Annotated in this window: 202 protein-coding genes and 3 tRNA genes (1 of these 205 cut by a window edge); 99 read left to right on the top strand and 106 right to left on the bottom strand. The window is 60.5% G+C overall.

From position 1 onward, the window contains the following. The 3 genes in view from BMZ24_RS05060 to lepA are tightly spaced (at most 56 nt apart) and all read right to left on the bottom strand, a layout consistent with a single transcriptional unit that may run on beyond the window. Window positions 1-653, bottom strand: partial view of a YifB family Mg chelatase-like AAA ATPase gene (locus BMZ24_RS05060; RefSeq protein ID WP_092189936.1) — the beginning only. 883 nt of this gene lie to the left of the window's left edge; only the first 653 of its 1,536 coding nucleotides appear in the window; it begins with the start codon at window positions 651-653; its stop codon lies beyond the left edge, outside the window. A 2-nt stretch (window positions 654-655) separates the two neighbouring features. Beyond that, a complete protein-coding gene (lepB, locus tag BMZ24_RS05055) occupies window positions 656-1,258 on the bottom strand; it encodes a signal peptidase I (RefSeq protein ID WP_092189934.1) in 603 nt (200 codons plus the stop codon). A 56-nt stretch (window positions 1,259-1,314) separates the two neighbouring features. Further along, a complete protein-coding gene (gene lepA, locus BMZ24_RS05050; RefSeq protein ID WP_092189932.1) occupies window positions 1,315-3,117 on the bottom strand; it encodes a translation elongation factor 4 in 1,803 nt (600 codons plus the stop codon). A gap of 270 nt (window positions 3,118-3,387) precedes the next feature. Between lepA and BMZ24_RS05045 the strand changes: the two genes are divergently transcribed. The 3 genes from BMZ24_RS05045 (at window position 3,388) to BMZ24_RS05035 (ending at window position 6,984) form a co-directional block, all read left to right on the top strand. Further along, window positions 3,388-4,245, top strand: coding sequence for a LytR/AlgR family response regulator transcription factor (locus BMZ24_RS05045; protein ID WP_092189930.1), 858 nt, complete (start codon window positions 3,388-3,390; stop codon window positions 4,243-4,245). Window positions 4,246-4,335: 90 nt separating this feature from the next. After that, window positions 4,336-6,282, top strand: a complete 1,947-nt coding sequence (acs, locus tag BMZ24_RS05040; RefSeq protein ID WP_092190228.1) for an acetate--CoA ligase — start codon at window positions 4,336-4,338, stop codon at window positions 6,280-6,282. 120 nt (window positions 6,283-6,402) lie between these two features. Further along, window positions 6,403-6,984: a four helix bundle suffix domain-containing protein gene (locus BMZ24_RS05035; protein ID WP_244150284.1), complete on the top strand. Its 582-nt coding sequence runs from the start codon at window positions 6,403-6,405 to the stop codon at window positions 6,982-6,984. Between the two features lie 5 nt (window positions 6,985-6,989). Here BMZ24_RS05035 and BMZ24_RS05030 read toward each other — a convergent pair whose 3' ends face one another. From BMZ24_RS05030 to BMZ24_RS05015, 4 genes are all read right to left on the bottom strand, one after another. Then, window positions 6,990-9,392, bottom strand: a complete 2,403-nt coding sequence (locus BMZ24_RS05030) for an acetate--CoA ligase family protein (protein ID WP_092189928.1) — start codon at window positions 9,390-9,392, stop codon at window positions 6,990-6,992. 178 nt (window positions 9,393-9,570) lie between these two features. Beyond that, complete coding sequence (locus BMZ24_RS20345) at window positions 9,571-9,948, bottom strand: prepilin-type N-terminal cleavage/methylation domain-containing protein (RefSeq protein ID WP_279625510.1); 378 nt, start codon at window positions 9,946-9,948, stop codon at window positions 9,571-9,573. 486 nt (window positions 9,949-10,434) lie between these two features. After that, a complete protein-coding gene (locus BMZ24_RS05020; RefSeq protein WP_092189926.1) occupies window positions 10,435-10,857 on the bottom strand; it encodes a putative toxin-antitoxin system toxin component, PIN family in 423 nt (140 codons plus the stop codon). Next, window positions 10,854-11,081 carry an AbrB/MazE/SpoVT family DNA-binding domain-containing protein gene (locus BMZ24_RS05015; protein ID WP_092189924.1) on the bottom strand — a complete coding sequence of 76 codons (228 nt, stop codon included), beginning with the start codon at window positions 11,079-11,081 and terminating at the stop codon, window positions 10,854-10,856. Before BMZ24_RS05015 ends, BMZ24_RS05020 begins: the two co-directional genes overlap by 4 nt. A gap of 271 nt (window positions 11,082-11,352) precedes the next feature. Between BMZ24_RS05015 and BMZ24_RS05010 the strand changes: the two genes are divergently transcribed. Genes BMZ24_RS05010 through rnr form a run of 3 tightly spaced genes read left to right on the top strand, consistent with a single transcriptional unit; the run spans window position 11,353 to window position 15,277 of the window. Beyond that, window positions 11,353-12,057: a Bax inhibitor-1/YccA family protein gene (locus BMZ24_RS05010; RefSeq protein ID WP_092189922.1), complete on the top strand. Its 705-nt coding sequence runs from the start codon at window positions 11,353-11,355 to the stop codon at window positions 12,055-12,057. Between the two features lie 48 nt (window positions 12,058-12,105). After that, window positions 12,106-13,194 carry a tetraacyldisaccharide 4'-kinase gene (lpxK, locus tag BMZ24_RS05005; RefSeq protein ID WP_092189920.1) on the top strand — a complete coding sequence of 363 codons (1,089 nt, stop codon included), beginning with the start codon at window positions 12,106-12,108 and terminating at the stop codon, window positions 13,192-13,194. Beyond that, the gene (rnr, locus tag BMZ24_RS05000) at window positions 13,172-15,277 is read left to right on the top strand and encodes a ribonuclease R (RefSeq protein WP_092189918.1); all 2,106 of its coding nucleotides are present in this window, start codon (window positions 13,172-13,174) and stop codon (window positions 15,275-15,277) included. Before lpxK ends, rnr begins: the two co-directional genes overlap by 23 nt. Window positions 15,278-15,279: 2 nt before the next feature. Here the strand turns inward: rnr and mnmE are convergent, their stop codons facing one another. From mnmE to rpmH, 6 genes are all read right to left on the bottom strand, one after another. Continuing rightward, window positions 15,280-16,653, bottom strand: coding sequence for a tRNA uridine-5-carboxymethylaminomethyl(34) synthesis GTPase MnmE (gene mnmE, locus BMZ24_RS04995; RefSeq protein ID WP_092190226.1), 1,374 nt, complete (start codon window positions 16,651-16,653; stop codon window positions 15,280-15,282). 33 nt (window positions 16,654-16,686) lie between these two features. Beyond that, window positions 16,687-17,565, bottom strand: a complete 879-nt coding sequence (locus BMZ24_RS04990) for a Jag family protein (RefSeq protein WP_092189916.1) — start codon at window positions 17,563-17,565, stop codon at window positions 16,687-16,689. Between the two features lie 95 nt (window positions 17,566-17,660). Then, a complete protein-coding gene (yidC, locus tag BMZ24_RS04985) occupies window positions 17,661-19,265 on the bottom strand; it encodes a membrane protein insertase YidC (RefSeq protein ID WP_092189914.1) in 1,605 nt (534 codons plus the stop codon). Between the two features lie 5 nt (window positions 19,266-19,270). Beyond that, entirely contained in the window at window positions 19,271-19,504 is a 234-nt protein-coding gene (gene yidD / locus BMZ24_RS04980) for a membrane protein insertion efficiency factor YidD (protein WP_092189912.1), read from the bottom strand. Between the two features lie 17 nt (window positions 19,505-19,521). After that, a complete protein-coding gene (gene rnpA / locus BMZ24_RS04975) occupies window positions 19,522-19,893 on the bottom strand; it encodes a ribonuclease P protein component (protein ID WP_092189910.1) in 372 nt (123 codons plus the stop codon). Then, window positions 19,881-20,018: a 50S ribosomal protein L34 gene (gene rpmH, locus BMZ24_RS04970; protein WP_015775318.1), complete on the bottom strand. Its 138-nt coding sequence runs from the start codon at window positions 20,016-20,018 to the stop codon at window positions 19,881-19,883. Before rpmH ends, rnpA begins: the two co-directional genes overlap by 13 nt. A gap of 132 nt (window positions 20,019-20,150) precedes the next feature. Between rpmH and BMZ24_RS04965 the strand changes: the two genes are divergently transcribed. Then, a complete protein-coding gene (locus tag BMZ24_RS04965) occupies window positions 20,151-20,738 on the top strand; it encodes a phosphatase PAP2 family protein (protein WP_092189908.1) in 588 nt (195 codons plus the stop codon). On the opposite strand, the gene BMZ24_RS04960 is transcribed toward BMZ24_RS04965, so the two are convergent. Then, entirely contained in the window at window positions 20,693-20,980 is a 288-nt protein-coding gene (locus BMZ24_RS04960) for a lipid-A-disaccharide synthase N-terminal domain-containing protein (protein WP_092190224.1), read from the bottom strand. The genes BMZ24_RS04965 and BMZ24_RS04960 overlap by 46 nt on opposite strands. A 122-nt stretch (window positions 20,981-21,102) precedes the next feature. Then, the gene (locus BMZ24_RS04955; protein ID WP_092189906.1) at window positions 21,103-21,834 is read right to left on the bottom strand and encodes a glycosyltransferase family 2 protein; all 732 of its coding nucleotides are present in this window, start codon (window positions 21,832-21,834) and stop codon (window positions 21,103-21,105) included. A gap of 66 nt (window positions 21,835-21,900) precedes the next feature. On the opposite strand from BMZ24_RS04955, the gene BMZ24_RS04950 reads away from it, so the two are divergent. Further along, a tRNA-Met gene (locus BMZ24_RS04950) sits at window positions 21,901-21,977 on the top strand. Between the two features lie 302 nt (window positions 21,978-22,279). On the opposite strand, the gene BMZ24_RS04945 is transcribed toward BMZ24_RS04950, so the two are convergent. Together BMZ24_RS04945 and BMZ24_RS04940 are read right to left on the bottom strand one after the other, a co-directional pair. Then, a complete protein-coding gene (locus BMZ24_RS04945; protein WP_092189904.1) occupies window positions 22,280-23,125 on the bottom strand; it encodes a DMT family transporter in 846 nt (281 codons plus the stop codon). A gap of 7 nt (window positions 23,126-23,132) precedes the next feature. After that, entirely contained in the window at window positions 23,133-23,492 is a 360-nt protein-coding gene (locus BMZ24_RS04940; RefSeq protein ID WP_092189902.1) for a tRNA-binding protein, read from the bottom strand. A 220-nt stretch (window positions 23,493-23,712) separates the two neighbouring features. Between BMZ24_RS04940 and BMZ24_RS04935 the strand changes: the two genes are divergently transcribed. From BMZ24_RS04935 to BMZ24_RS04905, 7 genes are all read left to right on the top strand, one after another. After that, entirely contained in the window at window positions 23,713-25,350 is a 1,638-nt protein-coding gene (locus BMZ24_RS04935; RefSeq protein ID WP_092189900.1) for a sensor domain-containing diguanylate cyclase, read from the top strand. Between the two features lie 75 nt (window positions 25,351-25,425). Next, on the top strand, window positions 25,426-26,817 hold the full coding sequence (locus tag BMZ24_RS04930; RefSeq protein ID WP_161949039.1) for a DEAD/DEAH box helicase: 1,392 nt from the start codon (window positions 25,426-25,428) through the stop codon (window positions 26,815-26,817). Between the two features lie 293 nt (window positions 26,818-27,110). Next, on the top strand, window positions 27,111-27,881 hold the full coding sequence (locus BMZ24_RS04925) for a DUF4198 domain-containing protein (protein ID WP_092189896.1): 771 nt from the start codon (window positions 27,111-27,113) through the stop codon (window positions 27,879-27,881). Between the two features lie 108 nt (window positions 27,882-27,989). Beyond that, window positions 27,990-28,616 (top strand): cobalt transporter CbiM, encoded by a 627-nt coding sequence (cbiM, locus tag BMZ24_RS04920; RefSeq protein WP_092189894.1) that lies wholly within the window; start codon window positions 27,990-27,992, stop codon window positions 28,614-28,616. Beyond that, complete coding sequence (locus tag BMZ24_RS04915) at window positions 28,609-29,223, top strand: cobalamin biosynthesis protein CbiL (protein ID WP_092189892.1); 615 nt, start codon at window positions 28,609-28,611, stop codon at window positions 29,221-29,223. The genes cbiM and BMZ24_RS04915 overlap by 8 nt, the downstream gene beginning before the upstream one ends. Then, the gene (gene cbiQ / locus BMZ24_RS04910; protein WP_092189890.1) at window positions 29,216-29,983 is read left to right on the top strand and encodes a cobalt ECF transporter T component CbiQ; all 768 of its coding nucleotides are present in this window, start codon (window positions 29,216-29,218) and stop codon (window positions 29,981-29,983) included. The genes BMZ24_RS04915 and cbiQ overlap by 8 nt, the downstream gene beginning before the upstream one ends. Further along, a complete protein-coding gene (locus tag BMZ24_RS04905) occupies window positions 29,976-30,704 on the top strand; it encodes an energy-coupling factor ABC transporter ATP-binding protein (RefSeq protein WP_092189888.1) in 729 nt (242 codons plus the stop codon). Before cbiQ ends, BMZ24_RS04905 begins: the two co-directional genes overlap by 8 nt. A gap of 82 nt (window positions 30,705-30,786) precedes the next feature. Here the strand turns inward: BMZ24_RS04905 and BMZ24_RS04900 are convergent, their stop codons facing one another. Beyond that, window positions 30,787-31,098 carry an Hpt domain-containing protein gene (locus BMZ24_RS04900; protein WP_092189886.1) on the bottom strand — a complete coding sequence of 104 codons (312 nt, stop codon included), beginning with the start codon at window positions 31,096-31,098 and terminating at the stop codon, window positions 30,787-30,789. A gap of 303 nt (window positions 31,099-31,401) precedes the next feature. Between BMZ24_RS04900 and BMZ24_RS04895 the strand changes: the two genes are divergently transcribed. Continuing rightward, the gene (locus tag BMZ24_RS04895) at window positions 31,402-31,860 is read left to right on the top strand and encodes a chemotaxis protein CheX (protein WP_092189884.1); all 459 of its coding nucleotides are present in this window, start codon (window positions 31,402-31,404) and stop codon (window positions 31,858-31,860) included. Window positions 31,861-31,864: 4 nt separating this feature from the next. Continuing rightward, the gene (locus BMZ24_RS04890; RefSeq protein WP_092189882.1) at window positions 31,865-32,680 is read left to right on the top strand and encodes a MotA/TolQ/ExbB proton channel family protein; all 816 of its coding nucleotides are present in this window, start codon (window positions 31,865-31,867) and stop codon (window positions 32,678-32,680) included. 105 nt (window positions 32,681-32,785) lie between these two features. Here BMZ24_RS04890 and BMZ24_RS04885 read toward each other — a convergent pair whose 3' ends face one another. From BMZ24_RS04885 to BMZ24_RS04825, 13 genes are all read right to left on the bottom strand, one after another. Further along, entirely contained in the window at window positions 32,786-33,568 is a 783-nt protein-coding gene (locus tag BMZ24_RS04885; protein WP_092189880.1) for a prepilin peptidase, read from the bottom strand. A gap of 68 nt (window positions 33,569-33,636) precedes the next feature. After that, window positions 33,637-34,878 (bottom strand): EAL and HDOD domain-containing protein, encoded by a 1,242-nt coding sequence (locus BMZ24_RS04880; RefSeq protein ID WP_092189878.1) that lies wholly within the window; start codon window positions 34,876-34,878, stop codon window positions 33,637-33,639. Between the two features lie 105 nt (window positions 34,879-34,983). Next, a complete protein-coding gene (locus BMZ24_RS04875) occupies window positions 34,984-36,231 on the bottom strand; it encodes an EAL and HDOD domain-containing protein (RefSeq protein ID WP_092189876.1) in 1,248 nt (415 codons plus the stop codon). A gap of 9 nt (window positions 36,232-36,240) precedes the next feature. Beyond that, window positions 36,241-37,290, bottom strand: coding sequence for an N-acetyl-gamma-glutamyl-phosphate reductase (gene argC, locus BMZ24_RS04870; RefSeq protein ID WP_092189874.1), 1,050 nt, complete (start codon window positions 37,288-37,290; stop codon window positions 36,241-36,243). Window positions 37,291-37,301: 11 nt separating this feature from the next. Further along, complete coding sequence (locus tag BMZ24_RS04865) at window positions 37,302-37,607, bottom strand: DUF1844 domain-containing protein (RefSeq protein ID WP_092189872.1); 306 nt, start codon at window positions 37,605-37,607, stop codon at window positions 37,302-37,304. A 9-nt stretch (window positions 37,608-37,616) separates the two neighbouring features. Continuing rightward, window positions 37,617-38,789 carry a pyridoxal-phosphate-dependent aminotransferase family protein gene (locus BMZ24_RS04860; RefSeq protein WP_092189870.1) on the bottom strand — a complete coding sequence of 391 codons (1,173 nt, stop codon included), beginning with the start codon at window positions 38,787-38,789 and terminating at the stop codon, window positions 37,617-37,619. Between the two features lie 30 nt (window positions 38,790-38,819). Beyond that, complete coding sequence (gene polA, locus BMZ24_RS04855) at window positions 38,820-41,408, bottom strand: DNA polymerase I (protein WP_092189868.1); 2,589 nt, start codon at window positions 41,406-41,408, stop codon at window positions 38,820-38,822. A gap of 31 nt (window positions 41,409-41,439) precedes the next feature. Beyond that, a complete protein-coding gene (locus BMZ24_RS04850) occupies window positions 41,440-42,465 on the bottom strand; it encodes a DHH family phosphoesterase (protein ID WP_092189866.1) in 1,026 nt (341 codons plus the stop codon). Between the two features lie 7 nt (window positions 42,466-42,472). Next, window positions 42,473-42,982, bottom strand: a complete 510-nt coding sequence (locus BMZ24_RS04845; protein ID WP_092189864.1) for a bifunctional adenosylcobinamide kinase/adenosylcobinamide-phosphate guanylyltransferase — start codon at window positions 42,980-42,982, stop codon at window positions 42,473-42,475. Further along, complete coding sequence (gene cbiR / locus BMZ24_RS04840; protein WP_279625512.1) at window positions 42,975-43,685, bottom strand: cobamide remodeling phosphodiesterase CbiR; 711 nt, start codon at window positions 43,683-43,685, stop codon at window positions 42,975-42,977. Before cbiR ends, BMZ24_RS04845 begins: the two co-directional genes overlap by 8 nt. A gap of 5 nt (window positions 43,686-43,690) precedes the next feature. Continuing rightward, complete coding sequence (locus tag BMZ24_RS04835) at window positions 43,691-46,777, bottom strand: UvrD-helicase domain-containing protein (RefSeq protein ID WP_092189860.1); 3,087 nt, start codon at window positions 46,775-46,777, stop codon at window positions 43,691-43,693. Continuing rightward, a complete protein-coding gene (locus BMZ24_RS04830; RefSeq protein WP_161949038.1) occupies window positions 46,774-47,913 on the bottom strand; it encodes a two-component system sensor histidine kinase NtrB in 1,140 nt (379 codons plus the stop codon). Before BMZ24_RS04830 ends, BMZ24_RS04835 begins: the two co-directional genes overlap by 4 nt. A 499-nt stretch (window positions 47,914-48,412) precedes the next feature. After that, on the bottom strand, window positions 48,413-49,168 hold the full coding sequence (locus tag BMZ24_RS04825) for a MogA/MoaB family molybdenum cofactor biosynthesis protein (RefSeq protein WP_092189856.1): 756 nt from the start codon (window positions 49,166-49,168) through the stop codon (window positions 48,413-48,415). Window positions 49,169-49,324: 156 nt separating this feature from the next. Here BMZ24_RS04825 and rfbA point away from each other — a divergent pair, with 156 nt between their 5' ends. The 8 genes from rfbA (at window position 49,325) to BMZ24_RS04785 (ending at window position 59,255) form a co-directional block, all read left to right on the top strand. Then, complete coding sequence (gene rfbA, locus BMZ24_RS04820; RefSeq protein WP_092189854.1) at window positions 49,325-50,197, top strand: glucose-1-phosphate thymidylyltransferase RfbA; 873 nt, start codon at window positions 49,325-49,327, stop codon at window positions 50,195-50,197. 371 nt (window positions 50,198-50,568) lie between these two features. Further along, a complete protein-coding gene (locus BMZ24_RS04815; RefSeq protein ID WP_092189852.1) occupies window positions 50,569-52,803 on the top strand; it encodes a vitamin B12-dependent ribonucleotide reductase in 2,235 nt (744 codons plus the stop codon). A gap of 12 nt (window positions 52,804-52,815) precedes the next feature. Next, window positions 52,816-54,105 carry a GAF domain-containing sensor histidine kinase gene (locus tag BMZ24_RS04810; RefSeq protein WP_092189850.1) on the top strand — a complete coding sequence of 430 codons (1,290 nt, stop codon included), beginning with the start codon at window positions 52,816-52,818 and terminating at the stop codon, window positions 54,103-54,105. Between the two features lies 1 nt (window position 54,106). Further along, window positions 54,107-55,294, top strand: coding sequence for a response regulator (locus BMZ24_RS04805; RefSeq protein WP_161949037.1), 1,188 nt, complete (start codon window positions 54,107-54,109; stop codon window positions 55,292-55,294). After that, window positions 55,291-55,971, top strand: a complete 681-nt coding sequence (locus BMZ24_RS04800) for a cell division ATP-binding protein FtsE (RefSeq protein WP_092189846.1) — start codon at window positions 55,291-55,293, stop codon at window positions 55,969-55,971. The genes BMZ24_RS04805 and BMZ24_RS04800 overlap by 4 nt, the downstream gene beginning before the upstream one ends. Further along, window positions 55,968-56,840 (top strand): cell division protein FtsX, encoded by an 873-nt coding sequence (locus BMZ24_RS04795; RefSeq protein ID WP_092189844.1) that lies wholly within the window; start codon window positions 55,968-55,970, stop codon window positions 56,838-56,840. The genes BMZ24_RS04800 and BMZ24_RS04795 overlap by 4 nt, the downstream gene beginning before the upstream one ends. A 19-nt stretch (window positions 56,841-56,859) precedes the next feature. Then, entirely contained in the window at window positions 56,860-58,530 is a 1,671-nt protein-coding gene (ilvD, locus tag BMZ24_RS04790) for a dihydroxy-acid dehydratase (protein WP_092189842.1), read from the top strand. Further along, a complete protein-coding gene (locus BMZ24_RS04785) occupies window positions 58,530-59,255 on the top strand; it encodes a class I SAM-dependent methyltransferase (RefSeq protein WP_092189841.1) in 726 nt (241 codons plus the stop codon). Before ilvD ends, BMZ24_RS04785 begins: the two co-directional genes overlap by 1 nt. A 4-nt stretch (window positions 59,256-59,259) precedes the next feature. Here the strand turns inward: BMZ24_RS04785 and BMZ24_RS04780 are convergent, their stop codons facing one another. Together BMZ24_RS04780 and BMZ24_RS04775 are read right to left on the bottom strand one after the other, a co-directional pair. Continuing rightward, window positions 59,260-60,021, bottom strand: coding sequence for a class I fructose-bisphosphate aldolase (locus BMZ24_RS04780; RefSeq protein WP_092189839.1), 762 nt, complete (start codon window positions 60,019-60,021; stop codon window positions 59,260-59,262). Window positions 60,022-60,039: 18 nt separating this feature from the next. Further along, the gene (locus tag BMZ24_RS04775; RefSeq protein ID WP_092189837.1) at window positions 60,040-61,284 is read right to left on the bottom strand and encodes an NOL1/NOP2/SUN domain family protein; all 1,245 of its coding nucleotides are present in this window, start codon (window positions 61,282-61,284) and stop codon (window positions 60,040-60,042) included. Window positions 61,285-61,359: 75 nt separating this feature from the next. Here BMZ24_RS04775 and BMZ24_RS04770 point away from each other — a divergent pair, with 75 nt between their 5' ends. Next, window positions 61,360-62,280 carry an RluA family pseudouridine synthase gene (locus BMZ24_RS04770; protein ID WP_092189835.1) on the top strand — a complete coding sequence of 307 codons (921 nt, stop codon included), beginning with the start codon at window positions 61,360-61,362 and terminating at the stop codon, window positions 62,278-62,280. Beyond that, entirely contained in the window at window positions 62,277-63,833 is a 1,557-nt protein-coding gene (locus BMZ24_RS04765; protein ID WP_092189833.1) for an ArnT family glycosyltransferase, read from the top strand. Before BMZ24_RS04770 ends, BMZ24_RS04765 begins: the two co-directional genes overlap by 4 nt. Window positions 63,834-63,954: 121 nt before the next feature. Here BMZ24_RS04765 and BMZ24_RS04760 read toward each other — a convergent pair whose 3' ends face one another. From BMZ24_RS04760 to BMZ24_RS04725, 8 genes are all read right to left on the bottom strand, one after another. Beyond that, window positions 63,955-65,343 (bottom strand): Fic family protein, encoded by a 1,389-nt coding sequence (locus BMZ24_RS04760; protein WP_092189831.1) that lies wholly within the window; start codon window positions 65,341-65,343, stop codon window positions 63,955-63,957. 106 nt (window positions 65,344-65,449) lie between these two features. Beyond that, a complete protein-coding gene (locus BMZ24_RS04755; protein WP_092189829.1) occupies window positions 65,450-66,223 on the bottom strand; it encodes a sugar phosphate isomerase/epimerase family protein in 774 nt (257 codons plus the stop codon). After that, a complete protein-coding gene (locus tag BMZ24_RS04750; RefSeq protein ID WP_092189827.1) occupies window positions 66,220-67,449 on the bottom strand; it encodes a L,D-transpeptidase family protein in 1,230 nt (409 codons plus the stop codon). Before BMZ24_RS04750 ends, BMZ24_RS04755 begins: the two co-directional genes overlap by 4 nt. Before the next feature lie 27 nt (window positions 67,450-67,476). Further along, window positions 67,477-68,040, bottom strand: a complete 564-nt coding sequence (pyrE, locus tag BMZ24_RS04745; RefSeq protein WP_092189825.1) for an orotate phosphoribosyltransferase — start codon at window positions 68,038-68,040, stop codon at window positions 67,477-67,479. 11 nt (window positions 68,041-68,051) lie between these two features. After that, complete coding sequence (gene purB / locus BMZ24_RS04740; RefSeq protein WP_092189823.1) at window positions 68,052-69,344, bottom strand: adenylosuccinate lyase; 1,293 nt, start codon at window positions 69,342-69,344, stop codon at window positions 68,052-68,054. Window positions 69,345-69,428: 84 nt separating this feature from the next. After that, window positions 69,429-69,680 (bottom strand): FmdB family zinc ribbon protein, encoded by a 252-nt coding sequence (locus BMZ24_RS04735; RefSeq protein ID WP_092189821.1) that lies wholly within the window; start codon window positions 69,678-69,680, stop codon window positions 69,429-69,431. A gap of 240 nt (window positions 69,681-69,920) precedes the next feature. After that, on the bottom strand, window positions 69,921-71,030 hold the full coding sequence (locus BMZ24_RS04730; protein ID WP_092189819.1) for a DUF362 domain-containing protein: 1,110 nt from the start codon (window positions 71,028-71,030) through the stop codon (window positions 69,921-69,923). Between the two features lie 3 nt (window positions 71,031-71,033). Then, complete coding sequence (locus BMZ24_RS04725) at window positions 71,034-72,206, bottom strand: homocysteine biosynthesis protein (RefSeq protein ID WP_092189817.1); 1,173 nt, start codon at window positions 72,204-72,206, stop codon at window positions 71,034-71,036. Window positions 72,207-72,318: 112 nt separating this feature from the next. Between BMZ24_RS04725 and BMZ24_RS04720 the strand changes: the two genes are divergently transcribed. The 13 genes from BMZ24_RS04720 to BMZ24_RS04660 all read left to right on the top strand — a co-directional run bounded on the left by BMZ24_RS04720 (window position 72,319) and on the right by BMZ24_RS04660 (window position 88,562). After that, window positions 72,319-73,599, top strand: a complete 1,281-nt coding sequence (locus BMZ24_RS04720; protein ID WP_092189815.1) for a helix-turn-helix domain-containing protein — start codon at window positions 72,319-72,321, stop codon at window positions 73,597-73,599. Between the two features lie 19 nt (window positions 73,600-73,618). Beyond that, the gene (gene dnaN / locus BMZ24_RS04715) at window positions 73,619-74,773 is read left to right on the top strand and encodes a DNA polymerase III subunit beta (protein ID WP_092189813.1); all 1,155 of its coding nucleotides are present in this window, start codon (window positions 73,619-73,621) and stop codon (window positions 74,771-74,773) included. Window positions 74,774-74,835: 62 nt separating this feature from the next. Continuing rightward, a complete protein-coding gene (locus BMZ24_RS04710) occupies window positions 74,836-75,024 on the top strand; it encodes a hypothetical protein (RefSeq protein WP_092189811.1) in 189 nt (62 codons plus the stop codon). After that, window positions 75,021-77,429, top strand: a complete 2,409-nt coding sequence (gene gyrB / locus BMZ24_RS04705; protein WP_092189809.1) for a DNA topoisomerase (ATP-hydrolyzing) subunit B — start codon at window positions 75,021-75,023, stop codon at window positions 77,427-77,429. Before BMZ24_RS04710 ends, gyrB begins: the two co-directional genes overlap by 4 nt. 38 nt (window positions 77,430-77,467) lie before the next feature. After that, a complete protein-coding gene (gene gyrA / locus BMZ24_RS04700; protein WP_092190222.1) occupies window positions 77,468-80,017 on the top strand; it encodes a DNA gyrase subunit A in 2,550 nt (849 codons plus the stop codon). A gap of 241 nt (window positions 80,018-80,258) precedes the next feature. Beyond that, window positions 80,259-81,191, top strand: a complete 933-nt coding sequence (locus tag BMZ24_RS04695) for an aspartate carbamoyltransferase catalytic subunit (protein WP_092189807.1) — start codon at window positions 80,259-80,261, stop codon at window positions 81,189-81,191. 22 nt (window positions 81,192-81,213) lie between these two features. Further along, window positions 81,214-82,527, top strand: a complete 1,314-nt coding sequence (locus BMZ24_RS04690; RefSeq protein ID WP_092189805.1) for a dihydroorotase — start codon at window positions 81,214-81,216, stop codon at window positions 82,525-82,527. 50 nt (window positions 82,528-82,577) lie between these two features. Further along, a complete protein-coding gene (locus BMZ24_RS04685) occupies window positions 82,578-83,951 on the top strand; it encodes a sigma-54-dependent transcriptional regulator (protein WP_092189803.1) in 1,374 nt (457 codons plus the stop codon). 60 nt (window positions 83,952-84,011) lie between these two features. Further along, window positions 84,012-85,334: a tRNA nucleotidyltransferase/poly(A) polymerase family protein gene (locus BMZ24_RS04680; protein WP_092189801.1), complete on the top strand. Its 1,323-nt coding sequence runs from the start codon at window positions 84,012-84,014 to the stop codon at window positions 85,332-85,334. A gap of 95 nt (window positions 85,335-85,429) precedes the next feature. Beyond that, on the top strand, window positions 85,430-86,512 hold the full coding sequence (gene rlmN, locus BMZ24_RS04675) for a dual-specificity RNA methyltransferase RlmN (RefSeq protein ID WP_092189799.1): 1,083 nt from the start codon (window positions 85,430-85,432) through the stop codon (window positions 86,510-86,512). Next, window positions 86,499-86,876: a phosphoribosyl-AMP cyclohydrolase gene (hisI, locus tag BMZ24_RS04670; protein ID WP_092189797.1), complete on the top strand. Its 378-nt coding sequence runs from the start codon at window positions 86,499-86,501 to the stop codon at window positions 86,874-86,876. The genes rlmN and hisI overlap by 14 nt, the downstream gene beginning before the upstream one ends. After that, window positions 86,876-87,757, top strand: coding sequence for an ATP phosphoribosyltransferase (gene hisG, locus BMZ24_RS04665; RefSeq protein WP_092189794.1), 882 nt, complete (start codon window positions 86,876-86,878; stop codon window positions 87,755-87,757). Before hisI ends, hisG begins: the two co-directional genes overlap by 1 nt. Before the next feature lie 40 nt (window positions 87,758-87,797). Next, entirely contained in the window at window positions 87,798-88,562 is a 765-nt protein-coding gene (locus BMZ24_RS04660; RefSeq protein ID WP_092189792.1) for a tetratricopeptide repeat protein, read from the top strand. Between the two features lie 158 nt (window positions 88,563-88,720). Here BMZ24_RS04660 and BMZ24_RS04655 read toward each other — a convergent pair whose 3' ends face one another. Further along, window positions 88,721-89,611, bottom strand: a complete 891-nt coding sequence (locus BMZ24_RS04655) for a LysR family transcriptional regulator (RefSeq protein ID WP_092189790.1) — start codon at window positions 89,609-89,611, stop codon at window positions 88,721-88,723. A 210-nt stretch (window positions 89,612-89,821) separates the two neighbouring features. On the opposite strand from BMZ24_RS04655, the gene purE reads away from it, so the two are divergent. Both purE and BMZ24_RS04645 read left to right on the top strand, forming a co-directional pair. After that, window positions 89,822-90,316 (top strand): 5-(carboxyamino)imidazole ribonucleotide mutase, encoded by a 495-nt coding sequence (gene purE / locus BMZ24_RS04650; protein ID WP_092189788.1) that lies wholly within the window; start codon window positions 89,822-89,824, stop codon window positions 90,314-90,316. After that, a complete protein-coding gene (locus BMZ24_RS04645) occupies window positions 90,313-91,389 on the top strand; it encodes a 5-(carboxyamino)imidazole ribonucleotide synthase (RefSeq protein ID WP_092189786.1) in 1,077 nt (358 codons plus the stop codon). The genes purE and BMZ24_RS04645 overlap by 4 nt, the downstream gene beginning before the upstream one ends. Before the next feature lie 81 nt (window positions 91,390-91,470). Here BMZ24_RS04645 and BMZ24_RS04640 read toward each other — a convergent pair whose 3' ends face one another. After that, on the bottom strand, window positions 91,471-92,052 hold the full coding sequence (locus BMZ24_RS04640; protein WP_092189784.1) for a hypothetical protein: 582 nt from the start codon (window positions 92,050-92,052) through the stop codon (window positions 91,471-91,473). 305 nt (window positions 92,053-92,357) lie between these two features. Between BMZ24_RS04640 and BMZ24_RS04635 the strand changes: the two genes are divergently transcribed. Then, entirely contained in the window at window positions 92,358-94,856 is a 2,499-nt protein-coding gene (locus BMZ24_RS04635; RefSeq protein ID WP_092189783.1) for a 2-oxoacid:acceptor oxidoreductase family protein, read from the top strand. Between the two features lie 87 nt (window positions 94,857-94,943). Here the strand turns inward: BMZ24_RS04635 and ptrA are convergent, their stop codons facing one another. From ptrA to BMZ24_RS04620, 3 genes are all read right to left on the bottom strand, one after another. Continuing rightward, window positions 94,944-97,784, bottom strand: a complete 2,841-nt coding sequence (gene ptrA / locus BMZ24_RS04630; RefSeq protein WP_092189781.1) for a pitrilysin — start codon at window positions 97,782-97,784, stop codon at window positions 94,944-94,946. Window positions 97,785-97,823: 39 nt separating this feature from the next. Beyond that, the gene (locus BMZ24_RS04625; RefSeq protein ID WP_092189779.1) at window positions 97,824-98,741 is read right to left on the bottom strand and encodes a patatin-like phospholipase family protein; all 918 of its coding nucleotides are present in this window, start codon (window positions 98,739-98,741) and stop codon (window positions 97,824-97,826) included. Window positions 98,742-98,814: 73 nt separating this feature from the next. Continuing rightward, window positions 98,815-99,435, bottom strand: coding sequence for a LysE family translocator (locus tag BMZ24_RS04620; protein WP_092189777.1), 621 nt, complete (start codon window positions 99,433-99,435; stop codon window positions 98,815-98,817). 70 nt (window positions 99,436-99,505) lie between these two features. Here BMZ24_RS04620 and BMZ24_RS04615 point away from each other — a divergent pair, with 70 nt between their 5' ends. Together BMZ24_RS04615 and BMZ24_RS04610 are read left to right on the top strand one after the other, a co-directional pair. Beyond that, window positions 99,506-100,168: a uracil-DNA glycosylase gene (locus BMZ24_RS04615; protein ID WP_225940196.1), complete on the top strand. Its 663-nt coding sequence runs from the start codon at window positions 99,506-99,508 to the stop codon at window positions 100,166-100,168. A gap of 128 nt (window positions 100,169-100,296) precedes the next feature. Then, window positions 100,297-100,893 carry a nitroreductase family protein gene (locus BMZ24_RS04610; RefSeq protein WP_092189774.1) on the top strand — a complete coding sequence of 199 codons (597 nt, stop codon included), beginning with the start codon at window positions 100,297-100,299 and terminating at the stop codon, window positions 100,891-100,893. Window positions 100,894-100,969: 76 nt separating this feature from the next. On the opposite strand, the gene BMZ24_RS04605 is transcribed toward BMZ24_RS04610, so the two are convergent. The 3 genes from BMZ24_RS04605 to BMZ24_RS04595 form a co-directional block, all read right to left on the bottom strand. Beyond that, on the bottom strand, window positions 100,970-101,326 hold the full coding sequence (locus tag BMZ24_RS04605; protein ID WP_092190220.1) for a DMT family protein: 357 nt from the start codon (window positions 101,324-101,326) through the stop codon (window positions 100,970-100,972). A gap of 152 nt (window positions 101,327-101,478) precedes the next feature. Next, entirely contained in the window at window positions 101,479-102,273 is a 795-nt protein-coding gene (locus BMZ24_RS04600) for an ABC transporter permease (protein WP_092189772.1), read from the bottom strand. Beyond that, entirely contained in the window at window positions 102,270-102,911 is a 642-nt protein-coding gene (locus tag BMZ24_RS04595) for an ABC transporter ATP-binding protein (RefSeq protein ID WP_161949036.1), read from the bottom strand. Before BMZ24_RS04595 ends, BMZ24_RS04600 begins: the two co-directional genes overlap by 4 nt. A gap of 514 nt (window positions 102,912-103,425) precedes the next feature. Between BMZ24_RS04595 and ald the strand changes: the two genes are divergently transcribed. Then, window positions 103,426-104,538: an alanine dehydrogenase gene (gene ald / locus BMZ24_RS04590; protein ID WP_092189768.1), complete on the top strand. Its 1,113-nt coding sequence runs from the start codon at window positions 103,426-103,428 to the stop codon at window positions 104,536-104,538. A 175-nt stretch (window positions 104,539-104,713) separates the two neighbouring features. On the opposite strand, the gene BMZ24_RS04585 is transcribed toward ald, so the two are convergent. The 3 genes from BMZ24_RS04585 to BMZ24_RS04575 are packed head-to-tail and all read right to left on the bottom strand — an operon-like array spanning window position 104,714 to window position 108,922. Further along, window positions 104,714-105,172, bottom strand: a complete 459-nt coding sequence (locus BMZ24_RS04585) for a GyrI-like domain-containing protein (protein WP_092189766.1) — start codon at window positions 105,170-105,172, stop codon at window positions 104,714-104,716. Window positions 105,173-105,200: 28 nt separating this feature from the next. Next, window positions 105,201-106,394 carry an HDOD domain-containing protein gene (locus BMZ24_RS04580; RefSeq protein WP_092189764.1) on the bottom strand — a complete coding sequence of 398 codons (1,194 nt, stop codon included), beginning with the start codon at window positions 106,392-106,394 and terminating at the stop codon, window positions 105,201-105,203. Between the two features lie 53 nt (window positions 106,395-106,447). Beyond that, window positions 106,448-108,922: a heavy metal translocating P-type ATPase gene (locus BMZ24_RS04575; RefSeq protein WP_092189762.1), complete on the bottom strand. Its 2,475-nt coding sequence runs from the start codon at window positions 108,920-108,922 to the stop codon at window positions 106,448-106,450. 233 nt (window positions 108,923-109,155) lie between these two features. On the opposite strand from BMZ24_RS04575, the gene BMZ24_RS04570 reads away from it, so the two are divergent. The 6 genes from BMZ24_RS04570 to BMZ24_RS04545 all read left to right on the top strand — a co-directional run bounded on the left by BMZ24_RS04570 (window position 109,156) and on the right by BMZ24_RS04545 (window position 115,722). Then, window positions 109,156-109,800 (top strand): succinate dehydrogenase/fumarate reductase transmembrane subunit, encoded by a 645-nt coding sequence (locus BMZ24_RS04570; RefSeq protein ID WP_092189760.1) that lies wholly within the window; start codon window positions 109,156-109,158, stop codon window positions 109,798-109,800. 11 nt (window positions 109,801-109,811) lie between these two features. After that, window positions 109,812-111,671: a fumarate reductase flavoprotein subunit gene (locus tag BMZ24_RS04565; RefSeq protein ID WP_092189758.1), complete on the top strand. Its 1,860-nt coding sequence runs from the start codon at window positions 109,812-109,814 to the stop codon at window positions 111,669-111,671. Between the two features lie 12 nt (window positions 111,672-111,683). Continuing rightward, complete coding sequence (locus BMZ24_RS04560) at window positions 111,684-112,421, top strand: fumarate reductase iron-sulfur subunit (protein WP_092189756.1); 738 nt, start codon at window positions 111,684-111,686, stop codon at window positions 112,419-112,421. A 2-nt stretch (window positions 112,422-112,423) separates the two neighbouring features. Next, entirely contained in the window at window positions 112,424-113,263 is an 840-nt protein-coding gene (locus BMZ24_RS04555) for a fumarate hydratase (RefSeq protein ID WP_092189754.1), read from the top strand. Beyond that, window positions 113,263-113,820, top strand: a complete 558-nt coding sequence (locus BMZ24_RS04550) for a Fe-S-containing hydro-lyase (protein WP_092189752.1) — start codon at window positions 113,263-113,265, stop codon at window positions 113,818-113,820. The genes BMZ24_RS04555 and BMZ24_RS04550 overlap by 1 nt, the downstream gene beginning before the upstream one ends. Before the next feature lie 579 nt (window positions 113,821-114,399). Continuing rightward, window positions 114,400-115,722 (top strand): malic enzyme-like NAD(P)-binding protein, encoded by a 1,323-nt coding sequence (locus BMZ24_RS04545; RefSeq protein ID WP_092190218.1) that lies wholly within the window; start codon window positions 114,400-114,402, stop codon window positions 115,720-115,722. A gap of 78 nt (window positions 115,723-115,800) precedes the next feature. On the opposite strand, the gene BMZ24_RS04540 is transcribed toward BMZ24_RS04545, so the two are convergent. Both BMZ24_RS04540 and BMZ24_RS04535 read right to left on the bottom strand, forming a co-directional pair. After that, entirely contained in the window at window positions 115,801-116,349 is a 549-nt protein-coding gene (locus BMZ24_RS04540) for a hypothetical protein (RefSeq protein WP_143077834.1), read from the bottom strand. Between the two features lie 134 nt (window positions 116,350-116,483). Continuing rightward, window positions 116,484-117,455: an energy transducer TonB gene (locus tag BMZ24_RS04535; RefSeq protein ID WP_161949035.1), complete on the bottom strand. Its 972-nt coding sequence runs from the start codon at window positions 117,453-117,455 to the stop codon at window positions 116,484-116,486. Between BMZ24_RS04535 and BMZ24_RS04530 the strand changes: the two genes are divergently transcribed. After that, window positions 117,432-118,799 (top strand): class I SAM-dependent rRNA methyltransferase, encoded by a 1,368-nt coding sequence (locus BMZ24_RS04530; protein ID WP_244150283.1) that lies wholly within the window; start codon window positions 117,432-117,434, stop codon window positions 118,797-118,799. The genes BMZ24_RS04535 and BMZ24_RS04530 overlap by 24 nt on opposite strands. 111 nt (window positions 118,800-118,910) lie before the next feature. On the opposite strand, the gene BMZ24_RS04525 is transcribed toward BMZ24_RS04530, so the two are convergent. The 5 genes from BMZ24_RS04525 to BMZ24_RS04505 all read right to left on the bottom strand — a co-directional run bounded on the left by BMZ24_RS04525 (window position 118,911) and on the right by BMZ24_RS04505 (window position 125,751). Beyond that, window positions 118,911-122,168 (bottom strand): efflux RND transporter permease subunit, encoded by a 3,258-nt coding sequence (locus BMZ24_RS04525; protein WP_092189744.1) that lies wholly within the window; start codon window positions 122,166-122,168, stop codon window positions 118,911-118,913. A gap of 3 nt (window positions 122,169-122,171) precedes the next feature. Next, a complete protein-coding gene (locus BMZ24_RS04520; RefSeq protein ID WP_161949034.1) occupies window positions 122,172-123,350 on the bottom strand; it encodes an efflux RND transporter periplasmic adaptor subunit in 1,179 nt (392 codons plus the stop codon). 170 nt (window positions 123,351-123,520) lie between these two features. After that, on the bottom strand, window positions 123,521-124,705 hold the full coding sequence (locus BMZ24_RS04515; protein WP_092189740.1) for an aminotransferase-like domain-containing protein: 1,185 nt from the start codon (window positions 124,703-124,705) through the stop codon (window positions 123,521-123,523). Between the two features lie 21 nt (window positions 124,706-124,726). Then, complete coding sequence (locus BMZ24_RS04510; RefSeq protein WP_092189738.1) at window positions 124,727-125,053, bottom strand: AzlD domain-containing protein; 327 nt, start codon at window positions 125,051-125,053, stop codon at window positions 124,727-124,729. Continuing rightward, on the bottom strand, window positions 125,029-125,751 hold the full coding sequence (locus BMZ24_RS04505; protein ID WP_092189736.1) for an AzlC family ABC transporter permease: 723 nt from the start codon (window positions 125,749-125,751) through the stop codon (window positions 125,029-125,031). The genes BMZ24_RS04510 and BMZ24_RS04505 overlap by 25 nt, the downstream gene beginning before the upstream one ends. A 544-nt stretch (window positions 125,752-126,295) precedes the next feature. On the opposite strand from BMZ24_RS04505, the gene BMZ24_RS04495 reads away from it, so the two are divergent. Continuing rightward, entirely contained in the window at window positions 126,296-127,720 is a 1,425-nt protein-coding gene (locus tag BMZ24_RS04495; RefSeq protein ID WP_092189733.1) for an aminotransferase-like domain-containing protein, read from the top strand. 39 nt (window positions 127,721-127,759) lie between these two features. Beyond that, window positions 127,760-129,082: a radical SAM/SPASM family putative metalloenzyme maturase gene (locus BMZ24_RS04490; RefSeq protein WP_092189731.1), complete on the top strand. Its 1,323-nt coding sequence runs from the start codon at window positions 127,760-127,762 to the stop codon at window positions 129,080-129,082. Window positions 129,083-129,289: 207 nt separating this feature from the next. Here the strand turns inward: BMZ24_RS04490 and BMZ24_RS04480 are convergent, their stop codons facing one another. After that, window positions 129,290-129,631 (bottom strand): P-II family nitrogen regulator, encoded by a 342-nt coding sequence (locus BMZ24_RS04480; RefSeq protein WP_015775214.1) that lies wholly within the window; start codon window positions 129,629-129,631, stop codon window positions 129,290-129,292. Between the two features lie 13 nt (window positions 129,632-129,644). Further along, a complete protein-coding gene (locus tag BMZ24_RS04475) occupies window positions 129,645-131,027 on the bottom strand; it encodes an ammonium transporter (RefSeq protein WP_208599802.1) in 1,383 nt (460 codons plus the stop codon). Window positions 131,028-131,681: 654 nt separating this feature from the next. On the opposite strand from BMZ24_RS04475, the gene BMZ24_RS04470 reads away from it, so the two are divergent. The 3 genes from BMZ24_RS04470 to BMZ24_RS04460 are packed head-to-tail and all read left to right on the top strand — an operon-like array spanning window position 131,682 to window position 135,796. Beyond that, complete coding sequence (locus BMZ24_RS04470) at window positions 131,682-132,899, top strand: ammonium transporter (RefSeq protein ID WP_092189729.1); 1,218 nt, start codon at window positions 131,682-131,684, stop codon at window positions 132,897-132,899. A gap of 25 nt (window positions 132,900-132,924) precedes the next feature. Further along, entirely contained in the window at window positions 132,925-133,263 is a 339-nt protein-coding gene (locus tag BMZ24_RS04465; RefSeq protein ID WP_092189727.1) for a P-II family nitrogen regulator, read from the top strand. Between the two features lie 31 nt (window positions 133,264-133,294). After that, complete coding sequence (locus tag BMZ24_RS04460; protein WP_092189725.1) at window positions 133,295-135,796, top strand: [protein-PII] uridylyltransferase family protein; 2,502 nt, start codon at window positions 133,295-133,297, stop codon at window positions 135,794-135,796. A 4-nt stretch (window positions 135,797-135,800) separates the two neighbouring features. Here BMZ24_RS04460 and BMZ24_RS04455 read toward each other — a convergent pair whose 3' ends face one another. Then, window positions 135,801-137,234, bottom strand: a complete 1,434-nt coding sequence (locus BMZ24_RS04455) for a DNA integrity scanning protein DisA nucleotide-binding domain protein (RefSeq protein ID WP_092189723.1) — start codon at window positions 137,232-137,234, stop codon at window positions 135,801-135,803. A gap of 130 nt (window positions 137,235-137,364) precedes the next feature. Between BMZ24_RS04455 and BMZ24_RS04450 the strand changes: the two genes are divergently transcribed. After that, window positions 137,365-137,913, top strand: a complete 549-nt coding sequence (locus tag BMZ24_RS04450) for a type I restriction enzyme HsdR N-terminal domain-containing protein (protein WP_092189721.1) — start codon at window positions 137,365-137,367, stop codon at window positions 137,911-137,913. Here BMZ24_RS04450 and BMZ24_RS04445 read toward each other — a convergent pair. Both BMZ24_RS04445 and BMZ24_RS04440 read right to left on the bottom strand, forming a co-directional pair. Then, a complete protein-coding gene (locus tag BMZ24_RS04445) occupies window positions 137,910-138,932 on the bottom strand; it encodes a bifunctional heptose 7-phosphate kinase/heptose 1-phosphate adenyltransferase (RefSeq protein ID WP_244150282.1) in 1,023 nt (340 codons plus the stop codon). The genes BMZ24_RS04450 and BMZ24_RS04445 overlap by 4 nt on opposite strands. Further along, window positions 138,929-139,810, bottom strand: coding sequence for a ParB/RepB/Spo0J family partition protein (locus tag BMZ24_RS04440; protein WP_092189719.1), 882 nt, complete (start codon window positions 139,808-139,810; stop codon window positions 138,929-138,931). The genes BMZ24_RS04445 and BMZ24_RS04440 overlap by 4 nt, the downstream gene beginning before the upstream one ends. 97 nt (window positions 139,811-139,907) lie before the next feature. Here BMZ24_RS04440 and BMZ24_RS04435 point away from each other — a divergent pair, with 97 nt between their 5' ends. Beyond that, entirely contained in the window at window positions 139,908-140,318 is a 411-nt protein-coding gene (locus tag BMZ24_RS04435; RefSeq protein ID WP_092189717.1) for a hypothetical protein, read from the top strand. Here BMZ24_RS04435 and BMZ24_RS04430 read toward each other — a convergent pair. From BMZ24_RS04430 to BMZ24_RS04405, 6 genes are all read right to left on the bottom strand, one after another. Next, on the bottom strand, window positions 140,294-141,082 hold the full coding sequence (locus BMZ24_RS04430) for a ParA family protein (protein WP_092189715.1): 789 nt from the start codon (window positions 141,080-141,082) through the stop codon (window positions 140,294-140,296). The genes BMZ24_RS04435 and BMZ24_RS04430 overlap by 25 nt on opposite strands. Window positions 141,083-141,118: 36 nt before the next feature. After that, window positions 141,119-142,126, bottom strand: coding sequence for an NAD-dependent epimerase (locus BMZ24_RS04425; RefSeq protein WP_092189713.1), 1,008 nt, complete (start codon window positions 142,124-142,126; stop codon window positions 141,119-141,121). A gap of 130 nt (window positions 142,127-142,256) precedes the next feature. Continuing rightward, a complete protein-coding gene (locus tag BMZ24_RS19375) occupies window positions 142,257-142,877 on the bottom strand; it encodes a hypothetical protein (protein ID WP_143077832.1) in 621 nt (206 codons plus the stop codon). Further along, the gene (coaBC, locus tag BMZ24_RS04415; protein ID WP_092189709.1) at window positions 142,847-144,058 is read right to left on the bottom strand and encodes a bifunctional phosphopantothenoylcysteine decarboxylase/phosphopantothenate--cysteine ligase CoaBC; all 1,212 of its coding nucleotides are present in this window, start codon (window positions 144,056-144,058) and stop codon (window positions 142,847-142,849) included. Before coaBC ends, BMZ24_RS19375 begins: the two co-directional genes overlap by 31 nt. Further along, window positions 144,055-144,585 carry a hypothetical protein gene (locus BMZ24_RS04410; RefSeq protein WP_092189707.1) on the bottom strand — a complete coding sequence of 177 codons (531 nt, stop codon included), beginning with the start codon at window positions 144,583-144,585 and terminating at the stop codon, window positions 144,055-144,057. Before BMZ24_RS04410 ends, coaBC begins: the two co-directional genes overlap by 4 nt. 90 nt (window positions 144,586-144,675) lie before the next feature. Beyond that, window positions 144,676-145,392, bottom strand: coding sequence for a hypothetical protein (locus BMZ24_RS04405; protein WP_092189705.1), 717 nt, complete (start codon window positions 145,390-145,392; stop codon window positions 144,676-144,678). A 70-nt stretch (window positions 145,393-145,462) separates the two neighbouring features. Here BMZ24_RS04405 and rfaE2 point away from each other — a divergent pair, with 70 nt between their 5' ends. Together rfaE2 and BMZ24_RS04395 are read left to right on the top strand one after the other, a co-directional pair. Further along, window positions 145,463-145,942, top strand: a complete 480-nt coding sequence (rfaE2, locus tag BMZ24_RS04400; RefSeq protein WP_092189703.1) for a D-glycero-beta-D-manno-heptose 1-phosphate adenylyltransferase — start codon at window positions 145,463-145,465, stop codon at window positions 145,940-145,942. Continuing rightward, complete coding sequence (locus BMZ24_RS04395) at window positions 145,935-147,719, top strand: GspE/PulE family protein (RefSeq protein ID WP_092189701.1); 1,785 nt, start codon at window positions 145,935-145,937, stop codon at window positions 147,717-147,719. Before rfaE2 ends, BMZ24_RS04395 begins: the two co-directional genes overlap by 8 nt. On the opposite strand, the gene BMZ24_RS04390 is transcribed toward BMZ24_RS04395, so the two are convergent. Genes BMZ24_RS04390 through flgB form a run of 7 tightly spaced genes read right to left on the bottom strand, consistent with a single transcriptional unit; the run spans window position 147,716 to window position 153,619 of the window. Further along, window positions 147,716-149,062 (bottom strand): FliI/YscN family ATPase, encoded by a 1,347-nt coding sequence (locus BMZ24_RS04390; RefSeq protein ID WP_092189699.1) that lies wholly within the window; start codon window positions 149,060-149,062, stop codon window positions 147,716-147,718. The genes BMZ24_RS04395 and BMZ24_RS04390 overlap by 4 nt on opposite strands. Further along, window positions 149,059-149,757 (bottom strand): FliH/SctL family protein, encoded by a 699-nt coding sequence (locus BMZ24_RS04385; protein WP_092189697.1) that lies wholly within the window; start codon window positions 149,755-149,757, stop codon window positions 149,059-149,061. The genes BMZ24_RS04390 and BMZ24_RS04385 overlap by 4 nt, the downstream gene beginning before the upstream one ends. Further along, window positions 149,750-150,760 carry a flagellar motor switch protein FliG gene (fliG, locus tag BMZ24_RS04380; protein WP_092189695.1) on the bottom strand — a complete coding sequence of 337 codons (1,011 nt, stop codon included), beginning with the start codon at window positions 150,758-150,760 and terminating at the stop codon, window positions 149,750-149,752. Before fliG ends, BMZ24_RS04385 begins: the two co-directional genes overlap by 8 nt. Beyond that, the gene (fliF, locus tag BMZ24_RS04375; RefSeq protein WP_092189693.1) at window positions 150,761-152,368 is read right to left on the bottom strand and encodes a flagellar basal-body MS-ring/collar protein FliF; all 1,608 of its coding nucleotides are present in this window, start codon (window positions 152,366-152,368) and stop codon (window positions 150,761-150,763) included. It lies immediately after the preceding gene. A gap of 24 nt (window positions 152,369-152,392) precedes the next feature. Then, on the bottom strand, window positions 152,393-152,716 hold the full coding sequence (gene fliE / locus BMZ24_RS04370) for a flagellar hook-basal body complex protein FliE (protein WP_092189691.1): 324 nt from the start codon (window positions 152,714-152,716) through the stop codon (window positions 152,393-152,395). Window positions 152,717-152,771: 55 nt separating this feature from the next. Next, window positions 152,772-153,209, bottom strand: a complete 438-nt coding sequence (gene flgC / locus BMZ24_RS04365) for a flagellar basal body rod protein FlgC (protein WP_092189689.1) — start codon at window positions 153,207-153,209, stop codon at window positions 152,772-152,774. Beyond that, window positions 153,209-153,619: a flagellar basal body rod protein FlgB gene (flgB, locus tag BMZ24_RS04360; protein WP_092189687.1), complete on the bottom strand. Its 411-nt coding sequence runs from the start codon at window positions 153,617-153,619 to the stop codon at window positions 153,209-153,211. The genes flgC and flgB overlap by 1 nt, the downstream gene beginning before the upstream one ends. 252 nt (window positions 153,620-153,871) lie before the next feature. On the opposite strand from flgB, the gene BMZ24_RS04355 reads away from it, so the two are divergent. The 3 genes from BMZ24_RS04355 (at window position 153,872) to hflX (ending at window position 156,818) form a co-directional block, all read left to right on the top strand. Further along, the gene (locus tag BMZ24_RS04355; RefSeq protein WP_092189685.1) at window positions 153,872-154,429 is read left to right on the top strand and encodes a tetratricopeptide repeat protein; all 558 of its coding nucleotides are present in this window, start codon (window positions 153,872-153,874) and stop codon (window positions 154,427-154,429) included. A gap of 129 nt (window positions 154,430-154,558) precedes the next feature. Further along, window positions 154,559-155,152 carry an IMP cyclohydrolase gene (locus BMZ24_RS04350; protein ID WP_092189683.1) on the top strand — a complete coding sequence of 198 codons (594 nt, stop codon included), beginning with the start codon at window positions 154,559-154,561 and terminating at the stop codon, window positions 155,150-155,152. Window positions 155,153-155,195: 43 nt separating this feature from the next. After that, window positions 155,196-156,818, top strand: coding sequence for a GTPase HflX (gene hflX / locus BMZ24_RS04345; RefSeq protein WP_092189680.1), 1,623 nt, complete (start codon window positions 155,196-155,198; stop codon window positions 156,816-156,818). A 1,217-nt stretch (window positions 156,819-158,035) separates the two neighbouring features. On the opposite strand, the gene plsY is transcribed toward hflX, so the two are convergent. From plsY to BMZ24_RS04330, 3 genes are all read right to left on the bottom strand, one after another. Continuing rightward, window positions 158,036-158,620: a glycerol-3-phosphate 1-O-acyltransferase PlsY gene (gene plsY, locus BMZ24_RS04340; RefSeq protein WP_092189678.1), complete on the bottom strand. Its 585-nt coding sequence runs from the start codon at window positions 158,618-158,620 to the stop codon at window positions 158,036-158,038. 79 nt (window positions 158,621-158,699) lie between these two features. After that, entirely contained in the window at window positions 158,700-160,706 is a 2,007-nt protein-coding gene (locus BMZ24_RS04335) for a ribonuclease catalytic domain-containing protein (RefSeq protein ID WP_143077831.1), read from the bottom strand. 105 nt (window positions 160,707-160,811) lie between these two features. Then, complete coding sequence (locus BMZ24_RS04330; RefSeq protein WP_092189674.1) at window positions 160,812-162,086, bottom strand: IMP cyclohydrolase; 1,275 nt, start codon at window positions 162,084-162,086, stop codon at window positions 160,812-160,814. 271 nt (window positions 162,087-162,357) lie between these two features. Between BMZ24_RS04330 and BMZ24_RS04325 the strand changes: the two genes are divergently transcribed. The 6 genes from BMZ24_RS04325 (at window position 162,358) to pyk (ending at window position 169,557) form a co-directional block, all read left to right on the top strand. Then, complete coding sequence (locus tag BMZ24_RS04325; protein WP_092189672.1) at window positions 162,358-163,632, top strand: adenylosuccinate synthase; 1,275 nt, start codon at window positions 162,358-162,360, stop codon at window positions 163,630-163,632. Window positions 163,633-163,663: 31 nt separating this feature from the next. Next, window positions 163,664-164,509, top strand: a complete 846-nt coding sequence (locus BMZ24_RS04320) for a hypothetical protein (RefSeq protein WP_092189670.1) — start codon at window positions 163,664-163,666, stop codon at window positions 164,507-164,509. Window positions 164,510-164,513: 4 nt separating this feature from the next. After that, window positions 164,514-165,749: a phosphoserine phosphatase SerB gene (gene serB / locus BMZ24_RS04315; RefSeq protein WP_092189668.1), complete on the top strand. Its 1,236-nt coding sequence runs from the start codon at window positions 164,514-164,516 to the stop codon at window positions 165,747-165,749. Continuing rightward, window positions 165,749-166,144 carry an FxsA family protein gene (locus BMZ24_RS04310; protein ID WP_092189666.1) on the top strand — a complete coding sequence of 132 codons (396 nt, stop codon included), beginning with the start codon at window positions 165,749-165,751 and terminating at the stop codon, window positions 166,142-166,144. The genes serB and BMZ24_RS04310 overlap by 1 nt, the downstream gene beginning before the upstream one ends. A gap of 127 nt (window positions 166,145-166,271) precedes the next feature. After that, window positions 166,272-168,104 carry a UbiD family decarboxylase gene (locus BMZ24_RS04305; protein WP_092189664.1) on the top strand — a complete coding sequence of 611 codons (1,833 nt, stop codon included), beginning with the start codon at window positions 166,272-166,274 and terminating at the stop codon, window positions 168,102-168,104. Between the two features lie 31 nt (window positions 168,105-168,135). Continuing rightward, entirely contained in the window at window positions 168,136-169,557 is a 1,422-nt protein-coding gene (gene pyk, locus BMZ24_RS04300; RefSeq protein WP_092190212.1) for a pyruvate kinase, read from the top strand. A 179-nt stretch (window positions 169,558-169,736) separates the two neighbouring features. Here pyk and BMZ24_RS04295 read toward each other — a convergent pair whose 3' ends face one another. The 8 genes from BMZ24_RS04295 to BMZ24_RS04260 form a co-directional block, all read right to left on the bottom strand. Continuing rightward, on the bottom strand, window positions 169,737-172,718 hold the full coding sequence (locus tag BMZ24_RS04295) for an AIR synthase-related protein (RefSeq protein ID WP_092189662.1): 2,982 nt from the start codon (window positions 172,716-172,718) through the stop codon (window positions 169,737-169,739). Between the two features lie 21 nt (window positions 172,719-172,739). Beyond that, window positions 172,740-175,247 (bottom strand): sensor domain-containing diguanylate cyclase, encoded by a 2,508-nt coding sequence (locus BMZ24_RS04290; RefSeq protein WP_092189660.1) that lies wholly within the window; start codon window positions 175,245-175,247, stop codon window positions 172,740-172,742. Window positions 175,248-175,249: 2 nt separating this feature from the next. Further along, entirely contained in the window at window positions 175,250-176,230 is a 981-nt protein-coding gene (locus BMZ24_RS04285) for a polyprenyl synthetase family protein (RefSeq protein ID WP_092189658.1), read from the bottom strand. After that, window positions 176,227-177,018 carry a 1,4-dihydroxy-6-naphtoate synthase gene (locus tag BMZ24_RS04280; RefSeq protein WP_092189656.1) on the bottom strand — a complete coding sequence of 264 codons (792 nt, stop codon included), beginning with the start codon at window positions 177,016-177,018 and terminating at the stop codon, window positions 176,227-176,229. The genes BMZ24_RS04285 and BMZ24_RS04280 overlap by 4 nt, the downstream gene beginning before the upstream one ends. Then, window positions 177,015-177,710 carry a futalosine hydrolase gene (gene mqnB / locus BMZ24_RS04275; RefSeq protein ID WP_092189654.1) on the bottom strand — a complete coding sequence of 232 codons (696 nt, stop codon included), beginning with the start codon at window positions 177,708-177,710 and terminating at the stop codon, window positions 177,015-177,017. Before mqnB ends, BMZ24_RS04280 begins: the two co-directional genes overlap by 4 nt. A gap of 14 nt (window positions 177,711-177,724) precedes the next feature. Continuing rightward, window positions 177,725-179,035 (bottom strand): nucleotide sugar dehydrogenase, encoded by a 1,311-nt coding sequence (locus BMZ24_RS04270; protein ID WP_092189652.1) that lies wholly within the window; start codon window positions 179,033-179,035, stop codon window positions 177,725-177,727. A gap of 67 nt (window positions 179,036-179,102) precedes the next feature. Continuing rightward, complete coding sequence (locus tag BMZ24_RS04265) at window positions 179,103-179,804, bottom strand: ubiquinone/menaquinone biosynthesis methyltransferase (protein ID WP_092189650.1); 702 nt, start codon at window positions 179,802-179,804, stop codon at window positions 179,103-179,105. Continuing rightward, window positions 179,791-179,982 (bottom strand): hypothetical protein, encoded by a 192-nt coding sequence (locus tag BMZ24_RS04260; RefSeq protein ID WP_092189648.1) that lies wholly within the window; start codon window positions 179,980-179,982, stop codon window positions 179,791-179,793. Before BMZ24_RS04260 ends, BMZ24_RS04265 begins: the two co-directional genes overlap by 14 nt. On the opposite strand from BMZ24_RS04260, the gene BMZ24_RS20340 reads away from it, so the two are divergent. Beyond that, complete coding sequence (locus BMZ24_RS20340; RefSeq protein WP_279625508.1) at window positions 179,981-180,115, top strand: hypothetical protein; 135 nt, start codon at window positions 179,981-179,983, stop codon at window positions 180,113-180,115. The two genes, BMZ24_RS04260 and BMZ24_RS20340, sit on opposite strands and share 2 nt — an antisense overlap. Window positions 180,116-180,174: 59 nt before the next feature. On the opposite strand, the gene BMZ24_RS04255 is transcribed toward BMZ24_RS20340, so the two are convergent. The 4 genes from BMZ24_RS04255 to ahbB form a co-directional block, all read right to left on the bottom strand. Then, entirely contained in the window at window positions 180,175-181,896 is a 1,722-nt protein-coding gene (locus BMZ24_RS04255; protein ID WP_143077830.1) for a coiled-coil domain-containing protein, read from the bottom strand. 154 nt (window positions 181,897-182,050) lie between these two features. Continuing rightward, window positions 182,051-182,479 (bottom strand): cytochrome c3 family protein, encoded by a 429-nt coding sequence (locus BMZ24_RS04250; protein WP_092189644.1) that lies wholly within the window; start codon window positions 182,477-182,479, stop codon window positions 182,051-182,053. 110 nt (window positions 182,480-182,589) lie between these two features. Then, window positions 182,590-183,858 (bottom strand): glutamate-1-semialdehyde 2,1-aminomutase, encoded by a 1,269-nt coding sequence (hemL, locus tag BMZ24_RS04245; RefSeq protein WP_092189642.1) that lies wholly within the window; start codon window positions 183,856-183,858, stop codon window positions 182,590-182,592. 20 nt (window positions 183,859-183,878) lie between these two features. Further along, window positions 183,879-184,349: a siroheme decarboxylase subunit beta gene (ahbB, locus tag BMZ24_RS04240; protein WP_092189640.1), complete on the bottom strand. Its 471-nt coding sequence runs from the start codon at window positions 184,347-184,349 to the stop codon at window positions 183,879-183,881. 150 nt (window positions 184,350-184,499) lie between these two features. On the opposite strand from ahbB, the gene BMZ24_RS04235 reads away from it, so the two are divergent. Continuing rightward, complete coding sequence (locus tag BMZ24_RS04235; RefSeq protein WP_092189638.1) at window positions 184,500-185,492, top strand: NAD(P)H-dependent glycerol-3-phosphate dehydrogenase; 993 nt, start codon at window positions 184,500-184,502, stop codon at window positions 185,490-185,492. A gap of 1 nt (window position 185,493) precedes the next feature. On the opposite strand, the gene BMZ24_RS04230 is transcribed toward BMZ24_RS04235, so the two are convergent. The 3 genes from BMZ24_RS04230 to BMZ24_RS04220 are packed head-to-tail and all read right to left on the bottom strand — an operon-like array spanning window position 185,494 to window position 187,422. Beyond that, window positions 185,494-185,886, bottom strand: coding sequence for a secondary thiamine-phosphate synthase enzyme YjbQ (locus tag BMZ24_RS04230; protein ID WP_092189636.1), 393 nt, complete (start codon window positions 185,884-185,886; stop codon window positions 185,494-185,496). 2 nt (window positions 185,887-185,888) lie between these two features. After that, a complete protein-coding gene (locus tag BMZ24_RS04225) occupies window positions 185,889-186,299 on the bottom strand; it encodes an ATP-binding protein (protein WP_161949033.1) in 411 nt (136 codons plus the stop codon). 1 nt (window position 186,300) lies between these two features. Further along, window positions 186,301-187,422 (bottom strand): PP2C family protein-serine/threonine phosphatase, encoded by a 1,122-nt coding sequence (locus BMZ24_RS04220; protein WP_244150281.1) that lies wholly within the window; start codon window positions 187,420-187,422, stop codon window positions 186,301-186,303. Between the two features lie 287 nt (window positions 187,423-187,709). On the opposite strand from BMZ24_RS04220, the gene BMZ24_RS04215 reads away from it, so the two are divergent. From BMZ24_RS04215 to BMZ24_RS04130, 18 genes are all read left to right on the top strand, one after another. Then, window positions 187,710-187,784: transfer RNA gene (locus tag BMZ24_RS04215), tRNA-Val, on the top strand. 53 nt (window positions 187,785-187,837) lie between these two features. Beyond that, on the top strand, window positions 187,838-189,775 hold the full coding sequence (gene thrS, locus BMZ24_RS04210; RefSeq protein ID WP_161949052.1) for a threonine--tRNA ligase: 1,938 nt from the start codon (window positions 187,838-187,840) through the stop codon (window positions 189,773-189,775). Continuing rightward, entirely contained in the window at window positions 189,759-190,280 is a 522-nt protein-coding gene (infC, locus tag BMZ24_RS04205; protein ID WP_092189630.1) for a translation initiation factor IF-3, read from the top strand. Before thrS ends, infC begins: the two co-directional genes overlap by 17 nt. Window positions 190,281-190,389: 109 nt before the next feature. After that, window positions 190,390-190,590, top strand: a complete 201-nt coding sequence (gene rpmI, locus BMZ24_RS04200; protein WP_015775159.1) for a 50S ribosomal protein L35 — start codon at window positions 190,390-190,392, stop codon at window positions 190,588-190,590. A gap of 77 nt (window positions 190,591-190,667) precedes the next feature. Next, window positions 190,668-191,021, top strand: a complete 354-nt coding sequence (gene rplT, locus BMZ24_RS04195) for a 50S ribosomal protein L20 (protein ID WP_015775158.1) — start codon at window positions 190,668-190,670, stop codon at window positions 191,019-191,021. Then, complete coding sequence (gene pheS, locus BMZ24_RS04190; RefSeq protein ID WP_092189628.1) at window positions 191,021-192,064, top strand: phenylalanine--tRNA ligase subunit alpha; 1,044 nt, start codon at window positions 191,021-191,023, stop codon at window positions 192,062-192,064. The genes rplT and pheS overlap by 1 nt, the downstream gene beginning before the upstream one ends. A 19-nt stretch (window positions 192,065-192,083) precedes the next feature. Beyond that, the gene (pheT, locus tag BMZ24_RS04185; RefSeq protein ID WP_092189626.1) at window positions 192,084-194,465 is read left to right on the top strand and encodes a phenylalanine--tRNA ligase subunit beta; all 2,382 of its coding nucleotides are present in this window, start codon (window positions 192,084-192,086) and stop codon (window positions 194,463-194,465) included. A 25-nt stretch (window positions 194,466-194,490) separates the two neighbouring features. Continuing rightward, entirely contained in the window at window positions 194,491-194,817 is a 327-nt protein-coding gene (locus tag BMZ24_RS04180; RefSeq protein WP_092189624.1) for a MerR family transcriptional regulator, read from the top strand. A gap of 131 nt (window positions 194,818-194,948) precedes the next feature. Then, window positions 194,949-195,419, top strand: a complete 471-nt coding sequence (locus tag BMZ24_RS04175; protein WP_161949032.1) for a PilZ domain-containing protein — start codon at window positions 194,949-194,951, stop codon at window positions 195,417-195,419. Between the two features lie 18 nt (window positions 195,420-195,437). Then, window positions 195,438-197,336 carry a GspE/PulE family protein gene (locus BMZ24_RS04170; protein WP_092189620.1) on the top strand — a complete coding sequence of 633 codons (1,899 nt, stop codon included), beginning with the start codon at window positions 195,438-195,440 and terminating at the stop codon, window positions 197,334-197,336. 2 nt (window positions 197,337-197,338) lie between these two features. Continuing rightward, window positions 197,339-198,184 (top strand): HDOD domain-containing protein, encoded by an 846-nt coding sequence (locus tag BMZ24_RS04165; protein ID WP_092189618.1) that lies wholly within the window; start codon window positions 197,339-197,341, stop codon window positions 198,182-198,184. Window positions 198,185-198,225: 41 nt separating this feature from the next. Beyond that, window positions 198,226-199,407 (top strand): pyridoxal phosphate-dependent aminotransferase, encoded by a 1,182-nt coding sequence (locus tag BMZ24_RS04160; protein ID WP_092189616.1) that lies wholly within the window; start codon window positions 198,226-198,228, stop codon window positions 199,405-199,407. 15 nt (window positions 199,408-199,422) lie between these two features. Further along, on the top strand, window positions 199,423-201,048 hold the full coding sequence (gene pgi / locus BMZ24_RS04155; RefSeq protein ID WP_092189614.1) for a glucose-6-phosphate isomerase: 1,626 nt from the start codon (window positions 199,423-199,425) through the stop codon (window positions 201,046-201,048). Window positions 201,049-201,121: 73 nt separating this feature from the next. Then, a complete protein-coding gene (locus BMZ24_RS04150) occupies window positions 201,122-202,558 on the top strand; it encodes a histidine kinase dimerization/phospho-acceptor domain-containing protein (RefSeq protein WP_167364131.1) in 1,437 nt (478 codons plus the stop codon). A gap of 12 nt (window positions 202,559-202,570) precedes the next feature. Beyond that, window positions 202,571-203,947: a sigma-54-dependent transcriptional regulator gene (locus BMZ24_RS04145; protein WP_092189610.1), complete on the top strand. Its 1,377-nt coding sequence runs from the start codon at window positions 202,571-202,573 to the stop codon at window positions 203,945-203,947. A gap of 12 nt (window positions 203,948-203,959) precedes the next feature. Then, the gene (locus tag BMZ24_RS04140) at window positions 203,960-206,863 is read left to right on the top strand and encodes a DEAD/DEAH box helicase (RefSeq protein WP_092189608.1); all 2,904 of its coding nucleotides are present in this window, start codon (window positions 203,960-203,962) and stop codon (window positions 206,861-206,863) included. Window positions 206,864-206,942: 79 nt separating this feature from the next. Then, window positions 206,943-208,145 (top strand): HlyD family secretion protein, encoded by a 1,203-nt coding sequence (locus BMZ24_RS04135; protein WP_092189606.1) that lies wholly within the window; start codon window positions 206,943-206,945, stop codon window positions 208,143-208,145. A gap of 4 nt (window positions 208,146-208,149) precedes the next feature. Next, window positions 208,150-209,688, top strand: a complete 1,539-nt coding sequence (locus BMZ24_RS04130; RefSeq protein ID WP_092189604.1) for a DHA2 family efflux MFS transporter permease subunit — start codon at window positions 208,150-208,152, stop codon at window positions 209,686-209,688. On the opposite strand, the gene BMZ24_RS04125 is transcribed toward BMZ24_RS04130, so the two are convergent. From BMZ24_RS04125 to BMZ24_RS04110, 4 genes are all read right to left on the bottom strand, one after another. Next, the gene (locus tag BMZ24_RS04125) at window positions 209,685-211,259 is read right to left on the bottom strand and encodes a CotH family protein (RefSeq protein WP_092189602.1); all 1,575 of its coding nucleotides are present in this window, start codon (window positions 211,257-211,259) and stop codon (window positions 209,685-209,687) included. The genes BMZ24_RS04130 and BMZ24_RS04125 overlap by 4 nt on opposite strands. Continuing rightward, window positions 211,259-211,990 (bottom strand): DUF4956 domain-containing protein, encoded by a 732-nt coding sequence (locus BMZ24_RS04120; RefSeq protein ID WP_244150280.1) that lies wholly within the window; start codon window positions 211,988-211,990, stop codon window positions 211,259-211,261. Before BMZ24_RS04120 ends, BMZ24_RS04125 begins: the two co-directional genes overlap by 1 nt. Window positions 211,991-212,001: 11 nt before the next feature. After that, a complete protein-coding gene (locus BMZ24_RS04115; protein ID WP_092189600.1) occupies window positions 212,002-212,685 on the bottom strand; it encodes a polyphosphate polymerase domain-containing protein in 684 nt (227 codons plus the stop codon). A 141-nt stretch (window positions 212,686-212,826) separates the two neighbouring features. After that, complete coding sequence (locus BMZ24_RS04110; protein WP_092189598.1) at window positions 212,827-213,009, bottom strand: ferredoxin; 183 nt, start codon at window positions 213,007-213,009, stop codon at window positions 212,827-212,829. A 139-nt stretch (window positions 213,010-213,148) separates the two neighbouring features. On the opposite strand from BMZ24_RS04110, the gene BMZ24_RS04105 reads away from it, so the two are divergent. Then, window positions 213,149-214,036 carry an OmpA/MotB family protein gene (locus tag BMZ24_RS04105; RefSeq protein ID WP_161949031.1) on the top strand — a complete coding sequence of 296 codons (888 nt, stop codon included), beginning with the start codon at window positions 213,149-213,151 and terminating at the stop codon, window positions 214,034-214,036. Beyond that, entirely contained in the window at window positions 214,036-214,893 is an 858-nt protein-coding gene (locus BMZ24_RS04100) for a motility protein A (RefSeq protein WP_092189594.1), read from the top strand. Before BMZ24_RS04105 ends, BMZ24_RS04100 begins: the two co-directional genes overlap by 1 nt. 64 nt (window positions 214,894-214,957) lie before the next feature. Here BMZ24_RS04100 and BMZ24_RS04095 read toward each other — a convergent pair whose 3' ends face one another. The 5 genes from BMZ24_RS04095 to BMZ24_RS04075 form a co-directional block, all read right to left on the bottom strand. Then, complete coding sequence (locus BMZ24_RS04095) at window positions 214,958-215,737, bottom strand: N-acyl homoserine lactonase family protein (protein ID WP_092189592.1); 780 nt, start codon at window positions 215,735-215,737, stop codon at window positions 214,958-214,960. Then, window positions 215,734-217,548 carry an aldehyde ferredoxin oxidoreductase family protein gene (locus BMZ24_RS04090; RefSeq protein WP_092189590.1) on the bottom strand — a complete coding sequence of 605 codons (1,815 nt, stop codon included), beginning with the start codon at window positions 217,546-217,548 and terminating at the stop codon, window positions 215,734-215,736. The genes BMZ24_RS04095 and BMZ24_RS04090 overlap by 4 nt, the downstream gene beginning before the upstream one ends. Window positions 217,549-217,561: 13 nt before the next feature. Beyond that, window positions 217,562-218,719 carry an iron-containing alcohol dehydrogenase gene (locus BMZ24_RS04085; protein WP_092189588.1) on the bottom strand — a complete coding sequence of 386 codons (1,158 nt, stop codon included), beginning with the start codon at window positions 218,717-218,719 and terminating at the stop codon, window positions 217,562-217,564. A gap of 434 nt (window positions 218,720-219,153) precedes the next feature. Further along, the gene (locus tag BMZ24_RS04080; RefSeq protein ID WP_092189586.1) at window positions 219,154-221,271 is read right to left on the bottom strand and encodes a sigma 54-interacting transcriptional regulator; all 2,118 of its coding nucleotides are present in this window, start codon (window positions 221,269-221,271) and stop codon (window positions 219,154-219,156) included. Next, window positions 221,268-222,560 (bottom strand): DUF190 domain-containing protein, encoded by a 1,293-nt coding sequence (locus BMZ24_RS04075; RefSeq protein WP_161949030.1) that lies wholly within the window; start codon window positions 222,558-222,560, stop codon window positions 221,268-221,270. Before BMZ24_RS04075 ends, BMZ24_RS04080 begins: the two co-directional genes overlap by 4 nt. A gap of 795 nt (window positions 222,561-223,355) precedes the next feature. Here BMZ24_RS04075 and yedE point away from each other — a divergent pair. From yedE to BMZ24_RS04055, 4 genes are all read left to right on the top strand, one after another. Continuing rightward, entirely contained in the window at window positions 223,356-224,444 is a 1,089-nt protein-coding gene (gene yedE / locus BMZ24_RS04070; RefSeq protein WP_092189582.1) for a YedE family putative selenium transporter, read from the top strand. Window positions 224,445-224,456: 12 nt separating this feature from the next. Beyond that, window positions 224,457-224,675 carry a sulfurtransferase TusA family protein gene (locus BMZ24_RS04065; RefSeq protein WP_092189580.1) on the top strand — a complete coding sequence of 73 codons (219 nt, stop codon included), beginning with the start codon at window positions 224,457-224,459 and terminating at the stop codon, window positions 224,673-224,675. 62 nt (window positions 224,676-224,737) lie between these two features. Then, on the top strand, window positions 224,738-225,220 hold the full coding sequence (locus BMZ24_RS04060; protein ID WP_244150279.1) for a putative Se/S carrier protein: 483 nt from the start codon (window positions 224,738-224,740) through the stop codon (window positions 225,218-225,220). Next, window positions 225,208-226,077, top strand: a complete 870-nt coding sequence (locus BMZ24_RS04055) for an NAD(P)H-hydrate dehydratase (protein ID WP_092189576.1) — start codon at window positions 225,208-225,210, stop codon at window positions 226,075-226,077. Before BMZ24_RS04060 ends, BMZ24_RS04055 begins: the two co-directional genes overlap by 13 nt. Window positions 226,078-226,259: 182 nt before the next feature. On the opposite strand, the gene BMZ24_RS04050 is transcribed toward BMZ24_RS04055, so the two are convergent. After that, window positions 226,260-227,015: a substrate-binding periplasmic protein gene (locus tag BMZ24_RS04050; protein ID WP_092189574.1), complete on the bottom strand. Its 756-nt coding sequence runs from the start codon at window positions 227,013-227,015 to the stop codon at window positions 226,260-226,262. 346 nt (window positions 227,016-227,361) lie between these two features. Continuing rightward, a tRNA-Leu gene (locus BMZ24_RS04045) sits at window positions 227,362-227,448 on the bottom strand. Window positions 227,449-227,650: 202 nt separating this feature from the next. On the opposite strand from BMZ24_RS04045, the gene BMZ24_RS04040 reads away from it, so the two are divergent. Together BMZ24_RS04040 and BMZ24_RS04035 are read left to right on the top strand one after the other, a co-directional pair. Continuing rightward, the gene (locus BMZ24_RS04040; protein ID WP_092189572.1) at window positions 227,651-228,595 is read left to right on the top strand and encodes a bifunctional riboflavin kinase/FAD synthetase; all 945 of its coding nucleotides are present in this window, start codon (window positions 227,651-227,653) and stop codon (window positions 228,593-228,595) included. 9 nt (window positions 228,596-228,604) lie between these two features. Continuing rightward, window positions 228,605-230,422: a chloride channel protein gene (locus BMZ24_RS04035; RefSeq protein WP_092189570.1), complete on the top strand. Its 1,818-nt coding sequence runs from the start codon at window positions 228,605-228,607 to the stop codon at window positions 230,420-230,422. Window positions 230,423-230,686 lie beyond the last annotated feature (264 nt).

Raw genomic sequence — 230,686 nt, 5'->3', positions numbered from 1 at the left:
ATGTTGTGCGAGCCTGCACAGGCGATCTCTATGGCCCGCTTGGCCCGCTCCTGGCCCTTGACCTCCGAGAAGTCCCGCCGGAACTGTTCCTGCTCGCCCCACAGCCCCGCAACGTCGCAGACCAAAGGATCGATATCCTCTTCGCCGAGCACGAAACGCACAACCTGGGCCAGACTTCTGCACCCGTACACCGGCAAACCCTGCACCACGGCGGCCTCCCTGCCGTTGGCCTCGGGCACGATCATGCCCCGGGCGCCGGCTTCGCGGGCCCGGAGTGCCAGGGGCAAGGCGCCCGGCACGGGTTTGAGTTCCCCGGAAAGTGAAAGCTCCCCGGCCAGATAGAGGCCGGAGAGCTTTTCCCCGGGGATGACTTCGGCCCCGGCCAAAAGGCCAAGGGCCAGGGGGAGGTCGTAGCCCGAGCCCTCCTTGCGGATGTCGGCAGGGGCGATGTTCACCGTGATGCGGCTGGGCGGCAGCTTGAAGCCCGAATTCTTGAGCGCCGAAAAAACGCGCTCCTTGGCCTCGCGCACCGCGCCTTCGGCCAGCCCGACCATGATGAAGGCAGGCATGCCCGAACGCGCCAGGTCCACCTCTAGCTCGATGGAGAATCCGTCGATTCCCAGCAAGGCGGCGGTAGAGACCTTGGCGATCATGCCTATTCCACCAGCTGCCCGATGCGTTCCCAGCGGATGTCGGTCAGGCTGGCCCAGGACCAGTAAAGGATGAGCGCCTTGCCTTCGATGGTGTTGCGCTCGACAAAACCCCAGAAACGCGAATCGTAGGATTCGTCGCGGTTGTCGCCCATGACGAAGTATTTGTTCTCGGGCACCATGACCGGTCCGAAATTGTCCCGCCGGGGCACGGACGTCGAGGTGTCGACATGCTGGATGTAGGGCTCCTGAAGTTCCACGCCGTTGCGAAAGACCTTCTTTTCCCGGACCTCGATGACGTCGCCCGGCAGGCCTATGACCCGCTTGATGAAGTCCTTGGAAGGATCCTCGGGAAACTCAAACACGATGATGTCCCCGTGCTCGGGGCCTTCGCGCTCGATGATCATGGTGTTGGTGAAGGGAATTTTCACGCCGTATGCGAACTTGGTGACCAGCAGATGGTCGCCGATCTGCAAGGTCTGGAGCATGGATCCGGACGGAATCTTGAACGCCTGGACTACGAAAGAACGAATGAAGAACGCCAGGATGAGCGCCACGATGAGGGCTTCGGCGTATTCCTTGAGCATTGTCTGCCAACGAGGGTTCATGTGTTTACCTGCCTGATACGTAATCTGCCAATGCAGTTGTTATCGAAAGTAAGAATCTATTCGTCCGACTGGAGGGCAGCCAGGAATGCTTCCTGCGGAATCTCCACGCTGCCCATGCGCTTCATGCGCTTTTTGCCTTCTTTCTGTTTTTCCAGGAGCTTGCGCTTTCTGGTAATGTCACCGCCGTAACATTTGGCCGTGACGTTCTTGCGCATGGGCGAAACTCGCTCACGCGCGATGATCTTGCTGCCCACGGCCGCCTGGATGATGATCTCGAATAGCTGGCGGTGGATGACCCGCTTGAGCTTCAGCGCCAGGGCGCGGCCCCGGTACGCCGCGTTGGAGCGGTGCACGATGACGGCCATGGCGTCCACGGGTTCGCTGTTGATGAGCACATCCAGCTTGACCAGATCGGCCACCCGGTAGTCAATGACCTCGTAGTCCAGGGAGGCGAAGCCCTTGGTCACCGACTTGAGGCGGTCGAAGAAGTCATAGACGATCTCCGAGAAGGGCAGCTCGTAGCTGATGACCACGCGGGTGGACGTCATGTAGCGCATGTCCTTCTGGATGCCGCGCTTCTCCTCGCAAAGGCCCAGCACGTTGCCGACATAATCGTTCGGGACGTGAATCTCCATGCGGACAAAGGGTTCGGCAATGGACTGGATCTTCTCCTGCGGCGGCAGGTTGCTCGGATTGTCGATGTCAAAGGTCACGCCGTCAATACGGGTCACTCGGTAGATGACCGAAGGAGCCGTGGCGATGAGCTTGGCCTGAAACTCGCGCTCAAGCCGTTCCTGGATGACCTCCATGTGCAGGAGCCCCAGAAACCCGCAACGGAACCCGAATCCGAGCGCCTGCGAGGTCTCGGGCTCGTAGTACAGGGCGGCGTCGTTGAGTTGCAGCTTCTCCAGCGCGGACTTCAGGGTGTCGTATTCCGCCGGCTCCACAGGATAGAGACCACAGAAAACCATGGGCTTGATGGTCTTGAATCCGGGGAAAGGGGAGGCCGTGGGATTGTCGGGGTCGGTGATGGTATCGCCGACCTGGGCATCTTTAAGCTCCTTGATGGCTCCGCACATGAAGCCGACCTCGCCCGCCGCGAGCTGTTTTATGTCCGTGGGCTCCGGCGAAAAAACGCCGAGCTTGGTGACCTCGAACTTCTTGCCCGTGGCGCACATCTGCACGCGCTGCCCGGTCTTGATCCGCCCTTCCAGAATCCTGAAAAGCACGACCACGCCCTGATACGAATCGTACCAGGAGTCGAAGATCAGGGCCTTGAGCGGCGCGTCAGTGTCGCCTTTCGGCGGTGGTACCCGTTCGACAAGACGTTCGAGCAGGTCTTCCACGCCAAGCCCGGACTTGGCCGAAACCTTGATGATGTCGGTGCAATCGATGCCGATGACTTCCTCGATCTCCTCAGCCACCCGTTCGGGTTCGGCGCTGGGCAGATCGATCTTGTTCAGGACCGGCAGCACTTCGAGGTCATTGTCCAGGGCCATGTAGACGTTGGCCAGGGTCTGGGCTTCCACGCCCTGGGTGGCGTCGACAACCAGCAGCGCCCCGTCGCACGCGGCCAGACTGCGCGAAACCTCATAGGAAAAGTCGACATGACCGGGCGTGTCGATGAGATTGAGGATATAGTTGCGGCCATCTTTCGCCTTGTACGGAATGCGTACGCTCTGGGCCTTGATGGTGATGCCGCGCTCCTGTTCCAGCTCCATGCGATCCAGATACTGATCCTTTTTCTGGCGATCGGAGATAAGCCCCGTCTTTTCCATGATCCGGTCGGCCAGGGTGGACTTTCCGTGATCTATGTGGGCTATAATACTGAAATTTCTGATATTTTCTTGTGTAGCCATATGTCCTGTGTTGGGAGAGAGACTTGCGTTCGTTACGGGTAAAACGTTTATTGATATTTGATTTTCTTTGGGATGTCCATTGAACGCAAGGTGGGGAAAAATTCGGAGAGAAGCAACAAAAGGCAATAGATTCAGTCGCTTGAAATATGGAGGCACAAGCAAAAACAAGCCCGCTCCAAGGCCGGCATCGAAAGCGGGGACAGCGCTTGAGAACTTTTGAAATCAAGGATATATGATCGTTTTCCCACTACCTGCGACCAGGCTGGCGCCATGTCCAAACTCAAAGCGTTGCTTCTTCACCCGGATCCCGAAGTCAGGTCTCAATTGCGAGACATGCTCTCTCCTGTCAAGGAGATTGCCGTGCTCGGGGAGGCCGTGTCCTCGTTCGAGGCCCTGGAGATGCTGGCTTTCATTCCCTACGATGTCTTTTTCATGGGCACCGATCTCCCGCATGGAGTCAGCGGCATGGAACTGGCCGCGCATCTGGCCCAGGGCGACGACCCGCCCGCGCTCATTTTTCTGGCCACGGAAGAGGATCAGGCCTTCACCGCCTTCGAACTCGGCGCCGCCGACTACCTGCTCTGGCCCGCCAACGCGAACCGCTTCGCGCGCTCCATCGAGCGCCTGCGCCCGCTGCTTCCGCGCAAGAAGGCATCGCCGCCGACCCAGCCCCTGCAGGCCCGTCAGCACATAAGTGAAGAGACCGTGCAATTGTCCATGGGCGACGACGAGGAAGAGGTCTTCGTCAACGCCCTGCGCCAGGCGTGGGACATGAGCCGGGAGCGCTCTCCGGAGATCGAGAAGCTGCCGGTCAATCAGGAGGGTCGCCACATCCTCATTCCCTACACGCAGATCGTGTATGTGGAAGCCTACGAGGACTACAGCTTCGTGCACACGGCCCAGGACCGCTTCCTGACATCCTACCGTCTCAAGAACCTGGAAGCGCGCCTGCGGCCACATCGATTCTGCCGGGTACACCGCAAGTATCTGGTCAACCTGGACATGGTCACGGAGATCGCATCCATGCCCGGCGGCAATTTCATGCTGCGCACGGCCGGGCGCAAGAAGATCGAGCTTCCGGTCAGCAGGCGGCGCATCGGTGAACTGAAGAAAATTTTGCAGCTCTAGCGGCGCTTACCTGCCCCAAAAGGCCACTAGCCGAGAATGGGCTTTCCCCGAATACTAAAACGAGTACACAATATGGAACGACGCACCGGCATGAAACGCGGCCTGCCGCGCAAGGAGAACGCCATGAAAGAAACCGACATGGCCTATGGCGAAGAACTCGTCTTCCGCCCCCTGCCCCAACTGGTCATCGAGGCCAATGTCAATCCGCAGGAATTTGCCACGGCCCAGGCATCGGCCAAGGCCGACAACCTGGGGTATTGGGAAGACGCGGCCCAGGAGCTGGACTGGTTCAACAAGTGGGATGTGGTTCTGGATGACTCCGAGGCCCCTCGCTACCAGTGGTTCAAGGGCGCCCAGTGCAACATCGTGTACAACGCCCTCGACCGGCACATCGCCACGGCCAACAAGAACAAGCTGGCCTTGATCTGGGAAGGCGAGGCCGGAGACACCAAAAAATACACCTATTATGAACTCTACCGCGAGGTGAACAAGCTGGCCAACGCCATGCGTTCACTGGGCCTTGGCAAGGGCGATCGGGTGGTGCTCTACATGCCGCTCATCCCCCAGACCATGATGGCCATGCTCGCCTGCGCCAAGATCGGGGCCGTGCATTGCGCGGTCTTCGCCGGCTTTTCGGCCAAGGCCCTGCGCCAGCGCATCACCGAGGTCGAGGCCAAGCTGGTCGTCACGGCCGACGGGTTCTACCGCAACGGGCGCATCGTCAACCTCAAAGCCACCGTGGACGAGGCGCTGGTGGGCGGGTGCGACTGCGTGGAGACCGTGGTCGTGGTCAACCGCGCCAAGCTGGACGTGGACATGGGCGAGGCCCGCGACATCTGGTACGACGCCCTGGTCCGCCAGGAGCGCTCCGACGCGGCCACGGAGATCATGAACTCCGATGATCCGCTCTTCATCCTGCACACCTCCGGGACCACGGGTGAGCCCAAGGGCATCGTGCACGGCCACGCCGGATACATGGTCGGACTGCACCGCTCGCTGGACTGGGTCTTCGACATCAAGCCCACGGACATCTTCTGGTGCACCGGCGACATGGGCTGGATCACCGGCCACAGCTACGTGGTCTATGGCCCGCTCATCGCCGGGACGACCACGGTCATGTACGAAGGGCATCCCCTCTATCCCCAGGCCGACCGCATGTGGGACATCGTGGCCCGTTACGGCGTGACCATCCTGTACACCGCGCCCACGGTCATCCGCATGCTCATGCGCTACGGCAACCAGTATCCGCGCATGCACGACCTCTCGACCCTGCGCCTCCTGGCCAGCGTGGGCGAACCCATTTCACCCGACACGTGGCTCTGGTTCTACAAATTCATCGGCCACTCCCAATGCCCCATCCTCGACACCTGGTGGCAGACCGAAACCGGCGGATGCATGATCAGCCCCTTTCCGGTCTCGGTCCTGAAACCGGGCTCCGTGCACCGCCCCATGCCCGGCATAGAGGTGGACATCGTCGATGAGGACGGCAATCCCGTGGAAGCCGGAGTCGCGGGCAATCTCATCGTGACCAAACCCTGGCCGTCCATGCTGCTTGATATTTTCGGCAAGCCCGAACTCCGCGACGCGACCTACTGGCCCCTGGGTCCCGGCAAATACTGGGCGGGCGATATCGCCACCCGCGACGAAGACGGCCTGATCTGGATCCACGGCCGCTCCGACGACGTCATGAACATAGCCGGGCACCGCATCGGCAACGTCGAACTCGAAAACGCCTTCCTGACCCACAAGGCCGTAGCCGATGCGGCCGTGATCGGCATCCCGGACAAGATAAAGGGGGAGGTGGCCAAGGCCTACATCGTGCTGCAGGCGGAATTCGCGGCCCTGGACGACCGCAACGAGATCATCCGCATGCTCAAGACCCATATCCGCAAGGAAGTGGGTCCCGTGGCCGTGATCCGGTCCATGGAATTCGTGGAGACCCTGCCCCGGACCAGCAGCGGCAAGATCGTGCGCCGGGTCTTGAAGGCCAGGGAGGCCGGGGTTCAGGTAGATCTGACGGCAGTCGTGGAAGACTAGGCCGCACAGAAGGTCATGGTCGAAGCGCTCATTCCAAAGCACGGCGGGTAGCGAAGCCTCAAAAATTTTCAGGTAGCGCTACTGGCCTACGACGTGACAGTGCTATTCTGTGAAAAATTCGTGGCCAAACGCAGCCGCACCCACGACCAGATGGTCCAGGCCGCACGCTCCGGCGTCCAGAACATCGCCGAAGGCAGCCAGGCATCGGGCACGTCGAAAAAGATGGAGCTCAAGCTCACCAACGTGGCCCGTGCCAGCCTGGAAGAGTTGCGCCTGGACTATGAAGATTTCCTGCGCCAGCGCGGTTTGCCACTGCTGGAACCTGAGCATCCGTCGCTGAAGCGATTCAAAGAGAAGCGCTGCGCGAAGCTGGATGATGTTCGGCGGTGGGTGAAAGAAGAAACAGAAAGGCAGAAAGCGGTGGGCGAACACGGACTTTCAAGGACCGCCACGGACAAAGCACAAAACATCCAGTCAGGTCCGGGGTCCGTGCCCGTCCGTGTCAGTCAGTGCCAGTCCACCACACCCTTCAGCCCTCTTTCCCCCGAAACCCTGGCCGCCAACGCCGCCCTTTCCCTCCTGAACCTGGCCTGCCATCTCCTGGATCGACAGCTTGCTGCCCAGGCTAAGGCCTTTATTCAAGAGGGCGGCTTCACCGAGCGGTTGCACCGCGTCCGATCACGGCAGCGCAGTTCCAAATAACAAACCTACCCCAACCCGCCCCTTAGCAGATCGGCATAAAGCCGAGCCTGAATATATTGGGCCAGGGCGGACACCGCGCGGTCGCAGACCGGGAAAACAGGCACGCCCTCGGCCATGAGCACGTCGCGCAATGCGTCATAGAGGCGACCGCCGTCGATGACGCCGATGATGGGCTTGTCGCTCTGCCGGACCACTTCCGGCAGCAAGCGTGCAATGCTGCCTTCGGCGTGCAGGTCAAAAACCGCGACATCGGTATCGGCCAGCGTGTGCATGGCCGGGGAAAGCGGGTCCAGACCCAGAACCACGGCGTCCACACCAGTATCGGCGGCCAGGATGGCGGCAATGCGGGCGTGGGCGTCATCGTCGGCGGCGGGGTTGATGTCCAGCGGGTTGACGATGCTGACCAGTGCGTCCAGCCGCTTCTCCCGCAACACCCCGGCGATCTCCTCCACGCTTTCCGGGGCGAATGGCGCAAGCTGCATGGAATAATCGTCGCTCTGGATGGAATCTGCCATGCCCACCGCCTCGAATCCCGCGCCGCTCACGGCCGCCAGCCGATTGCCCCGGATCTTCTTGCCGTTCAGGGTTTCAGCCAGCAGAAAAAGATCCTGAAACTGGTTGAAATTCTGGGCCACGATGGCTCCGGCCTGGCGCACGCAGCTCTCGCAGACCATGAAGTCCCCGGCCAGTGAAGCGGTGTGCCCGCTGGTGGCGGACTTGCCTTCGGGTGTACGGCCCGCCTTGTAGAAGACCACCTCCTTGCCTGCCATGACCGCCTCACGCACGGCCCGGCAAAAAGCCAGCCCGTCAAGATCGCTGAAGCCTTCGGCATAGACCGCGATGACATCCACCTGATCCGAATCCTTGAAATAGCTGACCATGTCGCCAAGGGTCAGATCGGTCTGGTTCCCCATGGAAATCATGTAGGCTGGCACCAGTTCCGGGCACTGACTGCTGCGATGCAGCATGAAAGCTCCGCTCTGACTGACCAGGGCCGCGCGGCGATAAGGCTTGCCCCGGTCGCGGGGCAATTTCTCCTCGGGGATGAACCAGGTGTCGTAGCGCCCGGGGCGGGAGACCACGCCCATGCAGTTGGCTCCGAGGAAAATCGGCCCGCCGTCGCCTTCCCCGTGGGCCTGATTGATCCGCGCCACCACCTGCGCGGCCCGCTCACGACTGTCCTCGGTCTCGCCCATGCCGCCGGGAATGAGCATGACCGCGTGGGCCACGTCCCTGCTGATGATTTCCTCCACCAGATCAGGCACCTGAGCCGCGCCGACGGCCACGACCAAAAGATCGAGCTTGTGCGGCAGCGCGGCCAGATCAGGCACGCACCGCACCCCGCTCTGATCCGGGGCACCTTCGCGCAGGATGGTCACGTTTTCCGGGGCAAAGCCCTGGGCCAGGATGTTTTCCACAATGATGCGCCCGAAATTTCTCCGCGAAGCCGAAACCCCGACAATGCCGATGCGCTCCGGGTGCAGCAGCTTGTGGATCTTGCCCACCGGCCGACATGCGGGTTGCGGCTCGGGCAGGGAAAAACGGCACATGCCGTCCAGAGGTACCATCAGATAATCGGTGAAGGCGAAGGGATTGACCTCCAGTTCCTCGATGATGAAGGGCGCATCCGGATTGTCCGGCGAATAAAAATTGGCCATGCCCACGAAACTTTCAAAGCACTCGATGAGCTGCTCGTCAGTGACGATGCGGCGCTGCCCCCGGGTCAGGCCGGCCAATTTCTTGTAGGAGATGGTCTGGCGGAAAAGTTCGAAAAATGTCTGTCCATCGATCATGGCCGTGGACGCCGCCACAATGGCCTGCCCCTTGCGAAAGCGCTGGGCGTAAAGCTCGGTGTCGGTCCCGCCGAGCCCGGCGCTTAAAACCATGCCGAACTCACGCGTCCGCCGCAGGCCCACGATGAGCTCATGGCCAAAGGTGTCGGAGTCCGGAGGCATGAACTGCACCTGCAACACACCCTTCAAATCCCGGCTGATGGCGGCGACCAGAGCCTGCCCGCCAAGTCCCCGGTAGGAGGGCGGCGCGGCGTCAGGATTGCGCCCGATCCAGGCTGCATAGTTCTCGGGCACCTCATAGAGCATGCGCCGCTGAGCCGACCGAACCCCCTGCGCCGTCTTACCCACAATCCGCACCCCGCCGACCTCGGTCTTGTGCACGATGGTCGGGGAAACGATCTTGAGCACCGCCTTGTCCCCGGGAATGGCTATCAACTCCTCATCCGAAACCCGCGCCCCGCGAACAAGCAAATGGGCCCGAGGAGGAGTCTCGGCGCCGGATTTGGAGAGAAGTGTGTAGACTTCGTATTCGTAGAGAAAGTTTCGGAATTCGGCGTGGGCTTGTTGGAGGAGGGTGGTGATGGCTTCAAAGTCAATAAAAGCATAAGTTTGCATTGACAATCTCTATCTCAAACAGTGTCATGAAAACACTTACAGAGCTACTACAAGGTATCATGTAAACACAAAGATTATTGCATTTTTAAAAAAATAACCCCCTCCTGCAGATAGGAGAGGGTTATCAAACCACTCTTAGCCCGAAACAAACATCAATCTACAATAAAAATCAAAAAAACTACTTGGCTTCACACTCAATCGTGGCCGTTGCATTTTTATAAGTACCATTAAGTTCGTATCCACTATCTGTATTAGCTTTCACAATAAGAAAATTAAAATCTTGTATTTCGCCATCGTCATCAATCGTAACTAAATTTTGCTGATTAAAACCATCAATAGTACAGTTCGCAACACGCTGAGCGCTATCCTCAGTATATTCAGCAGCAAGTTCCGTCATGCAAACCTTGACAGAACCAACACATGCCTTTTCTGCCGCATTTTTCTTATACTTCGTAAACTGCGGAATCGCAATCGCGGCCAAGATACCGATAATCGCCACAACGATCAAAAGTTCGACCAAGGTGAAGCCTTTTTCATTTTTTCTGAACCGGTTCATACAATCCTCCAATAAAGTTGGGTTGAGATATCCATGCTTGTAGTGGGCTACTATCATTATCCGTGCCAAGGTGTCATTTCTTTTGTTTTGGGTTGGGCGGCGGTCTGGCGCAGAGTTATCCCTGCGGGGGCGGGCCAAGTTGGGTTTTGGCAGGAAACTCCTTTTTTTCATGATGTTGGGAAAGGCATGGATCCCCGCCTTCGCGGGGATGACCGGGGTGTGGCGGGGGGATCTTTTTTGTTGCGGATGGATAATTATCTGTGTTCGTGGTGACCGGAGCAAGAAAAATTATGTTGATTCATGGCACGGGTGACAAAATTTGTCAGTTCGGACCCATTTTTGGGCCAAGTTCGTCAATTACGGTTCAATGCGCGAAGATGGGGGGGGCATCCTGCGGGCCGGGTCATCGGCAGAGAGGTATAACCTAGGCAGCGTGCTTGACGGCGCGACGGGTCCGAAAAAACCGCAGACCACAAACCGATACAGTCATCGCAATTCGTTTTGGAGCTCACTGGGAGAAAGGATGATCACTTCGGGTACGAGGCCCTTGAGTTTCAGTAGATGCCTATCCCCGGAAACAAGAAACTCGGCTCCCGCCTGTCTGGCCAGGTGAATGAAGACAGCGTCGTCTCTGTCACGCAAGAATTCCAGCTCATCAACGGGCACGAAGAGCTTTACCATTCTCGCCCAGGGCAGAAATTCCCCGAGCAGACTTTCGATCTCTTTCTTCTCCAGCCGGAACTTGGGGTAGGCGAGCACACGCATCAACTCCCGGATCGTTTCTCCGCACACAACGGGAACAATAACTCCCCTCTGCCAGCTCAACCGCAACCAGCTCAGCCTTCCGGAAGAAAAGATAAGCGCGGATACGAGACAATTGGTGTCCAAAACGACACCAAGCCCCTTCATGCGCGTTCCTGACGCGCCCAAGCAACGGCATCCTCTACATCAGTCTCGGAAATTCCCAGGGCGGCGAGCTTGTTGCGCACCAGATCCGCCGGCTGCACCCTCATAGGCGTGAGCATTATGCGCCCATTTTCAATCTGCACTTCAAAATATTGTGTCGGCTCAACCTGTTGCACAATTGCCTTGGGCAAAGTGATCTGATTTTTGCTGGTCAGTTTAGCAAGCATGATCGCCTCCTTTTTATACGAAAGTAATGATTCCTTACTTTGTAATTAAGTCCATACGCAAAACCGGTCAAGCGTACGAACAAACTTCCTTGCAAGGCCATTCCGCATGCCCGCCTGAGGCCAATCCTTGACTTGCGCCCCAGATGACCTAAATCAGAAGGGCTTATTTAAATTCGTAAGGCATACAGGCTGCAGATTTGCATTGATGCACCAAAATCACCTGCCTTGCCAACACACTCAAAGCCAAAAAAAACAATAATGAGGAGGAACAATGAACTTCCAGACTGTTTCCCAGACCCGCACCGATGTGCAGGCAACGAACCTTTTCCTGCGCGGGGTCTACAATTGGATGAGCCTGGGCCTGGGGCTGACCGCTGTGGTCGCATACGTCGTGGCCACCACGCCCGCCATCGCGCAAGTCATCTTTGCCAATCCCATAATTTTCTGGGGCCTGATCATCGCCCAGTTCGGCCTGGTCCTGGCCATATCCGGGGGCGTTCATCGCATGTCCGCCGGAACCGCAACGGGACTTTTCCTGCTGTACAGCGCCCTGACCGGCGCCACACTGTCGTCCATCCTGCTGGTCTACACGGCGGCCTCCATCTTCAAGGCCTTCATCGTCTGCACCGGCATGTTCGCAGCCATGAGCGTCTACGGCGCCACCACCAAAAAGGACCTGACCGGCTGGGGCAGCTTCTTGTTCATGGGGCTCATCGGCATCATCATCGCCTCCATCGTGAACATCTTCATGGCCAGCTCCGCCCTTGATTTCGTCATCAGCGGCATTGGCGTGCTCATCTTCACCGGTCTCACCGCCTACGACACCCAGAAGCTTAAGGTCATGGGCGAGTCCGCGCCCATGGACGATACCGTGGCCGTCCGTCGCGGCACCATCCTCGGAGCGCTGACCCTTTACCTGGACTTTATCAACCTGTTTCTCTTTTTGCTGCGATTCTTCGGATCTTCCCGAAACTAATCCAGGGGCGGCTGCTAGCCGCCCTTTTCCTTTTTCGGCGCCCATACCATGACTCCTGACCGCATCTCTCGTCTGCAAAGCCAGTTCCCACACATACTGGGCCCCTTAAGCAAGGCCTACGCCCGGCTCATGCGCTTGCGCGCCAGGCTCTACGCCTCGGGCAAGCGCGTGTCCTGGCGGCCCCCAGCTCCCTGCATCAGCGTGGGCAACATTTCCTGGGGCGGCACGGGCAAGACCCCGGTCGTATCCTGGCTGCTGGACTGGGCCCGCGACGAGGGACTCCGCCCCACGGTGCTGACTCGCGGCTATGGCGGCAAACCGCCGCACCTGCCCTATGCGGTCCAACTTTTGAGTCCGCCTCACGAGGCGGGTGACGAGCCGCTGCTGCTCAAACGCACGCACCCCCAGGCCCAAATCCTGGTCGATCCCAACCGCGTCCGGGCGGGCAAGATCGCGGCCAGAAAAATGGCCGATCTCTTTGTCCTCGACGACGGGTACCAGCACCTGCGCATCCAGCGCGACCTGAACCTGTGCCTCCTGTGCCCGCGCGATCTGGACATGGAATGGAACCGGGTCATCCCCGCCGGATCATGGCGCGAGGACACCTCCGCCCTGGCCAGGGCCGATGCGTTTCTGATCAACACCATGTTCGACGATGACGGGTGCCTTGAGACCATCGCCCACATCAAGCTGGCGATCCTGGGCAAGCCCATCTTCTTTTTTCGTGTCACGGCCCGGGGCGTGGCCAACGCCTTGACCGGCGAGACACAGGACACGCTGGACGGCCAGCGCTTTCTGCTGGTCACGGCTATCGCCAATCCGGACAAAGTGTGCCAGACTTGCAAGACTGATCTTGGAGAAAAGCCGGTCCGTCACCTGATCTATCCCGATCATCACCCCTTTGGCATCTCCGACTGGCAGGCCATTGTCGCGGCCGCCGAACGCAACAACTGCGCGCACATCGTCTGCACGCCCAAAGACGCCGTCAAACTTGCGCCCTTTGCCGATGAACGGCTGTGGACTCCGCAGCTGACGACATCCTTTTCAACCGCCGGCCCCCTGTCGTTTCGCGACTGGCTCGGCGATCGTTTTCACAACCTACCATGGACTTTACATGCCCCCGAAAAAGCAAGCTAAACAAACCAAATTTTCCAAGAAAAACCTCCTTACCGCCCTGCACCAGGCCGGTGCGCCCATGCGCAGCAAGAACATCTACGATCTGTTCGACGCCGACGCCTCCCTCAAGAAGGTCATCAAATCAACGCTGGCCCAGATGGTCGAGAGCGGCGAAATCGTGCAGATGGGCAAGAGCTACGGGCTCCTGGACAACCTGCCGCGCATGACCGGCACCCTCGACGTGCGCCGCTCGGGAGTGGGCTACCTCATTTCCGAAGACAAAAAGCAGAAGGATCTCTTCATCCACCCCAGCAACTTCGGCGGAGCCTGGCCCGGCGACAGGGTCGTCGCCGTCATCGACAGCTCGCGCAAGAAGGACTCCCCGGAAGGACGCGTCGTCGAGGTTCTGGACCGGGCCACGCGGGAGCTTCTGGTCAGGGTCAGCCGACGCATCCATCAAGACAGCTATTTCTGCCATCCCACGGACTCGCGCATGCCCTTCTACACTGTGGTCGATACCAGCGGCATTCCAAGCCCCGAAAAAGGCGACATCCTGAGCGTCGCGCCGGTGGAGGAGCAGGAAAAGGGACTTTGGCGCTGCACGGCCCTGCGCCGTCTGGGAGAAGAGCGGGATCTGGCCACCCAGGAACTGCTCGTCAAGACCGGCTATTCCATTCCCGAAGTCTTTCCGGTCCCGGCGCTGCGGCAGGCCGAAGCCCTGCCGGACGCCCCCGCTCCCAAGGACTGGGCGGGCCGCAACGACCTGCGCCGCCTCGCACTGGTGACCATCGACGGCGAAACGGCCAAGGATTTCGACGACGCGGTCTACGTCGAACGGCAGGAGAACGGATACCGCTTGGTCGTAGCCATTGCCGACGTGGCCCACTACGTGCCCGAAGGCTCCCCGCTGGACGTCGAGGCGCTGGCCCGGGGCAATTCCTATTATTTCCCGCTCTCCGTCGAGCCCATGTTCCCCGAGGCCCTGTCCAACGGACTGTGCAGCCTGCGGCCGATGGTTCCGCGCCTGGCCATGGTCGTGGACACGCCCTATTCGCTTGACGGAGAACCCGGCGCGCCAAGCCTCTACAACGCCGTGATCATGAGTCAGGCCCGCCTGACCTATAATCAGGTGCAGGCCGCCCTGGACGGCTCGCCGGACCAGGACACGGCCCCGCTTCTGCCCATGCTACGCGACGCCGAGGAACTGGCCAGAATTTTCATGAAGCGCCGCATGGATCGCGGCTGCCTGGATTTCGACATCCCCGAGGCCCAGGTCCGCGTGGTCGAGGACATCATCAGCGTCCACGCCGGAACCCGACTCTTCAGCCACCGCCTGATCGAGGAGTTCATGATCGCGGCCAATGAACGCGTGGCCGAATACATGGGCGCGCGCCAGCGCGTCTTCCCGTACCGCATCCATCCCCAGCCCGACGAAAAAAAGCTGGAGACCCTGCTGCGCATGCTCTCGCACACCAGCCTGGTGGACCGCCTGCCCAAGGAAATGAACCAGATGGGCCTGCAGCAGATCTCGCATGCGGCCAAGGGCACGGACATCGAATATCTGGTCAACCGCCTCATCCTGCGCACCATGATGCAGGCGCAATATTCGCCGGACAACGACGGCCATTACGGACTGGCCTCGGTCGCCTACTGTCATTTCACCTCGCCCATCCGCCGCTACGCGGATCTTCTGGTGCACAGGTCACTCAAAAGGTTGTTGGCGGGCGAAGCGGAAACAATGAGCGTGGGAGACGTGCAAGGCATCTGCGAAGGACTGAACGCCCTTGAACGCAAGGCCATGGAGGCGGAGCGGGAGATTCAGAAGAGATCGGCCATTCTGGCCCTTGAGGATCGGATTGGAGAGGAGATGCGCGGGGTTGTTTCCGGAGTGGCCGATTTCGGCTTCTGGGTGGAGCTTCTGGACATGCCCGTGGATGGGCTGGTGCGACTCGCCACCCTGGACGACTTCTTCGTCTTCGACCCGGAACGCCAGGACCTGCTCGGACAGCGCACCGGAAAAACCTTCGCCATGGGCCAGACCTTGAACGTGATCCTTGAGGCCGTAAGTCTGGAAAGGGTGGAGATCAACTTCACGTTGCCCTGAAGTCACTTCCCAATGCAAAATCCGTCGAACACGGCGCTCAGCACCTCCTGGGAGGAAATCTCACCCGTGATTTCCGCCAGAAGAACACAGGCCGTGTCCAGACGGACGGAGAGGATGTCATAGGGCTGTCCGTCCGCGAGTTCGTCCAGCATTTGCGCAAGCTCTTCGCCAGCACGGACCAGGGCCGTGTGCTGGCGCAGGTTGGGCACCAGCGCACCGGCTTCTGGAGCGCCCGTGGCGGCCACGATCCGGCGGATTGCCGCCAGCAGGTCAGACACGCCCTGGCCATGCTTGGCGGATAGCGGACACAACTCCCGTTCATTCCATGGGCTCTCCCCAAGCCAGGCAGGCTCGCCGCCCACAAGATCCATCTTGTTGGCCACAACGAGCAGATTGTCCGTATTCAGGGCCAGGTCCAGATCCTCGGCTCCGGGCCCGAGCTCGGAATCGATGACCAGCAAAACCAGATCGGCCCTTCCGAGAAGTTCGCGGCTGCGCTCGATGCCCAGGAGTTCAACGCTGTCGAGAGACGCGCGCAGGCCCGCCGTGTCCACCAGCCGCACAGGCAGGCCGTCAATCTGCACGGATTCCTCCAGATAGTCCCGCGTCGTACCCGGAATGTCGGTCACTATGGCCCGGTTGATCCCGAGAATCGCGTTCATCAGGCTCGACTTGCCCGCGTTGACCTGCCCCGCCAGAACCACCAGGGCCCCGTCGCGCCAGCAGCGGCCGCGATCGTAATTGTCGGCCAGCTCGGCCATGGCCTCGCGGACCTCGGCAACACCTGCAGCCAGATCCTCGGGGGCCAGGCACTCGACCTCGTCCTCGGGAAAATCCACGGCCACGCAGAGTTGCACGCGCAAGGCCTCAAGACCGGCCCGAAGCTCGCCGATGCGACGCGCCAGCAAACCCTCAAGCTTGCTCCCGGCCAGACCAACGGCAACGGCCGTGGGCGCGCCAACCAGCTCCATGATGGCCTCGGCCTGGGTCAGATCCATGCGTGAATTGAGAAAGGCCCGCTTGGAAAATTCGCCCGGCGCCGCCAGCCGCGCGCCATGCTCCAGACATTCCTCCACCACCCGGCGCAGAACGGCGCCGCCGCCATGACACTGCAGCTCAACGACGTCCTCTCCTGTGAAAGAACCCGGACCTGGCATGAAAGCCGCCAGCACCTCATCCAGAAAATTCCCTCCAGCGTCTCGCAGTTGCCCGTGATGCAGATGGTAGGGTCTAAAAGCCGTGAAGCCCGGACGAGAGGAATGAAAAAGACCGCGCGCGATTTCCCCGGCGGCCGGGCCGCTCAGGCGGACAATGCCGATGGCGCCCTGGCCGGGAGGAGTGGCGATGGCCACGATGGTGTCGGAATTTGTGTTCATGATAAAAAAAAGCGGGCCGAAGGCCCGCAAAGTTTAGGATTGACGAGCCTGGGCGGCTTCCTGACGTCTGGGTGGCCGACCGCCGGGTTTGCCGCGCTTGACCGGCAGGATGAGAACCCGCTTCATGTGCCCTTCGCCCTTGCTGCGCGTCTGCACGCCACGATCGTCCTGCAAGGCCATGTGCACGACCCGGCGATGAAAGGAAGACAGCGGCCTGGTGCTCTGCACCCGTCCGGATTTCTTTGCTTTTTCCGACAGGAACTGGGCAATGCCGAGGAGCTGCTCCTCCTGCTTCTGGCGATAATCGCCCGCATCCAGCTGGATGCGCGGACTCTGGGGCCAGGATTTGGAGACGATGCGGTTGGCCAGATACTGGAGCGCGGTGATGGTCTGCCCGTCGCGGCCAATGATCAGGCCCGAGTTGTCCTCGTCCTCGATGAGCACGGTGATGGGGCTTGACGCCACGTCGATGGCCAGGGTCACGTTGACCGCGATGGGCTTTATGAGGGCGGTCATGATCGTTCGGATATCCGCTTCCAACCGGACCATCTCCTCGGGGGAAAGCGTCGTGACGGGGCGAGGTTCATCTTCCTCGTCGAAATCAATGACTGCATCCGTCTCAAGGGCGGCATCGTCGGCCAGGACCACTTCCTCATGCAAAGCCGGAGCGACTGCCTGCACGGCACGCACCGGTTCGGCCACAGCGGGCACTATAGGCTCGTCCACAGCCGGATACAGGCGACGCCTTTTGGCCCGGATGGTCGCCTTTTTGGCGCCAAGGCCGAATATTCCGGATGATCCGCCACTGACGATTTCAATTTCCAGTGCCTCGCGCTGAGTGGCGAAAAACCGGCATGCGTCATCAATGGCCTGGTCCACGGTCTTGGCCTGAAAATCCTTGTATGTATTCATCCAGCTCTCCTTCACGTTCCTGAAAAAATCAAAAAACGCATCACGGCATGCCCGGCGGCGTCCACGAACGGACGCCGCCGGGCATGATCTCAATGCTACTTCGACTTTTTGATCATGTACGACTGCTGAGCGATGGACAGCAGGTTGTTGATCAACCAGTACACGACCAGACCGGAAGGAAAGTTCAGGAAAAGGAAGGTGAATATGACAGGCATGAACATCATGATCTTGGCCTGCATCGGGTCGCCCATGGGCGGAGACAGACGCTGCTGCAGGAACATGGTCGCGCCCATGATCAGCGGCGTGATGTAGTAGGGGTCCTTGGCTGAGAGGTCGGCCAGCCAGACCAGGTCCGTAAAGGGCAGGGTCGGGATGAAGGCCGCATGCCTGAGCTCGATGGCGCCAAGCAGGGCCTGGTACAGGGCGAAAAACACGGGAATCTGCAGCAGCATGGGCACACAACCGCCAGCCGGGTTGACCTTGTAGGTCTTGTAGAGCTGCATGATCTCGGAGTTCATCTTTTCGCGGTCGTCGGCGTACTTTTCACGAATCTTGGCCATCATGGGCTGCAACTTCTTCATCTGCTCCATGGACTTGTAGCTCTTGTGCGACAAGGGCCAGAAGAGGAGCTTGATGATGATGGTCAGGATGATGATCGCGATACCGTAGTTGCCTACATAACCGTACAGAAATTTCAGAAACTGATTGAGCGGCTTGGCGATGATGTCGAAAAAGCCGTAGTGCATGCTGCCTTTGAGGTCCTTAGGCATGATGGCCAGGTCCTTGTCCGTCTTGGGCCCGAAATAGTAGGACACGGTGCGCAGCTGTGTGATGCCTGGATCAAGCAGGACCTGATCGGCGACGGTCATGCGGTAGACATTGTCCTCAAGCTTGGCGCGGGCAAACATGTCCGAAGAGGTCGGCACCATGGCCAGCAGGAAGTAGTTACTCTCGATGCCGCCCCACTGGGCCGGAGTGGGGGATTCAACACCGATCTGCAGATCCTTCTGGCTGTCTTCCTCGGTCAGGCTTCCGGCGGCCATGTAGGCGATCTTTGTCATGTTGTACTTGTCGCTCTCGGCCGTGAGCGGAACGCTGGACACGGAAAAGGCCAGATGTCCCTGAACCTGTGCCGCGGTGACGTTGGTGATCTTGACCTCTTCCTTGACCTCGTACGTGCCGCCGGTGAAGGTCAGCACCCGGTCCATCTGCACGCCGCCGACGACGCCGCTCAGCTGGATGGTACCGCTCTGACCGTCGGAAAGATCCAGATCTCCGCCCTGTACGGTCCATTCGCCCTGGGCCCAGGTCGGCATGGAATTCCAGATCAGACCCATGGGTGCCTTGGTCACGGACTGCGCCGTGACCAGATCGATGTTTTTGGCGCCCGGATCAATGGTTTCCTTGTAATCCTTGAGCTCGAAACTCTCCAGCACGCCACCGGAAGCGTTGATCACGGCGTGATACAGGGGCGTTTCAATGGAAATCTTTTCCCCTGTGGAAGGAGCGAACTGCACGGTTGGCGAGGAAGGCATCACCGGCGTCCCATCCTGGGGAGCGGGAGCCTCGGTCTGATTGGGTGACGTAATATTCTGGGGTGCCGTTTCCAGGGGCGTGACCGGCGGAAACATGTAATTCCAGCCCAGAAGCACCAGCAGCGACAGGGAAACAGCGAGGATGACGCGTTTATTGCTATCCATTGATTTCAATCTCTCTTTGACAAGTTAGGGGAGGGAACCGGATCGTAACCACCGGCACACAGGGGATGACAACGCAACAACCGCCAGATGGCAAGGCCCATCCCCCGAAAAATTCCATGAGACAAGACGGCTTGCCGGGCATATTCGGAACACGAAGGAGTGAAACGGCAACAGGGAGAATAGAGCGGGGATATCAGATACTGATACAGGGAAAGGATGTATACGAAGGCTTGGCGCATGAAAACTCCGGAAAGGCCTAGGCCGCTCCAACCCGGGACACGATTTTTGTCATCAGTGGACCAAGTTCCGAGGACACCTGCGCAAGGTCCATGGAATCCACGCAAACGCCCCGCTTGGGCACCACGACAATGTCCGCGCGCAGGTGAAAATCATGCCTGTGAAGCCGGAAGTACTCCCGGACCAAACGCTTGACCCGATTGCGCCGCACGGACTTGCCAATTTTTCTGCTCACCGTAAGCCCAAGACGCCAGGACTCCCCGGCATCTTCCCGCTCGAGCACAAAGAGGGTGAAACTCTTTGAAAAAAAACGACGGCCCCGGTCATAACAGCTACAAAACTGGGGCCGTCTCTTCAGTCGATACGAGGGAGGGTAGGCTAGACGGCTAATCTTTTTCTTCCCTTTGCTCTTCTGCGGCGCAGCACGGCCTGGCCGTTCTTGGTCCGTGAACGAACCAGAAACCCGTGACTTCTCTTACGCTTGGTGGTGCTCGGTTGATATGTTCTCTTGCTCATTTCATTTCTCCTTCAAAAAAAGTAAACTGGGAATGTAGCCGCAAATACTTAACGCGTCAAGATGCATTGCGCTCTTGCCCGCTGGACAATTCCGCCCGCATCCACCAAACTGGCCAGACCAAGGAGGAGTACATGTTTTTTCATACCCCTGACTGGGAAATGACCCTGTTTCGGTGGATCAATCAGAGCTGGCAAAACCCGCCCTTCGATTATCTCATGCCCCTGTTCTCAAGCTCGGCCTTCCTGTGGGTCCTGGCCATCACCATGGTCGCCTTCGGCCTCAGACAGGGGCGCGTGTCCATGGTCGTCGTGCTTGCCCTGGCCGCAAGCATCGGCGTCTCCGACCTGACCTGTTCCCTGATCAAGGACAGCGTGGGCCGCGTGCGCCCCTACAAGAGCATCGGCGAAACCCGCTACCAGGATTCGGGATCATGGGCGACCCTGCCGCAGGACTTCACGACCACCAAACAACGGGGCTCGTCCTTTCCTTCCGCCCACGCGGCCAACTCCGCAGCGGCTGCTCTCGTCCTTTTCGCCACATTCCGCAAGAAGGCAATATGGGCCCTTCCGCTGGTCATCGGATACTCGCGGATCTATCTTGGAAAACACTTCCCCATGGACGTTCTGGCGGGCTGGGCCACGGGACTGGCCGTGGCCGGAGTCCTGCTCCCGCTCTATCCGTTGCTCTGGAGCCGCTTGCGCTCTCGATGGATCAGATAGAGGTTCCGGGTATAAATGATGGAACCCGTCGACTGGCCGACAATGAAAACGATGTCCTTGCGCAGAATGGCATAGGTCAGCAGAAAAAAACTGCCCAGCAAGCTGAAGTACCAGAAACTTATGGGGATGACGCTTTTCTTCTCCCTCTCGGAGACGATCCACTGCCAGAAAAAACGCATGAAGAAAAATCCCTGGCCCGTAAAACCGATGGCCAGCAACCACCACTGTGTCGTTAATTCCATGTTCCGCCCAAGGCGCACCTGCGCCGTATAAAAAAATCTTCCCGTCTCCACCGTTCGCCCCTATCCATATAATGCAGGGCGCGCCGGCAAAGGCGCGAGAAAAAAGGGTCAAGCCCGAAATGTTATTTCACGTTCGTATCGGAGACCACGTATCCGATATGCCGCTTCTGCATCCAGCGCACCGCGAGCAGATCATAGGCAGATGACCAGGCCCGGTCCCATATGCCGTACTTGGAGACGCCCTTGCTGCGTGGACGATGGTTGACGCGCACCTCCGCCACCCGTGCCCCCTCAAGCTTCATGAGAGTGGGCAAAAAGCGGTGCATGCCCGTGAACATGGGAATCCGCTTGACCATCTGCGCACGCATTACTTTAAGAGAGCAGCCCGTGTCACGGACAGTTTCACGGCTGATCCTGTTGCGCACCCAGTTGGCAAAACGCGAGGCGTAGCGCTTGACCACGCTGTCCTGACGCTTGGCCCTCCAGCCAATGACCATGTCGACGCCCTGGGCATAGACCTGAAGCATGGCCGGAATGTCGGCGGGATCGTTCTGCAGGTCCGCATCCAGGGTCACGACCACGTCGCCGGAGGCATAGCGAAAGCCGGCGGCAAAGGCGGCGGACTGCCCGCAGTTCCGGGCAAAGGACAAGAAGCGGACACGCTCATCCGCCCCGGCCAGGTCCCGAATGACGGCTAGACTGGAGTCCGTGCTGCCGTCATCCACCAGGACAAGCTCCCAGGGGTAGGTCAATCCTGACAGGCTGCGGGTTATCTCGGAGTACAGATCGCGAAGATTTTCTTCTTCGTTATACACTGGAATAATTAAAGAAATTTTATTAATTGTGTTTTTCATAAGAAAAAAGTGAATATAGCATTTGACAAGGCTTGTAAACCTACATAGAAAGCTCTTCTCACATGGCGCGGGGTGGAGCAGCATGGTAGCTCGTCGGGCTCATAACCCGAAGGCCGTAGGTTCAAATCCTGCCCCCGCTACCAAAGAAATCTAAGGCTTAAGAGCAAAACTCTTAAGCCTTTTTCTTTTGTGCCCCTCTTGCCATCCAGAGATTTTCCGCTTTTTTGTTCACCGCCCGAAATAATATCTTCTCCTTTGCACGATGCTTGACGAAGCCGTTCACGGTGAATTTGCCATGACGAATTCGGCCCGAGCCTGGGGGCGGGCAGGCAAATTCAGCCAGGAGAACCAATCATGGCCCGCCATGAGCAAAAAGGCATGCCCCATCTTCGGCCGGTATTTGCCCGTTCTGTAAATGCGCGAGGCAAAAAATCCGGGCCGCCGGTCAGCTCAGTCTCCTCCCGGCAAAGGCCGCCGCAAGAATGACCGCCATGCCGATCACGGCGTGCGGGGTCACGGTGGCGCCCCGGATCAGGGCGGCCAGCAGCACGGCCAGAGGCGGGGTCAGGTATGAAAGATAGCCGATGAGGGTCATGTTGCCTGTGGTCACGGCACGGTTCCAGAGCGTGAAGGATAGCCCCAGCGGCACCAGGCCCAGATAAAGGGCCGAGAACAGGGCCCCCGCCGGAGGCAGGGCCTGCGGAGCGCTTGCGGCGTAGACCAGGGTGGAAAAGAGGGCGGCCAGGACCGTGAAGGCCGGCATGTAGTCACGGGTGAGTCGAAGACGGGACAGCGCAACCGAGAAGCTGCTCCAGACCAGTCCGCAACCGAGGGCCATGAGGTAGCCGGGCAGATAGCGCGTTTCAAAATGCAGGCCTTTGCCTCCGGACACGACCAGGCCCGCACCCACGAGTCCGACCAGCGCCACGCCCAGAACAGGAAGGGACAGGCGCTTGTTGGCCAGAATGGAGGACATGACGACTATCCAGAAAGACCAGGTCGTGGTCAGAATGGCTCCCTCCACCAGGGGCGCGTGGTCGAGGGCCAGGTAGTACAGCGCGTGGTAGCCGAAGATGCCGGCCACGCCCAGCGCCGTGAGCTTCAGGTCCGGCCAGGGGATGGCCCGCCGCCGGGAGATGATCATCTCCTGCGCCACGAGATAAAGCGCCGCCGGGACAAAGCTGAAAAAAAGCAGCTCCGTGACATCGAGCCCGTCCAGACCGCTGCCCGTGGCCGCCGGCAGACTCGCCCAGCACAGCACCGCGCCGAATGCGTAGAGATAGGGTTTCATGGTCGTCCTAGAAAAGCTTGCTGCCGATCTTGGCGTTGACCGCCGGGGAGACAAAGGTCGCTTCGCCGCTGTCCCTTCCCGGGTACTGCACGCCAAGGACCAGCACTTCGGAGACAACCTCCCCCATCCGGCGCGGCGGGAAGTTGAGCACCGCGAGCACCAGCCGGCCTGCCACCTCTTCCGGCGGATGCGCGGTGAAGCGACCGTAACTGACGCGTCGGCCGTATTTTCCGAAATCGACGACCATCCTGTAGGTGGGCTTTGGCGTCGCGTCGCAGGGTTCAGCCGAAACGACACGCCCGACGCGAATGTCCAAAAGTCCCAGGGATTCTTCAAAATTCACTGACGGTTTGAGTTCCGAAGCCACAAAAATCCTCCTTGGCTGATGAACACAGAGTCAAGGGGCCACCCCACGCGAACGTGGCCAGGGCCAGATCAACCCTGATGGAACATGCCCGCCTGAAGGGCAAGTTCTTACGCCCTGGCCCGTGCCTAGCGCAAGCCCAGGGTTCTTGCGGCTTGTACCTGTCAAGGAACTCGGGTAATCTTTATCGTTATTGATTGCATCGTCGGTTCAAGGAGTCTTCATGTCCGTCCGCGCCAAAGTGTTCACCATCATCCTTGTCCTGTTCGCCTCTCTGGGCGTGGCGGATTTTTTCGTCCAGCGTTTCGTCGTCTACCCCAGCTTTCTGGAGCTCGAGCATCAGCAGGCGGGGCAGAACCTGCAACGCATATTTCACGCCATCGACAGGGAAAACTACCATCTGGAGCGCATCTGCCGCGACTGGGCGACCTGGGACGACACCTACGACTTCATGAACACACGTTCCGAGACCTACAAAACAAGCAATCTCTACGACGAAGCGCTGGACAGCATCTCGGTGAATGTAATGATCTATTGCGCGCAGGATGGAACGATCGTCTGGAGCAATGCCCGCGACACGATTCAAAAAAGTGCCATCTCTCTTGACCTGCTGACGCAGGGACGCATCGCCCCGGACCACCCGCTGCTGAAAATTCCGGGCGCGAAAGAAGGACAAAAAGGCATAACCGGAGTCGTCAATACCGAGCGTGGCCCCCTGCTTTTTGCCACACGACAGATCCTGCGTTCGGATGGAAGCGGTCCCGGTAACGGCTTCCTGGTCATTGGACGAATCTTGAACCAGGACATGGTCAAAACCCTGGGTGAACAGACCCGCATCGCCTTTGAAATCGTCTATCCCTACGCAAAAGAACAGACGCTGTGCGGCAAAAAAGAAGTCACTTACGCCAGCATCGACAACCTCGATTACTTCACCCTGGACGAAGGCGAATTCGTCAAGGTTTGCGGGGCATATCTCGATCCGACAGGGTTGCCCATCTTCGGCATCCACTACCTGTTCCCCCGGGATATTACCCAAAAGGGCATCTCGAGCATCCGCTACGCCATGGTCCTGGTGGTCTCGTCCGGACTTTTGGTGCTCGTATTGCTGAATGTTTTGCTGCAGGCCGTTGTGCTCAGGCCCCTGCAAAGGCTGACCAGGCATGCGGCCAGGCTGCAACAGGAAGGGGATTATTCCCTGCGCATTGATCTGCAGCGCAACGACGAGGTCGGAATCCTGGCCAAAAGCTTCGACAACATGGTGCAAACCATCCGCGAACGCACCGAGGATCTCAAGCGCGCCAACGAACAGTTGAAGCAGCTGTCCCTCCTGGACGGCTTGACGGGAGTCGCCAACCGCCGCATGTTTGACAATTGCCTGAAGCAGGAATGGCGGCGGGCCATGCGCGATCAGACTCCCATCGGCATCATCCTGGCAGATGTTGATTTTTTCAAGGATTACAACGATAAACATGGACATCTGCAGGGTGATCAGTGCCTTATCGCCGTGGCGGCAGTCATGCAGCGCATGATGCAGCGCCCGGCGGATCTGGTCACACGCTTCGGCGGCGAGGAATTTGCCGTCATCCTGGCCGACACTGACGCCGAGGGCGTGACGCATGTGGCCGAGGCCATGCGCCAGGCGGTGCTGGACCTGCACCTGGAGCATGGCGCATCCCAGGTGGGGCCCTTCGTGACCGTGAGCTTTGGCGTGGCCTCCATGACCCCTCGGCTTGAAGACGGTGATGACGGCATGGCGAAGCTGCTGCAGAAGGCGGACAATGCCATGTACCAGGCCAAAAGATCGGGGCGCAACCGGGTCGTGGCTTCGAGTGATGACCAACCCGCCATGCCTTCCGAATGATTTTTCCTCCGCTCCGGATGTTCCGGCGCGGTTCCTTTTCTTCATCGTCACGGCTCCATGCCGACAAGGATATATATGTCTTTTGATTCCCTTGGGCTCCCGCCCGCTCTGGTTCAGGCCCTGCAGACCCGCAAGCTCGACACGCCCCTGCCCGTGCAGGAGGCCGCGCTGCCGGTGCTGATGGCCGGAAAATCGGCCATGCTCGTTTCTCGAACCGGTTCGGGCAAGACGCTTGCCTATCTGCTGCCCATTCTGGCGGGCATCAACGCCGAGAGCATGCACGTGCAGGCCGTGGTGCTGGCTCCCACCCACGAGCTGGCCATGCAGATCCACCGCGTGGCCACGGACCTGTCCCGCGACGCCGGCCTTGGCGTGCGGGTGCAGTCCCTCATCGGCGGGGCAGCGGTCAGCCGCCAGATCGAGGGGCTCAAGAAAAAACCCCATCTGGTGATCGGCTCCGCCGGCCGCATGACGCACCTCATGGAGCTTGGAAAACTCAAGCTGAAAGAAACCGTATGGCTGGTCCTCGACGAAGCGGATCGTCTGCTCATCGAGGAAGGGTTGGAGCACATCCGCAAGATCACGGGCCAGCTTGGTCCCGAGACCCGTTTCGTCTTCGTCTCCGCCACCGAGGGCCCGGCCACGACCCGCATCGCTCGCGGGCTGGCCCCGAACCTTGACTTCGTGCGCGCGCAGGACGGAATCAGCCCGGCCATCCGGCACTGCTATCTGGTATGCGAGGAACGCGACAAGACCGACTGGCTGCGCAAGGTGCTGCGCGGCCTTTCCCCCGAGCGGGCCTTGGTCTTCGTGCACCGGGGAGCCAGCGCCGAACGCATGTCCGAACGCCTGGAACATCACCAGCTGGCCGTGGCCGATCTGCACGGCGCGCACGACAAGTTCGAACGCCAGGCCGCCCTGGATGATTTCCGCAAAGGCAAGGCCCAGACGCTCATCGCTTCGGACATCGCAGCCCGGGGGCTCGATATTTTCGGGGTGGAACTGGTGGTCAACGTGGACGTGCCAAGCCAGAGCCGCGATTATCTGCACCGCGCCGGGCGCACGGGACGAGCCGGCGCCGAGGGCCTTGTGCTGTCCCTCATGACCGAGGCTGAGAGCCGTCTGGCCAAGCGCTACGCCCAGGATCTGGACATCGTCCTGGAACAGGTACAGCTCGTGCGCGGCGCCCTTGTCCCGGCCACGGGCGACTCCGCGCAGACCCTGCGCCCGGCTCCGCGTCCTTTCGGCCCCAGCCGGGGCGGCAAGAAAAGGCCGGCCCCCGCAGGCCCTGAAACCCGCAAGGAATCCACCGCCACGACCCCGCCCGCTTCCGCCAGGCAACCACAATCCCACGACAAGGCCGCGCCACCCGTGGCCCGCAAACGCGGGCCCGCGCTCCCCGGCGCAAAGTCCGGCAAGACCGGACAAAAAGTATGGTCGGGACCCAAGCGGAACAAACCCGCCTGATCCTTGCCCGCCCGGCGCTAAACACACGCGCCGGGCCCTTTCTGCCTGCACCGCCCTTGAGCCGCCTTCGACAAACCAAGCCCCCGCGCCCCCACATATCTTCGCATCCAGACTGCCAATAAAATCCGGTTGTTGACAAAAATACGGATTCCCGGATAGCTATGCCCATTGATGTTATTATTTTTCAATTAGTGCTATTCTTGAGGCCGGTTTTCCAATTCCATAGTTTCAACTCGCAAACCCTGGCGCGATCCGTATTGCCAAAGACCGGCCAGGAGGGGAGGTACATTTCCATGTTCAGAACTCTCGCGCTTTGTCTCACCATGCTTTTCTGCCTTTCGGGCGTGGCCCTGGCCCATTTCGGAATGGTCATCCCTTCATCAAGCATCGTCATGGAGAAAAAGGATGCGACCGTCTCCTTTGCCCTGTCCTTTTCCCATCCCATGGAAATGGTCGGCATGCCTCTTGTCGCTCCGGCCTCGTTCAAGGTTTTCGTGGACGGAGAGGCGCAGGAGATGAAGGATGCCCTGAAACCCGCCACGATCATGGAACATCCATCCTGGACCGCCGAGTACACGATTAAAAGACCCGGCGTGTACCAGTTTGTCATGGAACCCACCCCTTACTGGGAACCGGCCGAGGACTGCTTCATCGTCCATTACACCAAGACCGTCATCGCCTCCTTCGGCGAGGAAGAGGGCTGGGGCGAACCCCTTGGCCTCAAGACCGAAATCGTCCCCCTGACCAGGCCCTTCGGCAACTATGCCGGCAATGTCTTCCAGGGCCGGGTGCTCCTCGACGGTAAACCCGTTGCGGGCGCGGACGTCGAGGTGGAATTCTACAACAAGGACAAAAAGTACGAAGCGCCAAGCGACTACATGATCACCCAGGTAGTCAGGACCGACGCCGACGGCGTATTCACCTATGCCGTGCCTTTCGCCGGATGGTGGGGTTTTGCGGCCCTCAATACGGCGGCTGAAAAGATGGATCACGAAGGTACGCCCAAGGATGTGGAGCTGGGCGCAGTGCTGTGGGCTCAGTTTCTCGATCCCGTGCGCAAATAGGGGGTCCATGCCGGGGCCCGCTCCGGGACCCGTAACATGTGCCGGGCATGGACACATGCCCGGCTTTTTGTCATGCCTCGCCGAACCACTTGAAGAGAGGGCAGAAAAGTGCACATTTCCGAAGGGGTTCTATCTCCCGCCATACTGGGCCTGGGCGCGGTCCTGACCGTCGGCGGCACGGCCCTTGGCCTGCGCCGTCTCGATTATGACAGGCTCATGACCGTGGCCATCCTGGCCGCGGCCTTTTTCGTCGGCTCGCTCGTCCACATCCCCATCGGGCCCTCCAGCGCCCACCTGATCCTGAACGGCCTCCTCGGGGCCATTCTCGGCTGGGCCGCTTTTCCGGCCATCCTGGTGGCGCTCATGCTGCAATCCGTGCTCTTTCAGTACGGAGGCTTCACGGTGCTGGGCGTGAACGCCTTCAACATGGCCTTTCCGGCCGTGCTCTGCTTTTTGCTCCTGCGTCCGCTCCTGTCCCGCCCCGGACGGATACGCACGGTGGCGGCGTTTTGCTGCGGGGCCCTGTCCGTGGCCGGCGCGGGCCTGCTCACGGCCCTCTCCCTGGCCCAGACGGACGAAGGCTTCCTCCAGGCCGCACGGCTGCTCTTCCTGGCCCATGTCCCGGTCATGATCGTCGAGGGCATCGTGACCACGCTGGCCGTATCCTTTCTGTCCAGGATCCGACCCGAACTCCTGCATTTTGCATCAAATTTTGAAGGAGAAACACGTGCGTAGCCTTTTCCTGCTCCTTGTCTTCGCCTTGCTGGCTTCGGGCCCGGCCCTGGCGCACCGGGTCAACATCTTCGCCTATGTGGAGGGCGGCGAGGTCGTCGCCGAGTGCAGCTACAGCAAATCCAAACGGGTCAGGCACGGCACCATCGAAGTCCGTGACGCCGTCACCGGACGGACGCTGCTGCAGGGAACGACCGACGAGGAGGGACTCTTCCGTTTCCCCGTCCCGGACCAGGCGCGAAAAGCAGGAGCCGACCTGCGCATCCTGCTTCAGGCCGGAGAAGGGCATCAAAACGAGTGGATCGTGGAAGCAGCTGAATTCATGGACGCGCCGGTTCCCAGGGCCCCTGCGCCGGATGCGGGAAAAGCCGCTGAGCCCGCCGCTGCGGGGAGTCCGGATGACTCAGGCACAAAGACGCGGGCGCTATCGCGGGCCGACGTGGAAGAAGTGGTGAGCGCCGCCCTCGACGCCAAGCTTGCCCCCATCAAGCGCACTCTGCTCGAACAAAGCCAGGCCGGGCCGGGAATGCGGGAAATTATCGGCGGCATCGGCTGGATTTTCGGACTGGTCGGCATAGCCGCCTATTTCAAGAGCCGCCCCCGTGTTTGACGAACCTTTTGCCCGTGGCCGCTCCCTGGTGCACGATCTCGACCCCAGGATGCGCCTGGCCATGGCGGCGCTTTTCTCCGTCTGCGTGGCCCTGCTCAAGGACCCTCTCGCGGCCGGCGCGGCGCTGATTCCGGCCGTGACTGTCCTGAGCCTGAGCGCGCCGCCCCTGCACGTGCTTTGCAAACGCGTGGCCCTGGTCAACGTCTTCATTCTTTTCCTGTGGCTGACCGTGCCCCTGACCATGCCCGGCACGCCCTTGGCGACCCTTGGCCCGCTGACGGCAAGCCGTGAGGGCGCCGAGCTGGTTTTGCTCGCCACACTCAAGTCCAACGCCATCCTGCTGACCTTCCTGGCCCTGGTCACGACCATGGATTCTCCGACCATGGGGCACGCCCTGGACCGCCTCGGCGTGCCGTCCAAGCTGGTATTCCTGTTCCTTTTCACTTACCGCTACCTGCACGTCATCGCCGACGAATGGCAGCGGCTGGTCACGGCGGCCAGGTTGCGCGGGTTCACCCCCCGCACCGGCATGCACACCTACCGCACCATCGGGAACCTTCTGGCCATGGTCCTGGTCAACAGCTTCGACCGTTCGAGCCGGGTCTATCAGGCCATGGTCCTGCGCGGATTTCAGGGCCGTTTCGTCTCCGTGGTCCGCTTCAAGGCGCAACCTAAAGACGCGATCTTTGCCTTTTTGTGGATGGCGGCCACGGCCGGCATCGTGCTCATGGACTTTTTTCCGGAGATACGCCTTGTCTGAAACGCCCATTTTCGCCCTGCAGGACGTGTCCTTTGCCTATCCTTCCGGCCACGCGGTGCTGCACGACGTGAACTTCGCCTTTGAACCCGGACAGCAAATCGGGCTCTACGGGACCAACGGCAGCGGCAAGACCACTCTTTTCCACATTGTCATGGGCCTCATGGCTCCGCAACGCGGCAAGGTCCTCTTCCATGGCAGGCCGGTGCGCGGTGAAAAGGAATTTCAGGCCCTGCGCCGCGAGGTCGGCATGGTCCTGCAGAACGCCGAAGACCAGCTCTTCAACCCCACAGTGCTCGACGACGTGGCTTTTGGCCCGCTGAATCTTGGAATGTCCGTGGACGAAGCACGGGAGAGGTCTCTTGCGACCCTGAAGGAGTTGGGCCTGGACGGGTTCGAGGATCGCCTGACCCACCGCCTGTCCGGAGGAGAAAAGAAGCTGGTGTCGCTGGCCACGATCCTGTCCATGCAGCCCAAAGTTCTGCTGCTGGACGAGCCCACCAACGGCCTGGACCCGCAGACCAGGGAGCGCATCATCGAGATCCTTGCCGCCCTGCCCACGGCCCGCATCATCATTTCGCATGACTGGGACTTTCTGGCGCAAACAACCTCGCGGTTCATGACCATAAAGGACGGCCGCCTCGTAACCGACGTGCCGCACTTGCCGCACCGGCATGTGCATGCCCACCCCCTGGGCGACGAGCCGCATCATCACCACGACTAGAGCGCTCGCCATGCGGGCGCGAATGGGCATTTCCTCGGGCTACCCGGCGCAGGAGGGAAAAGCCCCGGGAACGATGGAGACTTCAGAAGAATTTCAAGGCAGGGCGGAGCCTTGCGTAAACGGCGCGCGCCTCTTCCATGCGTCCGCGCTTGCCGGCCAGCTCCATGTCCCGGGCCAGATCCCCGAGTTCCAGCAGCCCCATGTTGAAAAGAGCCCCTTTGAGCATGTGTCCCGCGTCCGCGATCTCCCGCGCGTCCCCCTCGCCGGAAAAGGCGATTTCAAGGCGGCTCAGCGTGGCGCCCACCGTCTGACAACCAATACCGTAAAGTTCATCGATGTCATCCATGCCCAACCCATAGACCCTGCATAAATGTTCCTTGACCCGCTGCTTCATGCTTTTCTCCGCGCATAGTTTGTCCGGACAAAATCCTTTAAATGTTGAATCAGCACCATGTAGAGAGCCTGGGAGCGACTGACAAGCATCTCGTCAAAACGAAGACCGAGCCCCCATCATGCCCGCCCAGAAGCGAGACGAAGAGTCCCTGGCCTGAAGTGTTTCGCGGACATCGAAACCTTTCTGCCCGCCAAAAAATCCAGGACTTGCTCCCGTCTTGTGGTTGACCCCGGCCACAAATTTTCTTTATGAAATTCCACGGTGTGAAGTTTTTCCACCCACGCACCCCCCAAGGAGAATCACATGGACCCTTCGCTGGCCAAACCCTTCATAAAAGCAACGAAAGATGTTCTCGCCGCCATGGCCGCCCTCGAAGTCGTGGCCGGCACGCCTTACGTCAAAAAAGACAAGATGGCCCGGGGCGATGTTTCCGCCGTGATCGGCATCACCGGAGACAAGCAGGGCACCTTCTCCATATCCTTTGACCGCAAGACCGCCGTGCACATCGTCAAGCAGATGCTCGGCGACGCCATCGAGGACATCCTCCAGGACGTGCAGGACGCCATGGGCGAGATCACGAACATGATCTCCGGCCAGGCCCGCGTCGGACTGGTGGACATGGGCCTCAAGCTGCAGGGCTCCACCCCTTCGGTCATCATGGGTGACAACCACACCATCGCGCACATGAGCTCGGCCCTGGCCATCGCCATCCCCTTTTCCTGTGAAGCCGGGACCTTCACCCTGGAATTCTGCTTCGAATAGGCCCATGAACGGCGCGGGCAACATCAATGAACAGGTTGCCGAGCTCCTGCTCGGGGCCAGTGCCAGGTCGCTGACGGCTCCCAAGGAATTCGACCTCATGGAGATGCCGCTGGAGGGAGTGGCCGCTTTTTGGCTGTCTGTTAAAAAAACCATGGACTCCAAGAAAAAGGGCGACGAATTCCTGCTTGAGGAGGCAAAACACACCCGCGAACCCCACGTCAGATTTCTCCTGGAACTGGCCGCCTCCTCGTTTTCGCCCGCCCGCTGCGAAGAGCTGGCTCAGGTCAGAAAGAAAAACATCCTGGGCGAGCTACACCGCAAATACGTACTCATGGCCATCGGCCTCTTGGGCATCGTGTCCAAGGAAAACCCGCAAAAGGTGATGGTCCGCTTTTTGTCCAAATTTCACATCGCGCCCATTTTCGAGAAACAGGTCTTCGAGGTCGCCCAGCTCATGCTCAGGAATCTGGACAACGCCGAGCTGAACAAGACCAAGTTTCTCAATATCGACCACAAGCTAAAAATCGAGGCGCTCATCATAAACCTCATCTTCTACTGCATGCTGGCCAGAAGAAACGGGGTGGAGCATCTCCTTGGGTTTCAGGAATACATCTCCTCCCAGTATTTCAAGGACGGCCTGATGCTCATCCATGACGGATTCGACTACGACTTCGTCAAATTCCGGCTCAATCTGGTCAAGAAAGAAATCCTCGAAGCCACGGAAACAAAGATGGACCTGTCCATGCAGATGATGTCCGCCATCAAATCCGGGACGCCCTTCAACGACCTCTACCTCATCGCCAAGGCCTTCCTGCCCTGACCTGTCCGCAAAACAGATCCAAATTGCATTATGGCGGCGTACGCTCCTCCACGACCCGGCCATGCCGGACTTATCCTCTTGCGCGCCAAAGACGTGTGCCCCGCTTCAAAGATCCATGATCATAAGTAGCAGCTCCTCTCCCCAGAGCAGCGTCAGGACCGCCCCGAGACAGAGAAACGGACCGAAGGGGACGGCCGTGCGCAGCCCCTGCCCTTCGGGACGGCGCAGGTAGACCACGGCGAGCGCAAGGGCGCACAGGGCGGATAGAAGGATCATGAGCGGCAGCAGGGACAGCCCGACCAACGCACCAAGACTGAGCATGAGCTTTATGTCGCCGGTGCCCAGGGCATCGATCCCGCGCAGACGCAGGTAGGCCTGCTGCAGGAGGAGAAATATCCCCGCGCCGAAAAGAGCGCCAAGCAGGGTTTCAAGCCAGTCGACGGGCAGAAAGAGTGGGGTGGACAAGGCCAGGACGGCCGCCGGATAGGTCAGGACGTCGGGCAGGATGAAGACCTCCAGATCGATGAAGGAAGCCACCAGAAAAATTCCCAGAAAGACCATGTAGGTCAGCCACTCGCCCGTCGGGCCGAATTTGACCGCAAAGAGCACTGCCAGGACTCCGGAGAGAAGCTCCACGGCCGGATAGCGCCAGTGGATCTTCCCCTTGCAGGAGCGGCATTTGGCTCCAAGCAGAAAGTAGGACAGGACCGGGATGTTTTCCCACCAGGACAGCACGTGACCGCAGGCCGGACAATGCGAGCCGGGGCTGATCACGGACTTGCCCACCAGATAGCGGTGCACGCAGACGTTGTAGAAGCTGCCCAGGCACAGTCCCAGAATGAGGGCCATGGTGTAAAAAAACGCGGGGTACGAAAAAAGCTCAACCATGCGAACACCTTGGAAGATAATTTAATATGGAATACTTGTAAATTCTTACGCATTTCATGGGCACGAGCTCAGCTCGTGACCCAGACCGCCCAGATCGAGGCTTCGGCGGATAGCCTGTTGACGAGGGTGATGGGCACCCCGAGCTGCTCGGCCTTCCTGTTCAGACGTCTCCAGTTGCAGCGGTCTATTTCATCAAGCAGGGCTAGCCAGACCGCGTTGGCGTCGTCCGGATCGGTCAGCGCCCGCTTGATGGCGGGGTCCAGGGGGATCTCCTCCAGCACCAGGTCCATGGACTGGTCCAGAATGGCGTCGAGCAGGGAAAAAAAGCCCAGAAGAAACATGCCGTCCCGGTCGAACACCGTAGGACGGCTCATTGCCAAAAGATGCAGAAAGCGGGCCCGCTGCACGGAAATGCGGACCAGCTCTTGAGCCTTGTCCTCGGTGCCGACATCGGACAGGACGACCACCTGAAGCCACTGCCGCAGGTTCCGGGAACCGAGCATGGAAGCCGCGCGCGGGATGGAGGTGATCTTGACCTGCAGGCCGAAGAATGCGGAATTTATGTATCTGAGCAATCTGTAGGAAATGGACAGATCCGTCTGGATGATTTCCACCAGCCGGGAAGAATCCACGTCCGGGGCGCTCAATTCCTTTAACAGCTTGACCTTGTTGATTTGCGAGGCGGAAAGTTTTCGACCGGGTATAAGCTCGGGACGATTGAAGAAAAAGCCTTGAAAATACGTAAAGCCCAGCTTCCTGCACACCTTGAAGACGTCGTGGTTCTCCACTTTCTCGGCCAACAGCAGCGCATCGAATTTTTTGACCCCCGTGGCGATGGCCTCGACCTGCGCCGGAGTCTTGCCGAGGACGTCGACCTTGATGATATCGACGATCTCGCACAGGGGTTCAAGGCCCGGGCCCCCTTCGAAATCGTCCAGGGCCAGCATGTAGCCGCGCCTCTTGAGCTCCCGGCAGGCGCTGATGACTTCGGCTTCCGGCAGGACGGTTTCAAGGATCTCCACCACGCACTGGTCGGCAGGCAGGACATAGGGAGCCTCGCCGAGGAGCACGCTGCGGGGAAAATTGACCAGCGCCCTGGCTCCCTGACGCAACCCCTGCACCGCGAGATTGTAGCCGTCGGCTATGATCTGTGTCGTGGCCTGATCCCCATCGGCGAACACGGCCTCCTGGATGTTTTCGCCGTGCCGGAAAAGAAGCTCGTAGCCCCATATCTGCATCCGTGCCGTGAATATGGGCTGCCGGGCGACAAAAAACTTGTCGTAAAGCTGTTCCGGATACGTCTCTTCCATCACCGGGTCCTCTTTGAAAGGCGCATGGTGCGCCCCCTGCCGCTTCACAGACCTTGAACAGTGAAAGGCTCCCAAAAATCAAACCGCAAGTATCCAAAGCCCTCCCTAGGACGCACCTCCCATGACTTCATCGGTCCACATCGCGGCCTCGATGGCGGCGTTGTCGACCAGCTCCATGGGAATGCCCATCTGTCCCGCCTTGTCCTCAAGTCCGGCCCAACTGCCGCGATCAAGCTCGTTCAAGAGCTCGATCCAGACGGAGTGCTCGCTTTGAGGATCAACCAGGGTGGTCTTGATGTCCGGGTCAAGGGAAATCTCGTCGAGAACCTGCTCCATTTGCTGATCGAGGATGGCGTCGAGCACGGAAAAAAAGCCCATCACGAACATGCTGTCCGGGGAAAACGGCGCGGCGCCGGATGTCGCCAGAAGCTGGAGGAAGCGACCACGCAGCACGGATATGCGGACCAGTTCCTGGCCCTTGTCCGTGGAATTGACATCGGACAAAATGATCACCTGCAGCCATTGACGCAGATTCTGACGACCGAGCATGTTCACGGCGCGCTGGATGGATTCGATCTTGCCGCGCAGGCTGAAGCGGGCGGAATTGATGTATTTGAGCAGGCGATAGGAAATGGACAGGTCCGTCTGAATGATTTCCACCAATCGGGCCAGCTCCGCCTCGGATTCGTTGAGTTCCTTAAGGAGCTTGATCTTGGTACTCTGGCTGGCGGAGAGCTTGCGCCCGGGGACGATCTCGGGCTTGCTGAAAAAATATCCCTGAAAATAATCGAAGCCGAGGCGCTTGCAGACGTTGAACATGTTGATGTTCTCGACCTTCTCGGCCAGGAGCCGGGCCTTGTATCCTTTCAGGCCGTTGACGATGGACATGACCTCGGTCGGCGTCTTGCCCAGAATATCGACCTTTATGATGTCCGCTATCTCGCACAACGGCTCAAAACCCGGATCTCCCACGAAATCATCCAGGGCCAGGGTGTAGCCGTTTGCCTTCAGCTCCCGGCACGCCTCCATGACATCATCCTCGGGCAGCACCGTCTCCAGGATCTCCACCACGCAACGCTCGGATGGAAGTACGTATGGCGCTTGGCCAAGAAGGACATTGCGCGGAAAATTGATCAGCGCCTTGACCTTGCTCCCCATGCCCCGGACTCCCAGAGCGAAGCCGTCGGCGATGACCTGTGTCGTGGCCTGGTCGCCGTCCGTGAACACGGCGGACGGGGTTTCTCCATGCCGAAAAAGGAGCTCGTAGCCCCAAATCTTCATTTCTGCAGTGAAAATGGGCTGCCTGGCGACAAAGATCTTGTCGTAAAACTGTTCAGGCATTTGCTCTGTCATTAAACGCCTCTAAGGCATGAGTGGCGCAAAAGGAAGACCGGCACCCTCTTCCAGGCCCAGCATGAGGTTGGCATTGGCAACGGCCTGACCCGAAGCGCCGCGGCAAAGGTTGTCTATGGCCGAAACCACGATGAGTCTGTCCGTGCGCGGGTCCGTGACCAGCCCGAGATCGCAGAAATTGGTGCCGCGCACCCATCTGGTTTCCGGCAGGGTGCCCTGGGGCAGAAGGCGCACCCACCGTTTGCCCGCATAAAACTCCTGGTAGCAGGCCCGGATTTGTTCCAGATCCGCACCGGGGGAAAGTTTGGCGTAGGCGGTGGTCAGGATGCCGCGATTGATGGGCAGCAGGTGCGTGTTGAAGGAGAGGCGTATTTCCCGCCCGACGGCCACGCCCAGCTCCTGCTCGATTTCGGGGGTGTGACGGTGTTTGGTCAGGTTGTAGGCCCGAAACGTGTCCGAGACCTCGCAGAAGAGAGTGCCGACCCCGGCCTTGCGTCCGGCCCCGGTGGTTCCGGACTTGGAATCGACGACCAGATCCTCGGGCGAGATGAGTCCCGCGGCCAGCGCCGGATACAGGGCCAGGATGGCGGATGTCGGATAACAGCCGGGATTGGCCACCAACCCGGCCCCGGCGATGCGTTCGGCGTAGAGTTCGGGCAGTCCGTAAACGGCCTCGGCCAGCAGGGCGGACTGCGTGTGCGGGACCTGATACCAGCTCTCGTAGACCGCGTGGTCGCGCAGACGAAAATCCGCGCTCAAGTCAACGACCCTGGTGCCGAGCCCGCGCAGCTCGGCGGCCATCTCCATGGCCGTGCAGTGAGGGACGGCCAGGAAGACGAGGTCGCACTCAGCGGCCAGCACCGTGCAGTCCGGAGCTGTTATCTCAAGATCGCCAAGCTTTGTACCCTGCAGGAAGGGATAAATCTTTTGCAGGGGCTGCCCGGCCTCCTTGCGCGACGTGACCTTGGTCAGGCGCAGGCCGGGATGGCCAAGCAGGATGCGGGTCAACTCCATTCCCGTGTAGCCGGTAACCCCGACCAGACCGACGCGCTTCATCATCCTCGATCCCCCTATTTCGCCTTCTGCACGTATTTCATGCGCAGTTCAAAAAGCATGTCCCGAAGCAGCCGGGCTTCCTGATCCGTCAGATTGCCCCTGGTCTTGCTTTCGAGCATGCACAGGATGTCGATGGTCTGCTTGGCGGCCAGCACGTTTTCCATAACCTGACCGGTCTCGGGCTCGGGTACCTCGCCCAGATAGACCAGGGCGGAAGAGCTCATGGACAGGACAAAGGTCCCAAAATCCAGCTGAGGCATTTCCGGACAGGAACAGGACAATTCCTCATATTCTTCGGCCAATTTCTTCTCTTCGCTCATATTCACTCCTTACGCCCGAATTTCGGGGCAACCGTCGCGCAGCGCTTCTTCATAGGCATTCACGGCATCTTCCAGATACGTCCTGGCGGCGCAATATCCACCGGCCGCATGCAAGCCCACGCGCAGGGCGTGAAGTCCCGCCAGGACGTCGCTCCAATCCACATGGCCCATGTGGCCGAGCCTGACCAGGCTCTTCTTGAGTTCGCCCTGGCCCCCGGCCATGATCACTCCGCAGCGTTCCGCCGCCACCTTGAGCACTTCGCTTCCATCGACGCCCACCGGCAGCTTGATGGAGGTCAGACCCCAAGTGAAATGTGTCTTGGCCAGAAGTTCAAGGCCCATGCTCACCGCTCCGGCCCGGGCCATGGAGGTCAGGGCCCATTGCTTGGCGTACACAGCCTCAAGGGTCTGTTCCCTGAACAGATCGAGACTCACGGCCAGCCCTTGCAGCAGGTTGACCGGGGACGTGAAGAGGGTCTGGTGGCCCAGACTCTTGTCCCGCTCGGCCAGCAGGTTGAAATAGAAATTGGAGGAACCGACCGCGCGCACCCTGTCCCAGGCGCGCTCGCTTAGGGCGAGCAAGGCCAGGCCGGGCGGAAGCATGAGGCCCTTCTGGGACCCGGTCAGCAGGCAGTCGATGCTCCAGGCGTCCATGGGGCAAGGCGAAATTCCGACAGCCGAGATGCCGTCGACGACAAGAAGCACGTCTTTGTCCCTAGTCACCACTCCAAGCTCGTGCACGGGATGCAGCACCCCGGTGGAGGTCTCCGAGGCCTGGACCAGCACGCCGCGAAGCGAGGGGTCCGCCTCCAAGGCCGCTCGCACATCCCCGGCGGCAACGGCGTCGCCGTTTTCAAGGACCAGGGAGGTGACCACAAGGCCATGAGCCTGGGCGATCTCGCGCCAGCGCTCTCCGAACTTCCCGCCCTCGACAACGAGCACCTTTTCGCCGGGCGCGAAGAGGTTGGTCACGGCCGCGTGCATGGCTCCCGTGCCGGAACAGGACAGAGGCAGGACCTGCTGCGTGGTGCCGAAGAGATACTTGAGGCCGGGCTGAATGCGCTCCATGACCTGCACGAAATCGCGCTTGCGGTGATGGACCATGTCCTTGGCCAGGGCCAGGCGAACCTCCTCCGGCAAGGGAGTGGGGCCGGGTGTCAGCAATCTTGATTTATTGAGCATATCGTATCCGCAAAAGATGTTTGCAAATGTTTATTGATGAGCCGCGCTCCAGTCCTCGCCAACGCCCCAATCAACCACGAGGGGCACGGAGAGGCTGTACACGCAGGACATGATCCCGGCGACGGCCTGGCCTACTTCCCGGGCCTTTGCCGCCGGGGCTTCGAGCAGAAGTTCGTCGTGAATCTGCAGGATCAGGCTCGCGTCTAATTCGCCAATAACCGGGCTCTTGTCCACTTCGAGCATGGCCTTTTTGATGATATCCGCCGCCGAGCCCTGGACCACGGTGTTGATGGCCATGCGCCGGGCCTGCTGCGCCATGTTCACGTTGCGGGAATTGATCCCGGGCAGCATGCGCCTTCTCCCGGCCAGGGTGGTGACATAGCCCAGAGACTTGGCTCCGGCCTCGATCTCCTCGTAGAACTCCCGCACGCGGGACAGTTTGCTGAAGTAGACCGCGATGAACTCCTTGGCCTCCTTCAGGCTGATGCCAAGCTCCCGCCCCAGCTTCTGCGGACCCATGCCGTAGAGCAGGCCGAAATTGATGGTCTTGGCCTTGCGCCGCTCGTCGGCACTGACCTCGGCCTTGTCGAAGAGAATCCCGGCCGTGCGGGCGTGGATGTCGTGACCGGCGGCAAAGGCGTCCGTGAGGGTCGGATCCCCGGACATGTGCGCCAGCACCCTGAGCTCGACCTGCGAATAGTCCGCGGCCACAAGCCGGTTACCCGGCGCGGCCACGAAACAGGAGCGCATGCGCGGGCCGAGCACTCCCCTGATGGGTATGTTCTGCAGGTTGGGATTGCTGCTCGAAAGGCGGCCGGTGGCCGTGGCCAGCTGGTTGAAGGTGGTGTGGATGCGCCCGTTCTTGTCGGCCAGCCGGGGCATGGGCTCAAGATATGTGGAGCGCAGCTTCTCGTACATCCTGAATTCAAGCACGTCGGCGACGATGGGATGCTCTCCGGCCAACCCTTCAAGCACGCTGCTGGACGTGGATTGAGCCCCGCCCGGAGTCTTCTGCTTGCTGGCCAGGCCCAGCCTTGAAAAAAGCACCTCGCCCAATTGCTGGCTGGAGCGGATGTTGAATTCTTCTCCGGCCTGCCCATGAATTTTCTGCGTCAGCCGATCCAGCTCGGTCTGGACCATGGAGAGAAAATCCTGAAACCTGGCCTCGTCGATGCGGATGCCGCGTTTCTGCATGCGCACCAGCACCTCGGTCAGAGGCAGCTCAAGGTCCTGCATGAGTCCGAGCAGCTCCGAACCGGCAAGCCGCGCACGCAGCAGGCGGCCTACGGCAAGCACTGCCTGTCCGTGATTTTCACGGTGCACGTCGATCTCGTCACCCAGGCCGTCGCGAATCCGCTCCAGGGTGTAATTGCGCTCTTCAGGGCTCAAAAGATATGCGGCAAGCTCTATGTCGAAGACTTCGGCGCAGGCCGAGAGATCAAGACGGCCCTGTTCGAGCACGCCCTTGTAGGAAGTCACGAACACATGCGCCCCGGTCAGCGCACGGCACAGATCCGAGGCCGCGCCCATGTACAGGAGCTCTTCGGCGTCCGTGCCCAGAATCCATTTTTCGCCCTCGGCGTAAAGGCCCACGTCCTTGCCGGCCATGGCCTCAAGACTTGGAACCAGACGCGGTTCAACCCGCGCCGGGCCGGGATTTTCATCACCGTCCGGGACCGGATCGGTCTTGACGGCCGCTTCCGGCTGGGTACCGGCCGTATTGGCGCGCCCGTTCTTGCGGGCCAGGGCCTGAAATTCCGACAACAGGGAGCGGAACTCATATTCCTTGAAAAAATCCAGCGCCCCGCCGTCAACCTCGCCCACGGCCAGATCGTCAAGGCCGTACTCCATGCACATGTCCGTGCGCAGGGTGGTCAGCTCCCGATACACGAAGACCTGCTCCATGTGCGGGGCGAGCAGGGTCTGCTCCTTGGCCGTGAGCCGGTCGAAATTTTTCTTGAGCTCATCAAGGCTCGGAAAGCGCCGCAGAAAGCCCATGGCCGTCTTCGGGCCCACTTTCGGGATGCCGGGGATGTTGTCCGCCGCGTCACCGGTCATGGCCTGAAAATCCGCCCACTGGTCCGGCTTGAGGCCCGTCTCCTCCACAAAGCCTTCGCGGGTGATGAGCTTCTCCTTACCCTGGGCGGGGTCCCACATGACCACGTTCTCATCCAGGCACTGCCGCAGATCCTTGTCCGCGCCGACAATGACCACGCTGCGGTCTTCCTTGAAACGGGCGGCCAGGGAGGCGATGCAATCGTCGGCCTCTCCGCCTTCGGCTTCAAGCACGCGAATGCCCAAAAGCCTGAGTCCGGCCTTCAAGGGTTCGAGCTGCGCGGCAAGCCCTTCGGGCATGCGGGGCCGATTGGCCTTGTAGGAGGGCAGAAGCTCGTGCCGGAAGGTGGGGGCACGGCCGTCGGTGACGAAAACGAGGTGGGACGGGTTCTCTTCGCGCAGGAGTTTCAAGACCAGCTTGAAGACGATATACATGGCGCTGGTCGGAAACCCGTCGGAGCGCTTGAAATCGGGATAGGCGTAAAAACCGCGATAGATGAAGGCGTGGCCGTCGATCAAAAAAAGCGGCTCGGTTTTGAGTCCGAGCCTTGTTTGCAAACTCATGCGCCCTCCGGTTTGGTGGAAGCGGGGCCGGTTACGAGGCCCCGTTCGGTGCTGTCTCCAGCTCTTTCTTCTTTTTCTTCACATCCGCTCCGCCATGCAGGCGCTCCCACACAAACTGGCTGGCATGCTGACAGCCCAGCTTCTCCATGGGAATCTCGGCCCGGGCCATGGACTTGTGTCCTCCGGCCGAACCCACGTCGCCGAAAAGGCGCTTGGCGAACTTGCCCATGTCACGGCGCAGGCCGTCACCGCGAAACACGACAACGAGCTTGTCCTCGCTGATGCCGCTGATCATGGTCGTGGACAGCCCGTGCACGCGCAGGAAAAAATCGGCCAGGACGACCAGGATGTCGGAAGAATCGACCTTGCCCATGAAAATGGTGATGGTCTTGCCGGTGACGCGCATCTTGCGGAAAGCCTGGGTGAAGTACTTGAGCCACTCCAGGCGGAATTCCGAGCGGATGATCTTGTGCAGCAGGGGTTTATTGTAGAATTTCGAGAGATAGCGAAAAGCCTTCATGTCGTTGTCATGAAACTCGCGCTCGAAACTCTGGGTGTCGGTCTTGATCCCGTACAAAAGGGCGGTGGCCAGCAGCTTCCCCGGGCGCAGGCCCAGATTGTAGAGATACTCGGTCATGATGGTCGCGTTGGAACCGTACTCGGAAACGATCTCGACGAAATCGGCTTCCACGGGTGTCCCCGCGACCTTGGGATGATGGTCGATGACCACGGAAAAATGGATGTTCGCGAAATCCGGGTGGTGGTGCGGCTGGGAATCGACCAGCGCAAAGCGGTCGTACTGGGCCAGAAGAAGCGGATTGAGCTTTTTGGTCGCGATGCGCAAAAGACGGATCATGGCCAGGTTGTCGGGCCTGGTGATCTCGTTGACATGGGCGATGGCGACCTGCTCCACGCGACCGGCGAGGATGCGCTTCAATGCCATGGCCGAAGCCAGGGCGTCAGGATCGGCATTGATGAGGATCAGCCAGCGCTCATTTTTATTCAGCAATTCTTGAAGCTTGGCTAGCTTCGGATCCAGCTTTCGAAAATAGGCCATGACCTTCTCACTTGAGTTTTTGGGCCAACCCGGCAACGACCAGATACACACTTGTACTGACACTGGCAATTTCACGGTTGAGTTGGCCCAGATCACGGGCAAATGCCCGTATTTCGCCATCGAATGCAAGAGGCCCAAGCCCCATTTCAGTCGAGACTAAAATCAGATTTCCGCCTTCGTGGAACTGAAGGCGGGCAAAAAAATCATCTCTCTTGCGCCTGGCGTCTTCCCGGCTTTGGCCCGCCAGCGAAAACATCCAGAAATCAAGACTGTCCACCAGGACACTGCCGCCAAGGGGGGCCAGGGCTCCAAGCGCGCCTGCCAGGTCGGTGTCCACTTCCTGTACCGCTATTTCCGCATCCCGGCTCAGACGATGGGTAATGATCTGCCGCCGAAAGGCAAGGTCCCGGGATTTCCCCGTGGCCACAAGCGTCCAGGGGCGCGGCCCCCGGCACAACAGCTCAAGTCCGAAATCGGATTTGCCGGACTTGTTCCCGCCAAGGATCAGATCAATCATGATGCATGCCCCACCCAAGCAGCCAGGACTGAAGCAAATTCAGGGAACGCCCGAGCTCTTCAAGGGAAAAGATTTCAACCACCAGCGTTTCATCCCCCTTCAGGCGTAACAGGATATCGCGCAACAGGTTCGGATCGGGCAACTGCCCAAGGCCCGCATGTCCGCGCTCCGATTCTCCGCCGTAAATGTGGAGAATGCGCACGCGCTCGAAAAATCCTGGCAGGTCCATCACTCTTTCCTGCCCGTAACTGACCATGTGCCCCACATCCAGACAGACTCCAAGCCCAAGGGCGCCTATCTCGTCCCAGAGCTCGCAAAGATCCCTCTCGCGCGTGTTTTCCAGCCAGAGCCTGGAAGACAGGCCGGGCCTGTGCCGCAGCAGTCCGGAAAGGTCCCCGGGCTCAGGAGGATGGAGCACATAACCGCGTGGGCGCAGAAAGGCAATTTTTTGCTCAAGGGCGAAAATGACGTCGCCGACGGCGGCCGGACCGTCCTTCCAGGGCAGGTCGAGGGGCAGATGGGCATGATAGCCAAGGCCAAGCCCTGGCAGATCCACGGGCAGATCAAGCTCATCGTACTCCAGGCAACCGCGAGTCTCAAGAAGCATGAGCGCGACCTCCCCCACCATGGAAGAAAGTGCCCGGCAATTGGGCCCGACCCGGTCGGGAATGACGCAGGATGGGGCAGCCAGTCGAAAGCGCATGGGGGTCAAAAGAGACTCAGCTGCCGTTCACTCAGGCGCACATGACGCTTGATGGCGCTCTTGCGCAGCATGTCCTGGGGCAAACGGCGCACCAGGGACGACAGGGCGAGTTTCAAGGTCTTGCCGAAAACGCGCCGGCTGGCGCAATGGCTCAGAAAGAGCATGGACTTGGCCCGGGTCAGGCCGACGTAGAAGAGGCGGCGTTCCTCGTCCATGTCGAGCACATTGTCGTCGCCGGGCTTGCCAAGGAGCATGTCCATGCCCGCAAAGGGCAGGATGCCCTCTTCAAGGCCAGGCAGAAACACGACCTCGAATTCAAGCCCCTTGGCCCCGTGCATGGTCATGATCTGTACTTTCTGCGCCTTGGCCCTGATGGCGCAGAGCTCGGTTTCAAGCCTGACCATGTTCAAAAGCCCGCGCCAGCCCGAGCAGACCTGGAAGGCCTTGACCAGGTCCACGAAAGCCTTGCTCTTCCAGAACAGCGCGTCAAAAGGCGGGGTCGCGGAGAAATGGACGGCCATGGCCAGCGGGCCCTTCTCGACCACGTCCTCGGGACAGGACGGGATCTGTTCGTCCAGGGCGTCGGGCAGCCCGAGCACGTTTCCGGCAATACGCAAGATGAGGTCCACCCGGGCATCGACAAAAAAGGATTCCTGTTCGGGCACGGAAACGGGTATCCCGGCACTCTCAAGAGCCTTGGCGATGGGCGGAATGAGAGCCTTGAAGCGCACCAGAACGGCGATGTCGCCGGGGGAAATGTTCTTTCCCTCGTGCGTGTCGGCCTGCCAATGCCCCGTGCCTCCCAGAAGCTCGCGCACCCGCCCCGCGATCCAGCCCGCCTCCTGCTCGGCGCCCTGGGCTTCGAACAGCACAAGGGACGCCGACAGGGATTTCCGGGCCACCAGGGTCTGCCTCTCCGTAAAAAGATGCGCCGCAAGGCTCAGGATCTGCTGCGCCGAGCGGTAGTTGTGCACCAGCCTGATCCTCTTGAGATCCGGCCACAGATCGCGCAGCCTGGCCTCGACATTGCGCACCGCGCCACGAAATCCGTAAATGGCCTGGTTCGGGTCCCCGATGGCAAAAAAACCCCGCCCGCCCTGGGAGCAAAGCATCGTGACCAGTCCGAGTTGCAGCGCGGAGAGATCCTGCACCTCGTCGATCAGAACGTGATCGTAGTCCGGGACGCATTGGCCAAGCTCCAGGTGTTCAAACCAGAATTCGAGCAGGTCGGTATAATCGACCAGATTGAAGCGGACCTTGTCATCCAGATAGCGTCTGGTGTGTTCGCCGGGAATGCGCACCCCGTCTTCGCGGGCCAGGGACTGCTCGTTCCACGCGGTCCTTAGCTCCTTGCCCTGCAGATCGGGATTGGCCGCCGCGAAAAGCCTGCGGCTGCTCTCCTCGGAAAGAAGGATCGGGGCCTCTCCCATGACGGAGGTCCAGTACTCAAGCCCCAGGGCGTGCAGGGTGTCGGTCTTGGGCAGCACGGGCAGGCCTGGACAAAGCCGCTGCAGGCGGTCTTTCAATTCCCGCGCGGCCTTGCGGGTGAAGGTCAGGATCAGGATTCGCGCCGGATCGGCGCCCTGTTCGAGCAGGTGCCGCACCCGTCCCATGAGGGTCTGGGTCTTGCCCGTGCCGGGACCGGCCAGGACCAGCACCGGCCCGGGTCCGGCAAGAATCGCGGCCATCTGCATTTCATTGGCCGCCAGGACCGTGTCCTCCGGCAAGGGGGACGCCTCCGCGCTGGTCTTCCGCCAGCGCTGTCCCAAGACTTCCGGCGGCGCGGACCGGGCGGCCATGGACAACATGCGTCCGTGTTTGAATTCGAGCAGTTCCTGAGGGGCGAACATGGAAATGCGCCCATACTCGCCGTCATAGCCCGAATGCCTGTGCACCACGCCCTGACGCATCCTGCGCACTGCCTCGGCCAAAACCGTGGAGGAGCGCCGCAGATCCTCTTCGGGGACGCAGCGCAATATGTTGAACTCTGAATCGAAATCCCGCACCAGCTGATTGTACATGCCGAGCACTTTCTTTGTGCCTGGACCCACTCCCAGAATTTCCGAAAGGACTTCGGTCAGGGGCACCATGGACGAGAATCCCGGATGATGGGCGGGCCGCGCGGGCAGATCCCGGTCCGAGAGGGCAAAGATGCGGTTGAGCACGCCGATTGTCAGAGGCTTGCCGCAGACCGGACAAAGCCCCCGATGCGCGGCCGTCTCCTGGGGTTCAAGCACCACCCCGCATTTACGGTGGCCGTCGAGATGGTATTTCCCTTCCTCGGGATAGAATTCAAGGGTGCCTTCAAAACGCGTCGTCTCGCTCTTGCGCCCCAGGGCGGCGCGAATGCCCGCAAAAGACATTTCCCCTGAAAAGACATTGACTTCCCGACCCAGTTTTTCCCCGGAATGGGCGTCGGAATTCGACACCAGAGTAAAGCGGTCCAGGGCGCTGACCATCCAGTTCATCTCGGGATCGGAGGACAGGCCGGTTTCCAGGGCGAAGATTTCTGCACTCAAATCCTCGAAACAGTCTTCGATACGATCAAAGCCGGACTTCGAGCCGAAAAGGGAAAACCACGGAGTCCAGATATGGGCGGGAATGAGATAGGCCAGCGGATCGGTTTCCAGAACCATTTCGAGAAGATCATGCGCATCGAGCCCGAGAATGGGGCGGCCGTCCGAGGCGAGATTGCCAACCTGCGCCAGGCGGGTGTTGAACCTGAGGGCCGCGTCGATGCTCGGCATGAAAACCAGATTGTGGATTTTTCGGACCTTGCCCCTCTTCTTGTAGATGGAGCTGATTTCGGTGCAGAGCATGAAACGGATGTGCGCCGTGTTCATGCTCCCGGAATACCAGGGCAGCTCCTGTTCGAGCGCCCTGTCGTCGCGCAGGCGCAGCAGCCCGCTTTCCTCGGCTTCGAGCTGTTCGGTGATGATGTCCATCCAACCCGGATGGGTGAAGTCGCCCGTGGCCAGGATGTCGATGCCCTTGATCCCGGCCCAGGCCACCAGATTTCTGGGGGTGAGGTTCTTGCTCGTGGCCCGGGAAAATTTGGAATGAATGTGCAGGTCGGCGATGAAATTGTTCACGTTGTATCCTGGGGATCCTTTTGGGTCCGGAAAAAGGAGAGGTCCTGAACCAGCACGGCCCGGGTTCCTCCCGAGGGAATATTGACAAGATCAATGAATGTTCCGTTCTGAGCCGCGAGCCTGCGGGCGATGGCCAAGCCCAGACCCGAGCCCACGGCCTTGCTGGTCACGAAAGGATCGAAACACTTGTCCAGCATGTCCGACGCCAGCCCCGGACCATTGTCGGCAATGATCAGGGTTCTGCTGTCCTGTCCCTGCGTCTCACGGATGCTGATCTTCGGATCTTCCGTAGTTTCAAGAGCCTGCAAGGCATTGACCACAAGATTTATGAGGATCTGGTGCAACTGGTTGCGATCAAAATAAAACGGCTCGTCCCCGACTTCAATGTCGATGGCAACTCCTTCATATCGCAGGCGAAGGGGCATGAGCACATGCTCCAGCTCCCTTCCCAGATCAAGGGCTTCCGGCTCGGGCGCCTTGGGGCGGGCAAAGATCAAAAAATCCATGAGCAGAAAATCAAGCCGGTCGATGTCACGCAGTATGACTCGTGAGAGCCTGTCGGAAAATTCCTTTTCCAGATCATCCGAGAGAAGAAGCTGAAGACTGGTCTTGATCCCGGCCAGCGGGTTCTTCATTTCATGGGCCAAACCGGCTGCCAGTTCGCCGACGCTGGCCAGCTTCTCCATTTCCTTGACCTGCCGTTCCAGTCTCTGCACTTCGGTGATGTCGGAAAAAAGAATCATCCAGCCCTGATTCTCGGGCAATTCAGTGATCTTGAACCCGAAAACCAGTCCACGCTCATTGCTTATGACCATGTTCCGACGCAGACAGGCAAGTTCGCGATCATTCCAGAAGGGAAGAAACTCGGGGAAATAGACATCAAATCTGGTGCCGATCATCTCGTTGCGATCGTGTCCGGGAAGCCAGTTCAGGGTACGTTGATTCACGGTCGTGATTCTGCCGTCATTGTTCACGACCAGAAGTCCGGCATCGATCCAGTCAAAAACGCGGTATTTAATCTCCTCGGCTTTACGCAGGGCTTCTTCCTGTTCGATGATCCTGTATAAAAGACGATTCTCCGCCGTTCGGCTCAATTTGACCAGAGAACTGACCAGAATGAGCGCCAGCGTCAGCAAGCTGTAGTTATAGGCAAGGTCGGAACCGCGAATATGAGCTTGAGCCCAATAGTGTGGAAAGTAGAATTGAAAACAGGATATGATGAAAAGAAGAATCCAGACAAGAAAAGAGGAAATTATTATGGTTTTAAGTCCGATGATTCTGCCATAGAAAAAAAGACATAATATATAAAGAAAAACAAATGCGCTAAACGATCCACCAGTTAATACAACCCACCAAGTCGTTAGAAAAATATCTGCAAAAAGCTGAATTCTGAATAATAGAAAAGAACTGATGAATCTTTTTGTTGCCAGCAGATATATGATACTTAATGAAAAACCGCTTATAAAAAAGAGAATGTACTGAAAATCCCGGTTTACTTCCAGTCTCATGCCTCTATCCGAGATATTGACGATCTCGGCCAAGGCCAAAACCAAAAGAAAAACCATGATCCCGAGACGGATCACGGAGAATTTGATGTAGAAATTTTTGAATTCGTCAGAAGGTTTCAGTTCAGGGTTATTGTCCACAATCCCTAGGGTCTCCCTGCAGTTTTTCCACCGCATGCTTGAGCGCGGGCAAGATGGCGTGCAGATTTTCTCGCACGGCCTTGGGGCTTCCGGGCAGATTGACGATCAGGGAGAGGCCCAGGACTCCGGCCACGGCGCGGGAAATCATGGCATGCGGGGTCTTGGCGAGGGAGGTTTGGGTCATGGCGCGTTCAAATCCGGGCAGACGCTTGTCCAAAAGAGGCAGGGTCACTTCGGGCGTGATGTCCCGGGGGCCGACTCCGGTTCCGCCGGTAGTGAAGACAAGATCGAAACCCTGGAAGAGGCAACAGTCCACAAGGGCTGTCTTCAGGATTTCAGGCTCGTCGGGAATGATCATTCCCCGGGCAAGGCCTATCTCCATGGCTTCCATGGCCGCATCGCGAATGGCCGGGCCGCTGGCATCGACGCGCTCGCCCCGAGAACCCTTGTCGCTCAGGGTGATCCAGGCCAGGGAAAAACCCCGCCGGGAGCGCGTGCATGAAAATTCTCCCGGTACGAACACGCCCTTTTCCTTTCGTGCAACCCAGGCAGGCATGAAAAGTCCGTCTTCCCGGCAGAGCCGAATCCGGTTTTCAAGCTGCACGGAACAGTTTGGATCGTGAATCATGTCTCCGGCCCGCAGTTCCGCATCAGCATCGAACCAGCCGTGAATCAGCGGATGATCCAGCCCCTGACCAATGATCACCGTACCGGCGGTATAGGCATCCTTCCAGGTAACGTGCATGCAGGCCCCTTGTGCTTCGAATTTTTTTGTATTGACCTGTTTTGCCTACCAAACCCCGGCGCAGTTGTCATTACCGCAATCAGTCGGCACTTGTCCGTGAAGTGGGTCTGGAGTAGTGCTTTGCTGTCTTGAAACAGCACCAAAAGGATCAACCCCATGAAAGGAATCATTCTGGCCGGAGGCTCGGGCACACGCCTCTATCCCCTGACTCTCGGCACCAGCAAGCAGCTTCTCCCCGTTTATGACAAGCCCCTCATCTACTATCCCCTGTCCATTCTCATGCTGGCGGGGATAAGGGACATTCTCATCATTTCCACTCCCCAGGACCTGCCGCGCTTCAAGGACGTGCTCGGAGACGGCAGTGAACTTGGCCTTAAGTTCTCCTATATTGTACAGCCCTCGCCCGACGGATTGGCCCAGGCCTTCATCCTTGGCGCGGACTTCATCGGTACGGACAGCGTCTGCCTCGTCCTGGGCGACAACATCATCTACGGGGAAGGCCTGTCCAAGGTTCTTAAACGCTGCGCCAGGATCGACAAGGGCGGCATCGTCTTCGGCTATCCGGTCAAGGATCCGCAACGCTATGGAGTCGTCGAATTCAACGCCTCGGGCGAGGTGGTCAGCATCGAGGAAAAACCGCAGAAACCGAAGTCCAAATACGTTATTCCGGGCATTTACTTCTATGACAACGAAGTCGTCGAAATCTCGAAAAACCTGCGCCCCTCCCCTCGCGGGGAACTTGAGATCACCGATGTCAATCGCGAGTACCTGCGCCGCGGCAGCCTCAATGTCCAATTGCTCGGCCGGGGATATGCCTGGCTCGACGCCGGAACCCACGAATCCCTGCAACAGGCGGGCAATTTTGTTCAGGCCGTCCAGGACAGGCAGGGTTTCAAGATCGCCTGCATCGAGGAAATCGCTTTTTCAAAAGGGTTCATTGATGCAGGCCAACTCAAACTGCTGGCCGCTCGATTCAAAAAAAACGAGTACGGTAAATATCTCGATGAAATCGCTGATGAGCCTGTTTAAAATCATATAAATCAAATTGTTATCATACAAAGGAACACCTGGTGAAAACTTTGTTCCAAACATGTCCCCATGTTCCTTGTTTTTCAGGAAGCCCAAATCAGACAACCTGGAAAACAATCAACCTGAAAAATACCAAACTATTAATTTATAAATATTTCAGCATGTTAACAATGAAGCGCACATAAGGTGCCCACTAATAATCCCAATAACCTAATCTTTTCTTTATTTAAGAGACGAAGAAGGCCTTGAAGATTGAGCTCTTTTTCTCACGATTGAAGTCTGGGGCCTTCTCCAGTACAGAGAAAAACCGATCAAGAAGAATCAATTATTTTCAATAGCTATATAATAATTTCAAGGAAAGTGAGGTATCCATGGACGTTATGAAAATGCCGGCTGATCTGCCCGACGTGAATCTCAATTCCAACGCCGAGTTGGTGCTGAAAAAACGTTATCAGCGAAAGGGACTGGACGGGACGCCCATCGAGTCCGCCAAGGAAATGTTCTGGAGGGTGGCGGCAAGCATAGCATCCATGGAAAAGAACTACCCCTCTTCGCCGTTCAAGACCGAGGATCTGGCCCGCACATTCTATACGTTGATGACACAGTACGATTTTCTGCCCAATTCCCCGACGCTCATGAACGCCGGCACGGAACTGGGACAGCTGGCGGCCTGTTTCGTTCTGCCTGTCGGCGACTCCATGGACGAGATTTTCGATGCGGTGAAACACGCGGCGCTGATCCACAAGTCCGGCGGCGGAACGGGTTTTTCCTTCACCCGCCTGCGCCCCAAGGACAGCCGGGTCGGTTCAACCGGCGGCGTCGCTTCCGGACCCATCTCCTTTCTCAAGATTTTCAACACCGCGACCGAGCAGGTCAAACAGGGCGGAACCAGACGCGGGGCCAACATGGGCATCCTGCGCGTCGACCATCCCGATATCCTGGAATTCATCCGGGCCAAGGAACGCGAGGGGGACCTCAACAATTTCAACCTGTCCGTGGCGTTGACCGAAAAATTCATGCAGGCCGTTGAAAATGATGAGGAATATCCGCTTATCGCCCCGCAGTCGCAGGAGGTCGTCGAAACGCTGAAGGCACGCGAGGTATTCGAGCTTCTGGTGCGCAAGGCCTGGGAGAGCGGAGATCCTGGGATCATATTCATCGACCGCATCAATCGCGACAACCCCAACCCCGACCAGGGCGAGATCGAGAGCACCAATCCGTGCGGCGAGCAGCCCCTGCTGCCTTACGAAGCCTGTAACCTCGGCTCCATCAATCTGGCTCGGTTCGTGCTCGAAAAGGACGGCGGGATCGAGGTCGACTGGGACAGGTTGCGTGAAGTGGTGCACCTCAGCGTCCGTTTTCTGGACAACGTCATCGACGCTTCGGAATATCCGTTGGAACGCATCACGGAGACCGTGCGCAAGAACAGGAAGATCGGACTTGGCGTCATGGGCTGGGCAGATCTTCTGTACCAGCTGGGACTGCCCTACGACAGCCGCCGGGCCATCGTGCTCGCCGAGCAGATGATGGATTTCATCCAGAAGGAATCAAGGTCGGCGTCCAAGAAACTCGCCATGGAGCGCGGACCCTTTCCGTCCTACGAGACCTCCATCTACAAGGAACAGAATCTGGGGCCCTACCGCCACGCCACGACCACGACCATCGCCCCCACGGGCACCCTGTCCATCATCGCCGGATGCTCGTCCGGGGTGGAGCCTCTTTTTGCCCTGTGCTTCGTGCGCCAGGTCATGGACGGCGAAAAGCTGACCGAGGCCAACAGCTTCTTCGTCAAGGCCTTGCACGATCAGGGCTGTTATTCCGAAAAACTCATGGCCGAGGTGATCGAAAAGGGCTCGGTCCGGAACATGGAATTTCTCCCCGAGGAACTGCGCAGCGTCTATGTCACCTCCATGGACATCGATCCGCAGTGGCATCTCAAGATGCAGGCGGCCTTCCAGAAGCATACCGACAATGCCGTATCCAAGACGGTCAACCTGCCCAATTCAGCCACCCAGGAAGACATCTACAAAATCTACTGGATGGCCTATGAAGAGGGCTGCAAAGGCGTCACGGTCTACCGCGACGGCTGCAAGAGCGTGCAGGTCCTGTGCACCGGAGAAGGCCAGAAGGATGAAAAGGGCGATGACCATTGCCGCCCCATGGACCGGCCCGACATCGTTTATGGATTCACGCAGAAGGTGCGCACCGGCCTTGGCGATCTTTACCTGACGGTCAACGAGGTCAACGGCAAGCCCTTCGAGGTTTTTACCACCATCGGCCGGTCGGGCAGATCCATCACGGCCAAGGCCGAAGCCATTGGACGGCTGGTTTCCCTGGCGCTGCGCTCCGGAGTGCATGTTCGTGAAATAGTCAAGCAGCTCAAGGGGATCGGCGGAGAGCATCCGGTTTTTCAGAAAAAGGGCATGCTCCTCTCCATTCCCGACGCCGTGTCCTGGGTGCTTGAAAACAAGTATCTGCAGGGAACGACACCGAGCAGTTCCTATAAATCCCTGTCCAAGACCGAGTGCCCGGAATGCACCACGGAGCTGGTCTTTCAGGAAGGGTGTTTTGTCTGTCCGTCCTGCGGCTTCACCAAGTGTGGATGATCGGACAGGATCATGGAGCAGTCTAACGGGATAGAGCAGTTTCTGCGCAGCATGATGGCCATTCTGGCCAGCAGGGCCATGAGCGCGGCCGAAAAACTGCATTGCGGCGGCATGCTCATCCAGACAAGGATCAAGAGCCGCAACGCCTCGGTCATGCTGTTCGACGAGGACAAGCTGGAACTGAAAGTCGTCGCCGCCAGCAGAAAGGAGATAGTGGGGCTGACTCAGCCCCTCTCTCCGGAAAGCATCTCCGGGTATGTCTGCACGCACAAGGTTCCGCTTCTGATCGAGGATATCGAAACCGATCATCGGTTTTGCTGCCGCAACGGCAACTACAAGACCAAATCGCTCATTTCCGTGCCCCTGCTCTCCGAGCAGGATCGGGTCATCGGGGTCATAAACGTTTCCGACAAGGAAGGCGGGGGGCCTTTCACCAAGTCCGATTTGTCCGCCCTCCTCGAATACGCGGGCTGGATCACTCCCCTGATCGAGAGTCTGGCCATGTTTGAAAGGCTGGAGGCGGAAAAGGAGCGGTATCAGGAATTGGCGCAGGAGCTTGAGATCAAGCAAAAAGAGCTGATCATCGCCTCCACCGAGCGCTCCGAACTGGTGCAGATGGTGGTCCACGATTTTAAAAGCCCCCTTTCGGCCGTCATCTCCAACATGGATCTGTTGTCGTATCTCGGGCCCAGCGAATCCCAGAAACCGATCATCGAGACGGCCTTCAAGGGCGCGAGCAAGCTTCTGGAAATGATCGACGAATTCCTGCACATAGCGCGTGTCGATGAATGTCAGGAGCGTGGAGTCATCCCCTGTCCGGTCTCTTTTCTGCCCCTTGTGCATGAGCAGATTGAAGATCTCATGCCCTTGGCCCGTGAAAAGAACATGACCATTGAAAACCTGTGCGAGCTTGATGTTCAGGTTTTGGGCGATCCCATGCTGCTTGGACATCTGGTTCAGAACCTGATTTCAAACGCCATAAAGTATACGCCTGTGAATGGACGGATCAGGATTGGAATGGGCACCTGGGAATCGCGCAGAACCGCGGACCCGACGCATACGGTGCTCAAGTTCTGGGTCGAGGATGATGGCGAGGGGATCGAGGATCGCTACAAGGAATCCATTTTCGACAAGTTCGTGCGCACGGAAAAATCAGTCGAAAGCGGGATAAAAGGAACCGGTATCGGGCTTTTCATCTGTCGCAAGATAGTGAACATGTTTCAAGGCAAAATCTGGGTGGAGGATGTCACTCCGCATGGCAGCAGATTTTGCGTCATTCTTTTCATCCCCGAGGAAAATTGAGATGGACAAAAATATCACCGTGATGGTGGTTGAAGATATCCTGTCTGCCAGGGAGACGGTCTTGAACCTTTTGCGGGCCCTTGGCTTCACTCATTTTCTGGAGGCGGAGAACGGGGAGGAGGCTCTTGAAAAAATCAAGGACGGCGTTCCGGGCCTGATCATTTCCGACTGGAACATGCCGAAGATGAACGGTCTGAACCTGTTGCGCGCTGTGCGTTCAAGGCCGGAAACCCCCTACATACCCTTCATATTTCTGACTTCCAAATCCGAGGTGGAGGACGTGGCTCTGGCTTCGGACGGCGGCGCCTCGGCCTATCTGGTCAAGCCCGTGACCATCAAGGCTTTGTCCGAGGCCTTGAACACGGTTTTCGAGGGGGGCTTTGAACAGGATTTTGAACTGCTCAAGGCGGAGATCCAGAATTTGTGCGCGGCAAAGGAACAGGCCAAGGCCCTCGATCTTTTGCGCCGCTTTGAACTGCTCTATCCTTCCCAGATGCATAGAATACGGCTTGCGCATGTGCGGGTGCTGATGGAATTTTCGGATTTTCCCAAGGCCGAGGAGATACTCTGCGAAATTCTGGCCGCGAATCCGCTTTTCGCCAGAGGCTGGGAAACCATGGCCAAGATTCAGTGTTGGCAGGGAAATAATGATCAGGCTTTGGCCGCCGTGGACAAGGCTGTCTCCATCAGTCCCAACAACACCGAATATTACATTCTGCGCGGCTCCATCAACCTGCACAAGGAAGATCTGCACGCGGCCCGGAATAATTTCATGACCGCTCTCAACATCGATCGCAAGAACGATCAGATCAAGCAGGATATCTGGAACGCCTATGTCGATCTGGACATGGTCGATGAAGTGCAGCGCGATTTCGGTTCGTATATTTTTTCATCCCTGACCTGCGACACCCTGAACAACATGGCCGTGGCCTACCGGCGCAAGGGTGAACTGGCTCGGGCAATAGAAATCTACCGCGCGGCGCTGGCCAAGGAACCTGACAATCCCAAGATTCTCTTCAACGCCGCCGTGGCCTATGTGAACAGAAAACAATACGGAAAGGCCAAATCGCTTTTGGCCCACGCCCTGGGCAATGATCCTGATTTTGAAAAAGCCAAGGCACTCCTGAAGCAAATCAGCGCTCATGAGCACAAAAACGACGAAGCCGAGAAATCCGGGGACGAAAAATGATCAGCATTTCCAAACTTTCCTACTCCTTCGGCAGGCAACTGGCGTTGAAGGACATAAATTTCTGCATGAAGCCCGGCGAGTTCGTCTTTCTGTGCGGTCCCTCCGGCGCCGGGAAGACGACCTTCATGCGCATCCTGCACGGCGCGCTTCCGGTGCAACGCGGCAAGGCCGATGTGGCCGGCTATGATTTGAACACGCTGCCCGAGAGCCGCAAACATTTGCTCCGCCGCGACGTGAGCGTTGTTTTTCAGGATTTCAAGATTCTGACCAACCAGACCGTTTTCGCCAACGTGGCCCTGCCGTTGAAGGTGCGCGGCATCGGGCAGCACATCATCGAGAAGCGTGTCCGGGCGGTGCTCAGAAGCCTGCACCTTGATCACAAGACCGGGGCGCCCTGCGAGGAACTGTCCGGTGGCGAACAGCAGCGGGTGGCCGTGGCCCGGGCCGTGGTGGTCAAGCCCAAGCTGCTCCTGGCCGATGAGCCCACCGGGAACCTCGACCACGAACTGTCCATGCGCATGATGGATATTTTTCAACAATTTCATAAGTTTGGAACTTCAATCATGATAGCGACCCATAACCGTGAAATCATGGAACGCATGGCCGATGCGCGCATCGTGACTCTGGAGGACGGGGTCATGCGCGAAGGCTGCGCCCAGACCGGAGGGCGGCCATGAACGTATTTTTTCAGCTCATCGGGCAAGGCGTGCGGGATCTGTTCCGGGCTCCGTGGTCCCTGTGCATGACCATCGCGGCCATCACCCTGGTGTCCTTTCTGGGCGGGGCTTTTCTCATGCTCGTGCACAATCTCGACCTGCAGATCGGCAACAGGCAGGGCAATGTCCAGTTCCAGGTCTTCTGGCAGGCCGATGTCGCTTCCGATGAATTGAAGGAGGTCTGGTCCGGACTGTCCTCCATGGAGGGCGTGGTCAACGTGCGCACTTTCACCCCGGATCAGGCTCTTGGCGTGCTTGAGGAGTCGTTCCAGAAAAATGTGGACCTGGATTGGATGAAAGGCAGAAGCCCCTTGCCGCCGACGGCTCTGGTCGAATGCGATCTGCCCGCCGAAGACGGAAAAAAATGGGCCGCAGGCATGGTCAGGCGTCTTGAAGGCTTGCCCAAGGTCGAGAAGGTGACCTTCAATCCCCTGCAGGTCGATCTGTTGACCTCTTGGGTCGGATTGACCAAGATGGCTTTCTGGCCGGTGACCGGATTTTTGCTTGTGGTTGTCGGCCTTGTGGTGGGCAACACCATAAAACTCGCTCTTCTGGCCCGGCGCGATGAATTGGAAATTCTGCGTTTTGTGGGCGCGAGCCGGGCATACATACAGTTCCCGCTGCTCGTGGGCGGAGCCTTTCAGGGACTTTTGGGCGCAGGCCTCGCCCTTGGCCTGCTAAAGCTTTTGCACCACGGCATCGAGGACATGTTCAATGTTCCTCCGCTGTGGATCACCATCTCCTTTCTGCCCCAGATACACAGCCTGGCCATTCTTGCCATTTTGGCGTCAGTTGGAGTCTTGAGCTCCCTGGTCGCTTTTCGCAATTAATCTACTCGAGGATATTTCAATGAATCGCAGCGATAAAATGATCAAAGGTTTGGAAAAGGCACCGCACCGCTCCCTGCTTTTTGCCCTGGGCATGACCCGCGAGGAGATGAGGCGCCCACTGATCGGCGTGGTCAATTCGGCCAATGAGATCGTGCCCGGACACATGCATCTTGATATCATCGCCCAGGCCGTCAAGGACGGTGTGCGCATGGCCGGAGGCACGCCCATGGAGTTTCCCACCATCGGCGTGTGCGACGGGCTGGCCATGAATCATGAAGGCATGAAGATGAGCCTGCCCAGCCGCGAGCTCATCGCCGACTCCATTGAAATTTCCGCCACGGCCGTGCCTTTCGACGGGTTGGTTTTCATTCCGAATTGCGACAAGATCGTGCCCGGCATGCTCATGGCCATGCTGCGCCTCAACATCCCCTCGATCATGATCAGCGGCGGCCCCATGCTCCCGGGCAAGTTCGAGGGCCAAACCGTCGATCTGATCACGGTCTTCGAGGGCGTGGGCAAGGTCAAGAGCGGCAGCATGACCGAAGCGGAACTTGAGCGCATGGAGGAATGCGCCTGTCCCGGCTGCGGTTCCTGCGCGGGCATGTTCACGGCCAATTCCATGAATTGCCTGTCCGAGGCCCTTGGGTTGTCCCTGCCCGGCAACGGAACCATCCCCGCCCCGACCAGCGCGCGCATCCGTCTGGCCAAGGATGCGGGAATGCAGGTCATGAGCCTGGTCGAAAAGAACATTCGCCCGCGCGACATCGTCACGGAAAAGAGCGTGGCCAACGGCGTGACCGTGGACATGGCCCTAGGCTGCTCCACCAACACGGTCCTGCACCTGCCCGCGATTTTCCGCGAGGCCGAGCTCGATCTGACCCTGGACATTTTTGACAACATCAGCCGCAAGACCCCCAATCTTTGCAGGCTTTCCCCCGCCGGACCGCACCATATCGCCGACCTGCACGAGGCGGGCGGCATCCCGGCCGTCATGAACGAATTGGCGCAGAGCGGGCGCATCGATCTTGATGTCATGACCGTGACCGGCCGGACCCTGGGACAGAACATCGAGGCCCTGAAGCCGCGCATCCTGCGCCCGGAAGTCATCCGCACCGTGGCCGATCCGTATTCCCGTGAAGGCGGCATCGCCATCCTGAAGGGCAACCTGGCTCTGGACGGCGCGGTGGTCAAACAGTCCGCCGTGGCGCCTGAAATGATGCAGCGCACGGGCGTTGCCCGAGTCTTCGAGAGCGAGGAAGACGCCGTGAGCGCGATCATGGGCAACAGGATAAAGGCCGGCGACGTGGTCGTCATCCGTAATGAAGGCCCGGTGGGCGGCCCCGGCATGCGCGAGATGCTGACCCCGACCTCGGCCATCTCCGGTCTTGGCCTTGGCGGCGAAGTGGCGCTTTTGACGGACGGCCGTTTCAGCGGCGGAACGCGTGGGGCGGCCATCGGACATATCAGTCCCGAAGCGGCCGAAGGCGGAATCATAGGGCTGGTCCAGGAAGGGGACCTGATCAGGATAGACATTCCCGCACGCAGCCTTGAGCTTCTGGTTGACGAGGCGGAACTTGAAAAGCGCCGCCAGAACTTCAAACCCTTTGTGAAGGAAATCCGTTCCTCCATTCTGCGTCGCTACAGCCGCATGGCTTCGTCCGCGGCCAAGGGAGCGGTGACCAAAATCTGATGCGTTGGAACCGGGAAAGCGCGGTCCGCTACGACAAATGGGCCGGAACCGTGCGGGGAAGCTTCGCCCTGCAGCAGGAAAAAAAACTGCTGCAGGGTGTCATAGCACCCTGGCCCAGACGCAAGCAGAAGCTCCTGGACATCGGCTGCGGAACGGGAATGTTTCTGGAGTTTTTCTGGTCCTGCGGGTTTGATCTGACGGGCATGGACAAAAGTCCGGACATGCTGGCCCGGGCCCGGGAAAAGATAGGCCATCGCGCCGATCTCCACCTTGGAAGCGCCGAGCATTTGCCCTTCGAGGATCGCGAGTTTGATTACGCCTCGCTCATGACCGTGTTCGAATTCCTGGAAGATCCGGCCCTGGCCCTGCGTGAAGCGGCGCGTGTGGCGCGCAAGGGCCTTTTGATCTGTTTTTTGAACCGGATGTCCCTGTACGGGCTATCCCTAAGGCTGGAAAAAAGAAAATCCCCGCTTGGCGAGGCGCGCTGGTTCACCTGGCCCGAAATGCGCGCGCTGATCCAGCAAAATCTATCCCCGGGCGGCATCGAAGCCAGGTCCATTCTTCTGGGCCCGCCCTGCACCTGGAATTCTGCTCCGGTCATCCGCTATCTGAACAGCACGCCCGCCTTTCCATGGATGGGAGCCTTCACGGCGGTGCGCGTCGATCTGACCGCCCCTCGCGCCCAGACTCCCCTCATGGCCTGGAATACCGAACCCACAACGTAATTGCCTATGCCTTTCCGTGCACGAGATTGCATATTTCTTCCAGGGCCTTGGCAGGGTTTTCCTGCTGGAAGACGTTGCGTCCGATGCACATCCCGGCCACTCCGGCGTCCAGGCTTTCGCGCACCGAGCGCAGGAAGGATTTGAAATCGCCACTGCGCGGTCCGCCGCCCATGACCACGGGCACGGGACAGGCCGCTATGGCCCGGGCGAAGCTCTGATTGTTCCCGCAATAAGGCACCTTGACCACGTCCGCGCCCAGTTCCGCGCCGATGCGGATGCTGTGCGCGACCAGGGATGGATCGTTCTCGTTTACGATCTGTCCGCCTCGGGCGTAGATCATGGCCAGCAGCGGCAGGCCGAGCTGGTGCGCCTCTTCAACGCAGGCGCCAAGATCCGAGAGCATGCGGTCTTCGAGGTCATTGCCGATATTTATGTGCATGGAGACCATGTCCGCGCCAAGCCGCAGCGCTTCCTGCACGGAACAGACCAGGGCCTTGTTGTACGAGGGCAGGCCGTGCCGGGTTCCGGCAGAGAGATGCACGATCAGGGACTGGTCCAGGCGGATCTCCCCGGCGTGGGCCATGACCATGCCCTTGTGCAGGATCACGCCCTGGGTGGGCAGATGCCGCACTTCGCGTAGCAGGCTGCCCAGATCTTCCAAACCCGGGATGTTTCCTTCGGAAATTCCATGATCCAGAGGCAGGATGATGGTTCGTTTGGATCCCGGATGAAAAAGGCGGGCCGCCTTGCGCAGGTATCCGATCATGATGCTCTCCTGTTTTTGTTATCGATCCGACCACAGGCAACGATTGCCCTTGATCGTCAAAAAACCCAAGGGAAGTCCCTTGAAATAGAACGCGAGGCGCTTTCCCGGCCCGGCCCAGGACAGACTTTGCCCGGACAGGAGTTCCCGAATGGTGGATACCTGTTCAAGGACGAGGCTTTTTTCGTCCGGCCTCGGCGGAACGAACATGCGTAGCGTGGCGTCGGCCAGGATGGAATCCCCGGCGCTCTTGCCCACGGCGAAACCCTGCCAGCGCAGTTCCGCCGGAAGCTCTGCCGCCTGTTCCAAGATGAGATAGACCCGGCCGCCCACGCGCAGGAAACAGTGCTCCGGGAGCCAGCCCGTGTCCAGTCCGGTGCGGGACGAAAATTCGTGCCGTGAGACAAGCTCGCCGGGCAATTCCGCCTTGGTTGCGCGGACGCTCTTTTCCGCCTGGCCCGGCTTTTTCAGGGCGGCCAGGAAAAATCCCTGTGCAAGACTGCCCTCGCCGTCCACGAGCAGGCATCCCGGCAGGGATGGGGCAAACCTGAATCCGGGGAATTCCGCCAAGGGCTCGGTCACAAGACCCAGGTGCTCCGTGGCGAAACGGACCTGATCCTCGTTTTCACGCTCATTTGTGGTGCAGGTCGAATAAAGAAGTCGTCCTCCCGGGGCAAGAAGCCCGGCGGCTCTGGTCAGGAGTTCCCGTTGCAGGATTTCCAGCGGCGCGGTCTTCTCCCCCGCCCACATCTGGGCGGCCTTGGGGTTCTTGTCCACCGTGCCCCAACCGCTGCAGGGCGCGTCGAGCAGGATGCGCGGCCATGAGTCATCCTGAAGGGGCAGGGACTGGCCTTCATATTTGCAGGTGGCCACGTTGTAGCAGCCAAGATGGCGCATATTCACGCGCAGGGTGGCCAGACGGTCCGGACTTGGCTCGTTGGCCAGCACCAGCCCCGTGGGCCCGACCAGGCTTGAGAGGATGCCGGTCTTGCTGCCGGGACTGGCGCAGAAGTCGAGCACGCGGTCCCCGGATTCGGGTGCCAGAGCCAGGGGCGGCAGCATGGAGGACTTGTCCTGGATGTAGATATAGCCGAACCTGGCCGCGATGCTCCGGCCAAGCGGCATGGGTTCGGCGGTGAGGGTCCGCGCCAGGGCGAAGCAGGGCTGCGGCTCGAAGCGAAAGCCTTCGGCGTGAAGCAGGGACTCCACATCGTTGACCTGGTCCTGCGCGCACACCAGCCTGAAAGAGCGAGTGGTATTTTTCATAGGGGGGTGGTTAAGGGCTTATTTGACAAGAGCCCCTGTAGCCATCAAGAAAGGGCCTGTCAAAGCGGAGGGTCCATGCAGTCGGAAAGGACGTCGGTTCAGGTGGTGGAGGTCGGGCGCGAGGAAAACGGTCGCAAGCTCATCTCCTTTCTGGAGGCACGGCTGGGGAGCCTTCCGACGGGTCTGCTCATGCGTCTGGTGCGCACGGGCCAGGTGCGCATCGACGGTCGTCGCTGCAAGCCCTTCGATCGCGTTCTCACGGGCCAGATGGTGCGCGTTCCGCCCGTGAACGTGGAACGCGGGGAAAAGCCCGCGCGCGACCTGCCGGGACTTCAACGCGTGTTCGAGAACGATGAGATGATCGTGATCGACAAGCCCGCGGGGCTGCCCGTCCACGGCGGCACGGGCTGGACCGATTCCGTGCACGACCGGCTCAAGGGCTGTTTCGAAGGGCAGACCTTTGTGCCCGTCCCGGTGCACCGGCTGGATCGCGACACATCCGGGCTGTTGCTCTGCGCCAAGACCCATGATTTTCTGCGCTCGATGCACGCGGCATGGCCCACGCTGACCAAGGCGTATCTGTGCTGGGTGGAAGGGACATGGGAATCGACCGGCTGGCGGACCATCGTCTCGAAGATGGCCAAGGCCGAAACGGGGCGCGGCGAGCAGGTGGTCTCCGGACAGGGCAAGCGGGCCGTCTCCCACGTGCATCCATTGCTTACGGACGGGCGTAAAAGCCTGCTGCTGGTCGTTCTCGGCACCGGGCGCACCCATCAGATCCGGGTCCATCTGGCCGATCTCGGACATGCCATTGTCGGCGATCCCCGATATGGCCGGGGCGGAGGGCTTTTGCTGCACGCGGCCGCCCTTTCCTGGCCCGGACATGAATTTTTCGTCCTGCCGTCCTGGCGGGGAGAGTTTCGGATTGAGCGCATTTGCGCGCAGGACATGAAGGATATTCTCGCAACCGCTCCCGCCAAGGAGGGGGCCATATGACCAACCGTCAAGAATCCGCACTGTATTGGGCTTTGAGTCTTCTTCTGATAACGGCGGCAACTCTGGCCAGATACTGGTTCGTGGCCTCGGGACAGCTCAATCTTGCGCCCGATGAAGCCCAGTATTGGGACTGGAGCCGGAGTCTGCAGTGGTCCTATTATTCCAAGGGGCCGCTTATAGCGTTCATCAATTACGTGGGCACGGCCTTTCTGGGCGCGACGGAACTTGGCGTGCGCTCCGGCGCCATGGTCGGGGCGCTGATCATGCAACTGGCCGTACTGGGTTGGATCGGCATCTATATGAAGCGCATCCGCACCGCCTTCTGGACGCTGCTGGTGCTGAACACGACCATGCTTTTCATGGCCGGGGGCCTGCTCATGACCACGGACAATCCGCTCCTGGTCTTCTGGCTTCTGGGCATGATCTGCCTTGGCGTTGCCGTGGACAAGGGACATCTCGCGGCGTTTGTCATGCTCGGGCTGTGCCTCACGCTTGGGATCACGGCCAAATACACCATGGTGCTGTTCATGCCCCTGGCTCTTGCGGCCGCGTTCTGGATCGGGCGCAAGCAGGACATGCCCGCCCTTTTTTGGCCGCGGCTTTTAAAGACGCTTGGGATCGGGGGAGTGGCCGGGTTGCTGCCCATCCTGATCTGGAACGCCACCAACGATTGGGTCGGGATCAAGCACGTCCTCTATCGCGGGGCCATGGCCGGGGACAAGGCCAAGATCTTTTTCGAGCTGAAGAACTTTCCCGAATATCTGGGCAGCCAGCTGGGCGTGGTCACCCCTTGGTGGTTCGTTTTTCTGTTCATCGGGGCCTGGCTGGTCGGTCGGCAGCTCTTGAAACGCGACCAGGAGCCCGTGTTCCCCTGGCTTTCCCGGTCCATGTGCATCATTTTGACCGTCTTCTTCTGGCCCGTGTGGCTCTTTTTCCTGTTCTGGAGCCTGCACACCAAGGTCGAAGCCAACTGGTCGGCCACGGCCTATCCGGCGGGCATCATGCTTGCGGCCCTGGCCGTGGAGCGGTTCGTGCACCGCGATCCTCGACCCAAATGGCGCTTCGCCTGGCCTGCCTTGGGCGCCGTCGTTTTCATCCTCTTGCATTTGCAGGGATTCATTCCCTTCGACAGTCCAAGGAATCCGGTGCACCGGCTCATGGGCTGGCAGGATCTGGGCGTGCAGGTGGCGCAGGCCAGGGAGGAGCTTGGCGGAGAGGAAACCGTTTTTCTCTTCGGGAGCGAATACGGTGTCACGGCGGAGCTGGCCTTTTACGTCCCGGGCCAGAAGCGGGCATTCTGCCTGGCCGGAGGGCGCAAGATGAACCAGTATGATCTGTGGCCCGGTCCGGACAGCGGGATGCAAAATGCGGTCTTTGTCTACAAGGGTGAAAAGGACAAGGTTTCAGACAGGGTGCTGCCCCTGTTCGAGAGCGTGGATGAGCCACGGGTGGTGGTCAGCGCTCACGGAAAACGCACCGGACAGACGTTCACCATCTTTCTTTGTCGGGGCTACAAGGGCGTGTGGCCGGAGCAGGAAGGCCGTTCGTTTTGACGTTGCGGGGACCCTGTCCCCGCCGCGTTTTATTTCATCGTGAGTTTAACGTCGCCCCGGATGCAGAACGACCGGGGCGGCACATCGATGGCCCGCACTCTGCGACGGGGCATTTCCCGGATCACAAGAGCTTTCTCGCTTCCCGCCACGCTTCGAATTCGGAAAGCCGGAGCCGATATCTGGCCAGCGTTCCCGGGTGCAGACGCTTTAATTCGTCCTGAACCATCTCGACAAAGGCATCCTGGTCCCGGGCCTCGATATGTTCAGCCGCAAATCGCTCCATGGCCTCCAGTACATCCTGTCGTCTGGAGCGCACGATATCGATGACAATCTCCCTCAACTGCGGCCTGTAGCGCAGGCGCAGCGGATCCGGGTCGGCCAGACTCTTGCGCACTGCCACGTACTCCTTCGCCGAGCGTTCGTACGCCCAGACAAAAAGATCCCGCAGCAATTCGATGCGGTTCATTTCATATACGCCCAGGATAGCATCAACATACGTCCGATCAGGAACGTCGATGAATGTCAGCGGCGAAAGGTTGTTCTTGATAAGCGGAATATTGGCCGCAAGGCGTGAGACGCGCTTGTTCACATCCTCGAACGGCTGCAGATACGGAAGCTGGACCAGCATGAAAAACGCTTGCTCGAAAGGATCCGAAATGGCCGCCGCCTTGCCCAGAGTGCCATGAAAACATTCTTCGATGACCTGTGGCATGGCCAGGGGAATGAAGACTGATCCGCTGATCTGCACCGGGCGGAAGCGCAGGCGTCCGGATGCATCCGGATCAGGCATCAGGTTCTCCGAAAGCAGGCCGTGCAGGCTGAGCAGGGTATGTACGTCAAAGCCCACGGACTCGGCGTCATCGAGTAACAGTTCGATGGCCGCCTTGTGGTTGAGGATCATCTGGGCGTCCTGGGCGCCCTTGCCTTGCGCATGCCGACCGAACTCGATCAGTTTTTGCGTATCGAGCCTGGAATAGGTGTTGCCTTCCAGACGGCTTGAGGCCCAGGACAAGTCAATCAGAAGCCGGTTCAAGATGGCCCGGCCATGCGTGCCTGCCGGTCGGCCGAACGCGTCCGTCTCCCCAATGTTCCGCAAATGCCTTCTGGTTGCCTCGTTCAGATACCAGGTCTGGCTTGGAACGTAATCGTCAAGAAAGTTTCGGTCATAACCAATCGGGGTCCGGCCTGTGCGGGGGCGCCTGACGTAGGCATAAATCTCTCTGCCTTGCTCCGACAGGGGAATGCCGTCCGTGGTGTCAAACGGCGCCGATGGCTCCGACAGTAGCGCAGGAGCTGGCTTGATCGGGGCGGTCAACTGATAGACGGTGGCTCTTGCGCGGCCGGAAACGGTCACGATTCCGGTCGCAGCGAGTTCGGCCAGCCAGCGCTGCACCGTGCGTGGATGGGGCGGATTTCGCAAAAAAGCGCAGATGGCGGTGCTGGTCAGCCCGTCAGGATATTGAAGCAGAAGCTGCCGGATCTCTTCATGTCTTAGGGCTGAAATGTGCATGCGTGAACCTTGACGTGACAAATGATGACGAATCACGACATGGAATATGTCATGATATGTCGCGATTTACAAGGTGTGTCGTGATTCGTGTCGCGATCTGCGCGGCTCAGAGCTTCGGGCCGTTGGCGCGCAGGTAGTCCTGGGTGGCCAGGAACGCGGCCTCGGTGTGCGGTTCGAAGGTGGCCGAGGCCTTCCGGCCGGCCAGGCCGCACCAGAGCTGGTCCCAGGGTATCGTCCCCTGGCCCAGGCCAAGGTGGGCGTCGGACTCGCCATCGTTGTCGTGCAGGTGCAGGTGCAGGCGGAAGGGAGCCAGGGCCGCAAGCCACTCCGCAAGATTTTGGCGTTTGCGTCCTTTAGCGAAACAGTGCCAATGCCCCACGTCCAGACAGGCTCCGGCCTTGCCGGAAAGTCCCCGCAGCACGCGCACATGTTGATCAGGGCTCAGCTCGAACACGTTTTCAAGATAGAGCGGCGTATCTGCTGTCTGGCCCAACACCATCTCCCAGGTGCGCAGGGAGTTTTCAAGCCACGCTTCCTCGAAATGGGAATAGATGACGCTGTTGTAGTCCAGATGGGCGATGAAATGGACCGGGGCATAGATCCGGGCGGTGTCGACGGCTTGCAGCAGGCGCTCCCTGCTCGCCTTGCGGATCATGTGGTCGAGGCTTCCCGGACGCAGGTCGAAAAAGGGCAGATGCACGGCGCAGGTCAGTCCGGCATCATGAAAGATGCGGGCGGTTTTTTTGTGCCATTCGGGCGAAAACGTGTCGAGGGCCAGGGCGTCAAGGCCAAGTTCGGGGCTTAGCCCACGGGTTAAAAAGAGGTCCAGATATCGCGGGTGCTCTTCAATGTAGCGCAGGGGCAGGTTGGTGAAGGTCATGGCTGCGGCGCCGTCTCGTCGCTTGCAATGAGCCAGGCGTCAAAGGCCCCGGGCAGAAAGAGGATGCTCCGGGAATTCCCGTCCGCCATGAGTTTGGCCTCGATGCCTTTTTTGGTGACGCGCACCACGGGTTCGGCGCTGTAGGGATTTTCCTTTTTGGCCGCCATGTCGCGCTCAAGCGATGCGGCGATGGCTTCGCGGCCCTTTGCGCCGTTTCGACTGCCGGTCCGGTCGTAGGTCCGCACCAGGGTTTTGAGATCACCCTTGTCCCAAGCCTCTGCGCATTCCTGCAATCGTTCGCGAATCTCCTTGCCGACCAGCCCGGCGTAGTCCTCGCTTCCGCCCAGGTTCTGAGGAATCCACTCTTCGCCAACGATCTTCCAGAGCTCCACCTGGCGCATCCAGTACAACCTGCGCAGGCCCTGTTCCCCATGAGGAAAGGTGCGCTGGGCAAAGACCGAGACCATGTAGTTCGGCCCCTGCAGGACCTGCAGATTTTCCATGCGGATATCGACCCACTTTGCGCCGGCGAATTCCTGCAGGGTTTTCTGCCGGAAACGGGCAAAGCTCATGTTTGATGATTTTTCAAAACGCGCGGGATCGTAGATCTCGAAAAAAGCATTCTCGCGTCGTTCACGGGCCTTGATCCAGCCCCAGGTGCCAAGAACTATCTCCGGGGGAGGCCCTGCCTTGCCCGTCAGGCTCACCGACTCCGCGATGACGACAGGCGTGGCGTGGATGCGCACATGCCGGTCCAGGGTGTCCACATCGTCGTTTTCAAGAACCACGCATCCAAGAGTCTGGCGCGGGCCGAAGCTGCGTCCCCGGCCGTGGATCATGATCCCGTTTCCGGTCTTGCCGTGGATGCGGTCCACGGGGTTGGGATAATTCAGCGGAAAGGCCGTGTTGCCGAAACTGTCGAAATCAAGGCCCCCTGTGGCCTTGCCCTCCAGAAAATAGACGCCTTCAGGGGTTTTGCGGTCGCCCTCCAGGAGCTTGCCGCCGCCGCGCATGCCTGTCGTGCAGGGCATATCCCTCATTTTTTTGAGTTCGCCGTTTTTGTTTCGGACCAGAAAGGCGCGTTGCCGACCCATGTCCACGGCCATGAATGCCGCAGGAGTGCTTGGATGCGCGGAAAAGGATGCAGTCCAGCTCTGGGAGCTGGCCGGAGCGGCGAAGAGGACGGACAGGAACGCCGCGAGCAGGATGAAGGTGCGGGAACCCATTTTTTTGGGGGGGAGGCCGAAGCCTCCCTAGCTTTTCGCGGTTTCGAGCAGTTCTTTGCGGGTGAAGATGGTCTGCAGGTCGAATCCGGCTTTTTCCAGATTTTCCCGGCCACCCTGTTCGCGGTCGAGCACGCCCATGATGCCGACGATGTTGAGGCCCTGGTCGCGCACCCGTTCCACCGCCGTGAGCAGCGTGCCGCCGGTGGTGATGACATCTTCGAGCAGGCACACGTTATGGCCCGGTTCGAAGTTCTTGAGGCCTTCGAGGTACTGGTTGGTGCCGTGACCCTTGGACTGCTTGCGGATGATGAATCCGGGCAGGGGATAGCCCTCCAGATGGGAGACCACGGTCACGCTCGATACCAGCGGGTCCGCGCCCAAAGTCATGCCGCCCACGCCCTTGACCCCGCCCTTGGCGCGGATCATGTCCAAAAAGAGCTTGCCGATGAGCCATGCCCCTTCGGGATGCAGGGCCGTGTGCTTGCAGTCGAAATAATAGTCGCTCTTCTTGCCCGAGGTCAGGGTGAAGTCGCCCTCGAGATAGGACTTCTCGATGAGCAGCCTGGCCAGACGTCTCTTCAGATCAATCATTTTTTTTCTCCTTAAGAGAAAACGCGGTTGAACACGGTTTGTTCGTGCCGCAGATAATAGTTCAGATCAAAGGCCTGGTCCAGTCGGGCGGAGTCGAGATGGGCGGTGATGTCGGCGCTGTCGCGCACGGCAGCCTCGAACGAGGTCCGGTCCTTCCAGCAGTCCATGGCCACGGCCTGGACCATGACATATGCCTCCTGACGCGGGAGACCCGCTTCCACCAGGGCGATGAGCACGCGCTGGGAGAAGAAGAGGCCGTAGGAACCCATCAGGTTGCGCTCCATGTTCTCGGGGATGATGCGCAGGTTCGCGAGCAGCCCGTTCAAACGGTTCAGCATGTAGTTCACCATGATGGTCGAGTCGGGCATGATGACGCGCTCGACGGATGAATGGCTGATGTCCCGCTCGTGCCACAGGGCCATGTTCTCCATGGCGGCCACGGCGTTGGTGCGCACCAGACGGGAGAGGCCGGTCAGGTTCTCGGCGGAGATGGGGTTCTTCTTGTGCGGCATGGCCGACGAGCCCTTCTGCCCCTTGCCGAAACCCTCTTCCACTTCCAGGACCTCGGTGCGCTGCAGGTGCCGAAGCTCCACGCAGATGCGTTCGATGCCGCCGGCGATGAGCGCCAGGGTGGTGAAATACTGGGCGTAGCGGTCGCGCTGGATGACCTGGGTGGAGATGGGATCGACCTCAAGACCGAGGATGGTCAGGGCGCGCTCCTCAAGCTCGGGTTCGAGCTGGGCGTAGGTGCCCACGGCGCCGGAGATCTTGCCGAAGCGGATGTTCTCCAGGGCGTCCACCCAGCGCTGTCTGTGGCGCTGGAATTCCGCATGAAATACCGCCATCTTGAGGCCGAAGCTGGTCGGCTCGGCGTGGATGCCGTGGGTGCGGCCCATGCAAAGCCTGCCCTGGTGGGTCTTGGCCATCGTCTCAAGGGTGCCGAGCAGCCTGTCCAGATCGGCCAGGATGATCCGGCCCGCCCTGGTCAGGAGCACGGCGTTGGCCGTGTCCACGATATCCGAGGACGTGCAGCCGAGGTGAATGTATCTGGCCGAAGGGCCAACCTTTTCTTCCACGGCGGTCAGGAAGGCGATGACATCGTGCTTGGTGGTTTCTTCGAGTTCGAGGATCCGGTCCAGTTCGAAATCGGCCTTTTCCCTGATGGTGGCCATGTCCGTGGCCGGAATGACATTCATGGCGTGCCAGCCTTCGCAGATGGCCAGTTCCACTTCGAGCCAGACCCGGAACTTTTGTTCAAGGGTCCAAATGTCGCCCATTTCCTTGCGGGTATAACGATCAATCATGATGGTGGGGGGTGGGTTGATGTTTGGAGTCGCGTGGAGATCATCCGCGACTGAAAATGAAAAAGGCAGCCGGAGCTGCCTTGGTCAGGACGCCGAAGAGGTTGTGTCCGGGGCCGGAGTGGACGAGGTGTCCTTTTTCTTGCCGTTGCCGCCGGATTCCTTGCTGTAGCCGGAAGCGTACCAGCCGCCTCCTTTCAACACGAAGGAGGTGTTGGAGATAAGCCTCTGGGACGTGCCCCCGCAGACCGGACAGACTTTTTCCCTGTCCTTGAAATCCTTCTGCCACTCTTCGAAGATCTGGCGACAGTCTTCACAGCAGTATTCGTAAATGGGCATGGTTACCTCCCTAAAAACAGGGCCTACTTCTTGGCAGCGGCCTTGGCTTCCTTGATGCGTTCCTTGATGCGCTCGGCACGACGTTTGCGGCGACGATCAATCTCTTTTTTGCGTTCGATTTTCTTCTGAGCCATTATGTATTCCTCCAATGGGATAAAATTTTAAGCTGATTCAAAGAAAGGGCACATATAATAGCGTCACGCCCTTTGTCCAGTCTCAATGTGTGTCAAAAAGCCTGTCTCATACGGGCTGAAGCGCATATTCCCGGGAGCCGAGCCCGAGGCTTGCCGCGTACTCCAGAAGATGGACGCCTCTTACGTGTCCGTGGATGGCCTCGAATTTGTCCTGTCCGGGCATGATGCCTTCGGGAAGGGCGCTCGGATGCAGGGGCTGGGCCTGGTTGACCAGGTCCAGGCAGGCCTGGTCGAGGGCCACCGGGTCCCAGGAGGCCAGCAGGCCCAGATCGGGACAGATGGGCGCATCGGAGAAGCCCGTGCAATCGCATCCGGGGCTGACCTGCTGGATGAAGCTCATGTGGAAGGTCCGCCTCGGCCTGGCCAAAAGCGCGGCCGCCGCATACTCGGCCATGCGCTCAAGAAATGTGTTCACATCCACCCGCCAGTCCACTTCCAGACCTCCTGCGCGGCAGACCAGGAAGCAGGCCGCGCAGCCCGCGCACTTGTCGCGGTCGATGGTGATCCTGCCGCTTGGGTCAAGGGTCAGGGCGCCGTGGCTGCATACTTCCACGCAGTTTCCGCAGCCGGTGCAATGCTCGGGATGGATGGTCGGACCTAGGCCGCAGTGCTGCTGCATCTTGCCCTTGCGCGTGGCGCAGCCCATGCCCACGTTCTTGATGGCACCGCCGAACCCGGCCAGATCGTGGCCCTTGAAGTGACTGATCGTGACCATCATGTCCGCGTCGACTATGTCTCCGCCCAGATAGGCGAACTCGAAATGCCTGCCGGGACAGGGGATGGCCCGTTCGTTGCCGCTTTTAAGTCCGTCGGCGATGATGACCGGGGCACCCAGGACATTGGGGTCGTAACCGTGGGCGGCGGCCTGTAGCCCGTGGGAAACGGATTCACCGCGCTGGCCGACGTAGAGCGTGTTGGTGTCGGTCAGAAACGGCTTGGCTCCGCATTTGCGGACAAAGGCCAAAATGGGCGCGAGCTGCAAGGGACGCACATGGCCCGTGCCTCCGCCCTCGCCGAAATGAAGCTTGATCGCGGCCAGATCGCCGGAGCGAAGCTCCGCGCCCAGTCCGGCCAGCTTCAGCAGGCGCTTGACCTTGGCTTCATACGGAGCCTTGCGCGAGGCGCGCAGATTCCAGAAATAAACGGGTTCGGCCATGACTCACCTTGCGGGAATGGGTTCCTGGGCTTCGGTCAGCAGGAATCGGCCTTCCTGGATCCAGCGCTTGAGCTCTTCGGCGACTTCCCAGGAGAGAGTGTGGCTGGTCAGGGGCGTGGTGGGCACGTCCTTGCCTTCCACGCGGATGACTCCTTTCTTCAGGTCGGCGAAGCTGGCGTGTCCGTACTTGGATGGATATCCGTTGGGATAGTCCTCTCCGTAATCGACAATGGGCACGAGGATGTCCTCGTCGGCCACGCCGGTGAACCAGGCCATCTCCTCGTTCAGGATGGGGATGGGAATGCCCAGGCCCACGGCCAGGGAGCTGCCGTAGCCGACGATGCTCACCCCGCGCAGGTAGCGGGCGTTCATGCCTTTGAGGTCGCCCTTGACCATGAGGGTGCCCGAGGCGCTCATGGGCACTCCGCGCTCGTTGCGCTGGGGATCGGGAACATGCTGGGTGCCTTCGCCGATGACGTAGCCCACACCCCCGCCGAGGAAGATGCGGGTACCCAGCCCGATGGTTCTAAAATACGGGTCATTAAGTAATGGGCTCAGCTCGCCGGCCGTGGCATAGTTGGCGTTGCCGATGTTTGATTTGAGCGGGCCCATGTAAGTGTACTTGAGCTTGTCCGTGCGGTTTATGGCGCAGTTGTAATTCTGGTAGCAGTTGCGCGGATTGAAGAGGATGGCGTTGCGCAGCTCTGCCAGGGAGACGTTCTTCTCGATGGCCTTGCGCGGGTAGCAGTCCGTGCCGTAGGCTTCGGCTTTCAGGTGTACGCGCTTGCCCTTGACCAGATCCTCGATGACATGGCCGCCGCCGTATTTGAACTGGCCGGGGTAGACCTTGTTCAAGGGGTCCTCTTCCGTCGGTTCGGTGGCGCCAAGATAGGAGTCCACCGCTGCAAGACCGGCATAGCAGGGCACGCCGTTGAGCCAGACCTTGGAGGTTTTGATGGTCGGAGGCTGCTGGCCGATATTGAAGATCAGGCCGGAGGAGCACATGGGCGAGAAAGTGCCGGTGGTGACGACATCGACTTGCCTGGCGGCCTTGACCTTGCCTTCCTTGCGAACTAAACTGGTCATTTCGCTGGCGTTGAGGACGACCGCTTTGCCTTGTCGGATTTTTTCATTGATCTCGGCGATGGTTCTGTGGACTTCAAATGGTGCGCTCATGCATGTCCTCCAAAATATATTATCGGGCCGCAGGCGGTCCGCAAGGGATGACTATGTCTGATTTGTACGCCGGAGTAAACCAGCCGCGGGCCGTGACCCATGCGGGGGGCAAGTGAGCAGCGCGCGGGTCGATGCGGCGCTGGCGCAGGCCTTTGCCCCGGAAGAGCTGGACAAATGGCGTTCATCCCTGGGTTTGAGCGTGGATGGCTCGGTGCTCACGGTGCGCTTTCCGCACAGATTTTTTGCCGACTGGTTTGAGAATCACACGCGGGCCCGTTTCGAGCAGGCCCTGGCCGGTTCCGATCTGACCATCTCCTATGAATGCCGGGACGGAAGCCGCTCCCGCATCGTGCGCGAGTCCCGGCCGGCGGCCCAGGCCCTGCCCTTTGGGTCCGAGTTCATTTTCGACAACTTCCTGGTCAACAACAAGAACTACTTCCCTCTGGCTTCGGCCCAGGAAGTTGCCCAGAGCCGGGAAGCTCCGTATAATCCGTTCGTGCTTTGCGGAGAAAGCGGGTCGGGCAAGTCCTTTTTGCTGCGGGCCATCGCCAACGCCAGGAGCGAGCATGGCGGGGACGGGACCTATGTGGGCGGCATTGAGGATCTGCACGAACTGTACTCGTCCCGGTCCGACGCGCGGAAATTTCTGACGTCCATGCAGCTTCTGGCGGTGGACGACCTGCAGGAGATTGCCCGCTATCGCTACCTGCAGGGCGAGCTTTTGGCGCTCTTCGATCACTTCCATCTGCAGCGCAAGCAGATGGTTTTTGCCTGTTCGGGCAAGGTCGGCGGGTTCACGTTTCTGGCGCCCAAGCTCAAGTCGCGCCTTGAGTGGGGCCTTAGCGTCATGCTCAAGGCTCCGGACCTGGACATTCGCACCCAATACGCCCAGTCTCGTTGCCGGGAGCGCCGTCTGGATCTCTCCAGGGACAGAATTCTGCTCCTTGCCCAGCGTTTTTCCGATTTGCGCAATCTGGAAGGATGTCTTCTGAAGCTTTGGGCCTACCGGGAGCTGGTCCATGACCATATTTCCGATGAAGAGTTTGACAATATTCTCAATTATCTGGACGATCGCGCGGTAACGAGCCTGAGTGTCGAGCAGATTCTCGACCAGGTTTGCGCCAGGCTCAACCTGAAGCCCGAGGACATCCTGTCCTCCGGCCGCAGGCACGACCTCGTTTTTGCCCGTCAGGTGGCCATGTACCTGTGCCGCAAGCATCTGGGGCTGTCGTTTCCGGAGCTTGGCCGGGCCTTTGGCGGGAGGGACCATTCGACGGTTCTCTACAGCTGCCGAAAAGTCGAACAATTGCAAAGAGATGATAAAAGCATAAAAAACATGTTACATGAGCTGAGCGATAAATGCCTGGCCATGAACGAAACAACCCTTGCCTAGTCAGGAGAAGGAGTCGGCGATGTTTTTGAAAGTGCGTAAGGAAGAGGTCATTGACGGACTGCTCAAGGCCGCGAACATCATTCCGTCAAAAACCGGCGCGGCCTATCTGCGCACGGTCTGGCTCAAGGCCGAAGGCGACACCATTTCCATCCTGGCCACGGATTCGAGCATCGAGTTCGTGGGCGTCTATCCGGCCGTGATCAGCGATGGCGGACTGGTCGGCGTGCAGGGCAAGAAGTTCTGCGAACTGATGCGCCGCCTCCCCCCCGGCGAGATCACCCTCAAGCTCGACCCGAGCGCCAAGCATCTGCACATCGAACAGGGCCGCCGCAAGTACAAGCTTCCCGCCAACGAATCCTCCTGGTTCCAGGACTTCAATCCGTTCCCGGCGGAAAACGCCGTGCTCTGGTCCGGAGACCTCTTCAAGGAGATCATCGACCGCATCGCCTTCTGCATCGCCGACGACGAAGACCTGACCAGCATGAACTGCATCAAGTTCGCGCCCGTGGAGAACGACGACGTGGAGATCTGCGGCCTGAACGGGCACCAGTTCGGCCTGCTCCGTTTCTCCAACCCTGATATCCGCGCCGTTCTGGGGCAGGACGGGTTTCTGGTCTCCAAGAAGTACCTGCTCGAAATCCGCAAGTGGCTGACCAACGACGAGATCGAGATCAGCCTTTCGGACAAGCGTTTGTTTCTGCGCACCGAGAACCGCAAGGAATCATTTAGCCTTCCGCTCAAGGCCTACGTTTTTGCCGACTACCGCAATTTCATCAACCAGTACAAGGATCGCTTCGCCTCCAACTTGGTGGTGGACCGGCACGAGCTGACCGACGCCCTGGACCGCATCTTCGTCTTCAACACCGAAGCCAACAAGGCCACGTTCTTCGATTTCGGCCCGGAAGAGCTGTCCCTCTACTGCCAGGGCCAGGACATCGGCGAGGGCACGGAGCTGATCAGCTGCCAGTATCAGGGCGAACTGTCCAAGATCGCCCTGCCGACCAAGGTCATCCTTGAAATCCTGGGGCACTTCGTGTCCGACTCCCTGACCTTTTCCTTCGTGGGCCCCTCCGAACCCTGCCGCATCACCGGCAAGGACGACCCCAACTACATGATCATCACCATGCCCGTGGAGATCACCGAAGACACCTATTACAGCGAGGAAGAAATCTAGGCTTTCCTAATGGCATTCACAGTACTTTTCGAACTGGATGATGACGTTAAAGGAGAGTTTGAATGAACACCGCGCGTGAAAAGAAAGGTGGCTGGAATAAAGGCTTTAAGTTTAAACTGAATTTTTGCGGCATCCCTTTTGGTCTCCCCTTTGATGCCGGAATTGAATTTGAAAAATGGGATGTAAATCAATCAGAAGAGAGCGCAAGTAATTGTAAGCGCTTAGAGAAACGGGATATTGTAAATATATGACAAAAACATCTACCTACACCGCAGACAACATTACCGTCCTTGAAGGTTTGTCCGCTGTGCGCATGCGTCCGGCCATGTACATCGGCTCGACCAACACCAACGGCCTGCATCACCTGGTCTACGAAGTCATCGACAACTCCATCGACGAGGCCATGGCCGGCTATTGCGACCATATCAAGGTCGTCGTGCACATGGACAACTCGGTCAGCATCGTGGACAACGGCCGCGGCATTCCCGTGGACATGCATCCCAAGGAAAAAAAGCCCGCTCTCGAAGTGGTCATGACCGTCCTGCATGCCGGCGGCAAGTTCGACAACGACACCTACAAGGTTTCGGGCGGCTTGCACGGCGTGGGCGTGTCCGTGGTCAACGCCCTGTCCGAGTACCTGGAGGTCACGGTCAGCCGCGGCGGCCATCGCCACTACCAGCGGTATTGCCGAGGCGTGCCGCAGGCCCCCCTGGCGGTGATCGGCGAGACCGACAAGAGCGGGACCCTGGTCCGTTTCAGGCCCGACGAGGAGATCTTCGAGGAGCTTGATTTCCAGTACGACGTGCTGGCCAAGCGCTTCGAGGAACTGGCCTATCTCAATCCCGGCATCAAGATCGAATTTTTCGACGAGAAGACCCAGAACCGGGACGTGTTCAAGTACGAAGGCGGCATCATCTCCTTCGTCAAGAACAAGAACCAGGACAACGGGATTCACAAGGTCATCGGCGGCACCGGCGAGATGGAAGGGGTGAGCATCGATTTCGCTCTCCAATATACCGCCGGTTACAAGGAAAACGTCTTTACCTTCGCCAACAACATCCGCACCAAGGAAGGCGGCACGCACCTGCAGGGCTTCAAGACGGCCCTGACCCGCGCCATCAACACCTACATCCAGAACAGCGACGTGCCCAAGAAGCTCAAGCAGAAGGTGTCCGGCGATGACGTGCGCGAGGGGCTGACCGCCATCATCAGCGTCAAGATCCCCAACCCGCAGTTCGAGGGCCAGACCAAGACCAAGCTCGGCAACTCCGAGGTGGCCGGATACGTGGCGACCATGGTCTACGAGGCGCTGAACCAGTTCTTCGGTGAAAATCCCAAGGACGTTCGGCTGATCATCGAGAAAGTCATCGACGCCGCACGGGCCCGCGACGCGGCAAGGCGGGCCAAGGATCTGGTGCGACGCAAGGGCGCGTTGTCCGACAACGCCCTGCCCGGCAAGCTGGCGGACTGCCAGAGCAAGGATCCCGCCGAGTGCGAAGTCTTCATTGTCGAGGGTGATTCGGCCGGCGGCTCCGCCAAGCAGGGCCGCAACCCCAAGTTCCAGGCCATCCTGCCCCTGCGCGGCAAGATTCTGAACGTGGAGAAGACCCGCTTCGACAAGATGCTCCAGAACAAGGAGATAAAAGCCCTCATCACGGCCATGGGTGCCGGCATCGGCGAAGACGACGTGGATCTTGCGCGGCTTCGCTACCACAAGATCGTCATCATGACCGACGCCGACGTGGACGGGGCGCATATCCGCACCCTGATCCTGACCTTCTTCTTCCGCCACTACGAGGAGCTCATCAAGCAGGGCTATCTCTACATCGCCCAGCCGCCGCTCTACCGGGTGCACAAGGGTTCTTTCGAGCGCTACATCAAGGACGAGGAAGAGATGAGCCAGTTCCTGATCCAGCGCGTGACCGAAGAGGTCGCCCTGGTTGTCCCGGACCGGGAACCCGTCACTGGCGAGGAGCTCAAAGGGCTTTTGAACACCATCCTGGCCCTGCGTGAACTGGCCATTGATGTCTCCAACATGGGCATCCCGGACGGATTGTTCATGCAGGTGGTCAACGCCCCCTGTGTCATCGAGCCCGATGAGCTGCGCGCAAGCGGGCCGGACGAGGCCTTGACTGCCCACATGGCCGCAGGCGGCTTTTCCCTTGAGCTCATCAGCGAGCAGGACGAGCCCCAGAACGGCGAGGCGCTGGACAGCGAGGCGCGTCATTACCTGCGCTTCATCGATGCCAACAACCATGTCATCCGTCTTGGCGTCGAATTCTTCTATTCCAAGCGTTATCGTCGGGCCGTGGAGCTTTTGGGCAGGATCAGGGAAGTCGGTTCCGGACAGGTCTGGACCATCCGGCACAAGGATACGGAGCTGGAGGCGACGGGTCCCTTCGACCTGCTGCGCCAGGTCCTGGATCTGGCCCAGAAGGGGATCAACGTGCAGCGCTACAAGGGTTTGGGCGAGATGAATCCGGAGCAGCTCTGGAGCACGACCATGGATCCCGAAGCGCGTACCTTTCTGCAGGTGACCATTGACGATGCGGTCGAAGCCGACGAGCTGTTCACCAAGCTCATGGGCGACAAGGTAGAACCCCGGCGTGAATTCATCGAGCGTAATGCCCTTCTGGTTTCGGACCTTGACATTTAGCTCGGGTTCAACAGCTTTTACAAGAAATTGAGGTGGATGTGTCCAACATCAGTATCGAAAAAGAACTTCAGAAATCATATCTGGAATATTCGCTGAGCGTCATCATCGGCCGGGCCATCCCGGACGTGCGCGATGGCCTCAAACCTGTGCACCGGCGTATCCTTTTCGCCATGCACGAACTCGGCAACACGTACAACCGGGCCTACAAGAAGTCCGCCCGCGTGGTCGGTGACGTCATCGGTAAGTTTCATCCCCATGGCGACTCGGCCGTGTACGACGCCTTGGTGCGCATGGCCCAGGAATTCAACATGCGCGATCCCCTGGTCGACGGCCAGGGCAACTTCGGCTCCATCGACGGCGATTCCGCGGCAGCCATGCGTTACACCGAGGTGCGCATGTCCCGTCTGGCCAGTTCCTTTCTGGCCGACATCGAAAAGGACACGGTGGAGTTTCGTCCCAACTACGACAACTCCCTGCAGGAGCCCTCGGTGCTGCCGACCAAGGTCCCGAACCTGCTGGTCAACGGCTCATCGGGCATCGCCGTGGGCATGGCCACCAACATTCCGCCCCACAACCTGGGCGAGGTGGTGGACGGAACCCTGCGCCTGCTCGACGACCCCAAGATGTCCATCGACGATCTGATGCAGTACATCAAGGCCCCGGATTTTCCCACGGGCGCGCTCATCTACGGCAAGGCCGGCATCCGCGAGGCCTACCGCACGGGTCGCGGCTCGGTGCGCATCCGTTCGCGCATCGAGATAGAAAAGCGAAAAGGGGACCTCGAATCCATCGTCGTGAAAGAGATTCCCTACGCCCTGAACAAATCCACTCTGGTGGAAAAGATCGCCATGCTGGTCAACGAGCGCAAGATCGAGGGCATCTCGGACCTGCGCGACGAATCGGACATGAAGGGCATTCGCATCGTCATGGATTTGAAGAAGGGCGTCTTCTCCGATGTGATCATCAATCAGCTCTTCAAGTTCACATCCCTTGAGACCAGCTTCGGCATCAACATGATGGCCGTGGTCAACAACCGTCCCCAGCTTTTGAACCTGAAGCAGGTGCTCGAGTATTTTCTCGACTATCGCCGCGAAGTGGTCATCCGCCGCTCCCGGTTCGACCTCAGGAAGGCCCAGCATCGGGCGCACATCCTTGAGGGCCTGCGCATCGCCCTTGATTTCATCGACGAGGTTGTCGCGCTCATCCGCGCCTCCAAGACTCCGCAGGAGGCCAAGGAGCGCCTGCGCGAGCGCTTCGGCCTGTCCGATATCCAGGCTCAGGCCATTCTCGACATGCGCCTGCAGCGGCTGACCAACCTGGAGCGTGAAAAGCTCCTGGAGGAATATGCCGAGCTCCTGAAGCAGATCGAGTATCTGACCAGCGTCATCGAGAATCCCGAAGTCCTGAAGTCCGTCATCCGTCAGGAACTCGAAGACCTGCGCGAGACCTTCGTCACGCCCCGCAAGTCCGAGCTTCTGGCCCATGATCCCGACTCCATCGACATCGAGGACATCATCCCCGACGAGCCGGTGGTCATCACCCTGTCCCGCAACGGGTATCTGAAGCGCACCAGCCTGGACAACTATCGCCAGCAGCGCCGGGGCGGAACGGGCATCACCGGGGTGCAGGTCGCGGAGGAGGATTTCATCACCTTCATCCTCACGACCTCGAACCACCAGTACATGAATCTGTTCAGCAACAAGGGCAAGATGTACCAGGTCAAGGTGCACCAGATTCCCGAGGGCGGCCGCACGGCCCGGGGCAAGCACGTGGCCAACCTGCTCCCGCTGGACAGCAACGAATACATCGCCGCGGCCATGACCTGCCGTGATCTGGATCAGGAGAAATTCTACTTCTTCTACACCAAGCTCGGCGTGGTCAAACGCAGCTCCATTCACCTCTATCGCAACATCCGCGCCGTGGGTCTCATCGCCCTTGGCATGCGGGACGACGATGAACTCATCGGCGTGCGCGAGGTGGAGACCGACGACGAAATGGTGCTGGTCACCATGGACGGCTACTCCATCCGCTTCGCCTGCTCCGATGTGCGCGCCATGGGCCGCACCGCCACGGGCGTGAAGGGCCTGGCCCTGCGCAAGGGCGATCAGGTCGTGGCCGGCGTGGTGGTCAACAAGGACACCCAGCAGGAGCTCTTGACCATCGCGGAGAACGGCTACGGCAAGCGTACCCAGGTCGAGCACTTCCGGGCCCAGTCGCGCGGCGGCAAGGGCATCATCAACATGCGCATCACGCCCAAGACCGGCAAGGTGGTCGGGGCCATGATGGTCTATCCCACGGATGAGCTCATCCTTCTGACTTCGGGCAGCAAGATCATCCGCATCGGCATCTCCGACATCAGCCTGGTCGGCCGGGCCACCCAGGGCGTGCGCCTGGTCCGCCTTGAAGACGATCAGACCGTGGTCTGCTTCGATCATGTGCCGACCGATGCCCCGGAAGTGAGCGGCGTGCCTCGTGCCACCGTGCCTGCCGAAAAGACGGCCCCGGACGATTCCGAGGTCTTGGACGATGATACGGATCTGCCCGATGACGACGAGGCGCTGGACGAATCCGAGGATTTGCAGGAATAGATCGCTTGGTTTTTGAATGAAGATATGGGCGCGCTCCGATGGGGGCGCGCCTTTTTTTGAGCGCCCGCCCATGTTTGCCGTCGCACTGGACGTCAAGAGGCGGGTCGTGTAAGGGCCCATGGCATGAAACGTGTACGAAAGACCGTGCGTGACGCAAGCAACAGGGACGGGCGAGAAGCCGGGTCCCTTTTTTTTGGTCACGATGCAATCACAACCCCCGCAGGGGCGGCAAGGCGGAGCTATGAATTGGCGGCATAAGGACCTTTTGGAGATTTCCCAGCTCGATCCCGATGAGATCGCCCATATTTTCGAGACGGCGGCCCGGTTCGCGGAAGTGAATCAGCGGCCCATCAAGAAGGTGCCCATCCTGAAGGGCAAGAGCGTGGTCCTCTTCTTTGCCGAGGCCTCCACGCGCACCAAAACCTCGTTCGACATGGCCGGCAAGCGCCTGTCCGCCGACACCTTCAGCCTGACCAAGTCGGGCAGCTCCCTGCAGAAGGGCGAGAGCCTGAAAGACACGGCCCTGACCCTGCAGGCCATGAACCCCGACGCCATCGTCATCCGACACTGGGACAGCGGGGCGGCACGGTTCCTGGCCGAACGCCTCGACTGCTCCATCATCAACGCCGGGGACGGCTGGCATGCCCATCCGACCCAGGCCCTGCTGGACGGCTTCACCCTGCATCAGGTCTGGGGCTCCTTTGCGGGCAAGACCGTGTGCATCCTCGGCGACGTCGCCCACAGCCGGGTGGCCCGTTCGGATGTGGAACTGCTGACCATGCTCGGGGCCCGGGTCCGCATTTGCGCTCCGCGCACACTGCTGCCGGCCATGGTCCAAACCTGGCCGGTGGAGGTTTTTTCCGACGTGGCCAAGGCCTGCGAGGGAGTGGACGCGGTCATCTGCCTGCGCCTGCAACTGGAGCGCCAGCAGGCGGGGCTGCTGCCGGATCTGCGCGAGTACGCCTGCACCTACGGACTCAGCCCCAGGCATCTGGAAAAGGCCAAAGCGGATGTGAAGATCATGCATCCAGGGCCCATGAATAGGGGCCTTGAGATCGCTTCCGAGCTGGCCGATTGCGGGGCGAGCCTGGTCCTGGATCAGGTCGCCTCGGGCGTGGCCGTGCGCATGACCCTTTTGCATCTCTATCTGACCAGGGCTCGGATTTCGGCATGATAAATTTCAGGATGGTGGTACCATGGCACATGTAGACTTTTTTATTCGCAATGTTTCCTGGCAGGATCGCACCTGCGACCTGCTCATCGGCGAGGGCCGCGTTCTCGAACTTGCCGAGGCCGGAACTGTTGCCGCGCCCCAAGGCGCGTCCGGGACCGAGATCTTCGATGCCGCCGGGTTGACCCTTCTGCCGAGCCTCATCGACGCCCACGTGCATCTGCGCGAGCCCGGTCAGGAATACAAGGAGGACATCGCCTCGGGCCTGTCCGCAGCGGCCGGGGGAGGCTTCGGCCAGGTCATGGCCATGGCCAATACCAGCCCCGTCAACGACAACGCCTCCGTGACCCGCTTCATGCTGCAAAAAGCCGCCGAGAGCTTTGCGCACGGTCCCTGGGTGCGGCCCGTCGGGGCGCTTACCGTGGGCCTTCTGGGCAAGGAGCTGGCCGCGGCCGGGGAATTGGCCCGGGCCGGATGCGTGGCCCTGTCCAACGACGGCCTGCCTGTCGAGAATACGGAACTTTTCCGGCGGGCCATGGAATACGCGGCGGATTTCGGCCTGAAGGTCATCGATCACTGCGAGGATCCATGGCTGGGCAAGGGCGGAGTCATGAACGAGGGCGAGGTATCGAGCCGTCTCGGCCTGAAGGGCATTCCGACCGTGTCCGAGGCCATGCAGGTCGCCCGCGACATCCTGCTGGCCTCCTATCTGGACCTGCCCATCCATCTGGCCCACATCAGTTGCCGGCAGTCCGTGGAGCTCATCGCGGGAGCCAAGGAGCGCGGCGTCAAGGTCACGGCCGAGACCTGCCCGCACTATCTGCTCTGGGACGAATCGCGGGTCGAGGGATATGACACCAGCGTGCGCGTCAATCCGCCCCTGCGCACCCGCGACGACGTGCTGGCCCTGCGCCAGGCTGTGCGCACGGGAGTCATCGACATTCTGGTCACGGACCACGCGCCCCACGCGGCTCACGAAAAGGAAGTGACCTTCGCCGATGCGCCCAGCGGCATCTCCGGCCTCGATACGGCCCTGTCCCTGACCTATGAACTGGTGCGCAGCGGAGAGCTTGAATTTGCCGACATAAGCCGCCTGTGGTGCTGGAACACGGCCGCCATCTTCGGCCTGCCCGCCAACCGCATGCAGCCCGGCGATCCTGCGGACTTTGTGCTTTTTGATCCTGATCTGGCCTGGGTGGCCACGGCCGGGGCCCTTTTGTCCAAGGGCAAGAACACGCCCTGTCTCGACAAGGAGATTCCGGGCCGGGTCATGGCCCACTTTCTGGGCGGCCGGGCCGTTTTTTCCAGGCTGGAGGCGATCACCCTGAAGCGCCCCTGACGAGGGGGCGGGCCTGAACCGATTTTGCAATCAGGGGGCACGGAAAGAATATGGCCAACATACTTATCGTAGATGACGACCTGAGCCTGCGCGAAGTCCTTGAAATCGCCCTGATCAAGAAGGGGCATTCGGTCTGGACCGCGCCCGATTCGGCTTCGGCCCTGGCCGTGCTGCAGCAGCATTCCATCGGCCTCATCCTGCTGGATCTGCGTCTGGGCCGGGAAAGCGGTATCGATCTGCTGGTCCGCATCCGCGAGACCTGGGCCGATGTGCCCGTGCTCATGGTCACGGCCTATGCCGACGCCAAGAGCGCCATCAAGGCCATGAAGCACGGCGCCAAGGACTACATCTCCAAACCCTTTGAACTCGACGACCTGCTCTACACGGTGGAGCGCACTCTTGAGACGGCCCGCCTCAAGGAGGAAAACGACTGGCTCAAGGGGCAAATCAGCAAACAGTACGGCGAGATCATCGGCCAGAGCCGTCAGATGCAGGCTGTCTTCGATCTGGTGCGGCGCATCGCCCCGACAAACATCAGCGTGCTCGTGACCGGTGAGTCGGGCACGGGCAAGGAGCTTTTCGCCCGCTGCATTCACAGCCAGAGCCAGCGCGCCAAGCAACCTTTTCTGGCCATCAACTGCGGCGGATTGCCGGAGAATCTGGTGGAGAGCGAGCTGTTCGGCTTTCGCAAAGGCGCCTTCACCAGCGCCGATCGGGCCAAGAAGGGCCTCCTGGAAATGGCCGAGGGCGGCACCCTTTTTCTGGACGAGGTGGGCGAACTGGCCCATTCGACCCAGGTCAAACTGCTGCGCTACGTGCAGGAGCGCTGCTTCATTCCTCTTGGCGGGACCGAAGAGATGCGCTCGGATGTGCGCATCATCGCGGCGACCAACCGCAACGTCGAGCAAAGCGTGGCCGACGGCGATTTTCGCGAGGATCTTTACTACCGTCTGAGCGGGGTCAAGGTGCATCTTCCGCCTCTGCGCGAACGGGGGGACGACGTCCTGGCCCTGGCCGAGCATTTTCTGGAGAAGGCCTGCCGCGCCCAGAAACGTCAGTTGCGGGGCTTTACGGCCGAAGCGCGCAAAAAACTCCTGGCCTACGGATATCCCGGCAACGTGCGTGAACTCGAAAACATCGTGGAGCGCGCCGTGGCTCTTGAACCCGGGGACACCGTCACGGCGGATTCCCTGGTCATCTACGAGAAAATCACTTCCACGGATCAGGATGGCGGAATCCAGAAGGTCCTGTCCGGGCAGATGACCCTCGACGAATATCTCGCCGTGCACGAGCACAAGGTCATTTCCGAGGCGCTGCGGCGCTGTGGAGGGCACAAGGGGCGGGCTGCGGAGATGGTCGGACTCAACTTCCGGCAGTTCCGCTACCGCTTGACCAAGTCGGGGGAAAAAGATGAAGATATTTAGATTGCATCCGATTATCCGATGCAGACCTTTTCACGAACACGACCACTCAAGGAGACCTTGATGCCTCAGCCGATAAAAGAAGCCGCCTCCATCTGTAAAACCATCATGCGCAACGGCTACGACGCCTACGTCATCAACGCCGCGCTGCAGCGCAAGATTCTTGGAACCTCCAAGGATGCCGAGGTGGAGATCTGCACGGATATCGATCTTGCCGGCCTCAAAAATCTTTTTCCCGAAGTCTCCGCAGGCAGCGGGGATATCGTGGCCAGGATGAACCAGGGTAGCGCGACCTTCCTCTTTCATCCCGCCGACATGGCCGACGCTTCCCATCCCGAGGCCTGCGTTGCCCAGATCACGTCCAATATGTTGAGAAAGCTCGACAAGGACGAAGGTTTTCCCGTGAGCCTGGCCTGTCCGTTCATTCCCCGCTCCCGCGACGTTTACGATGGCTTCGAAAACATCTCCGGCGGTCAGATCAAGTTTCAGGGCATCCCCGACGAGACCCTCAAGCACGACTACCTGCGGGCCATCCGCGCCCTGCGCTTCTCGGCCAACTACCACCTGCCCATTGAGGAAAATTCCTGGATGTCCATCATTCGCGCTTCGCGTCGGGTGCTTGACTATGTCTCGGTCACGGACATCATGGACGAATGGCGCAAGGTCGAGGCCGAGAACATGTGGCGTTTCGCCGAGCTCCTTTTCGATTCCATGATCCTGCATGGGCTGGTGCCCGAGCTTGCGGCCTTGAGCCGGATCTTTCAGGTTTTCGACGAGGAGACCGGACCGTCGTCCATCTGGGAACACACCTTGAAGGTCATGCAGCACTATCCCGAGGAGTTGCCCTACGACTGGTACGGCACCCTTGGCTGCCTCTTCCTCAATTGCGGCAAGCTGTACGCCGGGGAAGTCTACGAGGATCGCACCACCTTCTACCAGCACCACCGCATCGGCGCCAAGGTCGCGCGGAAGATCCTGAAGCGCCTGCGCCTCAACACCGAGGAAGTGGACATGATCGTGAATCTGGTCCGCAACCACATGCGCTTTCATTTCATGCTCACGGACAAGGGCATCCGCCGCTTCAAGGCCGTGGACGACTATCCGCGCCTTATCGAGATGGCCCGGGCCGACATCAAGGCCAGAAATGCCAACTACACGGAATTCAATCACAACATGAAGATGCTGGAGCGGGCGGACATCCGCGAGGAGCTGCTCGAACCCCTGCTGAACGGCAAGCAGATCATGGATATCGCGCGCATCAAGCCTGGCCCGGCCGTGGGTCTGATTCGCGACAACCTGCTCCAGGCCCAGATCTCCGGCGACGTGAACACGATCGAAGAGGCCGAGCGTTTCGTGGCCGCCTACAAAGCCAAGGAGCAGCTCTAGGCGACCCGGTTCGCGGAGCTTGTATCCTGCCGAAGGCACGAGGGGCGGCTTTGTAACGCCCTTTGTGCCTTTGCGATTCCAGACAGTGGAGCATCATGCGCAACATTCTTGAATTGACCTGCCCCGAGCTCGAAGAAGCCGTAAAAGCCATGGGCCACCAGGGCTTTCGGGCGCGCCAGCTGTGGCAATGGCTGTGGCGCAAGGGCGTGCGCGAGTTTTCGGCCATGACCAACCTGGCCCGGGATTTCAGGGAACAGCTCGTGCGCGAGTGGGCCCTTGTCTGGCCTGAAGTGCATGAGGTGCAGACCAGCAGCGACGGGACGGTCAAGCTGCTGCTGCGTCTGGCTGACGGGGCATTGGTCGAGACCGTGCTCATTCCGGACAAGGAGCGCTACACCCAGTGCCTGTCGTGCCAGATCGGCTGCCCCATGGGCTGCACCTTCTGCAGCACCGGGCTCATGGGTTTTTCCCGCAACATGACGGGTGGGGAGATCGCGGCCCAGGTGCTCGTGGCCAGGGACTACCTGCGCACCCACGGCCTTGGCGATGAGGTGAAGAATCTGGTTTACATGGGCATGGGCGAGCCCCTCACCAACTGGGACGAGGTGCGGCGCAGCCTGGAAATTCTCTCCAACGCCGAGGGACTTGAATTTTCGCGTCGGCGCATCACGCTCTCGACCTGCGCCATCAAGGGCCGGATGGACGTCTTCGGGATCGAAGGCCTCGCTCTGCCGGCCATCTCCCTGCATGCCCCGACCCAGGAGATCCGGGAGCGGCTCATGCCCGGCGCGGCGCGCTGGAGCATCGAAGAGCTGATCGAGACCCTGCAGGGTCTTGAGCTCAAGGCCCGGGAGCGGGTGACCATCGAATACATTTTGATCAAAGGGGTGAACGACAGCCTCCAGCATGCCCGGCAGCTGGTGCGGCTGCTTTCGCACCTGAAATGCAAGATCAACCTCATCGCCTACAATCCCGGCCCGGGCATCGAGTATGCAGCCCCGGAACCGGAGGACGTGCTGGCCTTTGAGGGACTCCTGCGCAAGAAGGGCTTTACCGTGACCTTGCGCAAGAGCAAGGGGCAGGATATCGCGGCTGCCTGCGGTCAGCTCAAGACCGAGGTTCAGGACCGCATGAATTCGACGACGAGCAACGAAGGACCAAAAAATGGAACAGCCTGATTTTGATAAATGCGGTGGACTTCTTCCGGTCATCGCCCAGGAGGCGGCGAGCGGCGAAGTGCTCATGCTCGCCTACATGAACGAAGAAGCCTGGAACGAGACCCTGCGTACCGGCGAGGTACATTATTACAGCCGCAGCCGGAAAACGCTGTGGCACAAGGGCGGCACTTCCGGGCATGTGCAGAAGGTGCGCTCAATACGAATGGACTGCGACAGGGACACGGTGCTGGTCCAGGTCGAGCAGATCGGCGGGGCGGCCTGTCACACGGGCCGCAGAAGTTGTTTTTATCGTGAACGAGACGCACAGGGGCGGTGGACGGACTGCTCCCCCATGGTGTTCGATCCCAAGGAGGTTTACAAATAATGGTTGATGGAAAACAGATGCGCATCGGAATACCGAAGGGTTCCCTGGAAGAGGCCACAGTCAAGCTTTTCGCCAAGGCCGGCTGGAAGGTGACCTCGCACCACCGGAACTACTTCCCGGAAATAAACGACCCTGAACTGACCTGTTCACTGTGCCGGGCCCAGGAAATGGCCCGCTACGTGGAAAACGGTCTCCTCGACGCCGGTCTGACCGGCAAGGACTGGATCCTCGAGAATCAGTCGGACGTCGTCATCGTGGATGACCTCATCTATTCCAAGGCCAGCAATCGTCCGGCCAAGTGGGTGCTGGCCGTGGCCGGCGACTCTCCGTACAAGCGGCCTGAAGATCTGGCCGGGAAGAAGATCGCCACGGAATTTCTGAGCTTCACCAAGCGCTATTTCGAGGAAGCGGGAATCCCCGTGGAAGTCGAATATTCCTGGGGTGCAACCGAGGCCAAGGTTGTCGAGGGACTGGTGGACGCCATCGTCGAGATCACCGAGACCGGCACGACCATCAAGGCCCACGGCCTGCGCATCATCGCGGAGCTTTTGCAGACCAACACCCAGCTCATCGCCAACAAGGAATCCTGGAAGGATCCCTGGAAGCGGGCCAAGATCGAAAACATGAACACCCTCCTGCAGGGAGCGCTCAGAGCCGACAAGCTGGTGGCCCTGAAAATGAACGCCCCAGCCGATGTCGTGGACAAGGTCATGGCGCTGCTGCCGAGCATGAACTCCCCGACCATCGCCCATCTGCACAACTCCGACTGGCTGTCCATCGAGACCGTCGTCGAGACCTGCCAGGTTCGGGATCTGGTGCCGAAACTGCAGTCGGTGGGTGCTCAGGCCATCATCGAGTACTCCCTCAACAAGGTCATCTAATGCGAGAGCCCCCAAAAGGGGGCTGTCAAGGAGCACGGCCATGAAGACATGCACGATGGTTCTCATTTTATGCTTCGTCCTGGCTGGGTGCGGAGCCCGTGGGGCTTCCAGGGGCGCATCGTCGAATATGGGCTCCAAGGAAGTGGATTTGCGCTTCAACCTGATTGAATCGTACATCAACAGCGATCAGCCCCAGCTGGCCTTGCAGGAGCTTCTTCAGGTGGAACCCGCCGCCAGTCATCTGTCACGGTTTCATTTTGATTCGGGCATGATCTACATCGGGCTGCAGGAGCTTGAGCAGGCCCGGGACGGCTTTACCCGCGCCGTTGAAATCGACGAGGACTTCGGGGAGGCCTGGAACAATCTGGGCAAGGTCGAGGAAGCACTGGGGCGGGACAAGGAGGCCGAGGCCGCGTACCGCAAGGCGCTCAGCATTCTGACCTATGTCACTCCCGAGTTCCCGGCCTATAATCTGGGCCTGCTCCTGCTGCGTCAGGGCCGGGCGCGGGAGGCCGAGGAGTTCGGGCGCAAGGCGCTGGCCCGCAATTGGCGCTACATCCCGGCCTACAAGCTCCTGTCGGACGCCTTCGTGGCCCAGAATCGTCTTGATGATGCCGAGGCGGTGCTCAAGAGCGGCCTTGAGGCGGACATGGACAGCACCGCGACCATCCTGGCCCTGGCGGAGCATCAGATGCGCATGGGCAAGACGGTGGAAGCCAGGGAGCTTTTCGCGCGCATCGTCAAACAGTATCCCAAGTCCGGCGAGGCCAAGGCCGCCAAGGATTATCTGGACTTTCTGCAGTGATGCCCCGGGGATGCCCGAGGCATCCCCGGCATCAATCTCTTGATTTCCGATTTCGCGACCATCCGTATTTGACCACGATCGGCCTGTCTGCCGGCATGCTCCACTCCGGCTCATAACCTCCCGTGCATCCCCGGCCGTGGTTCGGCTGCGGGCTTTTTTCAACCGCCGAAGAGATTTTGCCGCGCATGCGCGCTCACGGCCATGACGGCGGGATGCTTGAGGCGTCTTTCCGCGGAAATGGCGAAATAGCGCACATCGACGTCCGCCGCCTCTCCCACCTCCTCCACGTCGTAAACGCGACGAACCTCCTCTCTCATCACGCTTGGCGCCGGAAAGAGCCCAAGGCCGGCCTGGCCGAAGGTTTTCAGCAAGGCCGTGTCGTCGAACTCTCCCACCACGCGCGGGTGAATCCCCTGCTCGGCAAACCATCCGCCCAGCGCGCCGCGTGCGCTTCCCGTCGGCATGAGCATGGGCGCCCCTTCCAGGGAGCGCGGAAAATCGGGCCGGTAGCGCCGGGCAAGGTCCTGCACTCCGAAAAACGTCATCGAACAGTTGCCAAGGGGATGGTTGAACGCCTTTACCCCGAGACCGGAAGGCAACTGCTGGTCGGCAATGACAAGTTCGAGCTTGTGTATGGCCAATTCGGCAAACAGGTTTTCCAGCCTGTCCCGGTGACACAAAAGCCGGATGGGGGTCGCCAGCTCAAAGGCCGGGGCCAGGAGGCGAAAAGCGATGGATTTGGGCACCGAATCCGCCAGCCCTACGCGGAAGGGCAAGGCTTCTTCTGGAGGGGAATCCTTGAGCATTTCGGTCAGTTCGTTGCCGATCTGGAAGATTTCATCGGCGCGGGCCAGGGCGAGTTTGCCTGCCTCGGTGATTTCGAGCCGCCGCCCGGAGCGTACGAAGAGCTTGACGCCAAGGTCCCGCTCCAGTTCGCCGATCTGTCCGCTGAGCGTCTGCGGCGTCAGGTGCATGCGTTCGGCCGCGCGCCTGATGCCGCCTGCCGTGGCCACGTTCCAGAAATAGTGGAGTTGCCTGTAGTTGAGCATGCCTGCCGCCTTTTGTCAGTTATTCACGAACAATTAATCCATTAATTACGAATATACTTGCTGCTGAAAATAGACAAGTAGGGGTTCTCAAATGGTCTGACGGCCGGGAGCGCATACGGGCCGTCGTGTTCACAATGCATTGCGGCACAGCCATGCCCCCGCTCCCGGGCTTGTTCGGCTCGGCCTGCGCAATAACCAATGGAGCACAACATGGCCCCTTCAGTTGGTGTCATCATGGGATCTTCCTCGGACTGGGAGACAATGCAGCACTGTTCCCGGACCCTTGAAATGTTGATGGTCCCGCACGAGACGCAGGTGGTTTCCGCGCACAGGACCCCGGGCCTGCTTTTTGAATACGCTTCCGGGGCCGAGGCGCGCGGTCTGCGCGTGATCATTGCCGGGGCCGGAGGCGCGGCCCACCTGCCGGGCATGGCGGCGGCCATGACTCTGCTCCCGGTCATCGGAGTGCCTGTGCGCTCCAAGGCCTTAAGCGGTATGGACTCCCTGCTTTCCATCGCCCAGATGCCGGCGGGGGTGCCGGTGGGAACCATGGCCATCGGAAGGGCCGGAGCCGTCAACGCAGCCCTGCTGGCCGCTGCCATCCTCGCCCCGCAGCATCCAGAGATCCGTGAGGCTTTGGCGGAGTATCGGCGCAGGCAGACACATGCCGTCCTGGACAATCCCGTGCCGGGAGATCCGCAATGATCATCGGCGTGCTCGGAGGCGGCCAGCTTGCGCGCATGCTCGCCCTGGCGGGCCTGCCCCTGGGCTTTGATTTCGTGTTCTACGACCCCGCGCCTGCTCCGTGCGTCGCCTCTCTTGGCGAACATTTGCGCGGGGAATATTCCGACCGCGTCATGCTCTCCCGATTTGCCCGGCAGGTGGACGTCATCACCTACGAGTCCGAGAACATTCCCATTGAGTGTGTTGAATTTCTTTCGCTGATCACGCCTGTGCGCCCTGGCGCGCAGGCATTGACCTGCTCCGGCGACAGACTGCGCGAGAAAGGGATTTTTCAGGAGCTGGGCATTCCCGCCCCGGCGTTCAGGGCGGTGGATTCTTTGTCGGCGCTGAACGAGGCGATCGGGGAAATCGGTCTGCCCGCCGTGCTGAAGACCCGCACCCTCGGCTATGACGGAAAGGGGCAGTTCGTGTTGCGCAGCCGTGACGATGTCGGCAGGGCTTGGGAGATGTTGGGCGGTTTTTCCCTGGTGCTGGAGAGTCTGGTCGCGTTCGATCGCGAAATCTCTGTTCTCGGGGTTCGGGACCAGGCGGGAAAGATCCTGTTTTATCCGCTCAGCGAGAACGTCCATCATGACGGGGTGTTGCGGTTTTCCAGGAGCCGCCCTCGCGATCCGATGCAAAAGTCGGCGGAGGAGCTGGCCGGAAAACTGCTCCGGCATCTGGATTATGTGGGAGTGCTGGCCCTGGAATTGTTTCAGGTCGGGTCCATGCTGCTGGCCAACGAGATGGCGCCGCGAGTGCACAATTCCGGCCACTGGACCATCGAGGGGGCCATGACGAGTCAGTTCGAGAATCATTTGCGGGCCATCGCGGGGCTGCCTCTGGGCAAGACTTCCGTTACCGGGCATTCGGCCATGGTCAATTTTATCGGAAGACAGCCTGATCTGGCAGGACTGTTGGCGCTGCGCGGTCTGCATGTCCACCTTTACGGCAAGGCGGAACGCCCCGGGCGCAAAGTCGGACACGCCACGCTGTGGAGCGGAAGCGGGGCCTCTTTCGAGGAGGGGTGCAGGACCCTGCGGTCGTTGCTGTGACGGTGGTCGCGGAAAAGGTGGGCTGAACGGGCGTTTTTTCAGCAGGGGAGACTGGGGCGGGACTGCATGCAGTCCCGCTGGCTATTCCTCGTCGACCCGCAGCAGGTCTTCCTCGTCCAGGTCTTCGGGATATTCGCCGGAGTCCAGATCGCAGAATCCGAAGCCGACGGAACACATGGGCAGGCCCAGAAGTTCCACCAGGCTCAGGTGGCGATCAACGGCCAGGGCAAAGCTGCAATCGTGATCCGGGCAGTGCAGGATGTCGATGATTTCTTCGCGGGTGGCGTCGGTGTTGAAGAGCTGGGCCAGAAGTTCGGGCTTGCCGCCCTGGCTTTTGGAGTTGCCCTTGCCCTCGGGGTCCAGGGACTGGGATGGCGACTTGTAGGTGTCGAGCAACTCCCCGTCCGCGTAGAGCCAGTAGTTAAGAAGCTCCTCGTCCAGGGTCTGGACGGCCAGGGCCGGGCATCCGAAATAGCCCGACAGGTCTTCGGCCAGATCGGTGAGGGCGGTGGAATCCCCTTCGTCACTGTCCATTTCATAGACAGTGGTCAGGTCGTCCTCTGTTGGAGAAACAAAGGCGGAGCGTCCCTGGTTGCCGAGCTCCTGCAGAATGTCCTGCGCCTTTGGCCCTTTGAGCGTGATGTTGGCGTACGTGGTTCCCATATGGAGTTTCTTCAAACAGATTATGGTTCAAGATGCAAGCTTCTGATCGAAGAGTCTTTGAAAATGTGAAGGGGCTGTTTTTTTCGGAACTTGCAGTGCTGCGTGGCCCTTGCAAGCCCTTTGCAGGGGCTTTGCGCGCGGCCTTTGTTTCGCTTGGGACTTGAGAAAGGGCGGGGCTTCGCGTACCGGCAGACGACAGGGCGCGAACACGTTCGGGGCATTCATGCCCGGACGGGCGCCTGAATGTTTGCCGTCACGCCCTTGAGCAGGGTGCTTCTTTAAGACATATTTTTTTTGGAGGATTCATGAGTGCAGTGAAGGCGATGTGTGTCGCAGAGGCGGGCAAGGGTGTGGTCATTCAGGGCAACATGGCTTTTGCCGTGGGCTGCGTGAGGGCCGGAATCCACGCAGCGGACGGTTATCCCGGGACGCCCAGCACCGAGGTCATCGACAAGGGCCTCTCCCAGGTCCAGGACATGATCACCGTGGGCTGGTCCGTGAACGAGGCCGTGGCGGCGGGAGTGGGATTCGGCCATACCCTGGCCGGTAGCGACTGTGTCGTGACCATGAAGATTCCGGGCCTGTTCCAGGCCGCCGACGTGATCACGAGCGCCGCCTTCTATACCGGCCAGCGCGGCAGTCTGGTCTATTACATCGCCAGCGATTACACGCCAAGCTCCACCCAGCATCTGGTCGACCCGCGCTACATGCTCAAAAGTTGCTGCATTCCGGTCTTCGAGCCGCGCAACCACCAGGAGATGCACGAGGCGGCCCGCATCGCGGCGGATCTTGGACGGCAGTTCAACACGCCCGTGGCCGTCATCGCCAGCGGAGTGCTCTGTCACAGCGAGGGCCTGGTGCGCCTGATGGAAACGGCCACGCGCGAAAAGGCTCCCCTGCCCGAGAAAATGAGCGATTTCATCACCCTGCCCGTGCGTGCGCGGATGTTTCATGATCAGGTCCGCACCTCCCGCATCCCGGCCCTGCGCGGGATGGTCGAGGAGAGCCCGCTCAATGTCCTGACCAGAGGCGACGGCAAGATCGGCATCATCACCCACGGCGTGAACGACCTCTTCGTGGAGGAGGTCCGGGCCGCCACGGGAAAGAACGTGGATGTCCTGTCGCTGGGCTTCACCTATCCCCTGCCCATGGATCTCATCCGTCGCTTCTGCGAAAGCATCGACGGTCCCGTTTACGTCATCGAGGACGGCTATCGCTTCATCCAGGAGGCTATCCAGGCCGAAGGAATCGCGGTTCAGGGCAAGGGCGCGGACGAGACCGTCACCGAATGGACCCCGGCACTTATCTCCGCCCGTCTTGGTCTGGCCGAGCCGGCCGGAAAATCCGCGGTGGCCAGCCTGCCGCGTCCGCCCATGATCTGCGCGGGCTGTCCGTACCGTCTTTTCGGCCAGATCGTCGGCAAGATGCGCAAGAAGGGCAAGCTTGAAGCGGTGTTCGGCGATATCGGCTGCAACACCCTGCTGCACTTTCTGAACGCCATGGACACCGCCCTGGCCATGGGCGCCAGCGAAGCCAAGCGGTTGGGCTATGTGCTGTCCCGGCCCGAGGCCGCGAGCAAATGCCTGGCCGTGCTCGGCGACGGCACGGAGTGTCACAGCGGCATGGACGCGACCCGCAACACGATTTTCAGGAACATCCCCGGCGTCAAGGTCATCCTGAACAACGAATGGACTGCCATGACCGGCGGACAGCCTTCGCCCACGTCTCCCGCCAACCTGGCCGGGGATCCCAATGTCTTCGACCTGAACGCAAGCCTGAAGGCGCACGGGGCCAATGTGGTCGAGGTCAGCGGCTATGACAAGAAAGCCCTGGAAAAAGCGCTCAAGGACGCTCTTGCGGCCGCCGAGACCGGCACCTTCACTACCCTTGTGGTCACGGGCGTGTGCATTCGCAAGATGCCCAAGGAGTCCTACGGCGTCAAAATGGCCGTGGACCCGGAATTGTGCATCCGCTGCGGCATGTGCCAGATCTGCTCCGGCATAGAGGCCGACGCCGAGGGACTGCCCTTCTTCAACAACATCTGCACCGGCTGCGTGAGCCAGAACCCGGCCTGCGCCCAGATGTGCCCCAAGGGCGCCATCGCCCCGGCCAAGGATCAGAGCGCCTGCGGCCTGACCAGCTGTCCGGATCTGCCCGTTCCGCCCGAGACCATCGACCTGCCCGCCACCGGCGGCCTGCCCGCCTTCTTGTCCGTGGCCATCCGTGGCGTCGGCGGTCAGGGCAATCTCTTCTTCGGCCGGGTGCTGACCCAGCTCGCGTACCTGCTCGGCTACGACAAGCAGAACATCGTCAAGGGCGAGACCCACGGCATGGCCCAGATGGGCGGCCCGGTCATCAGCACCTTCGCCTGCGGCGCGGTCCATTCCCCCGTGCTCATGCCCGGCACCACCCAGTGCCTGGTCTGCATGGAGCGCAGCGAAGTGTTCCGTCCCGGCTTCCTGGACATGCTGAAGCCCGGCGGCACGGTCATCCTGGCCGACACGGCCATCATGCCCCCGCTTTTCAAGGCCGAGAACTATCCGACGGTGGAAGCCGTGCGCGAAGCCTTAAGCGGGTACAAGGTCATCGACGTCGATGTGCTCGCAACGGCCCTTGGCCTTGGCGATCCCACGGGCCGCAGCGCCAACGTGGTCATGATCGGAGTCCTGAGCACCCTGGCTCCCTTTGATTCATTCCCCAACGAGTACTGGCTGCAGGCCCTCAAGAACGTCAGCCCCAAGCCGGCCATCTGGCAGGCCAATTACGCGGCCTTCCTGGCAGGACGGGAGCTGGGTGTGAAATAGGCTGGAGGATGTCTCCGGGTGGAACTCCGGAAGATGAATTGAAAAAGGGCGCCTGTCGGTTGACGGGCGCCCTTTTTTGCGGGTGTCCTAGAGGCCCTGATAGCGCTGCAGGCCCATGAGTTTGTGGAAGTCTTCGGGTTGCTCGACCGGCCTTGCGTCCAGTTTGCGCGCCCAGCCGAAGTCGCTGAAGCGCGAACCCTGGATCTGGATCAGGGCCCGCGTGCCGCCGGGGCCAAGGACCATGGTCTCGTAGGCGCGCACGACTTCGGGCAGGGTGATTTTCTTCAGGGCATCCACCAAGAGGTCGCGGCTGTCGAAGTTCCGGTTGCCCAGGCGCAGGTCCGTTTCAAGCCAGCCGAACTCCTCTTCCAGGGTGTCCGGGCTCTTGGTCAACGAGGCCAGCACGCCCTGACGCACGTCTTCGAATTCCTCTTTTGTCACTCCGCGCATCTGTTCGAGCGCCCGGAAGTAGAAGGATTCAAATCTGTCCGCCAGACCCGCCGTGCCCTGCACCGGGCTTTGCACGCCGAATCCGATCCCGGCATTGTGCGCGAACATTACCGGAAAGCTCGTCGCCACGTAGCCCAGCTGCTCCTCGGTGCGCAGCCGGCTGTAGAAGCGGGTGGACAGGAGCCCCTCAAGGAGCAGCATGCGCGCCTTGGCGTTTGGGCCGGGCGCTGGGTCGAGGAAGAGTTCGACCAGCGCGCTGTCCTCCAGCACGCTGTGCTTGCGATAATCCGCCGTCACGCCCTGCCTGGGCGCGATGCGCGTGGCCGTCGGAGGTGCGCCGGCTTCGGGGCCGACAAACTGCTCAAGGTCCGCCGTCAGCCTTTGCAGGGCATCTTCCGTGACGTTGCCGAAGCCAAAGACCGTGAGACGCATATCCCGGCGCACGGCGCTCAGGTATTGGCGGAAGTCCGTCAGGGTCAGTCCCTTTGTCGCCTCTTCGAGCGCCCGATGATCCCACGACGGAGCCTTGAGAAGATTGCGCATTGCGCTCATGGCCTGGCCGAACAGACCCTGCTTTTCCATGTTGGCAAGCTCGCGCAGCTGTTCCGCCCTGGCCTGTTCAAAGTCTTCCGGCGTTGTTTCCTGTTCCAGGAAGCCCAGCACCCGGGGCAAGAGGTCGGTCTGGTGCTGGCTGAAGCCGTCGATGCGGATCACGACACCTTCGTCCCCGGATATCGACAGTCCGAGCCCCGCCTCGATGGCTTGATAGCGCAGTCCCGCCTGCTTCTGGTCCCACAGTTCGAGCAGCACGCCCTGCTGGGCCGCCTGCTCGATGGTGGAAGCGAACCGGGCGGACTGCAGCCGGGTCATGAGGATGGCCCTTGGCTCCTGGCGGAATGCGGAGTGGGCGTGCCAGAGGGAGAGGCCGGGTCTGTCCGCGAGCTCGCGGGGTCGTGCGTCGCCCTTGGGCGCGACCAGGGAGAAATTGTCCGGCAGGAAGGGGTTGAGGTCCGGAAGGCGCAGGTCCATCCCGGCGGAAAGCCCGGCCCAGCGGGAGATGTCGTCTGCATTGACGGGTCTTGTGCTGTACGGCGTCTGGTAGAAAAAAGCCTCCCTGTCCACGGGCTGGTCCGGGCCGACCTGGAAGATCCGCGCGTTTTCGGGCCGCAGCGCCTCGATCACGGTGTTTACGGCCTCGCGGTCGTAGGAATCCAGGCGATAGAAACCGAAATTTACATCCTCGACCGGGTGCAGGAGCATCCGCCTGGCGGCGGAGGCGACATAGTCGAAGCCGCTGGTCAGGGGGGCGAAGCGGAATTCCATGTCCCAGATGCGCCGCAGTTGCTCAAAATAGGCCTGGTTCAGGCCCTGGGTGCGCAGCAGGTCGAAGTAGGCAAAGATCGTGGCCAGGACCTCGTCGCGGCGCCTGTCGCCCTCTTCGGTGAGTTGCACGTAGAGGGACAGGGTCACGCCGTTGCGAAGACTGGTGGTATCGCCGCCGGCGCTCAAGGACAGCGCCAGGCCCTTGTCGCGCAGGACCTCGATCAGGGAATGCGAGGTCTCCGTGCCGAGCACGGCGGACACGACCTGCATGGGCTTGGTGCGGTAGTCGTCCAGGGCCTGGGGCAGGACGAAATCGATGCTCAGGCTGCGGGTCTCGCGCACGGGACGCACCCCGATGATCACGCCCTTTTCGTTGTCCGTGGCCGGAGGCGCCGTGGGAACGACCACCTTGGCCTGGCGGTCGGGGATCACGGCGAGTTCCCGTCTGGCCAGGGCTTCCAGTTCGTCCAGGCTCTGGGGCCCGTAGAGCACGCCTTTCATCAGGTTCGCCGAGTACCAGGTGGCGTGGAAGCGCACCAGTTCCTCGTGCAGGAGGCTGCCCGGCTTGTCGGACAGGGTCTCCAGATTTCCGCCCGTGAAGCGGGTGCCGGGATGCTCGGGGTTCAGGGTCGAGAGCGTCAGCATGGCCAGGCGTCGGCCGTCGCTGTGCTTCTTGGATTCCATCTCGGCGTTGACGGCGTTTCGCTCCTTGTCCGCATAGACCGGGTCAAGCCTCGGGTGGGCCAGGGTGTCGGCCATGCGCCGCAGGGCTTCGGCAAAGGCGGGCGGATCTACCTCCATCATGTACGTGGTGGAGGTGTAGCCCGTGGCCGCGTTGGTCTGGCCGCCGTTTCTGGTGATGAAGGACTGGTACTCCTCGGGGCCGGGATAGGACTTGGAGCCCAGAAAGAGCATATGCTCCAGATAATGGGCCAGTCCGGGCTGGGAGTCCGGGTTATCGAGGCTGCCCACGGGCAGGGCCAGGGCGGCGGCGGCCTTGGAGGCGCGCTCGTCCTGCACCAGCAGCACCTGAAGGCCCGAATCCAGGGTCAGGGCCCGGTAGGCGCGGTAATCCGTGTCGGAAACGCGCACCTGGGCCGCAAGGGCCTGGGTGGCGATGAACAGGAAGAAAAGAACAAAACGCAATATGGGCATGGGGCCTCCTCGAATACGTTGTTGATTCAGTGCTGACGGTTACGTTCTCTGCAGCAGCTGCTCGATTTCGGGCAGCATGGGCGCGACGCATTTTCTGCCCTCTTCGATGGCCTCCTCGGCCCTGAAGAACTCAAGCAAGCCGATGTGCGAGAGCTTGGGCGTGAACAGGATCTCCGGAGGGTCTCCGGCCAGGCGGCTGCGTGTGATGCGCTCCTGGGCGATGTTCACGGAGCCGGCGATGGCGTCGAAAAGTCCCGGGGGTTCGTCTTCCTCTTCGGTAAAGGAAAAGAGAGAGCCTGCGTATTCCTTGACCAGATTCGAGAACGCTTCGGCCATGCCGTTTCTTTTTTCCTTTTTTGGCGTCTTTTCCAGATGCTTGCCCACGATGTCGCCATTGAGGTTGACGGCTATGACCACGTCGGCCCCGAGGGCGCGGCAGACCGAGACCGGCACCGGGTTGACCAGGCCGCCGTCCACGAGCCAGCGGCCTTCATGCCGGATGGCCGGGAACAGCCCCGGCAGGGAGATGGAAGCCCACACGGCCTCCAGCATCGGCCCCTTGGTGAACCATATCTCCCGGCCCGATTCCAGGCTGGTGGCCACGGAGCCGTATTGCAGCTCAAGGTCCTCGATGCGTACATCCGCCCCGACCACGTGCTTCTGCAGAAATTTGCGTAGCCTGGAGGTGTTCACGAATCCCGTGAAGGAGGAATTGATTTCAAAGAAGCTTGCGGTCTCAAGCCGTGTCAGGGAGCGGACCCATTCTTCGAGCCTGTCCAGGTTGCCTGCGACGTGGGCCGCGCCGACAAGGGCTCCGACAGAGGTTCCGCAGACGATGTCGGGCCTTATGCCCTGTTCCGCCAGAGCCCTGATGATGCCGATGTGGGCCCAGCCACGCGATGAGCCGCTGCCCAGGGCAAGGCCGATCTTGAGATGGGGATTGGAATGTGTGCTCATCAGCTTGTCTCCGTGAAACAGGTCGTCCGGCCGCAAACAAAGAGGGTAAATCCGCCGGGGGGCGCGTCAAGGTCTAGTCGGAAAAAGCCAGCCGTGCCCCGAGTCCGACGAGCAGTCCTCCGCCCAGGCGTCTGAGCCGGATGGCGCCCGAACCGCCGGTCAGCCGCCGGTGCAATGCTCCTGCGGCCACGGCCAAGACAAGGCTCCAGATCGTGCTGGTGGCGACGAAGGTCAAGCCCAGCGCCAGAAAGGACAGGCCGGGATGGGCGGCACTAGGCGCGATGAATTGCGGGATGAGGGCCAGGAAGAAGAGCGCCACCTTGGGATTGAGCACGCAGGTGATCACGCCCTGGATATAGATGCGGCCCGGGGATTGCCTTTTGGGTCCGGCATGGGACGCTCCTTCGGGGCGCGACCATATCATGGTCAGGCCGAGATAGACGAGGTACGCCGCTCCGGCCCATTTGATCATCTGATAGGCCGTGGCCGAGGCCATGACCACGGCGGCCAGTCCCAGGGCCCCGAGCAGCGCGTGGATCACGCATCCGCTGGAGATCCCAAGGGCCGAGGCGATGCCCGCTGCGCGGCCTTGCGTTGTGCTGCGGCTCAGTATGTAGAGGGTGTCCGGACCGGGATAGAGATTCAGGGTCACGGCGGTGATGATGAAAAGCGGGTAATGCATGATGTCGATCATTCTGGTCCTCGATTGCAGGGCCTTGCGCCGGAGTCGGGCTGTGTGTAGCGCAGAGCCCATGCATGAATTCATGAAACTTCTGAAAAACTCTCCGTCCGGGGCGGTGTTCAATCCCTGGCATCACCGGGATTCCGCGCACGACGCCGCGCCCGGCGCTCCGGCCGTGCGGCGGGAGCAGCTCGCCTCCTACCTCGGCGAACGGCAAAAGGCCACGGTCATTCTTCTGGCCGAGGCCCTGGGCTATCAGGGGGGGCATTTCTCGGGCATCGCCATGACCTCCGAGCGTCTGCTTCTGGGGCACCTGCGCCACAAGGGCCTTGGCCCCGAAATGGTCCTGGCGGGCAAGCCCCGGCGCACCAGCCGCGAGGACGTGAAGCCGGACGGCTTCACCGAACCCACGGCCACCATCGTCTGGGGGGCCATGGCGACGCTTGGCGTGGACACGCGCGACGTGATCCTGTGGAACGCCTTTCCCTGGCATCCCTACAAGCCGGACAAGGGTTTCCTGAGCAACCGCACCCCCTGCGACACGGAGGTCATGCTTGGACAGCCCGTGCTGCGGGCGCTCATGGCCTACGCCTCCGGGGCCCGGATTCTGGCCGTGGGGCAAAAATCCGCCGCGCTGCTTGCGGCCATGGGCATCACCGCCCCGGCCCTCCGGCATCCGGCCAACGGCGGAGCCGGTCAGTTCAGGGAGCAGTTCGGGCGGATCATGAAAAATCTCCGGAGATGATCGGTCACGTTGACATGCCCGCCCCGTCAGGGGATATGTCTCGGGAAGCGTGAACACCCTGCCTGGCTGTTGAAAAATTCATAATTCGCAGGCCGTTTTGGGGCGGCCTGCCACCCCCGGAGGATATCATGAAATACCCGTCCCCCTATGCTCCCGATTTCAGCAATCGCGATCCCCTGACAGGCGTGGCCGAAGACTTCCCGACCCGCTGGTCCCCGCGTTCCTTCGTAAAGACCGCCATTCCCGCCGAAGACCTTGAAGTCATCTTCGACGCGGCCCGCTGGGCGCCGTCGGCCTACAACGAACAGCCCTGGAACATCCTGACCTCCACGGACGAGACCTTCGAGACCTTCCTTGGCCTTTTGGTCGAAGCCAACCGGAAGTGGGCCGTGAACGCGTCCCTCATCGGCTTCATGGTCGCCCGCAGGAATTTCACCCAGTCCGGCAAGCCCAATCCCACGGCATTGTACGATTGCGGCTCGGCCTGGATGTCCCTGACCCTGCAGGCCAGAAAGCTCGGCCTCTACACCCACGGCATGTCCGGGATCAGAAGAGACGCCATTTACGAGGCTTTCGGCATCGACAGGGATGACTTTGAAGTCGTGGCCGGATTCACCATCGGCGTCCTTGATCTGAAGGAAAATCTGGGCAAACCGTATGTCGACTGGGAAAGCCCATCCCCGCGCAAGCCCCTGGCCGAGATCTGGAAACAGGGCGTCTGGTAGGAAACCGCTTTGATAACGGCGAAGGGCCGCGATCCCCTGGGAACGCGGCCCTTCGCCGTTTTTTGGCGCATGAGCTTCATGCGCCCATGAGTTTCTTGCGGAACATGAAGAAGGCCGCGCCAAGGATGCACAGTCCGGCCCAGACGTAGTCCATGCCCGGCTTCTCCTTCATGTACAGGATGGAGAAGGGGATGAAGACGGACAGGGCGATGCACTCTTGCAGAATCTTGAGCTGGCCGATGTTCATGACCTGGTGGCCGATGCGGTTGGCCGGGACCTGGAGCAGGTATTCCATGAGCGCGATGCCCCAGCTGGCGAACGCCGCTATGATCCAGGGGGTCTGCGACAGGTTGCGCAGGTGCCCGTACCAGGCAAAGGTCATGAAGATGTTGCTGAGCGACAGCAGGATGATGGTGGTGAGATAAAAGCGCATGAGATCCGCCTTGCCCCGGAGGGGCTTTGACCGCGAAATTTGGATTGCGGCCTGATGTAGCAGGGCCACGGAAAAACACAACGCTTTCCACTAAAAATAAGTTCTTTCATTTCAAAGTGATAAGATGGAGTCTGCGCTTTGCGACGCCTTTTTCAGGGACGCCTTAGAAAAATGTCCTCATTGAGCCGTCCGCATGGGTCGAAGGCCACCTTCCGGGCGAAGTGCACGGCCAGAAACGACGAGACCGTGGCGGCGGTGAAAATCGCGATCATGATCATGATCTGGTAGACGATGGCCACGGCCGGGGATGAGCCGCCCAGAATCTGACCTGTCATCATGCCCGGCAGAGAGACGATGCCCATGGTCGCCACCGTCCCGATCTGCGGCCCGACGGCGGCGCGCAGGGCGTTGCGCAGAAAGGGGCGCACCGCTTCCGCGCGGCTTGCACCCAGGGTCAGGTACTGGATGTGCACATCGACCCCCGCGCGCAATTCGGAGAAAAAGCGGTCCAGAGCCACGACGTTGCTGCGCAGAATGTTGCCCAGCACCATGCCCATGAGCGGGACCAGATAGCGGGCCGAGGAGATGGTGGCCAGATCGAAGACCAGCAGGAAACCGGCCAGGATCAGCAGCGCGGTCAGCAGGTGGGCGGGCAGGATCGTCCACAGGCATTTCCTCCACGACAGCAGGCTCTGGCGCAGGATCGACCCCGTGGCCACGACGATCATGACCAGCACCCAGGCCACGTTGACCGGCAGCATGTCGAGCCTGAAGATGTACTCCAGATAGACGGCCACCAGCGCCAGTTGCACGGACATGCGCACCATTGAGATGAGCAGGTCCCGGGTCAGGCGCAGGCGCAGATGACGGAAGATGAGCACCGGGAATACCAGGATCACGGAAAACATGAGCAGGGCCGGGATGGAAATGACCATTGTCTCGTTCATTCGCGCCTCCAGAGCTTTCCGGATTCAAGGCTGACCTCGGCGAAGCCGAACTCCAGCCATTCGCGGTTGTGGGTCACGGCCAGCACCGTTCGGGCCTTGTCCCGGGCAAAAAAGCCGACCACGGCGCGCATGGATTCCTGATCCAGGCTGGAGGTGATCTCGTCCAAGAGGCAGAAGCCGCGCTCAAGTTGCAGGCCCTGGATGATGGTCAGGCGCTGCTGTTCTCCTCCGGACAGCCTGGTGTACGGGCTTTTCTTCAAGGCCGGGTCAAGTCCCAGGGCCTCCATGAGCCGGTCCTGCTCCACCTGGTCCGCATGCAGGGCGTGATTGGCGGCAAAGGTGAAAGGCAGGTTCAGATATTCCCCGGCCGTGCCTTCGAAGGGCAGGGGCTTCTGGCCGATGTACAGAAAGCGGGAGCGATGGGCCCCGAGGTCTGCTACCGTGACCTCCTGTCCGTTCCACAGGACGGCGCCTGCATCCACGGGCTCGAACAGGAGGGCGACCTTGAGCAGCGTGGATTTGCCGGCACCCGACGGTCCGGTCAGGGCCAGATGTTCACCCGGGGACACGGTGAGGTTCACCCGGTCCAATATCACTCTCCCGGCGCGGCGCAGGGTCACCTCGCGAAATTCCAGCATGCGTTCTCCATTTTTCAGGACTGTTTCCCCCGGCCACATGGCAACCATCCCGGAGCGGGTCAAGGCCGGGATGGAACGGGGCGGATTTTGCCCGGACCTCAGGGGCCCTTGCGCGTACGGGCCATCGAGGCCTTGCTTGGCAGGTCGTGCGCGTGACTGCCATCCGGGTCGATTGCCAAAGGTGTGGCCTCGGGCGGCTGTCGGTCAAAATGGAAATTTAGTTTATAACTTGGAAATATATATAACCACTAACGAATTGCGCCTTATTTACCGAATTTAAAGGATTATTTTAAATAATGGCAATATTTTGTTCCAGCCATGTCGGATTCTTACGGATTCGCGAAGGGTTTACCGGGTGCCCCGATGCGGCCGCGCGTGCCGCAAGCCTTGCCGATTCGGGATTTGCGCGGAATCTTGGTGAATGTTTGCCCCGGGCTGTGTTTGTGGTAAGCTTTTTGCCAGTAAGAGATTTTTCCACCTTACTCAACATGGCACAGGCATAAGGAGCAGGCATATGATTGTCGGAGTTCTCAAGGAAATCAAGGCGCAGGAAAACCGGGTCTGCATGACTCCGGCCGGGGTTGAAGTCATGAAGCAGCACGGGCACGAGGTGCTGGTGGAGGCTTCGGCCGGTATCGGCAGCGGGTTTTCCGACGCCGACTACGCGGCGGCGGGCGCACGAATCGTCACGGCTCCGGCCGAGGTCTATGCCCAGTCCGACATGGTCATGCACGTCAAGGAGCCGCAGCCGTCCGAGTACGCGATGGTCAAGCCCGGGCAGATCGTCTTCACCTATTTTCACTTCGCGGCCGACGAGAAGCTGACCCGCGAATTCATGAAGACCGGCTCCGTGGCCATTGCCTACGAGACCGTGACCGGCCCTCACGGCGGTCTGCCGCTCTTGACCCCCATGAGCGAGGTGGCCGGGCGCATGGCGGCCCAGGAAGCGGCCAAGTACAATGAGCGCGTGCACGGCGGGCGCGGCATCCTGCTCGGCGGCGTGACCGGCGTGGCCCCGGCCACGGTGCTGGTCATCGGCGGCGGCATCGTCGGGACCAACGCGGCCATGATGGCGGCCGGTCTTGGCGCCAAGGTCTACATTCTGGACATGAACCTCGACCGCCTGCGCTACCTGTCCGAAATCATGCCCAAGAACTGCACGCCGCTGATGAGCTCCCCGGCCATGATCCGCGAGCTGGCCGCTCAGGCCGACGCCATCATCGGAGCGGTATTGGTGGTGGGGGCCAAGGCTCCAAAGCTCATCACCCGGGAGATGTTCAAGGACATGAAACCCGGCTGCGTGCTCGTGGACGTGGCCATCGACCAGGGCGGCTGCTTCGAGACCTCCAAGGCGACCACCCATTCCGACCCGATCTATGAAGTGGACGGCATCATCCACTACTGCGTGGCCAACATGCCCGGAGCGGTTCCGATCACCTCGACCATGGCCCTGACCAACGCGACCCTGCCGTACGCCCTGCAGATCGCGGACAAGGGCTGGAAGACCGCCTGCAAGGAAAACGCGGGCCTGAAAAACGGTCTGAACATGGTCGGCGATAAGATCACCTTCAAGGGCGTGGCCGAAGCCTTCGGCCTGGCCTACACCCCCGCCGACTCCTGCCTCTAGGCGACCTGCCGGGCACCTCCTCCCGGTTTGGCCGCGACAAACTTCAGGCCCGAAGCGCATTGGAAAATGCACTTCGGGCCTGAAGTTTTTTCAAAAAACGCCGCCCTGATTTCAAGGCAAGTTCGAAATCATCCTGCTCTGGACGTGAAGAGAGCGGACGCTCCTGTGCCCCGGCTCAATTCTGCAGAGGTATCTGAAGCTCCGTCAGGTTGTCCTCGCTGTTCATGCCCTCCCAGTGCACGTAAACCTCGCGGCCCAGAGGCTGCAGGGCAAGTCCCTGCTGCAGGGCCTGCGGGGTGAAGGCGGTCCAGGCGATGCCGACTCCGCTTATGGGCCCCCTGTAGTCCGTGCACAGGCATTCGTGGGCGGGAACCTCGTGGCAGATGAACGCGCCCTGACCACGGCAGGCGTCCACGGGGAAGGATACCTTCAGGGAAAATTCCTTGTCGGGGGAGCCGTCGCAGCCATCGTACGTGAAGATGCACGGACCGGTCAGGGCCATGCCTCTGTTTTCGATCTCCGCCAGGAGCATGGGGATGATCTTGCCGGCAAAGGCCGCGATTTCCGGGATTGTCAGCGTGGCTGCGGCTTCAAGGACCGTGGCGGCGGGGATGTTCTTGCGCTTGATTTGCATGTTCTCTCCTTCAGGGTCGAGGTTGAGTTCACTGAAACGCACCCATGATAAGGCCGAGCTGGGTCTCGATGCGGACCGCGATGTCGGCCATCTGCTCAGGCTGGATCGGTACGATGTCCATGACCTCCGGGCGGGCTTCGGGCGGACCGCATTCACCGCTGCAGCCCAGGCCCATGGCGTGGGTCAAGAGGTCTGCCAGATGCACGATGCCTGCGAGGGGCAGGCCCGTGGCCCGCACGGGATCGTGGTGGCAGCCCACGGCCCGGCTCAGGCCGGGGGGCATCCGCCATCCGTCCAGAAGGCGCTCGCCCATGTCCGCATGGTCGATGCCGAAGAAAAGAGCTTCCTCGGTCATCAGCGGGCGCTTGTGCCTTAGGGCGCTGTCAATGCAATAGCGGGAGCGCTCGGGAAAGGACGTGAAGAAATAGAGCCGCCCGATGTCGTGCAGAAGCCCGGCTACAAACGCCTGTTCCGGCTGTGCCAGTCCGGTGCTTTCCGCCAGCGCCTTGCAGGTCAGGGCGCAGCCGAGACTGTGTTCGAGAAAGGTCCGCATCTCGATCAATGATTTCGGGATGACGCCGAACTGGTCGACCATGAGCAGGCTGGAGGCGAGCATGCCCACTTCGCGCAGGCCGACGATGGACACAGCCCTGGAAACGGTTTCGACCTTGCGCTGGAAGCCGTAGATCGGGGTATTCACGAGCCGCAGGAGCTTGGCCGTGAGTCCGGGGCTACGGGTAATGATCTCGACGATCTTCTTGCTGGAGGGGTCGGGCTCGCTCAATGCCAGATTGAGGTCCTGGGCCACGGCGGCCAGCTGCGGGGGATCGAAGCTGTCCAGGCAGAACATGGGCAGTTCCCGGGGCAAATGCACCGGTCCGGCGGGCCCCCTGCAATCGCGCAGCAGCGGGGGGAGTCCTCTTTCGATGCGTTGGGCTTCGGCTTCGGTGCGCAGGCCGAGCAGGATCGGGCCGGGCGGGACGCCAAGGTCGTGCCCGGCATAGAATCTGCGTGCATGCTCGGCGGCCAGTCTCAACTGTTCGGCGCTCAGGGTCACGCGTTCGTCCTCGATCTCGACGTCCGCGACCCCACGTTGCCCAAGGGCCGCGATGGCGCTTTCCGACAGCGTCGCCCCCTTGGGAAAGAGCAGGCGGCCTGCCGGGTCCATGAGGTCGGCCGCCAGGACTTCACCGGGCAGGACCTGCTCGATGCGTTTAAGCATGGTGTCCACTCCCTACAGGTTTCATGGCCGTGCAGTTTTTATGAATACTACATTTATGCACGGGGAGGAACAAAAAAACGCAATCGCAAGGCGTTCGTGACCACCAATACCGAGCTCATGGCCATGGCGCCTCCCGCGAGCATGGGGCTCATGGTCGGCCCCCCGAAGACGTGCAGAAGCCCTGCCGCGATGGGAAGCCCGATGGTGTTGAAGGCAAAGGCCCAGAACAGGTTCTGGCGGATGTTGCGCATCACCGCGCGGCTCAGGGCCAGGGCCGTGAGCACGCCAAAGAGGTCTTCGCGCATGAGCACGACATCACCGGACTCCATGGCCACGTCCATGCCGCCGCCCATGGCCACCCCCAGATCGGCCCGGGCCAGGGCCGGGGCGTCGTTGATCCCGTCGCCGACCATTCCGACAACGCGTCCTTCCTGTTGAAGCTCGATGATGACCTCGGCCTTGCGGTCCGGCAGCACCCCGGCGATGACCCGGTCGATGTCGAGGCGCGCGGCCACGGCCCGGGCGGCCCGTTCGGAGTCGCCGGTCAGGAGCACGATTTCCATGCCCAGATCGCGCAGACGCTGCACCGCCTTCTCCGATTCAGGCCTGAGCTGGTCGCTTATGGCCAGCAAGCCCGCCAGAACGTTGTCCACCGCCACGTGCACCACGGTGGCGCCGCTTTCCTCCAAGCGCTCGCGCGCGGCCCTGGCCGTTTCCAGGTTCAGATTTCGGGCCTGCATCAGCCGCTCGTTGCCGATGGCGACGGTGCGGCCTTCGACCGTGGCTGTCACGCCTTGGCCGGGGACGGACAGAAAGTCCCCGGCTTTGGGCAGAGGGCCCTGTGCGGCCGCGACCACGGCCTGGGCCAGGGGATGCTCGGACTGGGCCTCGATCGATGCGGCCAGGCGCAACAGGGCGTCCCTGTCGAGCCCGGCGGACGGGTCGACCCAGACCTCGGCCAGCACCGGTTTGCCGATGGTCAGGGTCCCGGTCTTGTCGAAGACCAGGGTGCCAAGCTCCCCGGCGCGTTGCAGGGCCCGGCCGGATTTGATCAGCACACCGAGTTGCGCGCCCCGGCCGGTGCCGACCATGATCGACGTCGGCGTGGCCAGGCCCATGGCGCACGGGCAGGCGATGACCAGCACGGAGATGGCGATGCGCAGGGCGAAGACGAAGGGCTCGTCGCTCAGCAGGTACCAGGCCAGGCCCGAAGCCAGGGCCAGGGCCATGACCACGGGCACGAAATAGTAGCTGATGGTGTCGGCCAGGTTGGCGATGGGGGCCTTTGACCCCTGGGCGTCCCGGACCAGACGCACGATGCGGGCGAGCATGGTGTCCTCGCCCACCAGGGAGGCGCGCATGACGAACGCGCCCGTGGTGTTGAGCGTGCCGCCGTAAACTCGGTCACCGGGGCCGCGCCGTGCAGGCAGGGGTTCGCCCGTGAGCATGGATTCGTCCACATGGCTCTGTCCTTCCGCCACCTCGCCGTCCACGGGCAGGCGTTCGCCGGGACGGATGCGCAGCAGATCGCCGGGCTCGATCTCTTCCACCGGGATCTTGCGCTCCTCCTCGCCGTCCACGAGGGTGGCGGTGTCCGGCGCCAGCGCCATGAGCGCCCGGACCGCGCCGGTGGTCTTCGACACGGAGCGGGCCTCGAAGAATTTGCCCAGCGAGATCATGGCGATGAGCACCGCCGCCGATTCGTAATACAGGTCCATGGCGCGGGCCTGGGCGTCCACTCCGAGCCAGATCTCGATGGTGTTCCACAGCGAGTAGACCAGGGCCGCGCCCGTGCCCACGGCCACCAGCGAGTCCATGTTCGGGGCGCGCCTGGCCAGGGCCGGGAAGCCGATCAGATAGAAGCTCCGCCCGCTCCATACCACGGGCAGGGTCAGCAGCAGCTGGGCCAGGGCAAAAGTTCCCGGCGCGTGCATGGGGTCGAGGAAGTTCGGCAGGGGCATGCCCCACATGTGGCCCATGGAAAGGACCAGAAGTGGCAGGGCAAAGGCCATGGACCAGCGCACGACCCGCTTTTTCTCCTCAAGCCGCGCGGCGATTCGCGCCTCTTCGTCTCCTGCGCTTTGTTTTTGCGGAATGCTCGTGGTGAAGCCTGCGTCGTGGATGGTCTGACGGAGCGTGCGTTGCGAGACCAGGGCCGGGTCGAAGACGAAACGGCCGCTCTCGGCGCCCAGATTGACGCTGGCTTCCTTTACCCCTTCCAGGCGGCCGGTGACGCGTTCGATGCGCGAGGAGCAGGCCGCGCAGTGCATGCCGCCGATCTTGAGGTCCAGCACGCTTTGCTCCTGCGGGGCCTCGACGGAAAAACCGAGTTCCCGCACCTGCTCCAGCACTTTTTCCAGGGGCGCGTCTTGCGGGTCATGGAGCAGATCCATCTCTTCGCTGGCCAGATTGACGGAGATTCTTTCAACCCCCGGCATGGCGCCAACCACTTTTTCGATGCGGGTAGAGCATGCCGCGCAGTGCATTCCGCCGACGGGTAAACGTACTGAACGTGATTTTGAGCTCATCTTTCTCTCCGGGATATATTCCAATCGTTTCGAACCTTTTTGTACCTTTTGACGCATGTCTTGCAAGTGCGTTGTTACGGCATGTGATTGACTGATCAATTGTATTCGCGTAGCCAACATGCCTACAAAAATTCTTTTCCGAAAGTCTTCAGACTCCCATCGTTTCTTGAAAAACAAATTGGTTGTTCAACCAGGAGTCAGCAGTGCATTGGCTCCGCAACTTCGGAGGAAGTATGTCCGTTGATGCCACCATGCATGTCGTGCGTCCGGGACGCCGGGATGCGTACCTCGACTGGCTTCAGATGCTCACCGGAGCGGGTCTTGTCCTGTTCATGTGGTGCCACATGCTGCTGGTCTCGTCCGTTGTCCTGTCCCCGAAAATCATGGACGCCATCGCCTGGTTCTTTGAGGCTTCCTACATGGCCCAGGTCGGCGGGCCCGTCATTTTCATCACCATGATCGTTCATTTCATCCTGGCCGCGCGCAAGATTCCATTCCGCGCCGAGGGACAGAAAACTATCTGGGCTCACGCCAAGATGATGCATCACGCCGATACCTGGCTGTGGGTCGTTCAGGCCGTGACGGCCATGATCGTGCTGATCATGGGCTCCGTGCACATGTTCGTGGTTCTGTCCGATCTGCCCATCACCGCCCTCAAATCCGCCGCGCGGGTGCAGGAAGGGTGGGGCTGGTTCTACCTGATCCTGCTGCCGAGCATCGAGCTGCATGTCTCCGTCGGTTTCTATCGCATCGGCGTCAAATGGGGCTTCATCAAGACCGATGGCCGACCCAAGGCCAAAAAGGCCGAAAACATCATGTTCGCCGTGTTCATGACCATCGGCCTTGTCACCTTGTTGCGTTTCGCATTTTTGGGCTAAAGGGGGAAGGCATGCAAACCTATTATTCTGATCTTCTGGTTATCGGCGCGGGCCTTGCCGGCGAGCGCGTGGCCGTGGAATCCGCGTTGGCCGGTTTCAACGTCATCTGCCTGTCCATCGTTCCGGCCCGGCGTTCTCATTCCTCCGCTGCCCAGGGCGGCATGCAGGCTGCGCTTGGCAACTGCGCCATGGGCGAGGGTGACAATGTGGATGTGCATTTCATGGACACGGTCAAGGGCTCGGACTGGGGCTGCGACCAGGAAGTTGCCCGCCTCTTCGCCGACGCCGCGCCCATCGAGATGCGCCGCCTGGCCCACTGGGGCGTGCCGTGGAACCGCGTCGTTCCGGGCACATCCTCCTATTTCAAGGGCGGAGAGAAATTCGAGAAATTCGAGAAGCCCGAAAAGGAGGGCCTCATCACGGCCCGCTCCTTCGGCGGCACGGCCAAGTGGCGCACCTGCTACACCTCCGACGGCACGGGCCACGCGGTCATGTGCACCATGGACAACAAGTGCGCGGAGCTGGGCATAAGCGTCCTGGACCGCAAGGAGGCCATCTCCCTCATCCACGACGGCCAGCAGTGCATGGGCGCCATCGTGCGCTGCCTGCGCACCGGCAAGCTCGAAACCTATCTGGCCAAGGCCACGGCCATCTGCACCGGCGGCTTCGGCCGCATCTACAAGGCCACGACCAACGCCGTCATCTGCGACGGTGGCGGCCATGTCATCGCCCAGGACACGGGCGTGGTGCCCATCGGCAATCCCGAGGCCATCCAGTTCCACCCCACGGGCATCGTGCCGACGGACATTCTGGTCACCGAAGGCTGCCGTGGCGACGGCGGGACGCTGCTGGACGTCAACGAAGAACGCTTCATGCACATCTACGAGCCCGAGAAGGCCGAACTGGCCTCCCGCGACGTGGTCTCGCGCCGCATGACCGAGCACATGCGCGCAGGCAAGGGCGTGCAGTCGGCCTACGGCGAACACCTCTGGCTCGACATCCGCCACCTCGGCGACAAGCACATCTCCACCAAGCTGCGCGAAGTTGACGAGATCTGCCAGAACTTCCTGGGCGTCGATGCCCGCACCCAGCTCATCCCCGTGCGGCCGACCCAGCACTACACCATGGCCGGCGTGCGCACGGACAAGAACGGCGCGGCCTATGGCCTGAAGGGCCTCTTCTCGGCAGGCGAGGCCGCCTGTTGGGACATGCACGGCTTCAACCGCCTGGGGGGCAACTCCCTGGCCGAGACCGTGGTCGCCGGCGGCATCATCGGCGTCAAGATCGTCGAATTCCTCAAAGGCACCGAGACGTCCTTCAATACGGGCGTCATCAATGCCGAGGCCAAGCGTCAGCAGGAGCGCATCGACAACCTGATCAGCGGCCGCCTGGGCAGGGAGAACGTCTACAAGGTCCGCGCCGAGATGCAGGAAGCGCTCATGCAGGGCTGCTTCGTGTTCCGCAACGAAAAGGATCTGGGCACGTGCGTGGAGGTTCTCCAGGGCTTGCTTGAGCGTTCCGCCAGGATCGGGCTGGTCTCCAAGGGCCTTGGCGCCAACCATGAAGTGGCCGCGGCGCTCAAGATCCAGGGCCAGGTCCGCCTGGCCATGTGCATCGCCCAGGCCGCCCTGGTGCGCCGGGAGAGCCGTGGCAGCCACAACCGCGAGGATTTCCCCGCCCGTGACGACAAGAACTGGCTGAACCGCACCCTGGCCTACTGGCCGGAGGGCCGGACCATGCCGGAACTCAAGTACGAAGAGGCGACCCCGCACTTCGAGATCCCTCCGGGAGAGCGCGGCTATGGCGGCGGCAAGATCATCCATGCCGACCAAAAGGAAATCGAGGCCAAGACCATCACGAAGAGCAAGTAAGAGGAACACGACATGGGACGATTGCTCCAGTTTGAAATATTCCGCTACAATCCCGAGGACAAGGACTCCGCTCCGCACATGCAGACCTTCGTGCTGGAGGAGACCACCAACATGACCCTGTTCATCGCGCTGAACCGCCTGCGCGAGGAACAGGACCCGGGCCTCATCTTCGACTTCTGCTGCCGGGCCGGCATCTGCGGCGCCTGCGCCATGGTCATCAACGGACGCCCGGGTCTGGCCTGCCAGACCAAGACCAAGGACCTGCCCGAGACCATCACGCTCATGCCTCTGCCCGTCTTCAAGCTCATCGGGGACCTGTCCGTGGACACGGGCATCTGGTTCCGCGAGATGTACCAGAAGACCGAATCATGGATTCACACCACCAAGGAGTTCGATCCGGCGAAGGAAGAGGAACGCATGGACAACGCCGTGGCCGAAGAGATCTACGAGCTCGAGCGCTGCATCGAATGCGGCTGCTGCATCTCGGCCTGCGGCACGGCGAGGCTGCGCGACGATTTCATGGGCGCGGCCGCCCTGAACCGCATCGCCCGCTTCGTCATCGATCCGCGCGATCAGCGCACGGACAACCAGTACTTCGACATCATCGGCAACGACTACGGCATCTTCGGCTGCATGGGTCTCCTCGCCTGCGAGGATGTCTGTCCCAAGAAGCTGCCCCTGCAGAACCAGCTCGGCTTCCTGCGGCGCAAAATGGGCATCACGGCCATCAAACAGTTTATCAGGAAATAGACATGCGAACACTGAACGCCACCCAAGTCATCGATACCGTGGCCAAGATGTGCATCGACTCCAACCGCTACCTTCCGGACGACGTGCGTCGGCGGTTCGCCGAGTGCGCGGCCCTGGAAGAATCCCCGGCGGCAAAGGAAGTCTTTCGCCAACTGACCGAAAATTATGAACTGGCAGAGGAAACGGGGCTGCCCCTGTGTCAGGACACGGGTCTTGCCGTCTTCTTCGTGGAGATGGGCGAGGACCTGCGCGTCGAGGGCATGAACATCCGCGAGGCCATCAACGAAGGCGTGCGCAAGGGCTACTCCGAGGGCTTTTTGCGTAAGTCCGCCTGCGACCCGCTGACCCGCGCCAACACCAAGGACAACACTCCGGCCATCGTCCACTTCGACATTGTGCCCGGCGACAAACTCAAGATCGCCTTCATGGCCAAGGGCGGCGGTAGCGAGAACATGTCCCGCGTGACCATGCTCGCCCCGGCCCAGGGCTGGGCAGGCATCAAGAAGTTCGTCATCGAGCGCGTGGCCGAGGCCGGCCCCAACCCCTGTCCGCCCACCGTGGTCGGCATCGGCGTGGGCGGCACCTTCGATTACGCCCCCATCCTGGCCAAGAAGGCGCTGCTCAGAAAACTCGACGACACGAATCCGGATCCCAAGCTGGCCGAAATGGAAGACGAACTGCTCGAAGCCCTGAACAAACTCGGCATCGGGCCCATGGGCCTGGGCGGCAAGACCACGTGTCTGGGTGTCAAGATCGCCATGAGCCCCTGCCACATCGCGAGCCTGCCCCTGGCCGTGAACATCCAGTGTCATTCCTCCAGACACCAGGAGGTGGAAATCTGATGGCCGAATACAAATTGCAGACCCCGCTGACGGACGAGGCCATGGCCAAGCTCAAGGCCGGTGACGTGGTCAAGCTGACGGGAACCATCCATACGGCGCGCGACGCGGCCCACAAGCGCCTCATCGACCTGTTGGACAAGGGCGAGCCCCTGCCTTTTGACCTCAAGGGCTCGGTCATCTACTACGTGGGCCCAAGCCCAGCGCCTCCCGGCCGCCCCATCGGTTCGGCCGGTCCTACCACCAGCTACCGCATGGACACCTACGCCCCGCGCCTGCATTCCCTCGGGTGCAAGGCATCGGTGGGCAAGGGCAAGAGGAGCGACGCGGTCAAGCAGGCCCTGAAAGACCACACGGCAGTGTATTTCGGCGCCACGGGCGGGGCCGGAGCGCTGCTGTCCAAGTGCATCACGGCGGCCAAGGTCATCGCCTTCGACGAGCTCGGGCCGGAGGCCATCCGCGAACTGACCGTGGTGGATTTTCCGCTGCTGGTCATCAATGATTCCCACGGCGGTGAATTGTACGTGCAGCCCGATCGCAAGGCGGCGGGGTTGGAATAGACGGAAGAAGGGTTGCGCGGGGCAGGGCGACCAGACAAGCAGGGCGGCCACGCAGGGCCGCCCCTACGGTTTGGAGGGGTTCCGGGGCGATGCACCGTAGGTTGATCCCGCCGGTTTGGATGGGTTCCGGGGCGATGCATCGTGGGTCGGTCACGCCGGTTTGGATGGATTTCGGGACGATGCGTCGTGGGGTCGGTCACGTCGGTTTGGATGGGTTCCGGGGTGATGCGTCGTGGGGTTCGTCTAACGGTATGGATGGTGATGTATTTCAGGGCGATGCACCGTAGGGGCGGCCCTGCGTGGCCGCCCTTCTTCCGCCGTCCATCCACCCATCCGCCGTCCGCATAAACACCCCACCCTGTAAACCCAGGCGTGACGTTTATCATCTTTATTCATGTTAGTTGCGAAATGACCGCGCCGGCATGTTCTGTGCGACTGTTCGCCGCATACGCTGCGAAACAACCGGAAGAGATGCGTGGCGCCGCCCATCGTTAAGTAAGCGTTCGCACCCTGGCCCCTTTCAAGGGGATGCGATTGAATATCAACGTCGCTGAAGCGGCATCACATTTGGAGGACAACATGGCTCTGTTCACACCCCAGGAAGCCCTGGATTATCATTCCGAAGTGCGTCCCGGCAAAATCGAGGTTGTGCCGGTCAAGCCCTATTCCACCCAGAAGCACCTGACCATGGCCTACAGCCCGGGCGTGGCCGAGTCCTGTCTGGCCATCGCCAAGGATCCGGACCTGACCTACAAGTACACCGGCCGCGGCAACCTGGTGGCCGTCGTCTCCAACGGCACCGCCGTCCTGGGCCTGGGCAACATCGGCGCCTACGCCGGCAAGCCCGTCATGGAAGGCAAGGGCCTTCTGTTCAAGATTTTCGCCGACGTTGACGTTTACGACATCAACCTCGACGTGACCGATCCCGACAAGCTCTGCGAGATCGTCAAGGCCATGGAACCCACCTTCGGCGGCATCAACCTCGAAGACATCAAGGCCCCGGAATGTTTCTACATCGAGGACAAGCTCAAAAAGGAAATGGGCATCCCGGTCTTTCATGACGATCAGCACGGAACGGCCATCATCTCCGCCGCGGGCCTGATCAACGCCCTGGAAATCACCGGCAAGAAGATCGAGGACCTGCGCATGGTCGTCTCCGGCGCTGGCGCGGCAGCCATTTCCTGCACCCGTCTCTACGTGGCGCTCGGCATGAAGCTCGAAAACATCGCCATGTTCGACTCGCGCGGCCATCTGCACACCGGACGCACGGACCTCAACGCCCAGAAGCTCGAATTCGCCACCGCCAAGGCCTACGCGTCCCTGGCCGAGGCCATGGTCGGTGCGGACCTGTTCCTTGGCCTCTCCAAGGCGGGAGTGGTCAGTCAGGACATGGTCAGAAGCATGGCCAAGGATCCCATCATCTTCGCCTGCGCCAACCCCGTGCCCGAGATCTCCTACACCGAGGCCAAGGAAGCCCGTCCCGACGCCATCATGGCCACGGGCCGTTCGGACTACCCCAACCAGATCAACAACGTTCTGGGCTTCCCCTTCATCTTCCGCGGGGCCCTCGATGTCATGGCCTCGAACATCAACGAAGAGATGAAGCTGGCCGCAGCCAAGGCCCTGGCCGAACTGGCCAAGCAGCCGGTGCCGGACTACGTGGTTGAGGCGTACGGTGTGGACAAGCTGGAATTCGGCATCGACTACATCATCCCCAAACCCGTGGACCTGCGTCTCATCGAATTCGAATCCGCCGCCGTGGCCCAGGCCGCCATGGATACGGGCGTGGCCAGAAAGCCCATCGCGGACATGGACGCCTACCGCGCGAGCCTTCGCGAACGCATCGCCAAGTCCCGCGAGCGTTTGGACGCCTTTGTGAAGACCTACCCGCAGATGTTCTAGCGGATCGCTCACGTAAAAAAAGCCGCCCCGTCAGCAAAAGTGCTGACGGGGCGGCTTTTTTTTCAGGTGTGCATCGGATCAGCTGGCGGGACGCACCTTGGACGCGACATGATCCCGCACCTGCCCATAGTTTTCCGGGGTGCAGAAAAGAGCGATGTTTTGCGCAAAACCTCCGTAAACCATGATCGTGCTGCGGCGCGGGTACTCCTTGATTTTCCTGATGCTCCTCCACTTGACCAACACATCCTGCCGGGATTGCGCCAGCACGCCGGCCCCGGCCACGGCCGGTTTGCCCGAAAGCAGGCCGAGTACGAAGGCGAGGGTGTTGATGATGCGGTTCTGTCTGGCCTGACGGGCGGCGGTTCTGCAACGGACGCCTTTGCTGTCGACAATGAACTCGGCATCGTATTTTCCGCCCCAGACAATCATGATGAAGAGCCAGGTGAAAAAAAAGAGCGCGCCTATGAGGATGGCCGGGTAGAGAAGGTCGGCGGGCTTTGCGCCGCTCAGCAGCATGATCACGAAAATCAGCCCGAAGGGAATGCCGATCCCAAGTCCCAACTGCTTGAGGATGATGGGATTTCGGAAGATTGGGACCTTTATCGACCACTCGATTCTATCGCTCATGTTGACCTGCCTGAAGATGGGTGCGGGAGGGCGGGTTGGCGGCTGCCGACCGAAAACGGTCATAGATCAGAAGCCTGGATCCTGGCAATGGCCGGGCTCTGCATGTCCGGAGCCTGCCATGCAAAGGTCCGGGTCTAGCGCAACTTGAAATGTATGGGCAAAATGACCTGGCAGGCCACGGGCCGGCCCTTGATGGTCGCGGGGCGGAAACGCGAAAGCAGGACCGCTTCCCGGGAGGCTTCCTCCATGCCGAAACCCACGCCCCGCAGAACTTCCACGTCGCGCACGGCCCCGGCTTCATCCAGGGCAAGCCTCAGGACCACGATCCCTTCCTTGCCCAGACGTCTTGCTTCGTGCGGGTATCTGGGCTGGGCCATGCGGACAATGCCAGGGCCGCCGGGGGTTCCGAACTTCACCAGACTGTCCCCGGCGCCGTCGCTCCCGCCTGGTCTGTTGCCTCCTGAACCTCGTGCGCCCGCGCCGGTTCCGGCCCCGGCAGCGCCGGGCCGGTTATCCTGGCCTGTGCCCTGGGGGGGGCTCGCGGCCCCGGCTTGAAGCTTGGGGATTCCGGTCTGAACCTTCCGGGCTTCTGGGTGCTCAGTGCGGTCGCCGGGCGAATTCAGGACCGGGTCCGGGGGCGAGTCCGCAGTGACAAGGCCCGCGTCTGGCGTCCTTTCCGGGGTTTGGATTTTCGGCTCGGGGACAGGCTTACGAACAGGAGGCTGCTTGGTCGGGATCTGTTTGGGGGGATTGGGCTCAACCCGCGCCTGACTGATGGGTGTCTGCGCGGGCGCCTTTGTGGCAGCGGGCAAGGCAGGGGCGGGGGATGCCTCCGTGATCGGATTTTGCGCTTCGGGAGCCGGAGGCGTGGGCGGGATGCCTTGGGTCCGGGCGGAGGATGGCTCCGTGGCCGAATCGCCCAGCAGGGGCAGCAGGGAAGACTCGTCGGCTCCGGCTTGTCCTCCGGAAGAGGTGCCGCCGCCCGCGCCGCCACCGGAAAGCTCCAGGGCCATGAGCATGGGGCCGCTCGAACCTGCGCCGCCGGGGCCGAGCCATATCCCGAAAGCGGTCAGGGCCAGGGCATGAATCAGCAGCGCGCAGAGCACGGAGACAAGGCATTGCCGGGCTTCAAACGGCTGGCCGGGATGCGGGTGATTTTTCCCGTGGACGCCTTCCACGGCTTTTCCTATGTCTTGCGCAGCCTGCGCGCCTGTGGCGCGCAGGACTTCACCGCGCGGGTCATCCCCATGCGCAGCAAGGAAATCATCGTGGACCCACAACTCATCATCGTCGCGGGGCGGGAAAAATCTCTGCTCAGGCGTCATCCCTGGATCTTTTCCGGAGCCGTGGCCACTGTCAAGGGCAGACCTGTATCCGGGCAGACCGTCGATGTCCTGGGACAGAACGGACAATGGCTGGCCAGGGCCTCTTTTTCGCCCAAATCGCAGATCATGGGCCGGGTTTGGACTTTTGACGCCGAGGAAGTCATCGACGGGGATTTCTTTTTGCGTCGCATTCTTCAGTCGGCCGGCAGGAGAAAGGATTTCGAGAGTGCAGGCAATGCGCTGCGCCTGGTTCATTCCGAGTCCGACGGGCTGTCCGGGCTGATTCTGGACCGCTACGCCGGGGTTCTTGTTTTCCAGCTGCTGACTGCGGGCATGGAGTTCTGGCGTGACGCCATCATCGGGGCGTTGCGGAACCTCTTTCCCGAAGACGCCATCCTTGAGCGCTCGGATGTGGATGTGCGGGCCAAGGAAGGACTGGCCGCAAGGACAGTGGTCGTGCACGGCCAGATCCCCGAGCAGATCGGGATTCATGAGAACGGCGTGAAATATCTGGTTGACGTGCAGGGCGGCCACAAGACCGGTTTCTACCTCGACCAGCGCGACAGCCGCCTGGCCGTGGCGCGGGCCGCCGGGGGGCGCGAGGTGCTGAACTGCTTCTCCTACACCGGCGGTTTCGGTCTGGCCGCGCTCGGTGGCGGGGCGGCGCACGTGACCCAGCTCGATGCCTCGGCTCCGGCCCTGGCCCTGGCCGAACGCAACCGGGAAGCCAACGGATTTGCGCCCGGGAGCATGGACACGGTCTGCGGCGACGCGTTCCAGATTCTGCGCGACTGGCACAGGGAAAAACGCACCTTCGACCTCATCGTCCTCGATCCGCCCAAATTCGTTGATTCCAAGGCCAGTCTGAACCGCGCCTGCCGGGGCTACAAGGACATCAACCTGAGCGCCTTGCGGCTCCTGAACCCCGGAGGACGCCTCTTCACCTTCTCCTGCTCCGGCCTCATGGAAGACGCCCTGTTCCAGAAAATCGTGTCCGACGCCGCCCTGGACGCAGGCCGCACCGGCCGCATAATCCATCGCCTGACCCAGGCCGGCGACCATCCCGTCTCCCTGGCCTTTCCGGAAGGAGCCTACCTGAAGGGGCTTGAGGTGCTGGTGGATTGATCCGTAAATCCGTTTGCACTGCCGGCGTCATGGGCGCCCGGCGGTGCAAAATCCCGGCATGATCGCCTTGCGGCCCCGCTCAGGGCGTAAAGGCAGGCCCCTCCCAGAGCTTCAAGGCGTAGCCGCCTTGTTTTTGATCTCGCCTCCCCGCTGATCCAAATAGTACATCACCGGCACCACCATCCGGGAAAACAGCGTCGCCGCTACTTCTCCGGCCAGAAGCGATATGGCCAGGCCCTGGAAGATGGGGTCGAAGAGGATGACGAAGGCTCCCGCAACCACGGACAGGGCGGTCAACACCATGGGCCTGAAGCGTACTGCTCCGGCTTCGACCACGGCGTTTTCCAGGCTCTCGCCCTGTTCGCGACGCATGGTGATGAAGTCCACCAGGATGATGGAGTTGCGGACCACGATGCCTGCCCCGGCGATGAAGCCGATCATGGACGTGGCCGTGAAGAAGGAGCCTGAGATGGCGTGGGCCGGAATGATGCCGATGAGCGAAAGCGGGATGGGGATCATGATGGCCAGCGGCGTCGTGTAGGACCCGAACCAGCCCACCACCAGGATGGCGATGAGCACCAGCACCACGGCGAAGGCCACGCCCATGTCACGAAAGACCTCGTAGGTGATCTGCCATTCTCCGTCCCATTTCATGGCAATCTCGTGGGTCGTGTCCGCGCCGCGGGTGTAGAGGCGGGTCAGGGGTCGCGTGTCTCCGGCCTGCCATGCGCCCCGGCCGGTCGCGGCCAGTTCGTCCAGGGCCTCGTCCACGCGGGTCATGCCGTAGATCGGGCTCTCTTCCTCTCCCGCCATGTCGGCCGTCACGTAGATCACGGGCAGCATGTTCTTGTGATAGATGTAGCCAGGCGTGATTCCCTGCGTCAGGCTCGCGATCTGGTCGAGGGAAACCATCCGGCCGTTTTCTCCGCGCACGGGCAGGGTTGCCAGATCCTTTGGATGCGAGCGCTCGGAGACGGGCAGGCGAAGCACGATGGGGACGTCCTCCCGGGCGCGCGGATCATGCAGGATGCCGACCTGCATGCCCCCCACGGAGGCGGCCAGGACCTGTCTGGCCCGATCCGGACTGATGCCGTTTTGCAGGGCCTTCTCCGGACTGAGGCGCACCCTCGTCTCAGGACGCGGATCGTTCACGAACCAGTCCACATCCACAACGCTCGGCGTCCGGGCAAAGATGTCCTTGACCTGTCCGGCCACGGCCAGCCTTGAATCGTGGGTCGGGCCATAGATTTCGGCCACCAGGGTTTGCAGCACCGGCGGACCGGGGGGCACTTCCACCACCTTGATTCTGGCCCCGAGTTCCCTGGCCAGGGGCGCGATGCTTGTCCGCACCCGACCCGCGATCTCGTGGCTTGAGGCGTCGCGATCGCCCCGGCCGACCAGATTGACCTGAATCTGGGCTACGTTCGGCCCCTGGCGCAGGTAATAATGGCGCACCAGCCCGTTGAAGGAAAAGGGCGCGGCCGTGCCCACATAGAGCTGCACGTCGGTCACCTCCGGCTGCGCGATTATGGAGCGCGACAGCGTTTCGGCGGCGGCCATGGTGGTCTCAAGGCCCGTTCCGTCGGGCATGTCGATGACAATCTCGAATTCGCTCTTGTTGTCGAAGGGCAGCATCTTCACCAGCACGGCCTTGAGCGGAAAGAGGCTGACGGCCAGAAGGAGCAGGGCGACCATCCCTGCCAGAAAGAGGGCGCGGAAGCGGGGCCGTTCGATGAGGTGGCGCATGAGCCAGATGTAGCCGCGCGTGAAGATGTCATCGTGGGATTCGGGTTCGTGACTGTCCGAGGGCTTGAGGACCCGCTTGGCCAGCCAGGGGGTGATGACGAAGGCCACGGCCATGGACAGGAGCATGGCCATGCTCGCCCCCACCGGCATGGGGCGCATGTATGGTCCCATCAGCCCGCCCACGAAGGCCATGGGCATGATGGCCGCGATGACCGTGAAGGTTGCCAGGACCAGGGGCGCGCGCACCTCGCTGACGGCTTCGATGATGACCTGTGAAAAGGGCCGCCCCGCCGAGCCGGGCAGGCGCACGTGGCGCACGATGTTCTCCACGTCCACGATGGGGTCGTCCACCAGGATGCCGATGCAGAAGATGAGCGCGAACAGGGTCACCCGGTTCAGGGTGTAGCCCAGCAGCCAGTAGGTGGCCAGGGTCACGGCCAGGGTCACGGGCACGGCCACCATGACCACCGTGCTGGCCCGGCTGCCCAGGAAAAAGGCCACGATGCCGCCCACGGACAGGGCCGCGATGGCCAGATGGAAGAGCAGTTCGTTGGACTTGTGTTTGGCCGTCTCGCCGTAGTCGCGCACGATGACGGTCTGCATGTCCGCCGGAATGACCGTTCCGCGTAGGCTCTCGATGGTTTCCAGCGCCTTTTGGCAAAGCTCGGTGGCGTTGATGCCCGGGCGCTTGGCCACGGTCAGGGTGATGGCGGGCTGGAGTCGGCCGGTCCCGGCGGACAGGCCCTTGGACTCGGCCCGCGCTCCCGGGGCAAAGAGGACATAATCCTCGGGTTCGGCCCAGCCGTCGCGGATATCCGCCACGTTGCCGAGTGTCACGGGGTGGCCGCCCTGCACGGCGATGACGGTTCCGGCCACGTCGGCGGCGGAGCGCATGGCATTGTCGAGGCGGACCTGACGGCTGGCTCCGGCCGAGGTCATGAGCCCGCTCTGGTCGGCCTGGTTCTGGCTCGCGATGGCCTCGGCCACATCCACGCTGTCCAGGTTCAGGGCCCGCAGCCGCGCCGGGTTCACCTCCACGGTCAGGGCCCGCTTGCGTCCGCCGATGAGGCTCACTTCCGAGACCCCGTTCATGGCCCGCAGGCTCTCGGCCACCTCCGAAGCGACCTGGCGCAGGGTCCGGCTGTCATGGGTGTCGGAGGTCAGGGCCACGGCCAGAACCGGCACGTCGTCGATGGAGCGCGGTTTCAGGATGGGCTGCGAGCATCCGGGCGGAATCCAGTCCAGGTGCTGGTAGAGCTTGCCGTAGGTCTTGATCAGGCTCCTCTCCACATCCTCTCCGACCAGAAAGCGCACCACGGTCAGGGCCTTGCCGTCCATGGCCGTGGAATAGACGTATTCCACCCCCGAAATCTCCCACAGCAGCTTTTCCATGGGACCGACGACGCGTTTTTCGATCTCTTCGGGCATGGCTCCGGGCATTTCGACCATGATGTCGATCATGGGCACGATGATCTGCGGCTCTTCCTCGCTCGGGGTGCGCAGCACCGCGAAGACGCCGAGAAAAATGGAAAAGACGATGATGAGCGGCACGAGCTTGGAGTCCACGAAGCTCGAAGTGATGCGGGTCAGAAAATCATGGTTGTGGGCGGGATGGTTCGACATGGATCACTCCCGAACCAGCAGGTCGCCTTCGCGGGCCACTGCGGGCGCGCCCAGGACCACCTCGTCGTCCGGGGAGAGGCCGGACAGGACCTCGACCAGAATTTCTGCCCCATCGGGCACCGCGCCGAACTGATCGGTTCCGGTCTGGAGGATGAAGGTCTTTCCGCCGAGCACGGCCTTCTGGTAGGCGCCGCCGATCTTGACGATGCGCAGCCGGAGCGTGGAGTCACTGTCGACGATGAGCGCCGTGCTCAGTTCGCCGCGTGGCCTCAGGGCGGATTGAGGAACCAGCAGCTTTCTGGCCGTGCCAACGGGTACGCAGACCTTGCCGTACATGCCGGGGCTTGGCGTAGCGTCAAGGGCGGCCTTGACTCTGAAGGATCGGCTTGCGGGGTCCACCTGTCCGATCACGGCCGAAAGGGTGGTCAGGAACGGGGCCTCGGACAGGGATGGAATGAGCGCGACCACGTTCATGCCCTGTTCGATGCGTCCGAGCAGGGATTCGTCGGCCTGGGCCACGAGCTCGAAGCCGCTCTTCAGGTCATCCACCTCGGCCAGGGGAGTTCCGGCCTGCACGAACGCGCCCAGATCGACATGACGGCGTGTCAAAACCCCGTTCAGGGGGGAGGTCACGGTGCTGTACTGCATGAGGGCGCGGATTTCGGCGCTTTGGAATCCGGCGGCGGAAGACTGCGCGGCCATGGCCTTTTCCTGGTTGGCCAGCGCCTCGTATTCGGCCTGGGCCCGGTCCACATCGTCGCGACTCACGGCAGCCTGGCGCAGCAGTTTTTGCATGCGCTCCAGGGTGGCCTTGGCCTGGTCCTTGCGCGCCGCCAGGGCCTTGCCCTCCAGGCCGGCCTGCCCGGCCGTGGCGCGCATGCTCTGCTCGCGCTGCCGCAGCTCGGCGTCGTCGATGCGCAGGATGGTCTGGCCCGCCGTGAGCACGTCCCCTTCCCTGGCCAGGATTTCCGTCACGGTGCCGCTGGTCTTGCTGGCCAGGGTCACGCTGTTGCGCGACTCGACCTGTCCGGGAAGGCTCCTGCATTCACGGGCCTCGGTCAGGGCCAGACGCATGGTCTGGGCCTTGATTGTTCGTGGTTCGGGCTTGGAGCGGGCGTCGTCCTGGCTGCATGCGGCAAGAAGCAGGGCAAGACTCAAGAGCAGATGGATGAATGCGGGCATGTCGGGATCTCCGGAGGTGAGGTGACGCTGTTCAGCGCACATGTACACCCTGCCGGGTTCCGAGTTCAACCTTGGGGAAAGGGAAAATATTAACTGGAGCGGGAAGGTATGGATTGGATCATGGCGCACGGCTGCGCAAAATGAGCTTGCGCCATGATCCAGGGAGGGGGCTACTTCAGGAAATCCTTCATGCACCGGCACAGCCGGGTGATGCCGTCGTCGATGACCTGTTCCGAGGCGTTGGAGAAGTTCAGGCGCAGGGTGTTCTGTCCTGTGCCGTCGGTGTAGAACGGCATGCCCGGCACAAAGGCGACCTTCTGCTCGATGGCCAGGTTGAAGAGGTCCATGCACGAGCCCTTCCCTTCGGGCATGGTCACCCATGAGAACATGCCGCCTTCGGGACGGGTGAAGATAACGCCTTCGGGGGCCTCCCGCTCCAGGGTCCGGACCATGGCCGAGGCCTGGGAGCCGTAGCAGGCCGTTATTTTGGCGATGTGGTCGTCGATGGAGTGCTTTTTGAGGTACTCGGCGATGACGAACTGGTTGAAGGTCGAGGAGTGCAGATCCGCGGCCTGCTTGGCCTTGACCGCCAGGCGGATGATTTCCGGAGGGGCGACCATCCAGCCCAGGCGAAAGCCGGGTACCGTGATCTTGGAGAAGCTGCCGAGCATGATGCTGCGTCCTCCCGTGTAGGCGAAGAGCGGCTTGTGGTGCTCGCCGGTGAAACGCAGTTCTCCGTAGGGGTCGTCCTCGATGAAGACCGTCTCGGGATATTTATGCAGCAGCTTGCCCAGCTCCTCGCGTTTGGCCCTGGAGTAGGTCAGGCCCGAGGGGTTCTGGAAATTGGGCACGGCATAGAAGAGCTTGGGGCGTCCCGTTGCCAGCAGCGACTCGACCTGGTCCAGGTTCGGGCCGTCCTCCTCCAGATCCACGGTCACGAATCTGGGCTCGAACATGGTGAAGGCCTGGATGGTGCCAAGGTAGCTCGGCCGTTCCAGGATGACCTCGTCGTCCTTTTCGATGAAGAGCTTGCCCAGAAGGTCAAGACACTGCTGGGAACCCGTGGTGATCAGCACCTGATCCGGGTCCACGGTCACGCCGTGGCGGGAGTAGCGGCTTGCGATCCAGGCCCTGAGTTCGACGTATCCTTCCGTGGTGGAATATTGCAGGGCGCGCGCTCCGGCCGTGGCCAGGGTTTCGCGGGCCGCATCCTGCAGAGCCTCGATGGGAAAGAGGTTCGGATTGGGCAGCCCGCCTGCGAAGGACGTGATGCTTGGGTCCTGGGTAACCTTCAAGATCTCGCGAATGAAGGATTTTGGAGTGTTCTGGATGCGTTTGGTGAACCTGAAACTCATGATGCCTCCTTGAGGCCGGTGTTATGCGAAAAATAATCTGCCCAGTGCCACGCAGCCCATGCCGGTGACGATGGCGCCGACAAAGCTCTTTGTTTTCCAGCAGACCGCGAAGGTCGGGATGGCCGCCCAGAGAAAGATGTTGTCGGCGGAAAAATCAAGTCCTTTTTCCGTGATCACCAGCGACGGCAGCAACATGGCCGAAAGCACGGCCACGGGGATGAAGCCCAGCCAGCGCACGACGGACTCGGGCAGGGTGCGCTGCGCCAGGGCCAGGAGCGGCAGGGCGCGCGGGACATAGGTCACGGCCATCATGCCGAGAATGGTCAGGAAGATTGTCTGCTGGTCCATGCGTGAACTCCGAGGCCAATGGTTGCGGCGATGACGGTCGCGGCCAGGACATGACTCTGGTCAAGGCCCGCGAGCATCAGGACGGTGGACAGGACGCCCGCGATGACGGCCACGGCAAGGTGCTGCCGCGACTTGAGCTGACCCAGCAGCAGGGCGATGAACATGGCCGGCAGGGCGTAATCAAGGCCGATGGGCCGGATGTCGGTGATGAGCGTGCTCGCGGCCAGGCCAAGGACCGTGCCGCCGACCCAGGCGCTCTGGGCGATGACGTTGATGCCGAAGGTCTCCCCTGGACCGGTCTCGCCCCTGGCGAAGCGGCCGACGTGCAGGGCGAAGGTCTCGTCCGTCATCTGGTAGGAGAAGAGGGCCAGGCGGGATTTGCTCCAGCCGCGCAGGTAGGGGGCTAGTGCCGCCGACATGAGCAGGTGGCGCAGGTTGACGACGAAAGTGGTGGCCACGATGGCCAGGGGCGCGGCCTTGGCGGCAAACAGGCCCACCGCGATGAGCTGGGCCGATCCGGCAAAGACCAGTAGGCTCATGAGTATGGTGTTCATGCCCGAAAGACCGGACTTTTGGGCCAGAACCCCATAGGCGAAGCCCACGGGCACATAGCCCAGAATGATGGGCAGGGTCTGGCGGAAGGCCGAGACCAGGGGGGACTCGGCGCGGCTGGTGGATGAAAGGGTGGCACAGTTCATAATCGATTATCCTCTTCGGACTCAACCTAGTCAAAATCTGTTTGCAGTACAGATACAGTTTGTATAAATTTCGACCATAACAGATTGGAGAGATCGACGGGCTGCAAACCGCGGAAGAGATGGTGGCATGGCGGTCCGTTCAGGGCAAGGCCGAAAGGTTACGGATGGGGGGTTGGCAGGGGCCGGGAGTGGCGGTCCGCCGGAAATCCCTCGCGGGCCTCGTAGAGACGGATCATCGCTTCTTCGAACAGCGGCCTGCGCTCCGTCCGGGAGGCGATGATCCGTCAAACGATGCCTGGCTCAGTCAGACAGCCGACGGCCCGTCACTCCCGGCCCCCGCCAAGCCCTGCGGTACGTCGGTGAATGTAAAGGCAGAAATGCACCGTCCTGTCCCCGGCGTCATTCCCGCGAAGGAGGGAATCAATGCTTTTGATCGAAAGCACCCGATGCCTCCACGAACGAAAAAGACAAGGGCTATAACCAAAAAAACGCAGTAACCTTGGGAGCAGTGTCTTCTCCCTTTGCCATGCGTAAGGGTACTTCTATGGAAGATTTCAGATACCGGCAGATCGAGCAGAACCTCATGCAGCAGATCGTCTCGGGCACTCTCGGTCCCGGAGCCAGGCTGCCTTCCCTGCGCCATGTCAGCCTGCGCAGCCGGGTGGCGGTCAGCACCGTGCTCCAGGCCTATGCCGAGCTGGAGCGCAAGGGAGTCATCGAGTCGCGCCCCAGGTCCGGGTTTTTCGTGCGGCGCGACACGCGGCAGCTGCCGCCTCCGCCGCGCAACCCCCGGCCCGTGCTCCGGCCGCACACCGTCAACCGCAGCCAGCTCATCTCCGCCGTGCTTGAGACCGTGGGCGACCGGGAGCTTGTGCCCCTGGGCATCAATTGCCCATCGGAAGATCTGCTGCCCTACCGCGAACTGGCCAAGGTGGCGGCGCGCCTGTCGAGGGAAGATCCCAAGCGCCAGGTCGGCTACCTGCCCGTGGAGGGCAGCCTGGAGCTGCGCCGCCAGCTGTCCCTGCGCGCGGCCCAGGCGGGGCTTGCGGTGCGGCCCGAGGAGATCATCATCACCTGCGGGGCCCTTGAGGCCCTGCACGTGGCCGTGCGCAGCCTGGTCCGCCCCGGAGACAACGTGCTCATCCAGGCTCCGTCCTATTTCTGCTTTCAGCAGCTTCTCGAGAACCAGGGCGTGCGTTCCATCGAGATCCCCTCGCATCCCCGGCACGGGGTGGACCCCGCCGACGTGGAGCGGGCGCTTGAGCGCTTCGACATCAGCGCCTGCATCTTTACCCCCAATTTCAACAATCCCGACGGTTCCCTGACTTCGGACAGCGCCAAGCGCGAAATCGTGGAACTTCTGGCCAGACGGGAAATACCGCTCATCGAGGACGATGTGGCCGGAGACCTCCATTTTGGTCCGACCCGCCCCACGGTCTTCAAGATGTACGATGCGCAAGGGCTGGTCATTCTATGTTCGTCCCTTTCCAAGACTCTGTGTCCGGGCTACCGCATCGGTTGGATCATGCCGGGCCGGTTTTATCGCGAGGCCTACGAGGTCAAGGCCACCACCAACGTCTGCTCCGCGACCCTCACCCAAGAGGCCGTGGGCCTCTATTTGCGCGAGGGCCGGTATGATCGGCATCTGCGCGGTCTGCGCCGGGCCTTGCAGGAGCAGACGCAGTCCATGCAGCTGCACGTCAGCCGCACCTTCCCGGAAGGCACGCGGGTCGGCAGGCCCGAAGGCGGGGGAGTGCTGTGGGTGGAACTGCCGGCGGGCGTGGATTCGGTGGAACTCATGTACCGGGCCAGGGAGGCGGGCATCAGCATTGCTCCGGGCACCATCTTTTCGACCCAGGATCGTTTTTCCGGGCATGTGCGGCTTAACTCCGGCAATCCCTGGACCTCGGAATTGGCGGGCGGGATAGAACGCCTGGGCGGCCTGGTGGCCGAGATGGTCGGCGGGTGAGGCGCGCTTGTGTCATTTTGGCATATTGACGAGGCTTCCATGCTGGTCGAGGAAACGGGCATGTCCATGAACACCCCCCTTTTTCCCCGTAAACTGTATGTGGAGCCGGCGACCCTGTGCAATCTGGGCTGCGCCATGTGCGTCAAGCATTCCGCGGGCTGGGACTGCGAGGACGCGCTCATGTCCAGGGCGACCTTCGAGGCCCTGGCTCCCCTTTTTCCCCATCTGGACACACTGAACCTGAACGGCATCGGCGAATCCCTGATGCATCCGGAGCTGGCCGCGTTCATCGCCCTTGCCAGGGCCAAAGTGCCTGATGGTTGCATCATCGGGTTTCAATCCAACGGCATGCTTTTAACCCCGGCCCTGGCCGGAGAACTCATGGATGCCGGGCTCGACAGGATCTGTTTTTCCGTGGATTCGCCGGATGCGGATCAGCTGGAGCGCTTTCGTGCCGGAGCCGAACTCGGTCAGGTCGGGCAGGCCTTTGAGCTGATGCGCGGGGCAGCAGCCCGCCCGGGGGCCCGGCCGTTGTCGCTTGGGGTGGAGACCGTGGTCAGCGCCCAGAATTATACCAGTCTCCCCGACATGGTCTCCTGGTGCGCGGATCGCGGCGTCGAGTTCGTCATCGTATCCCACGTCCTACCCTACAACGCCGTTGACGCCCCGCAAAGCCTTTACGTGCCCTTGTCCCGCCGCTGTCTGGATTTTTACCGCGAATGGGAAAAGGTTTTTCACGCCGAAGGGCTGGATGTTTCGCATTCCTATACATCCTTCTACGCCGTGTTTCGCACACCGCAGCAGCAGCGGCTGGTCGACATCATTCTGGCCATGAAGGAGGACGCGCAGGGACGCGGTCTGCAATTCAGCCTGCCCAATGCCATGAACGTCGATTTCGAGCGACTGGAGCGCGTTCGCGAGACATTTGCCCGCGCCATGGATGTCGCGCAGGCAAGGGGGATTCGCCTTGATCTGCCCGAAACGGAGGCGCGGGAGCCCCGGGAATGCGCGTTTGTGCGCGATCCGAGCCTGTTCGTGGCGTACGACGGCGCCTTGGCTCCCTGCTATTATCTGTGGCACAGCTATTCGGCCTGGCTGCTTGGCTCCGAGGTGCGCGTCAGGCAGCGGGCCTTCGGCCTGGTACCGGAGGATGATCCTTTGCAGGTCTGGCGGTCTAGGGATTTTGTCCGTTTTCGAGACGAGGCCGTGCGTGAGGAATATGCCCGCTGTGCCGATTGCAGCGTGGTTCCATGTGATCATGTGCAGGGCTTTCCCGCGCCTTTCGCCAAGGACTGCTATGGCCAGACAGTGCCGTGCGGAGTCTGTCCGTGGTCCGGCGGCGGATTTGCCTGCCTGCGATAAAAAAAGGGAGGCGCTGATGGCCTCCCTTCGTTGTCGTGCGTCGGATCTGCGGTGGCTGGTTTTTTTAAAACTCTTGAAATTCGCAGGCCGCTTAAAAATGGTGAGATGCAAGGAAGCGAAAAAAGCCAGGCGCGCAGTGTATTGGGCATACATGAGCGGTCTGGCTTTTTTCGCTGACGCAGCAGATTGCCGTTTTTAAGCGGCCTGCTAGCCCATTGCGGCAGGTCCGGTTTCCTGGGTGCGGATGCGCACGGCGGCGGCGCATTCGAGCACGAAGATCACTCCGTCGCCTTCCTTGCCGGTCCGGGCTCCCGCGTTGATGGCCTCCACGGCCTGCTCGGCGAAATCGTCGTTGACTCCGATCTCCAGTCTCAACTTCTTCAGCAGGTTCACCTCCATGACCACGCCTCGGTAAGTTTCGGTGAATCCTTTCTGGCGTCCGCTGCCGAGCACGTTGGTGACGGACATGTTGTAGATTTTCTTGGCGTACAGCTCTTGCTTGACTGCGTTCAGGCACTCGGGCCGGATATATGCTATTACGAGTTTCATGGCGTTATCCCTCTTATTCGTTGGTGAAGATCTGGAAGCCGTTGTAGGATTCCATGCCGTGTTCGGTGATGTCGAGACCCTTGAGTTCCTCTTCCTGGGTGACGCGTACGCCGATGGTCACCTTGAGCAGATAGAAGAGGACCAGGCCGGCGCCGAAGGCCCAGGCGAAGACCGCCGCCGCGCCAATGATCTGTGTGATCAGAATTTCCGTGCCGCCGCCATAGAGAAGTCCCGTGGCAGATCCGTAGCCGGGTGCGGCGAAGAAGCCGACCATGATGGTTCCAAACAAGCCGCATACGCCGTGAACGGAGGAGGCGCCTACCGGATCGTCGATTTTCAGGACCTGATCGATGAATTCAAGTGAGATGACGACCAGAATGCCGGCCAGGAAACCAATGGCCAAGGAACCGATGGGGGAAACTTCGTAACAACCGGCCGTGATGGCTACCAGGCCCGCCAATGCGCCGTTCAAGGACATCGATGTGTCTGGCTTGCCGTGCTTGATCCATGCGTAGATCATGGCGCCAAGAGTGCCCATGCAAGCGGCAAGGCTGGTGTTGACGGCGATATAGCCGATGCTGCCGTTGACCGCGGTGGTGCTGCCGGGGTTGAAGCCGAACCAGCCGAACCAGAGGATGAAGACGCCAAGGCCGGCCATGGGGATGTTGTGACCGGGGATGGCCTTGGCCTTGCCGTCGGGGCTGTACTTGCCAATGCGCGGTCCGATGACCAATGCGCCGGCCAGGGCCATCCATCCGCCCACTGAGTGGACCACGGTGGAGCCGGCGAAATCGATGAAGCCCATGTTTTCAAGCCAGCCTTTGCCCAGTTCGCCGGCACCCCAGAGGGAGCCCCAGGCCCAATGGCCGGAGATGGGGTAGATGACGGCCGTGACCACGATACTGACGATGATGTAGGCTGAAAATTTTGTTCTCTCCGCGATGCCGCCGGAAATGATGGTCGCAGCCGTGGCCGCGAAGACGGACTGGAAGAACCAGAATGTCAGAGTCCACAGTCCTGCGTCGCTGGTCGGATCGGTACCGGCAAGGGCGAATCCGGATGAACCGATGAATCCGCCTATGTCCTGCCCGAACATGAGACCGAATCCCAGGAGCAGAAATGCGGGTTGCCCAGCCCCGAAGTCGATCAGGTTTTTCATGAGAATGTTGCCCGCGTTCTTGGCCCGCGAAAATCCCATCTCAACCAGCGCAAATCCGGGCTGCATGAACATTACCAGAATAGCTGCGAGTAAAGTCCACAGCAGGTTGGCGTTGGACTGCGACAACGCCTCGCCTTCGGCAAAGGCCATGGCGGGGGTGAAGGTTGCAAGCAATAGGGTCAAGGCCCAGACTTTTGGTCTGAGCAGGGCGGTTGTTTGTTTTTTCTCTTCGAACATGATGACCTCCGTGATGGTGAGTGTTGATACCTCCACAGAGCATAGGGGATGCCAAAGTTGTTAACTGTCCGTTTTTTAAGATTATATGATGTTTTGAGGTATTTGCTCCTGCGGTATTTGTTATTTTTGAAGCCTTTTTTCGGGCAGATTCCGATATGAATTAACATTTATGTATAATCGTGTGCGGATGTTTTTGCGCGCCCGCTTTTCTGCAGCCGGTTTTGTAATGATTTTATGTTTTCTCTTTTATTCCAGCTGATTATTTTTTTTCCAATTTTGAAATACGTTTGGCGATCGCGTCCCTGTCGTCGCGCTCTGGATTTTCTTTTCAGACAAGCCAAATTTCACCGAATAATCCCTTTTTGATAAATCTGCCTCTCGCGGAAGCACTTGGCCGGGCGCTCATTTCGATTTTTGCGTCGAGTTGTCATGTCATATGCCGCTTGTCGCCGACAAATTTGTTTATTTTTACAAAATAGTCGTCAGGCTTGGTGTCGCTGTTTTACAAAAAAAGACAATTTGTCGTTTGTTCTGTACGAAATTGTATTGAAATGAATTCATGTTGCTCAGTCTGTTTTCTCAATGCCCCGATATGAAATGATTTTTTCCTGTGGCACCGTCCTTGCTTATATCCGACAAAAATGGAGGTGCATTGTGAATCCGACTGATACTGCTTTTATCATTATTTGTGCTGCCCTGGTCATGTTCATGACTCCCGGGCTGGCCCTCTTCTACGCGGGCATGACCCGTTCCAAGAACGCCCTGGGAACCATAATGCAGAGTTTTGCCGCCCTTGGCGTCATTACCCTGGTCTGGATCTTCTGGGGATATTCCCTGTCGTTCGGTACTGACATGAACGGCCTCATCGGCGGACTGGACTTTGTAGGCATGGCCGGAGTGGGCATGGAGCCGCACGAGTCCATAGCAACCAATCTTCCGCATATGGTCTTCATGATCTTTCAGTGCATGTTCGCCATCATTACCCCCGCCCTGATTTCCGGTGCCTTTGCCGAACGTATGCGTTTTTCCGCATTTATCATTTTCATCATCCTGTGGTGCACGTTCGTCTATGCTCCTTTGTGCCACTGGGTCTGGGGCGGCGGATGGATGGCCCAGATGGGCGCCATGGATTTTGCGGGCGGAGCGGTCGTACACATGAGCTCGGCCAGCGCGGCCCTGGCCGCGGTTCTGGTCATCGGCAAGCGCAAGGGCTACGGCAAGCGCTCCTTCTTGCCGCATAACCTGCCCATGACCATGATCGGTACGGCGCTCCTGTGGTTCGGCTGGTTCGGTTTCAACGCCGGCAGCGCCCTGGCCGCCGACGGCCTGGCCGGCAACGCCTTTGTGACCACTCACATCGCGGCCGCCACTGCCATGCTTGCCTGGGTGTTCGCGGAATGGAAGTTTCACGGCAAACCCACAACCCTGGGCGCGGCTTCCGGCGCGGTGGCAGGGCTTGTGGCCATTACTCCGGCGGCAGGTTTTGTCGGCATCATGGCTTCCGTGCTCATTGGGCTTGGCGCGGGCGTACTGTGCTACTTCGGCGTGAGCCTCAAGGCCCGCTTCGGCTACGACGACAGTCTTGACGTGGTTGGCATTCACGGAGTGGGCGGAGTCTGGGGTGCCTTGGCCACCGGTCTTTTCGCCAGCCAGGCCATAAACCCAGCCGGATTCAACGGTCTCTTCTACGGCAACCCCGGCCAGCTCTGGATTCAGTTCGTATCCGTCGTGGCCACCTGTGCCTTTTCATTTGTCGTGTCCTATGTTTTGCTCAAGATCGTTAACGCCATCGTGCCCATTCGTGTCACCGAAGAAGAGGAAGAGGCCGGGCTTGACGTGGCCATTCACAGCGAATCCGCTTACCAGGCCTGATTTGCCAACCACTTGAGGAGGAATCATGAAACGAGTAGAAATAATCACCCGGCCCTACAAGCTGGACGAAATCAAGGAAGCCCTGACGGGCATGGGCATTCAGGGCATGACGGTCACCGACGTGCGGGGTTTTGGACGCCAGCGCGGCCACAAGGAAGTCTATCGCGGGGCCGAATATCAGGTCGACTTCGTGTCCAAGGTCAAGATCGAGATAGTCATCGACGACGACATGCTTGATCAGACCCTGGAGGTCATCCAGCAGGCCGCCAAGACCGGCAAGATCGGCGACGGCAAGATCTTTGTCTCCACCATCGACAACGCCATCCGCATCCGCACCGGAGAATCCGGCGGATCGGCCCTCTAGGAACGGGCAGCTTCGGCTGCCCATTCTCGACATGAGCATCGAAACCTTACGCCTGGCCCGGGACCTTTACCGCAACGTGAATGCGGACCCGGGCCATTCTCCTGCCTGGTTCTCCGCGTGCATGGATGATTGGGTACGCACGGCCTGTCAAAGTCGCCTCGACTCCGGCGGGGGGACGCTGGTCCTGGCCCTAGGCGGGTATGGTCGCTCCCGGCTTTTCCCTTATTCAGACATCGACCTTCTGGTCTGCCTGCCCGAATCGGGCGCTCCCGATCCCGAGCTTCTGGCCCAGGACCTGTTTCTTCCGCTGTGGGACAGCGGTTTTGACGTCGGGCACGGCATCAGGACCGTCTCCGAGACCATCGACCTGGCCGCCGCCGATTTCGAAGTTCTGTGCTCGCTCCTCGATGCCCGGCTGCTGTATGGCTCCGCGGATCTGTTTTCCGATTTTCAGACTGCCGTTGCGCGGGATCTTGTCATTCCCCTTCGCGCGGAACTTTTCTCCTGGCTCGCCGGACGTCATGAGGCGCGGCACGAGCGCTTCGGCGATACCGCGCATCTCTTGTCCCCAAGCCTCAAGGAGGGCCGGGGAGGGCAGCGCGATCACCAGACTACGCAGTGGCTGGAAACCTTGTGCCGCATGGGGGGGGATTCGTTGCCCCTTCTTTCGGCTTCCGAGCGGGAGGCATTGTCGCGCAGCGCCGATTTCATTTCAATGGCAAGAGTGGCTCTGCATCGCGTCAGCAAGCGCAAGAATGATGTCCTGCATCTGGAATTGCAGCCCGAGATAGCGCAGCTCATCGGCTATGGTCCGGCCACCGACAGGGATTCGGTGGAAAGGTTTCTCTCCGGGCTGCACAAGGCCATGGCCGAAACGAGGCTGCTTTGCCGGCTCTGTCTGGACAAGGCGCGGGTTCTCGCCGGAGGCGCTGCTTCCGGGAAACCCAGCGCCCCGGCCGGCCTTGATTTTTCCATTCTTGTCGCCGATCCGGCCAACGTCTTGGAATTGTTCCGGCACAGCGCGCAGACCGGGATTCCCATTGGCTGGCATACTCGGCGCATTATCCAGGACCGTTTTCCCGCCTTGTCCCTGGACCTGAACTGGCAGAAGCCCATTGTCTCGCGTTTCGAAGAGATTCTGTGCAGCGCGCACGCCGGGCACGCTCTCGACCAGATGCTTGAGGTCGGTTTCTTGAACCTTTTTGTGCCCGAGTTTTCGGCCATCGAGCATCTGGTCCAATTTGACGCCTATCACAAGCTTCCAGCCGGTCCGCATCTGGTCGAGACGGTGCGCAATCTTGCGGCCTTCGACCAGGATCATGAATTTATGGGTGATTTTCTGCACGCCCTGCGCAGCGATCCCTGTCTGCGCTGGGCCGCGCTGCTGCACGACATCGGCAAGGGTAACGGGGATCACGCCGTCAAGGGCGCGCGGCTCTCGCGTCTCATTCTTGAGCGTTTGGGATATGGCGATAATTTTGTTCAGGAATGCGCCTTTCTGATCGAACACCATCTGCTTCTGGTGCATACCGCCACGCGTCACGATCTGGGAGAGGAGTCCGTCGTCATGGAACTTGCCCAGACGCTTGGCAGCGTGAGGCGCCTCGACCTGCTGACCCTGTTGACCTGGGCCGACTCCATGGCCACCGGCCCCAAGGCCTGGAATCCGTGGATCGAGAATCTTTTGCGGGAAACCTATTTCAAGACGCGCAAGGTCCTTGAACATGGATTAATGTCCGATGAAACCCTCGTGCACAGGCTCAGCACCCTGCGCGATGCCCTGCGCTCCAGCCGTCCTGCCCATTTTTCCATCCGCGATTTCGAGCGCTTTCTCTCCGTCATGCCCGCCAGGTACCTGATGCAGACCGCGCCCAAGCGCATCATCGAGCATATCGAACAGGTCCGTGCTTTTCGTGAATGCCCTGATTGCGGACCGTTTCACCTTTCGTGGGAGCACAGGCCCCATTCAAGGTCGTTGCGCGTCACGCTGGTCTCCACCGACCGCCCCGGGCTCTTTGCCCGAGTGTGCGCGGCCCTGGTCCGGCATGGGATGTCCGTGCTTGGCGCGGAACTTTGTGTCTGGGATGACAAGACGGTCGTGGACGTGTTCTGGGTCACCGAACCTCTGGACATGCTTTATGCCGACCAGACGGTCGAAGCCTTTCAATCCAGCCTTTTTGGCCTGCTTGCCGACGAGAACAGGCTGGATCAGCTCCCTGTGCAGATCACCACGCGACTCCGGAAGGTTTTCGCACTGGACCGCGATCTGGTCAGCGTTCGCCTCGACAACGGCGTTTCGGATTTTTACACGGTGCTTTCCATTGAAGCTCCGGATGTGCCCGGACTTCTGGCCACGGTTTCGCTTTGCCTTTACCGGCTTGGCGTTGACCTCGTCTTTGCCAAGATCGCGACGCAAAAAGACAAGGCCATGGACATTCTGCACATCCGCGAAGGCGGGGAAAAGATTCCCGACTCCGAGTGCGAATCACTTGAGCGCACCCTGTGCCTGCTCATCCGCAGCCTGTACGCCTGAAGTTCTATGAGTGATTGGGTTGCCCGATCCAGTCTTCCAAGGTCACGGGTTCCGAGAGGCATTGATACCTCGGTTCCCAGTCGCACCTGGCCTTGATCTCGGCGCCATGCTGGATGATGGAAATGGGACGGTCCGAGCTGACCACGACCAGGATGACCTGATCGTGTTCGGCCGTGAACCTGAGGGCGGAGTTGTATCTGGCTCCACGGGCGCGGTTTTCTCCGGCTACCGCACGGCCATCGAGAAGGGAGGCGAATGCGTGCAGCTTGAGGTACATCATGTCGATGTGCAGCGCCCCGTCCACCTTGGCCAGCGATGTCGCCAGATCAAGGTCCATGTGGCGCTTCAGATCAAGCGGCGTTTCCAGATGCTGCCCCGAGATGTTGGCCAGTGGGCTTCCGAAGTCGAGCACAAGGGCGCAGCCGTGTTTTCTTTCCTGGGCGCTGCGCACCAGCGTGCTGACTACCTTCATGATGGTGTAGAGCTTGCTTGAATCGAGATTGAGTTCAAGCAGCACTTCTTCAAGCTGTACCAGATTGGCTTGTCTGGTGGAGGAGTGGAACCCGCCGTCGGAAAAGCTGCATATGGTTTCGTCCTGGACCTTGATGAAGCCATGATTCCCCCGAAATTCCGCAGTCACGGAAAAGTCCGGCATCCTTCCCGTGCCGATGCCGATGATTTTCTGTCCGTTGCTGACCAGCTTGTGCTTGTTGCCCTCCACGGCCTGCAGGAGCTTTCGGGTGTGCTTGAAATCCTTCATGGCAGGTCTTTCGAAATCCCCGAATGTGGCCAGATAATGGATTCTGTGCGCCTGCGAGGGCTCGACGAAGATGAGATCGCCAAAGGCCCATTTGCCTTCTTCCTGCGTCTTCGAAATGTTCAGGACCGAGTCCAGTATGGGGTAGATGCGCAGCCGCGTGTCCGGGCCCAGGCTCAGATTGCGCATGTCGACGATGTGATCCCGGACTGCGTGGGTCGCAAAATTTTGCAGTACATATCCCGATGTCTCAAGGTCCGCGATGCTTTTTGTCCCCAGATCCTGGGAGAGGAGCCTGCACGCGTACTCCAGCCAGCGCTGCGTGGGCCCGGTGGAACACATGTCCACATGGTGCTCGCTGAGCCAAGTCTGGTAGAACATGTTGTGGAAATGTCCCCCACAGGCGATTATTCCAGCCAGCTCGGGGTTGTCGAACTCGCCTGCGTCTTGGTCCTCATCACCGGAAAGATCCTGCATCCATTTTCCATGTCTGAGGTAGAGTTCCTCCAGACGCGGTTCGTGTCCGCGCAGCAGATCGCAGGGGTCATAAATACGCAGCGGGCTGTTCCTGTTCAATGCATAAATGAGCGCGGCCCGGCTTGGCCCCGAGAACCTGGCCAGCCCATTGCACAAGCCGTCGTGAATCTGGTCAATGCATTTGATCAAAAACAGTTCTTCCATGAGTATCTTCCGGTAATTTTTCTTTTTCCGCTATCTCAGGCATAGTTTTCGGTCAACGCATCCTTTATGAAGGGCCTTGCTCCCTTTTTTTCAGAGCTTAGATTGTGTCATGAAAAGCAAGGAGGTTTTTATGCATGAAGTCAGCCTGAATCGCGTCATTACGGATTACCTCACCGGCCGGGAAATCATGGATACCACGTATGAGGACCTGCGGCAGGCTTTGGCCAAGCTGCTTGTTGAAGACAGGAAGTATCCGCGTGAAAACATCCGCTCAAAATATGCCCTGGATTACTCTATAAACGGGGAGCCGCATTCGGTCGCCATCGATCTGGCGGTTTTTTCCCCTGCGGGTGAGCCGCTTTTGGCCCTGATTTTCTGCCCCGGAGAGGTCGGAACCTTTGTGAGAGAGAGTGTCGCAGCGGCCCGCATTCATCTGCCGTCTCCCTTTCCGCTGGTCATCGTGACGGATTCGATGGAATTGCTGCTGGTGGAGACTAAGACCTCCGAGGTGATCGGGAGCGGCTTCAATGCAGTGCCCCGGTGGAGTGAGCTGCCAGGCCTCGCCCAGGCGCATCCCTGCCCGTTGCCGGGTGAGGACCGGCTGGACAAGGAGCGCAGGATACTTGCAGCCTATGACGGTCTGGGCGGGCCTTGCTGCGGCAGTGAATGCGGCATCTAGGTGGTCATGCGGCCTATCGGCGGGAGCGAGCACCATTTTTCCTGTTGCGCCGAAGGCCAGGACGCCAGGGTTTCGGTGAGTTCCTCCTGGGTGATGCCTACCGCGCCGACCTGTCCGACCACCAAGCCGGCGGCGCAATTGGCCAGTATGCAGGAGCTGAGCAGATCGAGGCCTGAGCTCAGGCCAAGGGCAATGACCGCGATGACGGTATCTCCCGCACCGGTCACGTCGAAGACCTTCTTGGCCGTGGTTGGCAGGTGAAAGACCCCCTGGCCGGGCAGGAATACTGCCATGCCTTCCGCGCCCAGGGTTATGACAAGGCTTTGCAGGTGTCGCTGCTCGATGATCCTCTTGCCCGCATCAAGGATCTCCGCGCGGTTTGTGATGGGCATCTCAGCGCCTTCGGATGCTTCCTTCTTGTTTGGCGTCATGCAGTATAAATCGTCGTAGTGAGGGAAATTGCATGTCTTTGGGTCCAGAATTATTTTTTGATCCGGCTTTTTCCGTTCGCGCAGCCAGCGCAGAAATTCTTCCGAAATGATCCCTTTGCCGTAGTCGGAGAGGATGATCGTATCAAAACCGTCGATCCGGCAATCCACCGTTTCCAGAAGGGACGAGAATTCCCCAGCATCGAGGGGACGGTTCGTTTCCCTGTCCACGCGCAGCATCTGCTGGTGTTGGGCCATGATGCGGGTTTTCAGGGTAGTTTCACGTGATGCCGACCGGATAAGATGACTTTCAACCCCGAGCGTGCCGCAGAGGTCCTGCAGATTGTCACCATAGAGATCCTGGCCGCAAATGCTCACCAGGGTGGGGCACCCGCCAAGGGTGGCCACGTTCTGGGCCACATTGCCGGCGCCGCCGATCTTGAAGATCTGTTCGGTGATTTTGACTATGGGCACGGGCGCTTCGGGCGAAATTCTTTCAACCAGCCCCTTTTGATACTGATCGAGCATGATGTCGCCGATGATGAGCACCTTGGAGCCGATCATGCGCGAGGCATTGAACGCCAGATTCATATTTCCTGCTCCTTTGCCATTCGTTCAAGGAAGGACGCTATTTTTTCCCTTTCTTCGTTGCTTGCGTAAGCGAACACGATTTTTCCTTTTTTTGGCGTTCCCGAGTGTTTGACGGTGAAGGTGCCTGCCAGGGCCTTGACCACGTCCGCTATGTCTTCGGCCATGGGTTTGGCGCGGCGCGGTTTTTCTTCTTCCGGCTCGTTCCGGTTTTTGATTTTTTTGACCAGCTCTTCCGTGGCGCGCACGTTCAGATTCTTTTGCAGAACCTTTTCCGCCAAAAGGGTCATGCTCTCGGGATCATCGAGCCCGAGCAGCGCCCTGGCGTGTCCGGCGGAGAGGGCATTGGTCTCCAGCAGGTTCTGCACCTTTTCCGGCAGCTTCAGCAGCCGCAGACTGTTGGTCACGGCGGGTCTGCTTTTGCCGATCTTGTCGGCCAGCTCTTCCTGGGTGATCTTGAAATGTTCCTTGATCTGCCCCAGAGCCCGCGCTTCCTCGATGGGGTTGAGATCCTCGCGCTGAAGGTTCTCTATGAGCGCGATGGCCATGCTTTCATGGTCGTCCATGCGCCGGACTATGCAGTCGATGGTATCAAGCCCGGCCATGCGGCAGGCTCGCCAGCGCCTTTCCCCGGCCACGAGTTCGTAGTGTCCCGTTGGCAGCGGTCTGACCAGCACCGGCTGGATCAGGCCCTGGCTCTTGATGGAGGCGGCCAGCTCTTCCAGCGCCGCCTGGTCGAAGTGGTGGCGTGGCTGGTGGATGTTGGGCTCAAGCGCGTTTATGTCCAGCGTCACTATTTCTGCTTCGTGTTCGGGTTCGACATTGCGGCTTTTGATGAGTACATCAAGCCCGCGACCGAGCCCGCGTTTTTTCATGGTCATGCTTTACCCGCGGATGTTTGCGTCAAGGGCCGTTGACCCCTGGCGATTCGTATTTAAAGACAGATGATTGTCCAAACCTTCAACTTCCGGAGTCACAGTGAACAAGGATACGGCCATCAGATACGTAGTCGATGCCAAGGGTGCGCCCCAGGGTGTTTTTATCGAAGAGGAAATGTGGCAGCATGTATGCCGGCATGTTCTCTCCGTAGTGGAGAAGCTCTATCCCTCGGTAGATCCCATTGTCGAACCCATGGCTGACCTGCAGCTCCTCGAAAAATATTGGGACCTCCGTTACGAGCTGCCCACCGACGTGACGTGTGAAACCTGCGGATCAACCACCGAGGACTGGAAAGCCGACGAACCCCGCAAGTTCATGCTGCGTGCCGCCAACATGGGCGGGCTGCTTGCATTCCAGTGTGTCGCTTGTAAGTCGCGCATCACCAAACGCCATTTCAAGGACAAGGTCACCGTGACCTGCACGCCTCAGGTCGCCTGCTCCTGCGATTGACCCAGCTTCTTGTCGATCAGTTCCTGGGCCAGAGTGATATAGGACTGGGTTCCCATGGACCTGATGTCGTAGAGTATGGCCGGAAGGCCATGGCTCGGCGCCTCCGACAGGCGCACGTTTCTCGGTATCGATGTTGTGAACACAAGCTCTTTGAAGTGGTCGCGCACCTCGCGTTCGACCATGAATGAGAGCTTGTTGCGTTTGTCGAACATGGTCAAAAGTATGCCCAGGATGTCGAGGTCGGGATTCAGCCTTTCCTTGACCAGTCCGTAGGTTTTCATGAGCTGTGCGATTCCTTCCAGCGCGTAGTATTCGCATTGCAGCGGAACGAGCAGCCATCTGGCCGCGCACAGGGCGTTGATGGTGATCAGCCCCAGTGATGGAGGACAGTCGATCAGAATGTAGTCGTACTCCGGGCTCAGCAGTTTCACGATGCCGCGCAGTATGAATTCCCTGTCCTTCTCTTCGCCAAGTTCGATTTCCGCGCCTACCAGGTCCGGCGTTGAAGGGAGTATTTTCAGGAACTCCATGTCGGAATCAACGATGCCCTTGCGTGCCTCTTCCGGAGAGAAAAGGGCCTGGTAGATCGAACTTTGCACCTGGCTCACGTCGACGCCAAGGCCGCTTGAAGCATTGGCCTGCGGGTCGCAATCAATGACCAGTACGCGCTGTTCCATGGCCGCCAGTGATGCCGCAAGGTTAACGGTGGTGGTGGTTTTGCCCACCCCGCCTTTCTGATTTGCCAAAACGATTGTCTGCGCCAAAAGTCTTCCCTCCAGATCCTGTTGTTTCACGGGGAACTAAGGACGGTAGTAATCTTTGTACCAGGCGATGAACTTCTCTATTCCTTCCTCGATGCTTGTGGATGGCTTGAATCCGACTTCCTTGATCAGGTCATCGATGTTGGCGTAGGTCGCCGGCACGTCTCCGGGCTGGATATCCATGTAGTTGCGCACGGCTTTTTGGCCCAGGGCATTCTCAAGCACGGTGATGAACTGCTCAAGTTCCACGGTGTTGTTGTTGCCGATGTTGTAGAGCTTGTAAGGCGCGGGGGAGGTGCTCGGGTCGGGATTCTTGCCGTCCCATGCCGGATTGCCTGCCGGAATATGGCTCACGATCCGGAACACGCCCTCGACGATGTCGTCGATGTAGGTGAAGTCCCTGCGCATCTTGCCATGATTGAAGACGTTGATCGGCTTTCCTTCGCAGATGGCCTTGGTGAAGAGGTACAGCGCCATGTCGGGGCGCCCCCAGGGGCCGTACACCGTGAAGAAGCGCAGACCTGTGGTCGGCAGCTTGTAAAGGTATGAATAGGTGTGCGCCATCAGTTCGTTTGATTTCTTGCTGGCCGCGTACAGACTCACGGGATGGTCCACATTGTCGTGGACTGAAAAGGGCATGGATGTGTTCAGCCCGTAGACCGAGCTCGACGAGGCGTACACCAGGTGCTTCGTACCGTTGTGGCGGCAGCATTCCAGCAGGTTTGCAAAGCCTACTATGTTGGAATCAATGTAGGATTTCGGGTTCAGAAGGGAGTATCTAACACCCGCCTGAGCCGCCAGATTGACCACGTGTGTAAACTCGTTGGCCTTGAAATATGCATCCAGGGCTACGCCGTCAGCGAGGTCGATGGGCTCGAAATGGAAATTTGAATCCTGTTGCAGAAGCTTCAGGCGGTCTTTTTTCAAGTCCACCGAGTAGTAGTCATTGAGGTTGTCCAGGCCAAATACGGAAGTTCCCGCGGCAAGAAAGCGTTTGGCGAGGTGAAAACCGATAAATCCCGCCGCGCCCGTGATAAGAATTTTCATGCAATGCTCCATGTGAAACAAAATATGAAAAACACCTAACCTAAGGCTGTTTGGTGGGCAATACGGAATTTGAGATGTGCGGTTGCTTTTTTGTGAGTTGAATTTTTAAGGTCCCGTCAGGAGCGGGCGATCAGATGCTCTGCAGGATTTTCCAGGCTTCATTTTTGACTTGCTGGTTGCCTTGCGCCATCTCTTCCAGGCTTGGCAGGGTTACGACCGGGCAGTCTGATTGTCCCAGAAGATTTTTGATACGAGCGTGAACCGTTTCATCAGTTGATTTGCGGTCCAGGAAGAGCAGGATCCGTTGCGGCCTGAAGTGATCCAGTCCTTTGCGGAAAGTTCCGGAGTCCAGATCGAGGGGCCATGAGCTGATATCCCCGGCTTGCCATTTGAGGTGCAGGCAGACGGACTCCTGGATTTTTTTGAAGACGACCAGACGGGGCGGATTTGTCGCCTTTTGCATGTCTTCATAGAGCCCGAGGTACGTCCACATGGAGCGAACCGGTGATTGTTTCCCGTGAAACAATGACCGTAGTAAAATGGGAAGCGGTTCACTTGCGGGTGAAGACGGTTTTTGGACTGTTGGGTTTTGGCTTGGCGTTTCAGGTTTTGGAGCCGCCTTCAAAGGTGCCGGCGCTGGCGGCGTCTCTTCGGCCGCCTCTGTCCGAGGACGCAGGACATGGGTGACACCAAGACGCTTCAGGGTGCGCTGGGCTTCGGTCAGGGTGTGTTCATTGAGATCCAATCCCAAATCCTCCAGGCAATTTCAGTTTTGGGCAGCTGCGGCCACGCTTCCTGTCGGCCGTGTCGATCCATGACCAAAACCCTGTTGGTGCATGATGCAAAGCCGGCACCGGCCTCGTCTATGGGATTGGCTACGAGCAGATCAAGATTTTTTTTGGCGAGCTTCAGCGCGGCATTCTTTTCGAGGTCTTGCGCTTCAGCGGCAAAGCCGATGGTTTGTTGCCATGATTTTTTGGCGTTGCTCAGGGTTGCGAGGATGTCAGGGTTGGGCTCAAAAGTCAGGCTCAGGGTTTCTCCGCTCTTTTTGAATTTGCCTGTGGAGCAGGCCGGAGGACGAAAGTCAGCCACGGCTGCCGTGAAGCATCCGATGTCCTGCGTTGGAAAAATGTCCTGGGCGGCTTCAAACATGTCACGGGCCGTGACCACGGGCACGCGCTGGATCATGGACGGCAGGGCGATGTCCGCCGGGCCGGTGATGGCGGTGACTTCGGCGCCGCGCAGGGCCGCAGCGACGGCCAGGCTGGCCCCCATGATTCCGCTTGAGGGATTGGACCAGAAGCGGGCCTTGTCAAAGTATTCTCTGGTTGGGCCGAGCGTAATCATGATTTTCTTGCCGTGAAGGTCCTGCGGCGAAAGCGCGGCCAGGGTGCGGATGAAAATCTCGTCCATGGGGGCGAGTCTGCCCTGACCCGTGTCACCGCAGGCGACATTGCCGCATTCGGGTTCAATGCGCGTAACGCCGCGTTCACCCAGCACGGACCAGTTGTGGCGGGTTGCCGGGGCGCTCCACATACGCGGGTTCATGGCCGGAGCCACCAGCACCGGGCCCGAGTAGGCCAGAAGCTGGCAACTGAGCAGGTCGTCGGCGATGCCGCAGGCCATCTTGGCGATCATGTTCGCCGTCGCTGGAACAACGACAAAGGCATCGGCCACCGATGGTTCGAGATGATCGAAATTGGCGCCACTGGAAAACATGTCGGTGTAAAGAGGATCAGCTCCGAGCGCCCCAAAGGAAAGGTCGGTCACGAATTTGCGGGCCGATTCGGTAAGGGTCACTCCGACTTGAAGGTGCAAATGCAAAAAGGCCCTGGTCAGATCCAGGGCCTTGTATGCTGCAATGGAGCCGGTGACTCCCAGGTGGATACGTTTCCCGTGAAACGTGTCGAACAGGTAGTGTGCGGGAATCACTGCGACAACGTCCTTTCGGAGTCCAGGCCCGTTCCCGCTGGCGGGTAGGTCTGGTAAGGATCAGCGGGGGGCGGGGTGCCGATGGAATAGGCAGGTTCGCTGCTGCCCGCGACCTTGGGGGATACCTTGATCTCAAGCCACGTGTACCACATGGGGCTTTCCTCGATGGTAATCATGCAGACGCGATTTTCTTTTGTAAAAACAAGGTGATAGCGCTGGTATTTCTGGTAGGTGACCATGGTCCAGCCGTCTTTGGGCATGGTGTTGAAGAAAAAGTCGAAAAGCGAAATGGGTTCGGCTCGGCCGCGAAAGACGATGGTTCCGTACTTGCCGCTTTCCATGGGAGAAATGGCAGACTTTTTGGTCTGAATCTCCATTTCTTCGGGTACGCGAATGTCTTTGAAATCATAGTAGAAACTGTTTTGTGTCGGGGCGGCTCCGGGATCTTCGGAGGTGGTGCCGTTAAAGGTGGCGCAACCCCACGAAGATAGCAGCAAGGCTACAAGAATCAGTTTAAGATAACGCATGAGTGTAATCCTTTCAGGAACGTTAAAATTGGAGATCGCAAGTTCTTGGGCTGAAAATCTAGCAACATCGGCAGTGAGATCAAGTTTTTTTTAAGAGCCGGCACTTTCTTCAAGCCGCCTGGCCTTGGCCGCTTCGTCAAGCCAACCCCCGTCTTCCAGGGATTGTGCGGCCAGAGCGTACATGCGGTGTGTTCCCTCCGTGTACACGGCGTGGATCAGTTCCTCTGCATATCCCTTGAAAACGCCGTGAACGAGATCGCTTTGAGCGTAAAGAAATCGGGCCAGCAGAGGGTTTTCATGGTGGAGGGGAAGATATAGGATGAAAAGGCGCTTGCAATGGAAGATGATGAAACGGATGCGGCGAACCTCGCGCTCTATGCTTTCCGAAGTCTGCCTGATGACCGCATAGAGTTCCGAACCGATATGCTGCTCTTCCGGCGTGAGCCCGACGCCCTGCTGCAGTTGCTTGAAGCGGGGCTTGTAGTTCATCTGCTGGTAGGCGTCTTCCTTGAGCTTTATGCACTCGTGGAAGATGTAGCCCAGCGCCCAGTCCAGGTACTCGCCGAAAACCGCGAAGGATGTCCTCTCTTCGTTGCGGAAAAGCAGATGGGAGGTGTCTTTGAGCCTCCAGAGCAGGCCCTTGCTGTTTTGGCGGCCGAGCATGTCGTCAAAGAAATGGAAGCTCACGGACCCGCTTGCGTCGTACTCGGAAAAATGATTTTCCAAAGCACTGGCGATCTGGCAGAAATCGCGCAGAACGTCGCGTACGAAGGAATCATGTTTGGACTTGAGCCAGCTTTTGGACATTGCACATCCCGTACTCATTTTTCGCGACATGTACGGCACCCCCAGACATCCGTCAAACCCACAAGAATCGATGAATACCGAACAAAAAATCATTTCTCCCGAACAAATTGCAAGGCCAGGCGGCAAGGTCGTGTTCACCAATGGCTGCTTCGACATCATCCACCCGGGCCATGTGGACTATCTGGAGCGGGCCAGGAGCATGGGCTCCTGCCTGGTCGTCGGCCTCAACAGCGACGCTTCGGTCAGGCGCCTAAAAGGCGCGCTGCGGCCGGTCAACGAACAGCAAAGCCGGGCGCGGGTGCTGGCGGCCCTGGCCTGCGTGGATTTCGTCATCATCTTCGACGAGGACACGCCTCTTGAACTGATCCGCAAGGTCCGCCCGGACGTGCTGGTCAAGGGCGGGGACTGGAGCGTAGACCGGATAGTGGGGCGAGAGGTGGTGGAGGCGGCGGGAGGGACGGTCTGCTCCATCCCGCTGTTGGCCGGATATTCAACCACGGGGACGGTAGAACGCATCGTGGCCATGCATCAAAGAGGCGGCAATGGATAGCTTGAACACAAAGCGCGTGGTCTATTCCCTGACGTATCTGCTGGAGATTCTGACCGACGCGGGCGAGATAAGCGAGGCGCAGGCCCGGATCATCATGGAACACGCCGTCAAGAACGGGATCAACGTGGAGGGGCCGGACGGAATCGACGACCTCATCCGCTTCAATATCCGAAAGCCCCCCAAAGAACCCGGACACCCGGAAGCGCGCATCACCGAGGATGTCATCCTGAAGGCCGTGGCGCGCCGGGAGGGGCTTGAGTTTCGCCGGGTGGACCCCTTTGATCTGGATCTTGAGGTCACCACCAAGACCATCTCCGAGAGTTTCGCCCGGATGAATACCCTGGTGCCGATCATGATCCGCGACGGCGAGCTTGAGCTTGCGGTCTTCAATCCTTTCCGGCCGGAGCTGTGGCAGGACATGGAGCGCGTCAGCGACCTGCCCTACAGGGTGTTCCTGAGCACCCGTCAGGACATTAACCGCCTCATCGACGATTATTACCAGTTCCGGACAGCCATCCAGGCCGCGCAGATCGAGTTCATGGACTCAAGCGAAATCGGCAATCTCGAAGCGCGGGTCAAGGTCTCGGAAAAATCCGACCCCGAATCGCAGCGGCACATCATAAAGGCCGTGGACTATCTGCTGCGCTCGGCTCTGCGCGAGCGCGCCAGCGACATCCACATCGAGCCCAAGAGGGATTTCGCGCTGATCCGGTTTCGCATCGACGGCATCCTGCATGATCTGCACAGGCTACCCATGACCGTGCATCTGGCCATGATAAACCGTTTGAAGGGGATGAGCCGGCTTGACATCTCCGAGAAGCGCAGGCCCCAGGATGGGCGCGTGCAGCTGGTCCTGGCCGGAGTGCCGACGGACGTGCGCGTTTCGACCATTCCGGTGGCCTTTGGCGAAAAGATGGTGCTGCGGCTCCTGTCCAGCGACAGCACGCTCAAGAATCTCGAAGAGCTGGGCATGGGGCCCGATCATTATGCGACCTACAGCAAGTTTCTGAGCAAGACCTACGGGCTCATTCTGGTCACCGGGCCCACGGGGAGCGGCAAGTCGACCACGCTGTACTCGACCCTGAAGGTGCTGGCCAATCCTCAGGTCAACGTGGTCACGCTCGAAGATCCCATCGAGATGGTGGTCGACGATTTCAACCAGATCGGCGTACAGTCCAAGATCGGCGTGACCTTCGGACAGATGTTGCGCCACATCCTGCGTCAGGACCCCGACATCATCATGATCGGCGAGATGCGCGACCTCGAAACCGCCGAGCAGGCCATGCAGTCGGCCCTGACCGGGCATATCGTCTTCTCGACCCTGCACACCAACGACGCCAGCGCCGCCCTGACCCGCTTGCTGGACCTTGGCCTTGACGCCTATCTCATCAATGCAGCCGTCATCGGCTGCATCGCCCAGCGCCTGGTGCGCAACATCTGCCTGCACTGCAAGGTGCAGTACACGCCGGATTACGAGGAGATAAAGGCCCTGGGGCTGGACAGCTACATCCGTCCGGGACAGGCCTTGTGGAAGGGGCGCGGGTGCGACCACTGCCGGCAGACGGGCTATTACGGGCGAACCGGCATCTTTGAGATCCTGCCCTACGACACCGAGGTCAAGGACGCCATCCGCAAGAACATCGATCTTGGCGATCTGCGTGAAATGGTCCGCAAAAAAGGGGTTCGGTCCCTGTTCGACGACGGCATGGCGAGGGTGGTGCAGGGCGTGACGACGGTGGAGGAGGTTTTGCGCGTGGCCGGGGGCTCCGTCGATTAGGTACGGGGCTTTACGGACTTAGGAAGATTCTTGCCGGTCAGTTTTTTTATGTCCTCGAATGCCTGATCCAGGGTGGAGCGTTCTCCGACGCTTTGCTGCAGAAAAGAGCGGATGGGATGGACCATGCCCAGGGCCTGGTCGATTTCCGGATTAGAACCGGGGGCGTAGGCGCCGATGTTGACCATGTCCTCGACACGCTGAAAGGTGGCCATCATGCGGACCAGGTCCCGTCCGGCGGCGATTACAGGCGCGGGAGCGACGTCGGGCGCCAGACGGCTGACGCTCTTGAGCACGTCGATGGAAGGGTAGTGCCCCTGGTCGGCCAGTTCTCGTGTGAGCACGATGTGGCCGTCGAGGATGGAGCGCACCGCGTCGGCCAGGGGCTCGTTGAAGTCGTCGCCTTCCACAAGCACCGTGTAAATGCCAGTGATGCTTCCTTTGGACGAGCGCCCGGCGCGTTCGAGCAGGCGTGGCAGGTGCGAGAAGACCGTGGGTGTGTATCCACGGGTGGTGGGCGGTTCGCCGGCCGCAAGGCCCACCTCGCGGGCGGCCATGGCGAAGCGGGTCACCGAGTCCATCATGAGCAGTACGTCCTTGCCCTCGTCACGAAAAAACTCGGCCATGGCCGTGGCCGCATAGGCGGCGCGCATGCGCACCAGAGGTCCCTGATCCGAAGTGGCCACGATGAGTACGGACTTGGCCAACCCTTCCGGTCCCAGATCCTTTTCGATGAAATCCACGACTTCCCGGCCACGTTCGCCGATCAGCCCGATGACGTTGACCTCGGCCGACGTGTACCGTGCGAACATGCCCATGAGCGTGCTCTTGCCGACGCCGGAGCCGGCCATGATTCCGACGCGCTGGCCCTTGCCCAGGGTCAGGAGACCGTTGATGGCCCGGACCCCGACATCCAGCGGTTCGGTGATGCGCGGTCTGGTCAAGGGGTTGGGGGGATCCGTGTGCAGGGGATTGTAGCGGGCGGGAAAGATGTTCTTTTGCGGGTCGAGGGACTGTCCGAAAGCGTCCACGGCGTGTCCGAGGTAGCGATGGCCGACCGGGAAAACAGGCGGAGTGCTGGTGTTGCGGATGAGGCTTCCAGGGCGAATGCCGCGCATCTCGCCGTAGGGCATGAGCAGCATGACGTCGTCGCGGAACCCGACCACTTCGGCGTTGATGACCTGCTTGCCGGTATCCCCCGGCAGAAGCTGACAGACCGAGCCAAGCGGGGCCTTTATGCCGCGCCCCTCGGCCACGAGCCCCACGACCTTGGTCACCTTGCCATAGGCTTGCGCCGGCTGCAGGCCGGCCAGCAGATGCAGGGTGCCGTCAAGATCGGCGGTCATGAATTTTCCACGTATCCGTCGAGAATGGCGCGGACCTGTTCAAAACGGGCGGCAATGGAATTGTCCACCAGGCCGTCGCCGCTTTCGATGCGCACTCCGCCGGGAGCAAGTTCCAGGCTTGAGCAGATGCGCAGTTCCGGAAGATCGGAGCGCTTTTCCCTGGTCTGATCGGCCAGGGACTTGGCCAGTTCGAAGTCTTGCGCGCAGACATGCACGGTGATGCAGGTCTTGGCCTGGAGCTGTGAGACGGCCTCCTCGAAGAGGGTGTTCAGGACCTGCTCGCGCTGTTCGTCGAGCATGACACCCAGGGTCTTTTCAAAGGCGAGGCGCATGATCTGGAAGAGGCTTTGCTTGTGCTCGGAGTAGATGCGTTCCTTCTCGGCGACCATCGCCGCCTGGATCGTGTCCATGAAGGAGCAGACTTTCGCGGTTTCCGCCTGCGCCATGGAGTTGGCCTGCTCTTGTCCGGCGGCAAAGCCTTCGGCCTGGGCGCGGGCACGAATCTGCTCGGCTTCGGCCAGAGCCTGGGCCAGAATATCCTTGGCCATTTGCTGGGCGCGCTGGCGTACCTGTTCCATATAGTGGTCCTCGGTCTCCGTGTTCCAAGTCAGGGTGGGCGGGCGGTTGAGTCCGACGCCGTCGCGGCTGTGCAAGCCATAAATGACCCTGCACGGGTTTTGCGCGTGCTCAGACAAGGACTTCGCCTCCGCTGCCGGCGATGACGATGCGGCCTTCGGCCTCCAGGCGTCTTACCTGCTTGACGATGTTCTGCTGCGCGGCCTCGACCTCGGACAGCTTGACCGGTCCCATGATTTCCAGATCCTCGCGGATCATGTTGCCCGCGCGTTCGGACAGGTTCTTGAAGAACTTCTCGCGCAGTTCCTCCGGCGCGGTCTTCAGGGACATGGTCAGGTCCTCGTTGCTGATTTCCTTCAGAACTTCGCGGATGCCGCGGTCGTCGATCTTGGTGATGTCCTCGAAGACGAACATGAGCTGCTTGATCTCTTCGGCCAGCTGCGCGCTCTCTTCCTCGATGTCGGCCATGATTTCCTCTTCCGTGGCCCGGTCGATGGCGTTGAGGATTTCCGCCACGGAATTGACGCCGCCGACCTTGCGGCCTTCCTTGCCGCCGATGGCGATGAGCTGGCTTTGCAGGACCCGATCGACCTCGACCAGCATTTCTTCGGCCACGGCTTCGAGCTTGGCCAGGCGGATGAGTACTTCGGCCCGCACTCCGGGGGCCATGTTCTGCAGGAGATTCCCCGCGCTATCGGATGGCAGGTGCCCCAGGATCAGCGCCAGGGTCTGGGGATGCTCATTGCGCAGGATCTGGGCCAGAATCTTGGGACTGACGTTGCCAAGCTCCTTGAAGGGCACGGGCCCGGAATCGAAATCAAGCTCGTCCAGGATGTAGCGCGCCGTGTCGGAATCGAGGTTCGAGGAAATCATCTTGCGCACCTGTTCCGGGCCGCCGTAGAGCATCTCCTTGCCGATGGTCATGGCCTGGTTGAACTCCTTCAGCACTTCCTCGGCCTGTTCCTTGTTCACGGTATCGAGCTTGGCCATGGCCCGTGATACGGCCGTGATCTCGGCGCGTTCGAACTTCTTGAAGACCTCGGAGGCAAACGCGTCGCCAAGGGCCAGGATAAGGATGGCCGTCTTCTGCGGCCCGGTCAGTTTTCCAGTAGGTGCTGCCACTTATGCTTCTCCCTGAGTCATCCATTGGCGCATGATCATGACGGCCTGATCCATGTTCTGCTCGACAAGCTGCTGTGCGAGGTGCTTGGCGTTTTCGATACGTTTGACGGCGTCCACGGCCGCCATGTCCTCTTCGTTCAATCCTTCGGTCAGAGCCATGAGTTCCTGGGCCGCGCCCAGTTCGTCGGACGTCTGCACGGTGGGCTTTTCGACCTTCGGGCGGATCAGGGCCAGGACCACGGGGCGCGCCACGAAGAGCAGGAACAGGAGGATGATGAGTGTGTTCAGGAGCGGCTTGCCCAGAAGCTGGAAGTAGCGCGAGGCCACATCCAGAAGCGGGGCCTGTTCGGCTCCCATGGGCTCGCCAAAGGAGATCGAGGAGACCTCGATGGCGTCGCCGCGGGTGTCGTCGAAGCCGACGGCGCGCTGGCTGAGCTGGCGGATTTGTTCCATCTGCTCGGCATTGAGCGGCTCGAAGGCGTACGTCCCGTCCTGCTGCTGAGTGTACTTGCCGTCGACGAGAACGGCAACGCTTAAACGCTTGATGCTCCCGACCTGGGAGATGATCTGCTGCTCTTCCTTGTTGATGTCGAAATTCGTGGTGGAGGAAGTGCGGGTGCTTTCCTGCGCCGTGCCGGAGGCCATGCCGTCGTTCTCGCCCTGGTAATTGGGATCGGGGGTGCCGCCGTCGACATTGGCCGAACCCTTGCTTTCCTCTTCGTTTCTGATCTCGCTCCTGACCACGGCGGACTTGGGGTCGAAGATTTCCTTGCGGATGGTCGTGCGATCGAAGTCGAGATCGGCATTGACGCGGGCGATGACGCGTCCGGGGCCGACGATGGGCACCAGAAGCTGTTCGATGCGCTGCTCCAGGCTGCGCTGCATGCTCATCTGATATTCAAGCTGGGTCGAGCTCAAACCCGTGAAATCCGTGTCCGCCTTGGGTTCATAGAGGATCTTGCCCCGGCTGTCGGCAAGGGTGATGTGTTCGGTGGTCATGCCCTCGACGCTGGTGGAGACGAGGTTGACGATGGCCTGCACTTGCTGCGCTCCCAGGCTGCGGCCGCCCTTGAGCTTGAGCATGATGGCCGCGGAGGGCGGGGCCTGTTCCTCGACGAAGAGGCTCTTGTTGGGCAGCACCAGGTGCACGCGGGCGCTCTCCACCTCGGAAAGCTCGGAGATGGTGCGGGACAGCTCGCCCTGGAGGGCGCGCTGGTAGTTGATGCCCTGCACGAAGTTGGTTTGGCCGATCTTGTTCTCGTCGAAGAGCTCGAAGCCGATGCCCTGACCATGCAGGGAGCCTTCGCCGGCAAGTTTGAGCCGCGCTTCGTAGACCATGTCCCCTGGAACCATGATGGTGGTTCCGGAATCGGTGATCCGGTAGGGGATTTTTTCCTTTTGCAGGTAGCTCACCACGCTGGACGCGTCTTCCTGATACAGATTGCTGTACAGGACCCTGTAGTCGACCTTGTTCATCCAGAAGATCATGGCGAAGAACGCGATCAGGAGCGAGACCAGCAATCCTCCGAGGAGGATGCGCTGGGCCAGGGATTTATCGGTCCAGAAGTCCGTGGCCTTGGCCAGGGTGCTTTGCAGAAAGGGGGGCATGGTGAATCCTCGCGTGTATTAGAATCAGAACTGGATGCGCATTATTTCCTGATAAGCCTGCATGACCTTGTTGCGGACGGCGGAGGTCATGTCCATGGCCAGTCCGGCCTTTTGCAGGGTGATCATGAGCTCATGCACGTTCTGGTTTTTGCCCGAGACAAAATCCTGGATCATGAGCGATTTTTCCCCCTGCATTTCATTGACCTTGGCCAGGGACTCTTCGATGGTCTGGGCAAAGGACTGGGTTGCTTCCTTGGTGGACGTGTTCTTGGCGTCGATGCTTTTGGGGTTGCTCAAAAGCTCGCTTGCCGCCGAATAGGCCTTGATGGCCAAGGGTGATACCGCCATGGAATTTCTCCTTGTCTGTGTCTGCTACTTTATCCGGTCCGGGTCATGGTCCGGGCTAACGTCCGATTTCAAGGGCCTTGGAAAACATGCTCTTGGACGTGGTTATGGTTGAAACGTTGGCCTCGTAGGCGCGCATGGCCGAGAGCATGTTGGTCATCTCCTCCACCACGTTGATGTCCGGATAGCTGACGTAGCCTTCCTCGTCGGCGTCCGGGTGCCCCGGCTCGTAGACCTGCTTGAGCGGCCGCCGGTCGTTCTGGACCGATTCGACCCTGACCCCTTTGACGTCCTGATCCAGGGCCGAGTTCATGGCCTTGGAGAAGGGGCTCTGCACTTCGGTTTCCTTGAAAACGACTTCCTTGCGGCGGTACGGTCCGCCGTCCGCGGTTCTGGTCGTCTTGGCGTTGGCCAGGTTCATGGAGATGACGTTCAAATGGGTGCGTTCGGCCTTGAGCGCGGACGCCCCGACATCGATGGCGGTCATGAAGTCCATTATTTGCCTCCGTCAGCGATGGTTTGCTTCAGGCCGGTGAGGCTTTTCTGCATCACCGTCGCAAGCGTGTTGTAAAGGAGGTTGTTCTTGGCCATGGCGGCCATCTCCTTGTCCAGGTCCACGTTGTCCACGCCCTGCACTACTCGCGGCGTCAAGGATTTGGTCACGCTGGCCTCGGCCGAGTCGGCGGCGAAGGCGAGAGGGAAGTGGTCCGGATGCGTGCGGGCCACGGCTCCGGTCTCGGAAAGGCCGAGGGCGGCCTGGAGGTCTTTTTCAAACTCCAGAGTGCGGGCCTTGTAGCCGGGCGTGTTGATGTTCGCCAGGTTGGTGCTGACGATGTTTTGACGCTGCAGCTGAAAATCCATGACCTTGGCCGTCAGATCAATGTGATCGGGAAACAAGCTTTTCATTCGATAACCCCTTGTCATACCGGCTTTTGTTTTTCATCTTGAGACAGAGCCGGGATGCTGACGAGGTCTGGTTTGCAATGACCATTCCAGATTGCGCAGAAGGCAATATGATATTTAAAATCATCATGTTGTCAGGAGAGAGGCATGTTCGGGGAGAAGTTTTGCTGAGTGGTGAGAGGTGTGGCACCAAAGTTGCTAAGCCGTTGGCAGACAGTCAACGCATACTAGATTTGCCGACAAGGAGGAGGAACCATGAGTTCGCATCTGGATTATGAAATCAACAAGGAACTTGGCGAATGTTATCTTTTCATGGGTGAATTGGACAAGGCCGAGAGTTATTACCAGAAAGCCGCAAGCAGCAACGGCGTCCACCCGGATCCGTATCTGGGCCTGGCGACCATTGCGGTGCAGCGCGGGGACCTGAATCAGGCCTTGACCATGTATCAAAAGGCCGACGATATCGCATCTTCGGACAAGTCCATTGCCGGGATAGCGCTCATCAGCGCCCAGCAGGGTCAGGAAGACAAGGCGTTCGAGCTGTATCAGAAGGCCCTCGGGCTCAATCCTGAAAACATCGTCGCTCTTTTCGGACTGGTTCAGGTTTCGCATGTGCTCGGGCGCACCGCAGAGGCCATCGCCCCCCTTGAGCTGCATCTGGAGATCAATCCGGGCAAGAGCGAAGTCCGCTATGCCTTGAGCGGTTGCCTTGTGTCCTGCGGCCGCAAGGACGAGGCCAAGGCGCATCTGCATCGGCTTTTGGAGTTGGACCCCGGCAACGCGTCGGCGAACGAACTTCTGGCCCAGCTTTAGAACGTTTTCGTTCCCCTCCCTCAAGGCAGGCCCAATCCCGGCGATCCGGGATTCGGCCTGCCTGTGTTATTGCATATTGCGATCAAAGGTGGCAGTGCACGGCGAACATTCTTTTGAGAGGGGGACACCATGAACATGTTGCCGATTCGCCGGGCCATCCTGAGCGTCACAGATAAATCAGGCCTTGATGACTTTGCCCGTTTTCTGCAAGAGCAGGGAGTGGAGCTCGTTTCCACCGGGGGCACCCGCAAGAAGCTCGTCCAGGCGGGCCTCAAAGTCCGTTCCGTTAGCGACGTGACCGGTTTTCCGGAGATTCTGGGCGGCCGGGTCAAGACCCTGCATCCGCACGTGCACGCCGGAATCCTGGCCGACAAGGACGATTCCACCCATATGCAGACCCTGAAGGACCTTCGGCTGTCTCCCTTCGATCTGATCTGCGTCAATCTCTACAATTTTGCCGAAGCCGTGCGCCAGACCCTGGAAGACAAGCAGGCCGTGGAACAGATCGACATCGGCGGACCGACCATGCTGCGCGCCTCGGCCAAGAACTTTCATTCCGTGGCCGTCATTCCTGATCCGTCCTACTATGCCGAATGCATGCAGGAGATGAAGAGCAACGGCGGTTCCCTGTCCCTGGACTTCCGCAAGCGCATGGCCGTGGCGACCTTTGCCCTGACTTCGGAATACGACCGCATGATCACCGAGTACCTGAGCCGCTCCTGACGGAGCGGCCCGGCCGGCTCACACCGGCCACGGAGAGAACACCATAGCATCAAAACCACTCGGCAACCTGACCGGCCTCAAACCCAGCCAGATCACGGCCATTTCCCGGCTCTACAACAGACGCTTTCCCGACCAGGGCGGGTTCACCCCCGACCAGGCCCGGGAGCTGGCCATCCTGAGCAGGGGCGTCAGCCGTCAGATCGGCGTGCTCATAAACCGCAAGGGCGTGCCGGTCATGGTACTGGTCGGAGAGCAGGACGGCATCCTGATCCCCGAGCTGTCGCGCCATCGTCAGGCCGACTCCCGGCTTTCCGGCCTGCGCCTCCTGCACACCCATCTCGATTCGTCCCTGCTGACCCAGGAAGACCTCATGGACATGGTCTTTTTGCGTCTTGACGCCATCAGCGTGCTGACGGTGTCTTCCGACGGGGCTCCCAGAACCTGCCAGATCGCCCACATCCTGCCTCCGAACACCGACGAGCTGCCCTATCAGATTCACCCGGCCATGATCTGGGATGATGTGGATTTTGATTTCGGAGCGAACGTCAAGGCCCTGGAGGACGAGCTTGCGCGCACGGGCCAAAGCGTGGCCGCCGCGGCCCGTGAGGGCTCGGCCATACTGGTCAGCGTGGCTTCGGAGTCCAGGGGCGCGCAGGAGCGATCCCTGGCGGAACTGGCGGAGCTGGCGGATACGGCCGGACTGGAAGTGGTGGGGCAGGTCGTGCAGCGGGTGACCCGGGTCAATCCCAAGCTCATCCTCGGCCGGGGCAAGCTTGCCGAGCTGGAAGTCCTGGCCTTGCAGAAGAATGCCGCGACCCTGGTCTTCGATCAGGAGCTGACCCCCACGCAGCAGCGCAACCTGAGCCAGATCACCGAGCGCAAGGTTCTGGACCGCACCCAGCTCATTCTCGACATTTTCGCCCAGCACGCCCAGACTCGCGAAGGAAAGCTGCAGGTCGAGATGGCCCAGCTCAAGTACATGATGCCGCGCCTGGTGGGCCAGAATCGGGCTCTCAGCAGGCTGGCCGGCGGCATTGGCGGACGCGGTCCGGGCGAGACGCGCCTGGAGATGGACCGCCGCAAGATTCGCGAGCGCATCGCCCAGATCAAGGCGGAGCTCATGAGCGTGCGCAAGCACCGCAAGTCCACGCGCAGCCGCCGCGACAAGGCCGGGCTGCCCATCGTCTCCCTGGTCGGGTACACCAACGCGGGCAAGTCCACGCTTCTGAACACCCTGACCAAGAGCGTGGTCCTGGCCGAGAACAAGCTTTTCGCCACGCTCGATCCCACCAGCCGCCGGTTGCGTTTTCCCGAGGACCGGGAAATCATCCTGACCGACACCGTGGGCTTCATCCGTCACCTCCCGGCCGATCTGCGCGAGGCCTTCATGGCCACCCTGGAGGAACTTGAGAGCGCGGACGTGCTGGTGCATGTGGCCGACGCCTCCCATCCGGAGATGGACGCCCAGATCGAAGCGGTGGAGTCCATCCTGCGCGACCTCTCCATCGACACCATTCCGCGCATCCTCGCCCTGAACAAGACGGACCGCATAAGCGAAGAGACCCGCCAGACCCTGCGCTTCGTCCATCCCGACGCTGTCTTCATTTCAGCCCTCGAACGCCCGACCCTGGCTCCTTTGGTCGAGCGCATCAAATCGCTGCTGTGAGGCTTTGCCAGTGCAAAGCCTCCTCCGGTAAAGGCATGGATTCCCGCCTGCGCGGGAATGACACATGAACAACGCCTGAATTGGTGGTTACGGATCGACGACGGCTAGGAATTTTTGCCCTGCGACCACGTCATTCCCGCGAAGGCGGGAATCCATGCTTCATCCGACATGAACCCTTCGCCCCTCCGGGCATCTTCCCTTGGTCGATGAGCAGGAATTTTCGCCTTGCGACCACGTCATTCCCGCGCAGGCGGGAATCCATAATTCATCCGGCACGAACCCTTCGTCCTTCCGGGCATCTTCCCTTGGTCGATGAGCAGGAATTTTCGCCTTGCGACCACGTCATTCCCGCGCAGGCGGGAATCCATGCTCCATCCGGCACGAACCCTTCGCCCCTCCGGGCATCTTCCCTTGGTAGATGAGCAGGAGTTTTCGCCTTGCGACCACGTCATTCCCGCGAAGGCGGGAATCCATGCTTCATCCGACATGAACCCTTCGCCCCTCCGGGCATCTGCCCTTGGTCGATGAGCAGGAATTTTCGCCCTGCGACCACGTCATTCCCGCGCAGGCGGGAATCCATGCTTCATCCGGCACAAACCCTTCGCCCCTCCGGGCATCTTCCCTTGGTCGATGAGCAGGAATTTTCGCCCTGCGACCACGTCATTCCCGCGCAGGCGGGAATCCATGCTTCATCCGACACGAACCCTTCGCCCCTCCGGACATCTGCCCTTGGTCGATGAGCAGCGTTTTCGCCCTGCGACCACGTCATTCCCGCGCAGGCGGGAATCCATGCTTCATCCGACACGAACCCTTCGCCCCTCCGGGCATCTTCCCTTGGTCGATGAGCAGGAATTTTCGCCTTGCGACCACGTCATTCCCGCGCAGGCGGGAATCCATGCTTGATCCGGCACGAACCCTTCGTCCTTCCAGGCATCTTCCCTTGGTCGATGAGCAGGAGTTTTCGCCTTGCGACCACGTCATTCCCGCGCAGGCGGGAATCCATGCTTCATCCGGCACGAACCCTTCGCCCCTCCGGGCATCTTCCCTTGGTCGATGAGCAGGAATTTTCGCCTTGCGACCACGTCATTCCCGCGCAGGCGGGAATCCATGCTTCATCCGACATGAACCCTTCGTCCCTCCAGGCATCTGCCCTGAAAAGCGAAAAGCGCGAAAACCCTTGGGCTTCCGCGCTTTTCGCGTTGTATTCAAGACGAAAGTTACTTCATTTTCCAGGGATGTTCCTCGCCCGCCATGAGACGCTGGATGTTCTCGGAGTGCTTCCAGAAAATCAGCGCCATGAGCACCAGGGCCAGGGGAATGGCGCCGAAGAGGCCCTGGAAGAGCAGCACCACGGGCATGAGCGCGACCATGACCAGGGAAGCCAGGGACACGAAATTGTAGAAGTACAGGGCCGCGAGGAATCCAAGGGCGCAGAGTATCGTCCCAGAGGTGGAGATGGCCACGAAGGCTCCCACCCAGGTGGCTACGCCTTTGCCGCCCTTGCCGTGCAGGAACACGGAGAACATGTGTCCGCAGACCGCGGCCGTGGCGACCAGCGTCAGAAAAAAGTAGGAATCCGAGAAGCTCGCGGCCAGGGCCACGGGCACAAAGCCTTTCAGCATGTCCAGGGCCAGGGTCAGGGCTCCGTACTTGGTGCCGCAGAGGCGGCCGACGTTGGTCGCCCCGATGTTGCCGCTGCCCTCACTGCGCGGGTCGATGCCGCAGCAGGTTCTGGAGATCAAGAGGCCGAAGGGCATGGCACCCAGAAGATAGCTGATTGCGAGCCAGAATATTGTCACCATGTGCAGTCTCCTTGGTCTTTGGAAAGTTGGATTGGCATGTGCCGAAATCCCCTACGTGAAAATGGCTGCCCGTACAAGTTCATTCCTCCTCCCAGGCCTCGACGATCTTGATCTCGTTGTTCAGGGGATCGACCTTGCCTATTCTGATGGAAAAGCCCTGGCCGAGGCGGATCTTGTCCCCGAAGATCTTGCGCGGAGCCTTCAGGAAGAGCTGCAGATCGGGCAGCGAGATGGTCACCAGGTGCGAGCCCGGATCGACAATGATCCCGGACCAGCGCATCTTTTTGTGATTTTGCCTGAAATATTCGTATTTCCAGTATCGTGGGCGCATGCGCTGAACCTGTCCGACCAGTTCGGCCCTGCTGGACAGCAGCGGGAGCAGGCTTTCGAGCTCGGCCTGGTTCAGCAGGCGCCCGTGCCCGGTCAGTCTGGCCATGATCTGGGCCATGTTGATGAAGTCCGAATAGCGCCTGAGCGGCGAGGTCACCGGAGCATAGGCCTTGGCCCCGATGGTGGCGTGACGCCGGGGCTCGCATTCAAGGATGGAGGGGCCCATGTTGTTGATGATGCGGTAGATGTCCGTGGGATCGGTCCAGACTCCGGCGCTTTCGGCGGGCAGCGTGATGTTCTGGGTCCTGAAAAGCAGGGCGGTGCCGGTCTCCCGGGCCCACGAGCCCATGGCCTTGTTGGCCAGGATCATGAACTCGGACACGATTTTCTGCGCTTCGGGCGTGGATTCGGACTGCACGACCTCGACTTCCGGATTGACCGGGTCCTTGCACAGGACCATGCGCGGATCGGGCTGGTCCATGATCACGGCGTGATCGCGGATGCGCGCCTGCCGCAGCAGGGTGGCCAGGTCGCGGGCGTGGTGCAGCATTCCGGGATCGGCTGTCGCGATTTCGTTTTCAACACCCGTGTAGGTCAGGTTGGCCTTGATGCTGATCCACGCGATTTGCGGGTCAAGGGAGCGCAAGGCTCCTTCCGGGTCCAGATCGAAGGAAATGATCAGAGCCGGGCGTTCCTGGCCGGCGCGCAGGCTGAAGAAATCCTTGCCCAGGGCCTCGGGCAGCATGTGGCTGGTGCCTTCGGGCAGATAGAGGGAAGTGAAGCGGTGCAGCACCGCTTTGTCCAGGGGGCTGCCGAATTCCCAGCCAAGACAGGGGCAGGCCAGGGCCAGACGCAGCTTGAACCCGTCCTGATCCCGCGTCAGGTCGAATCCGTCGTCGATGTCCTGGGTGCTGGAGGAGTCGATGGTCACGATGTCGACGATGGGCTCTGTGCGCGAGGCCAGAACCCGTTCCTGCAGGGCCGTTACCGCCTCGGCGTGGGCCTCGGCCCAGTCCGGCTCCCAGTAGTATTGGGCGCGGCAGAGGTGGAAATTGAAATGCGGCGGCACGATGCCCCAGGCCTGGGCCAGAAAGAGCGGCAGGTGCGGGTCTTCCGGCATGCCCTGGCACATGGTCTTCCACAGGGCGTCCGAATCCCGGTCGTCGGGGTTGCACAGACGGGTCATGAGCAGGTCGCGGATGCGGCTCGCCTGCTCCTCGTCGGGCTGGGGCAGGGTGCTTTTGCGCTTGCAGAAGATGTCCCACAGTCCGCGCAGAAAGACCTGCCCGAAGCCGACCAGACGCTCGCGCTCCTGAGCCTTGCGCAGCTCTTCCTGACGGCGCTCCACGGTTTCCTGCGGATAGATCTCGAACTGGGGCGGGGAGAACTTGAAATGGGTCTTGGTCTGGAGCAGCTTGCGCCCGAGGGCCGCGAGCTGGTCGGGGCTTGCCTCCTCGAAGACCAGGCTTGCGAACCATTCAATGCCCGCCTCGTCCACTTCGCCCTGGGCCAGGTCCCAGATTTCCAGCGCATCGACGGATTCCGCCAGGCGTTCCCGGCGCCCGTTGTGCGTGCGCAGCAGATCGAGCATCTCCTGACGGCTGCTTCCCGCCGGACATTGGGGCCCAAGCCAGGGCAGGACGCGGGACAGCGGGAGCTTGAGCTCGCGCTGCCCCGAGGTGAAGACCCGCAGGCGAGGCCCCTGGACGTCCAGGACCCAGGCCGTGACGGGCTGGTTGTCCTGCAGGAATTCCATGATGCACCCTGGCTGCAGGGATAGAGAGGTGGACATAAAAGGCCTTATGCGCTGTGCGCGTGAGCCGACCTGGCCGGCTCGGGTGAACGGCCCTTGGGCCGTGTTCTAGTGTTTGAAGGAGCGCTGGCCGGTGAAGACCATGGCCACCTGCGGGGTGGCGCTGTTCACGGCCTGGATGATTTCCCAGTCGCGGATGGAGCCGCCGGGCTGGGCGATGGCGGTCACGCCCTGGGCCACGGCCAGATCCACGCCGTCACGGAAGGGGAAGAATCCGTCCGAGACGAGGACCGTGCCGGGCAGGCCGCCCCTGGCCTGTTCGGTGCTGGCCAGAATCTCGGCCAGGGAAGAGGCCAGCTCCTGGTCCGCCTGCGCTTTTTGCTTCAGCTCGTACAGGGAGAGGCCGTGGCGTTCGAAGGCCAGCTTGTCGGCGTACTTGGTGTAGGCCTTCTGGATGGTCAGCTCGACGCAGCCCACCCGGTCCTGTTCACCCGTGCCGATGGACACGGTGGCCCCGTCGCGGGCGAAGATGATGGAGTTTGAGGTTACTCCGGCTTCCACGGCCCAGGCGAAGAGCAGATCCTCGGCTTCGCGGCGGCTGGGCTTGCGGGCCAGATGGGTGGTGCCGTCCTTGATCGCCTCGGCGGGCAGGAAGTCGTCCTCGGTCAGGATTCTGTTCCTGAAGGAGGCCTGGATGATGAGTCCGCCGTCGACCAGGGATTTTATATCCAGAAAAGGGGTGCCGACAATTTTTTCCAGCTCGGCCAGCGCCGGGATGCCGATGATGCGCAGGTTCTTTTTCGCGGTCAGGACGGTCAGGGCCTCGGCCGTGAAATCCGGGGCGGCGATGACCTCGAAGTAGCTTCCGCTTATGAACTCGGCGCAGTCCTTGTCTAGGGTGCGGTTGACGATGATGGTGCCGCCGAAGGCCGCGATGCGGTCGGAGGCGAAGGCGCGGGTCAGGGCCGTGAACAGGCCCTCGTCAGACCAGGCCGCGCCGCAGGGATTGTTGTGCTTGAGGATGATGGCGGCGGGTTTGGCCGTGAGGTACTGGAGCATGTTGATGCCGTTGTCCACGTCGGTCAGGTTGATCTTGCCCGGATGTTTGCCGGACTGGATCAGGTTGTCCTCGGTCAGGCTCGACACGAGCTTGTGCTGTCCCTGCTGGAAGGCGACGCCGTCCATGGTGAAGGAGCTCTCGACCACTTCATAGAGCGCCGCGGGCTGGTCCGGGTTTTCGCCGTAGCGCAATCCTTTCTGTTCGCCGCCGATGTTCCAGGTTTTCTTGGCGTAGCGGATGGTCTGTTCGCCCACGGTCAAGGTCAGGTCGGCGGGAAAGGAGTCCCGGTTCAGTGTATGATACATCTTCTTGAGATCACTCATATATATTCTCCGAAAAGAGGATTTGGCGTTGTCCGGCGTGGGTCCGGGCCGTGTGAATCCATGTGCCCCTAGCACAGGCCCGGATGGACGGCAAATCCCGTGCCGTGCCGGGGCCTGGGGCGGGACGCGCGGGCTGCGCGAATTGTCGTGTTCGAGTTTTTCCGGACCAATCGATTGCGTAAATTGACTTCGCCCCAGCCTTCTCATAAAGAAGGGAGCCATTTGCCATTGCGCTGACGGCGAATATACCAAAGACGAGGAGATCGGATTCATGGCGAATATCGTAGTCATGGGCGCCCAGTGGGGCGACGAAGGAAAGGGCAAGATAGTCGATTTGTTGACCACGGATGTGGCCGCCATCGTGCGCTTTCAGGGCGGAAACAATGCCGGACACACGCTGGTGGTCAACGGCAAGCAGACCATTTTGCACCTCATTCCGTCCGGCATCCTGCATCAGGGCAAGAAGTGCATGATCGGCAACGGCGTTGTGCTGGACCCCTTTGTGTTCTGCCTTGAGATGGACAAGCTGGCCGCGTCGGGCATCGACGTCAGCCCCGAGCGGCTTTTGATCAGCAAGAAGACCCAGCTCATCATGCCGTATCATTGCGCCATCGACAGCGCGCGGGAAAATTTCAAGAGCGGATCGGACAAGATCGGCACCACGGGCCGGGGCATCGGTCCCTGCTACGAGGACAAGGCCGCACGCATCGGCATCCGCGCTGCGGATCTGGCGGACGAAGCCCTGCTCAGGCAGAAGATCGAAAAAGCCCTGGTGGAAAAAAACGCCTTGCTCACCGGCCTCTATGGCCAGGAGCCCATGTCGGCGCAGAAGATTTTCGAGCAACTCCTGCCCGTGGCCAAGCGTCTGACTCCCTATCTCGGCGACGTGTCCTCGGCCATCCAGGAGGCCGCCGGACAGGGCGTTCTTTTCGAGGGCGCGCAGGGCACCCATCTTGATATCGATCACGGCACCTATCCCTTTGTGACCTCATCCAACACCGTGGCCGGAAACGCCTCGGCCGGATCAGGATGTTCGCCGCGCATGTTCGACCGCATCGTGGCCATCGTCAAAGCCTACACCACCCGCGTGGGCGCGGGCCCGTTTCCGACGGAGCAGCCCGAGGGCGCTGGCGCCTACATGCAGGAGAAGGGCGCGGAGTTCGGCGCGACCACTGGCCGCAAGCGCCGCTGCGGCTGGCTGGACATGGTCGTCCTGCGCGAATCGCAGCGCCTGAACGGCCCCACGGAGATCGCTCTGACCAAGCTCGATGTCCTGGGCGGTCTCGACGAACTGAAGCTCTGCGTGGCCTATCGCTACCGGGGCGAAGAAGTCGCCTATCCGCCGCAGGAAGAGAACGGCATGGCTTATGTCGAGCCGATCTACGAGAGCATGCCCGGCTGGACGGAAGACATCACCGGATGCCGGACCTTCGCCGAGCTGCCTTCGGCCACGCGCGATTACATCGCCCGCATCGAGGAAATCCTGGGCATTCCGGTGTCCATCGTGTCCGTGGGTCCGGACCGGGACCAGACCATTCTGCGCTGACAATGGGAGGTTCGCCTCCCATTTTTTGATCATGTCCACACCCTGGCAGCATATCATCTCCTCCCAGCCCCGCATCGCGGGGTTTCTGGAACGCCTTGCCCAGGCTCCGCCCAATTCACTGCTCCTGGAAGGCGGAAACGCTTCCGAACGTCTGGCCTTCGGGCTTTTCTGGGCCGCGCGGCTGATGTGCCGCGAGGCGGCTCCTCCATGCGGAGAATGCCGCATCTGCCTGCAGATCGCCGATGACGCCTGTCGTGATCTTTTTCTCCTGAACGGGGCCGAGGGTTCGATCAACGTGGACACGGTGCGCGAAGTACGCGCCGTGCTCGGCGATCCGCCTGCGGGTCGGGGACCGCGCGTGGTCATCCTGGCCGAGGCGCAGGCCCTTGGCGACGGCGCGGCCAATGCGCTGCTCAAGTCCCTGGAGGAACCAAGCCCGGGCAACGTCTTTGTGCTTTTGGCTCCGAGCCGTGAAATTTTGCTGCCGACCCTGGTGTCCCGCAGTTTCGTGCTTACCTTGGGTTGGCCCAAGGGCGGGCTCGAAGACCCCGATCTGGGCGAGCGCCTGCGCGCCTTGTGCGAGTTCATCCAGAGCGGCAAGGGCGCCTGGCTCGAATGGACGGGGCGCAAGGGCAGCGTGGACGCGCGGATGGCCGACTCCATTTTGCGCGAGGTCCAGCGCAGCCTAGTCCAGGCCGGGTACGGCAACCCCCTGACCGAGCTGGCACGCCTCCTGGCCGCGAGGCTGGATGTGGTCGCGGTGCGTCAGGTGGGCGTCATCATCGAGAATGCCCTCGAAAGTCTGGAAGTGGGGGCCAATCCAGCCGTGGTGCTGGAATGGGTCGCCATACGCATGTGGAACCTCCTGCACAAATAAGAAGATGCGCGAAATCATTCTCATACAAATCGCCGGCACTGACCGGGACGGTCTTCTGGCCGGGATCATGGGGCAGCTGGCCGAGTCCGGGGTGACCATCCTCGACATCAGCCAGTCCGTCATTCACGACGACCTCTCCCTTGGCGTGCTCATCGAGGTGCCGCGCGAGAACGAATCCTCGCCCATTTTGAAGGACCTCCTCTACTGGGCCCACAACCAGGGTCTGCACCTCAAGTTTTCCCCCGTGACCGAGGACGATTACGAACGCTGGGTCGGCGTGCAGGGCCGCAAGCGGCATATCGTGACCGTGCTCGGGCGCACCATAACGGCGGCCAATCTGGCGGCCATGGCCGAGGTGATCACCTCGCACGGACTGAGCATCGACTGCATCACCCGTCTTTCGGGTCGCAGATCCCTGGCCAATCCGCCGGCCATGCCCCGGTCCTGCCTCGAATTTTCCGTGCGCGGCACTCCGGAAGACATCTCCGGCATGCGCGCTGCTTTTCTGGACCTCTCCCGGGAACAGGGCATCGACATCGGCTTTCAGGAAGACAACGCCTTCCGTCGCATTCGTCGGCTGGTCTGTTTCGACATGGATTCGACCCTGATCCAGGCCGAAGTCATCGACGAGCTTGCCAAGCGGGCCGGAGTGGGCGAGGAGGTCGCGGCCATCACCGAGGCGGCCATGCGCGGAGAGCTGGACTTTTCCCAGAGCCTGCGCAAGCGCGTGAGCCTGCTCAAGGGTCTGCCCGAAACCGTGCTGCAGGATGTCGCCGCGACCCTGCCCATGACCGAGGGCGCGGAAAGACTCATTCGCACCCTGAAGAGCCTTGGCTACACCATCGCCATCCTGTCCGGCGGTTTCAATTATTTCGGGCACCGCCTGCAGGAGCAACTCGGCATCGACTACGTGCACGCCAACGAGCTTGAGATAAAGGACGGGGTCCTGACCGGCGGACTGGTGGGTGAGATCGTCGACGGCGCGGGCAAGGCCCGGTTGCTGAAGTCCATCGCCGCCGAGGAGCACATCTCCCTGTCGCAGGTCATCGCCGTGGGCGACGGGGCCAACGATCTGCCCATGCTCGACGTGGCCGGGCTCGGCATCGCCTTTCACGCCAAGCCCGTGGTCCGTCAGGGCGCGGGGCAGGCCATTTCCAACGTGGGTCTTGACGGCGTGCTCTATTTTCTGGGCCTGCGGGACCGCGAAACCCTGGATCAACTGGCCGGAAGGGAGGGATAATGTTCGGAAAGCTGTTTTTGCTCTTTGTGCTGGTGCCGGTGGCCGAGATTTACGTGCTGGTCACCGTCGGCGGCTCCATCGGGGCCTTCCCGACCATCGCCCTGGTCATATTGACGGCCCTGGCCGGAGCGCATCTGGCGCGCATGCAGGGGCTGTCGACCATGATGCGCATCCGCGAGAATCTGGACCAGGGCTTCATGCCCGCCGAAGAACTCCTCGACGGCGTGCTCATCTTTCTGGCCGGAATGGTACTCCTGACGCCGGGCTTCCTGACCGACATCGCAGGCCTGCTCATCCTTCTGCCGGCAACGCGCAACCTGTTCAAAAAGTGGCTGCGCAAGAAGTTCGACGAATGGCGGCAAAATCCCAACGTACACATAACGTTCCACAGATAAAGGCCAGCCCCCGGCGGAACGCGCCCCACAGGCGCAAGCTCTGCGTAGTTCATCCAGCCCATTCCGCCCATTCCGTCCGTAGCGTCCACCAAAAAAGCCTACAAAGCCCCAGCCCCCGGAGCACACCATGATCTACCGCAATCTCAAATCCTGCCTCGACGATCTGGAGCGGACCAAACAGCTGGTACGCATCGATGAGCCCATCGACCCCTATATCGAGGCCGGAGCCATCCAGCGCAGGGTCTTTCAGGCCGGTGGACCGGCACTGCTCTTCACCAACGTCAGGGGCACCAAATTTCCCATGGCCGCCAATATTTTCGGCACATTGGCGCGGACAAAATTCATTTTCCGCGCCACCCTGCGCCGCGTGGAGGCCATGCTTTCGGCCAAGGCCGATCCGGCCCTTGTCCTGAAAAAGCCCGCGCTCTGGCCAGGGCTGGCCCTTGGCGCCTGGCACACCCTGCCCAAGACCGTCAGCGACGGCCCGATCATGGCCCACACCACCAGCATTTCGCAGCTCCCGCAGCTCGTGTCCTGGCCCATGGACGGCGGGGCCTACGTGACCCTGCCGCTGGTCTATTCCGAGAGTCCTTCAAAGCCCGGATACATGGGCTCGAATCTTGGCATGTACCGCATTCAGCTCTCGGGCAACGAGTTTGAAAAGGACCGGGAAGTGGGCCTGCACTACCAGATTCATCGTGGCATAGGGTATCATCACGCCGAAGCCATCGCGCGCAAGACCCGCCTGCCCGTGAACATTTTCGTCGGAGGACCTCCGGCCATGACGCTGGCCGCCATCATGCCCCTACCCGAGGGCATCGCCGAGATGCTCTTTGCCGGTGCGCTGGGCGGGCATCGCGTGCCCATGGTCAAGCGGCCCGGGGAGCTGCCGATCCCGGCCGAGGCGGATTTCTGCATCCGTGGATACATCGACCCCGGCGTGCAGAAGCCCGAAGGCCCCTTCGGGGACCATCTCGGCTACTACAGCCTGGCGCACGATTTTCCGGTCATGCAGGTTTCCGAGGTGCTGCACCGCGAAGGCGCCGTCTGGCCTTTCACCACGGTGGGCCGCCCGCCCCAGGAGGACACCATGTTTGGGGCGTTTATCCATGAACTGACCGCCGAGCTGGTGCCGCAGGTTTTCGGAGGCGTGCACGAGGTTCACGCTGTGGACGCGGCCGGAGTGCATCCGCTCCTCTTGGCCGTGGGCAGCGAGCGCTACGTGCCCTATGCGGGCGATCGCCAGCCTCAGGAGCTCATCACCAACGGGCTGTCACTGCTGGGCACGACCCAGACCTCCCTCTCCAAGTACGTCATCCTCGCCGCCCGCGAGGACGATCCGGACCTGTCCTGCCACGATGTGCCCCGGTTCCTCGGGCATGTGCTGGAACGCCTCGATCTGTCGCGGGATCTGCATTTCATCACCCGCACGACCATGGACACGCTCGATTATTCCGGCATCAGCCTCAATCAGGGCTCCAAGGTGCTCTGGACGGCCGCCGGAAGTCCCAAACGCGAACTGGGCACGGCCTTGCCCGCCCTGATCCTGCCGGACGGGTTTTCCAATCCGCGTTTTTTTGCTCCGGGCATGCTGGTCCTTTCCGGTCCGGCCCACGCCCAGCCGCGCGACACCCACGACCCGGCCATGGAAAATCTGTGTCAGGTTCTGGCAAAAGCCGACCTGCGCGGTTTTCCGCTCATCGTTGTCGCCGATGACGCCGAGTTCACGGCGGATTCCTGGGACAATTTCCTGTGGGTGACCTTTACCCGCTCGGACCCGGCCACGGACACCTACGGGCTGAACGGATTCACGCACTGCAAGCATTGGGGATGCACGAGCATGGTCGTCGACGCCCGGCTCAAGACCTATCACGCCCCGGCGCTGGTCAGTGTGGCGGAAATCGAAAAAAGAGTGGACGAACTTGCCCTGCCCGGCAGACCCCTGTATGGAATCATCTAATCACCCAATCAACACCAGCGGGGACATGCACATGCGTACAAAGATAGTGGCCACTCTGGGCCCGGCTTCCATGGATCAGAACGTCATGAAGGAAATGGTCCTGCTTGGCGTGCGGGTCTTCCGTCTCAATTTTTCCCATGCCGACGCGGAGTATTTCGGGCCGGTCATTCAGAAGATCAGGCAGGTCGAGAAGGAGACCGGCATCCCGCTTACGGTCATGGGAGACCTGTGCGGTCCCAAGATCCGCATCGGCGAGGTCAAGGGCTCGCCCCTGCAGATCCGCAAAGGGGCCTATGTATGCCTTGGCGGGCCATCCATGGCGGCGACGACCGAAAGCGACATCTTCATAAGCCTCGATGTGCCGGAGCTTCTGGAAGGCCTGGAGGCGGACATGCCCGTGTCCCTTTCCGACGGCATGCTGCAGTTCAAGGTCGTGAAGGTCATCGAGCGCGACCGACTGGTCCTGATGGAGGCCCTGAACGGCGGCATCCTGACCTCCAACAAGGGCATCGCCTTTCCCGGCAAGACGCTCAAGGTGGCGGCCATGACCGACAAGGACCGCCGCGATCTGCACCAGGGACTCGATATCGGCATCGACGCCGTGGCCCTGTCCTTCGTGCAGAGCAAGGAGGACATCGAGGACATCAAGGCCGAGATCGCGCGGCACGGGACCTGGATTCCCGTGGTGGCCAAGGTCGAGCGCAAGAACGCCGTGGACAAGCTCGACTCCATCCTGGAAGTGGCCGACGCCATCATGGTCGCGCGCGGCGACCTGGGCCTCGAATGCAGCCCGGCCGAGCTGCCCATCATCCAGAAAAAGATCCTGCGCTCCTGCCGGCATGCCCAGAAGCCGGCCATCGTCGCGACCCAGATGCTCTTGTCCATGGTCAAGAATCCCATCCCCACGCGCGCTGAATCGACGGACGTCTCCAACGCCATGATCGACGGCGCGGACTGCGTCATGCTCTCCGAAGAGACGGCCATCGGCAGCTATCCCGTGGATGCCGTGCGCTTCATCAACGAGATCGCGCAGTATTCCGAGCCATATTACCTGGAGCGCCTGGGCGGCCCCTACATGCCCAAGGCCGAAAAGAATCCGCCCAAGTTCCTGGCCTACTCCGCCTGCCTCATGGCCGACAACGCCGACAGCGTGGCCCTGGTCTGCCATTCGACCACGGGCGCCACGGCCCGGTACATCAGCTCCCGCCGACCGGCACAGCCCATCTACGCCATGACCACGGACGCGCGCATCATGCGCTGGATGAACTTCTTCTGGGCCATCACCCCGGTGGAGAGCCCGCTCGAGCCCCGCAGTCACCAGAAGAGGGCGGAAAAGTTTGTGCAGGAGTACGTGGGCTTTCGCCCCGGCGAAAACGTAATCATCGCCAGCGGCCAGGCCACCCCGGGCATGGGTACGGTCATGACCAACGAGATCAAGGTGTATTACAAATAGGGGAGAAGAAGCCTCCGGCGGGCAGGGGACTTGTCCCCTGCACCCCTTGCAGGGGGGGGTGGGGCATTGTGTGGATGCAATAAAAAAACGGGCGACCCAAATTGGGCCGCCCGTTTTTTTATTGAAGTAAGTTGAATGGGGTGCAGGGGACGAGTCCCCTGCCCGCCGGAGGCATGCCTTTAAAAATCCAGCGTTTTTTTCCAGGCTGTGGCCAGGTCTTCTACCGAAGCGTTGGCCAGGATTGCGCTTCCAGCGCGCAGGGTCAGCTTTTCGTCGGATGTGGTCCGGCCGATGGCGGCCATGAAGTCATCGGCGAAGAGGGCTTCGAAGGCGCCGCGCCTGCCTTCCGGCACCGTGACCACGAAGCGGCTGGCCGACTCGCTGTAGAGGCGCTGTTCGGGCAGCGGGCAATCAAGGGCCGGGATCTTGTCCACGTCGATGTCAGCACCGATCCGTCCGGCCAGAGCCATTTCGGCCACGGCCACGGCCAGTCCGCCGTCGGAGACGTCGTGGGCCGCGCTGACAAGGCCGGTGGTGATGGCTTCGTGCATGCGCTCGTAGCGGATGCGCGCGGAAACCGCGTCGACCTGCGGCACCGATCCGCACACACCCAGGGCGTCGGCATATTCCGAGCCACCCAGTTCGTTTTTGGTCAGGCCGAGCACGTAGACGTTTTCGTCCGGACGCTTGAAGTCGGAGGTCATGGTCCTGTTGCAGTCGTTAATCACGCCCATGACCGAGAAGAGGACCGTGGGCGGGATGGAGATCTTGGTGCCGCCGCCGGTATAGTCGTTCTTCATGGAGTCCTTGCCGGAAATGCAGGGCACTCCGTAGGCGAGGCAGAAATGGGCCAGGGCCTGATTGGCGCGGACCAGCTGGGCCAGTTTGTATTCTCCGTCCGGGGTCTTTTCGGACTGGACCGGGTCGCACCAGCAGAAGTTGTCCACGCCGGCCATGTGGCGGATGTCGCCGCCGGTGGCCACGGCGTTGCGCACGGCTTCATCAATGGCGCCCGCCATCATCCAGTACGTATCGAGATCGCTCAGTTTCGGGCAGATGCCGTTGGCCACGACCAGGGCCTTGTCGCTGCCGAGCTGGGGACGGATCACGGCGGCGTCGGCCGGACCGTCGTTCCGGGCTCCGATGAGGGGCTTGATCACGCTTCCACCCTGTACCTCGTGGTCGTACTGGCGGATGACATACTCGCGGGAGCAGATGTTCAGGCGGCCGAGCATGGTCTGCAGGAAGTCCTGATGGTCCGTGACCTTGGGATGCGGCGTTTCGCAGCCACAGCAGACCTGCGGTTGCCGCCAGGCGGCGCGGAGCTTCATCTGCGGGCAGCCGTCATGCAGGAACTGCATGTCGAGGTCGGTCACGATCCTGTCATTGTAGCGTACATGCAGGTAGCCCGAGTCCGTGAAGCAGCCCAGATCCGAGGCCTCGACGTTCATTTCTTCCGCCAGCTCCATGAAGGCCTGCAGTTTGGACGGGGGCACTGCCAGGGTCATGCGCTCCTGGGCTTCGGAGACCAGGATTTCCCAGGGGCGCAGGCCGTCGTACTTGAGCGGGGCCTTGGCCAGGTCCATGTCGCAGCCGCCGCAGTCCTGGGCCATTTCGCCGACCGAGGAGCTCAGTCCTCCAGCGCCGTTGTCGGTGATGGCGTTGTAGAGGCCCAGATCGCGGGCGCGCATCAAAAAGTCGTACATGCGGCGCTGGGTGATGGGGTCGCCGATCTGGACGGCCGTGGCCGGAGAGCCCTCGTGCAGCTCTTCGGACGAGAAGGTCGCGCCGTGGATGCCGTCCTTGCCGATGCGGCCGCCGGTCATGATGATGCGATCGCCGGGCAGGGCCTTCTTTTCGTAGCTGGGATGTCCGGCCACGGTGGCGGGCATGGTGCCGATGGTGCCGCAGAAGACCAGCGGTTTGCCCAGGAAGCGTTCGTGAAAGACGATGGCTCCGTTGACCGTGGGGATGCCGGACTTGTTGCCGCCGTGTTCGACGCCTTCGCGCACGCCCTCGAAAACGCGGCGCGGGTGCAGCAGGCGGGGCGGCAGTTCGTCGTCGTGAAAGGGCGAGGCGAAGCAGAACACGTTGGTGTTGCAGAGCAGGTTCGCGCCCATGCCGGTACCCATGGGGTCACGGTTCACGCCGACGATGCCGGTAAGGGCTCCGCCGTATGGGTCCAGGGCAGAGGGGCTGTTGTGGGTTTCGACCTTGATGCAGACGTTTATGTCTTCGCTGAAGCGGATCACGCCGGCATTGTCCTTGAACACGGACAGGCAGAAGTCGTCCTTGCCCATGCGCTGGCGCAACTGCTTGGTGCTGCCCTGGATGTAGGTCTTGTAGAGGCTGTTGATTTCAGCCTTGGTGCCGTTTTCAAGATTCTCGTAGCTGATGCGGGAACTGAAGATCTTGTGCTTGCAGTGCTCGGACCAGGTCTGCGCCAGGCATTCGAGTTCCGCGTCCGTGGGTGCGGCGGGGAGATTTTTGGCCTTGCGGTGGGCGACGACCTCGGGGCTCGCATAGTAGTCGCGGATGCAGCGCATTTCTTCAAGATTCAGGGCCAGGATGTTTTCGCGGCTGAGCTTCATGAGCGCGGCGTCATCCATGCTGCTCAAATCCACGATATCGACGGTGCTCGAGGCTTCGCCCGTGACCGCCACAGTGCGCGCCGGAAAGCCGGGGCTTGCGGCCCAGGCATCCCTGTCCGCGATCTGGAAGCGCTGGATCAGTTCATTGGCCAGAAGGTCCTTGGCGATGTGTTCCACCTGGGCCGGGCTCAGGTCGCCGCTGATCAGATATTGGGTGGATGTGTAGACCGCTATGTCCGCGCTGCGTTCCCCGAGCACTGTGCGCAGGGTTTCGCGAGCGGTGCGGCCCTCGTTGTCGGTCACGCCGGGGCGGAAGCCGACCTCGATGATCCAGTCGAAATCCGTGGCCGCCGGAGCGGTCTGGGCCGTATGCAGGACCGGGTCATGCAGGGCTCCGGCCTCGATGGCCTGATCCACCTGGGCCTGGCTCAGTCCGTCGACGGTGTAGATCCGGATTATCCGGACCTGATCCACGGTCAGGCCGAGCTCGTTTTTGATCTTGTGGGCGGTCTTGTTGCCCTGGGTATCGGTAACTGCCTTGCGCAGAGCCACTTCGACTCGGATCGGCATGTTGTTCTCCTAAGGTGGCGCTTATGGTTCAGAGGTACTGGTTGGCTGCAGGTGCACGATGGTGTTTCCGCCCTGAGCCTTGGCTTGATAATTGGCTTTGTCGCAGCGTTCAAGCAGGGATTGCGAGGTATCCTCGGGTTCGAGCATGCTCATGCCAATGCTCAAGGTGACCTGATTTTGATGCAATATGCTGAATTCTTTCTGAATTCTTTCTGCGATCGTCAGCAGGTTTTCGACGGTGGAGTTGCTGGAGATGACAACGAATTCGTCTCCTCCGAAGCGACAGGGAAAATCCAGCCCCTTGCGCAGGATGCGGCGCAGGAGCTGCCCCAGCTCTTTCAAGGCCTTGTCGCCTCCGTGGTGACCATGGGTGTCGTTGAAGAGCTTGAATTTGTCGATGTCGAAAAAGATCAGTCCGAGCGAGGTTCCGGTGCGCTTGGCGCGGGACATTTCCCTGTCGAGAAGCGGCTGGAGGTGATGCCGGTTGAAAACCTGGGTCAGGGAATCGAAAAGGGCCTGTTCCCGGATCTTGCGCTCCAGCCTGCGAATGGCCGAAATGTTGCGGCCGACGATCAGCCCATGGTCGGTTCCGAACGAAAAGCGTGAAAAGACGAGTTCAAGCTGCAAGTGTTCGTCGTCAAGGACGATCTGTACTTCCACCGCCGCCTGGCTCTGCTCCAGAAATTCCATGTCCCAGGATTCTTCCTGCGCGTTCATGGGGCGGGTCAGGTGGAAGAGGTTGCGGCCGGTCAGGAACGAGCCGTGGCGACCGGAGGCAAAGGTGATGGTCCCGATTTTGTCCGTGGTCAGGACCAGGTCCTGCATGGACCCGAGCAGGGTGTTCAGGAAGTCCCGCTGGTGCAGGGCCTCGAATTCGAGCACCCGGATTTCCGCCAGATTCTGGACCATGGCCAGAATGTTCGTTTGCGAGCCGTGGCTGATTTTGTAACCGGCCAGGGAGAAGGACGAGGTCGCGGGCTCCTTGCCGGGACCAAGCGGGCAATGGATGGAGCAATGGCCTCCCTGGGATGAATCGCGCAGGAAATTGCGCCAGCCCTGCATGGCCTGCCGGGCCTGCTCCGCGTCCTTGCCCTGCGCCAGTCGGTCTTCGAGCTGCTCCGCGCCGCCGAGAAATTCGGTAAAGGTGGGATTGGCCCGCAAGATGCGGCCCTGTGCGTTGAGCAGCGCAACTCCGGTGGGAAGAATGTCAAGCAGCTCGGCCTTGATCTCAAGCTGGCCGACGGTGCGCGCCTGACGCCGGATGCCCCGGGCCAGGAGGCGCGTGTAGAGCGTGGCTTCGGCCCTGGTCCGGCTTGATTCGTTGGCGTCGTTCAGGTGCAGCTCTCCGACCGTTTGCCCCTCGGCTTCCAGTGGGTAGGCGTCTTCGGAAAATATCCTGAGTTTTTCAAGGGATGGGGCGATGTCGGGCCCGTGCACTCCGGCATCGTTCAGGACAAATCGTTCCCAGTACGTGTTGGCGGGCGCGTGCAGGATGATCTCGGCTTTGCGACAGTCCCAGTTCCAGCGCAGATGCCTGCCGATGCAGGCCGCGATGGCCGCATTGCCGCCGGTCAGGCCCTCGACTTCCTTGGCCTGGTGGTGAAAATCCTGGATGGATTGAAGGGAGTGGGCGTAAAGCCTGTCTTCCGGATCAAGATCCTTGACGTTCATGGCCTCGGACAGTTCCGAAAAAAGAGTCGCGCATTGCCGACGCAGCCCGTCCATGCCTTCGGGAGGCAGGGCGCCTGCCTTGGCCAGAAGAAAGCTGAGCTGGTTCAAGCTGTCCGGGGCCGGGTCGGTGCGAAATTCCGCTTCCGCCCATCTGGTTCCGAGAATGACCGCCTGGGTCAGGGGCGGGTAGTCGAAGACATGTTCCAGGTCGTGGTGCGCGGTGATGGCCGCGATCATGGGTTCGGGGAAATTCCACTGCGTGAGCAGTTCTGCGGTCAGGGTGGAGTGATCCTCCGGAAGATGGTCCTGCCAGGACATGAAGGTCGGGCCGGTGTTGACGAAGTCCGGCCGCTTGAGATGCGGCAGGAGATGTTCGGGAAAATTGGCGGCGTAGAGAAGCAGGGATAGGTCCTTGACCAGGGCGCAGATGTAGGCGGTTTCCGCTTCTTCCGGGGCCAGACGCTGGGCGATGAGCTGCGCTCCGAGTGCCGCCCAGATGATGATGCGCCAGTTGGCGAAGGTGTCGAAACCGTTTTTTTCCAGAATCGAGTTCAGGTTTTTCTGCAGGGACAGGGACAGGGCGATGCGCAGGATCTCGTTGTCGCCAAGGATGATCGCCGCCCGCTGCACGTCGGAAATCTTGCTGGTCTGTCCATAATAGGGCGAGTTGACGAGGGAAAGGATGGCCGTGGCCAAGGCCGGATCAAGCCGCAGTATGGAGGCGATGACACCGAAGTTCGGCTCGGATTTGACCGCCTCCTGGAGGAGCTGGGCCGTGGCCGGCGAAAAGGTCGCTTTCAGGCTTGCACGCAACGAGGTCGCGAGGTTGCGAGGGGGAAGGCGATCCTGGTTTGGCATGCTTATTTATCTCTTGTCAGGACGAATTCGATCATGGCTCCGAGCAGTTTTTTTTCCAGGCATTCGGGTAGCACGGCGAGAGCCTGGCTGGCTAGTGTCAAATAGGATTTGGCTTCATCCCGGGTCTTTTCGGCAAAACCCTGTCCCACGACATCGGCGACGATCTGGTCCTGCCTGACCGGGTGCAGGTTCACGTCCGTGAGCTCCCGGGTGGTAATCGCGCGTTGGTCCGCTGGCAGCGATTCAAGATACAAAAGCAGGGGCAGTGTGAACTTGCCTTCGCGCAGATCTCCGCCCAGCGGCTTGCCCGAGGTGTCGGCCCGCGACGTGTAGTCCAGGGCGTCGTCCACCAGCTGGAACGCGATGCCAAGGTTCAGGCCGAAGGTCTTGGCGCCCGTGCGCGCGCGCTCGGACCCTCCCGCCGCGATGACGCCGAACTCGCAGGCCGACTGGATCAGGTAGGCCGTCTTGCCGGTGATGATCTCAATGTATTCGGCCCGGGTGATGTGCGCCTTGCGGATGGCGGCGATCTCCATGATTTCGCCCGTGGCCGTCTGCATTATGGCCTTGGAGATGCAGGAGGTCAGGGCCGGATTGTCCGTGCGGGCCACGATTTCGTTGGCCAGCGCCAGGAGCACGTCTCCGGCCAGCACCGTGGGTGTGATGCCGTAGATGGTGTGGGCGGCCGGTTTGCCTCTGCGCAGGTCCGCGTTGTCCAGGATGTCGTCGTGCATGAGGGTGGCCGAATGCAGAAACTCCAGGGAACTGGCCAGGGTCTGCAGATTGTCTCCCCGGAAATCCAGGGCGCGGGCAAAGAGAAGCGTGAGCATGGGGCGCAGGCGTTTTCCTCCGGCGTCCATGACATGCGCGGCCACGGGTCTGACCAGTTTGGGCAGGGCGTCGATCTCCCGCGCGATGGCGGCATTGATGGCCGGCAGCTCTTTGAGGAAGGTTGCTTTGAGTTGGGCGAAGGCTTCGTTCATGAAAGATCCCGCAATGTTTGCAGCGTGTTGAGAGCGGCCTGGCCGTCTGGGCCCATGTCCAGGCTGTATTCGTTGACGTAGGCGGCAATATGTTGTTCCAGCGTGATCGCGTCAAGCTCTCTGGCCAGGGAGGAGATAAATGGCATGACGGAGTCCTGCCGGGCCCTGGCATGAAGGATGCTCGCGCGGATGCTGTCCGCTATGCGTGCGTGGAGGTCCGTGCCGAGTTCGTTCCGGGCCACGATGCAGCCCAGGGGAAAGGGCAGGGCGTTTGTGTGCTCACGCCACCATTGTCCAAGGTCGAGGCGCAGGGCAAGATCGTAGCGGTCATGGACCAGCGCGGTTTCGTGGATGAGCAGCCCCGCATCCACGTCTCCGGCGCGCACGGCATCGACGATGGCGTGGAAGATCATGGGCACCGGGACAAAATTTCCGCCAAGGGCGGCGCGCAGCACGCAGGCCGCCGTGGTGTCGAGGCCGGGCACGGCGATCCTGTGCGGAGTGCCCGAAAAATCCTTGCGGGTCACGAGCTTGGGTCCATGTTCGAGGCCGAAAGCCCCGCCGCAGGGCAGGATTGTGTACGTGTCGCCCAAATTCAGGGCCGTGGCCGCGCTGACTTTGATCACGTCCCAGGCGCCGGCGAAGGCTCCCTGGTTGAGCTCCTGCACGTCATGCCAGAAAAACCGGCAGTCGCGTCCGGCCGGGGATGCGGTTAGGCCGAGCACCCAGGCTCCAAAGATGAAGCTGTCGTTGGGGCAGGGCGAAATGGCAACGCTAAGGGGGGTCATGCCGAGTCTCCGGTGAGAACGGGGAGAATGTTTTGCAGGGCGTTCAACGCCAGCTTGAAATTCCAAAGACGCTTGTCGCGGGCGCCGACAGGGTTGGACACGGTGCGGATCTCCAGAAACGCGATGCCCAGCCGCCGTGCCGCCAGCGCGAGGCTGAATCCCTCCATGTTTTCCGTGAGTCCGCCATGAAGGTCGCGAAGCGATTGCGCGCGCTGCGGGTCCCCGCTCACTCCGGCCACGGTCAGGCTCGGGCCGATGGCCCACGCGGGATGCAGGGTCATGCCCATGGCGGCCGCTTGCGCGATCGGATCAAGGTCGAGCCGGTTGGGGGGATCAAGGGGCAGGTCGGCGAACATCCGATGCCCGAAGACTTCCTCCTCTGCCGGTGAGGAATGACGCACTCCGTACTCCGGCCAGATTTCGGCGTCGGCGACGCAGGTCGAACCCAGGGGGGCGCGGGCCATGTCGAAGCTGCCGCAAATGCCCAGATTCAGAACTCCGGTCACCTCGGGATGGCGTTCGAGCAGGGCTCCCACGCTGAAGGCTGCGGCCACCGGCCCGATGCCTACCGGGCAGGGCAGAAAGTCGCGTCCTCGGATGCGTACGGGTTTAAGCGTATCCGTCGGAGAAGCTGCCGGCAGGTTTGCCGCGTTCTGGCATTCCAGCTGTGTTGCGCAGGCCAGGAGAATCATGCGGGGTCCATGGTTTACAGACGCCAGTATTTGAATTCGCGCGACAGGGCGTCCCTGTCCAGAAAGCCCTTGACGTCGATGACGATTCCGCCGGCGGGATTCTTGAACATGGCCGCGATGCGGCCCGCGTCAAGCTGCGCGAACTCGGCGTGCGAGACCGCCAGAATGAGAGCGTCAAGCTGCCGCAGTTCCGGCAGGGGCAAAAGATCCACCCCGTATTCCTCTTTGGCTTCCCGCGCATCGGCCAGCGGGTCGTGCACCAAGACATCGACGTGATAGTCGGAAAGTTCGTGGATGATGTCCTCTACCCGGCTGTTGCGCAGATCCGGCACATTTTCCTTGAAGGTCAGGCCCAGAAGGCCGACGCGGGCGCCCTTGATCAGGCATCCGGCATCGATCATGGCCTTTATGGTCTTCTCGGCGATGAACTTGCCCATGCCGTCGTTGATGCGCCTGCCGGCAAGGATGACCTGCGGATGGAACCCGATGGATTCGGCCTTGAAGGTCAGGTAGTAGGGGTCCACCCCGATGCAGTGTCCGCCGACCAGGCCCGGCCGGAAGGGCAGAAAGTTCCATTTGGTGCCCGCGGCCTCGAGCACTTCGTTGGTGTCGATGCTCATGCGGTCGAAAATCAGGGCCAGTTCGTTCATCAGGGCGATGTTCAGATCCCGCTGGGTGTTTTCGATGACCTTGGCGGCTTCCGCGACCTTGATGCTCGAAGCGCGGTGCACCCCGGCCTTGACGATGGACGCGTAGAAGCGGGCCAGCAAGTCCGCCGTGGGCTGATCCTGGCCTGCGACCACCTTGACGATGCTCTCCAGGGTGTGGACCTTGTCGCCGGGATTGATGCGTTCCGGGGAATAGCCCACGGTGAAATCCCTGCCGCAGGTCAGGCCGGATTTCTCTTCCAGCAAAGGCACGCAGATTTCTTCCGTCAGCCCGGGATAGACCGTCGATTCATAGACGATGATGCAGCCCTTGCGCATGTGCGCGCCCACGGTGGCGGTGGCTCCGACCACGGGCCGCAGGTCCGGCTTGCGGTTGCCGTCGATGGGCGTTGGCACGGCCACCACGATGATTCCGGCCATGGCCAGCCTTGCGGGATCGTCGGTGTATTCGACCCGGGCGCGGGCCAGCTTCTCAGGCTCCACTTCCCGCGTGGAGTCCCTGCCGCTTTGCAGCTCTTCGATGCGGGGGCGGGAAATATCGAAGCCAATGACCTTGAAGTGGTCGCCAAGGGCCACGGCCAGGGGCAGGCCGACATAGCCCAGTCCCACCACGGCAACTTCCGAGGCGCCGGATGCGATATCTTCAAAAGTGATCATGGGAGTTCCTCGTTACAGCATGTCCCAAAGGGTTGAGGGGTGACGGCAATGAGCGGCCGGGAGGGCATCAGGACGGTTTTTGGGCCACGTGGATATAGACGATTCCCGAACTCAGGGCCTGATAGCCGACCTGGTCGAAACCGGCGTCCCGGAGCTCTTTGGCCAGGGCCGAAGCGTTGGGAAAGGCCAGGATCGTGTCAGCCAGGTATTGGTAGGCTTCGGGATTCTTGGAGAAAAAGCGCCCGATGCGGGGCAGGACCTTGCCGAGATAGAAATTGTAGGCTCCCTGCCAGATCCTGGCCTGTCCCGTGCCGAATTCAAGAATGCACAGCCGTCCTCCGGGTGCCAGGACGCGCAGAATCTCGCTGTAGGCTTCGCTTCTGGGCAGGATGTTGCGGATGCCGAAGGCGATGGTCACCGTGTCGACACATCCGTCAGGCAAGGGCAGGGCGCGTCCGTCGGCCTGGACCGGAAAAATGGCTGGCTGGCTCACGACTTTTTTCTTGCCGCTGCAGAGCATGGCGCGGGAAAAGTCCATGCTCAGGATCTTTAGCGTGGGATGGCGGCGCATAATTTCCCTGCTCACGTCCAGGGTTCCGGCCGCAAGGTCGAGCACCGCGCCCGTGGCTCCGGTCCGCAGGGTGCGCACCAGACGATAGCGCCAGTAGATGTCTTGGCCCAAGCTTAAGAAATGATTGAGAAAGTCGTACCAGGTCGCGATGTTGTCGAAAAGGCTGGAGACCCGCTTTCCGTGCTCATTCGGGTTCAACGGCGCTGTCCTTCTCGATGTCCGAAATCTGACCGGTCTTGGTCACCGTGCGGTAGACGTCGTCGTAGATGGGTTCGAAGTATTCGGAAAAATTGGAAGGGGAGATGCGTCCGACTTCAATGAACTTGACGACGATTTCCTTGGCGACCTGCAGGGCTTGTTTTTGGATCTGGTCCATGAGTGTCTCTCTCTGGGTTGAAATGCAACAAAAAAACCGCCCGGGGGGAATGGTATCGACCTGCTTTGGGGGAAAACCGGGCGGTAAAAAAAGAAAGAAAAACCCTGAAGCCATCCCTTCGTTTTTTTTCTAGCTAGCACAGCCCAAAGTGGGAGTCGAGAGCCTCCCGGAGCCTTGACCCCGGGGGGCGGCTCAGTCTTCCATTTCCTGGAGCAGGGCCTGAATTTCCTCGCGGATGATCTTGGCCGCGGCGGCGGGCATCTGCTGCTGAACATATTCCTGAAGTCCGCTTCTGATAGCGTCCAGATCCGGGGTTGCGGGGGCCTTGGCGGCCAGGGCGTCGAGCTCCGCGCGCAGGCGATTTGCTTCGTCGCCAAGGGCGGCCATGGCGGCATCCTTGTCCGACAGGGCTTTTTGCAGGGCGCTCAAGGTTTCTTCCTGCCCGCGCACCAGGGCTCTCAGGTTCTCAAGTTCGGCTTCCATTTTCTGCATGGCCGAGGCGGGCAGGGTCTTGGCCAGTTCGGCGTGGATGTCCGGAATGGATTCGACCTGGCTTTGCAGGGCGTTCACGGATTCCTGCAGTCCGTCCATGCTGGCCGAAGACGCCAGTTCCGCCACCCTGGCCTCGACATGTTCGAGGATTTCCTGGCGCAGGGCTTCGGCCAGGGGCAGCTCCCTGGGGGATTGCGGCAGGAGGGCCAGGATTTGTTCGGCTCCGGGTTCTTCCCGGTTCTCAATCTGTGAACGCAGGCCCTCAAGTTCGGCCTCGATTTTCTGCATGGCCGAGGCAGGCAGGGTTTTGGCAAGTTCCGCCGAAAAGTCAGGCAGAGATTCAACCCGCTGTTGCAGGGCGCTCACGGATTCCTGCAGCCCGTCAACGCTGGAAGATGCCGCCAGTTCCGCCACCCTGGTCTCGACATGTTCGAGGATTTCCCGGCGCAGGGCCTCGGTCAGGGGCAGGTCCTTGGGGGACTGCGGCAGGAGGGCCAGGAGTTCTTCAGGACTCGGTGCGGGGGCGACTTCGGGCCGGGACTCCAGGGCGTCGAGCCGGGCGCTGATGATTTCGAGTTCGGCGCTTGAGACCGTCGGTTCACCTTCAAGCCGCGTCTGCGCGGCTTCAGGAGCCGCCTGGGCCGGAGAGGCCGCTGGCGGGGCTTGCTCTTTTGCCGACTGAAGAGGCGCGGGTTCATCCGCTTCCGCCTGCTCGGGCTCGTCCACCACAGGGGTGCCGAGCTGGATTACGGGAGCCTCCACGGGTTCTTCGGCCTGTTTTGCCTCGGCGGCAGCCTTGACGGGCGCTTCGGGGGCGGGGGGCTCGGGCTTGTCAGTCGATTCCAGGAGCACGGTTTCCGGGATGTCCGTGAGCAGGTCGTCGGTCAAGTCCTGGATGCTGGCGGCTTTTTCATCGCTCCTCAAACCCGGGATTTCGAGCTCGAGATCGATGGAGTCGGAGGAATAAAAAGTATCGTCGCCTTTTTGCTTCGGTTCCGGCATGTCCCCGTCGAGAATGATGTCGAGCGCGGTATCATCGTTGTCATTGTCTCCGATGCCTAGAGAATCGAAAAGATCGTCCAGATCCGAGATGTCCATGCCGGGATCGGGCGTCTGCGTTTTGGCCGGGGCTGCGGGAGCCTGGGGCCGGGCCGGGGTGGGAGCCGGTTCGTCGAAGAGGATATCCAGATCGATTTCATCGCCGGTTGCCTCGGCAGGCGCGGACTGGGGTTCGGCGTCGCGAAGCAGGTCGTCAAGCTCCTTGTCCAGGCTTTTGGCGTCAACGGCCTTGTCCATGGCGAAGTCTTCGAACTTTTTATCCAGCGCGATTCCTTCTTCCACGATCTCCGTCAGTTCAATGATATCGTCCGTCGGGTTGGTGCTTGTGGTCATGGCGTGATCCTTTCTTGGCGTTGTGGACATCGGCTTTTCCTATCAAGAAGCCTGGGCAAGGGCAATGCACGGGGCGGGTTATCTGATTTCCGACCGAAAAAAAAGCCCCCGCCACAGGGTCTGTGGCGAGGGCAACCAAAGGCCGGCCTTTGCTTGTGCTGATGTGCGGTCTCTAGCGTGAACGCTAGTTGGTGTGACACTTGCCACAGGCGGTGGGGCCGGTGGGCTTCTTGTCTTTTTTCAGAGCCTTGTGACAATCGATGCACTGGGTGTGGAAAGCGTTTTCCACCAGCTTGATGTCTTTGGCATTGGCCTTGTCGCGGAACTCCAGGGAGTCGTGGCAGCCGGAAGTGGTGCACTTCTTGACTGCGCCGCCGTCGGCTTCCAGGGTGTGGTGACACTGGACACATTCTACAGTGGCGTGTTTGGAATGGGGGAAGGGCACTGTTTTCTGCAGGGCCCCGGGTTTGTCACCCTTGGGTTTTGCCTTCATTCCCTCAGGGGCGCTGATGACGTAGTCGTCTCCGGGAGCGTCGGCAGCGCTGACGCTCATGACGGCGCCCAAGCACAGGAAAGCCGCGCAGATCAGGCTGATCAACAATTTCTTTTTCATCCTCTTTCTACCTCCAGAAAGAAAAGTTACAAAAAGCACAAGCAGGGACGTATATATCGACGGTCTTGGTCTTCAGTCAAGGACGCCCGGAAAAAGGGTTTTTGATTTTTCTAGAATTCAACCTTCCGGGCCGCCTCCAGGGTGCGTTCAAAATCCTGCTCGGAGTGGGCGAACGATGTGAAGGCGCACTCGAATCCTGAAGGTGCAAGATAAATGCCCTGTGCCCGCATCTGCTGGTAAAAAGACACGAAAGCCTTGCTGTCGGCCGTCTGCGCCGAGGGGAAGTCGACGACCGGAGTCTTGGTGAAGAAGAGTGTGAAAATGGAAGCGATGTGGTTACGGGTCACGGGCACGCCCTTGCCGCGCAAAATGTTCTCAAGTTCCCCGGAGAACGCATCGGTGCGGGCGGCGAGAGCCGGGTAATCCTGCTTGGCCAGCGCCTTCAGGGTAGCAAGGCCCGCGGCCATGGCCAGGGGATTTCCCGAGAGCGTTCCGGCCTGATAGACGTTGCCGCTGGGTGCGATGTGGCTCATGATCTCTCGTTTTCCGCCGTAGGCTCCAACCGGCAGGCCGCCTCCGATGATCTTGCCGAGGCACGTCAGGTCCGGGTCGATGCCGAAGGCCGCCTGGGCTCCGCCGAAGCTGACCCGAAATCCGGTGATGACTTCATCGAAAATGAGCAATGCCCCATGCTTGCGGGTCAACTCGCGCAGGCCCTCCAGGAATCCGGGCTTCGGCAGGACCAGGCCCATGTTGCCGGCCACCGGTTCGACGATGACGGCCGCGATGTCGTCTCCCTGCCGTTCAAACAGGGTCCGCACGGCGTCCAAATCATTATAGTGGGCCAGCAGCGTGTGCTTGACCACGTCGGCTGGCACGCCGGGGGTGCCGGGGATGGACTGGGTGGCGACGCCGGAACCGGCGCTGGCCAGAAATGCGTCGGCGTGGCCATGATAGCCGCCGTGAAATTTTATCACACCGTTTTTGCCCGTGTAGCCTCTGGCCAATCGCAGGGCGCTCATGGTCGCCTCGGTCCCGGAACTGACCATGCGCACCATGTCGATGCCAGGGACCGCGTCCACCACGGCCTGGGCCAGTTCGACCTCAAGCCTGCAGGGCGCTCCGAAGCTTGTGCCTCTGGTGGCCGTCTCGGCGATGGCCGCCGCCACTTGGGGGTGGTTGTGGCCGAGCAGCATGGGCCCCCAGGACATGACGTAGTCGATGAATTCGTCACCGTCTTCGGTCGTGAGCTTGCTGCCGCCAGCCGAGGCGACGAAGAGCGGATCGCAGTGCACGCTCTTGCAGGCCCGCACGGGGCTGTTGACACCGCCCGGGATGAGGGTTCCAGCCTTCTGGAAAAGTTCCTGTGATATGGTCATGTCATCCCTCCGTGAATGCGCTAGAAATATTCCATTGATGTCTTTTTCAGCTCTTTTATGCTGAAAAGCATTTCGTACTGGGTCACCCCGGTCTGCTCCATGAGCGCCTGCACGACCTGCATGCAGTCCTCGCGGCTTTTGCCGTGGATCATGGTGTACATGTCGTAGGGCCAGTCCATGCAGTTGGGGCGCAGATAGCAGTGAGAAATTTCGGGGCGTGTGGCCATGATGCGTCCGACCTCGTCGGGGTCGAACCCCTCTTCGATGTACCAGGCCACCATGGCGTTGAAGCCGTAGCCCGCCTGCTGATGGCGCAGCGTTGCACCGAAGCGGCGAATCTGGCCGCCTTTTTTGAGTTTTTTGAGCAGCGCGAGGACTTCCTCTTCCGTACTGCCGGTCTGACGGGCAATGTCCGCGTAGGGGGTGGCGCTGTCGGGCAGGGTGTCCTGGACGATGCGCAGTATGTCGTGTTCGCTTTGGGTAAAATCCACTTTTTCTCCTGAGGGAGCCCGAAACTCCGGGTTTGTTTCGCGTCGGTCCTTACCTGTTTCGCCATATGCTGGCAATAGCGCCCTTTACAGAACGCGGAGCATCTTCGATAGTAAGCGGGCTTGCCCAAAGATCCGCATGGAGGTTTTTTCGTGAAGATTTCGATACTTGGAGCCGGGAGCTGGGGTACGGCCCTGGCCAATTTGCTGGCCTGCAAGGGCGAAGAGGCCTGGCTTTGGGCCCGGCGGACGGAGATCGCCGAGGACGTGAACGAGCGGTCCGCCAACAGCCGCTATCTGCCTGGTCTGCCACTTAGCCCGAGCTTGCGGGCGGATACGGATCTGGCCCGGGTGCTGGCCGGGGCCGCCTGCGTCGTGCTTGCCGTGCCGTGCCAGAATCTGGCCCTTTTTCTGCGCGAACATCGCGGCCTTTTTCCGACGCGGACCGGGATCGTCTGCGCGAGCAAGGGCGTGGAGCTGGGCACGTTCCGGACCATGGGCCAGGTGGTGCGCGACGAACTGTCCGGCCTTGAGCCTCGCTACGCGGTGCTCTCGGGGCCGTCCTTTGCCTCGGAGGTGGTGGCGAACATGCCCACGGCCGTGGCTCTGGGCTGCGCCGATCCGGCGCTGGCCGATCTGGTGCAGGGGCTTTTTTCCACGGAGAGCTTTCGCGTCTACGTCAACAATGATGTCACGGGCGTGGAGCTGGGCGGGGCGGTCAAGAACATCATGGCCATAGCTTCGGGCATTTCCGACGGCCTGGGGTTTGGAGAGAACGCCCGCGCGGCGCTGATCACCCGCGGACTGTCCGAAATGTCGCGCCTGGGCGCGGCCATGGGCGCGCGTCCGGCCACGTTCATGGGCCTGTCCGGCATGGGCGACCTGGTTCTGACCTGTACCGGGGATTTGAGCCGCAATCGGCAGGTGGGGCTGGCCATCGGCCGAGGGCAGACCCTGGAGGAAGTCCTGGCGGGGATGCACAATGTGGCCGAAGGGGTGAAAACGACCCAGGCCGTGCACGCGCTGGGCGTGAATAAGGGCATCGATTTACCCATCACCGGCCAGGTTCACGCCGTCCTTTTCGAGAACAAGAATCCCGCCGAGGCGGTGCGTGAACTCATGACTCGGCCCTTGCGGGAGGAATGAGTCAGCCTGTGAACGTGACCCAGATCGTGCGCGTTCTGGGTCCGTCGAATTCCCCCAGGAAGATGCGTTGCCATGTCCCGAGCATGAGCCGCCCTTCGTGTACGATGACCTGCACGGATGATCCGAAGAGCGTCGCCTTGATGTGCGCGTCCGAATTGCCCTCGGCGTGGCGAAAGCCTGCATGCTGGGGGATCATGCTCCGCAGGTGGGCCAGGATGTCCCGGCAGACGTCGGGATCGGCCCCTTCGTTGATGGTCAGTCCCGTGGTCGTGTGCGGCGTGTAGACCGTCATCAGCCCTGAAACGGTTTCCCGGCTTTTCAGAAGCTCTTCCAGACGCGCGGTGATGTCGATCATGGCCTCTTTGGCACTTGTCTTGATCTGAATGGAATGCATGGCTAGCCTCGATATTCAAGCGTCAGGGCATTGCCCTTGGTGTTGTAGCGGGCGGCCTTGGCATAATTGCGGAAAATCTCGTGCCCGCGCCCGCTGACGTCGTCGGCCTGGCTGCGGGCCTGCATGTGCCTGTCCCAGGCAAATCCGGGGCCTTCGTCCATGATTTGCAGATCAAAGCCGTCTGCGCGGGCCAGCAGCCGAAACATCACCGTCTTGGTGCGATCCAGGTTGTTGCCGTGGATCATGGCGTTGTTGAGCGCCTCGCGCGCCAGGAGCGAGAGGGGGAAGAGATGCTCGCTTGCGTTTCTTTCCTCCAGGAAAATGCGGATCTGATCCACGCAGCGGTCCACGTTTTCAAGGATGGTGTCCATTTCAAGGGCGAATCCCTGAGCAAGGGGCGTCAGTTCAAACATGTCAGACCTCCAGGCCAAGGAAGATGGTGTCATCCTCACGCGCTGCCCCAGGCTCGGCCAGCGTTTCGTGGATTGCATTCACGGCCTGCGCCAGGGGCAGATTCCGGTGCGCTTCGCAGACCGCTTTGAGCCGGGCCTGTCCTTCCTCGCGCGTCATCTTCTTGTCTCCGAAACCTTCTATGAGACCGTCGGTGTACATGAACAGCCGGTCGCCGGGTTGCACCGAAAGCTCCAGCGCTTCGAACCAGACGGAATCGAAGACGCCCAGAATGTCTCCGGAAGGTTGCGGGATTTCCGCGCCGCCTCCCGCCCTGAGAAGGACAGGCGCGGGGTGCCCCGCGTTGACGTAGGTCAGGGTCCGCCGCTCGCGGTTCAGCCGGGCGAATCCGGCCGTGATGTGGGTGCCGCCGGTCAGGATGCGGCAGAGGACGCTGTTGATCATGGTCAGGCTCTCCGTCGGGGAGGTGACCAGATTGCAGTTCTGGCTGAGCAGGGCTTTCAAGGCCGAGGTGATGTAGGATGTGCCGAGGTCGTGTCCGCTGACATCGGCCACGACATAGTCGAAGGTCGTGCCGCCGACATGCAGCACGTCATAGAAATCTCCGCCCGCCTCAAGGACCGGCTCGAAGCGGACCGCGAATCCCGCCTCGGGCAGTTCGGCGGGCAGGACCAGGAGGGCCTGCTGCGCGTCCTGGACCTGGGCCAGCCTTTGGGCCTGGGCTTCGATGAGGGCGCGGTAGGTGAAGCGCAGCTTCAGGTGTACCTTGACCCTGGCCAGAACCTCGGCCTTCTCGAAAGGCTTGGAGATGAAATCGACTCCGCCAACTTCCAGCCCCCGGACCTTGCTTGAAGTGTCTGTCAGGGCGGAGATGAAGATGATCGGGATTTCGGAGGTCAGCGATTGCTGCTTGAGCAGTTCGCACGTTATGTATCCGTCTTCGCCGGGCATCAGCACGTCGAGCAGGATGAGGTCGGGGATGTGCTCGGCGGCCAGGGCCCTGGCAGCGGGGCCGCTGGTGCAGGACAGGGTGCGGTATCCGTTTTTTTTGAGCACGATATCAAGAAGCTTGATGTTGAGCGGCTCGTCATCGACGATGAGAATGCAGGGTGTGGTGTCTTTCACTGGCGCGCCGTGTTGCAGAGGTGGTGGATGCCTTTGGGGATAGCTGAAATCGGGGGGAATGCAAAGGTTCGGCCCCGGCTTTGCCCTGTCGGCCTGCGTCAATCCTGACTTGCGATTATTATTATGGATATGCAACGGGGTGGATCGGCCTTTGCGTTCTTGAGCGCGGGGCGTTGGCCGGCATGCGATGGCGAGGGTTTTCGGGAGAAGTTTCAAAAAAAATGCGCAACATGCAAAAGAGATATTGACAGAAGTCAAAAAGCGAAGATATATGCGGCTCTCCATTTAGGTGCGTAGCTCAGTGGGAGAGCACTTGCTTGACGTGCAAGGGGTCAGGAGTTCGACCCTCCTCGCGCCTACCAAAAAAGAACTCATAGGGAGGCACAGCCTCCCTATCGTGTTTGTGAGGCAGGGCATTATGGTTCAGATACAAGGTCAGGACGTCGAGGTTCAGGCTGGTCAGACATGCGCGGATGTGTTGCGCACGGTCCTTTCCGGCAAGAAGATGAAAGCAGCGGTGGCCTGTGCCTGCGACGGCGCGCTGCTCGACCTGGCTCGCCCGGTGCCTGCCGGAACCGCCGTCATGGAGCCCGTGTTCACGGACTCCGCCCAGGGCCTGACCGTCCTGCGTCATAGCGCCGCCCATGTCATGGCCGAAGCTGTCAAGGAGCTGTTCCCCTCCGCCAAGGTGACCATCGGTCCCGATGTCGAGAACGGCTTCTACTACGATTTCGATTTCGAGCGCCCGTTCACTCCCGAAGATCTGGAAAAGATCGAGGAGCGCATGGCGCAATCCGTGGCCGCGAACCAGCCCTTCACCCGCGAGGAGATGAGCGCTGCCGAGGCCAAGGAGCTTTTTGCCTCCATGGGCGAAACATACAAGCTTGAAATCATCGATGACCTTGGCGCCGATGAGGTGTCCATCTACCGCCACGGCAATTTCGTGGATCTCTGCCGCGGACCGCACCTGCCGTCCACCGGCTTTTTGCAGGCCGTGAAGCTGACCTCCGTTGCCGGAGCCTACTGGCGCGGGGATTCAAACCGTCCCATGCTGCAGCGCATCTACGGGACAGCGTTTGCCACCCCCAAGGATCTCAAAGCCCATCTGGCCATGATCGAAGAGGCCAAAAAGCGCGACCACCGCAAGCTCGGCCCCCAGCTTGACCTGTTCAGCTTCCACGAACGCGGCGGCGCGGGCATGGCGTACTGGCATCCCAAGGGCGGCCTGCTACGGACCATCCTTGAAGATTTCGTGAACAAGGAAATGATCCGTCGCGGCTACGGCATCGTGCGCACCCCCCAAATTTTGAAGCGCGACCTGTGGGAGACCTCCGGACACTACGCCAACTACCGTGAAAACATGTATTTCACGGAGATCGACGAGGTGCCTTACGGGGTCAAGCCCATGAACTGCGTGGCGCACATGCTCATCTACAACACCACCCAGCGCAGCTATCGCGATCTGCCTGTCCGCCTGTTCGAATTCGGTGTCGTGCACCGGCACGAGCTGTCCGGCGTTCTGCATGGCCTGATGCGCGTGCGCCAGTTCACCCAGGACGATGCGCACATCATCTGCCGTCCGGACCAGCTCCTGGACGAGATCAAGGGCGTCATGACCTGGATTCAGGATCTCATGGGAGTCTTTGGTTTCGAATATTCCATGGAGATCAGCACCCGGCCCGAGAAGTCCATCGGCTCCGACGAAGACTGGGAGCGCGCCACCGCCGCCCTCATGGACGCCATGGGTCAGATGGAGCTGCCGTATACGATCAACGAGGGCGACGGCGCCTTCTACGGTCCCAAGATCGACGTGAAGCTGCGTGACTGCCTCGGCAGGCAGTGGCAGTGTTCGACCATCCAGGTCGATTTCACCTTGCCGGATCGTTTTGACTTGTTATACGTGGGCGAGGATGGCGAGCGGCACCGGCCTGTCATGGTGCATCGCGCCATCATGGGCTCTGTTGAGCGTTTTATCGGCATCCTGACCGAACATTTCGCCGGAGCTTTTCCGGCATGGCTTGCTCCTGTCCAGGCCCGTATTTTGACAGTGACCGACAACCACAATGAATTCGCCCGCGATTGCCAGGCCGCGTTGCAGCGGGCGGGAGTGCGTGTGGAACTCGATCTGCGCAACGAGAAGCTGGGATACAAGGTGCGCGAGGCGCAGATGGAAAAGGTTCCGTACGCGCTGGTCATCGGGGATCAGGAAGTCGAGCAGGCCTGCGTCAACGTGCGCATGCTGGGCGGCAACAATCTGGGCGCCATGCCTATTGATACGTTTGTCGACCTTTTGCGGCAGGAATGCGAAAAACCATTTAAACATGGAGGAATGAGATATTCTTTCAGCTGCTAAGGCCCGCCGGAACAAGCAAATCAGGGCCAAGGAAATCCGGGTTGTTGGAGATGATGGGAATCAGCTGGGTATCATGACCGTGCCCGAGGCCTTGGAACAGGCCGAGGGAAAGGGACTTGACCTGGTTGAAGTGGCGCCCAACGCCAAGCCGCCGGTCTGTAAAATTATGGACTACGGCAAGTACCTCTACGAGGAAAAGAAAAAGTCACAGGAAGCCAAGAAGCGTCAGACCCAGATTCAGGTCAAGGAAATCAAGTTCCGTCCGCATACCGACGATCATGACTTGATGACCAAGATCAAGCATATCCGCAGGTTCATAGAGGACGGAGACCGCTGCAAGGTGACAGTGTTTTTCCGAGGCCGCGAAATGGCGCACAAGGATCGAGGGCAGGTCATTCTGGACCGGATCGTGGAGATGGTTTCCGACGTGGCCAAGGTCGAGCAGACCTCCCGAGTCGAAGGCCGGACCATGTTTCTCCTGCTGGCAGGGCTTCCCAAAAAATAAGCTAGCTCCCTCTGCCGCCTTTTTAAGAAAAATTTCCCGCCACATTGGCGGGAGGGAGCAGTATTGCCGGTCGCTCACGCGACCATTCAAGTCTGTTTGAGGAGGAACTATGTCAAAGGTGAAAACCAACAGAAGTGCGGCCAAGCGTTTTCGGGTCACGGGCACAGGCAAGGTAAAAAGAAGCCACGCCAACATGCGCCACATCCTGACCAAGAAATCCGCGAAGCGTAAAAGACAGCTGCGTCAGTCCACCATGACTGCCCAGTCCTGTGTCGGCGCGATTCGTCGTATGGTACCGTACATTTTCTAGTTCCGGCATTGTGCCGGGACGGAACGACTCAGCGCATAGTCATTTCCCACTATGCCTGATTGCGAAAGGAGAAGATCATGAGAGTAAAAAGAGGAAAGACAGCCCACAGAAGGCACAAGAAGTACTTGGCCCTTGCCAAGGGCTATCGCGGAGCGCGCAGCAAGCTGTACCGCACCGCCCGAGAAACCGTTGAGCGCGCCTTGTGCTTCGCCTACCGCGACAGAAAGCAGAAGAAGCGTGCCTTTCGGAGACTGTGGATCGTGCGCATCAACGCCGGCGTGCGTGAATACGGCCTGACCTACAACCGTTTCATGCATGGTTTGAAGCTCGCCGAAATCAATCTTAACCGGAAGGCCCTGGCCGACATGGCTGTCTATGAAAAAGACGCCTTTGCCGCGCTGTGCCAAATGGTAAAATCCAAGGCGAACTAGTGGCTAACGATATTATTCGCAAGCTTGAAAGCCTGGTCCCGGAGCTCAATGAAGCCCTGGGCCAGGCTTCTTCATTGGAAGAGTTGGAGGAACTGCGTGTCCGTTTTCTCGGGCGCAAGGGACTCCTGGCCGATCTGATGTCCGGTTTGACCGCGCTGGGCCCCGAAGAGCGCCCGGCCGCGGGCAAGGCCGCCAATCAGGTCAAGGTCGCCATGACGACCCTGTGGGAAGAGCAGGTCGACGCCCTGAAGTCGCGTGCGCGCGAGCAGGCCCTGGGCGCGTTTGACGCCTCGGTGCCGTCCTGGCAGCCCGATCTTGGCTCGCTGCATCCGGTGACCCTGGTCACCCGCGAAATCTGCGCGGTGTTCACGAGCCTCGGGTTTGAGGTCGTGTCCGGACCGGAAGTGGAGAACGACTTCAACAATTTCGAAGCGCTCAACCTTCCTCCCGAGCATCCCGCCCGCGACATGCAGGATACCCTCTACATTTCGGATTCGATCCTGCTGCGTACCCACACCTCGCCGTTGCAGGTGCGGACCATGCTGGCACGCAAGCCGCCGCTCGGCGTCATCGCGCCGGGCAAGGTCTATCGCCGGGACTCGGACATCACCCACACCCCGATGTTTCATCAGGTCGAAGGGCTGCTCGTGGACACCCACGTGACCATGGCCGACCTGCGCGGCATTCTGACCGCCTTTGTGCAGAACGTGTTCGGTCACGACACCAGGGTCCGCTTTCGTCCGAGCTTTTTTCCCTTTACCGAGCCCAGCGCCGAGGTGGATATCAGCTGCGTGATCTGCGGCGGAAAGGGCAAGGTGAACGGCGAGCCGTGCCGCGTGTGCAAGGAAACGGGCTGGGTGGAGATTCTCGGATGCGGCATGGTCGATCCGGCCGTGTTCCACAAAGTCGGTTACGATCCGGAAATCTACACGGGCTTCGCTTTCGGTCTGGGTGTCGAACGCATCGCCATGCTCAAATACGGCATCGGCGATCTGCGCATGTTTTTCGAGAACGATCTGCGGTTCCTCCGGCAATTCGCCTGAGCGGACATAAGGTTTTGCCATGCTGTTAAGCTTGAACTGGTTGCGGGAATTCGTGCCCTACGAAGGGGACGTCAAGGCGTTGGGTGACAGGTTGACCATGCTCGGTCTGGAGGTGGAGGAGATCGCGAATCCCTTTGCCGCGCTGGAGAAGATCGTGGTCGGGCATGTTCTTGAAAGGGCTCCGCATCCGTCTTCGGACCATCTTTCGGTCTGCAAAGTGGACATCGGCACGGGCGAGATCCTCGACATCGTCTGTGGCGCCCCCAACGTCGCCACCGGCCAGAAGGTGCCTGTCGCCCCGGTGGGCACGACCATGCCCGGCGGACTGGTCATCAAGAAGGCAAAACTGCGTGGGCATCCGTCCTGCGGCATGATCTGTTCCGAGCGTGAACTGAACCTGGGCGAAGGCCACGAAGGCATCATGGTCCTTGATCAGGACCTCGTTCCGGGCACGCCGATCTGCGAGGCCCTGGGCCTGGACCAGGTCGTGCTGGACGTGAGCATCACCCCCAACCGCGCGGACTGCCTGTCCGTGCTCGGCCTGGCCCGGGAAGTGTCGGCAGCCTTCGGCTTGCCCCTGACGATTCCGCAGGCTGATCTGGTCGAGAGCGGGGAGCCCTTCGAGGGTTTCGCCATCGAGCCGGACGCCGACCTGTGCCCGCTCTATCAGGCGCGGCTTATCCGGAACATAAAGATAGCTCCCAGCCCCGACTGGCTCAGATACCGCCTCCTGGCCGTGGGCCTGCGTCCGATCAACAACATCGTCGACGTAACCAACTACGTGATGATGGAGTGCGGGCAGCCCCTGCACGCCTTTGACCGGGATCTCTTGCGCGGAAACCGCATCCGGGTGGAACGCGCCCAAGAGGGCATGACCCTGACCACCCTCGATGGCCAGAACAGAATTTTGACGGAAAAAGACGTGCTCATCTGGGATGACGAGCAGCCTGTCGCCCTGGCCGGCGTCATGGGCGGCGCCAATTCCGAGATCGGCGACACGAGCACCACGGTGCTGCTGGAAAGCGCGGTCTTTGATCCGGCGTCCATCCGCAAGACGGCCCGCCGTCTTGGACTTTCCAGCGACGCCTCCTACCGCTTCGAGCGCGGTGTCGATCAGATCGGGAACACGCACGCCATGAACCGGGCCGCGAGCCTCATGGCCGCCGTGTCCGGCGGCACGGTCGCTCCCGGGGTGGCCAAGGCCGAGCCCCGTCCGTTCTCGCCCAGGATCATTTCCTTCACTCCGGCCAAGGCTACGAGGCTTCTGGGCGTCGAAATGTCTCCCGAATTCTGCCGCGAGACCCTGACCCGCCTGGGATGTAGCGTTGTTGACGGCGAATCCTGGCAGGTCACGGCGCCGTCCTTCAGACTGGACCTTGAGCGCGAAGTCGATCTCATCGAAGAGGTTGCGCGGGTGTATGGGATGGACCGCATCGAGGCGGTGCTGCCCACGGTCAAGAAGAGCCTGGCCGATCTGGACAAGGCCGACCCCACTTTTGCGTTTCTGAGCCAGGTCAAGGACTGGGGACGTGGCGCGGGCCTCTCGGAAGTCGTGAATTACAGTTTTGTCGGCACCGCGGATCTGGACCGTTGCGGACTGCCCCTTGAAGGCCGGGTGAATATTTTCAACCCCCTGAGCGAGGAAATGAACGTCCTGCGTACAGAGCTGGCCCCGGGGCTGCTGGGCTCGCTGCGCCAGAACATGAGTCAGGACAACACCCGCATCCGCATCTTCGAGGTCGCGCATTCCTTCGTGCAGGACCCTGGCAGCGACACCTTGACCCGGGAAAACAACCGTCTTGGCATTCTGCTGCACGGCGGCCGTTTTCCCGCCCGCTATCCTTACCCCGAGGGCCGCTTCGGATATGCCGACATCAAGGGCTTGGTGGAGCATCTGTTGCTGACGCTGGGCGTCGGCGCCGCAAGCTTTGAACGCGGCGGTGAGCATGCGTATCTGGCTCCCGAGATTTTGGTGCGGGCTGGAGAAACGGTCGTGGGCCGGGTCGGCATGATCCGCGAGGATCTGGCCGACGCCTATCAGGCGCGTGGCGAGGTCTGGTACGCGGATCTCGATCTTGATCTGCTCATGGGCATGCGTCTGAACGTTGTGTTCAAGGCGATCCCCAAATTTCCGGTGGTTCGCCGGGACATGACCCTGGTCGCGCCCGAGAGCCTTGCAATCGGTGCGGTAGTTGATACGGTCAGGGCATTGCAGGAACCGTTGCTTACGGATGTCTTTCTGGTCGATGTCTACGCTCCGGAAGGGAGTACGGAGCGCAATCTGACCTACCGGTTTGTGTTCCGTCACGCAGAACGCACCCTGAAAGACAAGGAAGTGGAAAAAATCAATCTTCGCATTGGTCAGCATCTGGTCGAGAGGTTGCCTGTCCGTTTCTCCTGACAGGCTTCGCGGGCCAGGAGGGAACGTGCTCAAACCCGTTACGCCCGACACCGAAAAACGCTTGCGCATCGGACAGGTTGCCCGGCGGCTTGGCGTGGAGCCCTATGTATTGCGTTTTTGGGAAGAGGAGTTCCCCCAGCTGACCGCTGCCCGGACTTCCAAGGGGCAGCGCTACTACACCGAGGAGCATGTCCGCGTTCTGGAGCGGATTCGCCATCTTCTGTATGTTGAGAAACTGACCATCAAGGGCGCACGCCAAAAACTCGAAGGCGCGGAGTCCATCCGCGCTCCGCTGGATGCGATTCGGCGAGAGTTGGAAGAGATTCACCGCCTGCTGACCAAAAATCCCTGACTCGCCTAGAGATCGGGGTTTTTTTGTGCATGGTCGGCCCTGCCATATATCTTTACATGGCGAATTCGAGACCGTAGCATTTTTGTGTTGTCGGTTTTTCGAAAAACCAAAAAATGTCCTCAAGGAAGGCCATGCTGAAAGTTTACGCCGACAAAAATGGTAAAGCCGTATTCCATTGTCCCCACTGCGGCTTCGTCACCAATTTTGACGCCTCGGCGTATCGGGACCGCGACAGCCGCATCAGGATCAAATGCCGCTGCGGCGAAAGCATGACCATGCTGGTTGAGTTCAGGGAATACTATCGCAGATCCGTGTCCCTGGCGGGCAGGTGCACCGTGCATAGGACCAGAGAGGAACTGGAGATCAAGGTGCGCGATCTGTCCATGAGCGGATTGTCCTTTTCCATTGAATCGCCAATGGTAGAGGAGTCGACAGTTCTGCAGATCGGCGACGTGGTGACGGTGCGGTTTCGTCTCGATTCTCCGCCGGAAAATCTGATCCAGCGGATGGCCTTGGTCCGCAATATCCGTAGCGGTACCATCGGCGCCAAGTTTGCCAGGAGCGAATATGACAAGGAACTCGGTTTTTACCTTCTGCATTGATCCTGTCTGGAGGGGTGCATGAACAGGGATCTTGACAACGGTAACGGCAACGGAACCGAAGAGGCCATGAATCCCATCGTCAGGCTTCTGATCCGTGAAGGCCATCTGTCCGTCGAGCAGGCGCAATATGCGCGGAGGGTCACGTCCAAGCTGCACATGAGCAAGCCACTGACCGACGTCGTGCGGGAGCTCGGTTACGTCACGGACGAGACGATCCGCCAGACAGTTCGGCGCAATCAGGGCGAATTGCGCATCGGCGATCTGCTGAACGGCTTGGGCTATCTGACCGACGAGGAGCTCAACCGCGCTCTCGATTTGCAGTTGCAGGGCGGGCGGCAGCAGAAGCTGGGCGACATCCTCATCCAGCACAAATTTCTGGCGGACGAGAAGCTGACGGAAATACTGGCCATGCAGCTCGGCTTGCCGATCCTGGAGCTTGCGGCCAAGGATCCGGATCCGGGGCTGATGGCTCGCGGGCCCGTGGAATACTACGAGCAATACCGCTTTGTGCCCTTCGACATGCAGCCCGACGGTTCGGTGCGCGTCGCCTTCGCCGATCCCCTCGATCCTCGCAGCCTGGACGCGGCGCGGGATTATTTCGGCAAGAACATTGTCGTCTGCATCACCCGGGTCAGCCAGCTCGACGACGTGCTGACCAAGCGCAAGGAAGAGTTGCGCATCGGAAACGGGGCGGACCTGAACCGTCTGAACATCGTCGAGATCGCCAACTCCATCGTGCTGGCCGCGTTCAAACGGGGGGCCAGCGACATTCATGTCGAGCCCATGGCCGACCGCTTGCGGGTCCGTTTCCGCGAAGATGGCGTCATGGTCCATTTCCGCGATTATCCCATCGGTGCCGTGGCTCCGCTGGTCAGCCGTTTCAAGATCATGTGCGGTGCGGACATCGCGGAAAAGAGGCGGCATCAGGACGGGCGACTCATTTTCAATCACATGGGCGTGCAGATCGATCTGCGCATGTCCTTTTATGTCACGGTGTACGGCGAACAGATCGTCATGCGCCTGTTGAAGAATCAGGAAGAGCTTTTGCCCATGCACGAACTTGGGATGCTCCCGGGCATGCTCAGCCGGTTCATGGAAGAAGCCCTGGACGCGCCCTCCGGGGTGATCATGGTCACCGGGCCCACGGGGTCCGGCAAATCGACCACGGTCTACAGCTGCATCAACTATCTGAACCGGCCCGAAGTGAGCATCATCACGGCCGAGGACCCGGTCGAATACAAGGTTCGCGGCATCGGGCAATGTTCCATCATGCCCTCCATAGGCCTGACTTTCGAGGAGACCCTGAAGCACATCGTCCGTCAGGACCCGGACATCGTGGTCATCGGCGAGGTGCGCGACCATTTTTCGGCGGAGATGTGCATCCAGACCGCCCTGACCGGGCACAAGGTTTTGACGACCTTTCACACCGAGGACAGCATCGGCGCCCTGGTCCGTCTTCTGGACATGAACATCGAACCGTTTCTGGTCTCCTCGACTCTGTCCTGCATCCTCTCGCAGCGCCTGGTGCGGCGGGTCTGCCCGCACTGCGCGGTTCCCTATCAGCCCGACCTCAGCCAGCTGAGACGCATGGGTTGCACTTACGGGGATCTGGCCGGAGCGGAATTCCGCAAGGGCCGGGGGTGCGCCATCTGCAGGCACAGCGGCTACAAGGGCCGTCTGGCCGTATACGAGATGCTCATCCCGGAAGTTTTTATCCGGGACGCCGTATTGCAGCGCAAGACCACCCACGATCTGCGCGTTATCAGTGTCGAGAAGGCCGGCATGATTTCCCTGATGGAAGACGGCATCACCAAGGCGGCCATTGGCATGACCACGGTGGAAGAGGTCCTGCGGACCTTGCCCAGAGTCCAAAAACCCAGGCCTCTGGCCGATTTGCGAAGGATACTCGGAGTCTAGGAATGTTTGAAATTGCCTCCATTCATGACCGTGTGCGTGAATTTCTTGATGAACCCGGCAACGATCTGCCGGTTTTCGATCGCACGGCCCTCCTGGTCCATCAGGAGGCCACCAAGGCCGATCCGGACACGGACAAGGTCATCAGCTACATCGCCCAGGATCAGGTGCTCGCGGCGGAAGTGCTCAAAGTCGCCAATTCCTCCTTTTTCCGGGGCATCAAGAAAGTCAGCCGGATTCAGGATGCCGTGGTGCGCATTGGTCTGCGCGAGGTGGTCAACAGCGTGATGATGGCCACGCAGCGCAAGAACTACAGCTCCCGCAACCCGTTCGTGCAGCAGTATACGGCCACGTTGTGGAAGCATTCCGTGGCCTGCGCTTTTGGCGCGCAGTGGCTGGCCAAGCGCTGCGACCACTCCGAGCTTGCGCCTGAGGCCTTCATTGCCGGTCTGATTCATGACGTGGGCAAGCTCTTGGTGCTCAAGGCCCTGGTTTCCGTGGGCGAGAAAGACAAGGACGCGCCTCGGATCACCAAGACAGCGGCCGATGAATTCGTCGAGACCATGCATCCCGAATGTGGATTTCTGCTGCTCGAAAAATGGAATCTGCCCGAGTCCTACTGTTACGTATGCCGGGATCACCATCGCCGGGATTATGACCAAGGGAGCACCCTGCTGGTTCTGGTGCGACTGGCCAATCTTGTATGCAGAAAGCTCGGCATCGGCCTGCGCCAGGATCCCGACCTGATCCTGGTCACCAGCAGCGAGGCCGGGATTCTCGGTCTGTCCGACATTACACTTGCGGAACTGGAGATCGCGATGGAAGACCACGTAGCCAACGCGGAAATCTGACCTTCATTCACCCCAATCGTCCCAACGGAGACACTACGACAATGAAGCTGGCGCAACGCATAACCAGGATCAAGCCTTCCGCGACCCTGACCATCAACACCAAGGCTCAGGAGCTGCGCGCCGCAGGGCGGCAGATTGTCAGCCTGGCCGTGGGCGAACCCGATTTCCGCACGCCCGAGCATGTTTGCCAGGCCGCCAAGGCCGCCATGGACGAAGGCTTCACCCGCTACACCCCCGTGCCGGGCATTCCCGAGCTGCGTACGGCCGTGGCCAAATATTTCAAGACCTTTTACGGCGTGGATGCGGCCATGGAGAACGTGGTAGTGACCAACGGCGGCAAGCAGAGCCTGTACAATCTGTTTCAGGTGCTGCTCGATCCGGGCGACGAAGTCATCATCCCCGCGCCGTACTGGGTCAGCTATCCGGCACTGGTGCAGCTGGCCGACGGCGTGTCCGTTTTCGTGGCCACGGAACCGCAGAACAATTTCCTGGTCAGCGTGGAACAGCTGGAGGCGGTCCGCACCCCGCGCACCCGTTGCCTGGTCATGAACACGCCCTCCAATCCCACGGGCTGTCATTACACCCAGGCGCAGCTTGACGCCATCGCCGCCTGGGCCGTGGATAAGGGCGTCTTTGTCATCTCCGATGAAATCTACGATCAGCTGGTCTATGCTCCGGCCAAGCCTGCGTCCCTGGCTGCCTGGTGGCAGCGCTACCCTGAAAATTTTGCCGTGGCCAATGGCCTGGCCAAGAGTTTCGCCATGACCGGCTGGCGGGTGGGCTACACCCTGGCCCATGCGGATCTGATCAAGGCCATGACCAAGATTCAGGGTCAGTCCACGTCCAACATCTGTTCCATCGCCCAGAAAGCGGCCCTGGCGGCCCTGACCGGCGGGTGGGACTGCCTGACCCCCATGCGCGAGGCTTTCGTGCGCAGGCGTGACCTTGGCCTGGCCATGATCCGCGAGTGGGGACATGTGATCTGCCCGGAACCGGCCGGCGCGTTCTATCTTTTTCCGCAGGTGGACTGGTACTACACTCCTGAAGTGCCGGATTCCACGGCCCTGTGCGGCTTGCTGCTGGAAAAGGCCGGCGTGGCCCTGGTGCCCGGGGCCGCTTTCGGCGACGACCGCTGCATCCGCATTTCGTATGCGCTCGATGACGACACCCTGTCCGGTTGCCTGGACAGGATCGGCCAGGTTCTGCACGGCTTGAAAAAATGATTGGAGGTAGGCCCTGTGATTGACCAGTCCCCCCCGTGGAAAGCCCTTGTCGAACATGTCGCGGAACTCAAGCACATGCGTGAGCTTTTTGACCGTGATCCGGGTCGTTTCGATCGTTTTTCAGCGGAAGGGGCCGGTCTTTTTCTGGATTACTCCAAGAACAGGATCACGGACAAGACCATGAACCTGCTTTTCGATCTGGCCGGCGAGGCCGACGTGGCCGGGCGGGTGGAGGCCATGTTTTCCGGTTCGCGCATCAACACCACCGAAAATCGGGCCGTGCTGCATGTGGCCCTGCGGGCGGACGCGGACCAGTTCATTCTCGTGGACGGGATAAACGTCGTGGAACAGGTGCAAGGGGTGCTGGACCAGATGGACGTGTTCACGGGCAAGGTCCGCTCCGGGGAATGGAAGGGCTACACGGGAGCGCGCATCACGGATGTGGTCAATATCGGCATCGGCGGGTCGGATCTGGGGCCGCGCATGGTCACGGCGGCTCTCGACCACTACCGTCAGCAGGATCTTGATTTTCATTTTGTTTCCAACATCGATGGCACGCACATCTCCCAAGTGCTGGGCAAGGTGCGCCCCGAAAGCACGCTTTTCATCATCGCCTCCAAGACCTTCACCACCCAGGAGACCCTGACCAACGCGCACACCGCCCGCGATTGGTTTCTGCGGAGTGGAGCGGCGCAGTCCGATGTGGCCAGGCATTTCGTGGCCCTGTCTACCAATGAACCGGCGGTCAGGGATTTCGGCATCGACCCGGCCAATATGTTCGCCTTCTGGGATTGGGTCGGGGGCCGCTACTCCCTGTGGTCCTGCATCGGGCTGTCTATCGCCCTGGCCGTGGGCATGGAGAACTTCCGCGAGCTTCTGGCCGGCGCCAGGGAGATGGACAAACATTTTCGCACAACGCCCTTTGAGCGCAACATTCCGGTGCTGCTGGCGCTCCTGGGCGTGTGGTACCGCAATTTTCACGGTTTGGAGTCCCATGCCGTGCTCCCTTATGACCAGTATCTGGCGCTTTTGCCCGCGTATCTGCAGCAGGCGGACATGGAGAGCAACGGCAAGGGCGTGAACCGGGACGGAATACCCGTGACCCACGCCACGGGCCCGATTTTGTGGGGCGAGCCCGGCACCAACGGCCAGCATGCCTTTTACCAGCTTTTGCACCAGGGTACGACCGTGGTTCCCTGCGATTTTCTGGTCGCGGTCAATCCGCTGCATGAGATCGGCGAGCATCACACCATCCTGTTGGCCAATTTTCTGGCCCAGACCGAGGCCCTCATGCGCGGCCGCACCCTGGCCGAGGCCGAAGCGGAGCTCGCGGACCTTGAACCCCAGGCCCGAGAGGCGCTGGCTCCCCATAAGTCGTTTCCGGGCAACCGCCCGAGCAACTCCCTGCTCTACGAGCGCCTCACTCCGCGCACGCTTGGCAGCCTGATCGCCATGTACGAGCACAAGATTTTCGTGCAGGGCGTCATCTGGGGGATCAATTCCTTCGACCAGATGGGCGTGGAGCTGGGCAAGCAGTTGGCGGGGGTGATTTTGCCGGAGCTTCGCGGCGGGGCGGCAGGCGTGCACGACGCTTCGACCCTGGGGCTTATCCGCCACTGCATTGACCGGCGCAAGTCTTGAAAACCAACATTGAATGCCCCGGGGCTGCGAGCCCCGGCCCTTGCTCTTCCACATTTTTGACCTCGGCCAAAGCATGAAGCTCAATCCCTTTCGCGTTGATCCGGCCCATCCCTTTCAGCTGGTAAAATTCCTGTCCATCAGCACGCTGGTGCTGATTCTTGCGTCAAGCAGCCTCATGTCGGTGTTCATGACCAATTACGCCAAGAGCGCGCTCCTGAAGAAAAATCAGGCCTTCGCCAGACTGTTGGCCGAGAACCTGAACCATCAGATCTACAGGCGTTTCACCTTGCCCGTAGTGCTCGGTTTCGGGCGTGTCGAGCTCAAGCGCAAGGACCAGTACGAACGCCTGGAGCAGGTCATCGAATCGACCATCCATTCCTTTCATGTCCTTGATCTGCGCATCTACGACGAGCAGAACGAGGTCGCCTTCAGCACCGATGCCGAGCAGGTCGGTAACAACGAACTGGGCGGCGAGGCCGTGCAGGCGGCGATACAGAGCGGCAAGATCAGCTTCGAATTGCAGAACTCCCTGAGCATCTGGGATGTGCTTGCCGCCATCAACCTCGAAGACGGGGACGTGGTGCTGCGCACGGTCTATCCCTTGAGAGCCGAACGCGATTTGCGCTTTCGGGACCAGCCCGGACCGCTGCTGGGCATTCTGGAACTGACCCAGGACATCACCAGCGATTACGAAACCGTGCTGCACCTGCAGCGGCTCATCATCCTGACCACGTTCATGGGTTCGGCCGCTCTTTACGGGCTGATCTTTTTTCTTGTCCGCAAGGCCGACCGGGTGCTCGATGAAAGGCTGCGCGACAAGGACCGCCTGGAAAAGGAGTTGCTCCAGAACGAAAAGCTTGCCTCCATGGGGCGCATGGTGGCCAGTATCGCGCATGAAATCCGCAACCCGCTGGGCATCATCCGCAGCAGCGCGGAGCTTCTCCTCAAAAGGCAAAAGGCCGAAGGCGGAACCAACGTGAAGATGCTCGAAGCCATTTTTCACGAGTCCAAGCGCTTGAGCCAGACCGTGAACGATTTTCTTGATTACGCTCGCCCCCGTCAGCCTTCCCTGGAGGACGTCGATCTGGAGAAGGTCGTGCGCCATGCCGTGGGATTCCTGACCCAGGAGGGACAGGAGCATGGGGTGGTGGTGGAAAGCTCGTTGCCGACGGGGTATGTGGTCCAGGGAGACCGGGATCTTTTGTATCGGGGTTTCTACAACCTGATCAGCAACGCAATCCAGGCCTGCTCCGATGGCGGGCATGTGCGCATCATGCCGGTCTGCCATGAGGACCAGATGGCAGTGCTGGTGCAGGATACGGGCACGGGGTTTGATTCCAAGCAGCTGGACCGTTACGTCGAGCCTTTCTTCACGACCAAGGACACAGGTACGGGCCTGGGCCTGGCCATAACAAGTTCCATTTTTCAGATTCACGGCGCGGAGATGATCTTAAGGAACGGTCCTCACGGTGGGGCCGAAGCCTTGGTGATTTTTTCCGAGCCATGCTAGCGGGTAATACACATGGGCAATCACATACTGATCATCGACGACGAGAAAAACTATCTCCTGGTGCTGGAGGCCATCCTCGAAGAGGAGGGGTACACGGTCACGGCCCTGGGCGACCCGGTCATGGCCATGACCTACCTCGACGAGTCCGAGGTCGATGTGGTCATAACCGACATGAAAATGCCCGGCATGACCGGCCAGCAGGTTCTGGAGACGGTACGCAAGCGTCATCCCCATGTCCCGGTCATGATCATGACTGCTTTCGGCACCATCGATCGCGCCGTGGATGCCATGAAGAGCGGGGCTTTTGACTACATCACCAAGCCATTTTCCAATGACGAGATCCTGCTCTCCGTAGGCAAGGCCATGAAACTCTCCCACGCGGAGCAGCAGAACCGTCTGTTGCGGGAAAGCCTGGCCGAAAAGTTCGGCAAGGAAACCATCATCGGCAACTCCAAGCCCATCCAGGATGTCCTGACCCTGGCGGGCAAGGTCGCCCCTACGCGCAGCAACGTGCTGGTCACGGGCGAGTCCGGCACGGGCAAGGAATTGGTGGCCCGGGCCATCCACATCGCCTCGGACCGCAAGGACATGCCGTTTATCTCGGTCAACTGCATGTCCCTGAACCCGGGCGTGCTGGAGAGCGAGCTTTTCGGCCACGAAAAGGGCTCCTTCACCGGAGCCATGGCCCTGAAGCGCGGCCGCTTCGAGCTGGCCCAGGGCGGGACGCTTTTCCTGGACGAGATCGGGGAGCTGTCCCAGGAGATGCAGGTCAAGCTTCTGCGCGTGCTGCAGGAGCGGGTGATCGAGCGGGTCGGCGGGACGGAGACCATTGCCGTGGATTTCAGGCTGGTGGCGGCCACCAACAAGAATCTGCAGGAGGAGATCGTGGCCGGCAGGTTCCGCGAGGATCTCTTCTACCGCCTGAACGTGGTCAACATCCATCTGCCGCCCCTGCGCGAGCGGCGTGAGGACATTCCCATCCTGGCCAGCCATTTTCTGCGCAAGTTCTCGCTGGAGAACAACCGTCAGGTGCACGGCTTCACCCCCGGCGCCATCGACTATCTTTCCGCCTACGAATGGCCGGGCAACGTGCGCCAGCTGGAGAACGTCATCGAGCGCTGCGTGGTCCTCAGCAGCCACGACGTGATCGATGTGGACGATCTGCCGGCGGAGCTGCGCGACGAGGAGATGCAGTTCAAGAGCGCCGTGGATCTTTTGCCGCTCAAGGTCAATTTGTCCGAAACCCTGGAAAAGATCGAGGCGGCCCTCATCCGCCGGGCCATGGTCCGCTCCGGATTCGTGCAGGTCAAGACGGCGGAGCTCCTTGACGTGTCCAAGAGCCTGCTGCAGTACAAGCTCAAGAAATACAAGATCTCGGCCAAGAACTAGCGTGTGTCCGGGATGAGCGAAGCCTCTGTCGCCGATTTGCTGGCCACGGTGGAGCAAACTCCGTGGCTGGCAGTGGATATCGTCGGGCGCCGGTTTTTTCCGGCGCAGGCCCCGCGATTCGCCGCCCCGGCGCGGCCCTGGCCGCCCCCGGTGCAGCGCGGTCTTGAGCTTCTGGGCGTCCGCGAGCTTTACGAGCATCAGGTCCGGGCCATCGATATGGTCCGCTCCGGCCGCCACGTGGTCGTGGCCACGCCCACGGCCAGCGGCAAGTCCCTCATCTACAACCTGCCCGTGCTTGAGGCCTGCCACGCGGATCGCCGCACCCGGGCCCTGTATCTCTTCCCCCTGAAAGCCCTGGCCCAGGATCAGCGCCGGGCGCTGGATTCCCTGGCCGCCGGTCTCTTTCCCACGCCCACATCGGCCATCTACGACGGGGACACCTCGGCCTCGCAACGTTTGCGCATACGCCGGGACCCTCCAAACGTTCTCTTCACCAATCCGGACATGCTGCATCTGGGGATTTTGCCCAGCCACGAAAAGTGGTCGGAATTCTTCGCCAATCTTAAATTCGTGGTCGTGGACGAGGTGCACACCTATCGTGGCGTCATGGGCTCGCACATGGCCTGGGTTTTTCGCCGTCTGGTCCGTCTCTGCCGGTTGCACGGAGCGAACCCGACCTTTGTCTGTTCTTCCGCGACCATCGCCAACCCGGAGGAGCTGGCCTCGAATCTGACCGGGCTGCCCATGAACGCGGTTCTGGAAGGCACGGCCGCAAGCCCTCCGAAGCACATGCTCCTTCTGAACGGTGTGGACGGAGCCGCCCGCAAGGCCATCGGACTGCTGCAAGAGGGCATGAAGCTGGGCTTGCGGACCATTGTCTATTGCAAGTCGCGGCGCATGACCGAGCTTATCGCCCTGTGGGCGGGAGAGGCAGAGGGCGAGGAGCGGGAGCGCATCTGTGCCTATCGGGCCGGATTCCTGCCGGAGGAGCGGCGCGAGATCGAAGCCCGCCTTTCTTCCGGAGAGCTGTTGGCCGTGGTTTCCACCAGCGCCCTGGAGCTTGGCATCGACATCGGGGGGCTCGATCTGTGCATTCTGGTCGGCTATCCCGGCTCCATCATGGCCAGCTTGCAGCGCTCGGGCCGGGTGGGGCGAGGGGGGCGCGAGGCCGCGACCTTCCTGATCGGACACGAAGACGCGCTGGACCAGTATTTCATGCATCATCCCGAGGAATTTTTTGCCATGAAGGCCGAACGGGCGGTCATCAACCCGGACAATCCGGTCATTGCCGCCAGGCATATGCAGTGCGCGGCGGCGGAAGCCTCGCTGCATCGGTCCGATCCGCTGGTCCGGGAAAATTCCGGGCTGGTAGCGGACCTGGTGCGTGGGGGCGAGCTGCTGCAGAGCCGGGACGGGCAGGAGTTCTTCTCCAAGGCCAGGCAGCCTCATCGGGGCGTGGCCCTGCGCGGCACGGGTTCGACTGTGGTCATCATGGACATGGACAGCGGCGAGCGGATCGGGATGGTGGACGGTTTTCGCGCGGTGCTGGAGACCCATCCCGGCGCGGTCTATCTGCATCGGGGCGTGACCTATGTGATCGCGGATCTGGATCTTGAGACCCGGATGGCCAAGGCGCGGCGGGCCAAAGTCTCCTACTATACCCGCGTGCGGCATGAGAAGAGTACGGAGATCATCGAAGTGAGCGCCACCCGGCCCGTATTCGGGGCCATGGTCAGTCTCGGACGGCTCAAGGTCACGGACCAGGTTACGGGATACGACCGCATCAGCACGCGCGGCGGACGGAACCTTGGCACCGTGCCCCTCGACATGCCTCCGCTGGTCTTCGAGACGCAAGGGGTCTGGATCGCCATCCCCGAGTCCGTGCGCAGGCAGGTGGAAGGGCAGATGGCCCACTTCATGGGCGGCATCCATGCCCTGGAGCACGCCGCCATAGGCATGATGCCTCTTCTGGTCATGACGGACAGGAACGATCTGGGCGGGATATCCATCCCGTTTCATCCACAGGTCGGCTCCGCGGCCGTGTTCATCTACGACGGCCTGCCCGGCGGGTGCGGGTTGGCCGAACAGGCCCACGCCGAATACGAAACACTGCTTGAGCGCACCGCCCGCGTGATCCGGGACTGCGCGTGTGAAAACGGGTGTCCGGCCTGCGTGCATTCCCCCAAGTGCGGCTCCGGCAACAGGCCCATCGCCAAGGGTGCGGCCTTGATGGTGCTGGAGGGAATCATGAACGCCGCCCCGCCGGTGGAAGCCGCATCGCAGGAGTTCGCGACCCCCCGCATCGAGATGACCGAGCCGCCTGCCACCGCCGTGCAGGATGCAGCTTTGAACCCGCTGCCGCCGGATTTTCGCTACGCGGTTCTGGATCTGGAAACCCGGCGTTCCGCGCAGGATGTCGGGGGCTGGCACCGGGCCGACCTGATGGGGGTCAGCTGCGTGGTCGTCTATGACTCGGGGGTCGATGATTTTCGTGACTACGGGCAGGAGGACGTGCCGCGTCTGGTAGGGGAGCTGGTGGAGTTCGATCTGGTGGTCGGGTTCAATATCCTGCGCTTCGACTATGCCGTGCTGGGCGGCTTGAGCCGTTTTGATTTTTCAAGTCTGCCCACCCTGGACATCCTGGGGAGTGTCCATGAGACCCTTGGGTATCGCCTGTCCCTCGATCATCTGGCCCGCGAGACGCTGGGCGCGGCCAAAAGCGCCAGCGGCATGCAGGCCCTGGCCTGGTGGAAGGAGGGACGTCTCGCCGACATCATTTCCTATTGCCGCCAGGACGTGGCCGTGACCCGCGATCTTTTTCTCTTCGGCGTGAGGCATGGGCACCTGCTCTTTCGCAACAAGGCCGAAAAGATCGTGCGCGTGCCCGTGGATTGGGCCGTGAATTGGGAGGGATAGACGTGGCCGGGTCTTGCCAAGGGCGGCGGACAGGTTTACCGCCCTCCATGTTTTGATAAAACGTGAAAGGAAAAATTTCATGACACCCACTCCGGATACCACTCCCGCCAATGGCCGTGCGGGGCGCAAGCGTTTCGTCGTATTGATCGTCTTCATCCTCATCGTCGGAATCGGCGTCCTGCAGTACGTGCGCGGTCTGGGACGGGTGTCCACGGACGACGCCTTTGTCGATGGCCGAATCTATCAGATAACGCCACGGGTGGACGGGTACATTTTGCAGGATCTGGTCGAGGACAACCAGCTCGTGGAGGAGGGGCAGCCGCTCCTGGTTCTCGACCCCGTCGGTTACGAGGTGGGCGTGGCCCAGGCGCGGGCCGATCTGGCCACGGCCGAGGCGCAACTGGAGTCCCTGCGCAAGGGCGTGCCCCTGCAGAAAAGCCAGACCGAATTCCAGGTCCTGGGCGCGCGGGCCCAACTCGACAGCTTGATGCGCAGCCTGGATCAGGCCCGCCTGGAAGAGGCTGCGGCCAGACAGATGGTGCTGCAGGCCGAGGCGGAGCTCAAGAATGCGGAGCTTGGTTTCAACCGTCTTTTCGAATTGCGCCAGGGCGGGGTCGTTGCCGAATCCGCTTTGGACGAAGCCCGCTCCGGGCTGGACAGCGCCCGCGCAAGGACTGCCGCCGCCCGAGACAAGGCGGATGCGGCGGAGCGCAATCGGGCCTCGCTGCGTGAAAATGTGGCGCGCCTTCAGGCCAACATCGGGCTGGCTCAGACCGGGCACGAGGTGGCTTCAATCAAGGATCTGGAGGTTGCGGCCCAGGAGGCGCGGGTGGACCTGGCCCGGGCGAAGGTGCGCAAGGCCGAGCTCGATCTGGGCTACACCCGCATCCTGGCTCCGGCAAAAGGGCATGTGACCAAGAAGCGGGTTCAGGTCGGGCAGATCGTGACCGCGGGGCAGCCCATCATGGCGCTTGTGCCCCTGCACCAGGACCAGCTCTGGATCACGGCCAATTTCAAGGAGACCCAGCTGGCCCGGGTGCGGCCCGGACAGAGGGTCGACATCGAGGTGGACACTTTTCCCGACCGGGAGTTCTCGGGCCGGGTGGAGTCGGTCATGGCCGGTACGGGCGCGGTTTTTTCCCTCTTTCCCCCGGAGAACGCCATGGGCAACTACGTGAAGGTAGTGCAGCGCATTCCGGTCAAGATCGTTCTTGAATCGGCCAATGCGACGGACAGCCTGCGGCTGGGCATGAGCGTCGTCCCGACCATCCATCTGGACTAGATCCATGGCTCCGGCGCGCGCCACGGGCAAGTGGCTCATCACCCTCAGCGTCATGATCCCGACGCTGCTGGAAATACTCGATACCTCCATCGCCAACGTGGCGCTGGGGCATATCCAGGGCTCCCTGTCCGCCGGTCAGGACGAGGTGACCTGGGTTCTGACCTCCTATCTGGTCGCCAACGCCATCGTCATTCCCATGAGCGGCTGGCTGGCCCGGATCATGGGGCGCAAGAACTACCTCATGGCCTCGGTGACCCTGTTCACCCTGGCCTCCATGCTTTGCGGCCTGGCCCAGAGCCTTGAAGCACTGGTCGTGTTCCGGATCATCCAGGGCATCGGAGGCGGCGGCCTGCAGCCCATGTCCCAGGCCATCCTGCTTGAGACCTTTCCGCCCCGGCAGCGCGGGCTGGCCATGGCCATCTTCGCCATGGGCGCCGTCCTTGGCCCTATCCTGGGGCCGCTGCTTGGCGGGTACATCACGGACAATTATTCCTGGATCTGGATATTCTACATCAACGTGCCGCTGGGCATTCTGTCCCTTTTCATGTGCTGGTCCTTCATCTTCGACCCCTCCTATCAAGAGCGCCGCGTGGCCGGGGAAAAGGTGGACTATCTGGGCCTTGCGCTCCTGTCCGTGGGGCTTGGCTGCCTGCAGATCGTGCTCGACAAGGGGCAGGGAGACGACTGGTTCGCCTCGCAGCACATAGTGATACTGAGCATCCTGGCTGCGATCTGCCTGTGCGCGCTGGTGTGGTGGGAGCTTCGGCATTCCAACCCGATCATCAATCTGCGCACCTTCCGCTATCCCAATTTCGCGGCCGGCAACGTGGTCATGTTTTTCGGATTTTTCGCGTTTTTCGGGTCCATCGTGCTTTTGCCCATGTATCTGCAGAACCTGATGGGCTACACGTCCTATCTGGCAGGTCTGGTCCTTGGGCCAAGCGGAGCCATCATGCTCCTGCTCCTGCCTGTGGCGGGGAAACTCACGGAAAAGATCGACGCCCGTTTTCTGCTTTGTTTCGGACTGACGGTTTCGGGTTTTTCCCTTCTGTTCATGTCCAATTTCACCCTGCAGATCGACATCGATACGGCCATTCACGGGCGTAACATCCAGGCCATCGGCATCGCCTTCTTCTTCGTGCCGCTGTCGTATCTGACCATGGCCTTCATCCCGCGCGAGAGCATGAACAACGCTTCGGCCCTCTTCAATCTGCTGCGCAATCTGGGCGGGTCCTTCGGCACGGCCTTCGTGACCACCGTTCTGGCCCGTCGGGCCCAGGTGCACCAGCATCATCTGGTCGAACACCTGACGCCCTACGATCCACCGTTCACGCAGGCCCGCGACGCCCTGGAAAAATTCATGGGGCTCGATCCCGTGCAGGCCGCAGGAGTCATCTACAGCCATGTGCTCAAGCAGGCCGCATACATGGCCTACGTGGACGTCTTCTACATCCAGGCCCTGTTCTTCTTTGGATTGGCGGTGTTCATGTGGATCATCAAAAGGCCCGACCACGGCACGCACATGCCCGAAGGCATGCACTAGGACCCGGGCTGGGAGGGCAGGAAGACGGCGCGGATCCGCGTATCGTGTTCCAGGGCAAGCTCAAGGCGGCGCTGAAGGATTTTCCGGCCGTCCAAGATCCAGTGCGAAAAGTCGCGGTCCGGGCGCGGCTCCAGGGTGACCTTCTGCCCTTGAAAATACAGCCCTTCATATTCCCCGGGCGTATCCTGCCCATCGATCAGGACCGGTTCAGGGCTCTGCACCTGGCAGGCAACAACCTCTGGCGCTTTCAGGTCGGCCACGGATTCGGCCATGAGGAGAGCGCGGCGCTCAAGCAGATAGGATAACGCCAGTTCTTCGTCGAAGCATTCAATTCCGGTCTCTTTTTCCAGCCGCGCATAGTGATCGACGCGCTCCGTGATCCATTCCCGGCTCAGGCGGTGGTTGATGCTCCAGGTCAGCCGCCACAGCATCTCTTCTCTGAAACGCGGGCTCGAATCCCACATCCCTTTGAAGACAGAGGCCCGCATGCCGTGGGCGTCGCGGAAGTTCTTCCAGCCTGCCCGGTTGGCGGGAATTCCGTTTGCACGAAGCCCGGCAAAGGCCAGATCGGCATCCCATAGCACGCTGCGCCAGCGTGGGGCAGGCTCCGTCTCGTCCAGCAGAAAGGCTCCCTGATTCCAGTCCTGCCATTGCAGAAAGGCAAAGGTGGTCATGGCATTCATGAAGTCGCTCATGTCCAGTATGCCTGACACGCGGTCATAGTCCCACAGGCCGAAGAAAGGGTCGACGCGCAGGCGCAGGGCTTTGTACCGGGCCGTGTCCAGGACCGAGTTTTCGGATTCGAGCATGTAAAAGGCGAAGTCCTTGTGTCCGAGCTTGCGCTCCCAGTGGGTGCGGTTGACGTGTTCGCTGGCCAGGCCCAGACCGAGATTCTCGCCGTTTCTGCAAAGCAGGATGGGAGCATAGTCCGGCGTGATCGATCCGATGCGCCGGGCCACGTCGAAGGCGAGCATATTCACGAAGCCGGGGATCAGGTTCTTTTCCGTGCGTGTGACCACCTTGCGGATCTTCATTTCCGAACCATCAAGGAACGCCGCGCCGGGGACACTTTTCTGCCCGTAGCTGTTGCGAAAATAGAGGCGAAAACTGTGCAGCATGTCGCGCGTGTCGCGATTGCCCTGCAGGCGGATTCCAGCGGGCGCGGCCAGGAGCTCCCGTCCGTTTTGCATGACCACGACTCCTGCCGGACGCTCCCAGTTCCGTCCGCGTTCGCGGCTGTGGGCCTTGAGCCCGGTTTCCGGATCATGGAGATCTTCGTCCGCGACGCGAATGGCCACCACCCGCATGGCGGAATCGGCCAAGGGAAGTGCGTCTTTTCGGGCCGCGGCGATCAGGGCCGAGGCATCCTGTTTTTGTCTTGGGATGGTTACGGGGAGACCCTGCTTGGCGAGCAGGGATGACTTGCGCGAACTGCCCAGGTCGTCCCTGAGCACGGCGATGCGCCAGGAGCGCTCCTCTCCCCAATGGTGCAGGCGCAGTCCGAAGTAGACCAGAATCAGGCCGCAGAGAATCAGCAGCAGGACCGAAAGGCGTCGCAGAGACCTTGGCATCAGATGCTGACCTGGTCGTTGAACATGGAGACGGTGGCCCCTTGGGCGCAGGTCAGGGCGTGTCCGCGTACGCGGGTCAGCAGGTCGGGACTGCCCTTGGCGAAGCGCAGGGTCACTGCCGCGCCTTCGCCGGTTTCAACCACGGAGATGACCCGTACGCCGGCAATGCCGGTGACGCTGGGCAGGAATTCCGTCGAGGACGATTCGGCGTTGCTTCCGGGCAGGTTGACCAGGATCGTGCCCTGTTCGCTGGCGGCCAGGGGCAGGCCGCGCCAATTGATGAGGAACAGGCCGAAGGTCGAAACGGCCAGCAGGATGAGCAGGAAAAGGAGGTTGAAGGTCGCGCAGGAAATCGCGGTGGCGATGGTCAGCATGATGAATCCGACTTCTTCGGGCTCCTTGATGGGCGTACGGAAACGGACGATGGACAGCGCGCCAAGCAGGCCCAGCGACAGGGGCAGGGAAAACTGTACGCAGATGAAGATCGCCGTGACCGAAATGCCCAGAAGCGGAAAGGAGCGATAGGCGAGGCTCCCTGTGCCGCGCGGCCGGTAGAAGCGGACATAGAGGCGCGAGATGTACAGGGACGCGAAGAAGGAGACCAGGAGCAGGATGAAGAAGGTGGTCAGGCCGATGTTCGCCATCTCTTCATGACCGGATGTTCCTGATTTGATCAGCGCCTCGTATATGTTGGCCAGAAAATCCACGCTGCTCGGGATGAGTTCGTTCACGAAAGGTCTCCTTAGATATGGTGCTGCATCAGGCTCTGGTAGCAGTGCAGGTATTTGGAAAAGGAATCGGGCCGCAGGCCCATGGTCATGAGGGGCGCGAGATATTGAGGGAGGCTCGCGAGACTTCCCTTCGTTTCGATCACGGCGAAAGAGAGCATCGGCGATCCTGCTGGGCCGGGACAGGACAGGGCGTGACGCGATGCGTGGATGTCCTGATCCAGGGCGATGCGGACGCCGGTCATGGGATCAATGAAGCGCATCCTGCGATAGCTGACCACAAAAACAGGACGGGTCGAGGCGCAAAGCCCCACGCCTTTCGTGGCGAGCAGGGCGGGTAGGGCCGCCAGTTCAGGATCGCCCAGGGACATCCCCGCGAGCTCCAGTCCTGTGCGTGAGACCCGTATGCGCACCTTGCGCTGCAGGCCGCCTTCCTTGATTTTGGCTTCGAGGAAGGCCGGCCCGTTGTCGGGCTTGAAATCCCAGTCCCCGTACCAGCGCAGGCGGACCTTGGCCTTGAAGTAGGTGCTGTCGATCTTTTCAGTCAGAAATTGCAGGTCGAGGGTGTCGTAATAGATGCTGTGCACCGTGGCCGCGGCGAAATTTGGATCGGGCAGGCAGTGCGCGCTGATGATGGCCCTGGCCAAAAGGGCCTGGGCCATGTCGAGGACATATTTTTTTTCGGTGCGTGATTCCATGTGTTATTGGCCTTGCGTTCCATGCCTGAGTCAGCATGCAAAGCCGCACCTTGTGCACAACGAAGTAAAATCGCAAGCATTTGTTGGAGGCCAAAGAAAAGGGGGCGCCGAGCCCCCCCCTCTTTAGGTTGAAAAGTCGGGTTATTCCTTGCTGATGGCTTCCACCGGACAGGCGTCGATGGCGTCCTGGGCGCATTCGGCTGTGGAGTCCGGGGCCGTGACCATGGCTTTTTCTTCGCCGTCGATCATGGCAAAAACTTCAGGACAAAGTTCCACACAACTTTCGCAGCCGATGCATTCTTCGTGGTCGATCACTATGGTCATGATTCCTCCAGGTTGGGGTTACGTTTGGTTTTTGCCATACAGCTTTCCAGATGTCCGTGCAAGCCGTGGTGAGTTTGGGATTGCTTGATCGTTTTTTTCGTTGGCATGAATTTGGCTCATGCTTAGGCGGAGGATTCCCATGCGAGAACCAACACCTGAAATCATGCGCGACGTGTCGGCGCGGCTTTCCCGCCCCGGGCCTGGCAAGCGGGCCATGGAAGGCGCGGCAGAGCCCTTTGGCGGTATAAACGGCGTTGATGGAGAGCATCCCGGCGGGAACGCTTTCGGTCAACACTTTGACATTTTTGCCCGGGAGCAGCAGCTCCGGCCCGCCAGTTGGGTCATCTGCTGGTCGGATCTGATGATGACCATGTTCATCATGTTCGCCGCGCTCTACATCTTTCAACTGCCCAAAATTCAATATAAATCGGTTTCGGAATTCTCCGTGCAGGCCTTGCCGCTGGGGACCGAAACCATTCCGCCCCAGGCTTTGGCCGGATCGATTCTGGATCGTCTGCACGACCGCTTGCGTGATCTGATCGCGCGCGATGGGCTGCAAGCCGTGGTCATGGTGCAGTCGGTTCCGGGAAAATCATTGCATGTGGTGCTCCCGGGCGATTTTCTTTTTGAAGGAAGCGGCACCGTTCTGCGGGGCGATGTCAAAAAAACGCTGCTGGACATGGGCGAAATCCTGGGCAGCGCGCCGCATGTCCTGTCCGTGGTCGGCCATGCGGCGCCCGATGGTGCGGCGGTGGGGGCCATGGGACCCTGGGAGCTGTCGGTGGCCATGGCCTCCGATGTGGCGAATTTCTTGATGCTGGACGCGGGTCTGTCCGCCGGGCGTATGCTCGTGGCCGGGTACGGGGATCAGCGCCCGTTGGTGGATGGTGACGGCATCCGCGTCGGCTGGCGCGTGGAATTGGTCTTGAGTTCGGAAAATCCGACGGAGCCTCTGCCCACGGTGAATGCCCCGACCGGAGATGGGTTTCGGCAATGGCTTGCCGCATCGAAGCCGGGAGAGCGATGATGGAAGGAAAAACGATTCTGGGCCTGCTGCTCTGCGCCCTGATTTTTGGAGCAGGTTTCGTGATCAGCGGTGATGTGGGACAGTATTTCAACCTGTCCGCGTTCCTGATCGTCTTCGGCGGCTGCCTGGGCACGGCCATCGCCAGCTTCCGGATGGAACGCCTCGGGTATGTAGGCAAGGTGCTGCGCAATTCCTACCGCTCGCGAATGAAGGAGCCGTCCGCCATAGTCGAGATATTGGTGGACCTGTCGGTCAAGAGCCGGATTCGCGGGCTGCACACCCTGGTCGAGGACGAGCGCGAGACCTCCATCATGTTTCTGCGGCGGGCCCTTGGTTTTGTGGTCGACAATTACTCCCGGGAGCAAACCACCGACATCCTGAACACGGAGATGTATTTCTTCAAGCAGCGCCGCGATGAATCCGAGCGCGTGCTGCGGGTCATGGCCGACATCTGTCCGGCCATCGGGCTGGCGGGCAGCGTGGTGGGGCTTATCGGCATGCTTTCCGGCGTGAATGACACGGGGGTTGTGCTGGCGACCATTCCCATTGCCCTGACTTCGACTCTTTACGGCGTCATCCTGGCCAATTTCGTCTTCCTGCCGCTGGCTGCGCGGATTCGCGAGGTCACGGACCACGAACTTCTGCTCCAGAAGATCATCATCGAGGGCGTGCGGGCCATTCAGAGCGAACTGAACCCCCGCGTGCTCGAAGTGAAGCTCAAATCCTTTCTCACCCCGTCGGCGCGAGAGGGGCAGCTTGTCTCCCTGGCTCGCATCAAGGAGCGATTTCGGATCGATGATCGCGAGGAGGATGCGCCGGTCATGCCTGCGCCGGAGGGGGTGGGTGCAACGCTTTGAAGACGGATCGAATTCAAAGAGACGGCCGCCGGACCGGGAGGTTCAGCGGCCGTCTTTTTTATTGTCAGTCGTAGTATTCCGGGGCCTTCTTTACGGACTTCCATGATTCGGGGTCGTGTCCCGTGACGATCTTCGCGCCGCGGGTCTGTTCCAAATGACGCATCCTGTTCACGCTCTTGACGGTTTCTCCGGCGCTCCACATCAGGCCGGGCAGGATGCCGTCGTCGAGATTGGCCTGGGTGTAGCAAGAGTCGGCCGAGAAGAACATGGGGCCGCTGTTAGGGAGGTTGACCAAGATCGATTGGTGGCCGGGCGTATGACCAGGGGTGAAGTATATGACGATCGAACCGTCGCCGAAGAGGTCGAAGCCGTCTTGGGCCCAGCCCTCGAGAATGAGCCAGTCAACGTCCTTGTCGAAGTCCTTACGGATGTAAGCCGCCTTCATGTATGGATCCGGGACATAGGCGAAGTGGAGTTCATCCCGCTGGACGACATAGCGGGCGTTGGGGAAATGACCCACCCCGCCGGCATGATCGAGATGGAGATGGGACAAGATAACGTACTTGATTTCATCTGGCGAACAGCCGATTTTCTTGATCGCGTTCACGCACCACTGGTCTTCGCTCATGACGGGATCGTACGCGGCGACGATGCCGCCCCAGTGTTTTTCCTTATCGTGGATGGTCTCGTAGGCGTTGCCGGTGTCAAAGAGGACTTTGCCTTTGGGATGGTCGATCAGGAAGAAGGGGACCGGGACGTCGAAGGCCTGCCCCACGCCTTGATTGAGGGTGAAAAAGTGTTTCTGGCTTTTCAAGATTCCTGCCTCGAACATGTACAACTTCATTGTGCACCTCCATTCATGTTTGAGTCGAGTTCCGAGAATTCATCATAATCGTCTGGATTTCCTTCGAGTTCATCCCACTTTCTGGCGCGGTAGTAGTCGCGGACCATTGTATCCACTTCGTCGTGGCTGATGGAGTAGCCTGTCTCCGGCAGGGGGTGCGACGTCAGCGCGACGGGAAGTTTGTCGTTTGAACGGTTCAAACCTTCGCGGAGGTTGAATCGGCGTGTATTATCGGCGACTTCCGAAGCCAGCCGGATCATGTCCTCTTCATTAAGATCCAGGCCCGTCACTGCCCTGGTGATGGTGGCGAGTTCCGCCCATTGATACATGTCCCGGTAGAATCTGCAGAGGATAAGCATGTCGAAGTACGTGAGCCTATCTTCCCATTTTTTGAACACGGCCCCCTTATCTGCTGACGAACGGGGATCAACCATGCCCGAGAGTTCCGGTTTGTAGAAGGTCGCCCGCAAGTGGCAGGCGCCCCGGTCTGACGTGGCGTATGCCAGCCCCATGCCCTTGAGGGCCCGCGGGTCGTATCCGGCTGGTTCCAGACCTTTGACATGCACGGCCATGTCCTCCATGTCCCACATTGCGGCCGCATGTCTGATGCCCTGGCTCAAGACTTCCCCGTGCCCGCGACGGGCGGCAATGTCGCGAAGTAGATCTGCAACGCCTTCGACGTCCCCGTAGTCCAGGCTCCCTTCGATCCGTCCACGGCGCGTGGCTTCGATGGCCAGGGCGGCCAGATTTCCGGCGCTGATGGTGTCCATGCCCAGTCGGTCACAGAGGTCGTTCAGGTAGATGACGTCCTCGATGTTTCGTATCTCGCAAAGGCCCCCGAAAGCGTAGATGGTTTCGTACTCCGGTCCCTCCACGGTTAGCCCGGAGCGGGGGCCGTCCTTGACTGTGGAAAGGCGTCCGCAAGCCATCAGGCACTTTGCGCAGGCTTTGGGCACGACTGTACATCGGGTATGCAGGGCTGTGCTGTTGATGGATTCCCTGTGGGCCACTCGGCCAGTCTGCCAATAGCGGGAGGGAAAGCCCCCGACTTCGTTGAGCAGATCGACCAGGCCGCTGGTGCCGACGCGCTTGTAGGTCTGTACGCCCTTGTCGTCTTTGGCTCGCGCGGTGATGGATTTGCCAAACTCTCTCAGAAGTTCCGGGTCGGCAATTGGCCGCCGTGCGTGTCCGTGAAACGCGAGGGCCTTGACCTTTTTGGAGCCCAGCACCGTACCTACCCCGGTGCGCCCTGCGCTTCGCCAGTAGTCGTTTTCGATCACGGCGAATCGGATGAGGTTCTCCGCCGCCGGCCCGATGACCACTGGCCCGCATTTTTCTCCGCTGGTGGCCAGGACTTTTGCCCTGACCGCGTCTTCGGTGGCGTAGGTCTCCATGCCCCAAAGATCATTTGCGGAGTGGCTGCGGACGTCCCTGTCGCTGATCTCGATCCAGATCGGTGTCTCGGATGCACCCTTGATGATAATGATGTCGTAGCCGGCTGCGTCCATGAATTCAGGTGCGTGACCGCCGCTGTATGACTCGGAGTAGAAGCCTGTCTGGGGTGACTTGGTGAAGACTCCGTAGCGCGACGACCCCCAGACCGAACTCCCGGTCACAGGGCCTGTGGCGAAGATGATCAGGTTGTCAGGATCCAGCGGGTCGCGGCCACCGCACCCCTCCTCCAAGAGGAAGTGGGTTGCGAGGCCTTTTCCGCCAAGAGTGCGGGCCAGAAGGGAGTCATCTATGTCGAACACGTCATGGCGACCGGTGCTCAGGTTGATGCGCAGGCCTCTGTTGTAGAATCCGTACATGTGCCTCTCCCTGCTACAGGACTGCGCGGTAGATGTCTTCGGCGTCCGCGAGTTCGAGTTTTCGGGGATTGTTGTTCAGTAGGCGCGTGACCTTCATGACCCCGGCCGCAAGCTCCGGCACATCGTCCGCCTTGACTCCGAAGTCACGCAGCTGTCGGGGAACCCGCAAGTCGTCGGATAATTCGCTCATGGCATCTATGGCTTTTTGGGCAGCCTGGCGCATGCTCAGGCTTTCCGTGGGTTGGCCGAACATTTTCGCGATGCCCGCGAAACGTTCCAGGTTGCCGATCATGTTGAACTGCATGACAGGAACAAGCATGATGGTGTTGGCGATGCCGTGGGGAATATGGAATTCCGCGCCGATAGGATAGGCGAATGCGTGTACGGCTGTGACTCCGGCGTTGGCGAAGGCCATGCCAGCCAGCATGCTCCCGCGCAGCATTTTGGTGCGGGCGGCAATATTGGCTCCGTCGGCGAAAGCCGTTCGGATGTTGCTGAATATCAGGGTGATGGCCTCGACAGCCAGGACGTCGGACATGGCCGTAGCGTTGCGGGAAGTGTACGCTTCGACGGCATGGATCAGGGCGTCCATGCCTGTTGCCGCCGTGACTTTGGGTGGGAGGCCCAGGGTCAGTTCCGGGTCGAGCAGGGCGCAGGCCGGGTAGAGATGGGGACTGACGATGCCCTTCTTGAGCTTTTCGTGATGGTCCGAAAGAATGACGATGGGGGTGACCTCGCTTCCCGTTCCTGCCGTTGTGGGGATAAGGACCAGGGGCAGGCCTGCCTTCTTGATCAGGTCGATGCCAAACATGCTGGTGACAGGTTCATCGTTGGTGGCCAGCACGCTGACGACTTTGGCGATGTCAAGGGACGACCCCCCTCCGATGCCGATGACAGCCTGGGCCCGAGCATCCTTGAGCTTGTCCAAGGCCGTGTTGGCTAGTTCGAATGGAGGGTCCGCCTCGACATTGTCGAAGCGGGAAACGGCGAAACCATCCTGGACAAGTATATCTTCCAGTTTCTGGACGATACCCGTGGCTACCAGCCCTGGGTCCGTGATCACGAGCACCGAGGACGCACCGAAGCGTTTGAGTTCGTCGGTTATGGATGGCAGGCATCCAGGACCCATGACAAGTCGAGGCGTAGTGCTGAAAATTTCTTGTTTTTTCATTGAACCTCCCGAGGGCGCTACATGTAAATTATGAAAATTTCACACATTAAGAGCAATAATATGCAACAATTTATCTCAGCGTCTGTCACTGTGAATTTATCGTATTGCTTCAGATCAGTTTTATTCGTAAATCAAAACATATATTTTACAAGAATTGCATGGAAAAAGATTGGCGATAAAAAAATTTATGATCTGTTTTAACGGCAAAAAAGAGTGATATGTGGTGTTTTACAAGAAGGATGCCAGTCCGCTGGGAGTTGTCGCAGATTTTAACCTGCTTTATATTTTGATGTGTTATGGAGATGTCCATGCAAAGATGGCGGGGAGTTCAGGCGATGTGATGCGATTACGCATCAAGCTTTGACTTGACTGTATAGGCGGGGTGCTCGTGTTTTCAGGGTATTTGTAAAAAAACATTGCGATGCCATATCGCATCAGCCGATGTCGCTTCGCATCGAGCTTTCACCGATACGGATTCCATGGCGCTGGGCCTTGCGAACCACCGTGGATTGGTTGACTCCCAGGGCGCGGGCCGCCGCCCGGGAACTCGGATGCGAGCGGAGTGCCTGGAGCAGGGCGTCCCTTTCGGCCAGATCCACCGCTTCTTTCAGCGTTACGCTACGGGGAGTCTTTGCACAGGCCGAGTTGTTGTCTCGTGAGGAATGGAGCACCTTCTCGGCTTCGGCTCCGGTGATCACGTCTCCACGGGCCATGACCACCAGGCGCTCCATGGTGTTGCTGAGCTGGCGCACATTCCCTGGCCATTTCGAAGCGATCAACATGTCCATGGCATCGGGTTCGATTTGTTTGTTCAACCCGTATTTCTGGTTGTAGCGGCTCAGGAAATGATAAACAAAATCAATGATGGCTTCCTGGCGTTCTCGAAGGGGTGGAATGAAAAGAGGGACGACATTGAGGCGGTAGTAGAGATCGCTGCGGAACTCCTTGGCTTGGACCATGTCATCGAGATCCCGGTTCGTGGCCGCGATGATGCGCACGTCGATGGGCGTTTCGCGAACCCCGCCGACCGGGACGATGGTCCGCTCTTGCAGCACGCGCAGCAGCTTGGCCTGTAGGCCGAGGGGCATTTCGCCGATTTCGTCGAGAAAGAGCGTTCCGCCGTTGGCCGTCTCGAACACGCCCTGTTTGCCGCTGCGCAGGGCTCCGGTGAAGGCGCCGGCCTTGTAGCCGAAGAGTTCCGATTCCAGGAGCTGTTCGGGTATGGCCGCGCAGCTGATCTTGACGAAGGGGCCTCGGTGGCGATGGCTGTTGTCGTGGATCAGTCTGGCCACGACCTCCTTGCCGACGCCCGATTCGCCCGTAATGAGCACCGAGGAATCGACTTGGGCCAGGCGCATGGCCTGGTCGTGGATCTCCCGCATTTTCTTGGAGCGGATGATGATTTCGGGGTTTGGGTTGATGTTGCGGCGTAGGGTGTCCAGCTCCCGCTGGTAGTGGTTCTGCAGCTCGGCCAGGCGTTCGAGCTCCTGCTGCAGCTTCCGCAGTTCCGTCACGTCGCGTACGTTGGTCACCACCCGCCAGATCTCGCCGTCGTCGTCGAAGATGGGGTTGCCGGTGACCACGATGGTTTTCGAGTCCCGGACCTTTTGTATGATGGTCTCGATCCGCCTGCTCTGGAGAACCTTGAGGGTTACTGATTCGTCGTAAAACCCTTCGGTGACCAGTTCCGCCATGGGTCTGCCCATGACTTCCTTCGCCCGGATGCCCGTGATGCGCTCGTAGGCCCTGTTGACCCGCAACGCGCGGCCATTGCCATCGGTGATGAAGATGCCGTCGAAGGAGGAGTCGATGATGGCGTCGAGCTCCTTGGACATGCTGCGTAATTTGGCGATCTCGCGGGCGCGCAGCATGTCTTCCTGAACGTCGCGCAGCAGCACGATGCGTTTCTGGGAGCCATCCGGAAAGCGTGCGGGCCATGTGATCGGCAGAAAGCGCGTCTCGTCCCGCCAGGCGATGATGATGGACTGGCCGTCGAGGGGATCGACCTCGATCTCGAATCCTTCCTCGGTCAGAACCTGGGCCAGTTTTTTGCCCAGCACGTCGGTGGGTTCTTTCGTGCACCAGATGCCTGCCGTGGTGTTGATCCAGCGCACGCAGCATTTTTCATCCACCAGGAACGCCGCTTCGGGCATGTCCATGAGCACTTCGTAGACCGGGATTCTGGTGGATATGGTGCCGCCCCGGAGGATGTCGTCGACGGCCATCATGTCGATGCCGCCAAGGATCTGCGAGCCGTCGACCACGGTCAGGAAGGAGCTGCCGTAGCGTTTGAGTTCCTCGATATCCGTGTCCGGGTGCACGGAGCACATCATGGGCCGTACATGCAGGGAGATCGCATCGGACAGGCTCGAGCCCGTTGCCAGGGCGTTGAGGAGCTCCTCGTAGGAGAACACGCCTGCGGAAAATCCCCGTTCATCGACGACTTGCACCCCGCGCACCATTTCTCGACGGAAGAAGCTGGCCGCCTCCCGCAGGGTCGTGCGCTCCCTGAGAACCTTGACGGGCACTTGCATGATGTCGCGGACTTTCATGGCGTGACGTCGGCCTCCGTACCGCCTTTCGACTCCCGTGCGGTGGCGTTCATTGTCCGGCCCAGGGCTTTAAGCACGGCGTCGCGGTCCACGATGCCAAGCAGTCTGCCGTAGTCGTCGGCTACGACGATGCGTTTGATCTTTCTGTCCACCAGCGTCGCGATGACCTCCGCCAGAGTGGCTTCTGGGCGGACGGTGATGATCTCGGTGTTCATGACTTCCTCGGCGGTGCCTTCAAGCGTTGCGGGCACGGCCTCGCGTTGGGTCAGGACGCCGAGGATCTTGGCCACCAGCGTGGGAGAGTTCTGACGCACGAAGCACTGCAAAAGATCCCAGTCGTGAATGATGCCGCGGATCGTCCTGTCCGCATCCACGATGACCACCCGGCGTAGAGGAGACGCGACAAGTTTTTTCAGAATGTCGGTCAATGGCGCGTCCGGAGCGGCGGTGGGCACGTCCGTGAACAACACGTCACGGGCAAAGGCGTGCACTCCCTCGGGCAGGACGTCGAGATGCGCCGCCACCGCGGAGGTGCGTCCGATGGCCGCGAGCACGTCCGCACGGCTGACGATGCCCATCAGCGTCCCGTCTTCGGCCGTGACCGGCAGGCGCTTGATGTTGCGGGTCGCCATCAGTTTAAGGGCGTCCGTGACCGTGGTCGTGATATTGAGGGTCGTGACCGGAGCCGACATGATGTCGCGCGCTTTGAGTCCTTCGAATTCCAGGCAATGGCTGTGCGTGTGGCGCAGTCCGGACGGCACGTGGCCGTGCATGTCCAGCCGCAGGGGCATGCGTGCACGGGACAGCAGGTCGCCGCCGGTGATTATGCCGGCAATACGCCCGGCCTCCATGACCGGGACGGCTTTTACCTCCTTGTGCAGCAGCAGATCCACCACTTCGTGCAGCGGCGTCAGTGTATCCACGGTGACGACCTGTTCGGTCATCACGTCGCGGATGCGCATGGGCAGGTGGAAGATGGCCTGGCCATCCTGGACCACGATGCTTCCTTCCTCGACGAGCGCGTCGGCCACGGGCAGAAAATCGGCGATGCGCGACGGCGTGTCCACGATCTCCACGATTATAGGCAGATCCTCGGCCAGTCGCAGGATTTTGGCCGTATGCAGAAGATTGCTTGCCCCGAAGCCCATGAAGCCCCGGCAAACCGAAGCCCCTGCCATGCCTCGCCGACGGGCCTCGTCGACGATGACCTCATGGAGCGGCGAGCCGTTGTGCCGTGCCGCCTCGCCCACGAAAATCTTGAGAATCCTCACATCGATCAACTTGACCATCGGGTGCCTCCCTTGATGCGCGCTGTCTGGACTTGTGTCGCGAACATCGTGCCCGGCCGTGCGGCCGTATGTGTTTGCATGTTTGATCCCGGACGGTTGCGCGGCTTTGTGTCCTCTGCCCGGACAATCCATTTACACTTGATATTACATCGGCGCGCCGTGAACAAGACCACGCAGAATCCGCCAAGCACAAGATAGTTCAGACGCTTCTTCCGGGCATTGGCGGCAATGCCCGGTATCGATTCCTTCATAGGCCCCGGATGGATGGTTGAGTGCGACAAGCTGGTAAAAATGTGGCGCCGCTGTCAATGCAAAAATTTCTCTGCATGAAAGTTGATCGCCGAGCAGAAGGAAAAGATGGGAAAATCATACTATTAAAGTGTGGAATAGTTGCTTCATTGTTATTTATTTCGGACTTATAAAGTCGTATTAATTTATTTCATTACATACATAAATGCTTTCTTTGTTCACTCATTTGTATCGTAAATTGGACATATGTTGTTTCACTGGCGTATCCATATAATATTCGTATCCGCAGGAGGTGAAAAAAAGCATGGAGCTGTGCTTTTTTTGTCCCGTCACGCGGTCCGTCTTTCGCTCAGCCCATTGGGATCAGGAGGGTGCATTCAAGGTGTGCGTCGACAGTGACGGACAAAAGCGTCTGCAGGGACGAGTGCGTGTGGCGTGTCCGCTTTGTGGTGGAATGCATGATTACGCACCGGACGAGCTGCCTTGCCCGATGCGTTTCGATGGAGATGACTCTGCGTTGGTCTGCAACAAGGAAGGAGGCGATTCATGGCAAGGGAAGTGAAAAATGTTTTTGCCACGAGTTTGGGGATTCTCGCCGTGGGCGCGATTATCGGGGTCGTGGCGGGATTTCTGCAAAAATTTGGCAATCCGGCGAATATGGGCATCTGTGTGGCCTGCTTCGGGCGTGACATCGCTGGGGCCCTCGGCCTGCACCGGGCGGGCGTGGTCCAGTACATGAGGCCCGAGATCATCGGCTTTGTGCTGGGCTCGTTCGCGGCGGCGCTGGCTTTCAAGGAGTTCAAGCCCAGCGGCGGATCCGCGCCGATCACGCGTTTTGTGCTGGGCATGATCGCCATGATCGGCGCCCTGGTCTTTCTGGGCTGTCCGTGGCGCGTCATTCTGCGTCTGGCCGGTGGTGACGGAAATGCGTTGTTCGGTCTGCTCGGTCTGGTCACCGGAGTCTGGATCGGAACGCTGTTTTTCAAAAGCGGATTCAATCTTGGGCGCACTCAGGTCCAATCCATGTCCACCGGGCTGCTCCTGCCTCTCATGATGCTCGGTTTGCTGGCCCTTCGCCTGGTTTTTCCGCCCGTGGCGGGAGAAGCCCAGAGCGGGGTGCTCTGGTATTCGCTCAAAGGGCCCGGCGCTGCCTACGCGCCGTTGTTTCTTTCCCTGGGCGCGGGTCTGGGGATCGGCTTCCTGGCTCAGCGCAGCAGATTTTGCACCATGGGCGCCATTCGAGACGTGCTCCTTTTCAATCAATGGTATCTGATGACTGGTTTCCTGGCCCTCCTGGTCGCGGCCCTGGTGACCAACGTTCTGCTTGGTCAGTTCAATCCGGGGTTTGAAGGCCAGCCCGTGGCTCACACCATGTGGTTCTGGAACTTCGCCGGGATGCTCATGGCCGGTCTGGCTTTTGCCCTGGCCGGAGGTTGTCCCGGCCGCCAACTGTTCATGTCCGGAGAAGGGAACAGCGATGCCGGGATTTTTGTGCTTGGGTCCATTGTGGGCGCGGGCATTGCCCATAATTTCGGTCTGGCCAGCTCTCCTTCGGGCATTGGCCCGCACGGCATGGCAGCCGTGGTCATCGGTATGGTGGTGCTCGTTTTCATTGGCGTGACAAACCGCAAATAAAAGGAGGCAGCGATGAACCAGACAGTGGATGCCAGGGGGCTGTCCTGCCCCCAACCGGTGCTTATGGCCGTGCAGACCATGCGCAAGGCGGGTTCCGGTGCGTTTGAGGTGTTGGTGGACAACGAGGCGAGCCGGGAGAATGTGGCCCGGGCGGCCCAGAGCCAGGGTTGGGATGTGACCGTTCACGAGATGGAGAATGGCGAATTCAAGCTGGCCCTGGTCAAGCAATGAGCTGGCTGGCCGGGGTGTTCTCCGGGAAAAAGGCCGCAAGGCGCGGTCTTTCGGAGAGGGGGATGCTCCTGTATCCGAGCACCGGCGAAGTCATTCGGGCCGAGTCGGCGCTGCGCGAGGCCGGGGTGGAGGCGGTGGTCAAAGGACCGCCGCCGGATCTGCGCCAGGGCTGCGACATGGTCATTGAATTTTGCCTGATGGAGGAAATGCGGGTGCGGGAGGTGCTGGCCGAGCGCAACCTCCCGCCGCTGCGTGTGGCCGTGGTGCAGGATCATCTTCTTGAGCCGGTCTCTCTTTATCATGTCAAGGCGCTTGGCGATTTCGTGATGGTCCGGGCGGCCAACATGAAGATAACCGTGGATCGCCGAAACCGCCGCATAGTCAATGTTTCCGGAGGGGGTTGCCCGGATGTGCCCTTTCTGGCGGAGATGCTCGTCGGCAAAACCCTGGACGAGGCTCCGGAGCCGCGCACCCTGGGGCGCACGCTTTGCGGCTATGCACTGCAACTGGCGTTCGAGGAGGTGTGCCGGCAATGTCGTGGTTGATTGTGGGCACTGTGCCTGACGCCGATTACGGGCTGACCTGGGGAAGCTTTGTCTTGCGCGGGAGGGAAATGCTGGTCGGGAACCGTCCGCTAAGCGTGGCGCGCGGCACGCCCGCGCTCATGGCCACGGCGGCATTGGCCGCGCGGACTCTCGGCATCGAGACCCCGCAAGCCCTCATCGTGGGGGACACCGGCACGGGCGAAGGCAGCGCCAGGCTGTACGCGCGGCTGGTGGAAGGTCTGGGCCGTTGCGGATACGCAGGGCTGACTTTTCATTATCTGATGCCCGATGTGGAGTGGCACAACAAGATCCTGTGGGGTCTTGAAGGTCTGGCCCACACGCCCATGCTGGTCGCCGATGCAGGGTTCATGTATGCGGCCAAGATGAGCGGTTTCGCGGCCCATTACGATCTTTTTACCCCCGATGCGGGGGAAATGGCCTTTTTGGCCGACGATACCGCGCCCCATCCCTTCTACACGAGGGGCTTTTTTCTGCAGGAAGAGGAGCGCGTGCCGGACCTGATCAAGGCCGCGCATGACGGGAAAAATTCGGCGCGTCATCTGCTGGTCAAGGGGCGTGTGGACCATGTGGCGGCAGCCGGAAAAATTCTTTCCGAGGTCAGGTCTCCCGATGTTCCAGCCATGGAGCCCATCGGAGGAACCGGCGACACCCTGACCGGCCTGGTCACGGCGCTTCTGGCGGCGGGCAAGCCCGTACCCGAAGCCTGCCGGATCGCGGCGCTGGCGAATCGGCTCATGGGCAGTTTGGCCGCCCCCGATCCATCGTTCGGCGTGGCCGATCTGCTCCAGTTTTTGCCACAGGCGCTTGAGCGGGCGCTGACCCTGGAGGGTCGCTGAATTCTTCATGACACGCACGCGGATTCGCTCGTGCAGAAAGCCAGGAGCGTCGGCGAAAATACAAAAAACGGGTGGCGACAGTTATGCCGCAACCCGTTGGTTCGTTTGAAGGGAAGTCGTTTTCAGTGTGCTGATGACACGTGGTGGAAATTTTGCGCGTTGAGCCGGAGGTGAGGACCTGACTATTGTCCGGCCGGGAGCATGCCGATTTCGGTGACAATGGCCTGGTCGATCCTGCGGATGAGGTCCGGGTCCACGGCTTTGGAATATATGATGTAACGAAGATTGCCCTGCGGGATGTCGTTCATCGCGCGCAGCATGAATTTGTCCCTGTGCGTCTGGGCCGCCTGCAGGAGGACGTCAACTTCCTCGGGCGGCATCAGCATGAAATCGAAGCGCCTGGATTCGAGCATCTTGAGCAACCGGACCGTGTCCGTCGTGACCTGCACAGTCTTGTGTTCGTATTTGGCCAGCATCCCGTCGAGTTGGGGGCCTTCCGATAGCCCCTGCACCCTGCCGAAAAAGAATTTTCCGCTTTGCAGCAGTCCTTCGAGGCTGTCGTACGGGCGGAATTTTTGTTCGTTCTCCCGCAGCAGGAACACTTCCGCAGGCCGGTTCACATAAATGGGCAGGGAAAAGCGGGCGAACTGTTCGCGCTCCGGGGTTTTGAACCAGCCCAGCGAGGCCGCCGGATGATCGCTTTTTATTTCGTGCAGGATTCGTTTGGCGGGAACGAAGAAAAATTTGGCTTCAATCTGGGCCGAAGCCAGGATTTTGCGGGCAAGATCAACAATGATTCCCGATGCCTCGCCATTCTCAAGCTTGTGGTAATAGGGCGGGTATTCGAAGTAGTAGATGTCGAGGGTCTCGGCGATGCCGCCTTGGGGCCGCATGCACATGAGCAGGAAACCGAGGCACATCAGCGCTTTTTTCAGCATGGGCCCTCCTTGGACATGAAGAGCGCAGTGGTCGCTTCCGAGGTGTGTCTTATTTCCATGGAGATTGTCATACGTACAGACCGGCTCGGTCGGCAACCATTACTTCGCCCTGGCCGTGCGGGATGCAGACCGGGAATATACGTAGCCTTCAGCATGAATGCTACAATGGAAAAGCGGCTGCCGAGACCACCGCAATTGTTGACAGATTTTTCAATCCGTCGGGTCCGCCTTTGAGTAATGCAGAAAGGCGCTCACTTGTTGTGCTGGGGCTGGGGGACTTTTCATCTTGGTAAAAAAAGCAAAAGAAAAAGGGTTGCAACATTTCTGCTGCAACCCTTTGACTTACTGGTGCCGAAGAGAGGACTCGAACCTCCACCGGGGAACCCCGACTAGACCCTGAACCTAGCGTGTCTACCAATTCCACCACTTCGGCGTGACGTGAGAAGCGTGTTTATGTGAGAGGTTTGGGTTTGGCAAGGGTTTTGTTGGCTTTTTTTTAATTAATTTTTTTTAACACGTGATTTCAGGGCATTGAATCGGGTCGTGGGCATTTTTCTCGCGACTGAGCCTGTGTTGAAGCCTGGGTTCTTTTGGTATAGAGGCAAGCCAGCTTGTTGCCTGGAGGAAAAAATTTCATGCATTGCGTTACTTGGCCGGATCAGATCAGCGGCCTGGAAAAAGGGTCCTGCGTCACCATCGGCAATTTTGACGGGGTCCACATTGGACACCAGCGTCTCATTGCCCGGGTGCGGGACCTGGCTGCCGGTTTCGGCCTGCCGTCGGTGGTCATCACCTTCGAGCCTCATCCCCTGCGTTTTTTCACGGGAAAGAAAACCCCGCCTTTCATTACACTTTATGAACAACGGTCCGAACTCATCCGTGCCCTGGGCATAGATCACCTGCTCTGTCTTGAATTCAACCAGGAACTGGCGAGCATGAGCCCCGAGGATTTCGTGCGCCGCATTCTGGTTGAAGGCCTGCATGTCAGGGAATTGGTCATCGGGTATGACTACGCGTTCGGCAAGGGCCGGGGTGGCAACTACTCCCTGCTCACTCGGCTCGGGCAGCAGTGGGGGTTCGGGGTCGAGCAGCTTGAGCCCGTGATGGTCGATCAGGCCATTGTCAGTTCCACGCGCATCCGCGATCTGGTCGAGGCCGGGGACGTCTGGGCGGCCAAAGCCCTGCTGGGACGATTCTACCGCGTGTCCGGAACCGTGGTTCACGGACAGAATCGGGGCGGGCGTCTGCTTGGTTTTCCCACCGCCAACATGCATCTTGTGGACGAGCTTTTTCCCAAGACGGGCGTGTATTGCTGCTGGGCCGAGTTGGATGGAGAGCTCCATCAGGCCGTGGCCAACATCGGTTACAACCCGACCTTCGGCAATGATGTGCTTTCCGTCGAGGTGCACATCATGGATTTGAGCGAGGACCTGTACGGACGCGCACTGAAGGTGCATTTCGTGCAGCGCCTGCGTGGCGAGCGCAAGTTTTCCGGACTCGATGAACTCAAGGCGCAAATCGGCAAGGACATCATCCTGGCCCGGACCATCCTGGCCCTGCCCGAAGCCCGACTGGTCTGAGGCGGATACATGCGCGCATTTTTCAGGTCTTTGTTCAAGATTCCCATGGAGCTGGCTCACAGCTACCATTCCGTATTGAGTTTCAAGTGGTTGGCGCTCGGGATCGTGGTTGGGGCCATGACGGGCCTCGGGGCCGTGCTCTTCTATGTCGCCATCGAATGGTTGCAGCATCTGCTGCTCACGACCTGGGCCGGTTTCAGCCTGCCGGTGCCGGCGGGCGAGAACCTGTTTTCTGGCGAGGCAGGAACTTTTCGGCCCTGGCTGCTCTTCGTCTTCCTGGGAGTGATTGGCCTTTTCACGGGTTACCTCCTGCGGCGCTTCGTGCCCCAGACCCGTCACGGCGGCACGGATGGGACCGACACCATGATCAAGGCCTTTCATCATCAGGAGGGGCACATCACGCCTTCCGTACCGGCCATGAAGGTGGGCACGTCCATCCTGACCATCGCCGCCGGAGGCAGCGCCGGACGCGAAGGGCCCATCTCCCTGCTCGGGGCCGGATGCGGTTCCTGGCTGGCCGGCAAGCTGCGCCTCTCGGCCAAGGAGCGGCGCATTCTGCTTCTGGCGGGAGCGGCCGGGGGCCTTGGTGCCATCTTCCGCGCTCCCCTGGGCGGGGCGCTCACTGCCGTCGAGGTCATCTACCGCGAGGATTTCGAGGCCGAGGCGCTGCTCCCCTCCATTATTTCCTCCGTGGTTTCGTACTCCCTCTTTACCCTGGTCTTTGGATCCGAACCCATTTTCGGGATTCCCAAGTTCGAATTTTCCGACATCCGCGAGTTACCCGTCTACGCAATCCTGGGGCTGGTTTGCGCGGCCACGGGTTGGTTCTACGTACGCACCTTTCGCTTCATCAAGTTCAAGGTGTTCTGGCCCCTGACCGATCGGTTTGGGTTTGTGCCGGCAGTGGCCTTGGGCGGATTGGGTATGGCCAGTATAGGGTATCAGTTCCCGGAGCTGCTGGGCGGGGGGCAGGGCTGGCTGGAGCTGGCCATGCTCGGCAAGCTGTCCGTGACCATGATGGCCGGGATGATCGTGGGCAAGACGCTGGCCACGTCCGTGGTCCTCGGCTCGGGCATGAGCGGGGGCATGTTCGCACCGGCCCTCTTTGTGGGCGGCATGAGCGGCGGCGTGGTAGGCACCTTGGCCCAGCGCCTCTTTCCATCCGTGGTGGTCGAGCCGGGAGGCTACGTTCTGGTGGGCATGGCCGCCTTTTTTTCCGGTGTGGCCAATGCGCCCATTGGTCCGCTGGTCATGGTCTGCGAGCTGACCCAGGGTTACGGATTGCTCGCTCCGCTGATGCTGGCCACGGCCATCGCGCTGGTTCTGGGACGGAACGTGTCGCTGTATGAAAATCAGGTCGACAACAAGTTCGAGTCCCCGGCCCATGTCGGCGACGCGACCATCAACATCCTGGAACGGGAAAAGGTCGAGGCGCACTACAAGCCGAGCCGGGTGACCATCGTCGAGGAAGGGACGCATTTCGGCGCTCTGACCGACATCATCGTCAACTCCAACGAACTGTGTTTTCCGGTGCGCGGCGCGGATGACAGGATAACGGGGATGCTTGCGGTGCAGGATCTGCGCAAGGTCCTGTTCGAGGACACCTTGTGCGAATTGCTCGTGGCTGGCGATGTGGCCCGAAAGGTCGTCGTGTTGCGGCCGGACGAGGACCTGTACACGGCCCTGCTCAAATTCGTGGAATCGGATCTGGCCCAGCTGCCCGTGGTGGACAGCGAGAACCCCACTAAGGTGCTCGGCATGCTGGCCAGGGAAGACGTGTTCACTGCCTATGCCAAGACCTTGAAGACCATGAAGGAGCAGACCTGATCTTTGCGCCGCCCGAAGCGGAGTGAAGCCCGCATGAGCCTGTGTTTGCGTGGGCACAGGCGTTCGTTTTTGGATGGAGTGCTTTTTTGCACGGCCCAAAAAAGAATCCCCACTTTTGAAGCGGGGATTCTTTTTTTTTAAGCGGTCCGGTGACGGGCCGGAAACCTAAACCTTTGCGGCCTGCAGTTCCTCGGTGGAGTAACCCCAGCCCACATTGTGCGGAGCAAGGAGTTCTTCGCGGAAGAAGCGGGGCAGCTGGTCGTC

Source organism: Desulfomicrobium norvegicum (assembly GCF_900114595.1).
Lineage (GTDB): Bacteria > Desulfobacterota > Desulfovibrionia > Desulfovibrionales > Desulfomicrobiaceae > Desulfomicrobium > Desulfomicrobium macestii.
Note: the sequence above shows the minus strand (reverse complement) of the source record. Positions and strands in the feature narration are given on the sequence as shown.

Bases quoted from the DNA above. Each gene is read 5' to 3' on its own strand.
- BMZ24_RS04255 (WP_143077830.1), bottom strand. From the start codon at position 181,896: ATGTCCACAACGCCAAGAAAGGATCACGCCATGACCACAAGCACCAAC.
- BMZ24_RS04615 (WP_225940196.1), top strand. From the start codon at position 99,506: ATGAAACTTCTGAAAAACTCTCCGTCCGGGGCGGTGTTCAATCCCTGG.
- BMZ24_RS04565 (WP_092189758.1), top strand. From the start codon at position 109,812: ATGCAAACCTATTATTCTGATCTTCTGGTTATCGGCGCGGGCCTTGCC.
- BMZ24_RS04695 (WP_092189807.1), top strand. From the start codon at position 80,259: ATGAATTGGCGGCATAAGGACCTTTTGGAGATTTCCCAGCTCGATCCC.
- yidD (WP_092189912.1), bottom strand. From the start codon at position 19,504: ATGCGCCAAGCCTTCGTATACATCCTTTCCCTGTATCAGTATCTGATA.
- BMZ24_RS04475 (WP_208599802.1), bottom strand. From the start codon at position 131,027: ATGTTCGAAGAGAAAAAACAAACAACCGCCCTGCTCAGACCAAAAGTC.
- BMZ24_RS04285 (WP_092189658.1), bottom strand. From the start codon at position 176,230: ATGAACGAAGCCTTCGCCCAACTCAAAGCAACCTTCCTCAAAGAGCTG.
- rplT (WP_015775158.1), top strand. From the start codon at position 190,668: ATGAGAGTAAAAAGAGGAAAGACAGCCCACAGAAGGCACAAGAAGTAC.
- gyrB (WP_092189809.1), top strand. From the start codon at position 75,021: ATGACAAAAACATCTACCTACACCGCAGACAACATTACCGTCCTTGAA.
- BMZ24_RS04115 (WP_092189600.1), bottom strand. From the start codon at position 212,685: ATGGAATCACGCACCGAAAAAAAATATGTCCTCGACATGGCCCAGGCC.
- BMZ24_RS04110 (WP_092189598.1), bottom strand. From the start codon at position 213,009: ATGACCATAGTGATCGACCACGAAGAATGCATCGGCTGCGAAAGTTGT.
- BMZ24_RS04150 (WP_167364131.1), top strand. From the start codon at position 201,122: ATGAAGCTCAATCCCTTTCGCGTTGATCCGGCCCATCCCTTTCAGCTG.
- BMZ24_RS04165 (WP_092189618.1), top strand. From the start codon at position 197,339: ATGTTTGAAATTGCCTCCATTCATGACCGTGTGCGTGAATTTCTTGAT.
- BMZ24_RS04060 (WP_244150279.1), top strand. From the start codon at position 224,738: ATGCTCCTGTATCCGAGCACCGGCGAAGTCATTCGGGCCGAGTCGGCG.
- BMZ24_RS04925 (WP_092189896.1), top strand. From the start codon at position 27,111: ATGTTCAGAACTCTCGCGCTTTGTCTCACCATGCTTTTCTGCCTTTCG.
- BMZ24_RS04055 (WP_092189576.1), top strand. From the start codon at position 225,208: ATGTCGTGGTTGATTGTGGGCACTGTGCCTGACGCCGATTACGGGCTG.
- rpmI (WP_015775159.1), top strand. From the start codon at position 190,390: ATGTCAAAGGTGAAAACCAACAGAAGTGCGGCCAAGCGTTTTCGGGTC.
- BMZ24_RS04355 (WP_092189685.1), top strand. From the start codon at position 153,872: ATGAGTTCGCATCTGGATTATGAAATCAACAAGGAACTTGGCGAATGT.
- BMZ24_RS04645 (WP_092189786.1), top strand. From the start codon at position 90,313: ATGATCATCGGCGTGCTCGGAGGCGGCCAGCTTGCGCGCATGCTCGCC.
- BMZ24_RS04310 (WP_092189666.1), top strand. From the start codon at position 165,749: ATGTTCGGAAAGCTGTTTTTGCTCTTTGTGCTGGTGCCGGTGGCCGAG.
- fliE (WP_092189691.1), bottom strand. From the start codon at position 152,716: ATGGCGGTATCACCCTTGGCCATCAAGGCCTATTCGGCGGCAAGCGAG.
- BMZ24_RS04735 (WP_092189821.1), bottom strand. From the start codon at position 69,680: ATGCCCATTTACGAATACTGCTGTGAAGACTGTCGCCAGATCTTCGAA.
- fliF (WP_092189693.1), bottom strand. From the start codon at position 152,368: ATGCCCCCCTTTCTGCAAAGCACCCTGGCCAAGGCCACGGACTTCTGG.
- pheT (WP_092189626.1), top strand. From the start codon at position 192,084: ATGCTGTTAAGCTTGAACTGGTTGCGGGAATTCGTGCCCTACGAAGGG.
- flgB (WP_092189687.1), bottom strand. From the start codon at position 153,619: ATGAAAAGCTTGTTTCCCGATCACATTGATCTGACGGCCAAGGTCATG.
- BMZ24_RS04260 (WP_092189648.1), bottom strand. From the start codon at position 179,982: ATGGACCAGATCCAAAAACAAGCCCTGCAGGTCGCCAAGGAAATCGTC.
- BMZ24_RS04780 (WP_092189839.1), bottom strand. From the start codon at position 60,021: ATGATCGGATACCTGCGCAAGGCGGCCCGCCTTTTTCATCCGGGATCC.
- rfbA (WP_092189854.1), top strand. From the start codon at position 49,325: ATGAAAGGAATCATTCTGGCCGGAGGCTCGGGCACACGCCTCTATCCC.
- BMZ24_RS04655 (WP_092189790.1), bottom strand. From the start codon at position 89,611: ATGCTCAACTACAGGCAACTCCACTATTTCTGGAACGTGGCCACGGCA.
- rlmN (WP_092189799.1), top strand. From the start codon at position 85,430: ATGCGCAACATTCTTGAATTGACCTGCCCCGAGCTCGAAGAAGCCGTA.
- BMZ24_RS04760 (WP_092189831.1), bottom strand. From the start codon at position 65,343: ATGCACATTTCAGCCCTAAGACATGAAGAGATCCGGCAGCTTCTGCTT.
- BMZ24_RS04955 (WP_092189906.1), bottom strand. From the start codon at position 21,834: ATGAAAAACACAATTAATAAAATTTCTTTAATTATTCCAGTGTATAAC.
- BMZ24_RS04085 (WP_092189588.1), bottom strand. From the start codon at position 218,719: ATGAAAAAACAAGAAATTTTCAGCACTACGCCTCGACTTGTCATGGGT.
- rpmH (WP_015775318.1), bottom strand. From the start codon at position 20,018: ATGAGCAAGAGAACATATCAACCGAGCACCACCAAGCGTAAGAGAAGT.
- BMZ24_RS05010 (WP_092189922.1), top strand. From the start codon at position 11,353: ATGAACTTCCAGACTGTTTCCCAGACCCGCACCGATGTGCAGGCAACG.
- BMZ24_RS05015 (WP_092189924.1), bottom strand. From the start codon at position 11,081: ATGCTTGCTAAACTGACCAGCAAAAATCAGATCACTTTGCCCAAGGCA.
- lepB (WP_092189934.1), bottom strand. From the start codon at position 1,258: ATGAACCCTCGTTGGCAGACAATGCTCAAGGAATACGCCGAAGCCCTC.
- BMZ24_RS04635 (WP_092189783.1), top strand. From the start codon at position 92,358: ATGAGTGCAGTGAAGGCGATGTGTGTCGCAGAGGCGGGCAAGGGTGTG.
- BMZ24_RS04325 (WP_092189672.1), top strand. From the start codon at position 162,358: ATGGCGAATATCGTAGTCATGGGCGCCCAGTGGGGCGACGAAGGAAAG.
- serB (WP_092189668.1), top strand. From the start codon at position 164,514: ATGCGCGAAATCATTCTCATACAAATCGCCGGCACTGACCGGGACGGT.
- BMZ24_RS04390 (WP_092189699.1), bottom strand. From the start codon at position 149,062: ATGACCGCCGATCTTGACGGCACCCTGCATCTGCTGGCCGGCCTGCAG.
- BMZ24_RS04610 (WP_092189774.1), top strand. From the start codon at position 100,297: ATGAAATACCCGTCCCCCTATGCTCCCGATTTCAGCAATCGCGATCCC.
- lpxK (WP_092189920.1), top strand. From the start codon at position 12,106: ATGACTCCTGACCGCATCTCTCGTCTGCAAAGCCAGTTCCCACACATA.
- BMZ24_RS04550 (WP_092189752.1), top strand. From the start codon at position 113,263: ATGGCCGAATACAAATTGCAGACCCCGCTGACGGACGAGGCCATGGCC.
- BMZ24_RS05045 (WP_092189930.1), top strand. From the start codon at position 3,388: ATGTCCAAACTCAAAGCGTTGCTTCTTCACCCGGATCCCGAAGTCAGG.
- BMZ24_RS04090 (WP_092189590.1), bottom strand. From the start codon at position 217,548: ATGTACGGATTCTACAACAGAGGCCTGCGCATCAACCTGAGCACCGGT.
- BMZ24_RS04140 (WP_092189608.1), top strand. From the start codon at position 203,960: ATGAGCGAAGCCTCTGTCGCCGATTTGCTGGCCACGGTGGAGCAAACT.
- BMZ24_RS04900 (WP_092189886.1), bottom strand. From the start codon at position 31,098: ATGAAGCAGCGGGTCAAGGAACATTTATGCAGGGTCTATGGGTTGGGC.
- BMZ24_RS04580 (WP_092189764.1), bottom strand. From the start codon at position 106,394: ATGCTTAAACGCATCGAGCAGGTCCTGCCCGGTGAAGTCCTGGCGGCC.
- acs (WP_092190228.1), top strand. From the start codon at position 4,336: ATGAAACGCGGCCTGCCGCGCAAGGAGAACGCCATGAAAGAAACCGAC.
- BMZ24_RS04230 (WP_092189636.1), bottom strand. From the start codon at position 185,886: ATGCATTCCATTCAGATCAAGACAAGTGCCAAAGAGGCCATGATCGAC.
- BMZ24_RS04730 (WP_092189819.1), bottom strand. From the start codon at position 71,030: ATGGCCGAACCCGTTTATTTCTGGAATCTGCGCGCCTCGCGCAAGGCT.
- BMZ24_RS04865 (WP_092189872.1), bottom strand. From the start codon at position 37,607: ATGAGCGAAGAGAAGAAATTGGCCGAAGAATATGAGGAATTGTCCTGT.
- BMZ24_RS04625 (WP_092189779.1), bottom strand. From the start codon at position 98,741: ATGAGCACACATTCCAATCCCCATCTCAAGATCGGCCTTGCCCTGGGC.
- BMZ24_RS04600 (WP_092189772.1), bottom strand. From the start codon at position 102,273: ATGAACGAGACAATGGTCATTTCCATCCCGGCCCTGCTCATGTTTTCC.
- BMZ24_RS04850 (WP_092189866.1), bottom strand. From the start codon at position 42,465: ATGGCCTATTTTCGAAAGCTGGATCCGAAGCTAGCCAAGCTTCAAGAA.
- BMZ24_RS04330 (WP_092189674.1), bottom strand. From the start codon at position 162,086: ATGAGTGATCTCAAGAAGATGTATCATACACTGAACCGGGACTCCTTT.
- BMZ24_RS04880 (WP_092189878.1), bottom strand. From the start codon at position 34,878: ATGGAAGAGACGTATCCGGAACAGCTTTACGACAAGTTTTTTGTCGCC.
- ilvD (WP_092189842.1), top strand. From the start codon at position 56,860: ATGAATCGCAGCGATAAAATGATCAAAGGTTTGGAAAAGGCACCGCAC.
- BMZ24_RS04755 (WP_092189829.1), bottom strand. From the start codon at position 66,223: ATGACCTTCACCAACCTGCCCCTGCGCTACATTGAAGAGCACCCGCGA.
- BMZ24_RS04040 (WP_092189572.1), top strand. From the start codon at position 227,651: ATGCATTGCGTTACTTGGCCGGATCAGATCAGCGGCCTGGAAAAAGGG.
- BMZ24_RS04225 (WP_161949033.1), bottom strand. From the start codon at position 186,299: ATGTTTGAACTGACGCCCCTTGCTCAGGGATTCGCCCTTGAAATGGAC.
- BMZ24_RS04605 (WP_092190220.1), bottom strand. From the start codon at position 101,326: ATGCGCTTTTATCTCACCACCATCATCCTGCTGTCGCTCAGCAACATC.
- purB (WP_092189823.1), bottom strand. From the start codon at position 69,344: ATGATTGATCGTTATACCCGCAAGGAAATGGGCGACATTTGGACCCTT.
- BMZ24_RS04035 (WP_092189570.1), top strand. From the start codon at position 228,605: ATGCGCGCATTTTTCAGGTCTTTGTTCAAGATTCCCATGGAGCTGGCT.
- BMZ24_RS04930 (WP_161949039.1), top strand. From the start codon at position 25,426: ATGTCTTTTGATTCCCTTGGGCTCCCGCCCGCTCTGGTTCAGGCCCTG.
- BMZ24_RS04105 (WP_161949031.1), top strand. From the start codon at position 213,149: ATGCGAGAACCAACACCTGAAATCATGCGCGACGTGTCGGCGCGGCTT.
- ptrA (WP_092189781.1), bottom strand. From the start codon at position 97,784: ATGCCCATATTGCGTTTTGTTCTTTTCTTCCTGTTCATCGCCACCCAG.
- polA (WP_092189868.1), bottom strand. From the start codon at position 41,408: ATGAGTTTGCAAACAAGGCTCGGACTCAAAACCGAGCCGCTTTTTTTG.
- BMZ24_RS04685 (WP_092189803.1), top strand. From the start codon at position 82,578: ATGGCCAACATACTTATCGTAGATGACGACCTGAGCCTGCGCGAAGTC.
- BMZ24_RS04130 (WP_092189604.1), top strand. From the start codon at position 208,150: ATGGCTCCGGCGCGCGCCACGGGCAAGTGGCTCATCACCCTCAGCGTC.
- BMZ24_RS04160 (WP_092189616.1), top strand. From the start codon at position 198,226: ATGAAGCTGGCGCAACGCATAACCAGGATCAAGCCTTCCGCGACCCTG.
- BMZ24_RS04560 (WP_092189756.1), top strand. From the start codon at position 111,684: ATGGGACGATTGCTCCAGTTTGAAATATTCCGCTACAATCCCGAGGAC.
- BMZ24_RS04875 (WP_092189876.1), bottom strand. From the start codon at position 36,231: ATGACAGAGCAAATGCCTGAACAGTTTTACGACAAGATCTTTGTCGCC.
- BMZ24_RS04440 (WP_092189719.1), bottom strand. From the start codon at position 139,810: ATGACCATGAAAAAACGCGGGCTCGGTCGCGGGCTTGATGTACTCATC.
- BMZ24_RS05030 (WP_092189928.1), bottom strand. From the start codon at position 9,392: ATGCAAACTTATGCTTTTATTGACTTTGAAGCCATCACCACCCTCCTC.
- BMZ24_RS04710 (WP_092189811.1), top strand. From the start codon at position 74,836: ATGAACACCGCGCGTGAAAAGAAAGGTGGCTGGAATAAAGGCTTTAAG.
- BMZ24_RS04765 (WP_092189833.1), top strand. From the start codon at position 62,277: ATGACCAACCGTCAAGAATCCGCACTGTATTGGGCTTTGAGTCTTCTT.
- BMZ24_RS04455 (WP_092189723.1), bottom strand. From the start codon at position 137,234: ATGGAAGAACTGTTTTTGATCAAATGCATTGACCAGATTCACGACGGC.
- BMZ24_RS04290 (WP_092189660.1), bottom strand. From the start codon at position 175,247: ATGCCAAACCAGGATCGCCTTCCCCCTCGCAACCTCGCGACCTCGTTG.
- BMZ24_RS04395 (WP_092189701.1), top strand. From the start codon at position 145,935: ATGGATAGCTTGAACACAAAGCGCGTGGTCTATTCCCTGACGTATCTG.
- BMZ24_RS04750 (WP_092189827.1), bottom strand. From the start codon at position 67,449: ATGGGTTCCCGCACCTTCATCCTGCTCGCGGCGTTCCTGTCCGTCCTC.
- BMZ24_RS04660 (WP_092189792.1), top strand. From the start codon at position 87,798: ATGAAGACATGCACGATGGTTCTCATTTTATGCTTCGTCCTGGCTGGG.
- BMZ24_RS04510 (WP_092189738.1), bottom strand. From the start codon at position 125,053: ATGGACCAGCAGACAATCTTCCTGACCATTCTCGGCATGATGGCCGTG.
- BMZ24_RS04795 (WP_092189844.1), top strand. From the start codon at position 55,968: ATGAACGTATTTTTTCAGCTCATCGGGCAAGGCGTGCGGGATCTGTTC.
- BMZ24_RS04405 (WP_092189705.1), bottom strand. From the start codon at position 145,392: ATGTCCAAAAGCTGGCTCAAGTCCAAACATGATTCCTTCGTACGCGAC.
- BMZ24_RS04280 (WP_092189656.1), bottom strand. From the start codon at position 177,018: ATGACCCCCCTTAGCGTTGCCATTTCGCCCTGCCCCAACGACAGCTTC.
- BMZ24_RS04145 (WP_092189610.1), top strand. From the start codon at position 202,571: ATGGGCAATCACATACTGATCATCGACGACGAGAAAAACTATCTCCTG.
- BMZ24_RS20345 (WP_279625510.1), bottom strand. From the start codon at position 9,948: ATGAACCGGTTCAGAAAAAATGAAAAAGGCTTCACCTTGGTCGAACTT.
- BMZ24_RS04860 (WP_092189870.1), bottom strand. From the start codon at position 38,789: ATGCTCAATAAATCAAGATTGCTGACACCCGGCCCCACTCCCTTGCCG.
- mqnB (WP_092189654.1), bottom strand. From the start codon at position 177,710: ATGATTCTCCTGGCCTGCGCAACACAGCTGGAATGCCAGAACGCGGCA.
- BMZ24_RS04640 (WP_092189784.1), bottom strand. From the start codon at position 92,052: ATGGGAACCACGTACGCCAACATCACGCTCAAAGGGCCAAAGGCGCAG.
- BMZ24_RS04480 (WP_015775214.1), bottom strand. From the start codon at position 129,631: ATGAAACTCGTAATAGCATATATCCGGCCCGAGTGCCTGAACGCAGTC.
- BMZ24_RS04770 (WP_092189835.1), top strand. From the start codon at position 61,360: ATGCAGTCGGAAAGGACGTCGGTTCAGGTGGTGGAGGTCGGGCGCGAG.
- BMZ24_RS04075 (WP_161949030.1), bottom strand. From the start codon at position 222,560: ATGGTCAAGTTGATCGATGTGAGGATTCTCAAGATTTTCGTGGGCGAG.
- BMZ24_RS04945 (WP_092189904.1), bottom strand. From the start codon at position 23,125: ATGAAACCCTATCTCTACGCATTCGGCGCGGTGCTGTGCTGGGCGAGT.
- BMZ24_RS04320 (WP_092189670.1), top strand. From the start codon at position 163,664: ATGTCCACACCCTGGCAGCATATCATCTCCTCCCAGCCCCGCATCGCG.
- BMZ24_RS04445 (WP_244150282.1), bottom strand. From the start codon at position 138,932: ATGAATCTGGCGTTCAATGCCTCGCGCATGATCGGCTCCAAGGTGCTC.
- BMZ24_RS04065 (WP_092189580.1), top strand. From the start codon at position 224,457: ATGAACCAGACAGTGGATGCCAGGGGGCTGTCCTGCCCCCAACCGGTG.
- yedE (WP_092189582.1), top strand. From the start codon at position 223,356: ATGGCAAGGGAAGTGAAAAATGTTTTTGCCACGAGTTTGGGGATTCTC.
- rfaE2 (WP_092189703.1), top strand. From the start codon at position 145,463: ATGAATACCGAACAAAAAATCATTTCTCCCGAACAAATTGCAAGGCCA.
- BMZ24_RS05020 (WP_092189926.1), bottom strand. From the start codon at position 10,857: ATGAAGGGGCTTGGTGTCGTTTTGGACACCAATTGTCTCGTATCCGCG.
- BMZ24_RS04175 (WP_161949032.1), top strand. From the start codon at position 194,949: ATGCTGAAAGTTTACGCCGACAAAAATGGTAAAGCCGTATTCCATTGT.
- BMZ24_RS04135 (WP_092189606.1), top strand. From the start codon at position 206,943: ATGACACCCACTCCGGATACCACTCCCGCCAATGGCCGTGCGGGGCGC.
- BMZ24_RS20340 (WP_279625508.1), top strand. From the start codon at position 179,981: ATGAGTGTCTCTCTCTGGGTTGAAATGCAACAAAAAAACCGCCCGGGG.
- BMZ24_RS04425 (WP_092189713.1), bottom strand. From the start codon at position 142,126: ATGAAAATTCTTATCACGGGCGCGGCGGGATTTATCGGTTTTCACCTC.
- hisG (WP_092189794.1), top strand. From the start codon at position 86,876: ATGGTTGATGGAAAACAGATGCGCATCGGAATACCGAAGGGTTCCCTG.
- pyrE (WP_092189825.1), bottom strand. From the start codon at position 68,040: ATGATTGATCTGAAGAGACGTCTGGCCAGGCTGCTCATCGAGAAGTCC.
- BMZ24_RS04785 (WP_092189841.1), top strand. From the start codon at position 58,530: ATGCGTTGGAACCGGGAAAGCGCGGTCCGCTACGACAAATGGGCCGGA.
- ald (WP_092189768.1), top strand. From the start codon at position 103,426: ATGATTGTCGGAGTTCTCAAGGAAATCAAGGCGCAGGAAAACCGGGTC.
- BMZ24_RS04990 (WP_092189916.1), bottom strand. From the start codon at position 17,565: ATGAATACATACAAGGATTTTCAGGCCAAGACCGTGGACCAGGCCATT.
- hemL (WP_092189642.1), bottom strand. From the start codon at position 183,858: ATGACCATATCACAGGAACTTTTCCAGAAGGCTGGAACCCTCATCCCG.
- yidC (WP_092189914.1), bottom strand. From the start codon at position 19,265: ATGGATAGCAATAAACGCGTCATCCTCGCTGTTTCCCTGTCGCTGCTG.
- BMZ24_RS04545 (WP_092190218.1), top strand. From the start codon at position 114,400: ATGGCTCTGTTCACACCCCAGGAAGCCCTGGATTATCATTCCGAAGTG.
- BMZ24_RS04495 (WP_092189733.1), top strand. From the start codon at position 126,296: ATGGAAGATTTCAGATACCGGCAGATCGAGCAGAACCTCATGCAGCAG.
- dnaN (WP_092189813.1), top strand. From the start codon at position 73,619: ATGTTTTTGAAAGTGCGTAAGGAAGAGGTCATTGACGGACTGCTCAAG.
- BMZ24_RS04460 (WP_092189725.1), top strand. From the start codon at position 133,295: ATGAGCATCGAAACCTTACGCCTGGCCCGGGACCTTTACCGCAACGTG.
- plsY (WP_092189678.1), bottom strand. From the start codon at position 158,620: ATGGTGACAATATTCTGGCTCGCAATCAGCTATCTTCTGGGTGCCATG.
- BMZ24_RS04575 (WP_092189762.1), bottom strand. From the start codon at position 108,922: ATGAGCTCAAAATCACGTTCAGTACGTTTACCCGTCGGCGGAATGCAC.
- BMZ24_RS04305 (WP_092189664.1), top strand. From the start codon at position 166,272: ATGATCTACCGCAATCTCAAATCCTGCCTCGACGATCTGGAGCGGACC.
- flgC (WP_092189689.1), bottom strand. From the start codon at position 153,209: ATGGACTTCATGACCGCCATCGATGTCGGGGCGTCCGCGCTCAAGGCC.
- purE (WP_092189788.1), top strand. From the start codon at position 89,822: ATGGCCCCTTCAGTTGGTGTCATCATGGGATCTTCCTCGGACTGGGAG.
- BMZ24_RS04805 (WP_161949037.1), top strand. From the start codon at position 54,107: ATGGACAAAAATATCACCGTGATGGTGGTTGAAGATATCCTGTCTGCC.
- BMZ24_RS04250 (WP_092189644.1), bottom strand. From the start codon at position 182,479: ATGAAAAAGAAATTGTTGATCAGCCTGATCTGCGCGGCTTTCCTGTGC.
- BMZ24_RS04270 (WP_092189652.1), bottom strand. From the start codon at position 179,035: ATGATCACTTTTGAAGATATCGCATCCGGCGCCTCGGAAGTTGCCGTG.
- BMZ24_RS04890 (WP_092189882.1), top strand. From the start codon at position 31,865: ATGAACGGCGCGGGCAACATCAATGAACAGGTTGCCGAGCTCCTGCTC.
- BMZ24_RS04350 (WP_092189683.1), top strand. From the start codon at position 154,559: ATGAACATGTTGCCGATTCGCCGGGCCATCCTGAGCGTCACAGATAAA.
- BMZ24_RS04555 (WP_092189754.1), top strand. From the start codon at position 112,424: ATGCGAACACTGAACGCCACCCAAGTCATCGATACCGTGGCCAAGATG.
- BMZ24_RS04595 (WP_161949036.1), bottom strand. From the start codon at position 102,911: ATGCTGGAATTTCGCGAGGTGACCCTGCGCCGCGCCGGGAGAGTGATA.
- BMZ24_RS04540 (WP_143077834.1), bottom strand. From the start codon at position 116,349: ATGAGCGATAGAATCGAGTGGTCGATAAAGGTCCCAATCTTCCGAAAT.
- BMZ24_RS04885 (WP_092189880.1), bottom strand. From the start codon at position 33,568: ATGGTTGAGCTTTTTTCGTACCCCGCGTTTTTTTACACCATGGCCCTC.
- rnr (WP_092189918.1), top strand. From the start codon at position 13,172: ATGCCCCCGAAAAAGCAAGCTAAACAAACCAAATTTTCCAAGAAAAAC.
- BMZ24_RS04295 (WP_092189662.1), bottom strand. From the start codon at position 172,718: ATGCCGATCCGAGTCGAAGTGGCTCTGCGCAAGGCAGTTACCGATACC.
- BMZ24_RS04800 (WP_092189846.1), top strand. From the start codon at position 55,291: ATGATCAGCATTTCCAAACTTTCCTACTCCTTCGGCAGGCAACTGGCG.
- BMZ24_RS04465 (WP_092189727.1), top strand. From the start codon at position 132,925: ATGAAACGAGTAGAAATAATCACCCGGCCCTACAAGCTGGACGAAATC.
- BMZ24_RS04690 (WP_092189805.1), top strand. From the start codon at position 81,214: ATGGCACATGTAGACTTTTTTATTCGCAATGTTTCCTGGCAGGATCGC.
- BMZ24_RS04100 (WP_092189594.1), top strand. From the start codon at position 214,036: ATGGAAGGAAAAACGATTCTGGGCCTGCTGCTCTGCGCCCTGATTTTT.
- BMZ24_RS04845 (WP_092189864.1), bottom strand. From the start codon at position 42,982: ATGATTGATCTGATCCTTGGCGGGAACAAGTCCGGCAAATCCGATTTC.
- BMZ24_RS04050 (WP_092189574.1), bottom strand. From the start codon at position 227,015: ATGCTGAAAAAAGCGCTGATGTGCCTCGGTTTCCTGCTCATGTGCATG.
- BMZ24_RS04585 (WP_092189766.1), bottom strand. From the start codon at position 105,172: ATGCAAATCAAGCGCAAGAACATCCCCGCCGCCACGGTCCTTGAAGCC.
- BMZ24_RS04525 (WP_092189744.1), bottom strand. From the start codon at position 122,168: ATGTCGAACCATCCCGCCCACAACCATGATTTTCTGACCCGCATCACT.
- BMZ24_RS04095 (WP_092189592.1), bottom strand. From the start codon at position 215,737: ATGAAGTTGTACATGTTCGAGGCAGGAATCTTGAAAAGCCAGAAACAC.
- BMZ24_RS04620 (WP_092189777.1), bottom strand. From the start codon at position 99,435: ATGATCGACATCATGCATTACCCGCTTTTCATCATCACCGCCGTGACC.
- BMZ24_RS04775 (WP_092189837.1), bottom strand. From the start codon at position 61,284: ATGAAAAATACCACTCGCTCTTTCAGGCTGGTGTGCGCGCAGGACCAG.
- BMZ24_RS04965 (WP_092189908.1), top strand. From the start codon at position 20,151: ATGTTTTTTCATACCCCTGACTGGGAAATGACCCTGTTTCGGTGGATC.
- BMZ24_RS04825 (WP_092189856.1), bottom strand. From the start codon at position 49,168: ATGCACGTTACCTGGAAGGATGCCTATACCGCCGGTACGGTGATCATT.
- BMZ24_RS04960 (WP_092190224.1), bottom strand. From the start codon at position 20,980: ATGGAATTAACGACACAGTGGTGGTTGCTGGCCATCGGTTTTACGGGC.
- BMZ24_RS04170 (WP_092189620.1), top strand. From the start codon at position 195,438: ATGAACAGGGATCTTGACAACGGTAACGGCAACGGAACCGAAGAGGCC.
- pyk (WP_092190212.1), top strand. From the start codon at position 168,136: ATGCGTACAAAGATAGTGGCCACTCTGGGCCCGGCTTCCATGGATCAG.
- BMZ24_RS04125 (WP_092189602.1), bottom strand. From the start codon at position 211,259: ATGCCAAGGTCTCTGCGACGCCTTTCGGTCCTGCTGCTGATTCTCTGC.
- BMZ24_RS04450 (WP_092189721.1), top strand. From the start codon at position 137,365: ATGCATGAAGTCAGCCTGAATCGCGTCATTACGGATTACCTCACCGGC.
- cbiR (WP_279625512.1), bottom strand. From the start codon at position 43,685: ATGCGCTTTCGACTGGCTGCCCCATCCTGCGTCATTCCCGACCGGGTC.
- BMZ24_RS04895 (WP_092189884.1), top strand. From the start codon at position 31,402: ATGGACCCTTCGCTGGCCAAACCCTTCATAAAAGCAACGAAAGATGTT.
- BMZ24_RS04505 (WP_092189736.1), bottom strand. From the start codon at position 125,751: ATGAACTGTGCCACCCTTTCATCCACCAGCCGCGCCGAGTCCCCCCTG.
- BMZ24_RS04530 (WP_244150283.1), top strand. From the start codon at position 117,432: ATGAATCAGCAGCGCGCAGAGCACGGAGACAAGGCATTGCCGGGCTTC.
- BMZ24_RS04410 (WP_092189707.1), bottom strand. From the start codon at position 144,585: ATGCGTTATCTTAAACTGATTCTTGTAGCCTTGCTGCTATCTTCGTGG.
- BMZ24_RS04935 (WP_092189900.1), top strand. From the start codon at position 23,713: ATGTCCGTCCGCGCCAAAGTGTTCACCATCATCCTTGTCCTGTTCGCC.
- BMZ24_RS04335 (WP_143077831.1), bottom strand. From the start codon at position 160,706: ATGGAATTCCTGCAGGACAACCAGCCCGTCACGGCCTGGGTCCTGGAC.
- argC (WP_092189874.1), bottom strand. From the start codon at position 37,290: ATGATGAAGCGCGTCGGTCTGGTCGGGGTTACCGGCTACACGGGAATG.
- mnmE (WP_092190226.1), bottom strand. From the start codon at position 16,653: ATGAACACAAATTCCGACACCATCGTGGCCATCGCCACTCCTCCCGGC.
- BMZ24_RS04490 (WP_092189731.1), top strand. From the start codon at position 127,760: ATGCTGGTCGAGGAAACGGGCATGTCCATGAACACCCCCCTTTTTCCC.
- BMZ24_RS04080 (WP_092189586.1), bottom strand. From the start codon at position 221,271: ATGAAAGTCCGCGACATCATGCAAGTGCCCGTCAAGGTTCTCAGGGAG.
- BMZ24_RS04570 (WP_092189760.1), top strand. From the start codon at position 109,156: ATGTCCGTTGATGCCACCATGCATGTCGTGCGTCCGGGACGCCGGGAT.
- BMZ24_RS04680 (WP_092189801.1), top strand. From the start codon at position 84,012: ATGCCTCAGCCGATAAAAGAAGCCGCCTCCATCTGTAAAACCATCATG.
- lepA (WP_092189932.1), bottom strand. From the start codon at position 3,117: ATGGCTACACAAGAAAATATCAGAAATTTCAGTATTATAGCCCACATA.
- BMZ24_RS04725 (WP_092189817.1), bottom strand. From the start codon at position 72,206: ATGAGCGCACCATTTGAAGTCCACAGAACCATCGCCGAGATCAATGAA.
- BMZ24_RS04515 (WP_092189740.1), bottom strand. From the start codon at position 124,705: ATGAGTTTCAGGTTCACCAAACGCATCCAGAACACTCCAAAATCCTTC.
- hisI (WP_092189797.1), top strand. From the start codon at position 86,499: ATGGAACAGCCTGATTTTGATAAATGCGGTGGACTTCTTCCGGTCATC.
- BMZ24_RS04520 (WP_161949034.1), bottom strand. From the start codon at position 123,350: ATGCCCGCATTCATCCATCTGCTCTTGAGTCTTGCCCTGCTTCTTGCC.
- BMZ24_RS04810 (WP_092189850.1), top strand. From the start codon at position 52,816: ATGGAGCAGTCTAACGGGATAGAGCAGTTTCTGCGCAGCATGATGGCC.
- BMZ24_RS04815 (WP_092189852.1), top strand. From the start codon at position 50,569: ATGGACGTTATGAAAATGCCGGCTGATCTGCCCGACGTGAATCTCAAT.